This window comes from Paucibacter sp. JuS9, assembly GCF_044043925.2.
Taxonomy (GTDB): Bacteria; Pseudomonadota; Gammaproteobacteria; order Burkholderiales; family Burkholderiaceae_C; genus JAUASW01.
On record NZ_CP194172.1, the window covers coordinates 3,910,738 to 4,141,423 of the forward strand.

General features: G+C 67.1%; 191 protein-coding genes, 1 tRNA gene and 1 riboswitch (2 of these 193 running past the window's edge). Of the genes, 105 read left to right on the forward strand and 87 right to left on the reverse strand.

The annotated features are described in order from the left end of the window. Window positions 1-728, forward strand: the 3' portion of a protein-coding gene (gene mltA, locus ABT392_RS17460) for a murein transglycosylase A (RefSeq protein WP_395385103.1). It extends 394 nt beyond the left edge of the window; 728 of the gene's 1,122 nt are visible here — the last part of the coding sequence; its start codon lies beyond the left edge, outside the window; it ends in the stop codon at window positions 726-728. 12 nt (window positions 729-740) lie between these two features. Here the strand turns inward: mltA and ABT392_RS17465 are convergent, their stop codons facing one another. Then, a complete protein-coding gene (locus ABT392_RS17465) occupies window positions 741-1,019 on the reverse strand; it encodes a DUF427 domain-containing protein (RefSeq protein ID WP_334279388.1) in 279 nt (92 codons plus the stop codon). Between the two features lie 35 nt (window positions 1,020-1,054). Here ABT392_RS17465 and ABT392_RS17470 point away from each other — a divergent pair, with 35 nt between their 5' ends. Beyond that, window positions 1,055-1,294: a hypothetical protein gene (locus tag ABT392_RS17470; RefSeq protein ID WP_334279389.1), complete on the forward strand. Its 240-nt coding sequence runs from the start codon at window positions 1,055-1,057 to the stop codon at window positions 1,292-1,294. A 197-nt stretch (window positions 1,295-1,491) separates the two neighbouring features. After that, window positions 1,492-2,145 carry a hemerythrin domain-containing protein gene (locus tag ABT392_RS17475; RefSeq protein ID WP_334279390.1) on the forward strand — a complete coding sequence of 218 codons (654 nt, stop codon included), beginning with the start codon at window positions 1,492-1,494 and terminating at the stop codon, window positions 2,143-2,145. A gap of 4 nt (window positions 2,146-2,149) precedes the next feature. Here the strand turns inward: ABT392_RS17475 and ABT392_RS17480 are convergent, their stop codons facing one another. Both ABT392_RS17480 and ABT392_RS17485 read right to left on the reverse strand, forming a co-directional pair. Then, window positions 2,150-3,487: a GAF domain-containing protein gene (locus ABT392_RS17480; RefSeq protein ID WP_395385102.1), complete on the reverse strand. Its 1,338-nt coding sequence runs from the start codon at window positions 3,485-3,487 to the stop codon at window positions 2,150-2,152. Beyond that, entirely contained in the window at window positions 3,487-3,957 is a 471-nt protein-coding gene (locus ABT392_RS17485) for a hypothetical protein (RefSeq protein ID WP_334279392.1), read from the reverse strand. The genes ABT392_RS17480 and ABT392_RS17485 overlap by 1 nt, the downstream gene beginning before the upstream one ends. 110 nt (window positions 3,958-4,067) lie before the next feature. Here ABT392_RS17485 and ABT392_RS17490 point away from each other — a divergent pair, with 110 nt between their 5' ends. From ABT392_RS17490 to ABT392_RS17505, 4 genes are read left to right on the forward strand one after another with little or no spacing between them, the layout of a single operon-like run. Continuing rightward, a complete protein-coding gene (locus tag ABT392_RS17490) occupies window positions 4,068-4,724 on the forward strand; it encodes a hypothetical protein (RefSeq protein ID WP_334279393.1) in 657 nt (218 codons plus the stop codon). A 45-nt stretch (window positions 4,725-4,769) separates the two neighbouring features. After that, complete coding sequence (locus ABT392_RS17495; protein WP_395385099.1) at window positions 4,770-10,556, forward strand: alpha-2-macroglobulin family protein; 5,787 nt, start codon at window positions 4,770-4,772, stop codon at window positions 10,554-10,556. Further along, window positions 10,553-12,682: a penicillin-binding protein 1C gene (gene pbpC / locus ABT392_RS17500; protein WP_395385098.1), complete on the forward strand. Its 2,130-nt coding sequence runs from the start codon at window positions 10,553-10,555 to the stop codon at window positions 12,680-12,682. Before ABT392_RS17495 ends, pbpC begins: the two co-directional genes overlap by 4 nt. After that, window positions 12,679-13,395: a haloacid dehalogenase type II gene (locus ABT392_RS17505; protein WP_334279396.1), complete on the forward strand. Its 717-nt coding sequence runs from the start codon at window positions 12,679-12,681 to the stop codon at window positions 13,393-13,395. Before pbpC ends, ABT392_RS17505 begins: the two co-directional genes overlap by 4 nt. 15 nt (window positions 13,396-13,410) lie before the next feature. On the opposite strand, the gene ABT392_RS17510 is transcribed toward ABT392_RS17505, so the two are convergent. The 4 genes from ABT392_RS17510 to ABT392_RS17525 all read right to left on the reverse strand — a co-directional run bounded on the left by ABT392_RS17510 (window position 13,411) and on the right by ABT392_RS17525 (window position 16,790). Beyond that, entirely contained in the window at window positions 13,411-13,764 is a 354-nt protein-coding gene (locus tag ABT392_RS17510; protein ID WP_334279397.1) for a cupin domain-containing protein, read from the reverse strand. A 147-nt stretch (window positions 13,765-13,911) separates the two neighbouring features. After that, window positions 13,912-14,277 (reverse strand): RidA family protein, encoded by a 366-nt coding sequence (locus tag ABT392_RS17515; RefSeq protein ID WP_334279398.1) that lies wholly within the window; start codon window positions 14,275-14,277, stop codon window positions 13,912-13,914. Window positions 14,278-14,279: 2 nt separating this feature from the next. Next, complete coding sequence (locus tag ABT392_RS17520) at window positions 14,280-15,605, reverse strand: NAD(P)/FAD-dependent oxidoreductase (RefSeq protein ID WP_395385097.1); 1,326 nt, start codon at window positions 15,603-15,605, stop codon at window positions 14,280-14,282. 6 nt (window positions 15,606-15,611) lie between these two features. Next, window positions 15,612-16,790: an alanine racemase gene (locus tag ABT392_RS17525; protein WP_395385096.1), complete on the reverse strand. Its 1,179-nt coding sequence runs from the start codon at window positions 16,788-16,790 to the stop codon at window positions 15,612-15,614. Between the two features lie 97 nt (window positions 16,791-16,887). On the opposite strand from ABT392_RS17525, the gene ABT392_RS17530 reads away from it, so the two are divergent. Further along, window positions 16,888-17,820 carry a LysR family transcriptional regulator gene (locus tag ABT392_RS17530; protein ID WP_395385095.1) on the forward strand — a complete coding sequence of 311 codons (933 nt, stop codon included), beginning with the start codon at window positions 16,888-16,890 and terminating at the stop codon, window positions 17,818-17,820. Here ABT392_RS17530 and ABT392_RS17535 read toward each other — a convergent pair. From ABT392_RS17535 to ABT392_RS17575, 9 genes are read right to left on the reverse strand one after another with little or no spacing between them, the layout of a single operon-like run. Then, a complete protein-coding gene (locus tag ABT392_RS17535) occupies window positions 17,814-19,241 on the reverse strand; it encodes an aldehyde dehydrogenase family protein (RefSeq protein WP_395385094.1) in 1,428 nt (475 codons plus the stop codon). The two genes, ABT392_RS17530 and ABT392_RS17535, sit on opposite strands and share 7 nt — an antisense overlap. After that, entirely contained in the window at window positions 19,238-20,710 is a 1,473-nt protein-coding gene (locus ABT392_RS17540; protein ID WP_464970985.1) for an NAD-dependent succinate-semialdehyde dehydrogenase, read from the reverse strand. Before ABT392_RS17540 ends, ABT392_RS17535 begins: the two co-directional genes overlap by 4 nt. Next, a complete protein-coding gene (locus ABT392_RS17545) occupies window positions 20,710-21,786 on the reverse strand; it encodes a tartrate dehydrogenase (RefSeq protein WP_395385092.1) in 1,077 nt (358 codons plus the stop codon). Before ABT392_RS17545 ends, ABT392_RS17540 begins: the two co-directional genes overlap by 1 nt. Window positions 21,787-21,811: 25 nt before the next feature. Then, window positions 21,812-23,440, reverse strand: coding sequence for an ABC transporter ATP-binding protein (locus tag ABT392_RS17550; protein WP_334279404.1), 1,629 nt, complete (start codon window positions 23,438-23,440; stop codon window positions 21,812-21,814). Next, on the reverse strand, window positions 23,440-24,294 hold the full coding sequence (locus ABT392_RS17555) for an ABC transporter permease (protein ID WP_416383996.1): 855 nt from the start codon (window positions 24,292-24,294) through the stop codon (window positions 23,440-23,442). Before ABT392_RS17555 ends, ABT392_RS17550 begins: the two co-directional genes overlap by 1 nt. A 7-nt stretch (window positions 24,295-24,301) precedes the next feature. Next, window positions 24,302-25,258, reverse strand: coding sequence for an ABC transporter permease (locus tag ABT392_RS17560; RefSeq protein WP_334279405.1), 957 nt, complete (start codon window positions 25,256-25,258; stop codon window positions 24,302-24,304). Continuing rightward, complete coding sequence (locus tag ABT392_RS17565; RefSeq protein ID WP_464970831.1) at window positions 25,258-26,796, reverse strand: ABC transporter substrate-binding protein; 1,539 nt, start codon at window positions 26,794-26,796, stop codon at window positions 25,258-25,260. The genes ABT392_RS17560 and ABT392_RS17565 overlap by 1 nt, the downstream gene beginning before the upstream one ends. Then, window positions 26,793-28,082 carry an NAD(P)/FAD-dependent oxidoreductase gene (locus tag ABT392_RS17570; protein WP_334279407.1) on the reverse strand — a complete coding sequence of 430 codons (1,290 nt, stop codon included), beginning with the start codon at window positions 28,080-28,082 and terminating at the stop codon, window positions 26,793-26,795. The genes ABT392_RS17565 and ABT392_RS17570 overlap by 4 nt, the downstream gene beginning before the upstream one ends. A 12-nt stretch (window positions 28,083-28,094) precedes the next feature. Then, complete coding sequence (locus tag ABT392_RS17575) at window positions 28,095-28,760, reverse strand: haloacid dehalogenase type II (RefSeq protein ID WP_334279408.1); 666 nt, start codon at window positions 28,758-28,760, stop codon at window positions 28,095-28,097. 444 nt (window positions 28,761-29,204) lie between these two features. Between ABT392_RS17575 and ABT392_RS17580 the strand changes: the two genes are divergently transcribed. From ABT392_RS17580 to ABT392_RS17675, 20 genes are all read left to right on the forward strand, one after another. Then, window positions 29,205-30,023, forward strand: coding sequence for a GNAT family N-acetyltransferase (locus ABT392_RS17580; protein WP_334279733.1), 819 nt, complete (start codon window positions 29,205-29,207; stop codon window positions 30,021-30,023). Beyond that, complete coding sequence (locus tag ABT392_RS17585) at window positions 30,020-30,952, forward strand: 2-hydroxyacid dehydrogenase (protein WP_395386811.1); 933 nt, start codon at window positions 30,020-30,022, stop codon at window positions 30,950-30,952. The genes ABT392_RS17580 and ABT392_RS17585 overlap by 4 nt, the downstream gene beginning before the upstream one ends. A gap of 148 nt (window positions 30,953-31,100) precedes the next feature. Further along, a complete protein-coding gene (locus tag ABT392_RS17590) occupies window positions 31,101-32,498 on the forward strand; it encodes an aspartate aminotransferase family protein (protein WP_395385090.1) in 1,398 nt (465 codons plus the stop codon). A gap of 58 nt (window positions 32,499-32,556) precedes the next feature. Next, entirely contained in the window at window positions 32,557-33,066 is a 510-nt protein-coding gene (locus ABT392_RS17595; RefSeq protein ID WP_334279410.1) for an Lrp/AsnC family transcriptional regulator, read from the forward strand. Continuing rightward, the gene (locus ABT392_RS17600; protein ID WP_334279411.1) at window positions 33,063-33,422 is read left to right on the forward strand and encodes a (2Fe-2S)-binding protein; all 360 of its coding nucleotides are present in this window, start codon (window positions 33,063-33,065) and stop codon (window positions 33,420-33,422) included. Before ABT392_RS17595 ends, ABT392_RS17600 begins: the two co-directional genes overlap by 4 nt. Beyond that, window positions 33,419-34,813, forward strand: coding sequence for an FAD/NAD(P)-dependent oxidoreductase (locus ABT392_RS17605; protein WP_334279412.1), 1,395 nt, complete (start codon window positions 33,419-33,421; stop codon window positions 34,811-34,813). Before ABT392_RS17600 ends, ABT392_RS17605 begins: the two co-directional genes overlap by 4 nt. Continuing rightward, window positions 34,810-35,958, forward strand: coding sequence for an NAD(P)/FAD-dependent oxidoreductase (locus tag ABT392_RS17610; RefSeq protein ID WP_334279413.1), 1,149 nt, complete (start codon window positions 34,810-34,812; stop codon window positions 35,956-35,958). The genes ABT392_RS17605 and ABT392_RS17610 overlap by 4 nt, the downstream gene beginning before the upstream one ends. 684 nt (window positions 35,959-36,642) lie before the next feature. After that, window positions 36,643-38,829 carry a TonB-dependent siderophore receptor gene (locus tag ABT392_RS17615; RefSeq protein ID WP_334279414.1) on the forward strand — a complete coding sequence of 729 codons (2,187 nt, stop codon included), beginning with the start codon at window positions 36,643-36,645 and terminating at the stop codon, window positions 38,827-38,829. 17 nt (window positions 38,830-38,846) lie between these two features. After that, a complete protein-coding gene (locus tag ABT392_RS17620; protein WP_395385089.1) occupies window positions 38,847-39,590 on the forward strand; it encodes a DUF4198 domain-containing protein in 744 nt (247 codons plus the stop codon). Window positions 39,591-39,621: 31 nt separating this feature from the next. After that, a complete protein-coding gene (locus ABT392_RS17625) occupies window positions 39,622-39,993 on the forward strand; it encodes a hypothetical protein (RefSeq protein ID WP_395385088.1) in 372 nt (123 codons plus the stop codon). A 38-nt stretch (window positions 39,994-40,031) separates the two neighbouring features. After that, window positions 40,032-40,775 carry a hypothetical protein gene (locus tag ABT392_RS17630; RefSeq protein WP_464970832.1) on the forward strand — a complete coding sequence of 248 codons (744 nt, stop codon included), beginning with the start codon at window positions 40,032-40,034 and terminating at the stop codon, window positions 40,773-40,775. Window positions 40,776-40,814: 39 nt separating this feature from the next. Next, the gene (locus tag ABT392_RS17635) at window positions 40,815-42,854 is read left to right on the forward strand and encodes a PepSY domain-containing protein (RefSeq protein WP_395385086.1); all 2,040 of its coding nucleotides are present in this window, start codon (window positions 40,815-40,817) and stop codon (window positions 42,852-42,854) included. Between the two features lie 104 nt (window positions 42,855-42,958). Continuing rightward, window positions 42,959-43,417, forward strand: coding sequence for a hypothetical protein (locus ABT392_RS17640; protein ID WP_464970833.1), 459 nt, complete (start codon window positions 42,959-42,961; stop codon window positions 43,415-43,417). 131 nt (window positions 43,418-43,548) lie between these two features. Next, window positions 43,549-44,775, forward strand: a complete 1,227-nt coding sequence (locus tag ABT392_RS17645; RefSeq protein ID WP_334279420.1) for a TolC family protein — start codon at window positions 43,549-43,551, stop codon at window positions 44,773-44,775. Then, window positions 44,772-45,377, forward strand: a complete 606-nt coding sequence (locus tag ABT392_RS17650) for a hypothetical protein (protein WP_395385084.1) — start codon at window positions 44,772-44,774, stop codon at window positions 45,375-45,377. The genes ABT392_RS17645 and ABT392_RS17650 overlap by 4 nt, the downstream gene beginning before the upstream one ends. Then, complete coding sequence (locus ABT392_RS17655) at window positions 45,374-46,501, forward strand: efflux RND transporter periplasmic adaptor subunit (protein WP_334279422.1); 1,128 nt, start codon at window positions 45,374-45,376, stop codon at window positions 46,499-46,501. The genes ABT392_RS17650 and ABT392_RS17655 overlap by 4 nt, the downstream gene beginning before the upstream one ends. A 19-nt stretch (window positions 46,502-46,520) precedes the next feature. After that, window positions 46,521-49,667 (forward strand): efflux RND transporter permease subunit, encoded by a 3,147-nt coding sequence (locus ABT392_RS17660; protein ID WP_395385082.1) that lies wholly within the window; start codon window positions 46,521-46,523, stop codon window positions 49,665-49,667. Window positions 49,668-49,735: 68 nt separating this feature from the next. After that, window positions 49,736-50,953, forward strand: a complete 1,218-nt coding sequence (locus tag ABT392_RS17665; RefSeq protein WP_395385081.1) for an acetyltransferase domain-containing protein — start codon at window positions 49,736-49,738, stop codon at window positions 50,951-50,953. 132 nt (window positions 50,954-51,085) lie between these two features. Then, window positions 51,086-51,436: a helix-turn-helix domain-containing protein gene (locus tag ABT392_RS17670; RefSeq protein WP_395385080.1), complete on the forward strand. Its 351-nt coding sequence runs from the start codon at window positions 51,086-51,088 to the stop codon at window positions 51,434-51,436. Beyond that, the gene (locus ABT392_RS17675) at window positions 51,433-52,626 is read left to right on the forward strand and encodes a M20 aminoacylase family protein (protein WP_395385079.1); all 1,194 of its coding nucleotides are present in this window, start codon (window positions 51,433-51,435) and stop codon (window positions 52,624-52,626) included. The genes ABT392_RS17670 and ABT392_RS17675 overlap by 4 nt, the downstream gene beginning before the upstream one ends. Before the next feature lie 14 nt (window positions 52,627-52,640). Here the strand turns inward: ABT392_RS17675 and ABT392_RS17680 are convergent, their stop codons facing one another. Beyond that, window positions 52,641-53,987 carry a type II toxin-antitoxin system HipA family toxin gene (locus tag ABT392_RS17680; RefSeq protein ID WP_395385078.1) on the reverse strand — a complete coding sequence of 449 codons (1,347 nt, stop codon included), beginning with the start codon at window positions 53,985-53,987 and terminating at the stop codon, window positions 52,641-52,643. 12 nt (window positions 53,988-53,999) lie between these two features. After that, on the reverse strand, window positions 54,000-54,341 hold the full coding sequence (locus ABT392_RS17685; RefSeq protein WP_334279428.1) for a helix-turn-helix domain-containing protein: 342 nt from the start codon (window positions 54,339-54,341) through the stop codon (window positions 54,000-54,002). A 130-nt stretch (window positions 54,342-54,471) separates the two neighbouring features. Between ABT392_RS17685 and ABT392_RS17690 the strand changes: the two genes are divergently transcribed. Continuing rightward, a complete protein-coding gene (locus ABT392_RS17690) occupies window positions 54,472-55,203 on the forward strand; it encodes a tyrosine-type recombinase/integrase (protein ID WP_395385076.1) in 732 nt (243 codons plus the stop codon). A 6-nt stretch (window positions 55,204-55,209) separates the two neighbouring features. Here the strand turns inward: ABT392_RS17690 and ABT392_RS17695 are convergent, their stop codons facing one another. From ABT392_RS17695 to rsmB, 8 genes are all read right to left on the reverse strand, one after another. Further along, window positions 55,210-56,154: a hypothetical protein gene (locus tag ABT392_RS17695; RefSeq protein ID WP_395385075.1), complete on the reverse strand. Its 945-nt coding sequence runs from the start codon at window positions 56,152-56,154 to the stop codon at window positions 55,210-55,212. 94 nt (window positions 56,155-56,248) lie between these two features. Beyond that, window positions 56,249-56,890, reverse strand: coding sequence for a hypothetical protein (locus tag ABT392_RS17700; protein WP_395385074.1), 642 nt, complete (start codon window positions 56,888-56,890; stop codon window positions 56,249-56,251). A 78-nt stretch (window positions 56,891-56,968) separates the two neighbouring features. Continuing rightward, window positions 56,969-57,358, reverse strand: coding sequence for a hypothetical protein (locus ABT392_RS17705; RefSeq protein ID WP_395385073.1), 390 nt, complete (start codon window positions 57,356-57,358; stop codon window positions 56,969-56,971). A 464-nt stretch (window positions 57,359-57,822) separates the two neighbouring features. Further along, window positions 57,823-57,898, reverse strand: a tRNA-Phe gene (locus ABT392_RS17710). Window positions 57,899-58,020: 122 nt separating this feature from the next. After that, the gene (locus ABT392_RS17715; RefSeq protein WP_334279432.1) at window positions 58,021-58,728 is read right to left on the reverse strand and encodes a response regulator; all 708 of its coding nucleotides are present in this window, start codon (window positions 58,726-58,728) and stop codon (window positions 58,021-58,023) included. A gap of 6 nt (window positions 58,729-58,734) precedes the next feature. Continuing rightward, window positions 58,735-61,017: a sensor histidine kinase gene (locus ABT392_RS17720; RefSeq protein WP_334279433.1), complete on the reverse strand. Its 2,283-nt coding sequence runs from the start codon at window positions 61,015-61,017 to the stop codon at window positions 58,735-58,737. Then, a complete protein-coding gene (locus ABT392_RS17725) occupies window positions 61,014-61,598 on the reverse strand; it encodes a DUF4390 domain-containing protein (protein ID WP_334279434.1) in 585 nt (194 codons plus the stop codon). Before ABT392_RS17725 ends, ABT392_RS17720 begins: the two co-directional genes overlap by 4 nt. A gap of 5 nt (window positions 61,599-61,603) precedes the next feature. Then, a complete protein-coding gene (gene rsmB, locus ABT392_RS17730; protein WP_395385072.1) occupies window positions 61,604-62,980 on the reverse strand; it encodes a 16S rRNA (cytosine(967)-C(5))-methyltransferase RsmB in 1,377 nt (458 codons plus the stop codon). Window positions 62,981-63,050: 70 nt separating this feature from the next. On the opposite strand from rsmB, the gene folE reads away from it, so the two are divergent. Both folE and ABT392_RS17740 read left to right on the forward strand, forming a co-directional pair. Then, window positions 63,051-63,767 carry a GTP cyclohydrolase I gene (folE, locus tag ABT392_RS17735; RefSeq protein WP_334279436.1) on the forward strand — a complete coding sequence of 239 codons (717 nt, stop codon included), beginning with the start codon at window positions 63,051-63,053 and terminating at the stop codon, window positions 63,765-63,767. A 30-nt stretch (window positions 63,768-63,797) separates the two neighbouring features. Beyond that, entirely contained in the window at window positions 63,798-64,220 is a 423-nt protein-coding gene (locus ABT392_RS17740; RefSeq protein ID WP_334279437.1) for a BLUF domain-containing protein, read from the forward strand. On the opposite strand, the gene ABT392_RS17745 is transcribed toward ABT392_RS17740, so the two are convergent. Both ABT392_RS17745 and queC read right to left on the reverse strand, forming a co-directional pair. Next, window positions 64,221-64,760, reverse strand: a complete 540-nt coding sequence (locus tag ABT392_RS17745; RefSeq protein WP_395385070.1) for a LemA family protein — start codon at window positions 64,758-64,760, stop codon at window positions 64,221-64,223. Further along, entirely contained in the window at window positions 64,757-65,497 is a 741-nt protein-coding gene (gene queC / locus ABT392_RS17750; RefSeq protein WP_395385069.1) for a 7-cyano-7-deazaguanine synthase QueC, read from the reverse strand. Before queC ends, ABT392_RS17745 begins: the two co-directional genes overlap by 4 nt. Window positions 65,498-65,735: 238 nt before the next feature. Here queC and ABT392_RS17755 point away from each other — a divergent pair, with 238 nt between their 5' ends. Next, on the forward strand, window positions 65,736-68,867 hold the full coding sequence (locus ABT392_RS17755; RefSeq protein ID WP_395385068.1) for a M30 family zinc metallopeptidase: 3,132 nt from the start codon (window positions 65,736-65,738) through the stop codon (window positions 68,865-68,867). 26 nt (window positions 68,868-68,893) lie between these two features. Here the strand turns inward: ABT392_RS17755 and ABT392_RS17760 are convergent, their stop codons facing one another. Genes ABT392_RS17760 through ABT392_RS17775 form a run of 4 tightly spaced genes read right to left on the reverse strand, consistent with a single transcriptional unit; the run spans window position 68,894 to window position 75,780 of the window. Beyond that, on the reverse strand, window positions 68,894-70,165 hold the full coding sequence (locus ABT392_RS17760) for a glutamate-5-semialdehyde dehydrogenase (RefSeq protein WP_395385067.1): 1,272 nt from the start codon (window positions 70,163-70,165) through the stop codon (window positions 68,894-68,896). A gap of 43 nt (window positions 70,166-70,208) precedes the next feature. Then, on the reverse strand, window positions 70,209-71,189 hold the full coding sequence (locus ABT392_RS17765) for an AEC family transporter (protein WP_395385066.1): 981 nt from the start codon (window positions 71,187-71,189) through the stop codon (window positions 70,209-70,211). A gap of 44 nt (window positions 71,190-71,233) precedes the next feature. Further along, window positions 71,234-73,078: an ATP-binding protein gene (locus tag ABT392_RS17770; protein WP_395385065.1), complete on the reverse strand. Its 1,845-nt coding sequence runs from the start codon at window positions 73,076-73,078 to the stop codon at window positions 71,234-71,236. A gap of 44 nt (window positions 73,079-73,122) precedes the next feature. Then, window positions 73,123-75,780, reverse strand: a complete 2,658-nt coding sequence (locus ABT392_RS17775; RefSeq protein ID WP_395385064.1) for a DNA topoisomerase III — start codon at window positions 75,778-75,780, stop codon at window positions 73,123-73,125. 120 nt (window positions 75,781-75,900) lie between these two features. Between ABT392_RS17775 and ABT392_RS17780 the strand changes: the two genes are divergently transcribed. The 3 genes from ABT392_RS17780 to ABT392_RS17790 are packed head-to-tail and all read left to right on the forward strand — an operon-like array spanning window position 75,901 to window position 78,020. After that, complete coding sequence (locus ABT392_RS17780; protein WP_395385063.1) at window positions 75,901-76,377, forward strand: SET domain-containing protein; 477 nt, start codon at window positions 75,901-75,903, stop codon at window positions 76,375-76,377. 33 nt (window positions 76,378-76,410) lie between these two features. Then, window positions 76,411-77,274, forward strand: a complete 864-nt coding sequence (locus ABT392_RS17785) for a biotin--[acetyl-CoA-carboxylase] ligase (protein ID WP_395385062.1) — start codon at window positions 76,411-76,413, stop codon at window positions 77,272-77,274. After that, window positions 77,274-78,020 carry a hypothetical protein gene (locus ABT392_RS17790; RefSeq protein WP_395385061.1) on the forward strand — a complete coding sequence of 249 codons (747 nt, stop codon included), beginning with the start codon at window positions 77,274-77,276 and terminating at the stop codon, window positions 78,018-78,020. The genes ABT392_RS17785 and ABT392_RS17790 overlap by 1 nt, the downstream gene beginning before the upstream one ends. Here ABT392_RS17790 and ABT392_RS17795 read toward each other — a convergent pair. The 3 genes from ABT392_RS17795 to tkt all read right to left on the reverse strand — a co-directional run bounded on the left by ABT392_RS17795 (window position 77,991) and on the right by tkt (window position 83,358). Beyond that, window positions 77,991-80,030 (reverse strand): S8 family serine peptidase, encoded by a 2,040-nt coding sequence (locus ABT392_RS17795; RefSeq protein WP_395385060.1) that lies wholly within the window; start codon window positions 80,028-80,030, stop codon window positions 77,991-77,993. The two genes, ABT392_RS17790 and ABT392_RS17795, sit on opposite strands and share 30 nt — an antisense overlap. Window positions 80,031-80,196: 166 nt before the next feature. Continuing rightward, window positions 80,197-81,195 carry a type I glyceraldehyde-3-phosphate dehydrogenase gene (gene gap, locus ABT392_RS17800; protein ID WP_395385059.1) on the reverse strand — a complete coding sequence of 333 codons (999 nt, stop codon included), beginning with the start codon at window positions 81,193-81,195 and terminating at the stop codon, window positions 80,197-80,199. A 132-nt stretch (window positions 81,196-81,327) separates the two neighbouring features. Next, window positions 81,328-83,358, reverse strand: a complete 2,031-nt coding sequence (gene tkt / locus ABT392_RS17805; RefSeq protein ID WP_395385058.1) for a transketolase — start codon at window positions 83,356-83,358, stop codon at window positions 81,328-81,330. Between the two features lie 122 nt (window positions 83,359-83,480). Here tkt and ABT392_RS17810 point away from each other — a divergent pair, with 122 nt between their 5' ends. After that, entirely contained in the window at window positions 83,481-84,065 is a 585-nt protein-coding gene (locus ABT392_RS17810) for a hemerythrin domain-containing protein (RefSeq protein WP_395385057.1), read from the forward strand. 20 nt (window positions 84,066-84,085) lie between these two features. After that, window positions 84,086-84,778, forward strand: coding sequence for an N-acetylmuramate alpha-1-phosphate uridylyltransferase MurU (gene murU / locus ABT392_RS17815; RefSeq protein WP_395385056.1), 693 nt, complete (start codon window positions 84,086-84,088; stop codon window positions 84,776-84,778). A gap of 4 nt (window positions 84,779-84,782) precedes the next feature. On the opposite strand, the gene ABT392_RS17820 is transcribed toward murU, so the two are convergent. Then, window positions 84,783-87,947, reverse strand: coding sequence for a two-component regulator propeller domain-containing protein (locus tag ABT392_RS17820; RefSeq protein ID WP_395385055.1), 3,165 nt, complete (start codon window positions 87,945-87,947; stop codon window positions 84,783-84,785). A 94-nt stretch (window positions 87,948-88,041) separates the two neighbouring features. Beyond that, a complete protein-coding gene (locus ABT392_RS17825; protein ID WP_334279454.1) occupies window positions 88,042-89,025 on the reverse strand; it encodes a potassium channel beta subunit family protein in 984 nt (327 codons plus the stop codon). A gap of 71 nt (window positions 89,026-89,096) precedes the next feature. Between ABT392_RS17825 and ABT392_RS17830 the strand changes: the two genes are divergently transcribed. From ABT392_RS17830 to ABT392_RS17840, 3 genes are all read left to right on the forward strand, one after another. Beyond that, window positions 89,097-90,296, forward strand: a complete 1,200-nt coding sequence (locus tag ABT392_RS17830) for an FAD-dependent monooxygenase (protein WP_395385054.1) — start codon at window positions 89,097-89,099, stop codon at window positions 90,294-90,296. Window positions 90,297-90,316: 20 nt separating this feature from the next. Next, entirely contained in the window at window positions 90,317-90,913 is a 597-nt protein-coding gene (locus ABT392_RS17835) for a hypothetical protein (protein ID WP_395385053.1), read from the forward strand. Between the two features lie 161 nt (window positions 90,914-91,074). Continuing rightward, window positions 91,075-92,769, forward strand: a complete 1,695-nt coding sequence (locus ABT392_RS17840; RefSeq protein ID WP_395385052.1) for a M14 family metallopeptidase — start codon at window positions 91,075-91,077, stop codon at window positions 92,767-92,769. Between the two features lie 4 nt (window positions 92,770-92,773). Here ABT392_RS17840 and ypfH read toward each other — a convergent pair whose 3' ends face one another. Next, window positions 92,774-93,514 (reverse strand): esterase, encoded by a 741-nt coding sequence (gene ypfH, locus ABT392_RS17845; protein WP_464970834.1) that lies wholly within the window; start codon window positions 93,512-93,514, stop codon window positions 92,774-92,776. Window positions 93,515-93,629: 115 nt separating this feature from the next. On the opposite strand from ypfH, the gene ABT392_RS17850 reads away from it, so the two are divergent. The 5 genes from ABT392_RS17850 to ABT392_RS17870 all read left to right on the forward strand — a co-directional run bounded on the left by ABT392_RS17850 (window position 93,630) and on the right by ABT392_RS17870 (window position 102,915). Next, window positions 93,630-94,724, forward strand: a complete 1,095-nt coding sequence (locus ABT392_RS17850; protein ID WP_395385050.1) for an ABC transporter substrate-binding protein — start codon at window positions 93,630-93,632, stop codon at window positions 94,722-94,724. After that, the gene (locus tag ABT392_RS17855; RefSeq protein WP_395385049.1) at window positions 94,721-97,078 is read left to right on the forward strand and encodes an ATP-binding protein; all 2,358 of its coding nucleotides are present in this window, start codon (window positions 94,721-94,723) and stop codon (window positions 97,076-97,078) included. Before ABT392_RS17850 ends, ABT392_RS17855 begins: the two co-directional genes overlap by 4 nt. A gap of 139 nt (window positions 97,079-97,217) precedes the next feature. Then, complete coding sequence (locus ABT392_RS17860; protein WP_395385048.1) at window positions 97,218-98,357, forward strand: response regulator; 1,140 nt, start codon at window positions 97,218-97,220, stop codon at window positions 98,355-98,357. Further along, window positions 98,354-99,016, forward strand: a complete 663-nt coding sequence (locus ABT392_RS17865) for a histidine phosphatase family protein (RefSeq protein ID WP_334279462.1) — start codon at window positions 98,354-98,356, stop codon at window positions 99,014-99,016. The genes ABT392_RS17860 and ABT392_RS17865 overlap by 4 nt, the downstream gene beginning before the upstream one ends. Then, complete coding sequence (locus ABT392_RS17870; RefSeq protein WP_395385047.1) at window positions 99,013-102,915, forward strand: hybrid sensor histidine kinase/response regulator; 3,903 nt, start codon at window positions 99,013-99,015, stop codon at window positions 102,913-102,915. Before ABT392_RS17865 ends, ABT392_RS17870 begins: the two co-directional genes overlap by 4 nt. A gap of 10 nt (window positions 102,916-102,925) precedes the next feature. Here ABT392_RS17870 and ABT392_RS17875 read toward each other — a convergent pair whose 3' ends face one another. After that, on the reverse strand, window positions 102,926-106,219 hold the full coding sequence (locus ABT392_RS17875; RefSeq protein WP_395385046.1) for a PAS domain S-box protein: 3,294 nt from the start codon (window positions 106,217-106,219) through the stop codon (window positions 102,926-102,928). 151 nt (window positions 106,220-106,370) lie between these two features. Beyond that, window positions 106,371-107,192 (reverse strand): orotidine-5'-phosphate decarboxylase, encoded by an 822-nt coding sequence (gene pyrF / locus ABT392_RS17880; RefSeq protein ID WP_334279465.1) that lies wholly within the window; start codon window positions 107,190-107,192, stop codon window positions 106,371-106,373. Between the two features lie 71 nt (window positions 107,193-107,263). Here pyrF and ABT392_RS17885 point away from each other — a divergent pair, with 71 nt between their 5' ends. Next, the gene (locus ABT392_RS17885; protein WP_334279466.1) at window positions 107,264-108,214 is read left to right on the forward strand and encodes a GNAT family N-acetyltransferase; all 951 of its coding nucleotides are present in this window, start codon (window positions 107,264-107,266) and stop codon (window positions 108,212-108,214) included. A gap of 49 nt (window positions 108,215-108,263) precedes the next feature. Next, window positions 108,264-108,938: a YciI family protein gene (locus ABT392_RS17890; RefSeq protein ID WP_334279467.1), complete on the forward strand. Its 675-nt coding sequence runs from the start codon at window positions 108,264-108,266 to the stop codon at window positions 108,936-108,938. A 13-nt stretch (window positions 108,939-108,951) separates the two neighbouring features. Here ABT392_RS17890 and purB read toward each other — a convergent pair whose 3' ends face one another. After that, window positions 108,952-110,319: an adenylosuccinate lyase gene (gene purB, locus ABT392_RS17895; RefSeq protein ID WP_395385045.1), complete on the reverse strand. Its 1,368-nt coding sequence runs from the start codon at window positions 110,317-110,319 to the stop codon at window positions 108,952-108,954. 132 nt (window positions 110,320-110,451) lie between these two features. Here purB and ABT392_RS17900 point away from each other — a divergent pair, with 132 nt between their 5' ends. Further along, window positions 110,452-113,154: a polysaccharide deacetylase family protein gene (locus tag ABT392_RS17900; protein ID WP_395385044.1), complete on the forward strand. Its 2,703-nt coding sequence runs from the start codon at window positions 110,452-110,454 to the stop codon at window positions 113,152-113,154. A 51-nt stretch (window positions 113,155-113,205) separates the two neighbouring features. On the opposite strand, the gene ABT392_RS17905 is transcribed toward ABT392_RS17900, so the two are convergent. Beyond that, entirely contained in the window at window positions 113,206-114,120 is a 915-nt protein-coding gene (locus tag ABT392_RS17905) for a serine hydrolase (protein WP_395385043.1), read from the reverse strand. Between the two features lie 92 nt (window positions 114,121-114,212). On the opposite strand from ABT392_RS17905, the gene ABT392_RS17910 reads away from it, so the two are divergent. The 3 genes from ABT392_RS17910 (at window position 114,213) to ABT392_RS17920 (ending at window position 116,820) form a co-directional block, all read left to right on the forward strand. Next, window positions 114,213-114,764: a cytochrome b gene (locus ABT392_RS17910; protein ID WP_334279471.1), complete on the forward strand. Its 552-nt coding sequence runs from the start codon at window positions 114,213-114,215 to the stop codon at window positions 114,762-114,764. A gap of 10 nt (window positions 114,765-114,774) precedes the next feature. Then, a complete protein-coding gene (locus tag ABT392_RS17915) occupies window positions 114,775-116,058 on the forward strand; it encodes an amidohydrolase family protein (RefSeq protein ID WP_395385042.1) in 1,284 nt (427 codons plus the stop codon). 132 nt (window positions 116,059-116,190) lie between these two features. Beyond that, window positions 116,191-116,820, forward strand: coding sequence for a glutathione S-transferase family protein (locus ABT392_RS17920; RefSeq protein ID WP_395385041.1), 630 nt, complete (start codon window positions 116,191-116,193; stop codon window positions 116,818-116,820). A 30-nt stretch (window positions 116,821-116,850) separates the two neighbouring features. On the opposite strand, the gene ABT392_RS17925 is transcribed toward ABT392_RS17920, so the two are convergent. Then, a complete protein-coding gene (locus ABT392_RS17925) occupies window positions 116,851-117,513 on the reverse strand; it encodes a response regulator (RefSeq protein ID WP_395385040.1) in 663 nt (220 codons plus the stop codon). 109 nt (window positions 117,514-117,622) lie between these two features. Next, window positions 117,623-119,272 (reverse strand): FMN-binding glutamate synthase family protein, encoded by a 1,650-nt coding sequence (locus tag ABT392_RS17930; RefSeq protein WP_334279475.1) that lies wholly within the window; start codon window positions 119,270-119,272, stop codon window positions 117,623-117,625. Between the two features lie 124 nt (window positions 119,273-119,396). On the opposite strand from ABT392_RS17930, the gene sppA reads away from it, so the two are divergent. The 5 genes from sppA (at window position 119,397) to metW (ending at window position 125,279) form a co-directional block, all read left to right on the forward strand. Further along, the gene (sppA, locus tag ABT392_RS17935) at window positions 119,397-121,259 is read left to right on the forward strand and encodes a signal peptide peptidase SppA (RefSeq protein ID WP_334279476.1); all 1,863 of its coding nucleotides are present in this window, start codon (window positions 119,397-119,399) and stop codon (window positions 121,257-121,259) included. A gap of 23 nt (window positions 121,260-121,282) precedes the next feature. After that, the gene (locus tag ABT392_RS17940; protein WP_464970835.1) at window positions 121,283-122,554 is read left to right on the forward strand and encodes a prolyl oligopeptidase family protein; all 1,272 of its coding nucleotides are present in this window, start codon (window positions 121,283-121,285) and stop codon (window positions 122,552-122,554) included. A 28-nt stretch (window positions 122,555-122,582) separates the two neighbouring features. Next, on the forward strand, window positions 122,583-123,416 hold the full coding sequence (locus tag ABT392_RS17945; RefSeq protein ID WP_464970836.1) for a prolyl oligopeptidase family serine peptidase: 834 nt from the start codon (window positions 122,583-122,585) through the stop codon (window positions 123,414-123,416). 20 nt (window positions 123,417-123,436) lie between these two features. Then, a riboswitch (SAM riboswitch) is annotated at window positions 123,437-123,512 on the forward strand. Between the two features lie 49 nt (window positions 123,513-123,561). Continuing rightward, the gene (gene metX / locus ABT392_RS17950) at window positions 123,562-124,698 is read left to right on the forward strand and encodes a homoserine O-succinyltransferase MetX (protein WP_395385037.1); all 1,137 of its coding nucleotides are present in this window, start codon (window positions 123,562-123,564) and stop codon (window positions 124,696-124,698) included. Next, complete coding sequence (gene metW / locus ABT392_RS17955) at window positions 124,695-125,279, forward strand: methionine biosynthesis protein MetW (RefSeq protein ID WP_395385036.1); 585 nt, start codon at window positions 124,695-124,697, stop codon at window positions 125,277-125,279. Before metX ends, metW begins: the two co-directional genes overlap by 4 nt. A 106-nt stretch (window positions 125,280-125,385) precedes the next feature. Here metW and ABT392_RS17960 read toward each other — a convergent pair whose 3' ends face one another. The 4 genes from ABT392_RS17960 to ABT392_RS17975 are packed head-to-tail and all read right to left on the reverse strand — an operon-like array spanning window position 125,386 to window position 131,798. Beyond that, window positions 125,386-126,348, reverse strand: coding sequence for a M14 family metallopeptidase (locus tag ABT392_RS17960; RefSeq protein ID WP_395385035.1), 963 nt, complete (start codon window positions 126,346-126,348; stop codon window positions 125,386-125,388). 5 nt (window positions 126,349-126,353) lie between these two features. Continuing rightward, window positions 126,354-126,917 (reverse strand): hypothetical protein, encoded by a 564-nt coding sequence (locus ABT392_RS17965; RefSeq protein ID WP_334279481.1) that lies wholly within the window; start codon window positions 126,915-126,917, stop codon window positions 126,354-126,356. A gap of 22 nt (window positions 126,918-126,939) precedes the next feature. After that, window positions 126,940-127,758, reverse strand: a complete 819-nt coding sequence (locus ABT392_RS17970) for a carbon-nitrogen hydrolase family protein (protein WP_334279482.1) — start codon at window positions 127,756-127,758, stop codon at window positions 126,940-126,942. Then, window positions 127,758-131,798 (reverse strand): YhdP family protein, encoded by a 4,041-nt coding sequence (locus ABT392_RS17975; RefSeq protein ID WP_395385034.1) that lies wholly within the window; start codon window positions 131,796-131,798, stop codon window positions 127,758-127,760. Before ABT392_RS17975 ends, ABT392_RS17970 begins: the two co-directional genes overlap by 1 nt. A 164-nt stretch (window positions 131,799-131,962) precedes the next feature. On the opposite strand from ABT392_RS17975, the gene glnE reads away from it, so the two are divergent. The 6 genes from glnE (at window position 131,963) to ABT392_RS18005 (ending at window position 138,194) form a co-directional block, all read left to right on the forward strand. Continuing rightward, a complete protein-coding gene (glnE, locus tag ABT392_RS17980; RefSeq protein WP_395385033.1) occupies window positions 131,963-134,707 on the forward strand; it encodes a bifunctional [glutamate--ammonia ligase]-adenylyl-L-tyrosine phosphorylase/[glutamate--ammonia-ligase] adenylyltransferase in 2,745 nt (914 codons plus the stop codon). Further along, a complete protein-coding gene (gene rrtA, locus ABT392_RS17985) occupies window positions 134,704-135,252 on the forward strand; it encodes a rhombosortase (protein WP_395385032.1) in 549 nt (182 codons plus the stop codon). Before glnE ends, rrtA begins: the two co-directional genes overlap by 4 nt. Continuing rightward, the gene (locus tag ABT392_RS17990; protein WP_334279486.1) at window positions 135,249-135,908 is read left to right on the forward strand and encodes a glutathione S-transferase family protein; all 660 of its coding nucleotides are present in this window, start codon (window positions 135,249-135,251) and stop codon (window positions 135,906-135,908) included. The genes rrtA and ABT392_RS17990 overlap by 4 nt, the downstream gene beginning before the upstream one ends. 136 nt (window positions 135,909-136,044) lie before the next feature. Beyond that, complete coding sequence (locus ABT392_RS17995) at window positions 136,045-136,395, forward strand: GntR family transcriptional regulator (protein WP_334279487.1); 351 nt, start codon at window positions 136,045-136,047, stop codon at window positions 136,393-136,395. Then, window positions 136,392-137,267, forward strand: coding sequence for an ABC transporter ATP-binding protein (locus ABT392_RS18000; protein ID WP_334279488.1), 876 nt, complete (start codon window positions 136,392-136,394; stop codon window positions 137,265-137,267). The genes ABT392_RS17995 and ABT392_RS18000 overlap by 4 nt, the downstream gene beginning before the upstream one ends. Before the next feature lie 24 nt (window positions 137,268-137,291). After that, complete coding sequence (locus tag ABT392_RS18005) at window positions 137,292-138,194, forward strand: hypothetical protein (RefSeq protein WP_395385030.1); 903 nt, start codon at window positions 137,292-137,294, stop codon at window positions 138,192-138,194. Window positions 138,195-138,258: 64 nt separating this feature from the next. Here ABT392_RS18005 and ABT392_RS18010 read toward each other — a convergent pair whose 3' ends face one another. From ABT392_RS18010 to corA, 3 genes are all read right to left on the reverse strand, one after another. Next, the gene (locus tag ABT392_RS18010) at window positions 138,259-139,122 is read right to left on the reverse strand and encodes a ferritin family protein (protein WP_334279490.1); all 864 of its coding nucleotides are present in this window, start codon (window positions 139,120-139,122) and stop codon (window positions 138,259-138,261) included. A gap of 55 nt (window positions 139,123-139,177) precedes the next feature. Further along, a complete protein-coding gene (locus tag ABT392_RS18015) occupies window positions 139,178-140,140 on the reverse strand; it encodes a MerR family transcriptional regulator (RefSeq protein ID WP_334279491.1) in 963 nt (320 codons plus the stop codon). A 658-nt stretch (window positions 140,141-140,798) separates the two neighbouring features. After that, window positions 140,799-141,776: a magnesium/cobalt transporter CorA gene (gene corA, locus ABT392_RS18020; RefSeq protein ID WP_395385029.1), complete on the reverse strand. Its 978-nt coding sequence runs from the start codon at window positions 141,774-141,776 to the stop codon at window positions 140,799-140,801. A 455-nt stretch (window positions 141,777-142,231) separates the two neighbouring features. Here corA and hpf point away from each other — a divergent pair, with 455 nt between their 5' ends. The 3 genes from hpf (at window position 142,232) to hprK (ending at window position 144,242) form a co-directional block, all read left to right on the forward strand. Then, window positions 142,232-142,573, forward strand: a complete 342-nt coding sequence (gene hpf / locus ABT392_RS18025) for a ribosome hibernation-promoting factor, HPF/YfiA family (protein ID WP_334279493.1) — start codon at window positions 142,232-142,234, stop codon at window positions 142,571-142,573. A 229-nt stretch (window positions 142,574-142,802) separates the two neighbouring features. Beyond that, entirely contained in the window at window positions 142,803-143,273 is a 471-nt protein-coding gene (locus ABT392_RS18030; RefSeq protein WP_334279494.1) for a PTS sugar transporter subunit IIA, read from the forward strand. Beyond that, window positions 143,274-144,242, forward strand: coding sequence for an HPr(Ser) kinase/phosphatase (gene hprK, locus ABT392_RS18035; protein ID WP_334279495.1), 969 nt, complete (start codon window positions 143,274-143,276; stop codon window positions 144,240-144,242). 20 nt (window positions 144,243-144,262) lie between these two features. Here the strand turns inward: hprK and fur are convergent, their stop codons facing one another. Then, window positions 144,263-144,688, reverse strand: coding sequence for a ferric iron uptake transcriptional regulator (fur, locus tag ABT392_RS18040; protein WP_334279496.1), 426 nt, complete (start codon window positions 144,686-144,688; stop codon window positions 144,263-144,265). A 129-nt stretch (window positions 144,689-144,817) separates the two neighbouring features. Here fur and ABT392_RS18045 point away from each other — a divergent pair, with 129 nt between their 5' ends. The 9 genes from ABT392_RS18045 to ABT392_RS18085 all read left to right on the forward strand — a co-directional run bounded on the left by ABT392_RS18045 (window position 144,818) and on the right by ABT392_RS18085 (window position 154,738). After that, window positions 144,818-145,348, forward strand: a complete 531-nt coding sequence (locus ABT392_RS18045) for an outer membrane protein assembly factor BamE (protein WP_334279497.1) — start codon at window positions 144,818-144,820, stop codon at window positions 145,346-145,348. Continuing rightward, window positions 145,345-146,163, forward strand: coding sequence for a 4-hydroxy-tetrahydrodipicolinate reductase (dapB, locus tag ABT392_RS18050; RefSeq protein ID WP_395385028.1), 819 nt, complete (start codon window positions 145,345-145,347; stop codon window positions 146,161-146,163). Before ABT392_RS18045 ends, dapB begins: the two co-directional genes overlap by 4 nt. Window positions 146,164-146,188: 25 nt before the next feature. Then, entirely contained in the window at window positions 146,189-146,836 is a 648-nt protein-coding gene (locus tag ABT392_RS18055; RefSeq protein WP_334279500.1) for a MotA/TolQ/ExbB proton channel family protein, read from the forward strand. An 85-nt stretch (window positions 146,837-146,921) separates the two neighbouring features. Then, a complete protein-coding gene (locus tag ABT392_RS18060; protein WP_395385027.1) occupies window positions 146,922-147,344 on the forward strand; it encodes an ExbD/TolR family protein in 423 nt (140 codons plus the stop codon). Between the two features lie 99 nt (window positions 147,345-147,443). Next, window positions 147,444-150,092, forward strand: a complete 2,649-nt coding sequence (leuS, locus tag ABT392_RS18065) for a leucine--tRNA ligase (protein WP_395385026.1) — start codon at window positions 147,444-147,446, stop codon at window positions 150,090-150,092. Next, complete coding sequence (locus tag ABT392_RS18070) at window positions 150,092-150,595, forward strand: LPS-assembly lipoprotein LptE (protein WP_334279504.1); 504 nt, start codon at window positions 150,092-150,094, stop codon at window positions 150,593-150,595. The genes leuS and ABT392_RS18070 overlap by 1 nt, the downstream gene beginning before the upstream one ends. Window positions 150,596-150,599: 4 nt before the next feature. Further along, window positions 150,600-151,664, forward strand: coding sequence for a DNA polymerase III subunit delta (gene holA / locus ABT392_RS18075; RefSeq protein WP_395385025.1), 1,065 nt, complete (start codon window positions 150,600-150,602; stop codon window positions 151,662-151,664). Window positions 151,665-151,727: 63 nt separating this feature from the next. Continuing rightward, a complete protein-coding gene (locus ABT392_RS18080; protein WP_334279506.1) occupies window positions 151,728-152,321 on the forward strand; it encodes a methylamine utilization protein in 594 nt (197 codons plus the stop codon). An 8-nt stretch (window positions 152,322-152,329) separates the two neighbouring features. Then, complete coding sequence (locus ABT392_RS18085) at window positions 152,330-154,738, forward strand: putative bifunctional diguanylate cyclase/phosphodiesterase (protein WP_334279507.1); 2,409 nt, start codon at window positions 152,330-152,332, stop codon at window positions 154,736-154,738. Between the two features lie 56 nt (window positions 154,739-154,794). Here ABT392_RS18085 and ABT392_RS18090 read toward each other — a convergent pair whose 3' ends face one another. Genes ABT392_RS18090 through thiL form a run of 4 tightly spaced genes read right to left on the reverse strand, consistent with a single transcriptional unit; the run spans window position 154,795 to window position 157,798 of the window. Then, the gene (locus ABT392_RS18090) at window positions 154,795-155,757 is read right to left on the reverse strand and encodes a 2-hydroxyacid dehydrogenase (protein WP_395385024.1); all 963 of its coding nucleotides are present in this window, start codon (window positions 155,755-155,757) and stop codon (window positions 154,795-154,797) included. 31 nt (window positions 155,758-155,788) lie between these two features. Beyond that, the gene (locus tag ABT392_RS18095; protein ID WP_395385023.1) at window positions 155,789-156,289 is read right to left on the reverse strand and encodes a CinA family protein; all 501 of its coding nucleotides are present in this window, start codon (window positions 156,287-156,289) and stop codon (window positions 155,789-155,791) included. A gap of 11 nt (window positions 156,290-156,300) precedes the next feature. Beyond that, the gene (locus tag ABT392_RS18100) at window positions 156,301-156,831 is read right to left on the reverse strand and encodes a phosphatidylglycerophosphatase A family protein (protein ID WP_464970837.1); all 531 of its coding nucleotides are present in this window, start codon (window positions 156,829-156,831) and stop codon (window positions 156,301-156,303) included. Continuing rightward, on the reverse strand, window positions 156,824-157,798 hold the full coding sequence (thiL, locus tag ABT392_RS18105) for a thiamine-phosphate kinase (protein ID WP_395385021.1): 975 nt from the start codon (window positions 157,796-157,798) through the stop codon (window positions 156,824-156,826). The genes ABT392_RS18100 and thiL overlap by 8 nt, the downstream gene beginning before the upstream one ends. Before the next feature lie 107 nt (window positions 157,799-157,905). On the opposite strand from thiL, the gene ABT392_RS18110 reads away from it, so the two are divergent. The 3 genes from ABT392_RS18110 (at window position 157,906) to ABT392_RS18120 (ending at window position 161,266) form a co-directional block, all read left to right on the forward strand. After that, window positions 157,906-160,200 carry an NADP-dependent malic enzyme gene (locus ABT392_RS18110; protein WP_334279513.1) on the forward strand — a complete coding sequence of 765 codons (2,295 nt, stop codon included), beginning with the start codon at window positions 157,906-157,908 and terminating at the stop codon, window positions 160,198-160,200. Between the two features lie 228 nt (window positions 160,201-160,428). Further along, window positions 160,429-160,818, forward strand: a complete 390-nt coding sequence (locus ABT392_RS18115) for a guanyl-specific ribonuclease (protein WP_334279514.1) — start codon at window positions 160,429-160,431, stop codon at window positions 160,816-160,818. A gap of 52 nt (window positions 160,819-160,870) precedes the next feature. Continuing rightward, the gene (locus ABT392_RS18120) at window positions 160,871-161,266 is read left to right on the forward strand and encodes a barstar family protein (protein ID WP_334279515.1); all 396 of its coding nucleotides are present in this window, start codon (window positions 160,871-160,873) and stop codon (window positions 161,264-161,266) included. 257 nt (window positions 161,267-161,523) lie between these two features. Here the strand turns inward: ABT392_RS18120 and rsmA are convergent, their stop codons facing one another. The 3 genes from rsmA to ABT392_RS18135 are packed head-to-tail and all read right to left on the reverse strand — an operon-like array spanning window position 161,524 to window position 165,953. After that, window positions 161,524-162,294 (reverse strand): 16S rRNA (adenine(1518)-N(6)/adenine(1519)-N(6))-dimethyltransferase RsmA, encoded by a 771-nt coding sequence (gene rsmA, locus ABT392_RS18125; RefSeq protein WP_334279516.1) that lies wholly within the window; start codon window positions 162,292-162,294, stop codon window positions 161,524-161,526. Window positions 162,295-162,298: 4 nt separating this feature from the next. After that, complete coding sequence (locus ABT392_RS18130) at window positions 162,299-163,630, reverse strand: peptidylprolyl isomerase (RefSeq protein WP_395385020.1); 1,332 nt, start codon at window positions 163,628-163,630, stop codon at window positions 162,299-162,301. Next, on the reverse strand, window positions 163,623-165,953 hold the full coding sequence (locus tag ABT392_RS18135; RefSeq protein WP_464970838.1) for an LPS-assembly protein LptD: 2,331 nt from the start codon (window positions 165,951-165,953) through the stop codon (window positions 163,623-163,625). Before ABT392_RS18135 ends, ABT392_RS18130 begins: the two co-directional genes overlap by 8 nt. Window positions 165,954-166,172: 219 nt before the next feature. Between ABT392_RS18135 and ABT392_RS18140 the strand changes: the two genes are divergently transcribed. After that, window positions 166,173-167,216, forward strand: a complete 1,044-nt coding sequence (locus ABT392_RS18140) for an aminoglycoside phosphotransferase family protein (protein ID WP_334279520.1) — start codon at window positions 166,173-166,175, stop codon at window positions 167,214-167,216. On the opposite strand, the gene ABT392_RS18145 is transcribed toward ABT392_RS18140, so the two are convergent. The 3 genes from ABT392_RS18145 to ABT392_RS18155 form a co-directional block, all read right to left on the reverse strand. Next, a complete protein-coding gene (locus ABT392_RS18145) occupies window positions 167,203-168,168 on the reverse strand; it encodes a LysR family transcriptional regulator (RefSeq protein WP_395385018.1) in 966 nt (321 codons plus the stop codon). The genes ABT392_RS18140 and ABT392_RS18145 overlap by 14 nt on opposite strands. A 120-nt stretch (window positions 168,169-168,288) precedes the next feature. Then, window positions 168,289-169,764: a M20 family metallopeptidase gene (locus tag ABT392_RS18150; RefSeq protein WP_395385017.1), complete on the reverse strand. Its 1,476-nt coding sequence runs from the start codon at window positions 169,762-169,764 to the stop codon at window positions 168,289-168,291. Window positions 169,765-169,825: 61 nt separating this feature from the next. Further along, a complete protein-coding gene (locus ABT392_RS18155; protein WP_334279524.1) occupies window positions 169,826-170,707 on the reverse strand; it encodes an alpha/beta hydrolase in 882 nt (293 codons plus the stop codon). 112 nt (window positions 170,708-170,819) lie between these two features. On the opposite strand from ABT392_RS18155, the gene ABT392_RS18160 reads away from it, so the two are divergent. From ABT392_RS18160 to ABT392_RS18170, 3 genes are all read left to right on the forward strand, one after another. Next, window positions 170,820-171,659: an enoyl-CoA hydratase-related protein gene (locus ABT392_RS18160; RefSeq protein ID WP_395385016.1), complete on the forward strand. Its 840-nt coding sequence runs from the start codon at window positions 170,820-170,822 to the stop codon at window positions 171,657-171,659. Between the two features lie 86 nt (window positions 171,660-171,745). Then, window positions 171,746-173,107: a hypothetical protein gene (locus ABT392_RS18165; protein ID WP_395385015.1), complete on the forward strand. Its 1,362-nt coding sequence runs from the start codon at window positions 171,746-171,748 to the stop codon at window positions 173,105-173,107. Between the two features lie 10 nt (window positions 173,108-173,117). Continuing rightward, entirely contained in the window at window positions 173,118-175,007 is a 1,890-nt protein-coding gene (locus tag ABT392_RS18170; RefSeq protein WP_395385014.1) for an MORN repeat-containing protein, read from the forward strand. 3 nt (window positions 175,008-175,010) lie between these two features. Here the strand turns inward: ABT392_RS18170 and ABT392_RS18175 are convergent, their stop codons facing one another. The 8 genes from ABT392_RS18175 to ABT392_RS18210 all read right to left on the reverse strand — a co-directional run bounded on the left by ABT392_RS18175 (window position 175,011) and on the right by ABT392_RS18210 (window position 187,241). Next, complete coding sequence (locus ABT392_RS18175) at window positions 175,011-175,787, reverse strand: LytR/AlgR family response regulator transcription factor (RefSeq protein WP_334279530.1); 777 nt, start codon at window positions 175,785-175,787, stop codon at window positions 175,011-175,013. 44 nt (window positions 175,788-175,831) lie between these two features. Beyond that, window positions 175,832-176,935: a sensor histidine kinase gene (locus tag ABT392_RS18180; RefSeq protein ID WP_334279532.1), complete on the reverse strand. Its 1,104-nt coding sequence runs from the start codon at window positions 176,933-176,935 to the stop codon at window positions 175,832-175,834. After that, the gene (locus ABT392_RS18185) at window positions 176,935-178,014 is read right to left on the reverse strand and encodes a sensor histidine kinase (protein ID WP_395385013.1); all 1,080 of its coding nucleotides are present in this window, start codon (window positions 178,012-178,014) and stop codon (window positions 176,935-176,937) included. The genes ABT392_RS18180 and ABT392_RS18185 overlap by 1 nt, the downstream gene beginning before the upstream one ends. After that, the gene (locus tag ABT392_RS18190; protein ID WP_334279534.1) at window positions 178,004-179,191 is read right to left on the reverse strand and encodes a sensor histidine kinase; all 1,188 of its coding nucleotides are present in this window, start codon (window positions 179,189-179,191) and stop codon (window positions 178,004-178,006) included. Before ABT392_RS18190 ends, ABT392_RS18185 begins: the two co-directional genes overlap by 11 nt. 102 nt (window positions 179,192-179,293) lie before the next feature. Next, window positions 179,294-180,049, reverse strand: coding sequence for a class II glutamine amidotransferase (locus tag ABT392_RS18195; RefSeq protein ID WP_334279535.1), 756 nt, complete (start codon window positions 180,047-180,049; stop codon window positions 179,294-179,296). Window positions 180,050-180,063: 14 nt separating this feature from the next. Beyond that, a complete protein-coding gene (locus tag ABT392_RS18200; RefSeq protein WP_334279536.1) occupies window positions 180,064-181,272 on the reverse strand; it encodes an NAD(P)/FAD-dependent oxidoreductase in 1,209 nt (402 codons plus the stop codon). Between the two features lie 108 nt (window positions 181,273-181,380). Beyond that, window positions 181,381-184,443 (reverse strand): TonB-dependent receptor, encoded by a 3,063-nt coding sequence (locus ABT392_RS18205; protein WP_395385012.1) that lies wholly within the window; start codon window positions 184,441-184,443, stop codon window positions 181,381-181,383. 620 nt (window positions 184,444-185,063) lie between these two features. Then, complete coding sequence (locus ABT392_RS18210) at window positions 185,064-187,241, reverse strand: malate synthase G (protein ID WP_395385011.1); 2,178 nt, start codon at window positions 187,239-187,241, stop codon at window positions 185,064-185,066. A gap of 147 nt (window positions 187,242-187,388) precedes the next feature. On the opposite strand from ABT392_RS18210, the gene ABT392_RS18215 reads away from it, so the two are divergent. Next, window positions 187,389-188,312, forward strand: coding sequence for a LysR family transcriptional regulator (locus tag ABT392_RS18215; RefSeq protein ID WP_395385010.1), 924 nt, complete (start codon window positions 187,389-187,391; stop codon window positions 188,310-188,312). Between the two features lie 58 nt (window positions 188,313-188,370). On the opposite strand, the gene ABT392_RS18220 is transcribed toward ABT392_RS18215, so the two are convergent. Both ABT392_RS18220 and ABT392_RS18225 read right to left on the reverse strand, forming a co-directional pair. Continuing rightward, window positions 188,371-188,766: a hypothetical protein gene (locus ABT392_RS18220; protein ID WP_395385009.1), complete on the reverse strand. Its 396-nt coding sequence runs from the start codon at window positions 188,764-188,766 to the stop codon at window positions 188,371-188,373. 49 nt (window positions 188,767-188,815) lie between these two features. Continuing rightward, window positions 188,816-190,189, reverse strand: a complete 1,374-nt coding sequence (locus tag ABT392_RS18225; protein WP_334279543.1) for a serine/threonine-protein kinase — start codon at window positions 190,187-190,189, stop codon at window positions 188,816-188,818. A gap of 37 nt (window positions 190,190-190,226) precedes the next feature. Here ABT392_RS18225 and argS point away from each other — a divergent pair, with 37 nt between their 5' ends. The 10 genes from argS to ABT392_RS18275 all read left to right on the forward strand — a co-directional run bounded on the left by argS (window position 190,227) and on the right by ABT392_RS18275 (window position 204,964). Continuing rightward, window positions 190,227-191,945, forward strand: a complete 1,719-nt coding sequence (argS, locus tag ABT392_RS18230) for an arginine--tRNA ligase (protein ID WP_395385008.1) — start codon at window positions 190,227-190,229, stop codon at window positions 191,943-191,945. After that, a complete protein-coding gene (locus ABT392_RS18235; protein ID WP_395385007.1) occupies window positions 191,942-192,631 on the forward strand; it encodes an SPOR domain-containing protein in 690 nt (229 codons plus the stop codon). The genes argS and ABT392_RS18235 overlap by 4 nt, the downstream gene beginning before the upstream one ends. Window positions 192,632-192,696: 65 nt before the next feature. Further along, on the forward strand, window positions 192,697-193,359 hold the full coding sequence (locus ABT392_RS18240; protein ID WP_334279546.1) for a thiol:disulfide interchange protein DsbA/DsbL: 663 nt from the start codon (window positions 192,697-192,699) through the stop codon (window positions 193,357-193,359). A gap of 70 nt (window positions 193,360-193,429) precedes the next feature. After that, complete coding sequence (gene lptA, locus ABT392_RS18245; protein WP_334279547.1) at window positions 193,430-194,062, forward strand: lipopolysaccharide transport periplasmic protein LptA; 633 nt, start codon at window positions 193,430-193,432, stop codon at window positions 194,060-194,062. Next, a complete protein-coding gene (gene lptB, locus ABT392_RS18250) occupies window positions 194,059-194,838 on the forward strand; it encodes an LPS export ABC transporter ATP-binding protein (RefSeq protein WP_395385006.1) in 780 nt (259 codons plus the stop codon). Before lptA ends, lptB begins: the two co-directional genes overlap by 4 nt. A 20-nt stretch (window positions 194,839-194,858) precedes the next feature. Beyond that, complete coding sequence (locus ABT392_RS18255; protein WP_334279549.1) at window positions 194,859-196,358, forward strand: RNA polymerase factor sigma-54; 1,500 nt, start codon at window positions 194,859-194,861, stop codon at window positions 196,356-196,358. 444 nt (window positions 196,359-196,802) lie between these two features. Continuing rightward, window positions 196,803-200,579: a TonB-dependent receptor gene (locus ABT392_RS18260; RefSeq protein WP_395385005.1), complete on the forward strand. Its 3,777-nt coding sequence runs from the start codon at window positions 196,803-196,805 to the stop codon at window positions 200,577-200,579. Next, entirely contained in the window at window positions 200,576-202,033 is a 1,458-nt protein-coding gene (locus tag ABT392_RS18265) for a tetratricopeptide repeat protein (protein ID WP_395385004.1), read from the forward strand. The genes ABT392_RS18260 and ABT392_RS18265 overlap by 4 nt, the downstream gene beginning before the upstream one ends. A 48-nt stretch (window positions 202,034-202,081) precedes the next feature. After that, the gene (locus tag ABT392_RS18270) at window positions 202,082-203,338 is read left to right on the forward strand and encodes a THUMP domain-containing class I SAM-dependent RNA methyltransferase (RefSeq protein ID WP_334279552.1); all 1,257 of its coding nucleotides are present in this window, start codon (window positions 202,082-202,084) and stop codon (window positions 203,336-203,338) included. Window positions 203,339-203,404: 66 nt separating this feature from the next. Next, window positions 203,405-204,964: an alkaline phosphatase D family protein gene (locus tag ABT392_RS18275; protein ID WP_395385003.1), complete on the forward strand. Its 1,560-nt coding sequence runs from the start codon at window positions 203,405-203,407 to the stop codon at window positions 204,962-204,964. Window positions 204,965-204,968: 4 nt separating this feature from the next. Here ABT392_RS18275 and ABT392_RS18280 read toward each other — a convergent pair whose 3' ends face one another. Next, the gene (locus ABT392_RS18280) at window positions 204,969-205,700 is read right to left on the reverse strand and encodes a 16S rRNA (uracil(1498)-N(3))-methyltransferase (RefSeq protein ID WP_395385002.1); all 732 of its coding nucleotides are present in this window, start codon (window positions 205,698-205,700) and stop codon (window positions 204,969-204,971) included. A gap of 80 nt (window positions 205,701-205,780) precedes the next feature. Between ABT392_RS18280 and ABT392_RS18285 the strand changes: the two genes are divergently transcribed. Continuing rightward, complete coding sequence (locus tag ABT392_RS18285) at window positions 205,781-206,209, forward strand: DUF6265 family protein (protein WP_395385001.1); 429 nt, start codon at window positions 205,781-205,783, stop codon at window positions 206,207-206,209. A 34-nt stretch (window positions 206,210-206,243) separates the two neighbouring features. Here ABT392_RS18285 and ABT392_RS18290 read toward each other — a convergent pair whose 3' ends face one another. The 4 genes from ABT392_RS18290 to ABT392_RS18305 all read right to left on the reverse strand — a co-directional run bounded on the left by ABT392_RS18290 (window position 206,244) and on the right by ABT392_RS18305 (window position 210,881). Further along, a complete protein-coding gene (locus ABT392_RS18290) occupies window positions 206,244-207,920 on the reverse strand; it encodes a long-chain-fatty-acid--CoA ligase (RefSeq protein WP_395385000.1) in 1,677 nt (558 codons plus the stop codon). A 107-nt stretch (window positions 207,921-208,027) separates the two neighbouring features. Then, window positions 208,028-209,452 (reverse strand): NAD(P)(+) transhydrogenase (Re/Si-specific) subunit beta, encoded by a 1,425-nt coding sequence (locus tag ABT392_RS18295; protein ID WP_334279557.1) that lies wholly within the window; start codon window positions 209,450-209,452, stop codon window positions 208,028-208,030. Next, entirely contained in the window at window positions 209,452-209,760 is a 309-nt protein-coding gene (locus ABT392_RS18300) for an NAD(P) transhydrogenase subunit alpha part 2 (protein WP_334279558.1), read from the reverse strand. Before ABT392_RS18300 ends, ABT392_RS18295 begins: the two co-directional genes overlap by 1 nt. 5 nt (window positions 209,761-209,765) lie before the next feature. Continuing rightward, a complete protein-coding gene (locus ABT392_RS18305; RefSeq protein WP_334279559.1) occupies window positions 209,766-210,881 on the reverse strand; it encodes a Re/Si-specific NAD(P)(+) transhydrogenase subunit alpha in 1,116 nt (371 codons plus the stop codon). Between the two features lie 103 nt (window positions 210,882-210,984). Here ABT392_RS18305 and ABT392_RS18310 point away from each other — a divergent pair, with 103 nt between their 5' ends. From ABT392_RS18310 to ABT392_RS18330, 5 genes are all read left to right on the forward strand, one after another. Then, window positions 210,985-211,482, forward strand: a complete 498-nt coding sequence (locus tag ABT392_RS18310; protein ID WP_334279560.1) for an NUDIX hydrolase — start codon at window positions 210,985-210,987, stop codon at window positions 211,480-211,482. A gap of 40 nt (window positions 211,483-211,522) precedes the next feature. After that, window positions 211,523-212,356 carry an alpha/beta hydrolase gene (locus tag ABT392_RS18315; RefSeq protein ID WP_334279561.1) on the forward strand — a complete coding sequence of 278 codons (834 nt, stop codon included), beginning with the start codon at window positions 211,523-211,525 and terminating at the stop codon, window positions 212,354-212,356. A 40-nt stretch (window positions 212,357-212,396) separates the two neighbouring features. Continuing rightward, complete coding sequence (gene mnmA, locus ABT392_RS18320) at window positions 212,397-213,518, forward strand: tRNA 2-thiouridine(34) synthase MnmA (RefSeq protein ID WP_395384999.1); 1,122 nt, start codon at window positions 212,397-212,399, stop codon at window positions 213,516-213,518. Window positions 213,519-213,649: 131 nt separating this feature from the next. Next, complete coding sequence (locus ABT392_RS18325) at window positions 213,650-214,858, forward strand: sensor histidine kinase (RefSeq protein WP_334279563.1); 1,209 nt, start codon at window positions 213,650-213,652, stop codon at window positions 214,856-214,858. A gap of 7 nt (window positions 214,859-214,865) precedes the next feature. Then, complete coding sequence (locus ABT392_RS18330) at window positions 214,866-215,549, forward strand: response regulator transcription factor (protein ID WP_334279564.1); 684 nt, start codon at window positions 214,866-214,868, stop codon at window positions 215,547-215,549. A 23-nt stretch (window positions 215,550-215,572) separates the two neighbouring features. On the opposite strand, the gene ABT392_RS18335 is transcribed toward ABT392_RS18330, so the two are convergent. From ABT392_RS18335 to ABT392_RS18350, 4 genes are read right to left on the reverse strand one after another with little or no spacing between them, the layout of a single operon-like run. Then, a complete protein-coding gene (locus tag ABT392_RS18335) occupies window positions 215,573-216,151 on the reverse strand; it encodes a DUF5655 domain-containing protein (protein ID WP_395384998.1) in 579 nt (192 codons plus the stop codon). Between the two features lies 1 nt (window position 216,152). Continuing rightward, window positions 216,153-216,674, reverse strand: coding sequence for an SRPBCC domain-containing protein (locus ABT392_RS18340; RefSeq protein WP_395384997.1), 522 nt, complete (start codon window positions 216,672-216,674; stop codon window positions 216,153-216,155). After that, window positions 216,671-217,045: an ArsR/SmtB family transcription factor gene (locus ABT392_RS18345; protein WP_334279567.1), complete on the reverse strand. Its 375-nt coding sequence runs from the start codon at window positions 217,043-217,045 to the stop codon at window positions 216,671-216,673. Before ABT392_RS18345 ends, ABT392_RS18340 begins: the two co-directional genes overlap by 4 nt. Window positions 217,046-217,099: 54 nt before the next feature. Then, complete coding sequence (locus ABT392_RS18350; protein WP_395384996.1) at window positions 217,100-217,954, reverse strand: AraC family transcriptional regulator; 855 nt, start codon at window positions 217,952-217,954, stop codon at window positions 217,100-217,102. A gap of 51 nt (window positions 217,955-218,005) precedes the next feature. Between ABT392_RS18350 and ABT392_RS18355 the strand changes: the two genes are divergently transcribed. After that, a complete protein-coding gene (locus ABT392_RS18355; protein WP_395384995.1) occupies window positions 218,006-219,376 on the forward strand; it encodes a cytochrome P450 in 1,371 nt (456 codons plus the stop codon). Here ABT392_RS18355 and ABT392_RS18360 read toward each other — a convergent pair whose 3' ends face one another. Continuing rightward, window positions 219,377-221,047, reverse strand: a complete 1,671-nt coding sequence (locus tag ABT392_RS18360) for an aspartyl protease family protein (RefSeq protein ID WP_395384994.1) — start codon at window positions 221,045-221,047, stop codon at window positions 219,377-219,379. Window positions 221,048-221,313: 266 nt separating this feature from the next. Then, a complete protein-coding gene (ssb, locus tag ABT392_RS18365; RefSeq protein WP_395384993.1) occupies window positions 221,314-221,862 on the reverse strand; it encodes a single-stranded DNA-binding protein in 549 nt (182 codons plus the stop codon). Window positions 221,863-222,077: 215 nt separating this feature from the next. Here ssb and ABT392_RS18370 point away from each other — a divergent pair, with 215 nt between their 5' ends. Genes ABT392_RS18370 through ABT392_RS18380 form a run of 3 tightly spaced genes read left to right on the forward strand, consistent with a single transcriptional unit; the run spans window position 222,078 to window position 224,688 of the window. Beyond that, window positions 222,078-223,184, forward strand: coding sequence for a sensor histidine kinase (locus ABT392_RS18370; RefSeq protein WP_395384992.1), 1,107 nt, complete (start codon window positions 222,078-222,080; stop codon window positions 223,182-223,184). Next, the gene (locus ABT392_RS18375; RefSeq protein WP_334279573.1) at window positions 223,181-223,960 is read left to right on the forward strand and encodes a LytR/AlgR family response regulator transcription factor; all 780 of its coding nucleotides are present in this window, start codon (window positions 223,181-223,183) and stop codon (window positions 223,958-223,960) included. The genes ABT392_RS18370 and ABT392_RS18375 overlap by 4 nt, the downstream gene beginning before the upstream one ends. Further along, window positions 223,957-224,688 (forward strand): head GIN domain-containing protein, encoded by a 732-nt coding sequence (locus tag ABT392_RS18380; protein WP_334279574.1) that lies wholly within the window; start codon window positions 223,957-223,959, stop codon window positions 224,686-224,688. The genes ABT392_RS18375 and ABT392_RS18380 overlap by 4 nt, the downstream gene beginning before the upstream one ends. A 10-nt stretch (window positions 224,689-224,698) precedes the next feature. Here ABT392_RS18380 and ABT392_RS18385 read toward each other — a convergent pair whose 3' ends face one another. Continuing rightward, a complete protein-coding gene (locus ABT392_RS18385; RefSeq protein WP_334279575.1) occupies window positions 224,699-225,658 on the reverse strand; it encodes a sensor domain-containing diguanylate cyclase in 960 nt (319 codons plus the stop codon). Window positions 225,659-225,712: 54 nt separating this feature from the next. Here ABT392_RS18385 and recQ point away from each other — a divergent pair, with 54 nt between their 5' ends. Beyond that, on the forward strand, window positions 225,713-227,587 hold the full coding sequence (gene recQ, locus ABT392_RS18390; RefSeq protein WP_395384991.1) for a DNA helicase RecQ: 1,875 nt from the start codon (window positions 225,713-225,715) through the stop codon (window positions 227,585-227,587). A 158-nt stretch (window positions 227,588-227,745) separates the two neighbouring features. Here the strand turns inward: recQ and ABT392_RS18395 are convergent, their stop codons facing one another. The 3 genes from ABT392_RS18395 to ABT392_RS18405 form a co-directional block, all read right to left on the reverse strand. Then, window positions 227,746-228,003, reverse strand: coding sequence for a hypothetical protein (locus tag ABT392_RS18395; protein ID WP_395384990.1), 258 nt, complete (start codon window positions 228,001-228,003; stop codon window positions 227,746-227,748). Between the two features lie 272 nt (window positions 228,004-228,275). After that, complete coding sequence (locus ABT392_RS18400) at window positions 228,276-228,533, reverse strand: hypothetical protein (RefSeq protein WP_334279578.1); 258 nt, start codon at window positions 228,531-228,533, stop codon at window positions 228,276-228,278. A 676-nt stretch (window positions 228,534-229,209) separates the two neighbouring features. After that, the gene (locus ABT392_RS18405; RefSeq protein ID WP_395384989.1) at window positions 229,210-229,446 is read right to left on the reverse strand and encodes a hypothetical protein; all 237 of its coding nucleotides are present in this window, start codon (window positions 229,444-229,446) and stop codon (window positions 229,210-229,212) included. Window positions 229,447-229,517: 71 nt separating this feature from the next. On the opposite strand from ABT392_RS18405, the gene ABT392_RS18410 reads away from it, so the two are divergent. Together ABT392_RS18410 and uvrA are read left to right on the forward strand one after the other, a co-directional pair. After that, window positions 229,518-229,658: a hypothetical protein gene (locus ABT392_RS18410; protein ID WP_334279580.1), complete on the forward strand. Its 141-nt coding sequence runs from the start codon at window positions 229,518-229,520 to the stop codon at window positions 229,656-229,658. A 37-nt stretch (window positions 229,659-229,695) separates the two neighbouring features. Continuing rightward, window positions 229,696-230,686 carry the beginning of an excinuclease ABC subunit UvrA gene (gene uvrA / locus ABT392_RS18415; protein ID WP_395384988.1) on the forward strand. The gene runs 1,913 nt beyond the window's last position, so only the first 991 of its 2,904 coding nucleotides appear in the window; it begins with the start codon at window positions 229,696-229,698; the stop codon falls past the right edge of the window.

Sequence of the window (230,686 nt, forward strand, 5' to 3'; positions counted from 1 at the left end):
GCTACTTCGAGCCCGAGCTCGAGGCCCGCCGGCAACGCAGCGACAACTTCCAGGTCGCCGTGCTGGCCGCGCCGCCGGACCTGCAGCAGCGTCGCCCCTATTTCACCCGCCAGCAGATCGACAGCGAGCCGCTGCGCAGCCGCATGCAGCCGCTGGTCTTCATCGAAGACGCCATCGACCTGCAAGTCTTGCAGTTGCAGGGCTCGGGTCGGGTCCGGGTGACCGAGACCAACGGCGAGCGGCGCTGGGTTCGCGTCGGCTTTGCCGGCCACAACGACCATCCCCTGACGCCCCTGGGCCGCTCGCTCGCCGTGATCGGCGAGTGGAGCGACGGCCCGGCTGCGCCGCGCCCGGCGGTGCGCGAGTGGGTCAAACGCAATCCGCAGCGGCTCAACGAGCTGATGTGGGCCAATGCCCGCTACGTGTTCTTTCGCGAGGAGCCGCTGCGCGACCCGCAGGCCGGTCCCCGGGGTGCGCAGGGCGTGCCCTTGACGCCCGGCCGCTCGGTGGCGGTAGACCGGCTTTCCATCCCTTACGGCACGGCCTTGTGGATGGACGGCGGCGATGCCGGCACGCGCCGCCTGGTGATGGCCCAGGACACCGGCGGCTCCATCATCGGCGCGGTGCGGGCCGACTACTTCACCGGCTGGGGTGCGGAGGCCGAGGCCGCAGCGATGAAGATCAAGCAGCCCTTGAAGCTCTGGGCACTGTGGCCAAGAGAGCGCTAGCCAGCCGGTCGTTCAGTCGACGACCTGCACGCCTTTCCAGAACGCCACCCGGCCCTTGAGCTCGGCGGCCTGCTCGGTGGGCTCGGGGTAGCTCCAGACCGAATCGGGATTGAACTCGCCGTTGACGAACAGGCTCTGATAATGCGCCTGCCCCTTCCAGCTGCTGCTGCGGTGGTTGCTGAAGCTCAGGTACTCCTTCTTCAGCGACTCGGCCGGGAAATAGTGGTCGCCGTCGACCACGACGGTGTCTGCGCTTTCGGCGATGACGACGCCGTTCCAGATTGCCTTCATCTTCAACACTCTCCTGCCTGCGGATTCTCCAAGACGTGAAACGTTACCACTGCCACCAGGGCAAAGACATCTTCGTCACCGCCGGCACCGCCCGCGAGCTGGCGCCCGGCGCCTTCGGCATCCTGGCCATCGGCGGCGGGGCCGAGGGCTGGTCGGTTGCGCACCGCGGCCCCGGCGGCGACGTGGTCGACCTCGGCGGCGAGTACTACTTCGGCACGCCGGAAGAGGCGCTGGAGTTCGTCAAGGAGTTGATCGATCTGATGCTGGGCGGCTGAGCAGCCCGTCCTGGAAGCGGTCGCCCTCCACGGACAGCGAATCATGACTTTGCTCACCGTGCCGTTCGGCGGCTTAGGAAATTCTTAAGCTAGGGCGAGCCAAGATTTAGGAATGCGGCAAGGCCCTGCTGCCTATCGTTGAGGCGTCGAAAACACCGACCCCTTCCGTCTCATCGATCCACCCCAGGAGCCCTTTCATGAACACCCCCCGCCACGACATCTACGCCTTCATCCACAAGGGCCTGCGCGCCTTCATGGCCCACACCTTGCTGCATGCCGGCCGCGTCGATGCCGGCGATCCGGCCGACGTGGCCGAGCTGCGCGAGCAGTGCGACGCGCTGCTGGACATCTGCGCCAGCCACCTGCACCACGAGAACGAAGTGATACACACGGCCATCGAGGCGCGCAGCCCGGGTGCCAGCGGCCGCATCGCCGACGAGCATGTGGAGCACCAGGAGGCGATCGCCCGGCTGCGTGCTCTGCTGCACCTGATCCCCGGCGATGCCGACGCGGCCCGGCAGCTCTACGTCGAGCTGGCCGCGTTCGTGGCCCACAACTACGAGCACATGGCCTACGAGGAAGGCACCCACAACGCCGCGCTCTGGGCCACGCACAGCGACGACGAGATCCGTTCGCTCGAGCACCGCATCGTGTCCAGCCACCCGCCCGAGAAGATGCAGGTCGCGTTGCGCTGGATGCTGCCGCACATGAATCCAGCCGAGCGCGCCCAGATGCTGGGCGGCATGCGGGCCGGCGCGCCGCGCGAGGCCTTCGAGGGCGTGCTGGCACTGGTGCGCCCGCTGCTGGGCGGCCGCGACTGGCGCAAGCTGGCCGACGCGCTGGCGCTCTGAGCCCTCAGCCCTCGGCCTCGACCAGCCGCAGCGGCCGCGCCACGCAGAGGCGGAACTGGCCGCGCCCGGTCTTCTCGAAGGCCAGCGACGGGCAGCGCTCGGCGAGCCGCCGCTGCAGAAGGATCAGCCGAGCTTCCAGGTTGTCGCTGACATCGGGCAGGCGCAGCTCGGGCGCCATGCGCAGCTCGCGGTTGGTGAACTCGCAGCGGCCGGCCTGGTACTCGCGCACGAGCTTCCACAGGATGGCGCCGGCCACGCCCTTGATCAGGTAGTCGCCGGCGACGAAGACACTGTCGTTGCCGGCGTAGTGGCGCAGCTCCAGCGGCTGGCCGGACGAGGGCGGCACGGGGCCGCCGGCCGGCAGCAGCACGGCCGTGGCCGCGCCGCATTCCGCCTGCTGCTGCAGCAGCGCGATCTGCAGGCCCAGCTGCGTGGCCAGCGCGACCAGGGCGTCCTCGTCGTCATAGCCGAAGCGCAAGTCCTGCGCGCTCTCCACGCACAGCACGCCCAGCAGCCGGTCGGCCAGCAGGATGGGCACGGCCAGCTGGCTGTGCGGCTCGGCCAAGCCGGGGAACGGGATCTCGGCCTCGGGCGCCGCATCGCCGCGGCCGGCCGAGCCGTAGAGGTATTCCGAGGTCATGTGGTTGATGCGTATGGCCGTGCGGTATTGCGCCGCCACGCCGATCACGCCCTCGCCGAGCTGGATCTCGCTGCCGATGCCACTGCTGGCGTAGCCGCGGCTGCCGACCAGGAACAGCCGGCGGCCGTCCTCGTCCGCCATCAGCAGCAGGGCCTGCTCGATGCCGAACTCGCCGGACAACTGGACCAGCAGCTGATCGAACAGCGCGTCCAGGTCGGTGCAGGCCGCCAGGCGCTCGCCGGACTGGCGCAAGGCGTTGAGCAGGTTGCGCTCCGGCGGCGGCCGCTTGAGCTCGGGCCCCGGCACGCGCTCGACCCGCAGCACGCGGTAGACGTCGGCACCCTGCAGCTTGAACACGCCCACCATGCCGACGTGCGAGGCGATGCCGGCCAGCTTGGCCTTGAGGCTCTGGAACAGCGCGCCGGCCGTCTCGGTGCGAAGGTACAGCAGCTCCAGCCGGTAGGCGGCCGCCGTCACGGGATCGATCACCAGGGCCGTGACCTGCGGATTGGCCAGCACGTTCTGGCGCGTCTTGCTGAAGAACTGGAAGGACAGGGCCACGTGGCGTGCATCCACGTACTGCATCTGCGACACGTAGGTGGCATTGGGAACGCCCTCGGCCGAGCAGGTGGCCACGGCCGCCGGAATCACCCCCTCCAGGCAACTGCGGATCGCGTCGAGCTGGACGGTCTCCATGCCCATCAGCCCTCCAGCGGCGCGCCGGCCTGAGGCCCGGGCGTCTGGTTGAAGGCCGCCTCGGGCGTGAAGCGCACCGCCATCAGGTCGGCGGGCGCGCGCCAGAACAGCGTGTCGACGAAGCGCTGGTCCCAGCCCATCGGGCCGAGGTCCTCGGCAAACAGGTCCAGGCTGCGGCGCACGGTGGCCAGGTCCTGGGCGGTGGCCGGCGCCATGCGGGCATCGTGCCCTTTGACCTGCACGGTCTGGTCGGTGCTGGGCTTGCTGAAGCAGACCGCGATGCGGCCGTTGCGGGCCAGGTCACGCGTCACCTGATCGGCGCCGTCGGCGAACAGCAGCACGGTGAGTTGGCCGCTGGCGGCATCAACCGTGCAGCCGGCCCCCTTGGCGATCGACGGCACCAGGCGCTCGCCACAGCCCACCACGGTGATGGACAGCCCGGACTGGATGAAGGCGGCGGTGGCTTCGGACAACATGATGGGCCGGGATTGTGGAGCCGGGCCCGGGCCGGCCGCAAGCCGGGTGTGACCATCGGTTGTTGCGCCGCTGCGGTCCAGAATCACCATTTCTCCCCAGCTGAGCGCCCATGAAATCTTCACCCTTCCTGATCGCCCTGGCCGCCGTCCTGCTGGCCGGCTGCGCCTCCATCCCGCCGGCCCGCCTGCAGTTGCCCGACGGTCTCGACGCCCGCAGCGAGGCGATGAACCTGGGACCATTCGGCCCTGGCCGCAAGGGTCAGGCCCAGATTGACGGCCGCGAACTGCGCTACGAGCGCAGCGCCAGCCGGCTCGATCTGTTCAAGGTCTACGCCAGCGACAAGGCCGCGCTGCGTTTCCAGCTGGCGGGCGTCGAGGCCGACTGCGGCGTGCGTCGCCGCGAACTGAGCGTGGCCGGCATCACGGCCAGCCAGCCCACGCAGGTGCACTGCCAGCTCAGCCCCTTGGTCGGCCTCGTCCTGAGGGCGGCGAGCTCCCCCGGCCGCGGCCTGGAGCCCCGGCCGGCCGGCGAGCTGGTGCTGACCGACGGCCGCAGGCTGCAGGTGCTGGCCTCGTTCCAGATCCAGGGCACGCCCCTGCCCAGCGGCGAGCCCATGGGCTACCTGTTCGCCGAGCAGGGCCGCGTGGTCGGCGCCATCGACACCAACAATCGCACGGCCTACCTGCCCAGGGGCGATGCCGCGCTGCGCGAGGCCTGCCTGCGCGCCGGCCTGGCGCTGTCGCTGCTCTGGATGCCTGACGATTGAGGCTCGAATGAGGCCTAGACTCTCCCGCTTCCAAGGGAGAGTTGGATGCACCAAGCAAGAGGCGACAAGCAGGCCGGCATCAAGCGCTGGCAAGACCTGGCACGCGGCCTGCTGGCGGCGGCAGCCTTCATGGCGGCGGGCGCGGCCCAGGCCGTGTCGGTCACCAGCGCCAGCCCCAGTGGCGAGGTCGCCCAGGCGACGCAGCTGCGCCTGCAGTTCAGCGAAGCGGTCGTGCCGCTGGGCGACCTGCGCCAGGCCGACCCGGCTTCTCTGCGCTGCGAAGGCAAGGTCGACACCAGCGGCTCCGGCCACTGGGCCAGCGAACGCGAATGGCTGTTCGAGCTGAACCAGCCGCTGCCCCCTGGCGCCGCCTGCCGCGTGTCACTCAAGCCCGAGTTCAAGCCCGGCGCCGAATGGACGGGTGCCCGCGAATTCCGCTTCCAGCTCGGCGCGCCATTTCTGCTCGATGCACGCCCCTGGAACTCCGCGCAGATCGCCGAGGACCAGCAGTTCCTGCTGCACTTCAACGGCGCGCCCGACCTGGCCAGCCTGGCTGGGCGGATCTGGTGCGAGGTTGAAGGCCTGGGTGAGCGCATGCCCGCCCAGCTGCAGCCGCTCGCCGCGCGCGATGCAGCGCTGAAGACCCAGAGCATCTGGGGCAACGAGCGCAAGGGCGAATGGCTGCTGCTGGCCTGCCAGCGGCCCTTGCCACCGGGCGCGCGCGTTCGCATCGTCTGGGGACGGGGCATCGCTGCCGCGCTGAACCCGGCCGTGCAAAGCCGCGCTGACCAGCACCTGCAATACAAGGTCCGCCAGCCGCTGACCGCCGAGTTCCATTGCACGCGCGAGCGGGCCGAGGAGCCCTGCATGCCCATCCTGCCGATGCGGCTGGATTTCAGCGAGCAGGTGCCTGCCGCGCTGGCACAGAAGGCCCGGCTCAAGCCGATCGGCGGCGGCCCGGAGATCGCGCCCGTCACCTCGAAAGGCGACGGCGCTGACAAAGACGTGAGGCAGATCAACTTCCCGACGCCGCTGCCGGAGAACCAGAGCTTCCAGCTGGTACTGCCGCCGGGCATGAAGGACGACGCGGGTCGGCCGCTTTCCAACGCCACGATGTTCCCGCTGACGGTGCGCACCGGCATCGCGCCGCCGATCGCCAAGTTCGCGGTCGCCAGCTTCGGCATCGTCGAGCGCGAGCCCGAAGGCCCGGCGCTTGTGCCACTGACGCTGCGCCATGTGCAGGGCGAGCTGCGGCCAGGCAGCAGTGCCGGCCAGATGCTGCGGCAGCGCTTCGACGGCAGCGACCTCGAGCTGCTGAAGGCCTATGCCCGCGTGCGCGAGCTGGGCAATGACGAATACAAGAGCCGCAAGGCGCCCATGCTCGACGCCAGGACGGCCAAGCGCATGGACCTGCCGGTGCTGCAGGGCGGCGACCCGCGGCCCTTCGAGGTGATCGGCGTGCCGATCAGCGAACCCGGCTTCCATGTGCTGGAACTGCGCTCGCAACGCTTGGGCCAGGCGCTGCTCGAACCGGTGGCGCCCATGTATGTGCGCACCAGCGTGCTGGTCACCAACCTGGGCCTGCATTTCAAGCTGGGTCGCGAGAGCAGCCTGGCCTGGGTGACGACGCTGGATCGCGCCCAGCCGGTGGCCAATGCCGACATCTCGGTGATGGACTGCCACGGCAAGCCGATCTGGCAGGGCCGCAGCAATGCGCAGGGTCTGGCACGCATTGACCGCCCGCTGAGCGAACGCATCTCGGGCGAACGATGCCCGGCCGACACCGGACTGTTCGTCACGGCCCGTGCCGGCGGCGAGCTGGCCTTCCTGTTCACGAGCTGGCAGCGCGGCATCGAGAGCTGGCGCTTCAACCTGCCGGTCAGCGACTACGAATGGTCGCCGGTGCGCACGCACACGGTGCTGGACCGCACGCTGTTCCGCGCTGGCGAAACCGTCTCGATGAAGCACTTCATCCGGATGGAGAACGGCCAGGGCCTGGCCATGATCAAGCCTGAAGACCTGCCCAGCGAGGTCGTGGTGAGCCACCAGGGCAGCGGGCAGGAGTTCAGGCTGCCGCTGACCTGGCAGGGCAATGGCCGCTCCGCCAGCAGCCAATGGGCGATACCGCCGGCCGCCAAGCTGGGCGCCTACTCGATCTCGCTGACCGGCAAGACCCATGGCGGCTTCGGCGGCACGTTCCGCGTCGAGGAGTTCCGCGTGCCCCTGGTCGATGCACGCATCAACGTGCCGGCCACCGTGCCGGCCGCGCCCCGGGAAATCAAGCTGGGCGCGCAACTGAACTACATGGCCGGTGGCGGCATGGCGCGCGCGCCATTGAAACTCAGCGCCCTCCTGCAACCGCGCGAAAGCGGCTTTGCCGGCTTCGAGGACTTCAGCTTCGCGCCGCCCCGCAGCGAGCAACGCGCGAACGATGAAGGCGACGAGCAGGACGCCAGCCAGCGCGCCGCCAGGCTGGTGGCCGACAAGCAGCCGGCCGTGACCGACGCCCAAGGCGCGGCCCAGCTGAGCATTGCCAAGCTACCGCCCCTGCAACAGCCCAGCGATCTGCTGGTCGAGCTGGCCTACGACGACCCCAATGGCGAGCGGCAGACCGTGTCGCGCCGCGTGCCGCTGTGGCCGGCCCGCGTGGTGGCCGGCATCAAGGCCAGCCACTGGGTGGGCAATGGCCAGCAATTGCGCTTCCAGGCGCTGGCGCTGGCCACCGATGGCAAGCCGCTGGCCGGCCAGAAGATTGTCGTGCGGGCCCGGCTGCAGCAATGGCTGTCGAGCCGCAAGCGCATGGTCGGCGGCTTCTACGCCTATGACAACAAGCTGGAGCGCAAGGAGCTTGGCGAGGTCTGCAGCGGCACGACCGACGCGAAGGGGCTGCTCACCTGTGAAGCCTCGCTCACCACGCCGGGCCAGGTCGAGCTGATCGCTCGCGCGCAAGACGCCGATGGCCATGCCAGCGAAGCCGCGGCACCGGTCTGGGTGACGCGCCAGGGCGAGTTCTGGTTCGCGCAGAACAACGACGATCGCATCGAAGTCATCACCGAGAAGCGGCGCTACGAGCCGGGCGAGACCGCCCGACTGCAGGTGCGCATGCCTTTCCGCGAAGCCACGGCCCTGGTGGCCATCGAACGCGAGGGCGTCATCGAGACCAGGCTGATGCAGCTGCGCGGCCGCGACCCGGTGATCGAGCTGCCGGTGGCGCGCGACTGGTCGCCCAATGTCTACGTGAGCGTGCTGGCCGTGCGCGGCCGCATCCGTGAGGTGCCCTGGTATTCGTTCTTCAGCTGGGGCTGGCGCAGCCCCTTGCAGTGGTGGCGAGACTGGCGCGCTTCCGGCGACTACCAGCCGCCCACGGCCATGGTCGACCTGGGCAAGCCGGCCTACAAGCTGGGCATTGCGGCATTCGAGGTGGGCCTGGCCCGCCATGAGCTGAAGGTCGAGGTGACGAGCGACAAGCCGCAGTACGGCGTCCGCCAGAAGGCCTTGGCGAAAGTACGCGTGACGCAGGATGGCAAGCCGGCGCCCGAGGCCGAGCTGGCCTTTGCGGCAGTGGACGAGGGCTTGCTGGCCTTGTCTGACAACGCCAGCTGGGACCTGCTGCACGCCATGCTGCCCAACCGGCCGCTGGCCGTCGAAACATCGACGGCCCAGGGCGAAATCGTCGGGCGGCGTCACTACGGCCGCAAGGCCATCGCGGCGGGCGGCGGCGGCGGCAAGGCCACCCGCGAACTGTTCGACACCCTCTTGCTGTGGAAGCCGCTGGTCAAGCTGGATGCCAAGGGCGAAGCGCAGATCGAGGTGCCGATGAATGATTCGCTGACCAGCTTCCGCCTCGTTGCCGTGGCCGATGCCGGCAGCCACCGCTTCGGCAGCGGCCATGCGGTCGTGCGCGTCAGCCAGGACCTGCAGATGCTGTCCGGCCTGCCGCCGCTGCTGCGCGAAGGCGACAAGCTGCAGGCGCAGATCACGGTGCGCAATGCCAGCTCCCGCGAGATGAAGCTGAAGGTCGCGCTGAAAGGCCAGGTCAACAGCAATGCCTTGAACGGCGAGATCGCACGCAGCGCGCTGAACCTGCCCGCACAGGAGCTGACCCTGGCCGCCGGCAGCGCCCGCGAGCTGAGCTGGCCGCTCGAAGTGCCGATGGGCGCCTTCAGCATCGCCTGGGAGGGCGAGGCCGTCGAGCTCGGCGGTGCGGCCCAGGACCGGGTCAAGCTGTCGCAGCTCGTCCAGCCCGCCGTGCCGGTGCGGGTCTTGCAAAGCACGCTGCAGCAATTGGACGCAGCACTGAGTATCCCGGTGGCCTCGCCGGCCGATGCGCTGGCTTCCAACGGCGTCAAGCGCGGCGGCCTGCAGATCGGCCTGCAGCCACGGCTGACAGGCGCCTTGCCGGGCCTGAAGCGATTCTTCGAGACCTATCCGTACAGCTGCCTGGAACAACTCAGCTCCAAGGCCATGGCGCTGCATGACGATGCTCGCTGGAACGCCTTGATGGCCACGCTGCCGACCTATCTGGACCGTGATGGCCTGGCCAGCTATTTCCCGATTGGTGCGGGTGAGCGGCCGATCGGCAGCGACCGCCTGACCGCCCATCTGCTGGCTGCGGCCCATGAGGCGGGCCGTGTGCTGCCGGAAGACGCCAGGCAACGCATGCTGGACGGCCTGGCCGGCTTCGTCGAAGGTCGGGTGCAGCGCCGCTTCTGGGCGCCGCGGGCAGACGAGGACGCACGCCGTCTCGCCGCGCTGGAGGCACTGTCGCGTTATGGCCGTGCCAAGGCCTCGCTGCTGGCCACGGTCGATTCCGGGCGCATCAACACCTGGCCCACGGCGACGCTGATCGACTGGCTCAATCTGCTGCGCCGCCTGCCCGACCTGGCACAGCGCGACGTCAAGCTGGCCGAGGTCCAGGCCCAATTGCGCAGCCGCATCAGCTATGCCGGGTCGACGCTGCGCTTCGTCAACGAGGAGCAGGACAACTGGTGGTGGCTGATGGAGAGCCCCGATGCCAACGCCGCTCGCCTGATCCTGGCAGTGCTCGACGAACCGGCCTGGAAGGCCGAGTTGCCGCGCCTGCTGCAAGGCCACATCTCCCGGCAGCAGCTCGGTGCCTGGCAGACCACGGTGGCCAATCTGTGGAGCGTGCTGGCGCTGGAGAAGTTCTCGGCCCGCTTTGAGTCGGTCAAGCCCACGGGACGCAGCGTCGCCCAACTGGGCACGCAGCAGCGCGTTCTCGAATGGGCCAGGCAGGCCGAGGGCGGCTCCTTGATGCTGGCCTGGCCCGAGCAGGCCGGGCCCTTGCCTTTGCAAGTGAAGCAGGAAGGGGCCGGCAAGCCCTGGCTGACGGTGCAGAGCCTGGCCGCCATCCCGATCAAGGCGCCGCTCAATGCCGGCTACCGCATCACTCGCAGCGTCCAGGCCATCGAGCAGAAGGACAAGGGCCGCTGGAGCCGTGGCGACGTGATGCGGATCCGGCTGGAGATCGATGCCTCGGCCGACATGAGCTGGGTCGTGGTGAACGACCCGGTGCCTGCCGGTGCCAGCCACCTGGGCACCGGCCTCGGCCGTGACTCCGTCATCGCCACGCAAGGCGAGAAGCGCGAGAGCAACGAATACAGCGAGGCCTGGGTGGCCTACGAGGAACGCGGCTTCGAAGCCTGGCGCGCCTATTACGCCTACCTGCCGCGCGGCAAGCACGTGATCGAGTACACCGTGCGGCTCAACAGCGCCGGCCGCTTCCAGATGCCGGTCAGCCGGGTCGAGGCCATGTATGCGCCGGAGCGCTTCGGCGAGTTCCCCAACGCCACGCTGGAGGTCGGTCCTTGAAGCAGCGTTTGCTCGGCCTTGCGCTCCTGATCGCGGCGGGCCTGGCGCAGGCCCTGCCCACGTTCGAGCAGGTGCGGGCCGGCCACAAGACATCCGACAAGGTGCTGCTGGATCGCCGCGGCGAGCCATTGCAGCTGCTCCGTCTGGACAAGCGGCAACGCGCGCTGCCCTGGGTGCCTTTGGCCCAGTATTCGCCGGCCTTGCTGCACGCCTTGTTGCTCAGCGAAGACCGGCGCTTCTATGAGCACAGCGGCGTCGATTGGGGTGCTGTGGCCGCCAGCGCCTGGGGCAATCTCTGGAACCAGCGCACCCGCGGCGCGTCGACGCTGACCATGCAACTGGCCGGACTGATCGATGACGAACTGACCCGGCCGCAGCAAGGCCGCAGCGGCGCGCAGAAGCTGGGCCAGGCCTGGACGGCCCGCAAGCTCGAAGGCACATGGAGCAAGGCGGAGATCCTCGAGGCCTACCTGAACCGCGTGCCCCTGCGTGGCGAGCTGGTGGGCGTGCCGGCCGCCGCACGGCTGCTGTTCGACAAGAGCCCGGCCGCGCTCGATGCCAGCGAATCAGCCTTGCTTGCAGCGCTCTTGCGCGCACCCAATGCGCGCCCCGCCCTGGTCGCCCAGCGCGCCTGCGAGCTCTTGAATCTGCAGCCGGCCCGCAAGCCCGATTGCCCCGGCCTGGAGATGCAGGCAGCGGCAGCCTTCGCGCGCCGGCCCCTGCCCTTGCCCGGCGAGCATCTCGCGCCTCACTATGCCCGCCTGGCGCTGAAGGCCGATGGCCCCAACAGCCAGCGCAGCACGCTCGATGCACGGCTGCAGCGCGTGGCCGTCCAAGTACTGAAGCAGCAATTGATCGAGCTGCAGGGCCGCAATGTCGAGGATGGCGCTGTCATCGTGCTCGACAACGCCACAGGCGAGGTGCTGGCCTGGGTCGGCTCCAGCGGCGCCGAGTTGTCGAGCGCGGCCGAGGTCGACGGCGTGCTCGCCAGGCGCCAGCCGGGCTCGACGCTCAAGCCCTTTGTCTACCAGCTCGCGCTGGAGAAGAAGCTAATCACGGCGGCCAGCCTGCTGGACGATTCGCCGGCCCAGATCAGCACCGATGCCGGGCTCTACCTGCCGCAGAACTACGACCGCGGCTACCGTGGCTGGCTCAGCGCGCGCTCGGCACTGGGCAACAGCCTGAACATTCCGGCCGTCCGCGTTGGCACCATGCTGGGGGCCGACATGCTGGCTGCCCGCCTCAATGATTTCGGCCTGGGGCTGGAACAGGGCGGCAGCTACTACGGCGCCTCGCTGGCGCTGGGCAGCGCCGAGGTGAACCTGCTGTCACTGACGAACGCCTACCGGGCACTCGCCAACGGCGGCGTCTGGAGTGCCGTTCGCCTGCCCGCCAGGGAGCTCAAGCCAGCACGCCGCGTGGCCGATGCCGCCAGCACTTTCATCGTCGCCGACATCCTGGCCGACAACAACGCCCGCGCCCTCACCTTCGGCATGGGCAGCGTGCTGTCCACCAGCGGCTTCGCGGCCGTGAAGACGGGCACCAGCAAGGACATGCGCGACAACTGGTGCCTCGGCTTCAGTGATCGCTACACGGTCGGCGTCTGGGTCGGCAATGCCGGCGGCGAGGCGATGCACGATGTGTCCGGTGTCAGCGGCGCGGCGCCGGTCTGGCATCAGCTGATGCACTACCTGCACCAGGGCCGGCCCTCCAGGCCACCGAAGGCGCCGGCCGGCCTCACGCAACAACTGGCGCGCTTCGACGGCACGCAGGGCGAGCCGCCCCGCCAGGAATGGTTTGTGCGCGGCACCGAGCTGGCGCGCGTGAGCCTCGTGGCGAACGCGCCGCGCGGCATCACCAACCCGCGCGACGGCGCCATCTATGCGCTCGACCCGGACATGCCACCGGCCGCGCAACGCATCGTCTTCGAGGGCGAGGCCGGCCAATGGCAGCTCGACGGCAAGCCGCTCGGTCGTGGCACGTCGGTGCGCTGGGCGCCGACGCCGGGCCGCCACCAGCTGGCCCTGCTGGACGCCCGGGGTCAGGTCTTGCAGAAGCTAGGCTTCGAGGTGCGCGGTGCCATCCTGGTGGCGCGCGCCCAGACTGGCAAGGAGAAAGCACGATGAGTTCAGAGATCGCAGTGAAGGCCCTGATCTTCGACGTCTTCGGCACCCTGGTCGACTGGCGCGGCAGCATTGCGCGCGAGGCCCGGCAGGCGCTGGAGCCGCTGGGCCTCACGCTTGACTGGCCGGCCTTCGCCGATGCCTGGCGCGGTGAATACCAAGGGGCGATGGAAGAGGTGCGCAGCGGCCGCCTGCCTTTCAGCAAGCTCGACCGCCTGCATCGCCGCAACCTCGACATCGTGCTCACGCGGCTGGGTGTCGACGGCCAGGTGGACGAGGCCGTTCGCGCCAGGCTCAACCTCGCCTGGCATCGGCTCGATGCCTGGCCTGACGTGGAGGCAGGTTTGCAGGCGCTGCGCCGGCACTACCTGCTGGCACCCTGCTCCAACGGCAATATCTCGCTGATGGTCGATCTGGCCCGGCGCAATGGCTGGCATTGGGATGCCATCCTTGGCGCCGAGCTGGCGCGTGACTACAAGCCCAAGCCCACCGTCTATCTGCATGCCTGCGCCGCGCTCGACCTGAAGCGCGAGCAGGTGCTGATGGTGGCCGCGCATTCATCCGACCTGGCTGCGGCCGCCGCCGCCGGCCTGCGGACCGCGCACATTGCGCGACCGGACGAAGCCGGCACTGGCCTGGGCGAAAGCGCGCCCCGCGTGCCGGTGGACTTGGCGGTGACCGATCTGCGCGAGCTGGCGTCAGCGCTCAGCCGCTAGGGTCAGCGACTCAGATCAGGCCGTGACCCAGACCTTGCGCACGGTCTCCAGCGTGCGCCAGGTGCCCAGATAGCCCGGCTTCATGATGAAGCAGTCGCCGGCCCGGTAGGTGATCGGCTCATGGCCGTCTTCGGTGATCTCGGCCACGCCCGACAGGATGTAGCAGAACTCCCAGGTCTCGCCCTTGATAGAGCGGTTGGTGCCTGGCGTGGATTCGAAGACGCCGGCGCGCACCTTGCCGTCCTTGGCGCTGTCGACGTCCCAGTTGCGGCAGATGATGTCGCCTTCGAGCACGCGGTCGGCCGGCGGCCGGTATTCGCGGGGTTCACCGAGTTGGTCGAGCTTGAAAGTGACGAGCAGGGAGGACATGGAGCAGGCCTTTCGGGCAGGGATCTTGAGACCCTTGAATGCTAGGCAAGGCCGCTGCCAGGCGGGTGCCGAAGGCGTGGCCCGCAACGGCGGCTTGTTTGCGATTGAGGGCGGCTGGCAGCGCAATCTGCCGCCAGCCTTCAGCTTTCATCCGCAGGCCGCGATGGCATCGATCTCTATCAGGTAGCCGTAGTGCAGCTCCGGCACCGGCACCACGCTGCGCGCCGGCCTGGCATCGCCCATCACCTCGGCATAGACGGCGTTGAAGCGCGGCCAGTGGGCCACGTCGACCAGGTAGGCCGTCACTTTCAGCAGGTCGCCAAAGTCCGCATCGGCCGAGCGCAGTGCGGCGCGCAGGTTGGCGAGCGACTGCCGCACCTGGTCTTCGAAAGGCAGGTCGGCCGTGTGCGTGCCGTCGGGCCGCGCGCCGAGCTGGCCGGAGATGAAGACCAGATTGCCGTGGCGCACGGCATGGCGGTAGTGGCCGCCGGGAGGGGCAATGGCTGTGCTCATGTCTAGAACTCCGCAACCTTGCCCCAGGATGAGTGCTGGAAGCGATCAGGGTGGTAGGGGCGCGGATCGACGATGGGCGGCGCGCCGCTGACGATGTCCGCAATCAGATGGCCAGCACCGGGGCCGATGCCGAAGCCGTGCCCACTGAAGCCGGCGGCCAGCACCAGGCCGGGCACACCGGTCACTTCGCCGATGCCCGGCACGCCGTCGGGCGTGCTGTCGACGTAGCCGGCCCAGCTGGCGGTGACGCTGCGCTCCTTCAGCGCCGGCACCAGAGCCAGCGCCCGTGCATGGGTCAGCCGTACCGTCGCCGCGTCGGGCGTCGGGTCGAGGATGCGCATGCGCTCCATCGGCGTGGGTTGGTCCAATTGCCAGCGCGCGAGACTCTCGTGGCCCGAGCGCCAACCTTCCAGACCGCCGGGCGAGAGGCTGCGCCAGCGGCGCGCGAACATCGGCAGGAACTGCGGCGAGAAGCGCAGGAACTGCGGCGTGGGATCGACCCTGGCGCGGCCGCTGACGGAAAGCAGGTAGCCGCCATCGCTGCGCCGCGTCAACGAAACGCCCTTGGTATGCAGGGTGGCCGGCAGCTCGGTGGCCCCCGGCGACACCGTCATCACGGTCTGGCGGATGGTGGCCTGCGGGAAGCGGATGCCCAGCTGGCGGCAGAAGGACGAAGCCCAGGCGCCGCCGGAGAGCACGGCGGTGCGGGTGCGTATCGTGCCCTTCTCGGTGACGACGGCCGAGAGCTTGCCGCCCTCGCGTTCGATGCCACGCGCCGCGCAGCCCTGGTGCACCGTGCCGCCGAGCTTCATGAAGGCGCGGGCCACGGCCGGCGCCGCGCGCGAGGGGTCGGCCGTGCCATCGGTGGGCGAGAACACGCCGCCCTTCCAGGGCTTGCCGGTGACCTGGCCGTGGCGGGCCGCTTCCGCTGCGCTGAGCATCTGCGTGTCCACGCCTGCGCTGCGGCCGAACTCGCCCCAGCGGGCCCAGCCGTCCAGCTCGGCATCGTCATTGCTGAGATAGAGCAGGCCACAGCGGCTGAAGCCGGTGTCTTCACCCGACTCGGCGGCAAACTGTTCCCACAGGGACAGCGCCAGCGTGGCCATCGGCAGCTCGCGCGCATCGCGGTTCTGCTGGCGGCACCAGCCCCAGTTGCGGCTGGACTGCTCGGCGCCGATGCGCCCCTTCTCGATCAAGGCCACCTGGATGCCACGTCGCGCCAGGTAGTAGGCCGTGAACACGCCGACGATGCCGCCGCCGATCACCACCACGTCGGCCGTGTCTGGCAGCGCGGGGCTGGACTCGATCTGATTCAGGGGAGCTCTCATCTCTGTTCACCATCCTCCAAAGCGGGGCCATTCGGCCTCGACTGCGGCGCTGCGGCCGCGCACCACTTGATAGCTTCTGTGCTGCGCACCTGTGGCACAGGCGTGATTCGGCAAGATGCGCACGCGGTCCCCGATGGCCAGATCGGGCAGCGTCGCACCTGATCCGGGGCGCACGGTGATGATGCCGTGTTCCTGGTTGGCGTCGGCCAGGATCAGGTCTGGCCAGGCCTGGCCTTCGATGTCGCAGACCAGGCCATAGCCCTGGCTGACGGCCTGCTTGGAGGTGCCGCGGTCCTGCGACATCGCCATCCAGCCGGCGTCGACCAGAATCCAGCCCTTCTCGCGCTGATGGCCGATCACGGTGGCCATGACCGACAGCGCGATGTCGTCGATCTGGCACACGCCGATGCCGGCCATCACCAGGTCGAAGAACACGAACACGCCGGCCCGCACCTCGGTCACGCCGGAGAGGTCGGTGGCACTGTGGGCCGTCGGCGTCGAGCCCAGGCTCACGACCGGGCAGGGCAGGCCGGCGGCGCGCAGGATGGTGGCTGCATCGACAACGCCACGCCGTTCATCCTCGGCACATTGCCGCAGCGCCTCGGCACCGCGCGCGGCATAGCTGCCGCCGGCATGGGTGAGCACGCCGCGCAGTTCGGCGCCGTTCTCAAGCGCGCGGCCAATGGCCACCAGGCGCTCCGCGTCGGTCGGCAGCACGCCGGAGCGGTGGCCGTCGCAGTCGATCTCGATCAGCGCCGGAATGGGCGCACCGACCTCACGCGACGCAGCCGCCACGGCCTCGGCCTGCGCCACGGTGTCGAGCAGCACGACCAGGTCCACGCCTTGCGCGCGCAGCGCCAGCACCTGCGGGAGCTTGGCCGGTGCGATGCCCACGGCATAGATCATGTCGCGCACACCGGCCGCGGCGAAGTGAGCGGCTTCCTTGAGTGTGGAGACAGTAGCCGGGCCTTCAGCCGAACTCATCACCTGGCGCGCCACCTCGACCGACTTGCAGGTCTTCAGGTGCGGGCGCAGACCGACACCCAGGCCCGCCAGCCGTGCGCGCAGCCGCGCCACATTGCGCGCCATGCGATCGGCATCGAGCACCAGGCAGGGCGTCTCCAGGTCTTGCAAGCTGCTCGCGACGGCCGTCGGGCGCTCTTCGGTGATTGCTGCTGCGTTCATGCCAGGTCCTCGTTGCTGAATGGATGCAGGAATTCTGCTTGCCGACCTATAAGGGCGCAATTTACGATTCCTGCATTCATGAATAAGTCGCGCCTTTATGTTGACCTCGGATGACCTGGCCTTTTTTGCCGTGGTGGCCGACTCCGGCTCGCTCGCCGAGGCCGCGCGCAAGCTCAATGTCACGCCGCCTGCGGTGTCGCAGCGCCTGATGGCGCTGGAGGCCCGCATCGGCATGCGTCTGCTGGAGCGCACCGGCCGGCGCTCCACACTGACCGACGAGGGCGCCCTGGTAGCCAGCCATGGCCGCATGGTGGCCGAGGCGATCGAGGCCCTCACCGAGGCCCTGGGCGACCGCAAGAGCCGGGTCAGCGGCCACCTGCGCGTGGCGGCGCCGCATGGCTTTGGCCGGCTGCATGTGGCGCCGGTGGCCGAGGCCTTTGCGCGCGCCCATGAGGGCGTGACGATCTCGCTGGAGCTGTCCGACCATCCCGGTGCGCAGGAGCTGGAGAGCTGTGACGTGGTGGTCCACATCGGCCCGCCGGGCCCGCTCAGCCAGGTCGTGACCACGCTGGCGCCGAACCGCCGCCTCCTGTGCGCCAGCCCCGCCTATCTCGAGCAGAACGAGGCCATTGCCGCGCCCGAAGACCTGGCGAGGCACCGCTGCCTGGTGGTGCGGGAGAACGACGAGGACGTGACGCTGTGGCGCTTCAGCCGCCGCCGGCATGAGCCAGCCACGGTGCGCATCCGGCCCGCGATGTCGAGCAACGACGGTGCCGTGGTGCGCGACTGGGCGCTGGCCGGCATGGGCATCGCGATCCGTTCCGAGTGGCATGTGGCTGAAGACCTGGCGCAGGGGCGGCTGCGCCAGGTCCTGCCCGAATGGGAGCTGCCGCCGGCCGATGTGGTGGCCATGCTGGGCGTGCGGCGCGGCCGCAGCGCGCGCACCACGGCCTTCGTCGACATGCTGAGGCAGGCGCTGAACCCGGCGCCCTGGCGGCAAGCCAAGGAAGCGACGGGCCGCCATCAATAGCCGACGATGGCCTTGGTTTCGAGGTATTCCTCGAGCCCGTACTCGCCGTATTCCCGCCCGTTGCCGGAGCGCTTGTAGCCGCCGAAAGGCGCGTGGGCATTCCAGGGCGGGTAGTTGATGTGGACCTGGCCGGCACGGATGCGGCCGGCCACGCGGCGGGCCCGCTCCAGGTCGGCCGATTGCAGGTGGGCGCCGAGGCCGTAGATGGTGTCGTTGGCCAGTGCTATGGCATGGGCCTCGTCGCGGTACGGCATGATCACCAGCACCGGGCCGAAGATCTCTTCCTGCGCCACGCGCATCTGGGGCGTCACGCGCGAAAACACCGTGGGGCGCACGAAGAAGCCTTGTTCGATGCCTTCGGGGCGACCCAGGCCGCCGCAGACCAGGCGAGCACCTTCCTCGATGCCGGCCGCGATCATCTCCTGCACCCGCCTGAACTGCGGTGCATTGGCAATCGGGCCCATCGTTGTCTGATCGTCTTGCGGGTCGCCGACCTTGATGCCGGCCACGGCCTTGGCCGCCAGCGCCTCGACCTCGGCCAGGCGCGATTCCGGCACCAGCATGCGCGTGGGCGCGCTGCAGGACTGGCCGACATTGCGCATGCCGGCCAGCACGCCCTTGGCCACGCCGTTCTCGAAGTCCGCGTCGTCGAGGAAGACATTGGGCGACTTGCCGCCCAGCTCCTGCACCACGCGCTTGACGGTCACGGCGGCGGCTTGCGCCACCAGCACGCCGGCACGCGTGGAGCCGGTGATCGAGATCATGTCCACGTCCGGATGGGAGGCCAGCGCTGCACCCACCACTTCGCCGGTGCCGCCCACCAGGTTGAACACGCCGGGCGGCGTGCCCGCGTCGTGCATCACTTGCGCGAACAGCAGCGCGCTGTAGGGCGAGAGCTCGCTGGGCTTGAGCACCACGGTGCAGCCGGCCGCAATGGCCGGCGCCACCTTGGCGGTGAGCTGGTACAGCGGCCAGTTCCAGGGCGTGATCAGCGCGCAGACGCCGATCGGCTCCTTGGCGATGGCCGTGCCGCCCTGCCGGTACAGAAAGGCGTAGTCGCGCAGCACTTCGATCTGCGCGCGCACATGGGCGATGCCGAAGGGCACCTGCGAGGCGCGCGAGAAGGCAATGGCGGCGCCCATCTCGGTCGAGATGGCCTGGGCGAAGGCCTCGGCCCGCTCTTCCATCAGCGCCAGGATGCGCGTCAGCAGCGCGATGCGCTCGTCCACGCTGCTGAGAGAAAAGGTCTCGAAGGCTCGTCGGGCGGCGGCCACGGCCAGGTCGACATCGGCCGCCGAGCCTGCGGCCACTTCGCCCATCACTTGCGCAGTGACGGGGTTGACCACGGCAAGCCGCGGCGCCTCGGGCCGGTCCTGCCACTGGCCGTCGATATAGAAGGCCGCGTCGGTGCGCATGCTCATCGCAAGTTTCCTTGGCATAGGTATTTGGTGTGCATGTACTCGTCGAGCCCGTGGCGGCCACCTTCACGCCCGTAGCCCGATTCCTTGACGCCACCGAATGGCGCGGCCTCGGCGGCCAGCGCGCCCTCGTTGATGCCGACGATGCCGGACTCCAGCGCATCGGCCACGCGCCAGGCGCGGTCGATGTCGCGCGAATAGAAGTAGGAGGCCAGGCCGAAGGGCGTGCCATTGGCGGCGGCGATGACGTCGGCTTCATCATCGAAGCGCGTGATCGGCACGACCGGGCCGAAGGTCTCCTCGCAGGAGCAGGCCATCTCGGCATCGGCGTTGATGAGAACGGTCGGCGCGAAATAGTTGGAGCCGAGGCTCGTGAGCCGCTGCCCACCGACGACGACACGGGCGCCGCGCGCCACCGCGTCCTGCACATGGCGGGCGATCTTGTCGACCGCGCGAGCGTTGATCATCGGGCCGATCTGAGAATCTTCAGCACTGGCCGGGCCGACCTTCAATGCAACCACGCGGGCGGCCAGCTTTTCAACGAACAGCTCATGCACGGCGCTGTGCACGAAGACCCGGTTCGGGCTGACGCAGGTCTGGCCGCCGTTGCGGAACTTGGCCGCCATCAGGCCGGCCACGGCCGCATCGACGTCGGCATCCTCGAAGACGATGAAGGGCGCGTTGCCGCCCAGCTCCAGCGACAGCTTCTTCAGGGTACCGGCCGATTCGCGGGCCAGGTGCTTGCCCACCGGTGTCGAGCCGGTGAAGGTGATCTTGCGCACGCGGCTGTCGGCCAGCCATACGTCCACCACCTCGGCGGCCCGCTCGCGCGAGGCCACCACGATGTTCAGCACGCCAGCCGGAAACCCGGCTTCCTCGGCCAGGCGGGCCAGGGCCAGCGAGGTCAGGGGGGTGTCTTCAGCGGGCTTGGCCACGACGGTGCAGCCGGCGGCCAGGGCCGGCGCGATCTTGCGGGCGATCATCGCGGCCGGGAAGTTCCAGGGCGTGATCGCGGCGATGACGCCGACCGGCTCTTTCACCGCCATCATGCGGCGGCCGGTGACCGGTGCCGGAATCATGTCGCCATAGGAGCGCGTGGCCTCTTCGGCGAACCATTCGACATAGCTGGCCGCGTACGCCACTTCGCCGCGGCCCTCGGCCAGCGGCTTGCCCTGCTCGCGCGAGATCAGTCGGCCGAGGTCTTCCTGATGGGCCATGATCAGGTCGTTCCACTTCTTGAGCAATTGCGCGCGCTGCTTGGCCGGCGTGGCGCGCCAGGCCGGGAAGGCGGCCTGCGCGGCGTCAACAGCGGCTTGTGCATCCACGGCGCCGCTGTCGGGCACCTGGGCGAACACCTGGTCGAGCGCGGGGTCGCTGACCGGCAGCTGCCGGCCCTCGGCCGCAGCCACCCAGCGGCCGCCGATGAAGTTCTGGTGGCGCTGCAGCTCAGCGCGTTGCAAGGTCAAAGGCATCATCGTGCTCCCAGGCGGGCGGCAATCGCCTCGCCCATTTCGGTGGTCGAGGACTGGCCGCCCAGGTCGCCGGTGCGTGGGCCCTCCACCAGCACCTGCTCGATGGCAGTGACGATGGCGTCGTGGGCTTCACGGTGGCCCAGGAAGTCCAGCATCAGCGCGGCCGACCAGATCATGGCCACCGGGTTGGCGATGTTGCGGCCGTAGATGTCGGGCGCCGAGCCATGCACCGGCTCGAACAGCGAGGGGAAATTGCGCTCCGGGTTCAGGTTGGCCGAGGGCGCGAGGCCAATGGTGCCGGTGGTGGCCGGGCCGAGGTCGGAGAGGATGTCGCCGAACAGATTGGAGGCCACGACCACGTCGAAGCGCTGCGGCTGCAGCACGAAGCGGGCGCTGAGGATGTCGATGTGCTGCTTGTCGACCGTGACCTCCGGGTAGGCGGCGCCCACCGCATCGGCGCGGCCGTCCCACCAGGGCATGCTGATCGCGATGCCATTGCTCTTGGTCGCCACGGTCAGGTGCTTGCGCTCGCGAGAGCGGGCCAGCTCGAAGGCGTACTTCAGCACACGGTCGCTGCCAAAGCGAGAATAGACCGACTCCTGGATCACGATCTCGCGTTCGGTGCCCTCGTACATGATGCCGCCGAGCTTGGTGTATTCGCCCTCGGTGTTCTCGCGCACGACGAAGTAGTCGATCTCGCCGGGCTTGCGGCCGGCCAGCGGGCAGGGCACGCCTTCGAACAGGCGCACCGGGCGCAGATTGATGTACTGGTCGAACTCGCGGCGGAACTTCAGCAGCGAGCCCCACAGTGAGACATGGTCGGGCACGGTGGCCGGCCAGCCTACGGCGCCGAACAGGATCGCGTCCTGGCTCTGCAGCTGGGCCTTCCAGTCGTCCGGCATCATCGCGCCAGTGGCCTGGTAGTAGTCGCAGCTGGCCCAGGCTATGGGCGTCAGCTGCAACTCGATGCCGAAGCGCTCCGCGGCGGCGCGCAGCACGCGCAGGCCTTCGGGCATCACTTCCTTGCCGATGCCGTCGCCGGGAATCACGGCGATCTTGTGGATTTTCTTGCTCATGGGAGTTGTTCCAGTCCGTTAGGCCTCAGGCCGCGACTTGTTCGTCCAGCCAGCCCTGGCGCAGCTCGGGGACCGAGCGGGCCAGCAGTTCGTAATAGGGGTGATGGGGGCCGCGCTCGTAGTCGGCGCGCGCCACCTGCGCCAGCTTGCGGCCGTGCTGCATGACGACGATCTCGTCGCAGACCGAACGCACCGTGTGCAGGTCGTGGCTGATGAAGAGGTAGGACAGGCCCAGCTCGCGGCGCAGCTCGCAGATCAGGTCCAGCACCGCCGCGCCCACCACGGTGTCCAGCGCCGAAGTCACCTCGTCGCAGAGGATCAGCTCGGGCTCGGCGGCCAGCGCGCGCGCCAGGTTGATGCGCTGCTTCTGCCCACCGGAGAGACCGCCGGGCAGGCGCCCGGCCACCGTGGAAGGCAGGCGCACCAGGTCGAGCAATTCCTTGATTCGCTTGGCTAGCGCTGCGCCCGAGAGCCCACGGTAGAACTGCAGCGGCCGCGCCAGGATCTGCTCGATGCTGTGCGAAGGGTTGAGCGAGGTGTCGGCCGACTGGAAGACGATCTGCACGCGACGCAATTGCTCGCGGCTGCGACCGGCCAAGGTGCCGGGCAGCGCCTGGCCGTCGAACAGGATCTGACCTTCGCAAGGTGCAATCAGCCCGGCCACGGCGCGGGCCAGCGTGGTCTTGCCGGAGCCGGATTCACCGATCACGCCGATGGCCTGGCCCCGGTACAGCTTCAGATCGATGCCTTCGAGAATCAGCGTCTTGGGCTGGCCCCGCTTGTCGGTGGCACCGTAGCCGGCCGAGATATTGCGCACCTCGAGCAAGGGCTGCTGGCTTGACGCCGAAGAGCTCGCACCCGACTCGCGCTCCTTGGGCCGCGCCGCGGCGAGCAGGCTCTGCGTGTAGTCGCTGACCGGGGCCTGCAGGATCTGCGGTGTGGCACCCAGCTCGCGCATCGCGCCGTCGCGCAGCACCAGGATGTGGTCGGCCATCTGCGCCACCACGGCCAGGTCATGGCTCACATAGACGGCCGAGGTCTTGCGCTCGCGCACCACGCGGCGAAAGGCGCGCAGCACCTCGATCTGCGTGGTCACGTCGAGCGCCGTGGTCGGCTCGTCCAGGATCACCAGCTCAGGGTCAGTGATCAGGGCCATCGCCGCCATCAGGCGCTGCAACTGGCCTCCCGACACCTGGTGCGGGTAGCGCGAGCCAATCGTGGTCGGGTTGGGCAGGGCCAGCTCATGGAACAGCTCGACGGCCTTGGCCTCGGCGGCCGCGCGCGACAGCACACGGTGGATCAGGGCCGGCTCGATCACCTGGTCCATGATGGTGCGCGAGGGGTTGAACGAAGCCGCCGCGCTCTGCGCGATATAGGCCACGCGGCGGCCGCGCAGCGCGCGTTGCTGCGCTTCGCTCAAGCCGAGCACCTCGGTGTCACCGATCTTCACCTCGCCGCCGGCGATGCGGCAACCATGGCGGGCATAGCCCATCAGGGCCAGCGCCGTGGTGGTCTTGCCGGAGCCCGATTCGCCGATCAGCGCGAGCACCTCGCCGGGCGCGATGTCGAAGCTCAGCTCATGGACGATGGTCTGCTCGGCGTCGGCCGGGCCGGCAACGATCTTCAGGCCGCGCACCTGGACATGGGCTCCCATCAGTGGTCTCCGCGGGCCTTGCGACCCGGCAGGTTGTCGATCAGGAGGTTGACCGCGATGGTCAGGCTGGCAATGGCCAGGGCCGGCGCCACGACGGCGGCGCCGCCGCTGTCCAGCGCGCCGATGTTCTCGCGCACCAGCGAGCCCCAGTCGGCTTCAGGCGGCTGCACGCCCAGGCCCAGGAAGCTCAAGGAGGCCAGCAACAGCACCACGTAGACGAAGCGCAGGCCCAGGTCGGCCAGCATCGGGTTGATCATGTTGGGCAGGATTTCCTTCAGCATGATGTAGAGCCGGCCTTCGCCACGGGTGCGGGCCACGGTCACGTAATCCAGCGCATTGATATTCACGGCCAGCGAGCGGGCGATGCGGAAGGCGCCGGGCACGTAGATCAGGGCCGCGGTGGGCACCAGCATGCTCACGTCGGAGCCGAAGGCAGCCACCATGATCAGGGCCAGCATCTTCGAAGGAATCGAGGTCATGGTGTCGACGGTGCGGCTGATCACGGCATCAACCCAGGGCGCGCTGGCCGCAGCCAGCAAGGCCAGCAGCGTGCCGATGCTGCTGGCCAGCACCGTGGCCAGCAGGGCGATGCCCACCGTGTAGCGAGCGCCGGCAATCACGCGGCCCAGCATGTCGCGGCCGAGGTAGTCGGTGCCCAGCCAATGCGCAGCACTGATCGGCTCGAAGACATCCGCCTGGCCGAGGTCGGAGCCGTCCACTCCCGGCAGCATGGGGCCGAACAGCGCCACCAGCAGCCACAGCACGAGCAGGCCTGCGCCCAGCAGGCCGGGCCAGCTCATCGGCAGCTTGCGTCGCAACGCCGGGGGGGTGGCGGAAAGTGGTGGGCTTGACATGAGCTTCTCAGCGATGGCGCAGGCGCGGGTTGGCGACGATGCTGACCAGGTCGGCCAGCGTGACCAGCAACAGGTAGACCGCGCAGAACAGCATGGCGCAGGTCTGCACCAGCGGAATGTCGCGCTGGGTCACACCGTCCACCATCAGGCTGGCGATGCCGGGGTAGTTGAAGATGGTCTCGACGATGATCACGCCACCCAGCAGGTAGGACAGCGACAGCGCCACCGCATTGACGATGGGGCCGATGGCGTTGGGCAGCGCATGCGCCAACACCATGCGGGTCGGCGAGGCGCCCTTCAGGCGCACCATCTCGATATAGGGCGCCTTCAATTGGTCCACCACGGCTGCCCGCGTCATGCGCATCATCTGGGCCATGGTGACGCAGCACAGGCTCATCACCGGCATCGCGAAGGCGCGCAACATATCGGTCAGCGACGAGGCCGCATTCGTGTACGACAAGGCGGGCAGCCAGCGCAACTGCACCGCGAACAGCAGCACCGCCAGCGTGGCCACCAGGAACTCCGGCACCGAGACCACGGCCACGGCGCCCGAGCTCGCCAGCCGGTCGAACCAGGAGCCGCGCCACATGGCCGAGGCAATGCCCAGGGCCAGGGCGAGAGGCACGGCGATGGCGGAGGTGATGGCCGCCAGCAGCAGCGAGGCCGGCAGGCGCTTGCCAATCATCTCGCCCACCGGCTTGCCGCTGACGATGGACTGACCGGGGTCGCCGCTCAGCATGCCGGTCAGCCAGCGTGCGTAGCGCTGCGGCGCCGGCAGGTCCAGGCCCATCTGGTGACGCAGCGCGGCCAGCGATTCGACTGTCGCCTCCTGGCCCAGCTGGGCGGCCGCGGCGTCCCCGGGCAGGAGGTCGGTGATCGTGAACACGACGGCCGACACCACCAGCAGCGACACGCAGGCCAGGGCCAGGCGGCTCAGGAGCAGGCGCAGGATCAGGAGATTCATCAGGCGCCCTCCAGCCAGACATGTTCGGCAAAGGCCGAGGCCATCAGGCCGCCCAAGGGGTTCGGACGCAGGCCGCGCAGCCGCTGGCTGTGGCCGTCGAGGCTGGAGATGAACATCGGAATCCCGAGGCCACCCTGTTCATGAATCATCACCTGCATGTCGGCGTACATGGACTTGCGCTTGTCGAGGTCCAGCTCGGCCCGCGCGGACAGCAGCAACTGGTCGAAGCGGGGGCTCCTCCAGCGTGCTTCGTTCCAGGGCGAATCGGACTTGAAGAACTGCGTCAGCAGGGTGTCGGCGCTGGGGCGCGGATTGGTGTTGCCGAAGCCGATGGGGCTCTGCAGCCAGTGGTTGGACCAGTAGCCATCGCCCGGCATGCGCTTGAGGTCCAGCGTCATGCCGATGCGGCGCGCCGCATGCTGCAGGACCACGGCGATCTCGACCGAGTAGGTCGCCACCGGCGAGGCCACGACCGGGATGCGGGTGCCGGCCAAGCCCGACTTGCGGAAATGAAAGCGGGCCCGTTCGGGGTCGTACGGACGCTGCGGCAGACCGGCGAAATGAAAGCGGTGGCTGGGGTCGATCGGCTGGTCGTTGGCAATCGTGGCATGGCCCTGGGCAACGACCTTGCGCAGCAGCTCGCGGTCGAGCAGGTGCTTCATGGCCAGCACGAAGTCCGGGTTGCGGCCGGGGCCCAGGTCGCCGCGCATGATGAGGTCGGTGTACTGGCCTGACGGCGTGTCGAGCACCGCATAGCCCGGCGTCTGCTGCACCCGCTTGACCGCGCGCGGGTTGATGGCCGCCACCAGGTCGAGGTCGCCCGACAGCAGGCCGTTGACGCGGGCACCGTCGTCGCTGATGCCGACGAATTCGATCTCGTCCAGATAGGGCCGGCCGGGCTTCCAGTAGTTCTTGTTGCGCACCGCAATCGAGCGCACGCCGGGCCGGAACTCCTGCACCCGGAACGCTCCGGTGCCGATGCCGGCCGAGAAGTCGGTCGTGCCGTCCTGAACGATCACGAAGTTGTGCGTGCCCAGGATCACCGGCAGGTCGGCATTGGGCGCCTTCAACGTCACGGTGACCTCGAGCGGGCCGCTGGCGGCCACCGTCTCGATCTGGTCAGCGAGGGCCTTGACCTTGGAGCCGGTGGCGGGGTTCTTGTGGCGCATCAGCGAGAACACCACGTCGGCCGGGGTCAGCGGCTTGCCGTCGTGGAAGGTGACGCCCCTGCGAAGCCTGAACACCCAGGTCTGCGCATCGCGGCTGCTGAACTCCTCGGCCAGCGCCGGCTGCGGGCTCAGCTGGTTGTCGAGCTCGGTGAGGCCGTTGTAGAACATGCGGCCGCGCGAGTAGTCGGTCTGGTTGGCCAGCTTGGCCGGGTCCAGCGTGTCGTTGATGCCCGCACTGGCACCAGCCACACGGATGCGGCCACCCTGGCGCGGTGTCTGCGCCTGGGCACCGAGTGCCGCGCCACCGAGCCCGCCGGCCACAAAGAGGCCCAGCAGCTCGCGACGGGTGCTTGTGAGCAGGCCGCTCATGCCAGCTTGTCCTTGAGGCGGAAATAGAGACCGACGGCGGGCAGGAACCACGGCGGTCCCAGGTGGCCGGGTATGGCCGGCCACGGGCGCTCGCGCCAGGGGTTGGCGGCCTCGTTGCCGCTCATCGCGGCGGCCATGCGCTCGCCCATGTGCACCGACATCTGCGTGCCATGGCCGCTGTAGCCCATCGAGTAGTACAGGCCGTCGCGTTCGCCGGCATGCGGCAGGCGGTCCTGGCTCATGTCCACGAGGCCGCCCCAGCAGTAGTCGATGCGCACCTGGCCCAACTGCGGAAAGATCTCGGCCAGGCCGGCGCGCAGGATCTCACCGCTTTTCTGGTCTGAGGTGGGGCTGGAGATGGCAAAGCGCGCGCGGCCGCCGAAGACCAGGCGATGGTCGGGCGTCACGCGGAAGTAGTGATGGATGTTGGCCACCGTCACATAGGTCCGGCGCCCAGCCAGCAGGGCCGCGACGCGCTCGGCCCCGAGCGGCTCGGTGACGATGATGAAGCTGCCGATGCCCACGATGCGGCGGCGCAGCCAGCCGAAGCTGCCGTAGCCGCCGTGCAGGGTGGCACCGGTGGCCAGCAGCACCTGCTTGGCCCTCACGCTGCCGCGCGGCGTGTGCAGCACGTGGGCATGCGTTCGGCCCTGGCGCTGCATGCTCTGCACCGGCGTGCTCAGGTGGATCTGCGCGCCCTTGCGCTCGGCCGCGGCGGCCAGGCCGGCGGCAAAGCGGCCCATGTGCATCTGGGCGCTCTTCTTCTGCAAGAGGCCGCCGACGAAGCGATCACTGTCGACCTCGCTGCGGATGCGCTCCGGCGTGACGAGCTCCACGTCGGGATCGACCTCGCGGGCCATGCGCTCGCAGCTGCGGGCCAGCGCCTCGTAGTGCACCGGCTTGGTGGCGAGCTTGAGCTTGCCGTTGCGCTGGAAGTCGCAATCGATCTGCTCTTCCTGAACCAGGCGGGCCACGCTGTCGACCGCGGCATCGAACTCGTGATACCAGGAGCGGGCCCGCTCGACACCGTGCTGCTCGGCGGCGGCCACGTAGTCCACCGCCAGGCCGTTGTTGACATGGCCGCCATTGCGACCCGAGGCCTCCTTGGCCACGCGGTCGCAGGCTTCCAGCACCACCACCTTGGCGCCCTGCCGGGCCAGGTCACGCGCAGCCGCCAGGCCGGTGAACCCGGCGCCGACGATGGCCACATCGGCTGTGGCAGGCAGCTCGGCAGCGGCCGGCTGGAAGGCCGGCGCCGAATCGGTCCAGTAGGAATCGAGCTTCATGGCCGCAGGGAATCAGAGGCCGACGACGCCGGGCAGGCCGCCGATGTCCTTGATCTCGACGTAGTTGTACTCCGGGCAGCCCGGGCCGTGGCCGCGGTTGACGAAGACCTTGTTCTTGATGCCCAGGTCGTCGGCCGACATCAGGTCGTAGCGCAGGCTGGACGAGACGTGCAGGAAGTCTTCCGGGTTGGCGTTCAGCGAATCGAACATGTATTCGAAGGCCTTCAGCCGCGGCTTGTAGGCCTGGGCCTGCTGAGCCGTGTAGACGCGGTGGAAGGGCGCGCCCAGCATGGCCACGTTCTTCTGGATCTGGTGATCCATCGCGTTTGACAGGATGACCAGCGGAATCTCCTTGGCCACCTTGGCCAGGCCGGCCGGTACGTCGTCGTGCGGCGTCCAGGTCGGCACCGCGTCGTAGTAGCGCTGGGCTTCGTGGTCGAAGTACTGGATCTTCCACTTCTTGCACAGACGGCGCACGGCATTCTTCAGCACCACTTCGTAGGGCTGCCAGTCGCCCAGCACTTCGTCGAAGCGGTAGGCAGTGAAGTCGGCGATGAACTGCTCCATTTGCTCGGGCTTGATGCGGTCCGAATAGATCTCGCGGCTCAGCTCGGCCATGCGGAAGCGGGTCAGCGTGCCGTAGCAGTCGAAGCTGATGTACTTGGGACGGAAGACCATGTTGATTCCTTGAAGTTCGGTGTCGAAATCGGGCGTGAAGGCGGCTCTTTGCTTGACTTCATTGAAGCATGGGCGCCGAAGAGAAGTGCAGGGTTGTGGCCCCGCCGCGCGCATGAAACTGTGGTTTGCGGCGGCCGTCTCGGCATAGGCTGCGGCGGCTCATCGCGGTCATTTCAGGCGTGCATTCCTGTTTCCTGCACAAGCGAGATGCTAGTTAGACTGGCCTGAAATTTGGCCCCGTTGGCAGGTGCCGGTCAGGCACATTGTTGCGAGAGGGAGGCGGCAGACAGCGCATGCTGTCGTTCCTCGCGAAGCGACAAGATTGTCCTAGCGCGAGCCAGGCAAGCTTGGAACCATGAGGCCATATCGCGTCCCCGGAGCACTCTCTTGAGCACACTCAATCAGCCTGTGGCGCCGTCGCCCGACGGTGTCGTGTTGCGAGCCATGGAAGCCTCCGACCTGGAGGCCGCCCATGGTCTGTCGGTCGCCGTGCACTGGCCGCACCGCCCGACCGACTGGCAGGCCGCTTTCAACCTGGGCAGCGGCATCGTCGCCGAGCGCGATGGCGAGATCGTCGGCACCGCCCTCAGCTGGAACTGGGGCCCGAAGCATGCAACGCTGGGTCTGGTCATCGTCGACCCGCGCTGCCAGGGCCGGCGCATCGGCATCCGCCTGATGCAGGACCTGCTCAGGAGGCTCGAGGGGCGCACCATCCTCCTGCATGCCACGGCCGAAGGACGCGGGCTCTATGAAAGGCTGGGCTTCGTGCGCACCGGCGAAGTGCGCCAGCATCAGGGCGTTGCCCAGTCGGCACCGCTGGTGGCCCTGCATGAGGGCCGCCGCCTGCGGCCTGCGGGCCAGAAGGACCTGGCCACGCTGACCCAACTGGATGCAAAGGCGCGCGGCATGCCGCGCGAGGCCTTGATTGCCGAGCTGCTGGCCACCGCCGACACCGTGGTGCTCGACCAGGACGGCGCAGCCTGCGGCTTCGCGATGCTGCGCCGCTTTGGCCGCGGCCTGATCATCGGCCCGGTGGTCGCGCCTGACGCAGAAGGCGCGCAGGCCCTGATCGCCCACCTGGTGGGGCTGAGTGCCGGCAGGTTCGTGCGCATCGACATCGACTTCGACAGTGGCCTGGCCGAGTGGCTGGAGTCACTGGGCCTGCTGCGTGTCGATGCCCCCACCGAGATGATGCGCGGCCCCGTGCCCGCGCCGGTCGCGGGCGTGCGCCGCTATGCGCTGGTGACCCAGGCGCTGGGCTGAGCGTGAGCTTCCTGTACAAGGCCGATCCGGTGCGCGGCCGGATCTGGGCCGAGGTGTTTGCGCGCCAGGCGCCTCATGTCGATTTCCGGATCTGGCCCGACATCGGCGACCCCGGCGCGGTGCGCTACATGGCCGCCTGGGAGCCCCCTGAAAACCTGGCCACGCGCTTCCCCAATCTGCAGGTGCTGTTCTCGACAGGCGCCGGCGTCGATCAGTTCGACCTGCCCAGCCTGCCGGCCGACCTGGCCGTCGTGCGCATGGTCGAGCCGGGCATCGTGAACGGCATGGTCGAGTATGTCTGCTGGGCCGTGCTGAGCCAGCATCGCGACATGCCGGACTACCGGCGAAAGCAATTTTCCGGACGGTGGGAACCACGGCCGGTGGTGCCGGCGGCGAAGCGCCGCGTCGGTGTGCTCGGCCTGGGCTCTCTGGGCCAGGCCGTCTTGAAGCAGCTGCGCAGCTTCGGTTTCGACTGCGCCGCCTGGAGCCGCTCAAGGCATGAGGTCGAAGGCGTGCAATGCCATGCCGGCGCAGAGGAATTGCCGGCCTTTCTCGCGCGCACGGACATCCTGATCTGCCTGCTGCCCTTGACCGCGGCGACGCGAGGCTTGCTGAATGCGTCGCTGTTCGCTTCGCTGCCGGCTGGCGCCGGCCTCATCCATGTGGGGCGCGGGCCGCAGCTGGTCGAGGCCGACCTGCTGGCCGCGCTGGACAGCGGGCAGCTCTCGCACGCGGTACTCGATGTCTGCGAGCCCGAGCCCTTGCCCCCGGGCCATCTGTTCTGGCTCCATCCGAAGATCTGGCTCACACCACACATTGCCAGCATGACCCAGGCAGCGTCTGCGGCCGAGGTGCTGCTGGACAACCTCGCCCGCTTCGAGCGCGGCGAGGCCATGACCGGCTTGGTGGACCGGCAATTGGGCTACTGAACAGGCTCGATGCAGGACCGGCAGAATCTTCTGCCGTCCGCGCCCAAAGAACAGCGCGCCAGCCCGCATCAGGGCTTCCATTGCAGCACCACCCGCTGCGTGAGCAGGCCTAAGCTTTGCTCACGTTCACGAAGCTGGCCTTTCACCGATGCAGTCCCCCGCCCACCCCCATCTCGACGCCCTGATCTCGCTGGATCGCGGCCACCTCATCCACCCGGTTGCTCCCTGGCGCAAGCATGAGCAGCGCGGCGTCACCATGCTCGAATCGGGCCAGGGCGCCTGGCTCAAGGACGCCAGCGGCCATCAGCTGCTGGACGCCTTCGCCGGGCTTTGGTGCGTCAACATCGGCTATGGCCATGAGTCGGTCGTGCAGGCCGCGGCCGAGCAGATGCGCAAGCTGCCCTATGCCACCGGCTACTTCCACTTCGGCAGCGAGCCGGCGATCCGCCTGGCGGCCAAGCTGGTCGAGATCTCGCCAGCGTCGCTGACCCGCGTCTACCTGACCCTGGGTGGCTCGGAGGCGGTCGACGCCGCGATCCGGCTGATCACGCAGTACTTCAACAACACCGGCCGGCCCGAGAAGAAGCAATTCATCTCGCTGCAACGGGGCTATCACGGTTCTTCGTCGATGGGGTCAGGTCTGACCGCGCTGCCGGTGTTCCATCGCGGCTTCGACATGCCGCTGCCCAACCAGCACTACATCGCCTCGCCCTACCCCTATCGCAACCCCGTGGGCAGCGATGACGCGGCCGTGATCGCCGCCTCGGTGGCCGCGCTGCGGGCCAAGGTGGCCGAGCTGGGCGCCGAGCGCGTCGCTGCCTTCTTCTGCGAACCCATCCAGGGCTCGGGCGGCGTGATGATTCCGCCCAAGGGCTGGCTCAAGGCGATGAGCGATGCCGCACGCGAACTGGACATCCTCTTCGTGGTCGACGAGGTCATCACCGGCTTCGGCCGCACCGGCCCGATGTTCGCGTGCGATGCCGAGGGCGTGCAGCCGGACCTGATGACGGTTGCCAAGGGCCTGACCGCCGGCTATGCGCCGATGGGCGCCTTGCTGATGTCGGAGCAGGTCTACGCGGGCATCGCAGACGGCGCTCCGGTCGGTGCGCCGATCGGCCATGGCGCCACCTACTCCGCCCATCCGGTCAGCGCGGCCGTGGCCCTGGAAGTGCTGCGCCTGTATGAAGAAGGCGGCCTGCTGGCCAACGGGCAGAAGGTCGCGTCGCACTTTGCCGCGGCGCTCGAGGGCCTGCGCGAGCATCCGCTGGTCGGCGACGTGCGCCACCGCGGGCTGCTCGGTGCCCTCGAGCTGGTCAGCGACAAGTCCAGCAAGCAGGGTTTCGACCCGGCGCTGGGCCTCGCGGACCGCCTGTTCGACACCGGCTACCGCAACGGCCTGGTGTTCCGCTCCTTCGGCGACCACATCCTCGGCTTCGCACCGGCCCTGTGTTTCAGCGAGGATGAGTTTGCCGTGATGGCAGAGCGCCTGCGCAAGACGCTGGACGATGTGTTGTCTCACGCCGATGTGCGCGCCGCGTTGAAGTAGCGCGCACCGGCCACGCGAAGCAGAATGAGCCTTCCTGCATTCCAGTGAGTGAAGCACCGTGACCGGACCCCTCAAGCTTGACCGCCTCGACCTGCGCATCCTCAGCCAGCTGCAGAAGAACGGCCGCATCACCAATGTCGACCTGGCCGATGCGGTCGGGCTTTCGCCCAGCCCCTGCCTGATCCGCGTGAAGCGGCTGGAACAGGCCGGCTACATCGTCGGCTACGGCGCGCAGCTCCGCCTGGAGAAGCTGGGCGACACGCTGACGGTGTTCACCGAGGTCACGCTGTCTGACCATCACCGCGAAGACTTCGTGCGCTTCGAGACCGCGATCCGCGAGGTCGACGAGATCCTCGAATGCCATCTGGTCAGCGGCGGCTACGACTATCTGCTGCGCTTTTGCACCCGGGGCGTCAACCATTACCAGTCGGTGATCGAAGGTCTGCTCGAACGCAATATCGGCATCGAGAAGTACTTCAGCTTCATCGTCATCAAGTCGCCCTTCGTCAAGAACCACTACCCGATCGAGCGGCTGTTCCCGCCCAGCTCCGATTCCCCCGCTGCATGAGTGCAACCTACCCCGCACCGGGCGCGCGCTTCGTGCGCCTGGCTGAGAAAGACCGCGCCAGCCTGGCGCTCAGCATCGACGGCCAACAGGTCAGCGTGCTGCAAGGCGACACCCTGCTGGTGGCCTTGCTGAACCACCGGCGCAGCCTGCGCGCCTCCGAATTCGGCGATGGCGAACGCGCCGGCTTCTGCCTGATGGGCGCCTGCCAGGATTGCTGGATCTGGACCGAAGCAGGCCAGCGCCTGCGCGCCTGCTCGACCACAGCCGAAGAAGGCATGGCCTTGCGCAGCCGGCCACCGGCGCAGTACTGGCCGCTCACACCCGACTTGAAGATCTTGCAGGGGCGCTCGCGATGAGCGCGCCTCGCGTTGTGGTGGTCGGCGCCGGTCCGGCCGGTGTGCGAGCGGCCGAGGCGCTGGTTGCCGCCGGCATTCGGCCCGTCGTGATCGACGAAGGCCGGCGTTCGGGTGGCCAGATCTACCGCCGCCAGCCCGAGGGCTTCAAGCGCGACTACGCCAGCCTGTATGGCAGCGAAGCGGCCAAGGCCAAGGCCGTCCACACGGCTTTCGATGCGCTGCGCGAGCACGCCGACTACCGCCCCGAAACCCTGGCCTGGAACCTCACGCCCGGCATGCTCCATCTGGTGCAGCCGGCCGACGGCAGCACGTCCGAAGCCCCCTTCGATGCACTGATCGTCTGCTCCGGTGCGACGGACCGGCTGATGCCGGTGCCGGGCTGGAACCTGGCCGGCTGCTACAGCCTGGGTGCTTCGCAGATCGCGCTGAAGGCCCAGGCCTGCGCCATCGGCAGCCGCGTTATCTTCATGGGCAGCGGGCCCTTGCTCTATCTGGTGGCCTCGCAATACGTGAAGGCCGGCGCCACGGTCGAGGCCGTGCTCGACACCTCGCCGGCCATTCCTCCCCTGACCGCCCTGAGCGGGTTGCTGAGCCGGCCGCGCCTCTTGTGGATCGGCCTGCAACTGCAGCTCATGCTCAAACGCGCCGGTGTGACGCTGCTCAAGGGCGTCGCGCCGCAGCGCATCGAGGGCTCGCCCACACTGGGCGTGAGCGGCGTGTTGGTTCGCGACGCGCAGGGCCGCGAGCGGCGCTTCAGCGGTGACGCGGTGGGCCTGGGCTGGCATCTGCGCGCCGAGTCGCAGCTGGCCGATCTGGCGCGCTGCGAGTTCGACTTCGACCCCCTGAGCCGCCAATGGCTGCCCCGCATCGACGCCGATGGCCGCAGCAGCACGGCTGGCGTTTACCTGGCCGGCGACGGCGCGCGCATCCTCGGCGCGGACGGCGCCGAGGCCGCCGGCCGCCTGGCCGCGCTGGCGGCGCTGCACGATTTGGGTCATTCAGCGGGCAGCGCCATGTATGTGAAGGAGCAGCCCGCGCTGCGCCAGACCCTCGCCACGATGGAGCGCTTCCGCCAAGGCCTGGCCCGCGCCTTCCCTTGGCCGCATCAGCAAGCCGCCGCGCTGCCCGATGCCGCCGTGGTGTGCCGCTGCGAAGCGATCACGGCCGGCGAGCTGCGCCACTGCGTGAATGACTTTGGCAGCCAGGAAGTGAACCGGGCCAAGGCCTTCAGCCGGGTCGGCATGGGTCGCTGCCAGGGCCGCTATTGCGGCCATGCGGCGGCGGAGGTGATCGCGGCCTGCGCTTCGATCCCGGTCGAGTCGGTGGGCCGCATCCGCAGCCAGGCGCCTGTCAAGCCGGTGCTGATGAATGCGGAGGAGGTGCAGCGATGAGCACCGAACTTCAGCGCAGCGATGTGCTCATCATCGGTGGCGGCCTGATGGGCACCACCACCGCCTTCTTCCTGCGCCGCGAGCACGGGCTCAGCGTCACGCTGCTGGAGCGCGAGCTGATCGGCCGCCAGGCCAGCGGCACCAACTTCGGCAATGTGCGCCGCCAGGGCCGCGACCTCGCGCAGATGCCGTTGGCCAACCGGGCCCACCGCAATTGGCAGCGCATCAAGGAGCTGCTCGGCGAAGACCTGGAGTTCGTGCCCTACGGCCATCTGCGGGTCTGCTATACCGAGGCGCAGGCCGAGAAGCTCGCGGCCCATGCGCGCGAAGTTCGTCCGCTGGGTCTGGACCTGGAAATCTTCAGCGCCGAGCAACTGCGCCAGCGCTGGGGCATCTTCAGCCCGGAAGTCGTGGCAGGTTCGCTGTCGCCCATCGATGGCCATGCCAACCCCCGCCTCGCCGGCCCTGCCTTCGGCCGCGCCGCCGTGCGGGCCGGCGCCACCGTGCATGAGCACAGCGAGGTGGCCCACATCGAGCGTGACGGGGCCGACTTCGTGGCACACACCACCGACGGCCGGCGCTATCGCGCGGCCCAGCTGCTGGTGACCAGCGGTGCCTGGTCGGGGCATTTCGCCGCGTCGTTTGGCGAACCCATTCCGATGGAAGCCCGCGGCCCCACGATGGGCGTGACCGAACCGCTGCCCTATGCCATCGGGCCGTCCATCGGACTCTCGTCACCCATCGAGACCGAAGGCCTGTACTTCCGCCAGATCTCGCGCGGCAACGTCGTGTTCGGCGGCGGGCTCAAGAGCATCGCCCATGCCGACCGGATCCGTGCCTACGCCACGCCTGACAACACATTGCGCCAGCTGCGCGAGCTGCGCCGCTTCGTGCCGGCCTTTGCCAATGTGCAGTTGCTGCGCGTCTGGAGCGGGATCGAGGGCTACACGGCCGACTGGGCACCGGTAATGGGCCCCAGCGCGCGCGTGCCCGGCCTGCACTACGCCTTCGGCTTCAACGGCGAAGGCTTTGCAATCAGCCCAGGCGTCGGCGAGGTCATGGCCGAGCTGCTGGCCACCGGCCAGACCACAACGCCGATCGAGGCCTTCTCGATCGGCCGATTTGACAAGGCCCGCGCCCGGTAACGGCACGTTGCGGCCGTTCGCTGTTTCCTTCTTTCGCGCTGCCGAGGCCCTCGGCCGAACCTGCGCCTGCCACCCGGCGCAGGCCACGGTGGTGCGGATCAGGACGGCAGTGGGTGTCCCGCAGCGAAGTAAAGGAGGAGGCCGAAGGCCGGGGGACATGAGCGAAGGGGCGCCCGCTGGCGGCCTGATCTTCGACCGACCAAGGCGCAAAACCGAGCGGCAGCTAACTGCCGATTCCCGCCCACAAACCCGCCCGACTCGGTGCAAACCCTGCACCAGCGGGGCCCCTGGCGCACCAGGTTTCGGCATGCAGCAGCCTGTGCTGCAACAGGCCGCCGAATACGACAGGAGATTGTGTGCACAGGCCCTCAAACAGCAGGCATTTCAAGAACCAACTTTCATAATTCGCACATGTCTCGCCGCCCCATGCCTCTCGACGCTCCCGTCGCCAGCTCGCACCCCGAGCTCGTCGATGAGGCAGCCCCGGATGGGCCGGTTCCCGAGTGTCCGCGCCGACCGCCCAAAAAGCTGAGCTGACCTTGCTGCGCCCCGGCAGCAATACCGAGTGAATTGTTGAGTACCGCCGCTATGGTTCGATCCCACAGGGATTGACCGGACGGCTCGGCTTCGGCCGGAAGTTTTGAGCCACTTTCATTTCCGTTGACTTTTCAGGAGCTACCCGCGATGTCCACACGACGCCTTTCCCGTGCCGCGATTCCAGCGGCGGCCCTTCTGGCCTGCAGCACCTATGCCTGGTCCCAGGAGGCCAAGCCGGCAGCGCAGGCAGGCGCTGCCGCCGCCGAGCCCAACAAGCTCGAAGTCGTGAAGGTCGACGGCACTCGCCAGCCCTACAAGACCCTCTCCGCCACCGGCGCGATGAAGACCGACACGCCGGTGCGCGACATGGCGCAGAGCGTTCGCGTGCTGTCGGCCGAAGTGCTGGTCGATGCCGGCGTCACCAAGCTGGCCGATGCGCTGGATCTCAGCAGCGGCATTGCCAAGCAGAGCAACTTCGGCGGCGTGTGGGACAGCTACGCGATGCGCGGCTTTACCGGTGATCCCAACTTCGGTTCGGACTACATGGTCAACGGCTTCAACTACAGCCGCGGCTACAACGGCGTGCGTGGCTCCGCCAACACCGCCTCGGTCGAAATCCTGAAGGGCCCGGCCTCGGCGCTCTACGGCCGCGGCGAGCCTGGCGGCACGGTCAACATCACGACCAAGAAGCCGCTGTTCGTGCCCGAGTACACGCTCGGCCTGTCGGGCGGCAGCTACGGCACGATGCGTGCAACGGCCGACCTGACCGGCCCGATCAGCGACCAGGTCGCCTACCGCCTCAACGCATCGCACGAGAAGGCCGACAGCTACCGCGACTACGTCAGCTCCGAGCGCACCCTGGTGTCGCCGTCCTTCCTGTGGATGCTCGGCGAGGACACGACGATCTCGTATGAGCTGGAGTATTCCAAGCAGCAGGCAACCTTCGATCGTGGCGTGATCGCCATCAAGGGCAAGCTCGACGTCGTGCCGCGCTCGCTCTTCCTCGGCGAGCCGGGCGACGGCCCGACCGAGATCAAGACGACCGGCAACCAGGTCTTCGTGCAGCACTTCTTCAACGACGACTGGTCCTTCCAGACCGGCCTGAGCTACCGCGAAAGCTCGATCCAGGGCATCTCGACCGAGGTCGTCACCCTGGGCGACGGCTACACCTTCCTGCGGCCAGATGGTCACACCGTGGTGCGCCAGCGCCGCAACCGTGACAACTCGGCCACTGATGTCTCGGGCCGCTTCGAGGTGCTGGGCAAGGTGCGCGGCGCGGGCATGCAGCACAACCTGCTGATCGGCGCTGACGCCTACAAGTTCACCGACGACCGCCTGCAGTACCGCGTTCGCCGGCTGGCGAGCCAGGACCTTGACATCAACAACCCCGTGTACGGCAATCCGCCACCCGCCTTCCCGGCCGTGCCACTGACCGCCACGCACGAGGAGCAGCGCTCCAAGTCGATCTACGCCCAAGACCAGATCGACCTGGCCGAGCAGTGGAAGCTGCTGCTGGGTGTGCGCTATGACAAGTACGACCAATCGGTGCGTGACCACAACAGCGGGGCTCTCGTGGAGCAGTCGCTGAGCGCCAACTCACCGCGTGCCGGCCTGGTCTATCAGCCGAGCAAGCAGGTGTCGCTGTACGCCACCGCGTCCAAGAGCTTCCGCCCGAACAGCGGCATCAGCTTCGAGAAGCAGTCATTCCCGGCCGAGACGGGCAAGTCGGGTGAGCTCGGTGCCAAGTACGACTCCGCCGACGGCAAGATCAGCAGCACGGTGGCGATCTACAAGATCTCCAAGAAGAACGTGCTGACGCCCGACCCGAGGGACCCGAACAATGCTTCCATCGCCGCAGGCGCGGTGGAGAGCAAGGGCCTGGAGTTCGACCTGGGCGGCGAGATCGCGGCGGGCCTGCGCCTGTCGGCGGCCTATGCGTTCACAGACGCCAAGGTGACCCAGGACAACGCTGCGGCAACAGGCGTCAGCCTGGTCGGCCGCCAGTTGCCCAACGTGCCCAAGCACAGCGCCAACCTGCTGCTGGTGCAGTCCTTCCAGTTGAGTGGCAACGGCGCGACGGCCGGCGTCGGCCTGAACTACGTCGGTGCGCGCGAGGGCTCCGTGGCGCCCGTGAATCCGGTCGACCTCTTCACGCTGCCGGCCTACACGACGGTCAAGCTGATCGGCAGCTACGCCATCGGCAAGGCATGGAAGCTCTCGCTCGATGTCGACAACGTCTTCGACAAGACCTTCTACAGCAGCTCCTACGCACAGTGGTGGGTCTACCCCGGCAACGGTCGCAAGTTCACCCTGTCGGCCCAGTACAAGTTCTGATCGGCCGGAGCAGCTTCATGAAGAAATTCTTCAAAGTCCTGACATCGGCAACGCTGGCTGCCAGTGTCCTGGTTGCCAGCGGCGCGCAGGCGCACGGCTTCTGGTTTGCACAGCGCGCCAACCATCTGGCGATGGTGTTCGGCGTGGGCGCCGACGACCTCGACGTGATCAAACGACTGCCCAAGATCACCAGCTTCGGTGGCTATGACGAGGACGGCTCGGCCGTGCCCTCGCAGCTCGTCACCAACGGCGCCCTGGTGAGCGTCAACATCGACAACCAGCCCGCCTTCATCGCCGCCGCGATGGACTACGGCATGTGGAGCAAGACGCCCGACGGCAAGTGGCACAACAAGGGCAAGGACGAGGTGCCGACCGCCGTCATCAGCGAGCACAACTTCAAGTACGGCGTGCACTTGCGGCGTGTGCTGAGCGGGCCGATGCCGCTGCTGCCCGATCAGCTGCTCCAGATCGTGCCGGTGGCGACGCCGCTGCCGGTCAAGCATGGCGAGCCGCTGCAGCTGCGCGTGCTCCACAAGGGCAAGCCCGCAGCCGGCGCTCGCGTGCTGGCCGACTATGTGAACGACCCCGACGACAAGGGTGCGGTGGCCGACAAGGACGGCATGGTCACGATCAAGGTGCGCAACCAGGGACTCAATGTCATCGTCGCGATCTTCAAATCGGCGCCTACGAATCCTGCCAAGGTCAACCAGATCGAGAATCTGGCTTCGCTCTCCTTCGTGCTTCCACATGAGCCCGAATGAGAACTCGACCCCAAGTCCAGGAGCCAAGATCATGAAGAAGCTTTCCACCCTCGTCCTGCTCGCTGCGTCACTGCAGCTTGGCGTCGCCTTTGCCCACGGCGACGAGAAGCCCCGGCATGGCGGCATCGTGCAGATGGCGGGCGAGCTCAAGCTCGAGCTTGTCGCCACGCCGGATGCAGCCGAGCTCTATCTCGATGACCATGGCCAGGCCGTGCCCACGGCCAAGGTCAGCGGCAAGCTCACCGTGCTGAGCGGCGGCGCCAAGTCCGAGTTCAAGCTGGAGCCTGCGGCAGGTGACAAGCTCGTGGCCAAGGGCGCCAAGCTGGTCAAGGGCGACAAGGTCATTGCCGTCGTGATCACCGAGGACAAGCAGAACAGCAGCGCCCGCTTCGTGATCAAGTGAAGTGCTGCCGCCACCTCTTCGCGTCGCTGGCGGCACTGATGTCGGCACTGCTGGCCCCGCCGGTTCACGCCGGCTTTCCGGATGCCATCCAGGTCCATGCCGACACGATCAGCGAGGTGGGCCAGGTCGGCATGGACCTGCACCTGAACACCACGCCGAATGGACGCCGCACGGCAGACTACCCTGGTGAGGTGCTGCCGCACCGCGGCTGGCGCTTCTCGACCGGCCTGGCCTATGGCCTGGCCCCGAACTGGGAGGCCGGCCTGTCACTGGCGGCCAGCCGCGATGCCGACGGCAGCACCCATCCTGCAGGCATCAAGCTGGGACTCAAGTGGTTGCCGGTCAGGCCGGCCGATGATCAGACCGGCTGGTTCCTGGGCGGCAATGCCGAGCTGGCGCGTTTCAAGCAGCGCTTCTCCGAATCGCGCAGCACCGCCGAATTGCTGCTGATCGCGGGCTGGCGCAATGCCGATTGGTTGTGGGCCGTGAACCCCAAGTTCGGCTGGAATCTTTCCGATGGCCTGGGCTCGAAAACGGCCGATGTCGCTGTCAGCGCGAAGCTCGCGCGCGGCATCACGCCCAGACTTCAGCTGGGCCTCGAGTTCCATGCGGAACTGGGAACGACCCGCAGGATCCTGCCTGCCAGTGAGCAGAGCCAGGTACTGTTCCTTACCGTCGATACCTATGTGGAAGATTGGGGTCTGAACTTCGGCATCGGTCGAGGCTTGACCAAGGCCGCCGACGAACTGACCCTGAAGGCCATGGTCAGTGTCCCGTTCTAGGCCTGCCGCGAACGCGCCAGGCTGCACAGGAGAAACAGGGTGCGCGGTACGAAACGCAGCAAGCTGCTCCAGGTCCATCGCTGGACCGGTCTGATCCTGGGCCCGCTGCTGCTCTACATGGCGCTGACCGGCCTCGCGCTGGAGTTCCGCGAACAGCTGAAGCCACTGGCCGAACCTGCGCCTTCAAATACAGCCGGCTGCGAGGCGCCCCACGCGCTGCCAACGCAGGTCGCCGCAGCGCTTGCCGCCCAGCCGGGCATTGCGCTCACCAGCCTGATCCTGCAAGGCGGCCCCGGCGAGCCGACGCTGCTGCGTTTTGCCGATGGCCAGCAGCTCTCGGTCGATCCCTGCGGCGCCCGCGTCATCGCCCGGCAGCCGCGCTGGGGCGGGCTGTTCGGCCGGCTCGAACAGTTCCACCGCTTCCGCTTCCTCGACGACAACCAGCTTGCCAACACCATCGCCGGCAGCATCGCCCTGGTACTGGCCCTGCTGATGGTGGTTGGTGGCCTCGCCTTGTGGTGGCCCCGCGGCCAGGCGTTGAAGGCCGCGGCCACGCTGCGGCCGCAGCTGAAGGGGCGCGCCTTCGCGTTGAACCTGCATCGGGTGTCGGGTCTGTATGCCAGCGTGGTCCTGCTGGCGGTGACGCTCACTTCGCTGCCGCTGGCCTTTCAGTGGGCCCGCAGCGCACTGGACGTCGCTGTCGGCTCCAAGGCGCCCGCGCCCAGGCCAAGCTCCTCGGCACCTGCGCCCGGCGCCAACCCGCTGGATCTGGGCCTGCTGTGGGAGCGCGGCCGGGCCGTGTTCAATCGGCCGAGCCTCGTAGTCGTCACTGCGGCAAGAAAGGCCGGCGACCCTGTCGAGGTCTATGCCGTCGAGCACGGCGCGCCGCATCCGCAGGCTCTCAGCTACGCCTGGTTCGATGCCTACAGCGGCGCCCTGCTGCGCAGCGAGTCTTACGCCGAGAGCAGCCTGGGCAACCGGATCTACCTCACCGCGGGAGCGATCCACGGCGGCGAGTACGGCCTGCTGCTGCAATGGCTGCAGTTCATCGGCGTGCTCGCGGTGCCGGTGCTGGCCTGGACCGGTGTCAGCAGCGTCCTGCGGGGGCGCAGCAAGCCGGTGCCGGGATTGCGGGTACGGGTGCAGGCCATCGGCGAAGAGGCACTGGGCATCAAGTCCTTCGAGCTGGTCAGCGCCGACGGCAGGCCCTTGCCTGCGTTCGAGGCGGGTGCCCATGTCGGCGTGCATCTCGAAAATGGCCTCGTGCGCCAGTACTCGCTCTGCAACGACCCGGCCGAGCGCGCTCGCTACCTGATCGCCGTGAAGCGCAGCGACACCTCGCGCGGCGGCTCGGCAGCAATGCACGAGCAGGTGCGGGTGGGCGACGTGCTGACGATAGACGGCCCGCGCAACAATTTCCCGCTCGCAGCGGGCGCCACGCACCAGGTGCTGCTGGCCGCCGGCATCGGCATCACGCCGCTGCTGGGCATGGCGCAGCATCTGCAGGGCCGTGGCGCTTCGTTCGAGCTGCACTACTTGGCCCACTCGCAGGAGCATGTGGCTTTCGCCGAGCTGCTGCGGCAACCGCGCTTCGAAGGCAGGGTGCATATCCACTATTCAATGGGGTCGGAGCGGCTGCAGCAGTGGCTGGGTCGCCTGCTGGCGGTGCATGCGTCGGGGCATCATCTCTACCTGTGCGGATCGAACCGCTTCATGGAGGCGGTGCAACAGGTGGCGGCAGCGGCAAGCTGGCCGGCCGAGGCGATCCATGTCGAGCATTTCGGCGCCGACACCAAGCTCGTGGGCGCCCCGTGCGAGCCCTTCGAGCTGCACCTGCGCCGCTCGGGCCGCACGCTGCAGGTGCCGGCCGACCGCAGCATTGTCGAAGTGCTCGATGCGGCCGGTGTGCCTGTGCCCACGTCCTGCCGCGAAGGCGTGTGCGGCACTTGCTCGACACGGGTGATCGAAGGCCGCTGCGAGCACCGCGATGCTTTTCTCAGCCCGGCAGAGCATGCCGCGGGCGACCGCATCATCACCTGCGTCTCGCGCGCATCGGGTCGGTTGGTGCTCGACTTGTGAGGACAGCAGCATGTGCTGCGGCCGGCCGCTGAAATCAACAGGACATTGCGCGCCCCCCCCCTCAAACCGCAGGCATTGCGCGGCGCAGCTTCCATAATTTCGCCATGTCCCGCCGCCCTGTCTTCTTCGTGCTGATGATGGCCATGCTGCTGCAAGCAGTGTCGCTGGGCGGGCACTGGGTGGGCCGCGGCAGCCCCACCGAGACGCTGCATGATGTGCTGCACTGGTCGGGCGTTTCGCACCACCATGCACACGGGGCCAGCCTGCAGGCGGACGGGCTCCTGGCCTTCGAGTCCTTGTCTGAAGGACTGGGCCTGGCTGCTGCCTCCTCCGACCAGGACCCTCACCAGGCGCCCCACCCGGACTTTCACCAGGACCAGTTGGCGGACTCCAATCACCACATGGCCCTGGACGCTTGCCTGAGCGCCATGGGGCCCATTCCCGCCGGTGTCGACAGCCCGACGATCCGCGCGGCCTGCAGCCGGCCCGATGCGCGCCCCGAAGCCCCACCCGCCGACCCCGAGTTGAGCGGCCCCCGCCGCCCGCCCAGATCCTTCTCCTGAAATGAAGCAGCACTGCCGCGCCTGAGCTCTCGAGCCGCCGCGGCGAGCCATCACAACAGGGCTGAGGGATCTTGCATTGCGTCATCTGCGCGCACGCAAGCCCTGAGTAGCCCGATCTCGGCAGTATCAAATTGAAAACCAAACACAGGATCAGTACCCGCCTCGCGGTGGGCAGCGTCTGGTGCTGCATGCTGGTGTCCGCCCAGGCGGAACCGGTCACGCTGGCCGGCGCCATCGATGCGGCCTGGCAGCGCACCCAGGCCGGCGCTGCATCGCAGGCCCAGCAGCTGCGCGCCGCTGCAGAGCAGAAGGCCGCCGCCAGCTTGCTGGCCGCGCCGCCGTCCCTCTCGCTGTCGCAGCGCAGCGACCGGGCCCAGGACAACCACGGTGTGCAGGAACGCGAAATCGGCGTCGCCCTGCCGCTCTGGCTGCCCGGCCAGCGGGCTGCAAAGCAGGCCGCTGCCGACGCCGAGCTCGGGCTGGCATCTGCCAGCGTTGCCCTGGCGCGTCTGCGCCTGGCCGGTCAATTGCGTGAGCTGGCCTGGAGCCTGGTCGGCCTGCGCGCCGAACTGGCTGCCAACGAGGCCCAGAGCCGCTACATGAGAGCGCTCAGCGCCGACGTTGAGCGGCGCGTCAAGGCCGGCGACCTGGCAAGCACCGATGCACTGGCCGCCCAAGGCGAAGCGCTGGCCGCCGAGGCCGAGGCGCTGGCCGTGAGGCAACGCCTGCAGGCCGAGAGCCTGCGCTGGACCGGCCTGACCGGACTGCCTGCCGATGTCGAGCCGGCAGAGGGCGAAGCGCCGCAAGCCGATGCGACGCTGGAGCAGGACCAGCACCCTGCGCTTGCGCAACTGGCGCTAGCCGCCGAAGCCGCTCGCCGCCAGCTCGAAGTGGCCCGGCGCGACCGTGCCGAAGCTCCCGAGCTGAGCCTCGCCTACCGCAGCGAGCGCGATGCCTATGGCCAGCCGCGCCAGGGCAGCATGACGCTGGCGCTGCGCGTGCCCTTCGGCATGGCGGTGCGCAACGAGCCGCTGCGTGCAGCCGCCCAGGGCGCGCTCGACCAGGCCCTGGCCGAGCAGACCCGCACCCGGCTTGAACTCGCCGCCGAACTGGCCATTGCCCGCGATGCCCTGCAGTCGGCCACGCGCCAGGCTGCGATGCAGCGCGAGCGCGCCGGCCTGCTGCGCCAGCGCAGTGCGCTGCTCGACAAGTCCTTCCGTGCCGGCGAAACCGCCTTGCCTGATTTGCTGCTCGCCGTGCAAGCCGCCGCACAGGCCGAGGCCACGCTCGCCCGCCACCAGGCCGCGCTGGGTGCCGCCCGCGCCCGCCTCCTCCAAGCTTCCGGGGTACTGCCATGAATCACCTTCACCATCGCCGCCTTGCCCATGCTCTGGTCCTGGCCGCCGGCCTGTGCCTGCTTGGCCCGGGCACCTCGTTCGCTTCCCCGGGTGCCCATGGGCCCAATGGCGAACACCTCGACGGCCCGGCCGCTAACCTCTCGGGTGCCGGCGTGCCGCGCCTGGAGGCGCATTCCGAACAGTTCGAACTGGTGGCTCGTCTGCAGCCGCAAAGCTTCGTGATCTACCTGAGCCGCTACGAAACCAATGAAGCGGTGCTCGGGGCCAGGCTGGACGTGGAACTGGGCGCAGTGAAGGCCACGGCGGTGTACCAGGCCGAAGCCGGCACCTATGAGGTCAGCGACAAGAAGATGCTGGCCGAGCTGGACAAGCCTGGCACGCATGCCCTGGTGTTCACCGTGAGCGCCGGTACCGACAGCGACCTGCTGGACGGCGCGCTGGCGGTGGCCCCGCATTCCGAAGAGATCCACGAGCCGCCCGCGACCTCGCATGCGCTGCGCAACGGCCTGTACGTCGCCGGTGGCGGCGGCGCGCTGCTGATCCTGTTCGCGGCCCTGCGCCGCCGCAGTCGCCGCATGAACAACAGCTTCGGAGCCGCATGATGATCAACAAGAACCTGTTCCCGCTGCTGGCACTGACGGGCCTCATCGCCGGCACGGCCCTGGCTTCGCCCGGCGCCCACGGCCCCAATGGCGAGCATCTCGACAGCCCCGCCGCGCTCAAGATCGACGGCCTCGCCCGCCTGCCCGACGGCAGCGTGCAAGTGCCGGTGGCCGCTCAGCGGCGCATGGGCATCCTGACCCGCTTCGTACCACTGACCGACGCCCCGGCCGCCCTGCAGCTGCCGGGCCGCGTGGTCATCGACCCGAACGCCAGCGGCCGCGTGCAGACCGTGCAAGGCGGCCGCATCGAGCCCGGCCCCAAGGGCCTGCCGGTGGCCGGCCAGACGGTGCGCAAGGGCGAGGTACTGGCCTATGTGCGCTTCCATGCCGAGCCGTTTGCCCGCGCCAATCAGCAGGCGCAATTGAGCGAGCTGGCCAGCAACCGCAAGCTGGCGGCCCAGCGCGTCGAGCGCCTGCGCACGCTGGAAGGCAGTGTGCCGCGCAAGGAGATCGAGGCCGCCGAAGCCGAACTGGCCAGCCTCACGGACCGCGAGCGCGACGTGGGCGGCAGCCTGCAGGCCCGCGAGGCGCTGCTCGCCCCGGTGGATGGCGTGATCGCCAGCGCCTCGGCCCTGGCCGGCCAGGTGGTCGAGCCGCGCGATGTGCTGTTCGAGGTGATCGCACCGTCCCATGTGCTGGTCGAAGCCAGCACGGCGGACCCGAGCCTCGTCTCGCGCATCACCGGCGCCCGCCTGCAGGACCAGGCCGGCGTCAAGCTGAGCCTGACTGGCGCCAGCCGCGTGATGCGCGATGGCGTGCTGCCGCTGACCTTCCGCGCCCAGGCCGAGCGCGGTGGCGCGCTGCCGCTGGCCGTGGGCCAGCCGCTGGCCGTGATCGTGACGCTCAACACCCAGCTCAAGGGCTATGTCGTACCGGCGCAAGCCGTGGTTCGCAACCCGGCCAACCAGGCCATCGTCTGGATCAAGTCGGGCGCCGAGCGATACATCCCGCAGCCGGTGGACTACCGGCCGCTGGACAGCAACTCGGTGGTCGTGATTCAAGGCCTCGGCGATTCCAACCGCGTGGTGATGCAGGGCGCGTCCCTGATCGCCCAGATCCGTTAACCGGGCAGGGCAGACCATCATGTTCAACTGGATAGTCCGCTACAGCCTGCACAACAGGCTCTTCGTGCTGGCCTTCGCGGCCATGCTGCTGGTCTATGGCGCGATCACGGCCTGGCGCACGCCGGTCGACGTGTTCCCCGACCTCAACAAGCCCTTGATCACCGTGCTCACCGAGGCCGGCGGCATGGCGCCGGAAGAGGTGGAGCAGCTGGTGACCGTGCCCATCGAGACGGCGCTCAACGGCATGCCCGGCGTGACCCGCGTGCGCTCGACCTCGGGCGTCGGCCTGGCCATCCACTACGCCGAGTTCGACTGGGGCACCGACATCTACCGCAACCGCCAGATCGTGGGCGAGCGCCTGGGTCTGGTGCGCGAGCAGCTGCCAGCCGGCATCACGCCGGTGATGGGGCCGGTGTCGTCCATCATGGGCGAGGTGATGCTGATTGCCTTGCCTCTGAAGGCGAATGACCCGAAAGCTGCCACGCCGATGCAGGTGCGCGAGTACGCTGACTTCGTGCTGCGGCCTCGCCTCTTGTCCATCATCGGCGTGTCGCAGGTCATTCCCATCGGCGGCGAGGTGCGCACCTTGCGCGTCGAGCCCGACACCGTGCGCATGGCCCAGGCCGGCGTTTCGCTGACGCAGATCCAGACGGCGCTCTCCGGCTTTGCCAGCAATGCCGGCGGCGGCTTCATCGACCTGAACAGCCGCGAGTACCTGATCCGCCACATGGCGCGCACCACGCGCATCGAAGACCTGCAGGGCGTGGCCGTGGCCTGGAAGGACGGCCGCGCCATCCTGCTCGAACAGGTGGCCAAGGTGCGCATTGCCGCTGCGATGAAGCGTGGCGACGCCGGCTACGACGGCGTGCCCGCCGTGATCGTCAGCGTGCAGAAGCAGCCTGGCTCGGACACGGTGCGCCTGACCCATCAGATCGAGACGGCGCTGAAAGAGTTGAAGGCCGGTCTGCCCGCTGGCGTCGCCGAGCCCAAGGTGCTGTTCCGCCAGGCCGACTTCATCGAGGCCTCGGTGGGCAATGTGACCGAGGCGCTGCGCGACGGTGCCGTGATGGTGGCCATCGTGCTGTTCGCCTTCCTGCTGTCGGCCCGCACGACACTGATCTCGCTGACCGCGATTCCGCTGTCGCTGGCGGTGACGGCCCTGGTCTTCGAGCTGCTCGGGCAGTCGATCAACGTGATGACGCTGGGCGGCATCGCCATCGCCATCGGTGAGCTGGTGGACGACGCCGTGGTCGACGTCGAGAACATCCTGCGGCGGCTCAAGATCAACCGTGCTGCCGGCAACCCCTTGCCGGTGCGCGAGGTGGTGCGCCAGGCCAGCGTCGAAGTGCGCTCGGGCATCGTCTACGCGACCGTCATCGTCGTGCTGGTGTTCGTGCCCCTGTTCGCGTTGCCTGGCATCGAGGGTCGCCTCTTCTCGCCCCTGGGCATTGCCTACATCGCTTCGGTGCTGGCCTCGATGGCGGTGTCGATGACGCTGACCCCGGTGCTGTGCGCCTGGCTCCTGCCGAAGATGAAACGGCTGGACCATGAGGACAGCCCGCTGGTGCGCTGGCTGAAAAAGCATGACGCGCGCCTCCTTGCCTGGTCGTTCCCGCGCGCCCGCATGCTCGTGTCGCTGGCCACGGCCGCCGTGCTGGTGGCCGGTGCCAGCGTGGCCTTCATGCCGCGCGCCTTCCTGCCGGCCTTCAACGAGGGTTCGCTGGTGCTGGGCATGATGTTCAACCCGGGCACCTCGCTGGATGAAGCCAACCGCCTGGGCCGGCTGGCCGAAACGCTGATACGCGAAGTGCCCGAGGTGACCCAGGTGGGTCGCCGCACCGGCCGCGCCGAGCTCGACGAACATGCCGAGGGCGTGCACTCCTCCGAGATCGACGTGGACCTGAAGCGCGGTGGCCGCGACCGCGAGGCGGTGATGGCCGCGATCCGTGAAAAGCTCTCGGTGCTGCCGGCGCAAGTGGCCATCGGCCAACCGATCTCGCACCGGCTGGACCACCTGCTCTCCGGTGTGCGCGCGCAGATCGCCTTGAAGATCTACGGCGACGACATCGACACGCTGCGGGGCCTGGCCGAGCAGATGCGCCTGCGCCTCAGCCAGGTGCCGGGCCTCGTGGACCTGACCACCGAAAAGCAGGTGCTCATTCCGCAAATCACCGTGCGCCTGGACCTGCGCAAGGCGGCCCAGGCCGGTCTTGCACCCGGCGAGGCGATGCGCACGTTGCAGGCGCTGACCGATGGTGCGCACAGCGCCGAGATCGTGGACGGCCAGCGCCGCTACGACCTGGTGCTGCGCCTGCCCGACGGCCAGCGCAGCCCGCAGGACCTGGCCAGCACGCTGATCGACACACCCGCCGGCCGGCTGCCGGTGTCGGCCATCGCCACGGTGGATGAGAGCGACGGTCCCAACCAGATCGGCCGCGAGAACAGCCGCCGCCGCATCGTCGTCTATGCCAATACCGACGGCCGCGACATGGGCAAGGTCATTACCGACATCCGCAAGGTGATCGGTGAGACCCGCCTGCCCGAAGGCAACTTCGTCAGCCTCGAAGGCCAGTTCCAGGCGCAGGAGCAGGCCACGCGACTGATCGCGGCGCTGTCGCTGCTGTCGCTGACCATGGTCTTCCTGGTGCTGTATTCGCGCTACCGCTCTGCCGTGCTGGCCGGTGTGATCATGGCCAATATTCCGCTGGCCCTGATCGGCAGTGTGGTGGCGATGTGGATCGGTGGCGTGAGCCTGTCGGTGGCCTCGATGGTGGGCTTCATCACCCTGGCCGGCATCGCCACACGCAACGGCATCCTGAAGGTCAGCCACTACATCAACCTGTGCCGCTTCGAGAACGAAACGTTCAGCCAGGCCATGATCGTGCGCGGTTCGCTGGAGCGGCTCACGCCGGTGCTGATGACGGCCCTGGTGGCCGCCTTTGCACTGACGCCGCTGCTGCTCGCGGCCGACGCCCCGGGCAAGGAAATCCTGCATCCGGTGGCCGTGGTGATCTTCGGCGGCCTGATCAGCTCGACCCTGCTCGACACGCTGCTGACACCGGTGGTGTTCTGGCTGGTTGGCCAGCAGCCCACGCAGCGCCTGCTGGTCGAGGTCGATGACAGGGAAGCCGAGGCGCTGGCACCTGCCGTGCGCGAGGCCTTCTGACCCATGTTCGCTACATTCCACAGGCGCAAGCCGTCGCCCGCAAACTCCCTCAAAAGCGAGAGTCCATCATGGCCAGTTCTTCAAGCATGACCCAAGGATCGGTAGCGGCGCGGCCCGCTGCGGCCCTGCAAAGCACCGCGGCCGCGCACAAGGCTCGCATCACGTCCATCGACGCCCTGCGGGGCCTGGTGATGATCGTGATGCTGCTCGACCATGTGCGCGAGAACCTGTACCTGCACCTGAACGTCACCGACCCGATGACGCTGCCGGGCACGCCCAACGACCTGTTCTTCTCGCGGCTGGCGGCGCATTTCTGCGCACCGATCTTCGTGTTCCTGACCGGCCTGTCGGCCTGGCTCTACGCCAACCCGCCCAGCGGCGTGACTCGCAATGTGCGCGAGTTCCTGCTCAAGCGCGGCCTGCTCCTGATTGCGCTGGAGCTGACGGTGGTGAACCTGTCCTGGAACGGCACCTATCAGGTGCTCTATCTGCAGGTCATGTGGGCCATCGGCTTCACCATGGTGGCTCTGGCCTTGCTGTCGGGGCTGCCGCGCTGGGCGCTGGCAACGCTGGGCTTTGTCATCGTGGGCGGTCACAACGCCTTCGCCGGTGTCAATGTGTCGCCCGACAGCGCCTGGTATCCGCTGTGGACGCTGATGATGCATCGCGGCTGGCTGGTGACCGAGGGCATCGTGAAGGTCAAGGTCAGCTACCCGGCCCTGCCGTGGGTGGGCGTGATCCTGCTGGGCTATGCCTTTGCGCCGCTGTTCTCGGCGACCGTGGACAGGCTGTGGCGCCAGCGCGTCCTGGTGCTGACCGGCCTGGCCTCGCTGGCCGTGCTGGCGGTGCTGCGCGGCTTCAACATTTACGGCGAGAACGCGCCCTGGACACCCGGTGCCACCACGGTGGAGACCGTGAAGTCCTGGCTCAACTTCACCAAGTACCCGCCCTCGCTCGACTTCCTGCTGATGACGGTGGGCGGCGGCGGCATGCTGACGCTGGCGGCCCTGGAGTTCCGCGACAACCGTGTCACACGCATCCTCTCCACCTTTGGCGGCGCGGCGATGTTCTATTACATCCTGCACCTCTATGTGCTGATGGTCGGCTACCGCATCATGTACGCGATCTTCGGCCCCAACCAGGGCACGCGCTTCGGTGTGGATATCGATTCGTTCTGGATTGTCTGGGTGGTCTGGCTGACCATGGTGCCCTTGCTGTACTTCCCGGTGAAGGCCTTTGCCAACTACAAGCGGCGCACGACCCTCTCCTGGGTGCGCTACTTCTGATCGAAGCAGTCGGGCCGCCGGGACGGCGGCCCGCATCTTGTGTCTTGGGCAGCCTGGAAATCGCAATTCCATGCTGCCGGCCGGCGCCTGAACGGCCGATGCGTAGATGGCGGCGGCCCTAAGCTTGCAGCCATGGCAACTGTTGTTGAAGGCACGCGGCGGCGCTCGCTCGCACCCGCCCTGGAACACATCCACCAGCATCTCGGCGAGCCGATCAGGCTTGAGTTGCTGGCACAGCTGTGCGGGCTCAGCCTCTGGCGTTTCGCCCGGGTGTTTCGCCAGCGCGTGGGGACTTCGCCCTATCGCTACATCAATGAGCAGCGCATCGAGCATGCCCAGGCCCTGCTGCGCCAGGGCCTGCCGGCGGCGCGCGTTGCCAGCGAGGTCGGCTTCTTTGACCAGAGCCATCTCAACCGACGTTTCAAGCGGCAATGCGGCATGACGCCCGGCCAGTTCCAGTCGGCAGCCGAAAGCGCTGCATGAGCGAAGTTGCCGACCTGCTGCCGGCCCTGGTCGCGCTGCGCCAGGACATCCACGCCCATCCCGAGCTGGCATTCACCGAGCACCGCACGGCAGCCCTCGTGGCCGCGGCGCTGAAGGAGCTCGGGCTGGAGGTCCACGAAGGCATTGGTGGGACAGGCGTCGTGGGCGTGCTCCGCCATGGCGCGGGCCGCTGCATCGGCCTGCGCGCCGACATGGATGCCCTGCCGATGCAGGAGCAAAGCGGGCTGGCCCATGCGAGCCGCACCGGGGGCATCCATCATGGTTGTGGCCACGACGGGCACACCACCATGCTGCTCGGCGCGGCCCGTCATCTGGCGCGCACCCGCCGATTCGCCGGCACGGTGGTCTTCATCTTCCAGCCGGCAGAAGAGGGCAAGGGCGGTGCCCGGGTCATGATCGAGGACGGGCTCTTCGAGCGCTTCCCTTGCGATGCCGTCTACGCCCTGCACAACTGGCCCGACCTGCCGCTGGGCGAGGCGCAGACGCGGCCCGGCGCCATCATGGCGGCGGCAGATCGATTCGACATCACGGTGCGCGGCCGCGGCGGCCATGCGGCCCAGCCGCAGCAGACGCCCGACGCCATCCTGGCGGCCAGCGAGCTGGTCTGCCAGCTCAACACCATCGTGGCGCGACAGATCGACCCCGGCGAATCGGCCGTGCTGTCGGTGACGCGGATCGAGGGCGGCCATTCACACAATGTGCTGCCCGCCGAGGTCGGCATCACCGGCACCGTGCGCAGCTTCGATGCCGACACACAAGACCGCATCGAGGCCGCCTTGCGCGCCCGGGCCGCTGGCGTGGCACTCTCCAGTGGCACCGAGATCGAGGTCACGTACACGCGCTACTACCCCGCCACGATCAACAGCCGCGCCGAGGCCGAGCTGGCGCTGGCCGCTGCGCAGTCCATCGGCTTGCGGGCCAGCGAGGCCGCACGGCCCGCCTTCACCTCCGAGGACTTTGCCTTCATGCTGAAGGAAGTTCCTGGTGCCTATCTCTGGCTGGGTCAGGGGGCGGCCGCTGCTGCCGTCTCGGACGCAGATGCAGTGGCGGCTTGGGCATCACGCCCGCTTCATCACCCCTGCTACGACTTCAACGACAAGGCCTTGCCGCTGGGAATCAGATGGTTCACGGCGGTGGTGGAGCGGGAGATGGGTGGCTTGGGGGGCTGAGGGCGGAAGGCGGTTCAAGGCAAAAGCTTGCGCAGCGCCGGCGTAGACACGTCGTCGACATGGCGGAATGCCGTCGCGACACGCTCCATCTGTTCTGCGGGCACACCGAAAGCCTCGAAGTAGACGCGCCACTCCCGAACCACCCGCCAGACCTGGTCGATCAATTCGCAGGCGCGCGCCTGTGAGAGCGTGAAGCGCGCATGCCAGCCGAGCGCATTGTCCAGCGTGGCCAATCGCCCTTCGGGTCCCACGCCCAGGTGCAAGAACCGCTCAAGGGCAATGCTCGGCCGGGGCAGTACGTCATACAGAGGGCTCAGTCTCCAGCCCATCAGCCGTGGGTCCCAGACGAACCCGTGGTTGCGCAGATGGTCGTCGTCGTTGCTCACGAACAGGTTGTAGACCATCCTCTTGAACAATTCTTCGTTGTTGGCCCGGATGACGCTGGGATGGCAGTACCGCCGCACCGCATCGGCCAGATCGGCATAGGACTTGGTGCGCGATTCGGTTTCATCACAGGCCACCAGCGTCAGGCCGCTGACGAAACCCATGCGATGCTCCACACGCCCCTCACCTGGCCCCAGCGCCAACCAGTCGGCATCCTGCGCCAGTTGCGCGCCCGGCGCCATCCAGTAGCGGTCGAAGCGACGGATCAGCATGATGCGTCTCTCGCCCAGCATTTCGTTGCGGACAGGCGGCACGTGCAGCCCCGCCTCCTGGGCAAGCCGCAGTGAGGCGCACTCGACGCCAGGAATATCGAAGCGATCCTGCCGACTGGAGAACTTGGCCAACCAGAGTACGCCGGCCTCGTCTCGCACTGAAGCCTTGGGACGCGCGCCGCCCAACGCAGTCCCGTCCTGGAAAATGGCTTCCAGATGGGCCGGCACTGCCGCGCCCTCTTCAATCCGCTCGGCCGCTTCCATGAGGTGGGCCAAGGTGTGCCAGCTACTGGCGCCTGACGTGGGCCCATCCTGGATGCTGCGTCGAATGTCCAGTGCGCCGACACGCTCACTGCCCGCATGCAGCAGGTACTGGGATTCCGGCAGGCTGTTGGCCGGTACACGCAGCTTGGCTTCAATGACACGCCGCCCCCAGGCATCGGGTGCAGCATCGCGGATGCCACCGAAGAAGGGAAGAGCGCCAGGCGGTAGCAGGCGCTTGCCACGAACCGCGTCACGGTCCGCAATGCTCAGCCCGAGCGGGTCCACTTCCAGCGCATCAGCTCGCCCGAGATAGTTGATTCCGTAGGCAAAGCTGGAGGCCTGAAGCTTGTCGCCGTCCTCGGTCAGGATGAGTTGCCCGCAGGGCGCCCACGTGGCACCCAGATGCGCAAAGGCCATCAGTTTGCTGTCTTGGGCTGCCATGGCTCGTGGGCTTTAGAAATCGAGCTCATCAAGTTCAGAGGCGCTCAGGTCGCGGACACGTTGGGTCTGTTCTCTGACCGTCAGTGACACGAGCGCAGGGTCAGCTTCGGTCAACAGGTCGACCAGGGTGCTGCCGGGCGCGATGGCATCCAGGTAGCGCAGCACTTGTCCAATGGCCAAGCCTGGGTCGCCCTGCTCGATTCGGTACGCGGTATTGCGCGAGAGACCTGCGCGCAGCGCAGCGTCCGTTTGCTTGACTCGACGCGCCAGGCGCAGTCGAGCAAGCAGTTGGCCAATGCGGCGGCCCTGCTCCAGCAGGTGGGAGGGCAAGACGGCGGACTGGCTGACCTTCATATGCGTTAAAACGAGCGCTGATTGCTTATGGTTCGATTTAACGAGCACTCTAGCGTCTCATCCGGTGAATCGCAAGAAATGCTCGTTAATGCGAGCATTGTCCTCATTGTGCTCGATTTAACGAGCAGTCATGGCGGAGCGCGAGGGGCTTGCGCATGTTGAAGCGACAAGCCCCGGATATCAGTTCGACGACACGCCAGCCCCTGGCGCAAATGCCAAGAGCAACGGGCAAGTGTTCCCAGGAGGCGTCGTCGGCGAAACCAGCGACGCCGTTGGCGAGGCTACGCGCTACAGCCAACGAACTGGGGCGGCCACCGACGCCACGAACCCATGTCAGGGGGTCAAGGGCTTCAAGGAAGCCGGGCGCGACCGGTATGTCAGCGACAAGGAATTTCAGGCGGTGTGGGAGCAGGCTGACCAGACCCTGCGCGATGCGATGGACCTGGCATTGCTGACCGGCCAGCGGCCGGCCGATGTGCTGAAAATTCAGCGCGAGGACCTGCGCGACGGCGCGCTATGGATCACGCAGAACAAGACCAAGGCCAAACGGGCAATCGAGATCACCGGCGAGCTGGCGGCGCTGATCGAGCGGATCAACGCGCGGCCTCGCGTGCGGCTGAGCGCATGGCTGATTCAGGACGATTGCGGCAAGCCGCTGGGAACCTTTGCCATGCGCTCACGCTTCGACAAGGCCCGGCGCGCGTCCGGAGTGGATTTTCAGTTTCGGGACATTCGGGCCAAGGCCGCAACTGATACGGGCGATCTGGCGCACTCTCAGAAGCTTCTGGGGCATCGGAATCGCGAGATGACCGAGCACTATGTTCGAGCTCGCGTCGGCGAGCGTGTCAGCCCATTGCGGTAAGTCTTCTTATGGAGGGTTCTTCTTGCTACGGCCGGAGACGCTTGGCATGGTCGCCAGGACTCGACTTGCCCTAGCACGGGTTTCCGGAACCTTTGAATTCTCAGCAATCGAAGCAAGCTTTCCCCGAATCGACATCAGCTCGTTAAAGGCGGTCAGTGAACCCGTCGTCAGGCGGCTTTCAGCCCATCCAACGACCAGCTGTTCATCGTCAGGCGACATCGCCGTTTGGCTCGCAATCCCTGCGCTGAGTAGGCCGGGACTTGAGGCTACGACGGGGGATCCCAACCCAAGGTTGGCCAATCCGCCCGACAGAAGGCTTTGATTCGCCTGTACCGTTCGCCTGAGCGCCGCAACTTCACGCTGAAGATCGCCAATCCCTTCGATCATTGCCTGATCCAAAGTCGTCTCGCCTGTCTGAAGCGAAGCCAATTTGAACTCACCAAAATGCTTCAGAAACATCGAAAAATTTGGGTCCTCAGCGCCAGCCTTGTATGTCGCAAGCACCTTCCGAGCGAGTAGCTGTTTGAACTCCACCATCCGTGGATATCGCAAATCTCTCGGGTAGGTCAGATGTTCGATGACTCCCGTATCAAACGGGTAGTCCGTCTTGTCGTCCTTGATGATTACCGTAGGCTTATCAAACGCTAGCCTGAGCCCGAGCTCGAACATCACATTGGCGTTCTTGCAGCTCACGTCGCAAACAACAATTTCCGATGAATAGACGCCGCGAACGATGCGCTTGTGTATTACGCCAACCTCATCCGCCTCGCTAACGAGTCGTGCCTGGAATTTTGGTTCGGCAATTCCCTCGACGGCATCTTGAATGAGGATCTTCACCTCGGCCCAATGTTCGGCCGAACAGCCATCGATTGCCGAAATCGGCATGACGATTCCGCATGTCAGCGCGGCCGATTCAGATTGATCGTTCTGATCTTGATTCTTCCCGTCCATCGAGCCCCCCATTGCCGCCACATTTGGCGGAGTTTTTTGCTGGGATCAAATTGTACGGAGGCCAAGTCGCTGCTATCAGCTGCGGTTGAACAATCTACAAGATGCGCTCGCAGAATTGATGTGCATCCGAGGACTCGAACACCTCAGCGCATATGGGGGCACCCCCTGTCGGTCGCCATAGCGCGCGAACCTCACATTGCGGCGCAAAGCTAGGCTCCTTAACAAGCGCTGGATGTTTTCCTAGATCTACGCCATTCCAGGTCTCGTGGCGCGGTGTATAGATGACCCGATGGGCTCCAATGAACTCGACGGCAACTCTCGACTCCAGCGCGTGCGTAATGGCATCGCAGAACCTCCGCACGTGCGTAATCCTGACGCATGCATCCGCGCCCTCAAACTCTCTCAGTACCGCACCAGAAAAACGTGACGCCAAGCAGTAGATAAAAAAATCTTCAGAGTCCACCTGCCGATTAAATGCACAGCCCTTGATGCTGAGTTGTACCCCGGGGCCAAACTTAAAGCCGAAGGCTTCTCCGAACGCTTTTGCTTGCTCCGTTCCACCCGTAAAAACCTGAGCATCGACGCCGTAGTGGACAGACTTTGTTCCCTCGCTTGGGTCAGCAATGCCTCGCTTGTGCTCATCTCTTCGGAAGTCGTGCAATGTGCCAACACGCAACCCACCGACCTGCGCCAGTTTGTCGCACCACTTGGCCTCACCGTACTTGAAGAGAGCCATCAAGCGTGACTATGCAAGGTCCACGGATTCACGCCTGGACGCGATATTTGCAGCAATGTGCATCCCGCACTAGCTGAATCACCTCGCAAGGCGTGTTCCTTCCATCGCTGCTCGGCGCTCTGCACTTTGCCCTTCGACAGCCAGCATTTCGCGGTCCAGGTCTTCGCGCATTGCTCGCACGACTTCGAGGCTGTTAGCGAGGCGATGCTGCACCCGATCAATATCTTCGGCAGTCGACTCTCGAAGAGAACGCGCACCGTCGATGAACTTGCGCGCATCGTCGGCACGTTCCACAGCTTGGCGCTCCTTCTCGTCGATAGCATCGAGAAATAGCTGCTGACGCGAACCGCCTGAGCCACCAGAAAGGATCGCAAGCGATCTGTACTCCTGTCGCAATCCGATCGCCCGCGCCTTGATGCGGCTTTCTTCGACGACAACGGTATTGGCCGTCGCCGCCAGCTCGCGCAATTGCCCCCTTCGGTCAGCACTATCTGCAGAGTCTTGAGCGTGACGCGCCGATTGCGCTGACCTCCAGGCGGCCAGGGCAGAAAAGCCGCCACCCACAGCACTGACTATTGCGGCGGCCAGGGCAAGCACCTCAGTGGCGGTCGGACTCGTCGGCATGCTCCCCCCAAAAGCAATTTGTAGATGGGCAGGCGAATTGTAGAAAAGCCCCGGATAGCGAGCTATGCGGGGCTTTCGTCTACGTGCTTGTTGCACTTGCAAATTCTTGGTGGCCTGGGGAAGAAGGCGGAATGTGCCTGCTCGGCTTTGGCCGATCAGTCATCCTCCATGCCTCGTTGGGCATTCCGGACCGTTGCTGCCGCAACGTCCTACGACAGTCCCCCGGACTGTCGTAGAGCGAACGTGGTTCTCATCCGCTGCCGAAGCCAGCAAACGAAAATGGCTCCCCGAGGGGAGCCATTTGCGTTTGGTGGCCTGGGGCGGAATCGAACCACCGACACGCGGATTTTCAATCCGCTGCTCTACCAACTGAGCTACCAGGCCATTTGTCTTGTCTGTCGCGTCTTCGGCCTTGTTTGGGCCCGTTTGCACGGGTGGCGAATCAGCGAAGACCGCGACTATAGCACAGCTTTTTGGGCTGTTTCCAGCCCTCCAGCCTCGTCAGATCAGATGCCGCCGCCGCGCTTGTTGCGCGAGAGGTCGACGCCGAGCTGCTTGAGCTTGCGGTAGAGGTGGGTGCGCTCCAGGCCTGTCTTCTCGGCCACACGGGTCATGGAGCCGTTTTCCTTGGCCAGGTGGAACTCGAAATAGCTCTTCTCGAAGGCATCGCGCGCCTCGCGCAGCGGGCGGTCGAGCTCGAAGCTCTGCTCCGAGGCCAGACCGGCCGGCGGCAGCGTGGCCAGCGGCAGGCTGTTGCCGGAGACCGGCAGGCTCATCTGCAGCGAATTCATCTCCGCGCGGGCATAGCTGTTGTGGTTGGTGCTGCCCAGCACAGGCGCCGGACGCGGCGCGGTCTTGACCAGGGCCTGCTCGACAGCGCGCAGCAGCTTCTGCAGCGTGATCGGTTTTTCCAGGAAGGCGATGGCGCCGAACTTGGTGGCTTCGACCGCGGTGTCTATGGTGCCGTGGCCGCTCATCATGATGACGGGCATCGAGAGCTGGCCGCTGCTGCCCCATTCCTTGAGGAGCGTGATGCCGTCGACATCGGGCATCCAGATGTCCAGCAGCACCAGATCGGGCCTCATCCGCTCGCGGCAGGCGCGGGCCTGAGCCGCGTTTTCGGCCAGTTCGATGGAGTGCCCCTCATCAGTGAGGATTTCGGACAAGAGGGCGCGAATGCCCAGTTCGTCGTCGACTACGAGAATGGTTGCCATGGATACCTAGTTCAAGCGGGGCTGAGGTGCTGCGCCGGGGTCGGCGGGGCCAAATGCAGTCGCAAGATTTGAAAATGATAACGAAACTTGCGCGCCCACCGTCGGCTGGGCCTCGTCGCCGTCTTTGTGCAGGTTGGACAAGCGGATGCGCGCACCATGTTCGTCGGCGATTTTCTTGACCACCGCCAGGCCGAGGCCGGTGCCCTTGCTCTTGGTCGTGACATAGGGTTCGAAGGCGCGCTTGAGCACCTTGTCGGCAAAGCCGGGGCCGTTGTCGATGATCTGCAGGCGCAAGCTGCGCAGCTCGCCGGCTTCGCTGAATGACTTCTGCGTGCGCACCTGAACATGGCCGTCGGGACGCTCACTCACGGCGTCAAGGCCGTTCTGCACGAGGTTGTGGATGACCTGGCGCAGCTGCGTGGCGTCGCCCATGATGAGCGGTGGCTCCGCAACGAGGTCGGCATGCAGGCGGCCCGCCTCCTGCGCCGGCACATAGAGAAGCAGCACCTCGGCAACCAGGTTGTTGAGGTCCAGGGCCGTCAGTTGCGCAGCCGGCAGGCGGGCGTAGTCGCGGAACTCGTTGACCAGCTGCTTCATCGCCTGCACCTGGTTGACGATGGTGCCCACGGCGCGCACCAGCATGGCCTGGTCCGCACCCTCGAGCTTGGCCTCCAGCTTGTGCTGCAGGCGTTCGGCCGAAAGCTGGATCGGCGTCAACGGGTTCTTGATCTCATGGGCCAGGCGGCGCGCCACCTCGCTCCAGGCCGCCGAGCGCTGGGCCGAGACCACCTCGGTGATGTCGTCAAACACCATCAGCCGCGCGTCATGCGGCATCGTGGCGCCTCGCACCAGCAGGGTCAGGATCTCGCCGCTGGGCTGCGGCAGTTCGAAGCTGTCTTGCCATTGGCCGCGTTCTCCGTCTTCCGGGGTGGAACGGTGCGCATCAAAGCGCTGCCAGACCGCCTGCGCAAAACCCTGCAAGGGCTCCAGCTCGGACATGCGGCGGCCACGGTAGGCAAACAGCGGCTGGCGCAGGATGCGGGTGGCGCCGGGGTTGACGGTGTCGATGCGGCCATCGGCATCGAACACGATCACGCCGGCGGTCAGGTTGTCGAGGATGGTCTGCAGATTGGTGCGGGCCGCTTCCAGCTGGGTCACGCTCATCTCGACCATGGAGCGGGCATCAGACAGCTGCTCCGTCATGTCCGCGAAGGAACGCGTCAGGCCGGCCAGCTCGTCGCGGGTGGTCAGCACCGGTTTGGCGGACAGGTCGCCCTGCGCCACCTGGCGCACGCCGTCGGCCAGGAGCAGCAGCGGCCGCGCCAGCTGGTTGCCGAGAGTCACGGCCAGCAGCAGCGCCGCAAACACAGCCAGGATCAACACCAGGGTCAGCGTGCCCAGGTAGACGCGGCGCAGGCCGCCGATCTCGAGCGCCCGCTGCTCGTATTCGCCGCGGGCGTTCTGAACCGCCAGCGCATTGGCCACGGTGGCCGTGGGCAGGCGTTGCACCACCATCAGGTAGCGCTCGCCGCTGGCGCTGGCGCCCAGGCTGCGTTCGCTGCCGTGCAGATAGGCCAGCGCACGCAGGTGGACGCGGCCCTGCAGCACGGCGGAATCATCGTCCAGGCCCTCAGGCTTGCCGACCGCCACCTCCTCGCTGCGCGCCCGGCGCAGCAGCGACAGGTCTGGCCGATCAGGCAGGAGCGAGCCGGTGTCGCCGCCGACGCCGGAAAGGATCTGGCCATTGGGCCCGACCAGCGCAATGGTGCGCACATTCATCTGCTCGCGCAGCCGCTCCAGCGCCAGCACCTGCTGCGAGAAGTTGGTGTCGCGCAGCTTGTCGGCCGCATCGCGCACCTTCTGGCCCAGCTCGATGCCCATGGCTTCAAAGGTGCCGGCACCCAGCTCAAGGCCCGACTGCAAGGCGCTGGCCAGGCGCACGTCGAACCAGCTGTCGATGCTGCGGTTCACGTACTGATACGACACGGTGTAGATCAAGAGGCCCGGCACGACGCCGACCAGGGCAAAGATGCCCGCGAGCTTGAGCAGCAGCCGGCTGCCGAACTTGCCGCTGCGCACGCGCAGGAACAGGCGCAGCGCGGCAATGCCGATCACCAGCATCAGCACCACGGCCACCGCCACATTGACCCAGAACAGCCAGGCGTAATGGCGCTCGAAGAAGCCGCGCGGCGTGGTCGCGCCGATGGACAGCAGGAAGGACAGGACGCCGCAAACGCCGGTGATGGTCACCAGCGAGATGACCCAAGCCCATCGAGCAGCGCGGGTCATTGGCTCTGGCGCAGCGTGAGGTCAGCGTTGAGGCTCAACGTGCGCTCGATGCCCAGGGTCCAGCCCTGGGGCAGGCCCAGGCCGATCTGCATCGGTTTGGGCAACTGGCTGGTGTCGAGCTTATAGCTGAACTCCAGGTAAAAGCGCCCATCGTCTTCAAGGTCGCGCGCTTCCGCGATGCGCCAGGCGCTGACGCCGCGCAGCGAGCTCATCGCTTCGCTGAGCGTGGAGAAGCTCTGATTCAGCCCGCCAGTGCTGATCCGGTATTGCCGGGTCAGCGCCTGCCAGGTCAGCCGCCAGGTGCGGTTGACGCGGGCCACGCGGGAGTCGCGCCAGTACCAGCGGTTGCGGAACACGCTGACCTCGGCGGTGAAGTAGATGGGCACGCCCTTCATCAGCGCCTCTTCAACGCCGCGCGGCAGCTCGAAGCGGGTGTTGAAGCTGAGCTCCAGCGCGTCCTCGGCCTTCTCGGTCTTCAGGTGCACGAGCTCGATACCCTGGGCCAGCACAGGCGCCGCCAGGCCCAGCAGGGCGGCGGACAAAAGGGTGGTGGCAGCGGAGACGAACTGACGTCGGCGCAAAACGATCAGGCTTTCTTCTTCAGCAGCAAGGCATAGAAAAAGCCATCGACGATCGAGGCCCCAGCCGGCTGTGCCTCATTGTGTGCGAGGGGCAGCAGATGGCCCGTGAAGCCATCCACCGGAATCAGTTCGGCGTCCGGGCATCGTTGCAAAAACGCATCGACCTGGGCCTGACCTTCGGCCTTGAAGACCGAGCAGGTGGCGTAGACCATGCGGCCACCGGCCTTCAGGGTGGGCCACAGCGCATCCAGCAGGCCGGCCTGGATGTCGGCCAGCTGGGCGATGTCGCCCGGGCGGCGCAGCCAGCGCACGTCGGGGTGGCGACGCACGATTCCCGAGGCGCTGCAGGGCGCATCGAGGAGGATGGCGTCGAAGGCCTGGCCATCCCACCAGCTCGCGGTGTCGCGGGCATCGGCGGCCTTCAGCGTGGCACTTTGCTGAAGGCGGCTCAAGGTGTCCTGGACACGGGCCAGGCGCTGGGCGTCGGCATCCAGCGCCTGCACCTCGGCCTTGGGGCGCAGCTCCAGCAGATGTGCGGTCTTGCCGCCGGGCGCCGAGCAGGCATCCAGCAGGCGTGGCGCCTCGGGCAGCGGCGGCAGGCCGGCACGGTCGTTCAGGAGCAGCGGTGCGGCCAACTGGGCGGCGGCGTCCTGCACGGAAACATCGCCTTGGGCAAAGCCCGGCAGTTGCTGCACGGGCACCGGCTTGTCCAGCACCACGGCTTGCGGCGCCAGCTCGCCCAGCAGCCTGCCACCCAGGCCGGCTTGCGTGAGGCGCTCCAGATAGCTTGCCGCCGAACCGCGCCCGGCATGCGCGCGCAAGCTCATCGGCGGTTGTTCATTGTTGGCCGCCAGGATCGCTTTCCACTGCTCAGGCCAGTCGGCTTTCAGGCGCTCTATCCACCAGGGCGGATGGTTGAAGGCGCCTTGCGGGTCGCGCTGAGCCGCGGCCACCAGGGCCTCGCGCTCGCGCAGGAATCGGCGCAGCACCGCATTGATGAAGCCGGCCGAGGGCGCGGCGCGCTTGCGGGCGGCCGAGACGGTTTGGTCCACCACCGTGTGATCGGCGTAGGCGGGCTCGGCCACCGGCCACAGCAGCGCCAGGGCGGAGAGCAGAAGGCTGTCGACCTTGGGCGGCGGCGCCTTGGGCGCCAGGAGCTTGCGGGCCGCCTGGGCCGCGCCGAGGTGGCGAAGCACATGAAAGGTCAAGGCCTGCGTGCCAGGCCGCAGCTCGGCCGGGCAGCGCGCCAGCAGCTCGGTCAGGGACTGGCCGGCCTGCACGCCCTGCACGGCATCGGCCACCTGCAGGAGCAGCTTTTGCAGCGGCGGAGCGAAATGAGAGGGGGTAGGGACAGCAGACACGCGCTCAGTGTAGGGGGACATCCTGACTTGACTGAGCAGGTTCCCGGCGATCCGGCCACAATCCCTGCTGCATGAACAAGAACACACAGCCATGATGACCGGAGCCTCCGAAGCCTCAGACGACACGCCCGCCGGCCTCAGCGCCTCCGAGCGCATCCGCTACCGCCTGGTCAGCGCCGGCTGCCGCCACCATGCCAACGACAACATCGCCGCCTTCGTGCGCGAGGGCGAGCTCGATGAGGTCCAGGCCGAGGTGGCCGCCAAGCTGCAGGACGTGCTGCGCAGCCTGGTGATCGACACCGACAGCGACCACAACACCCAGGAAACCGCCAAGCGCGTGGCCAAGATGTTTGTGCGCGAGGTATTCCGCGGCCGCTATGTCGAGGCGCCGGCAGTGACCGAGTTCCCCAATGTGGCCCGCCTGAACGAGCTGATGATCGTCGGCCCGATCACCGTGCGCAGCGCCTGCTCGCACCACCTCTGCCCCATCATGGGCCGGGTCTGGATCGGTCTCTTGCCGAACGAGCACTCGAACCTGATCGGCTTGTCCAAGTACGCACGGCTGTGCGACTGGATCATGAGCCGGCCGCAGATCCAGGAAGAGGCTGTCACCATGCTGGCCAATGAGTTGCAGGAGCGCGTGCAGCCCGACGGGCTGGCCATCGTGATGGAGGCGGACCACTTCTGCATGCACTGGCGCGGCGTCAAGGACAGCGAGTCCATGATGACCAACAGCGTGATGCGCGGCGCCTTCCTGAAAGACCCGAATCTGCGCCGCGAGTTCCTCTCGCTGCTCAGCAAGAAGTAAATAGAAAGAATGCGCTCCAGGAGCAACCCCATGCTTGTCCGTCTTCTCTACGCCAGCCGTGCCGCCAGCCCCGTGGGCGATGCGGAGCTCAATGCCATCCTCAAGCAGTCGCGCGAGCACAACCCGGCCGAGGGCCTGACCGGCCTGCTCTGCTACAGCGACGGCATCTTCATCCAGGTGCTGGAAGGCGGCCGCGAGGCAGTCAATGCCCGCTACAAGCACATCGTGGCCGATGCCCGCCACAAGGACGTGGTGCTGCTCAGCTACGAAGAAATCGGCGAGCGCCATTTCGCTGGCTGGACCATGGGCTCGGTCAACCTGCACCGGCTCAACCCGGCGCTGGTGCTGAAGTACTGCTCGACGGCGAAGCTCGACCCCTACGCGATGAGCGGAAAAGCGCTGATGGCCTTGTTCCAGGAACTCGTCAACACCGGCGCCATCGTCTGTAACTGATCAGAGCGATCTGGCTTCCATGAAGCCGTAGACGCCGGTCAGGAGGCGGGTCGGGAATTCGCGCACCGCCTCGTTGTACTGGCGCACCGCCTCGTTGAAGAGCTGGCGCGTGAAGGCGCGCTGACGCTCCACCAGCTTCAACTCGTCCTGAAGGACATAGAGCTCGGCATGCTCGCGCAGCTCGGCGTGATGCTCGAGCATCGAGGTCAGCCGCGCCAGCGCTGCCGCGTGCACTGCCGCTGCAACGGCAAGACTCGCCACTGGGTCGGCCGCATAGGGTTTGGCGCGCACCTCGGCGGCCAATTGCTGGGCCTCCGCTTGCGAGGCGGCCAGCGTGTCGAACGTCGATTGCTCGGCCGGCAGCAGGGGCCGCAGCAGCTCACAGAGCTTGTCGCAGATTTCAGCGCGCCGGGTGAGGTGCTCGTCAAGCTGCGCAAAGGCCTTGCCTATCGCATTGCGCAGCTTCATCACGCGGTTGTAGGCACCGATGGCCCAGAAGACCACGAGCGCCAGCAGCGCCCAGCCCAGGTAGCCGATCATGAGCGGCCCTGCATGAACTCGGCGTGGCCGCGCGCGCGCAATTCACAAGCCGGGCAGTTGCCGCAGCCATAGCCCCAGGCATGGCGGGTCTTGCGCTCGCCCAGATAGCAGGTGTGCGTGTGCTCGACGATCAGCTCGTTCAGCGCCGGGCCGCCCAGTTGCTCGGACAAGGCCCAGGTTTCGGCCTTGGTGATGAACATCAGCGGCGTTTCCAGGGTCATGGGCGTGTCCAGGCCCAGGCTCAGCGCGACCTGCAGCGCCTTCAAGGTGTTGTCGCGGCAGTCCGGATAGCCCGAGTAATCGGTCTCGCACATGCCACCCACCAGCACCGAGGCACCCCGGCGATACGCCAAGGTGGCGGCAAAGCTCAGGAACAGCAGGTTGCGGCCGGGCACAAAGGTGTTGGGCAAGCCGTTGGCCTGCAGCTCGATGGCCCGTTCGCTGGTCAGCGCGGTTTCGGAGATCTGGCCCAGCAGCGACAGGTCCAGCAGATGGTCTTCGCCGAGATTGGGCGCCCATTGCGGGAAGCGCGCCTTCAATTCGGCCAGCACTTCCAGGCGGCATTCCAGCTCGACCAGGTGGCGCTGGCCATAGTCGAAACCCAGGGTCTCGACCGCCGCATAGCGCTCCAGCGCCCAGGCCAGGCAGGTGGTGGAATCCTGTCCGCCGGAAAACAGCACCAGGGCCTTGCGGCCGCTGTTGGCTTGCGGCGGGGTGTCTTTGGGAAGAGTGCTCATGGGGTACAGCTCGAAAGGCGGCCTCATTGCCGCCAGACCTGCATGTTATGTGTCCAGGGCGATTGGCAGTGAGACCGGGGCACAGAAAGGGAAAACACCAGGGCCCAGCGCTTCGCCGGCAGCCGCTGCCAACCACACAATGTCACCGCCCACCGCGCCGCACCCGCGGGGGCCAGGTCTTGCGCGCTCGCTGCAGACCAATGCATCACAAGCTCAAGGGCGGCAGGGGGAATCATTCATGCAGAAGCGAGCACCCGCGGGTCGGCGCCGGGTCTGGGCCGGTTTGTTTGTCGCCATCTTGCTGGCCGGCTGTGGCGGCGGAGGGAGCGCTGACCATTCAGGCAGCACGCCAGCGCCGAAAGCCACGCTGTCCATCCAGTTGAACGGACCCTCGCAGGTACGTGCCGGCGAGTCGCTGCAGATCAATGGCTACCTGGATCAGGGCAGCGCGAGCCCTGCCGCCATGACATGGCAGCTGCTGGAGCGCCCGGCAAGCAGCCAGGTCACCCTGCCGCCAGGAGAAAGCAGCAGCCAGTTGCTCAGCACCGATGAGCCGGGGCGCTACGTCGTGCAATGGACCGTCACTGGCGCCGACGGAGAGAAAGTCCAGCGGCAACTGGCCGTGGACGCAGTCGCCGGGCCGCTGATCGAGACCTCGGCTCCGACGGGCCAGCTGCAGCTGGGGCAGGCCACCGTGCTGCAGGCCCGTCAGCCCACCGCCGCCGTCAACGGCTTGACCACCTACCGCTGGACGCTTCTCGAGGGGCCGAGCGGCAGCGGAGCCAAGCTCAGCGCAGCCTGGGGTTCGGAAGTCAGCCTGAAGGCCGACGTGGCCGGGCAATACCAGGTACAGGTGGAGGCCATCCAGGGTGAGACCGTCACCAAGACGGTCCGCACCCTCGCGGCCTCCACGATGCGCAGCGTCATCGCTTACCCCACCTACACATGCAACGGTCCGCTGAGCTGCAATATGGCCGTCGGCGTACCGCGGACGGTGAGCATCTACTTTGTCGGTACCGTCGGCAATGCCACGGTGGTCTATGACTGGTTCCTGAGGTCCGCGCCCGAGCGAAGCCGGCTGCCACCGATGCTGGCAAGCGGCACGGCCCCCTCCATGACCTTCACCCCGGATGCAGTGGGTCAGTACTGGATCGAGCTGAAGCCAAGCAGCGGCGACGTGAACATCACCGGCGCCAGCATGCTTGTGCAGGTCATCACCAGGCCGACCGGCAGCATCAAGGCGCCCAGCTCGGTCCTGGTGGGCCAGCTTGCTACCCTTGACGCGTCAGCGAATCGAGCGGTGGATGGACGCGAGATCAACGGCAGGGCTCGCACATGGACCCTGGTCAAGGCGCCCAAGGGCAGCAGCGCCGTGATTCAAGCGGACACCTGGGGGCTCCTCACTGCCAAACTGCAGCCCGACCGGCCTGGCGACTACGTGATCTCGCTGGACATGGAGGACCTGCCCGACTACGCCACGGTCACCCTGCGCGCCACCTCCCTCGACCCTCAAACCGTCTACCCGCCCAAGCTGACGGCACCGCAGGGGCCCTTCGTGCCGGGTGAGGAGGTCCTGTTCAAGGCCGAATCCTCGGCGGACCTGGGCCAATCCATCGTCCACGAATGGAAGTTTGGCGACGGATCCACCGCGACCGGCGATGAAGTCAGCCACCGCTATCCCTATCCCGGGGTCTACCAGCTCCAGGTGATTGGCCGGGACAGCGTCAGTCAGAAGGTCGCCCGGCAGACGGCCTCCATCAAAGTGGTGGCCAACCGCCTCGACAACATTCCGCCGGCACCCTGCGCCGCCGAGCCCTGCCCGGCCGCGGCAGCAGACCTCTATGCCGGCGAAGGCCTGGGCCGCTGGCAACTGATCAATGACCAGCCGCATGCGCAGGCCGTCAATATCGACATCGCCGGGGTCGCGGCGGGCCGGCAAGTTCTGGTCAGCCTGAGCAATGCCACCGGCAGCAATGCCGGCATTGCCGAACTCGGCCAGTCCCTGGGGATGGCGGCACGCCCGGTAAAAAGCGCAGGAACCTCCTCGATCGCGACTTACACGGCGTCCACGACCGAAGCGCCCGACTCGATAGAGCGCCGACGCGATGAGGCCCATGCCGAGCATCTGGCCAGAGATCGGGCGCTGACGGCCGCACTGGACAAGCTCAGCGGCACGGCGCGAGCCGGTGGCGGCCAGCGCAAGATTCAGAGCGCTGCGCCGCGACCAGCGCTGCCGGTGCCGGAGATCGGCAGCAGCCGCGACTGGAATGACGCCAGCACCGGCCTGCCATACAAGAGCCGCCTGGCAGACAGCTGCAGCCTGCCTGGAGGCCGCATGGTCCTGTTCTGGGTCGACGAGAACGCCCGGAGCAACGAGCTGCTGAGCAACACGCAGATCGCTGATGACTTCAAGCCGATGGCCTGCGGCGAAAAGGGCGGCTTCCAGCGACTGCAGCAGCTGTTGCGTGCAGAAGTCTTCGGCCTGCATGAACTCTCCTACATCATCAGCGACGCTGCCCTGCAGCCGGTGAACGTCCTGCTGGCCGATCCAGGCGCCAATCAGTACTGGGGCGCCTATGTCTACTCTGGCGACCTGTATCGCAAGACGTCGCTTCCGAGGAGCAACGAGGCCATCCTCATGGTCGTCAATGCGCGCTTCATCAAGACCGACCTGAATTTCATCAAATCATCGCTGGTGCATGAATTCATGCACCAGGTCAACAACTACCAGCGCTGGCTGCTCAACAACGGGCCCCGGCACGAATCCTGGCTGGAAGAAATGACCGCCATGGTCGCCGAGGACCTCGTCTCTTCGGAGCTGATCACCAAGGCCGATGGCAGCCGGTTCGCCCCCATGGCCTTGCGCATGGCCAGCTACCAGTCCAGCTCCTTCCCCGTGCAGTTCCTGGGTGGCGACGGCGTGAACTACAGCGTGGGTGGCAGCCTCGCCGGCTATCTGGACCGGCGGCTGGGTGCCAGCCTGCTGCGAGGCCTGACCTTCAATTGCCCCAAGGAAGACACGGCCGACGGCAGTTTCAGATGCCTGGATGACCAGGTGTTCCAGCTCTCGGGCAAGGGCCTGATGGAACACTACAGCGCCATGAACCTGAGCATCGCGGGCCCTTTCCACTCGGAAGACGGACCCGGTCTGGGCATGCCGCCCTATGTCAATGCGGAGGTCGATCTGCCTGCCATCGACCTCAAGACGCTGGGGTCAGGTCCCAGTGAGCAGATCTACGGGACTTGGCGTCTCTACCCAGGCGCCCACATCTACCAGTGGGAAAGCACGACTGCGGCTGCAGGAGCCCGCTACCGCCGCAAGGGCATCATGGTGCCGCCGGGGCACGTGCTGCAGATCGTGATTCGCTGACCCCGGGCGGGCCTGGTGCGCGGTGTTCAGCCGCGCACTTCGCCCTGCCCCAGCACCACCCACTTCATCGAGGTCAGCCCCTCCAGGCCGACCGGACCACGGGCGTGGAACTTGTCGGTGGAGATGCCGATCTCGGCGCCCAGGCCGTACTCGAAGCCGTCGGCGAAGCGGGTGCTGGCGTTGACCATCACGCTGGCCGAATCGACCTCGCGCAGGAAGCGCATCGCGTTCGGATGGTTCGTGGTCAGGATCGCATCGGTGTGATGCGAGCCATGCCGGTTGATGTGGGCGATGGCCTCGTCCAGGCTGTCGACCACCTTGATGCTGATGATGGGCGCGAGGTACTCGGTGCCCCAATCGGCCTCGCTGGCCGCCGCCAGCCTGGCACCAGCAAGCGGGCCCAGCAAGGCCAGCGTTCGCGGGCAGCCCCGCATCTCCACGCCCTTGGCCGCAAACACGGCACCGATCCTGGGCAGGAAGGCCGCCGCCTGCGCTGCGTGCACGAGCAGCGACTCGGTGGCATTGCAGGGGCTGTACTTCTGCGTCTTGGCGTTGTCGACGACTTTCAAGGCCAGGTCCAGATCGACCTCGGCATCGACATAGCTGTGGCAATTGCCGTCCAGATGCTTGATCACCGGCACGCGCGCCTCGGCACTGATGCGCTCGATCAGGCCCTTGCCGCCGCGCGGGATGATCACGTCCACGAACTGCGGCATCGTGATCAGGCGGCCCACGGCGGCGCGGTCTGTTGTGCTGATCAGTTGCACGGCCTCGCGTGGCAGGCCAGCTTCGGCCAGCGCGTCGCCAACCAATGCGGCCAGCGCCTTGTTCGAATGGATGGCCTCCGAGCCGCCGCGCAGGATGCAGGCATTGCCGCTCTTGATCGCCAGCGACGCGGCCTCGATGGTCACGTTCGGGCGGCTCTCGTAGATCATGCCGAACACACCCAGGGGCACGCGCATCTGGCCGACGCTGATGCCCGAGGGCCGCCGCTTGACGCCGGTGATCTCACCCGTCGGGTCGGGCATGGCCGCGATCTGCTCGCAGCCTTCGGCCACGGTGGCCAGGGTCTTGGCATCGAGCTTGAGGCGGTCGCGCATCGGTGCGTCCAGGCCCGCTGCGGCAGCCAGATCCTTGGCATTCGCCTCGGCCAGGGCTGGGCCGGATTCACGCAGGCGCCGGGCCAGCGCCACGAGGGCCTGGTTCTTGGCGGCGGTGGAGGCCGCGGCCATGGTGGTGGCGGCGGCCCGGGCGGCGGCGCCCAGGCCGTCCATGTAGGAATTCAGATCTTGGCTCATCGTGAGCCCATTCTCGACGATGGGCCATAGTGGGCGCTTCGCGTCACAGCAAGGCCAGCAGCGCGAGCCACAAAGGCGCCGTCACGACAAAGAGCAGGGTGGAAAGCACGATGGCCGCCGTGGTTTCGCCCTCCAGCGTGCGGTAGCGCTGCGCAAAGATCAGCGCGTTGGAGCCCACCGGCAGCGCGCCCATCATCACGATGACCGCCAGCGGCTGGCCGTTGAGGCCCAGACCCCAATGCGCCAGCACCAGCACCAGCGCGGGCAGCACCATCAGCTTCAAGAACACCAGGCCCAGCATGCCGCGCCAGCGCTGGGGCCATCCGTAGTAGGCCAGCGACATGCCGATCAGGGTCAGGCAAAGCGGCACCACGGCCGTGCCCAGCGTGGCCAGCACTTCGTCGATCACGGCGGGCAGGCCCAGGCCCAGCGCGTTCCAGAGGAGGCCGGCCACCACCGGCAACACGACCGGATGGATCACGGTGTTGCGCAGCGTGGTCTTGAGCGTTGCCACCAGGCCGGCCGGCGCTTCGCGCGAGCGCTCGCGGGCCAGGTCCAGTTCGACAAGCAGCGTCAGCACCGTCAGCAAGCTCAAGGCATGCAGGCTGACCACGGTGATGTGGATGGCAAGGCCCGATTCGCCGAACACACCGGCCGCCACCGGCACGCCCACCTGCAAGGTATTGCCGAACACGGTGGTGATGGCCCGCGTGGCCGGCATCGCGGCCGTGCCCGTGCCACGCCAGCGCTGCCAGGCATAGACCGCCAGCATCAGGAGCATCACCGGGATGAAGAACGCCAGAAGCGTGGGCCAGGGCATGACCGCGAAGTCGACCCGCGCAGTGGTGCGGAACAGCAGCGCCGGCACAAAGATGTAGAAGGCCGCGTTGGACAGCACGCGCGCCGGATCGCCGCCGCTGCCGCCCGCGTCGGCCTGGCCCAGCCAGCGCATGCGGCCGACGAACCAGCCTATCGCCACGGCGATGAAGATCGCCAGCAGCTTGTAGAAGACCATCCAGGACATGGTGGCGAGTATGCAAGCCGCGGCTTATCGCCGGCTTGCGTACATCAGGCGGAAACCGGGACTTCGAGCTCGAAGCTGAAGCAGCTGCCGCCGCCGCGCTCGCTGACCACGCTGATCTGGCCGCCCATCAAGCGCACCAGCTGCTGGCTGATCGACAGGCCAAGGCCCGTGCCGCCAAGGCGCCGGGCGTCTTCGGAGACCTGCTCGAAGGGCTGGAACAGTCGCTCCAGTTGCGCCGGCTCGATGCCGATGCCGGTGTCGCTGACCTCGAAGCGCAAGCGCACGCGGCCGTCACCCTGCCAGACCGGCTGGCAGGCCAGGCGAACCTCGCCCGCATCGCTGAACTTCACGCCGTTGGACAGCAGGTTCAAGAGCACCTGGCGCAGTCGCTGGCCGTCGGCGCGCACGCGCGTGGGCAGGTCGTTGTGCAGCTCCATGCGCAACTCGAGATGCTTTTCCTCGGCACGCAGGCGCACGGCATCGCAGGCCACTTCCATCAGCGCACGCAGGTCCAGCGCTTCGCTTTGCAGACGCACGCGACCGGCCTCGATGCTGGCCATGTCCAGCACGTCGGTGATCAGGCTCAGCAGATGGTCGCCGGAGTCGCGGATCAGGTTGATCTTGCCGATCTGGCTGGCGTTCAGGCTCGCATCCATCTGCAGGAGCTGCGAGAAACCGAGGATGGCGTTCAGCGGCGTGCGGAACTCATGGCTCATCGTGGCCAGGAAACGGCTCTTGCTCTGGCTGGCGGCTTCGGCGCGCAGCTTGGCCTGGCTCAGCTCGGCGGTGCGCTCGGCCACGAGCTCTTCCAGGTGGTCGCGGTGGCGGGTCAGCTCCTGCTCGGCGGCACGGCGCTCGCTGATGTCGCTGAGCATGCCCTCGATGCGCGGGCCGGCGGCATCCGGCACGATGTGGGCGCTGAGCTCGACCCAGCGCTGCTGGCCGTCGTGCGTGGAGATCAGCAGCGGCACCTGCGTCAGCACGCGGTGGCGCAGCAGGGCACTGGCCAGGCGGCGGTACTCGGGCAGCTCAATGCGGGCCAGGCGGCGCAGGCTGTGCGAGTGGCCCAGCACCTGCTCGGGCCGGGCAAAGCCCAGCATCTGCGCCAGGGCGCGATTCAGGCGCAAGAGTCGCCCTCGGGCATCGCACTGGAAGATGCCCATGGTCGCGTTCTCGAACAGGCTTCGGTAGCGCTCTTCGCTGGCGCGCAAGACCTCGGCCGAGCGCTGCAACTGCAGGCTCATAGTGTTGAACTGCTCGGTCAGCACGCCCAGCTCATCGCGCCGCTCGACCGGCGTGGTCGAACCCAGCTCGCCCCCTGCCACACGCTGCGCCACGGCGCCCAGCCGCGACACCGGCAGCTTGACGAAACGGCGTATCAGCAGGGCGCTGGTGGCAATCACCGCCAGCAGCACGGCCGCCAGGATGGAGGCGACAAAGCGGCGCGATTGCGCCACGGCTTCGGAGACGAACTGCCTCGTGTAGACCAGCCGGCCACTGCCCACCTTGGCCGGCGCGGCCTGGGGCGAAGCCTGGTGGACGATGTCGAACTCCACCGTCAGCGGCTGCACGGCCTCGCGCTCGCGCACGCGCCGGGTCGGCTCGGCATCCACGCCCACCGCATTCAGCTCGATGGCGTGCACCTCAGGCTCGGCCATCACCGCGTCCAGCAGGTTGCCGACGGCTGCCGTATCGAGGTTCCAGATCGGGCCGGCGAAACCACGCGCCGCCAGCTCGGCCATGCGGCCCTGGCGTCGCTGCAGCGCCTGCGTCAGCTCGTTCTCTTCGCGTTCGGTCCAGTACCAGCCCAGAGCGGTGACCAGCACGGCAGCCGCCAGCGCGATGCCGGCGGTCAGGCGGGTCTGCAAGCTGGTCGTGGGTCCGATCAAGAACTGCTCACTTCATAAAAACAGCTGGGCCGATTGTGCCGGCATCAAGCGCTCTTGGCTGCCTTCTTTGCGGCGACCTTCTTGGCGGCAGGGGCCTTGGCGGCCACCGTCTTCGTGGCGGCGGTCTTGGCAGCGGTCTTGCCGGCCGGTGCCTTGGCAGCACGCGGCTCAAACTCGAACATCACCTTGCCGGCCTTCTTGTCGTACGCCAGGAAAGCCTTGAACTTGCGGCGCGTCTTGTTGGAGACGAAGTTCTCCAGCAGGTCGGTCTTGCCGGTGGCCAGCAGCTTTTCCATCTGCGCCGCCTCGATGGGTTGCTGCAGGATGATCTTGCCGCTCTTGAAGTCGCAGTTCACGCTCGCGCCGACGGCATGCTCGCACACGTAGTTGCTGCCATGCTCGAAGACCCGGCCCTGGCATTTGGGGCAGGCGCCGAGCGGGGTCTGCGCGCCGAAGTCCACCGGTTCGCCGTCGCCCTCCGCCTTCTTGGCGTCCTCGCCGAAGTCGAACTCGAGCTTCCAGTTCTGGATCTCCTCGTCATAGACCAGGGCCAGCTCGGCCGTGAAGGGCCAGCCCGCCTTGGAGCGGAAGCCTTCCAGCGGGCCGATCTTCTTGTTGGCCAGGAACTGCTCGACCTCATGCAGCTCGAAGCTGCGCCCGCCCGGGATCTTGCCGATGGAGAAGCCACAGCCTTCTGCATCGCCAGACTTGCCGGTGCAGGTGAAGCGGCGGTAGTTCTCCTTCACCACGCCGCCGCACTTGGGGCAGGGCGTCTTCAGCGTCGCATAGTCACCGGGAATGGTGTCGCGGTCGTATTCCTTGGCCTTGCGCACGACCTTCTCGGTCATCGCTGCAATCTCGGCCATGAAGGCCTCGCGGCCCAGGCGCCCCTTTTCCATCTCGGCCAGCTTCTGTTCCCAGTTGCCGGTGAGTTCGGGCTTGGTCAGGTCCTCGATGTCGAGGCCGCGCAAGAGCGTCATCAGCTGGAAGGCCTTGGCCGTGGGTATCAGCTCGCGGCCTTCGCGCAGCATGTACTTCTCGGTGATCAGGCCTTCGATGGTGGCGGCGCGCGTGGCTGGCGTGCCGAGGCCCTTCTCGGCCATGGCTTCGCGCAGTTCGTCGTCATCGATCAGCTTGCCCGCGCCTTCCATGGCGGACAGCAGCGTGGCTTCGCTGTAGCGGGCCGGCGGCTTGGTCTGCAGAGCCTTCACGTCCACGCTCTCGGTGGCCACCATCTCGCCGGCCTGCACCGGCACCAGGTTGACGCCGCTGGCGTCGGTGTCGTCGTTCTGCGCTTCCTTGCCATAGATGGCCAGCCAGCCCGGCTTCACCAGCACCTTGCCATTGGTCTGGAAGGCGAACTCCTTGCCGGCAGCCTTGACGGTAGAGATACGCGTGGTGACTTGGAATTCAGCGGGCGGGAAGAACACCGCAAGAAAGCGCTTGACCACCAGGTCGTAGAGCTTGGCCTCGATTTCGCTGAGGCCCTTGGCCGGCTGCAGCGTCGGGATGATGGCGAAGTGATCCGAGACCTTGGCGTTGTCGAACACCTTCTTCATCGGCTTGATATAGCCGTTCTGCAGCGCCGTCTTCGCGTGCGGGGCGAGCATGCCGCCTTCGTCGGCCAGCATCTCGGCGGTCTGCTTGGCCACGGCCACGTAGTCTTCCGGCAGGTAGCGCGAATCGGTACGCGGGTAGGTCAGGACCTTGTGCTTTTCATACAGGGCCTGGGCCAGCGACAGCGTGGTCTTGGCCGAGAAACCGAATCGCGAGTTGGCCTCGCGCTGCAAGGTGGTCAGGTCATACAGCCCCGGGCTGGCCTGGTTGCTGGGCTTGCTTTCTTCGGTGACGCTGGCGGGCTGGCCCTTGACGGCCGTCGCAATCGCATCAGCTTCAGCCTTGGTCCAGACGCGGTCGGCGCGCTGTTCGGCGTCCTCGGGGTTCTTCTTCCACTTGGGGTCGAACCACTTGCCTTCGTACTGGCCGGCCTTCGCGTCGAAGGTGCTGCGCACTTCCCAGTAGTCGCGGTAGATGTGCTTGCGGATCTTCTCTTCGCGCTCGACCACGATGGACAGCGTCGGCGTCTGCACCCGGCCCACGGTGGTCAGGAAGAAGCCGCCGTCGCGTGAATTGAACGCGGTCATCGCGCGGGTGCCGTTGATGCCCACCAGCCAGTCGGCCTCGGAGCGGCAGCGCGCGGCGTCGGCCAGCGGCATCATCTGCGCGTCGCTGCGCAGCTTCTCGAAGCCTTCGCGGATCGCCGCCGGCGTCATCGACTGCAGCCACAGGCGCGTGACCGGCTTGGTGATCGCGGCCTTGGCCGTGCCGGCGTACTGCAGGATCAGGCGGAAGATCAGCTCACCCTCGCGGCCCGCGTCGCAGGCATTGATCAGCGAGGTCACGTCCTTGCGGCGGATCAGCTTCACGAGCGCGTTCAGGCGACCCTTGCTCTTGTCGATCGGGTTCAGGTCGAAGTGCGGCGGAATCACCGGCAGGTTGGCGAAGCTCCATTTGCCGCGCTTGACGTCGAACTCTTCCGGCGCCTTGATCTCGACCAGGTGGCCGACGGCCGAGCTGACGACATAGCCCTCGCTCTCGTAGTACTCGTCGTACTTCTCGAACTTGCCCGCGGTGGGCGTGAGAGCGCGCACGATGTCCTGGGCCACGCTGGGCTTCTCGGCAATGATCAGTGACTTGCTCATGACTCTTTCATTTTTACGACAGCGCAGCTTCCCGTTCCGAGACGCTGCCTACAATCCGGCCTCGCGTACGCGCGCCCACGCGCACGCACACCCATGAATTCAATGTAACCACAAGACTCGATGACGCAAGCCGCAAGCCCTAAATCCTCCAGCCGCCGTATCCAGGTCAGGCAATCCGGGGTTCATGGGCGCGGAGTCTATGCCGTCGCGGACATCGAGGCCGGCACCACCATCATCGAGTACACAGGCGAGAGGATCGACTGGCCGGAGGCACTGCGCCGCCATCCGCACGATCCCAAGCAACCGGACCATACCTTCTACTTCCATATCGAAGGCGGCCATGTCATCGACGCCCTCTTTGGCGGCAACAGCTCGCGCTGGATCAACCACAGCTGCGACCCCAACTGCGAAGCCGACGAAACGCCCGAGGGCCGTGTCTTCATCAAGGCGCTGCGCGACATCCTGCCGGGCGAGGAGCTGTTCTACGACTACGGCCTCGTGATCGAGGAGCGCCACACGGCCAAATTGAAGAAGCAGTTCGCCTGCCGTTGCGGCAGCGAGGTCTGCCGTGGCACGATGCTGGCGCCCAAGCGCTGAAGCCGCCTCATTCAACAAAGCCATCGCCCCACCATGAGCCTGAGCCCTGCCACACACCTGAACTGGGGCGCCGAGGCGCTCTGGCAGGAGCTCGAACCCCTGCTGCCCGGTCTCTCGATCGAGGTGCTGGCCCGTTGCGGCTCCACCAATACCGAACTGCTGGAGCGCCTGCGCCAGAGCAGCGAAGAGCCGTCAAGCGATCGCCGCGGCCACGCCCGCCGCAGCCACGACCTGCAGCCCTGCCTGCTGGTGGCCGAGCATCAGACCCAGGGCCGCGGCCGCATGGGCCGCAGCTGGGTCGCCAGCCCTGGCGCCTCGCTGACCATCTCGCTGGCCCTGCCCATGGCCCTGGCCGACTCGGCCGGCCTGTCGCTGGCGGTGGGCACCGTGCTGGCGGACGCGCTGGAGCCGCCCGGTGAAGGCGCGCTGCACATCGGCCTCAAATGGCCCAACGACCTCTGGCTCGATGGCCGCAAGCTTGGCGGCATCCTGATCGAGACCGTGCCGGCCGGTGGCCAGCGCATGGTCGTCGTCGGCATCGGCCTGAACATTCTGGCCGAAGGCAAGCCGGTGGACGGCCACCAGTTCGCGACCGGCTTCGCGAGTCTGGATGAGCTCTATCCAGGCATCGATGCACCGCGCGCCCTGGCCCTGCTGGCACGCCCGCTGATCAGCCTGCTGGCCGGCTATGCGAGCCAAGGTCTGACGCCCTGGCTTGACGCCTACAAGCGCCGCGACCTCCTGCGCGGCCAACTCATCACCGCTGGCAGCCTTGAAGGCCTGGGCGCTGGCGTGAACGCGCAGGGCGAGCTGCTGCTGCAGACCGGCAGCGGCGCGCCGCAAGCCGTCAGCGGCGGCGAGGTTTCAGTCCGTTTTTCACCCGGGGATCCCCATTGATGCTGCGCGCCCTTCTTGTTCTGCTGCTGGTCGTCAATGCGCTCTTCTTCTCCTGGACCCAGGGCTGGCTGGATGGCCTGACCGGCTTGCGCGCCATCGGCGAGCGCGAGCCCGAGCGGCTGAAGAAGGCCCAGCAGGTCGACCGGGTCAGCCTGCTGAGCCCGCAGGCCGCTGCCGCCTTGCAACTCACCGCCTGCATCGAAATCGGCCCGGTTGTGGGCGAGGCTGCCCTGCAGCAGGTGCAGAGCTCGCTGGAGCGCGTCGGCATCACGCCGGCCAGCTATGAGCTGCAGGCCAGCGAGCAGGCGGGCCAGTGGGGCGTGGCCACGATCAAGCTGACCAGCAAGGACTTCCGCGAGCGCAAGGAAGAAACCTACAAGCGGCTCAAGGTGCCCTATGAAGCGCTGCCCGGCATGCCCGAAGAACAGCCCAGCCTGCTGCTGAGCCGGCATGCCAGCGAAAAGGCGGCCGAAGCCGCGCTGGAAGCCTTCTCGCAGCGCGCCCTGAAGGGCCTGCGGGTGCTGCAATTGCAGAAGGCCCAAACCAGCCACAAGCTGCGCTTCGAAGCCGCCGACGGCGCCTTGCAGGCGCAGCTGCGAACGCTGACGGCCCGCGAGTTCGGCGGGCCGGGCCTGCACACTTGCGTGCCCTCTGCCGGCGTGGCGGCTTCTGCGCCCACGCTCACGCCCACGCCCGTGCCCGCCCCCGCTGCAGCCTCAGCCGCGAGCTCGGGCGGCAGCCGCTGACAAGCGCCGAGAGCGGGCCGGGCCGCCCAGCAAGGCGCCGGCCAGCAAGAGGCCCAGCAGCCACAAGGGGCTGGTTGCACCGCCGCCGCCACCACCCCCGCCCGAGCTCACAGGCGGTGTCACCACCACAGGCACCGCAGCGACCGAGATCGTGCTCGGGTTGCCTGGGTAGCTCGTGCCCTGGTCATCGGTCAGCGTGACCCGCACCACGAAGCTGCCGGCAGCCGAGGGCGTCAGGGTCACGGTCTGCGTGTTCGTGCCCGAGCTGAAACCGGTGACGATGCCGCCGCCGTCGACCAGGGTCCAGCTGTAGCCCGCAACGCTGCGGCCGGCAGCCAGGCCGGTGATGCCGGCGGTAAGCGTGACCGACTGGCCGGCCGTCGGGCTGGCACTGGCCTGCACGGTGACGCCGTTCAGCGCCTGGGCCGCAGTCACGGCCGCGGCGGCATCCAGCATGCCGGCGCCGCAGTAGCTGGTATTGCAATAGCACTCGAGCAGCTCGGTGCCGTTGGGCGCTCGGCATTGCAGGGTGCCGGCCGTGGCGCCGATGCTGACGAAGGGCCGCGCGCTGCTGCGCAAGGCCGCCATCGCCTCGGCAGGGCTCATGCCCGGCCGCACCGACATCATCAGGGCCACGGTGCCCGCCACCAGGGGCGCCGAGAAGCTGGTGCCCACCGAGGCTGCGCCATCGGTATAGGCGTTGTCCGCCGCCTTGGGGCTTGTTGGTCCGCTGTTGGTCGTGCTCAGCATCGGGTAGAGGCAGGGCTCGCCCGCGCCGGTGTTGATGCAGTTGCCTCCAGGGGCGCTGATGGTCACTTCGGGGCCCAGGCTGGAAAAGCCGACCTTGCTGCCGACGTGCCGCAGCGCCGCCACCGCAACCACACCCGGGCAGTTGCCCGGCACGCCCACGGCCAGTCCGGCCGTGTTGCCGGCGGCCGCCACCACCACAGCGTTGCGGGCCGTGACCTGGGTGATGACCTCCCGGTACAGCGCGCCGGTGCTGTCGCTGGCCGCGCAGCTGCCCTCGCCGCCCAGGCTCAGGTTGAGCACCCGGGCCGGGTTTGCATTGACCGTCGTGATACCGGGCACGTTCAGGCCCACGGCCCATTTCATGCCGGCAATGATGTCGGAGTCGTAGCCGCCACATTTGCCCAGCACCCGCACCGGCAGGATCTTGCTGCCCCAGCTGACGCCCGCAATGCCCAGGCCGTTGTTGCTGGACGCGGCAATCAGGCCGGAGACCCGCGTGCCATGCCAGGAGCTGTTGCTGATGTCGGCGCTGGTGCAGCCACTGCCCAGCGCGCCGCTGGTGATGTCGGCTTGCGAGACCCAGTCGCCCGGATCGTTGGCGTCGGCGTCATGCAAGTCACCATCATTGGCGGTAGCCCGGGCCACGGAGCTGCTGCTGGCGAAGCCGATCATGTCGTAGCCAGGCAGCAGCTTGGCCGCCAGGTCCGGGTGGTCGTAGCGCACGCCGGTGTCGAGCACGGCCACCACGATGGCAGCGCTGCCGGTGGTCTTGTCCCACGCGTCGGGCGCATTGATGCTGGAGACCACCTCGCCCGCCGGCGCCTTCAGGTACCACTGGCCGACGGCCGGCAGGTTGTTGTTGCCCACGGCGTAGAGCGGGTCGTTCGGCGTCGTGGCCGCGTGGCGGCGCAGGTGGTCGACCGCAACCAGTTCCACTTCGCTGTCCTGCGCCAGGCGCCTGGCGAGCTCGGCTGAGCTCAGGCCATCCGCAAGCATCACATGGGTGCGCTCGTCCAGGCTTCGCAGGGCCGCCAGCGGGCGACCGATTCTTTGCGCCAGGCTGAGTGCGCGTGTCTGAGCGATCTGGCGCACTTCGAGCGCGCCGCTGTTCGCCGCCATGATCTTGGCCCGCACGCTCGGCGCCGCGGCCTTGAAGCGCACGATGACCCGCGCCGATTCATCGCTGGCGGCCTGGCTGGCGCCAGTGAACACGAAGGCCAGGCTCAGACTGGCCAGCAACTGCTTGGTCGCGAAATTCATCAGCACGCCTTGGAGGCTTGGTCGCAATGCCCGCAGTGTAGAAGCGCGGCCTGCCGCCTGCTGTGAAGAAAGGCAATCGCTTCCACGCTTGACGGACACAAACGGAAAAGCCCCGCAGAGCGGGGCTTCTTGAAGGCAGCGAGCGATGCCGCCCAGGCCAACAGGATCAGGCCGCGACCACGCGCACCATCTCCAGCACCTTGTTCGAATAGCCCCACTCGTTGTCGTACCAGGACACGAGCTTGACGAAGGTGGAGTCGAGTGCGATGCCGGCGTCGGCGTCGAAGATCGAGGTGCGCGCATCGCCGCGGAAGTCGGTGGCGACGACCTTGTCGGTCGTGTAGCCCAGCACGCCCTTGAGCGCGCCTTCCGACTGCGCCTTCATCTCGGCGCAGATCTCGGCGTAGGTGGCCGGGTTGTTCAGCTCGACCGTCAGGTCGACCACCGACACATCGCTCGTGGGCACGCGGAAGCTCATGCCGGTCAGCTTCTTGTTCAGCTCGGGAATCACCACGCCCACGGCCTTGGCGGCACCGGTGCTCGACGGGATGATGTTCTCGAGGATGCCGCGGCCGCCGCGCCAGTCCTTGTTGCTCGGGCCGTCCACGGTCTTCTGAGTGGCGGTGGCAGCGTGCACGGTGGTCATCAGGCCGCGCTTGATGCCCCACTTGTCGTTCAGCACCTTGGCCAGCGGTGCCAGGCAGTTGGTGGTGCACGAGGCGTTGGAGATGATGGCCTGGCCGGCATAGGTCTTGTGGTTGACGCCGTAGACGAACATCGGCGTGTCGTCCTTGGAAGGCGCGGAGAACACGACCTTCTTGGCGCCCGCAGCCAGGTGCTTCTCGCCACTGGCCTTGTCCAGGAACAGGCCCGTGGCTTCGATCACGATGTCGGCGCCGACTTCGTTCCACTTCAGCTCGGACGGGTCTTTCACGGCGGTCAGGCGAATGCGCCGTCCGTTGACGATCAGGGTGTTGCCGTCGACCAAGACTTCGCCGTCGAAGCGGCCATGCACGCTGTCGTAGGTCAGCATGTAGGCCAGGTAGTCAGGCTCCAGCAGGTCGTTGATGGCAACGACTTCCACGTCCTTGAAATTGGCGATGGCAGCGCGGAACACCATGCGGCCGATGCGGCCGAAGCCGTTGATACCGATCTTGATCGTCATGAGGAAAGCTCCTGGGTATTGGGAATTCTTGCGGCCCCGCGGTGCGTCAGGCGCCCGGAACGGCGAAGCCGCAAGGATACCCGGTCGCACTGCCGCCCGGGTTACCAAGGGCCATCAAGACACTGCGCGGCATCAAGCCTTCTTCAACACCACACGCACCGTGTCGGCCAGGTTCTCCGGCGTGAAGCCGAAGTGCTGGAACAGCACCGGCGCCGGGGCCGACTCGCCGTAGGTGTCGATGCCGACGACGGCTGCGCAGCCGTACTTCCACCAGCCGTCGCTGGCGCCCATCTCGACCGCCACGCGCGGGATGCCTTCGGGCAGCACCGAGAGCTTGTACTCGCGGTCCTGGCGATCAAACACGCTGGTGGAGGGCATGGAGACCACGCGCACGGCGATACCGCTCTTGGCCAGTTGGGCTTGCGCATGCAGGGCCAGCTGAACTTCGGAGCCGGTGGCGATGATGACGGCTTGCGCCTTCTTCTTCAGTCCGACTTCGCTCGGCTCGGCCAGCACGTAGCCGCCCTTGGCGATTTCATCGACCGCGGTCTTGGGCGCATAGGGCAGGTTCTGGCGCGACAGGGCCAGCACGCTCGGGCGCTGCGCGTTGCCGATGGCCATGGTCCAGGCGACCACGGTTTCGGTGGTGTCGGCCGGGCGCCAGACATCCAGGCCCGGAATCAGGCGCAGCGAAGCGACATGCTCGATCGACTGGTGGGTCGGGCCGTCTTCGCCCAGGCCGATGGAGTCGTGCGTGAACACATGGATGACGCGCTGCTTCATCAGCGCGGCCATGCGGATCGCATTGCGGCTGTAGTCGCTGAAGGTGAGGAAGGTGCCGCCGTAGGGGATGTAGCCGCCGTGCAGGGCCACGCCGTTCATGATGGCGGCCATGCCGAACTCGCGCACGCCGTAGTTGATGTGGCGGCCGCCGTTGGGCACGCCGGCATCGTCAAAGCGCAGCGGCGCCGTCGACTTGGTGTTGGTGAGGTTGGAGCCGGTCAGGTCGGCCGAGCCGCCCAGCAGCTCGGGCAGCGCAGCGGTGAAGGCTTCCAGCGCCAGCTGGCTGGCCTTGCGGCTGGCCACGGTCTGCGCTTCGCTGTGGGCCTTGATGACGGCATCGACGGCGACTTGCGCGTAGTTGGCAGGCAGCACGCCCGCTATGCGGCGCGTGAACTCGGCGGCCAGCTCGGGGAAGGCCTCGGCATAGGCGTCGAACTGGGCGTCCCAGTCGGCTTCCAGGTTCGAGCCCTCGGTCTTGGCATCCCAGGCCTCGTAGACCTCCTTGGGCACGACGAAGGGCTCATGCTCCCAGCCCAGGGCTGCGCGGGTCAGCTTGATTTCGTCAGCGCCCAGGGCCTCGCCATGCGCCTTGGCCGTGCCGGCGCGGTTCGGGCTACCCTTGCCGATGGTGGTCTTGGCGATGATCAGCGTGGGCTTGGTCTCGCTCATCTTGGCCTTGGCGATGGCCGCGTCCACAGCGTTCACGTCGTGGCCGTCCACCGGGCCGATCACGTTCCAGCCATAGGCCTGGAAACGCTGGGCCGTGTTGTCGATGAACCAGGGCTGGACCTGGCCGTCGATGGAGATGCCGTTGTCGTCGTAGATGGCGATCAGCTTGTTCAGCTTCCAGGCACCGGCCAGGGCGCAGGCCTCGTGGCTGATGCCTTCCATCAGGCAGCCGTCGCCCAGGAAAGCGTAGGTGTGGTGGTCGACGATCGCGTGATCTTCGCGGTTGAATTCCTTGGCCAGCAGCTTCTCTGCCAGCGCCAGGCCCACGGCATTGGTGATGCCCTGGCCCAGCGGGCCGGTGGTGGTTTCAACGCCGGGGGTGATGCCCACTTCGGGGTGGCCCGGGGTCTTGCTGTGCAGCTTGCGGAAGTTCTTCAGCTCGCCGATGGGCAGCTCGTAGCCGGTGAGGTGCAGCAGCGCATAGATCAGCATCGAGCCATGACCGTTGGACAGCACGAAACGGTCGCGGTCGGCCCAGTGCGGATTGGCCGGGTTGTGGCGCAGGTGGCGGGCCCAAAGCGCAACGGAGATCTCGGCCATGCCCATGGGCGCGCCGGGATGGCCGGAGTTGGCTTCCTGCACGGCATCCATGGCCAGTGCGCGGATGGCATTGGCCATCAAATTGGTGTTGCGGGCAGCGGAGTTGGCCATGGTGTCTGTGTTGGGTTGGTTCTGGGGTAAACCCGGCATTTTACGTGGCCCGGCGATGGCGTCGATCCAGACCCTTGATCCAGGGCAAAGCAGGGTCGCGAATACGGGCGCAGGCTTGCGTCATGAACCCGCTGACCTTGCGCGTGATCCGTGAAGAGCATCGAGCCCTTGCGGCCATGCTGCGCTCGATCCTTCTCCTGCTGGCCGAGCACCGCCGGCGCGCCACCCTGCCCGACTTCACCGCGCTGCGCGCCATGCTTTTCTATGTCGACGAGTTCCCTGAGCGGCTGCATCACCCGAAGGAGAGCGAGCTGCTGTTTCCGAAACTGCGCGCACGCGTGCCGGCGGTGCGCGAGACACTGGACCGGCTCGACGACGACCATGACCGCGGCGAGCGCGCGATACGCGACCTGGAGCATGCGCTGCTGGCCTTCGAAATGATGGGCGAAGCCCGCCGCAACGCCTTCGAGCAGCTGGCCGAGCGCTATGTGCAGGGCTATCTGCGCCACATGGAAATCGAGGAGCGCGAAGTGCTGCCGCTCGCGCTCGAACATCTGCAGGCGACTGATTGGGAAGACCTCGACGAGGCCTTTGCCGCCAACCGCGACCCGCTCACCGGCCATGCACCGGACGAGCCCTACCGCGCCCTGGTCGAACGCATCCTCAACAGCCTGCCCACGCCGCTGGGCCTCGGCCCGGCCCTCTAGGCCCCCTAAACTGCGGCTCCATGCGAGCCATCATCCTGGCGGCCGGGCGCGGAGAGCGCATGCGGCCGCTGACCGACCACACACCCAAACCCCTGCTCAAGGCCCGCGGCAAGCCGCTGATCGAATGGCATATCGAAGCGCTGGCCCGGGCCGGCGTGCAAGACATCGTCATCAACTGCGCCTGGCTGGAAGAGCAGTTCCCGGCCGTGCTCGGCGACGGCAGCCGCTGGGGCCTGCGCCTGCACTACTGCTTCGAGCAGCAGCGCTTTGGCGGCGCGCTGGAAACCGGCGGCGGCATCGCCACTGCCCTGCCGCTGCTGGGTGCCGATGGCGATGCGGCCTTCTGGGCGGTGTCGGGCGACATCTACATGCCCGGCTTCGAGTTCGACCCGGCCAAGGCCGCCGCCTTTGCAGCCTCTGAACAACTCGCCCATCTGTGGATGGTGCCGACACAGGCCCAGCATCCGCAGGGCGATTTCGCCATCGATGCCGACGGCCATGTGCGCGCCGACGGCGGGCCGCTGCAGGTCTTCGCCAATATCGGCCTGTACCGGCCGGCGCTGTTCGGTGTCATCCGGGCGGGCGAACGCCAGCGCATGCGCGTGGCGCTGGACCATGGCATTGCGCTGGGCCGCATCACGGCGGAGCTCCATGACGGCCCCTGGATCAATGTGGGCACACCCGAGCAACTGGACGCGCTGAACGCGACCTAGCAGGCTAGCTGCGCACCACCTGCAGCGCCGGGTCTGCCAGCCATTCCGTGGCTGAGGCTCGCACACGGCGTTGCAGCTCGGCGGCGCTGAGCTGCTCGTCCGCGCCCAGCACGCCCACCCAGCGGTTGCGGCCGGCCCGCTTGGCGGCATAGAGCGCGCCATCCGCCAGCGTCACCACGCCCGCCCAGTCCACTGCGCGCGGATGCTGGCGCGACAAGGGGAAGACGGCGAAGCCGACCGAGCAACTGCGGGTGACCTGCGCACCATCGGGCAGGATGAACGGCCGGTCGGCCACCATGGCGCGAGCGCGCTCGGCCAGTTCGATCGCATGCTCGCGCGATGCGGCGCGGGCCACGATCAGGAATTCCTCGCCGCCCCAGCGCACCAGGTAGTCGGCCTCGCGGAACACCGGCTGCAGCCGCTCGCGCATCTGCACCAGCACGGCATCACCGCCGGCATGACCATGCTCGTCATTGACCGACTTGAAGTGGTCGATGTCGACCAGGAAGAACACCAGGTCTGCGTCCAGCGGGGGAGCCGCCTGGCCATGGGCCATGTCTTCGAAGCGGCGCAGGGTCCAGGCCACATCGGACTCGATGTGCTGGGTCAGGAAACGGCGGTTGCGCAGGCCGGTCAGCGGGTCGGTGAGGCTGGACTCCTCCAGCGCCGCGCTCTTCTGCTGCAAGGTGAGCGAAAGGCTTTCGAGCTCGGCCGTGCGGCTGCGCACCATGTCCTGCAGCACCTGCTGGCGACGGCGCAGGTAGCCGGTGCGCAGATGCACGATGATCATCAAGCCCAGCCACAGCAGCCCGATCAGCAGGGCGCGCGCCCACCAGGTCTGCCACCAGTTCGGCAGCACGTCGACAGGCATGCTCAGCTCATGCGGGCTCCAGGCGCCGCTGCGGTTGGTCGCCCGCACCCTCAAGGTGTAATGGCCTGGATTCAGGTTGCTGTAGCTGGCCACGCGCAACTCGGCGCCGGTGTTGATCCAGTCGTTGTCGTAGCCGTCCAGCTTGTAGCGGTAGCGGCTGCGCGCCGGGTCGCTGTAGTCCAGCGCGGCGAACTCGACACTGAAGCTGCGCTGGCCGGGCTTCAGGGCCAGGCCTTCGGCCGCCTGGCCCTGGCCCTGGCGGCGGCCGTCGATGCGCAACTCGGTCAGCACCACCGGCGGCTGGAAGCTCCAGCCGTCGAAATGGTTCGGGTCCACCACCAGGAGACCGCGGCTGCCGCCGAACAGCATGAGGCCGTCGCTGGTGGCGCCATAGGCCCGGAACCAGCCGGTGCCGAAGTCCACGCCGTCGGCAGGGGTCAGCTCGTAGACATGGTCCTTCTGCGGGTCGTAGACATGGTGCTGGGTCCAGATGCGACCCCGGTCGTCCTGCATCAGGTTGGCACCGAAGGCACGGCCACCAATGCCATGGCGTTCGCTGATGCGCTCGAAGGCGGCGGTCTTGCCATCCCATTCCAGCATGCGGTGCAGGCCGATGGCGGTGTCCACCCACAGCCGCTGCTCGCGGTCCACCAGCACGCCAACCACCGAGGCATGGGCCAGTCCCTGGCCGCTGCGCGCCTGGATGGCCAGCAGTTCGCGGCCGCCCGGCGCGATGCGGAACAGGCCCTTTTCCGTGCCCACCCAAAGGCCGCCATCGGCGGCTTCGGCCAGTGCATTCGCGTCGCCGCTGAGCACTTGGCCGCCGGCGATGTGCAGCCGCTGCAGCGCCGGCTTGCCGCCCTCCAGCAGGTAGAGCCCGTCCTGCGTGGCTACCCACAGCCGGCCATCGCTGCTGGCCAGCATGCGCCGCACCCGGCCCTGACCCGGCTTGTAGGTGTTCAAGACCTGGCGGCGACTGGCGTCGAGCTGGTGCACGCCGGCATCGCTGCTCAGCCAGACCGCGCCGTCCGGCATCTGCGCGATGGCGCCGATGCGGCCATTGGGCAGGCCGCCAGCGCGGCCGGGCATGGGCAGCAGCGAGCCGACGAGTCGCATCCCGCGGTCGAAGATGGCCACACCCTTCTCGATCGTGCCGACCCAGGTCTCGCCGTCCGACAGCTGCTTGACGCTGCGTACATCGGGATCTTCGAACACGCCACCAAAGCCCTCGACCTCGCGCCTCACCCAGATGCTGCGGTTCTCGGGGTCATGCCGCTGCAGGCCGCCACCATAGCCGCCCACCCACAGCCAGCCGGCGCGGTCGCGCAGCAGCGAGCGCACCTCGTTGCCGGCCAGGCTGGCCGGATTGCGCGGGTTGTGGCGCAGCACGCGCAGCAGCTTTCCGTCGATCGCGCGCACCTCGATGCCGCCGGTGCGCCCCACCCACAGCTCCCGCTCATGCGCGGTGACGAAGGTGGCCACGGAACCGCGTCCGCCCTCACGATCCAGCAGCTGGTGCTGGCCGGTCGCGGGGTCGAGCAGCAGCAGGTCGCCCTGCTGCGTGCCTATCCAGAGCCTGCCGTCCTCGGCCTCGTGCAGCGCATTGATGATGCGTTCGGCCAGCGGCTCGCCGCGACCCGAGAGCACCGGCTCGAAGTGCTCGCTGCCGGCCTGGCGCCGGGCCAGCCCGGCCCAGCTGCCCACCCACAGCGTGCCAGCCTTGTCGACCAGCAGGGTTTGCACTCGATCGTCGGGCAGACTGCCCGGCTGGCCGGCGTGGCGGTGGTGGCTGAAGCGGCCGCTGGCCGGGTCGAATCGCTTCAGGCCGCCACCTACGGCGCCAATCCAGATGCCGCCGTCCGAGCCCTCGGCCAGCGCGCGAATGGTGCCGGGCGCCAGGCTGTCGGCCTTGTCGCCGTCGTTGCGGAACACACGCACCTGCTCGCTGGCCGGGTCATAGACCGCCAGGCCATCAGATTCCGTGCCTATCCAGAGCCGTCCATCGCGAGCGGCCAGCAAGGCCCGCACAAAGCCCAGGCCCTTGCCGGCCTTCTCGCCCTCGGTGCGGAGCTGGACGCGAAAGCTGTAGCCGTCATAGCGCACCAGGCCGGCGCCCGTGCCTATCCAGAAGAAGCCGTATTTGTCCTGGGCCAGCGCGGCCACCACGGCGGAAGGGATTGCGCTGCCCTGGCCGACCGACTCGAAGCGCGGTTCGCTGAGCGGCTCCGCTGGCGCCGCCAGCACGGAGCCAGCGGCAAGCAGCGACAAGGACAGGGCGACTACAAGAACACGGAACATGACGCCTCATGGTAGCCGAGCCTTTGCCCGGCCCAGAAGACATGTGGTGTGGGGACCGCGTCGAGCCGCCCGCCCGCTCGGCAAGCTGCAAGCTTCAGCTCGCCAGCGCCTTGCACAGCGCATCGATGCGCGCCAGCACCTCGGGCGTCAGCCGCGGTGTCAGCGCCAGGGCGCCGAGGTTGTCCTGCAATTGCGAAAGCTTGCTGGCGCCGAGGATGACGGTCGAGACATGCGGGTTGCGGTTGACCCAGGCGATGGCCAGCTGGGCCACATTGCCCCCCAGCTCGTCGGCGATCTTGGCCAGCTCCGCGACCACGGCATTCTTGGCCGGGTCGGTCAGGCCTTCGCGCAGAAAGGCCATGTTCTCCATCGCGCCACGGCTGTCAGCCGGGATGCCATCCTTGTACTTGCCCGTCAGGAGACCCGAAGCCAGGGGGCTCCAGGTGGTCAGGCCCAGGCCCAGGTCTTCATAGAGGCGGGCATATTCCTGCTCGACCTTGCGGCGGCAGAACAGGTGGTACTGCGGCTGCTCCATCACCGGCTTGTGCAGGTGGTGGCGCTCGGCGATTTCCCAGGCGGCGCGGATGTCGGACGCGCTCCATTCGCTGGTGCCCCAGTACAGCGCCTTGCCTTGGGTGATCATGTCGCTCATCGCGCGCACCGTCTCTTCGATCGGCGTGTGCGGATCGGGGCGGTGGCAATAGACCAGGTCGATGAAGTCCAGCTGCATGCGCTTCAGGGAGCCGTCGATGGCCTGCATCAGGTACTTGCGATTCAGCGTGTCCTTGCGATTGGTCGTCGTATTGCCTTCGCGCGACAGGCCCCAGAAGAACTTGGTCGAGACGATGTAGTCCAGCCGGTTCCACTTGAGCGCCTTGAAGGCCTCGCCCATCACCACCTCGCTCTGACCTTGGGCATAGACCTCGGCGTTGTCGAAGAAGTTGACGCCGGCATCAAAGGCCGCGGCCAGCATCTCGGTGGCGGCCTTGGTATCGACCTGGTTGTGATACGTGACCCAGGAGCCCAGCGAGAGCTCGGAAACTTGCAGGCCGCTGCGGCCCAGACGACGGTATTGCATGGTGTGCTTCTTCTGACTGCTGAAGTGGAAGCGCCAGAGCGTAGCGCAGACCGGCCGCTATAGTCTTTCGCATGAGCAATACCCCGCTGCCGCCATCGCTGAAACTGGCCGTCATCGGCGCCGGCCCCGCCGGCCTGACCCTGGCTCTGCATGCGGCCCGCAGCCTGCCGCAGGCGCAGATCAGCCTCTTCGATGCCCGCCAGGCAGACCGCGACGTGTCGGGCGATCCGCGCACGATTGCGCTGTCACTGGGCAGCGTGCAGCTTTTGCAAAGGCTCAAAGCCTGGCCGGCGAGCGATGCGGAGCCGATTCTTCAAGTGCATGTGAGCCAGGCGCCGCCGACGCTGCAGGACATGCCCGCTGTGCGCATCACGGCGGCTGAGCAGGGCGTAGAGCAGCTTGGCGCCGTGCTGCACTACGGTCAGTTGGTAGCGCCCTTGCAAGCGGCATGGCTGGCGGCTGCGGCGGCCGAGCCTGAGCGACTGCTCACGCGTTTCGGTTCGCCGGTGGCGGCGGTCAAGGCGGTGACTGGCGGCGTGGAAGTGGATGCCGGCATCGTCGAGAGTTTCGACCTGGCCGTGGTCGCCGAGGGCGGCGTGTTTGCCGACCAGGCGCGCAAGTCTTTGGCCCGCGACTATCAGCAGAACGCCTGGGTCGGTACCGTCACCCTGAGCGCCGAAAGCCCCGCCGGCGTGGCCTATGAGCGCTTCACGCGCAACGGCCCCTTGGCCCTGCTGCCCTTGCGCCCACGTGATGGCCAGCGCCGCGCGGCCCTGGTCTGGTGCCTGCCGCAGGACGAGGACGATGTGGCCACGCTCAGCGATGCCCAGCGCCTCACCGTCATCAACTCCCTGCTGGCCGAGGATGTCGGGCCGCTGCAATCCATCAGCCCCTTGAAATGCTTTGCCCTGGGGCTGAATGCCGAGCGCAGCCTGGTGGACGGCCGTGTCGTGCGCATCGGCAATGCCGCCCAGACCCTGCACCCGGTGGCCGGCCAGGGGCTGAACCTGGGCCTGCGCGACGCCTGGAGCCTGGTCGATGCCCTGCGCCGCCATGGGGTGCACAAGATCGACGCCGCGCTGAAGAGCGTGGAATGGCAGCGTGGCCCCGACCGCTGGAGCACCATCGTCAGCACCGACTTTCTGGCCCGCACCTTCACCTGGCGCTGGCCCGGCCTGCCGGCGGCGCGGGCGCTGGGACTGGCCGCCCTGCAATCCTTGCCACCGCTCAAGAAGGCATTGGCAAGACAGATGATGTTTGGGCGGCGCTGAGCGCCCGCCAAGGAATCCACATGCGCCTTCATCCCTCCCTTGCCCTGCTGCTGGTGCTTGCGCCCCCCGCCGCCATGGCCCAGACGATCAAGCCCGCGCCGCTGCTCACCGCCGAGGCGCAGCAGGCCTTCTTCAATGCGCTGCGTGAGCATTGCGGCAAAGCCTACGAGGGCAAGGTCGTGATCGACAACCCCAAGGGCAGCGGCTTCGAGGGTCGGCTCGTGATGCATGTGCGGCGTTGCAGCGAGCAGCAGCTGCAGATCCCCTTCCATGTCGGGGAGAACCGTTCGCGCACCTGGCTGATCACGCAGACCGGCGCCGGTTTGCTGCTCAAGCATGACCACCGCAAACCGGATGGCAGCGACGACAGCTCGACCATGTATGGCGGCCACACGCAGGACGCCGGCTGGCCGCAAGTCCAGTCATTCCCGGTCGACGCGGTCTCGAAGGAACAGTTCGTCCGCCAGGGCCTGGCCGCCTCGGTGGGCAACACCTGGCAGGTGTACATCTACCCCAAGGTGTTCAGCTACCGCCTGGTGCGCGAGGGGCGGGAGTTCCGCGTCGATTTCGACCTGACCCGGCCGGTCGATCCGCCGCCAACACCCTGGGGTTATTGAAGCGGGCGGGAGGGCCTCCTTGAGCTGGCTCGGCAGGCTGTCGTCCGGCTGAGCAGAAAGCAGCCAGGGTAGGCCCGCTCACCGCGTGCCGCTGCGCTCCGTTAGCATCGCCGCCATGGCCCCGACCCGGGGCGACCGCAAAGCCATCCATGCCCGCAGCCATGCCCACCCCGCGTTTCAACGAGTTCTATCGCTATGACGCGCTGACCCAGCTCCTGTTTGAATATGCCGAGGCGCGGCCGAACCTGGTCTCGGTGCGCTCGATTGGCAAGAGCTTCGAGGGCCGTGACATCTGGCTGCTGGTGCTGACCAACACCGCCACCGGCGCCGACATCGACAAGCCGGCCTTCTGGCTGGACGGCAATATCCACGCTGCCGAGCTGACCGCCTGCACCACCTGCCTGTACTACCTGCACCAGCTCCTGCGCGACCACGGCAACGACGCCGCCATCACCCACCTGCTGGATACGCGCACCCTCTACATGGTGCCGCGCCTGAACCCGGATGGCGCCGAGCTCGCGCTGGCGGACCGGCCACGCCACATCCGCAGCTCGACCCGACCCTACCCCTACGACGAAGAGCCGGTCGACGGCCTCACGGTCGAAGACATCGATGGCGACGGCCGCATCCTCACGATGCGCATTCCAGACCCGCACGGCGGCTACAAGAAGCACGAGACCGACCCGCGCCTGATGGTGGCGCGCGAGCCGGGTGAATTCGGCGGCGAGTACTACCGCCTGATGCCCGAGGGCTTCATCAAGGCCCATGACGGCCTGACGGTCGTGGTCAACAAGGACCGCGAAGGCCTGGACCTGAACCGCAACTTCCCGAGCGACTGGCGGCAGGAATACAAGCAGCTCGGCGCCGGCCCCTACCCGACCAGCGAGCCCGAGGTGCGCGCAATGGTGGACTTCGTGTCCACCCATCCCAACATCGGCGCCGCCATCAGCTTTCACACGCACAGCGGCGTGATCCTGCGCCCGATGGGCACGCAGGCCGACGAAGACATGACGCCGGAAGACCTCTGGACCTACCAGCGCTTCTCGGCACTCGGGGAAAAGGCCACCGGCTATCCGGCCATCAGCATCTGGCACGACTTCCGCTACCACCCCAAGGAAGTCATCACCGGCACGCAGGACTGGATGTACGAGCACCTGGGCGCCTTGTTCTGGGTGGTGGAGCTGTGGTCGCCGGCGCGCGAGGCAGGCATCGCCAACACGAAGTGGATCGATTGGTACCGCGACCATCCGGTCGAGGACGACCTCAAGCTCATGAAGTGGAGCGACGAGCAGTGCGACGGCCAGGCCCATGTGGACTGGCGGCCCTTCTTCCATCCGCAGCTCGGCGCGGTCGAGATCGGCGGCTGGGACAAGATGAACTACTGGCGCAATCCGCCGCCTGCCTTGCGCGAGCGCGAAGCGGCGCGCTTTCCGGCCTGGCTGACGCAGATTGCCCTTTCGTTGCCCAAGCTGGAGCTGGTGCGCACCGAAGTCCGCGCCCTGGGCGCCGACACCTGGCGCGTGCGCCTGGCGGTCGCCAACAGCGGCTATCTGCCGGCCTATGTGACCAGGCGCGCCCTCGAGCGCAAGGTGGTGCGCGGCGTGATGTTCGACATCCACCTGCCGGCCAACGACCCCGAGATCAGCCTGATCAGCGGCAAGGAGCGCGTGGAGGGCCCTCAGCTCGAAGGCCATGCACCCAAGCAGAGCCAGCTCGCCTTCATCGGTACCCGTGAGGTGACCGCCGACCGCGCCGTGGCCGAATGGGTGCTGCGCGCGCCCACCGGCACGCGGCTGACGCTGACCGCGAGCGCCGAGCGGGCCGGGACGATTCGGACCGAGGTGGTCCTCGACTGATTGATCAGTCGTTCTCTTCCTTGTCCGCCAGGCCCTGCGCCTGCGCTGCCTGCATGGCTTCGCGCCAGACGCGGGCCGGCACGAAGGTCTGCAGCTGCTCCATTGCTCGTGCGATCAGGGCTTCATGCAGCTCGTGGCCGATGTCGGGCAGCACATCAGCCGTCACGTCGCCGCCGAGCTGCACCAGGCGCCGGGCGGCAGCAATCTGGTCTTGATAGGGCAGGACGCCGTCGAGCTGGCCGTGCAGGATGTGCACGCTGACCTGCGGCGGCGCATGGCCGGGCATGGTGGCGTAGGCGCCGCTGAAGGCGAGCACCCGCCCTGCCAGCTCCACTTCCTGCTGTACCGCCTCCAGCGCGAGCACGGCGCCTTGCGAGAAGCCGGCGAGCGCCACACGCTGCCAGGGCAGGTTGAACTGGGCGGCCCAGCTGCGCACGGTGGCGATGAAGTCGGGCAGCACGGCGTTGATGCGCCCGGCATGGTTGTCATCATTGGCGCCGTCGAGGGAGTACCACTGCCAGCCCTGATGCAGATCCACGCCACCGGGCATCCGGTCGTAAGGCTCGGGCCCGTTCAGCGACAGCACCGCGGCCTGCGGATACAGTGTGTGCAAGGCGTGCGCCAAAGGCCGCATCTGCGCCGCATCGGCGCCAGCGCCGTGCAGCAGCAGGAACAGCAACTCGGGCTGGCCCTCGGCGGGCAGTTTGGCCAGGGCCTGGGAGCGGTGGACATCGGGGTTGCTCATGCGCCCGATTGTCACTCGCTTGCTTGGGTCGAGGGCGCCGGTTTGAGCGCCGTCAAGCCCATGCAAGCGTAAGGCCTCATGATGACTGGTCTGAAAGGCGAGGAATCGATTGATCATGACCCTCTCGCGTCGTCCGCTGCTGCTGTTGCCTCTGGCGCTGGCCGCCTGTTCCGGGTCGGCCCCGCCACTCAAGCTGGGCTTCCTCGGCGGCCTGTCGGGCCGGGTGGCCGACCTGGGCGAGGCCGGTCGCAACGGCACGCTGCTGGCCGTCGAGCAGTGCAACCAGGCCGGCGGCCTGCAGGGCCGCCCGGTCGAGCTCCTGATCGCCGACGACGAGCAGAACGCGGATGCTGCCAGGCGCGGCATCGAATCCCTGCGCCAGGCCGGCGCCATGGCGCTGATCGGCCCGCTGACCAGTGCCATGGGCGTGGCGGTGCTGCCCCTGATCAACCAGCACCAGCTGCTCACCATCAGCCCGACCATCACGTCCACCGAGCTCTTCGGCCAGGATGACTACCTGCTGCTGGTGGCCCCGCCTGTCAGCGAGAACTGCCTGCGCAGCGCCCGGCACCTGCATGCCAAGGGGCTGCGCCGGGCCGCCGTGGCCTATGACCTCGGCAACCGCAGCTACACCGAAGACTGGCTGCGGCATTTCACCAAGTCCTTCAGCGCGCTGGGAGGCCAGGTGGTCAGCCAGGCCTCATTCCAATCGGGCGCGGGCTATGGTGAGGTGGTGAGCCAGTTGCTGGCCAGCAAGCCGGACCTCCTGATGTTCGCGGCCAATGCCCTGGACACCGTGCGGCTCACCCAGGCCGCCCGCAACCAAGGGGCCACGCAAGCGATCAGCGCAGCCTCCTGGGCCGCCACCGAAAGCCTGCTGCAACTGGGCGGGCGAACGGTCGAGGGCATCAGCCTGCCTCAGTACTTCGACCGCGACGACCGCTCGCCCCGCTACCTGGCCTTTGCCGAGGCCTACCGCCAGCGCTTCAAGCAGGAACCGGGGTTTGCCAGCGTTGCCGCCCATGATGCAACCCGGGCCCTGTTGAGCGTGCTCAATGGCAAGACCGGTCCGGCGCTCAAGACGGCCTTGCTCGGCGGCCAACGCTTCGAGGGCCTGCAGGCCACGTTCGCTTTTGATCGCTACGGCGACGCCGAGCGCCAGACCCACATGACCGAGGTGCGCGACGGCCGCTTCGTCCGCCTGCCGTGACACTGACGCGATTGCGCCCCGAGCTGCGCCTGCGCACCTCGCTGATGCTGCTGATGGTCCTCGCAGCAGCGCTGACCTTCGGCCTGGTTGGCGGCGCCATCCTGTCGCTGCGCCTGCCGCAGGTCGAGCAGCGCGCCCTGGAGCAACTGCAGCGGCGCGCGCTCAACACGGCACGCCTGCTGGACCTGGACCTGTCGGGCATCGAGGCTCAGCTGCGGCCACTTGGCCACCTGCTGGCTCAGGCTGCCGCCACCGAACCTCAGCCCGTGCTGGACGCGCTGACCCGGCCCGACAGCCCTTTCGTGGCCGTCTTCCTGCTGGAGGCCAGTGGCCGCGTGCAGGCGCTGGGCCTGCGCGGCGGCAGGGCCGAGGCGAAGACGGAATTGCGCGGCGCCGACTTCTCAGGCAATGCGCTGTTCCGCGCCCTGCGCGAGCAGGGTGCTGCGAGCAACGCCACGCTGTGGAGTGACAAGTACCTGTCCACGCTGGCCGGCACCACCACCGTGGCCCTGGCTCTGCCGATCGACCGGCGCATGCTGATCGCCGAGCTCGATCTCGCCCGCATGCTGACCAAGCTGGAGCGCGCCTCGCAGGATGCCGAGGGCGAGGTGATGATCGTCGATGGCCGCGGCCAATGGCTTGCCTCGACCCGCAGCGCCGTCAGCAGCACCGAGCGGCACCTGAACTACGCCAACCTGGCCAGCGTGCAGATGCTCGACCGGGGCGAGGCCGCGCCGGGCCGTGAGGAGCTGTTTGGCGAGCCCCGACTGGTCAGCGCCGTGCGGCCCGACCTGCTCGGCTGGAGCATCATCGCCAGCGCCCCGGCCGGCTGGGGCCAGTATTCCTATCGTGTCACGGTGCTGCTGGTGGTGGCGGGCTTCGGCGGCGCCCTGGCCATCAGCATGTTGCTGGCGCCCTGGTGGGCGGCGGTGTTCACCCGGCCGGTCCAGGCCCTGATCGCCCGTGCCCATGCAGTGGCCGGCGGCGACTACCTCGGAGCCTGGCCAGGGCGCGGCCCGATACGCGAGCTCAACCAGCTCGGCGCTGACCTGGCCCGCATGGTCAAGACCATACAGACCCACGGCGAGCGCCTGCGCGCCACGCTGGACAGCGCGCCGGCCGTGTCAGTGCAGTGGTACAGCCTCGAAGGCCGCGTCCTGTACTGGAACCAGGCCTCGGAGTCCATGTACGGGTACAGCGCCCGTCAGGCGCTCGGCGCCGAGCTGCGCGAACAGCCGCTGATGTACCTGGACGAGGCCCAGGTGCAGGCATTCCTTGGCATCCTGGCCACGCTGGACAACGAGGGCGGCAGCTTCGGGCCGGCCGAGTTCGAGCTGCGCCATCGCAAGGGCCATGCGGTCATCGTGCTGGCTTCCATCTTTGCAGTACCGGGCGAGCAGGGCCAGAAGATCTTCGTCTGCATGGACGTGGACATCACCGCCGCGAAGCGAAACGAGGCCGAGATCCTGCGCCTCAACCAGGGGCTGGAGGCGCGCGTGGCCGAACGCACCGAGGCGCTGACGGCGGCCAACGAAGAGCTGCAGACCACGGTCGAGTACTTGAAGGCCACGCAGGCACAGTTGGTGCGTTCCGAGAAACTGGCCGCCCTCGGACGCCTGGTGGCAGGCGTGGCCCATGAGCTGAACACGCCGCTGGGCAATGGCCTGATGGTGATCAGCACATTGCGCGAGAGCCTGCGGAACCTGCAAACCGAGATGAACCAGGGCCTGCGGCGCAGCACGCTGGAAAGCTTTGTGACCCAGGCCGATCAGGGCAGCGACATCGCCGAGCGCAACCTGCGCCGAGCGGCCGAGCTGGTGGCCAACTTCAAGCAGGTGGCGGTGGACCAGACCAGCGCGCAGCGCCGTCAGTTCACCCTGAAAGAAATTGTCGGTGAAGCCTTGCTGATGCTCAGCCCGACAACGCGCAAGACGCCCCACCACCTGCGCACGGTGCTGCAGGAAGACATCTCGATGGACAGCTACCCCGGCGCCCTGGTCCAGGTGCTGAGCAACCTGGTCGAGAACGCGCTGGTGCACGGCCTGGCTGAATGTGCCGAGGGCGAGATCATGATCTGCACCGAGGCAGCCGCACCGGGCGAGGCCCGCATCGTGATCAGCGACAACGGCTGCGGCATCCCGAGCGAACACATAAGTCGCATCTTCGACCCCTTCTTCACCACGCGCATGGGACGCGGCGGCTCGGGCCTCGGCCTGCATGTGGTGCATGAGCTGGTGGGCAACGTCCTGGGGGGCCGCATCAGCGTCTTCAGCGCACCGGGCACTGGCGCCCGCTTCGTGATCGAGCTGCCCCTTTCCGCTCCCGTGCAGGTCACACAGCCGGGTGATCTCTGAACTTCGGTCTTGCCGCTTGCTTGATCCACATCATTCAGCGTGCCTGGAATTGGGCCAGGATGTCATCATTGGCGCTGTATGCCCCTAACTCGCTCAGCCAGTGACCCAGGATGCCATGCAGACCAACAGCGAACCCGGAGTGTCCCCGCCCCTCACCGTGCTGGTCGTCGACGACACCGGTGAGAACCTCGGCATCACCGGCCAGCTGCTGCGTCCCCACTACCGGGTCCGGGTGGCCAACTCTGGCGCGCATGCACTGGTGGCGGCCGCCGGCGAGCCGCGGCCCGATCTCATCCTGCTCGACGTGATGATGCCGGAGATGGACGGTCACGAGGTGCTGCGCCGCCTGCGCGCCCAGCCGTCCACCGCGGACATCCCGGTGATCTTCGTCACCGCCCTGGACGCTGACGAAGACGAAGAGATCGGCCTGGCCCTCGGTGCCGTCGACTACGTCACCAAGCCGATCAAGCCGGCCCTGTTGCTGGCCCGGGTCAAGGCCCAGCTTGAGCTCAAGCGCTCGCGGGACTGGTTGAGCCGGAAGAATGCCGAACTGGATGCCGAGGTGCATCGGCGCATGCTCGAGAACGAGCTGATCAAGGAGGTCAGCCTGCATGCCCTGGCCCTACTGGCCGAGAAGCGCGACAACGAGACCGGCAACCACCTGCATCGCACCCAGTCCTATGTGAGCGTGCTGATACGCGCACTGCGTCGGCATCCGCGCTTCGAGGCCGCGCTGGCCAACCCGATGGGCTGCCAGCGCATGGTGCATGCCGCGCCGCTGCACGACATCGGCAAGGTAGGCATCCCGGATGCCATCCTGCTCAAACCGGGCAAGCTCACGCCGGACGAATTCGAGATCATGAAGACCCATGCCGCCATCGGCCGCCAGGCCCTGGCAGACGCCATCGACCGGGTGCGGCACCGCCTGCCGTTCGGCGGCATCGACTCCGACACCTCGCTGGCCTTCCTGGCAACGGCGCAAGACATTGCCGGGGGGCATCACGAGAAATGGGATGGCAGCGGCTACCCGCAGGGGCTGGCCGGCGACGCCATTCCGCTGGCCGCGCGCCTGATGGCGGTGGCAGACGTGTTCGATGCGCTGATGTCCCGGCGTCATTACAAAGAGGCCTTCCCGCTGGAGCAGGTGCTTGAAATCATGCGCGAAGGCCGCGGCCGGCATTTCGATCCGGACATCGCAGACGCATTTCTGCAAAGCGTGGACGAGTTCGTCGCCATCTCGCGGCGCTTCGCCGACCACGAGGCGGAGCAGGCGCCATGAGGCGGTGGCTGCTGCTGTGCAGCTTGCTGGGCGCCTCGCTGCTGGCGGCTGCGCCGGCCCTGGCGAACACGCAGGCGCCCAGCCCGGCAGCCTTCAAGGAGCGCATGGCCACGCCGGCCCAGTTGCAGTCCCTGCGCCAGGGCGGCTATGTGCTCTACATCCGGCACGGCGCGACCGACAACAGCCGCGCCGACCACCTGCCCGTCGATCTCGGCAACTGCGACACCCAGCGGGTGCTCAGTGATGAAGGTCGCGCAGGCATGCGCTTGCTGGGCCAACGCTTTCGCCAGTTGGGCATCCCTGTGCACGAAGTGTTGCACAGCCCGATGTGCCGCACACGCGACTCCGCCCTGCTTGCATTCCAGGATCGTCCGCGCCGCAGCGAGCACAATCTGATGTACTCCGCCAACTTCACCTCGGAGCAGAAGAAGCCGCTGCTCGTCACGATCCGCCGGCTCGTATCCACTCCGCCGCCCGCAGGGAGCAACACGGTGCTGGTCGCCCACGCCCCCAACCTGGCCGACCTGTTCGGCTACTTCGTCAACCCTGAGGGCACGATCGTCATTCTGCGGCCGCGCGGCAATGGCAGTTTCGAGTACCTCGCCAGCATCCCCCCGTCGCTCTGGGACAGCTTGCTGGCCCGCCCCGTGAGCCCATGACCGCCACCCAGAATTTCGCAAAGCGGGCCCGCCGACTGCGCTTCCTGGCCGTGTTCTTCGTGCCGATGGCGATGGCCCTGAGCGGCAGCCTGCTCTATGCGCTGTGGTCGGACCGGGCCCAGGCACAAGCCACGGAAGCCGTGTTCCTCGAGCAGCGGCACGACCTGGCGCTGGCCAACGATGCCCTGACCATCAGCCGTGAGTTGCTGGGCTTGCAGCAACAGGTCGAGGACCTGATGGCCGACAAGCGACGGCTGTCCGACGCGGCCCAGACCTATGCGCTGCACGCCCGTGCCGTCGATGCGATGGCCGGGGTCGAGCAACGCCTGCTCCAGCTGCCGGTGCCCAGCACGAACGCGAAGGCCGCGGCGACGCTGGCCGAGGCCCGCGAGCGCTTCAATGATTTCCGGCGCGACCTGATCCGTAGCACCGACCTCGCCGCGATCGATGCCACGCAGGCACGTGAGCTGCTGGGCCGCACGGCCCGGCATTTCCTGAGCTTCTCGCAGAGTGCGCATGTGCTGGCACAGCAGCTGACCCAGCACACCAGCGAGGAAGCACAGGCCTCCATTGCCCAAGGTCGCGAGGACAACGCGATTCGACTTCGCTGGCTGGCGCTCGGCACGCTGGCCCTGGTCCTGGCCTGGCTGGCCGTGGCCCGGCGCATCGCCGTGCGGCTGGACTGGATCAACGAGGCGGTGAACGACATCGCCCAGGGCAGCGGCATCGACGACCCCACACTGCGCGAGCAGTTGCTGAAACAGGCCAGGCCCTCGGGCAGCCTGCTCGGCTCGCTGGCGGCTTCGCTGCTGGAGTTCTCGCGCGTGCAGGCGGAGCGCGACCAGGCGCAACAGGCCCTGGACGGTGAGCGCCAGCAAATGCAGGCCCTGATTCAGGGCATGCCCGACCTGGTCTGGCTCAAGGATGCCGGCGGCGCCTACCGCATCTTCAACCGGCGCTTCATGGAACTGACCGGGCACGAGGCGGCAGAGCTGGTCGGCAAGACCGACGCCGACCTGTTCGCGCCCGAAGATGTCGAGCGCTATCGCGAGGCCGACCGCCTGGCTCTGGCCACGAGCCAGCACACAGTAGAACCGCATTGGCGGACCTTTGCCGACGGCCACCGCGAACGACTGCTCGTGATCAAGACCCTGGTTCGCGACACGGCCGGACAGCTGATCGGGATCCTCGGGGTGGGACGCGACGTGACGGCCCTGCATGCGGCCGAGCAGGAACTGCTGCAGCACCGTGAACGGCTGGAGCAGCTGGTGGCCGAGCGCACCGAGGAGCTGCAGCGCGCCAACGAGGAGCTGCGCATCGTGTTCGACGCCGCCACGGTGGGCATCGTGCTGCTGCGCCGCCGACGCGTTGTGCGCTGCAACGCGCGGTTCGCACAGATGCTGGGCCGACCCATGGAGACGCTGACCGGCACCTCCACCCGCCTCTGGTATGGCAGCGACGAGGATTTCGAGCAGGCGGGACGCCAGCTCTACCCGGAAGGCGTCAGTTACGACAACCCGGCGGCCTTGGAACAGTCGCTGACGCGCGGCGACGGCAGCCGCTTCTGGGCACGCATCACCGGCGCGCCGCTGCGCCTGAAGGGCCAGGTCGACCTGGTGATCGGCATCATCGAAGACGTGACCCGCGAGCATGAGGTGGCCGAAGCGCTGCGCACCGCCAAGGAGGCTGCCGAGAGCGCCAACCGCGCCAAGAGTTCCTTCCTGGCCAATATGAGCCACGAGATCCGCACGCCGATGAACGCGATCATCGGCCTCACCCATCTGCTCAAGCGCGACCGGGTCAACGAGCGCCAGCGCCAGCAACTCGAGAAGATCTCCGGCGCCGCCCTGCACCTGCTGGCCGTCATCAACGACATCCTCGACTTCTCGAAGATCGAGGCCGGCAAGTTCACGCTGGAGCCCACGGACTTCGACCTCGAGCGCTGCATCGCCAACGTGTTCGCACTGAACGCCGATCGGGCCGATGCCAAGAACCTGGAGATGGTGGCCGACATCGGCAAGCTGCCGCCCCAACTGCATGGTGACGGGGTGCGGCTCGGCCAGGTGCTGCTCAACTTCGTCAGCAATGCGGTGAAGTTCACCGAGCACGGCAGCGTGGTGCTGCGCGGCAGCCTGGTGCTCGAGGAGGGCGAGGAGCTCTGGCTGCGCTTCACCGTCACCGACACCGGCATCGGCCTCACGCCGGAGCAGCAGTCCCGCCTGTTCAAGGCCTTCGAGCAGGCCGACACCTCGACCACCCGGCTGTACGGCGGCACGGGCCTTGGCCTCGCCATCTGCAGGCGGCTGGCCGACCTGATGGGCGGGCAGGTCGGGGTGCGCAGCGAGCCCGGCAAGGGCAGCAGCTTCTGGATCGAGCTGCCGCTGCGCCGCGCGCAGGCACCAGTGGCAGAGCCGGTCGCCCTGCCGGCGGGCACGCGGGTGCTGGTCGTGGACGACATGGAGGAAGCGCGGCAGTCCCTGTCCGACATCCTGAGCCGCCTCGGTGCCCGCGTGGACACTGCGAGCGACGGCAGCCAGGCCCTCGTGCGATTGGCCGAGGCCGAGGCCAGCGCCGACCCCTACAGCCTGCTGCTCACCGACTGGCAGATGCCCGAGATCAACGGCGTCGAACTGGTGAACCGGCTGGCCCAGCTGAATCTGCGCCAGCGTCCGGTCTGCATCCTCGTCAGCGGCTCGACCGGTTGCCCGCAGGCCGACATGCTGCCCGGCGAGATCGCGGCCTTCCTGCCCAAGCCGGTGCTGCCGGCACAGTTGCTGGACGCGGTGGCCAAGGCCTGGGCCCAGGCCTTGAACGCGGGGCCTGACCCGAAGCGGGCGCCGCCGGCTGCGGCTCCGTCCCCAAAGTCGGCGAGCGCACGCATCCTGCTCGCCGAGGACAACCCGCTGAACCAGGAGGTGGCGGCCGAGCTGCTGCGCGGACTGGGCTACCTCGTGGACCTGGCCGACGACGGCCTCGCAGCGCTGGAGATGGCGCAGCAGCAGCCCTACGACCTGATCCTGCTCGACCAGCAGATGCCGCGCCTGGATGGCCTGGAAACCTGCCGCCGGCTGCGGGGTCTGCCGGCCTACCGGACGACACCGATCATCGCCATGACCGCCAATGCCTTTGCGCAGGACCGTGCGGCGGCGCTGGCTGCCGGCATGAACGACCATGTGCCCAAGCCGGTGGAACCGGACCAGCTGCGCGACACGCTGGCGCGCTGGCTCCAGGCGGCGCCAAGGGCCGCCGCTGCACCCGACGCAGGGCCTGCACAGGCGGTCCTGACCAGCGAGGTGCGCGAGCGCTTGAAGGCGCTCGCCGGCTTGAATCTCGACCTGGGCCTGCGCAGCGTGCGGGGCCAGGAGCAGCGCCTCGCCGCCCTGCTGCAGCGTTTCAACCAGGACCACAGCGCCGACGCCCTGCATTGCCGACAGGAATTGCAGGATGGGTTTCCTGACCAGGCCCGCCACCGCATGCACACCCTGCGCGGCGTGGCAGGCACGCTGGGGCTGTCGGCCATCCAGCTGCAGGCGCGCGCGGTTGAACAGCCGCTGCAGGCCCAGACACCCGACACTGCCGCCGCAGAGGCAGCCCTCGAACCGCTCGCGCAAGCGCTGACGGAGCTCCACCAGCAGATGGGCACCTGGCCCGACCTGGCGCTGGCCCCGCCAAGTGCCGGCCCCAATCTGGAACGGCTTCGCGAGGCGCTGATGAGCTGGCTGATGCTGCTGCGGCGCGACGACCTGGACGCCGCAGAAGCCTTCACTCCATTGCGCCCCATGCTCGAGCAGTGCTGCCCGGAACTCGTGCGCCCGCTGACGGTCGCCGTCGATGCCTTTGATTTCCGGACCGCCGCCAGCCTGGCCGAGCAGGCCTGGAAGAGACTGAGCCCGTCCTGAAGCGCCGCGCTCAGCTGCGCTGCTTGTCGTTGTCCTTGTGACCGATCAGGCGAACCAAGGCCTGGCGCAGGCGCTGTGCATCGATCGGCTTGGTCAGGAAGTCGTTCATGCCCGCGGCGAGTGCCTCGTCACGTTCGGAAACGAGCGCTGCCGCAGTCAGCGCAATGATCGGCAGCTCGGTCGCATTGAAGCGGCGGCGCACCACGCGCGTGGCCTCGTGACCGCTCATCACGGGCATCTGCACGTCCATCAGCACCGCGTCGAAGGGCTTGCCCAGCGTGGCTGCTGCATTGATCGCCTCGATGGCCTGGCTGCCGTCGCTGGCCTGCGAAACCTCCAGCCCCCATTGCTCCAGGAGCGCCACGGCAATCATCATGTTGACCGGGTTGTCCTCGACCATCAGCACGCGCAGGCCTTCGAGCTCCTCGTTGCTGCGGGCCTCTCGAAGCTGGGTGCTGATCGGCGTGGGCGCGGCGGGCAGGTCCAGCTCGGCCCAGAAGACCGAGCCCTGGCCGTATTCGCTGTCCACGCCGACCTGGCCGCCCATCAGCTCCGCCAGCTCCCGGCAGATCGAGAGGCCGAGGCCCGTGCCGCCGAAGCGGCGCGTGGTCGATTCGTCGGCCTGCGTGAAGGGCTGGAAAAGGCGGCCGCGCAGCTCGGGCGAAATGCCGGGGCCGGTGTCCTGCACCTCGATGCGCACGCGTTCGGCACTCAGGGCACGCACCCGCACCGCCACCGAACCGCTTTCGGTGAACTTGAGCGCGTTGGTGAGGTAGTTGGCCAGAATCTGGCGCGTGCGCACCGGGTCGCCAACCACCCAGGCGGGCACATTGGCATCGACCTCGATACGGAACGACAGGCCGCGCGCCTGCGCCAGGGTCAGGTAGGCCAGGCGCATGGTGCCCAGCATGTCGCGCAAGGCAAAGGGCACGGTCTCCAGCGTGAGACGGCCCGCCTCGATCTTGGAGAGGTCCAGGATGTCGGAGATCAGGCCCGACAGGCTCTCGGCGCTGTCCAGCATCTGGTCCAGGTACTCGCGCCGGGTTTCATCCTTGAGGTCAGGCTGCTGCAGCATGCGTGCCAGGCCCACCAGGCCGTTCAGCGGCGTGCGGATCTCATGGCTGGTGTTGGCCAGGAAGGCACTCTTGGCACGGTTTGCGGCCTGGGCCTCGTCCTTGGCCTGGGCCAGCGCAGCCTCAACGCGGCGACGCTCGGTGACGTCTTCCAGAATCCAGATCGTGCCGCCGCGGCTGGGGTGGTGCGGGTCCACCGCGCGGGCCAGCAACCGGCACAGAAAGGTCGAGCCATCGCGGCGCTTCATCGGCCGCTCGGTTTCCACCTGCTCGCCGGTGGCCAGGCGCGGGCCCAGCTCGGCGCCTATCGACTGCCAGTCTTCCACGCTCGGCCAGACGACGCTGCCATGCTGGCCCACCAGCTCGCCATGGGCCCAGCCGAACATCTGCTCGACCATCGGATTGGCCAGCACGAAATGCTGGTCGCGCGTGAGCGCAATGCCGATCGAGGCGTTCTCCAGGATGCCGGAATGGACGAGGCGCGTGCGCTCGCTTTCGGTCACGTCGCGGCCATTGATGACCAGGTAGGTCTGGCCTTCCATCTCGAAGGGCGCGGCCGACATCACCATCGACACCGGCGTGCCGCTCTTGGTGCGGAAGTTCACCGGCAGATCGGTCGCACGCCCGTGCTCGCGCACTGCGCTGACCACGCGGGCCCGGTCGTCCGGGTCGTACCAGATGCCCAGCTCGTCGGCCGTGCGGCCGAGCACCTCCTCGGTCGTGTAGCCGCTCAACTGCTCGAAGGTCTTGTTGACCATGGCATAGCGGCCCGAGGTCATATCGGTCAGCGTGATCACGTCGGGGCTGGTGGCCACGAGGTGCGAGAGCAGGGCTTCGGAGCGGCGCAGCGCTTCCTGCGCCCGCGAGGCTTCGGTCTGGTCGATGAAGAAGGACAGGGTGGCCGGTCCGCCGATGGCATCAACCCGCACCGTCGTGACCTGCACCAGACGGCGGCGGCGCGACAGCGTGCGCAGCCGGAACTCGGCCTGCGGCAGCATGGCGCCCACGGGCATCGCCTCGATCTTGCCGGCCCGCTGGCGGGCGCGCTCGTCCTCGCCCGGCTCGTAGTGGGCAAAGATGTCCTGGCCGATCATGCTGGAACGCTGCGTGTAGCCGAACATGGCCATGGCGGCCGGGTTCGCGTCCAGCACGCGCCCCCAGCGGTGCAGCACCAGCGGTGAAGGCGAGCGGCGGAACAACTCGCGATAGCGTGTCTCGGTGGCGTGGATGGTCTGCTCGGCCTGCACTTCGGTGGTCACGTCGCGGCCCACGCCCCAGTAACCGCGGAAATTGCCTTCGGCATCGAAGCGCGGCTCGCCACTGATCGAGACAAAGCGCTGGTTGCCGTCGGCACCGCGGCGGCGCGCTACCAGCCCGTGGAAGGGGCGGTGCGACTCGAGGTCGGCGCGGTGGGCATCCAGCTCCTCGTCGGACAGGCCCATGCTGTCGAGTTCCCAGGGCGTCTTGCCCCGGCGCGAATCGAGGTCCATGCCCGAGGAGCCAGGCTTGTCTTCCGCCAGGTGCGTGAACCGGAATTCGCGGTCCATTTCCCAGTACCAGTCGGCCGCCATCGAGAGCAGATGGCGGAAGCGCGAATTTCGCTCATTGGCTTCGCGTATCGAGCGGCGCACCATGCGCATCGTCGACAGGCCGACCACCAGGCCGGTGAGCAGCACGGCCGCATGCGTGATCAGGGTCAGGGGCAGGGGCGGCGCGGCGGTTTGGGGCTGGATCAGGCCGCTCATCTGGCCCCAGGCAATCGTGATCAAGCCCATGCCGGCCACCGAAAGCACGGCCACGCCGGTGCGCATGCCATGCATGGCGGTGGCCATGGCGACCATCAGGGCCAGCACGCCCAGGCCGGTGGCATTGAGACCGGCCTGGCGCACAAAGGCTCCCGCCACGGCCAGGCCGATGATGGAGAACAGCACGGCCAGCACGAAGGCGCGGCCATGCCTGCGCGGCACCTTCCACAACCCGAGGAAGCACAGGCCGCTCACCGTGAGCGTGAGCAGGGGCATCAGCAAGCCCTGCAAGACTTCATCCGGGTTGCGGGCTACGAGCAGCGCGATGGTCAGCAGCAGGGCCATCAGGCCGCAGCCCATCGCCAGCACACGCACCGAGCGCCACTGCACATTGCGCTCGAGTGCGCTCATGCGATCCAGCTGGTCTTGCTCCTGCCCGACCAGGCTGCTCAGCTCATCAAGGGTGTCCCTGCTCTTCCTGTTCACGCGCCCATGCTCCCGGCTTCGAGAGCATGAGTCTGACCCAGAAGCGCGGGACAGAACCATCGGGAGCAGCCCCTGAGGGCGCGAAATCCGCCCGCTTTGCCTCGCAGATCACGAACCGGCCGCCGGATCGAGAAATACTGCGCAGCTTCCTTCAGCGCGCGGCGTTGAGCATGTCGCGCGTCTGCATCGCCACGCGGCGTGCAGCGGCCGCAAAGTCATCCCCCGAGCTGGCATAGAGCACCGCCCGCGAGCTGCTGACGATGATGGGCGCGCCCTCGCGCCAGCCGGCCTTGACCGTGGCCTCGGCATCGCCGCCCTGCGCGCCCACCCCGGGAATCAGCAAGGGCAGCGTCGGCGCCAGCTCGCGCACCCGGGCGATTTCGCCGGGGAAGGTCGCGCCGACCACGAGGCCCAGCTGGCCATTCTTGTTCCACGCTGTCTGTGCCAGTGCAGCCAGGTGTTCGAAGAGGCGCGGCTGGCCCGGCACATCGGCCAGGCGCTGCATCTGCCAGTCGTTGCCGCCGGTGTTGGACGTGCGGCACAGGAGGATGGCGCCCTTGTCCGGATAGCGCAGATAGGGTTCGATGGAGTCCAGACCCATGAAGGGCGACAGCGTCACCGCGTCGGCCTGGTAGCGCTCGAAGGCCTCGCGGGCGTACTGCTCAGCCGTGGAGCCGATGTCGCCTCGCTTGGCATCAAGAATCACCGGCACGTGGGGCGCCACGCGCTTGATGTGGGCCATCAGCCGCTCGAGCTGGTCTTCGGCGCGGTGGGCGGCGAAGTAGGCGATCTGCGGCTTGAAGGCGATCACCAGGTCCTTGGTGGCGTCGACGATGCCGGAACAAAAGTCAAAGATGCGGCCGGCATCGCCCTTCCAGGCGCCCGGAAACTTCGCCGGTTCCGGGTCCAGGCCCACGCACAGCAGGGAGTTGTTGAGGCTGGCGGCGGCGTGGATCTGCTGGATGAAATTCATGACGGAAGGCGGGGCGGTTCAAGGTGCCGTATTGTCCTGCTTTTGCAATCCGACGAGAGAGGGAGTGAGCGATGCTGGTTCTGAAGACGGAGCGCTTGCGGCTGCGCTGGTTCGATGCCGAGCGCCCCGGCGACGCCGAGTTCATCCTCGAGCTGCTCAACGAGCCCTCGTGGATAGCGAACATCGGCGACCGCAATGTTCACAGTCTCGATGACGCCAAGGCCTTCATCAGCGACCGCCTGGTGGGCGGCTACTGGTTCCAAGGCTTTGGCTTCTGGGCCGTGGAGCGCCTGGAAGACGGCGCCGTGCTGGGCATGTGCGGCCTGATCAAGCGCGACAGCCTGCCCCATGTCGATGTGGGCTATGGCTTCGTGCCGCGTGCCTGGGGCGCAGGCTATGCACGGGAGGCGGCCGCCGCCTGCCTTCGCTATGGCCATGAAGTGCTCGGGCTGAACACCATCCTCGGGATCACCTCGCCCACCAACACGGCGTCGGCACGGGTGCTCGAAGGCATCGGCCTGCACCATGTGGAAACCACGGTGCTGGAAGGCGAGACCCGCCAGACCGCCTTGTTCCGCTGGGATGCGCCCCTGCCGGCGCAGCTGGACGACCGCGCGCAGATCGAGCAGCTCGTGAACAGAATGCTCGGCTGCTTCAGCAATACCGGTGGCGCGATTCCCGTGCTCGCCAGCCTGCCTCACTGGCTGCTGCCCTATGCCAGCAGCGCCTGCGACCGGCCCGATGGCCTGGAGCTGATGGACCCGCGCACCTTCGTCAGCCAGCGTGCCGAGCTCTTGATGGAAGGCCGGCTGCGTGACTTCAGCGAGGCCGCCGACGGGCCATTGCAGATCGACTCGCTCGGCCGCAGCGCGCAAGTACGGCTGCGCTTTCGCAAGTCCGGCGTGCTGGACGGCGTGGCTTTCAAGGCCAGCGGAACAAAGCACCTGCAGGTCGTGAAGACGATCGAGGGCTGGCGCATCGCCGCGCTGGCCTGGCGCGATGATGACGACAACGAGGCTTGATCGGCGCGCCCGGTCCAACAAGAATCAAGCCAATTCCCAGGAGACACCCATGCGCCGCCGCCATCTGATTGCCGCCACGATTGCCGCTTCCGCCCTGACGCTGCCCCCGTTTCAGGCGCAGGCCGCGGGTGCGGCGAACTGGTATTTCATCTTCCTGGAAACCGGCAGGCCCACGCCCAACGACAAGGCCGCGGTGCAGAAAATGCAGCAAGGCCACATCGACAACTTCGTGCGCCTGCATGCCGAGGGCAAGCTGTTTGTGGCCGGCCCGATGCGAGACCCCGCCCGTGTCAAGCGCGGCATCGTGGTGGCCAAGGCTTCCTCGCGCGAAGAGCTGCAGAGCTATTTCGGCCCGGACGAGTATGTGCGCGAGGGCTATATGACACTGAACGCTGCCACAGCCGAACCCAACAAGGCCCTGATCACGCTGGCGGTGAACCCGGGTGGCATCGAAGAGGGCCGCATCATCCTGATCGGCCGCGACGCCAACGCCACCCCGGCCCTGCAAGCGCAGCGCCGCGCGATGCTGCAGCAGTTGATCGACAGCGGCCGCTTTGGCGCCTGGTACTCGCTCGCCAACGGCCCGGTAGCAGAAGTGCTGTTCGCCAAGACCCAGGACAGCGAGGCTGTGCAGGCTGCCTTGGCGAACTATCCCGGCGTGGCGGACAAGAGCGTCAGCCTGGACGTCTGGGCCCAGTACCTCGGCACCGGCGTCTGGAACTGAGCGCTCGCGAAGTTCAGATCCGCTTCGCCAGCGCTTCGGCCTTGCCGGTGTAGCTGCCCGGCGTCATCGCCAGCAGACGGGCCTTCTCGGCTTCGGGCAGTTCCAGCGTCGCAATGAAGGCGGCGATGGCCTCGCGGGTGATGGCCTTGCCGCGGGTCAGTTCCTTCAGGCGCTCGTAGGGGTTGGGCAGCGCGTAGCGGCGCATCACGGTCTGGATCGGCTCGGCCAGGACTTCCCAGGCGCTGTCGAGGTCGTCGGCCAGCGCGGCTTCGTTGATCTCGAGCTTGTCCAGGCCCTTCAAAAGCGAGTCGTAGCCCAGCACCGCGTAGCCGATGGCCACGCCCATATTGCGCAGCACCGTCGAGTCGGTCAGGTCGCGCTGCCAGCGGCTGACGGGCAGCTTCTGCGACAGGTGGGTCAGCACCGCATTGGCCAGGCCGAAATTGCCCTCGGCATTCTCGAAGTCGATCGGGTTGACCTTGTGCGGCATGGTCGAGCTGCCGATCTCGCCGGCCTTGGTGCGCTGCTTGAAGTAGCCCAGCGACACATAGCCCCAGACATCGCGCGACCAGTCGATCAGGATGGTGTTGACGCGAGTCATCGCATCGAACATCTCGGCCATGTAGTCATGCGGCTCGATCTGGATCGTGTACGGGTTGAAGGAGAGGCCCAGCTGGCCCTCGATCACGCGCTGCGAGAAGGCTTCCCAGTCGAACTCGGGCCAGGCGCTCAGGTGAGCGTTGTAGTTGCCGACGGCGCCGTTCATCTTGGCCAGCAGCTTCACGTCCGCGATGCGCTCGCGTGCATTGCGCAGGCGCGCGACGACGTTGGCGATTTCCTTGCCCACGGTCGTCGGGCTGGCGGTCTGGCCGTGCGTGCGGCTCAGCATCGGCGTGGCGGCCATGGCGTGCGCCATGCCGGTGAGCTTCGCGATGATCTTGTCGATGGTGGGCAGCACCACGTCCTGGCGCGCGGCCTTGAGCATCAGGCCGTGGCTGGTGTTGTTGATGTCTTCGCTTGTGCAGGCAAAGTGCACGAACTCGCCGGCGGCCTTCAGCTCCGGCTGCGACTCGAAGCGCGACTTCAGCCAGTACTCGACCGCCTTGACGTCATGGTTGGTGGTCTTCTCGATGTCCTTGATCGCCTGCGCATCGGCTTCCGAGAAGCGCGTCACCAGGCCGCGCAGCAGGCCGCGGGCGGCCTCGGACAAGGGCGCGAATTCGGCGAAGCCGGCATCCGACAGCGCAATGAACCACTCCACCTCGACCTGCACGCGGCGGTGCATCAGGCCGAACTCCGAGAGCAGCGGGCGCAGGGCGGCAAAGCGCGAGGCGTAGCGGCCGTCCAGCGGCGAGAGGGCGGTCAGTGCGGAGAGCGTCATGGCGGGTAGTGGCGCAGGGCCGGATGAGGGCAAACCCGCGGATTTTAGCCGCGAGGCCCAGCGGCGCTTTCGCCAGCACAATGTGGCCGCAAAACCGTCCACGTCCGTCACAAGCATCCGGGGAGCCCGTCCTTGTCTCTATCCTTGCGCACCGCCCTGCTCTGTGCCGGCCTGCTGGCCCTCGCCGCTTGCCAGCCCAAGAGCGCCGAAGCACCCGCTGCCGCGAGCGCGCCGGCAGCCAATGCCGCGCAGCTGGCCGAGCTTCAGCAAGGCGTCGACCAGGTGCTGGCCCGCTACCGCCAGATGATCGTGCTGATGGACGGCGAGGCCGCCTTGCCACCGGCGGAGCGGCGCGCGGTGACGGGCGTCGGTCAGCTGATCTTTCATGAAATGCGTGAAGCCACCGAGAAGCTGTGGCGGCTCTCGGCCGCGCATCAGGACCCCGCCCTCGTTGCCGCGCTCGCCCAGGTGCTGGACCGCATCGAATCCGAGCCCAGCTGGTTCGACGCCGACCGCCTCGCTTTCAAGGACTACCTGGGCCGCATTGCCGAGCAGTATTCGGGCGCGCAAAGCCTGGCCGCCCTGAAACTGGCCAAGCGCGCCAATGAAGACCTGGCCGTGCTGGCCGAGGTCGAACAGGCCTATGAGCGAGAGCTGAAAGACGCCTTCGGTCGCTTCGGCAACAAGCGCGGCATCGAATTGAAGCGTGAGAAGTGGAGCGACTACGTGGCCAAGCTGCGCAGCCTCTACAGCCGCGAGCAGATCCTGCGCGACTACGCCACCATCGTGCCTTATGCCAGCGCCGCACCCTCGGCGGCCAAGCAGGCAGCGACCTCGTCAACACCGCCGCGCGAGTTGTTCGGCGAAGACCTGCCGCCGAAGACGGTACTGCTCACCTTCGACGATGGCCCGCATGGCCGCTACACGGACGAGATCCTGGAGATCCTGAAGCGCTATCAAGCGAGCGCCGTTTTTTTTCAGCTGGGCCAGAACCTTGGCAAGCTTGACGCCAAGGGCCAGGTCCAGCCAGGGCCGGGCAGCCAGGTGGCGCAGCGGGTTCTGGCCGCCGGTCATCAGCTCGCCAACCACAGCTTCACCCATGGGCTGATGTCCAAGTTCGAGCAGACCAAGGTGCGCGAGGAAGCGGCCAACACTGAAGCGCTGCTGGACAAGGCCGGCCGCCAGGGCCAGGCGCTGTTCCGCTTCCCCTATGGCGCGCGCAACGAGGCTGCGCTGGCGACGGTCGAGGCCTTGAAGCTGCGTTCGATGATGTGGAACGTGGACTCGCTGGATTGGTCCGACCCGATCCCGAAGTCCATCGCTGCGCGCGTGCTCGGCGAGCTGGACAAGCGCCAGCGCGGCATCGTGCTGTTCCACGACATCCACGCCCGCACCGTGCAGGCCCTGCCCTTGGTGCTGGATCAGCTGAGCGCCGAGGGATACCGCTTCGCGAGCTGGAAGGACGGCCGCATCGTCACCGCTGATGCGGCTGCGCCGGCACCGATGCCCACGGCCGGCACCAGCCTTTACCGCGACAGCCACGCGCTGATCGTCGGTATCGACCAGTACGCCAAGTGGCCGCGCCTGGCGCATGCGGCGCGCGATGCCCGGGCCATGCGCGAGACGCTGGAAGCACGCTTCGGCTTCCGCCCCGAGAACATCACCATGCTGCTCGACGGCGAGGCCACGCGCGCCAACATCCTGCGCGCCTTGAACGACAAGCTGGGCGACGCCAGCAAGGTCAAGCGCGACGATCGGGTGCTGGTCTTCTTTGCCGGCCACGGCAGCACGCGGCGCCTGCCCAGCGGCCGCGAGATCGGCTACGTGATTCCGGTCGATGCCTCGCAAGATGATTTGCAGACCGACGCGATAGCGATGCCGCAATTGCAGGAAGTGGCCGAGTCCTTGAGCGCCAAGCATGCGCTCTTCGTCATCGATGCCTGCTACTCGGGCCTGGGCCTCACACGCGGCGGCGCCGCCAACTTCGCGCGCGACAACTCACGCCGCATCGGCCGGCAGATGATGACCGCCGGCGGCGCTGATCAGCAGGTGGCCGACGACGGGCCCGGTGGCCATTCGGTCTTCACCTGGACACTGCTGCAGGCGCTCTCGGGCAAGGCAGACCTGAACGGCGACGGCCTGATCACCGGCACCGAGCTGGCGGCCTATGTGGCGCCGGCCGTCTCGGCCATCGCGCACCAGACACCGGCGTTCGGCAGCCTGCCGGGTTCGGAGGGCGGCGAGTTCGTGTTCGAGCTGCCGGTCGTGGAGCAGGCCCTGAGCGGCGAAAGCGGCCAGCTCGATGCAGCGGCCAGCCGCCTGGCCAAGCGCATCGACGACGTGGCCGCGCCGCAAGCGGCGGCCAGCGCGGTGAAGGTGACGATCACGGGCCTGGATGGCCGCGAGCAGTCGCTTTCAACGTCCACCGCCAAGGTCGACCCCGGCTCGCGCGTCGCGGCGCAGCGCGCGAACGACCGCGGCCTTCAGCTCTACAAGGAGCGCCGTTACGACGAAGCCGAAGCAGCCTTTGTCGAAGCGCTCAAGCTGCAGCCGGCCTTCGCGCTGGCGGCCAACAACCTCGGCTTCATCTACTACAAGCGCGGCAAGCCGGCCGAGGCGGCGCGCTGGTACGAGAAGGCGATTGCAATGGATGGCAGCCGCGCGCTGGCCTGGCTGAACCTGGGTGACGCACGCCTGCAAGCGGGCGACGATGCCAAGGCGCTGGAGGCCTACAAGACCTTTGTCGGCCTCTCGCCCAAGCATGGCCGCGCGGCGGAATTGCAGGCCTTCATCGCAGAGCCGGATGCCGCCCATCGGCCCAAGCCGCCGCTCTGAATGTGCGCCAGCGCCGGCATGGGTCCTGCGCCGTGCGGAAACAGGAGCAAATCAGCTGCGCAGCTTGGCCAGCGTCTGGCGGATCCGCGCGGCGTCGCGCAGGCGCTGGCCGGAACCGTCGGCGTCCAGCAGCACCACGGTCACCGGCTTGCCGCCACTCATCATGCGCATGGTCAGGCAGCGGCCGGCTTCCTCGGTGTAGCCGGTCTTGGAGAGCCGGATGTCCCAGCCCCTGGCACCGACCAGCCGGTTGGTGTTGTTCACCTGGCGCGGCTTGCCGTTCAGCGCCACCTGTTCAAGCTTGTCGCTGGTGATGCGGCTGATGTCGGCGTAGCGGCCGGCCGCGCTCGCGATCTTGGCCACCTCGGTGGCTGTCGAAATATTCTGCGGTGACAGGCCCGTGGGCTCAGCGATGGCCGTGCGATGCAGGCCCAGGCTGCGCACCTTGGCCTGCGCCGCCTGGACGAAACCGGCCATGCCGCCGGGGAAGGTGCGGCCCAGCGCCGCTGCGGCACGGTTCTCGGAGGCCATCAAGGCCATCTTCAGGGCGGCCATGCGTGTCAGTTCGGTGCCCACGCGCAAGCGCGAGGCGCTGTGCTTGAGCGTGTCGACATCGTCGGGCTGGATGCGGATCTTCTCGTTCATGTCGAGCTTGGCGTCGAGCACCACCATGGCGGTCACCAGCTTGGTGAGCGAGGCGATGGGCACCATCTCGTCCGGGTTCTTCTGCATCAGCACACGGCCCGTGCCCTCTTCCAGCACCAGCGCGTGCTTGGCGTTGACGGCGAGCTTGAAGGCAGGTTCGTCCGAGGAAGCTGCCGCGGCGGGGGAACTCTTGGACGGGGCGCGCGCCGCGGCCGGCAAGCTGGCGCCGGCAAGGGTGAAAGCGAGCGCGAAGGCGCAGGCCAGCAGGCGCGGACCGTCTTGGTAAGTGCAAGAAATCTTGAGGGGCATCTTCAACAACATGGCGCGCATTGTGGCTGCAAGCGATCCAGGTCAAGAAGCTGGCTGTGGGGCGGGGGTATGCTGAAGGCACTCACCCACTTCCGGCCAGGCCCATGCCCGAACAGACCAGCGCAGTCCCGCAGAGCTACGACCGCCGCAGCATCGTGCTTCACTGGGCCAGCGCTGTCCTCGTGCTCGCGCTGTGGTGCGTGGGCCAGACCATCGACTGGTTCCCGCGCGGCACGCCGCGCATCACGGTGCGCAGCCTGCACATCGTGTTCGGCTTCCTGCTGGCTTTTCTGGTGATCGCCCGTCTGCTCTGGTGGGCGCGCGGCAGCAGCCGGCCGCCGGCCGATCCGGGCTTGCTGGGCGGCGTGGCCAAGTCGGCCCATGGCCTGCTCTATCTGCTGCTGATTGCCGCGGTCGGTGCGGGCATCGCATTCACGCTGGTGCGCGGCGACAACCTGTTCGGCGTCTTCAAGCTGGACTCCATCGCCCCAGACAACAAGGCCCTGCGCCATGACATCGGAGAGCTGCATGAATTGGCGGCCAATCTCCTGCTGGGCCTGGCCTTGCTGCATGCCGCCGCCGCGGTCTGGCATCACCGGGTGCTCAAGGACGGCGTGCTGCGGCGCATGTGGCCGTCGCTGAAACAGCACGGCTGAGGCCGGCAGCATGCTGATCCGCAATGTCTGCCTGCCTGATGGCCGCGAGGCCCAGGACCTGCTGGTGCAGGACGGGCGCATTGCAGCGATCGGGCCCCAACTCGCTGCGCCGGAAGGCACTGAAATCATCGAGGGCCAGGGCTGGCTGCTCAGCCCGCCCTTTGTCGACGCCCACTTCCATCTCGATGCCGCGCTGAGCCATGGCCAGCCCCGCTTCAATGAAAGCGGCACGCTGCTGGAAGGCATTGCGCTGTGGGGCGAGCTGAAGCCTCTGCTGACGCAGGAAGCCATCGTCGAGCGCGCATTGCGCTATTGCGACTGGGCGGTGGCACGCGGCCTGCTGGCGATCCGCTCGCATGTCGATGTCTGCGACGACCGGCTGCTGGCGGTTGAAGCGCTCTTGCATGTCAAGAAGCTGGTCGCGCCCTATCTGGACCTGCAACTGGTCGCGTTCCCGCAAGATGGCTTGCTGCGCTCAGCCAACGCACTGGCGAATCTGCGGCGGGCGCTGGACCTGGGCGTGGAGGTGGTGGGTGGCATTCCGCACCATGAGCGCACCATGGCCCAGGGCGCCGAGAGCGTGCGCCTGCTGTGCGAGCTGGCGGCCGAGCGCGGCCTGCGCGTGGACATGCATTGCGACGAGACGGACGACCCGCTGTCACGCCATGTCGAGACGCTGGCCTTCGAGACCCAGCGCCTGGGCCTGCAAGGCCGCGTCACCGGCTCTCACCTCACGTCCATGCATTCCATGGACAACTACTACGCCGCCAAGCTGATACGCCTTATGGCCGAGAGCAGGTTGAGTGTGGTCGCGAACCCGCTGATCAACATCAGCTTGCAGGGTCGCTTCGACAGCTACCCCAAGCGCCGCGGCATGACCCGCGTGCCCGAGCTGATGGCCGCCGGCCTGGATGTGGCCTTCGGCCACGACTGCGTGCTCGACCCCTGGTACTCGATGGGCAGTGCCGACATGCTGGAAGTCGCCTCCATGGGCCTGCATGTGGCGCAGATGACTTCGCGCTCCGCCATGCGGCAATGCTTCGAAGCGGTGACGAGCATTGCCGCTCGCATCGTGGGGCTGGAGGGCTATGGGCTGGACGCAGGCTGCAAGGCCGACTTCGTGCTGCTGCAGGCCCGTTCGCCCGAGGAGGCGATACGCCTGCGCGCCGCGCGCCTGCTGGTGGTGCGCCGGGGTCAGGTCGTGAGCCGCATGGCGCCGGCCACCGCCCGGCTGAGCCTGCCCGGGCGGCCACCGAGCGTCGACTGGAGCAACACTGGCGGCGCGAAAGTGTGACCCAAGGCCGCGGGCCTGACAAGCCGCGTTTGCCTGCCCTAGATCGTCGATTTTGTACAGCCTATCGTGTCCGGACTGCTTGGCTAGAATCGCGCCGCACTAGAGGGAGCACACGCTCCTGCAGCACAAGACATGAAGCTCATCGGATCCCTTACCAGCCCCTACGTCCGCAAGGTCCGCATCGTGATGGCGGAGAAGAAGCTCGACTACCAGCTGGTGCTGGAAGACGTGTGGGGCAATGACGCCATCCTGAAGGTCAACCCGCTGGGCAAGGTGCCCTGCCTGGTGATGGAAGGCCAGGATTCGATCACCGGCGCGGTGTTCGATTCGCGCGTCATCGTCGAGTACGTGGACACGCTGTCGCCGGTGGGCAAGCTGATCCCGGAACGCGGCCGCGAGCGCACCGAGGTGCGCACCTGGGAGGCACTGGCAGACGGCCTGCTGGACGCCTCCATCCTCTCGCGCCTGGAGCAGACCTGGAGCGGCCGCTCGCAGGAGCAGCGCAGCGCCGCCTGGACCGAGCGCCAGATGGGCAAGGTCTACGGTGCCTTGCGCGCCATGGGCCAGGGCCTCGGAGAAAAGGCCTGGTGCTCCGGCAATCATTTCTCGCTGGCCGACATCTCCGTCGGCTGCGCTCTGGGCTATCTGGATCTGCGCTATCCGTCGATTGACTGGCGCGGCGACCATCCCAACCTGGCCAAGCTCTTTGAAAAGCTCAGCGCCCGCCAGAGCTTCATCGACACGGCGCCACCGGCCGCCTGAACAGGCGGGAAGGCCTGAGCGCCTGCAGCTTCAGGCGCTGTGCAGGGCCGCGCATTGCGGCAGCAGATGCAGGTGGCGATACAGCGCGGCGAAGCGCCGCTCCACATCCGCCGTGCTCAGGTGCCAACGCTGACCGATCTCGTCGCTCAGGAGGCCGCTGGCCACCAGGCTCAGCAGATGCTGGTCGCTGAGGTTCAAGGGCTGATGGCCACCCAGTGGCGTCAGGTCTTGCCCTGAGCTCACGCACTGGGCCAGTTGCAGGCTGCTGCGCGGCAGACCGAAGGCCGCCATCATCTGGCGCGCGATCATGGGCGACATCGCTGCCCGCCCTTCATGAAGCTGGCTCAAGCCCGCCGGCAAGGCCGCGCCCGAGCCGGCATCGACGCAGTAGCCGTCGCCACCGCTGCGCAGCGCCTCGAACAGCAGCAGGTCGTCGGCCGACGGCGTCAAGAGCAGCACCAGCGGGCGCCGCTCGCCCGCCGGTGGCAGCTCGCGCAGCAAGCGGGTGGCGTTGCCATCGACGAGGCGCAGATCGCAGGCGAGCACCTCGGGCGCATGCAGGCGCACCTGGCCGGCGGCCTCGCGGACCTGCTCGGTCTGGCCGCAGAGAAGCCAGCGGCCTTCTTCGGCCAGCACCGTGCCGGCGCGTATCAGCGATTGGTGGGTACGACGGATCAGGAAGGCGGAGGGCATGCAGCGGTAACGGGTAGCGCTGCGGATTGTCCCGAGCAGGCGGTAGCGGACAACCCCGTGAACCGGTGCCCCTCAAGCCCGGGATCGCTGCCGGCAGCCCGGGCCCGATTCAGGCGTAGGTCGCGCCCACCACACCCTGCGGCGCAAAGCTCTGCGCACTGGCCATCGGCCAGTAGACCTTGAACACGTTGCCAGGCAAATCGCCACCGCCCAGGAGCGCGCCCGGCTTGATGAAGGGCAGCAGATTGGCCAGCAGCTTGACCTCGTGCCGGCTGACACGGTGCACGATATGGGCCGCCGTGATGTCGCCCGGATGCAGGAGGCCTGCCGCCTGCACCAGCTCCTGCAGGGCCTTCAAGGTGAGGTCGTGATAGCTGAACACGCGCTGGGCCTTGTCGGGCACCACCAGCGCCTGCTGGCGCAAGCCGTCCTGCGTGGTCACGCCGGTGGGGCAATGGCCCGTATGGCAGGCCTGGGCCTGGATGCAGCCCAGCGAGAACATGAAGCCGCGTGCCGAATTGCACCAGTCGGCGCCGAGCGCCATCATGCGGGCGATGTCGAAGGCGCTGACCACCTTGCCGGCACAGCCCAGCTTCACCTTGTGGCGCAGGTTCAGGCCGACCAGCGTGTTGTGAACCAGCAGCAGGCCCTCCTGCAGCGGCGCGCCGACATGATCGGTGAACTCCAGCGGTGCTGCGCCGGTGCCGCCCTCGGCGCCGTCGATGACGATGAAGTCCGGCGTGATGCCGGTCTCGACCATGGCCTTGGCGATGGCAAACCATTCCCAGGGGTGGCCAATGCAGAGCTTGAAGCCGACCGGCTTGCCGCCCGACAGCGCGCTCAGGCGCTCCAGGAACTGCAGGAGCTCGACGGGCGTGCCGAAGGCACTGTGCGAGGCGGGCGAGATGCAGTCTTCACCGACCGGAATGCCCCGCGCCTCGGCAATTTCTGGCGTGACCTTGGCGCCGGGCAGCATGCCACCGTGGCCGGGCTTGGCGCCCTGGCTGAGCTTCAATTCGATCAGCTTGACCTGCGGGTCGCGCGCATTGGCCTCGAAACGCTCGGGGTTGAACGTGCCATCGGTGTTGCGGCAGCCGAAGTAGCCGGAGCCGATTTCCCAGATCAGGTCGCCGCCATTGGCGCGGTGGTGCACGCTGATCGACCCTTCGCCGGTGTCATGCGCAAAGCCGCCCTTCTTGGCACCCGAATTGAGCGCACGGATCGCGTTGGCGCTGAGCGCACCGAAACTCATGGCCGAGATATTGAAGATGCTGGCCGAATAGGGCTGGGCGCGGCCCTCGCCAATCGTGATGCGGAAGTCGTGCGAAGGCAGCTGGGTCGGCGTGAGCGAATGGTTGATCCATTCATAGCCTTCCAGGTGCACGTCGATCTGGGTGCCAAAAGGGCGCTTGTCAGGGTCGCCCTTGGCGCGCTGGTACACCAGCGAGCGCTGCTGGCGCGAGAACGGCGCGGCCTCGCTGTCGCTCTCGATGAAGTACTGGCGCAGCTCCGGCCGGATGTACTCGAGCAGGAAGCGCAGATGCCCGATCACCGGGTAGTTGCGCAGCACCGAGCGCTTGGTCTGACGGATGTCATGCCAGCCCACCCAGGTCAGCAGACCGAACAGCAGTACCAGCGGCACGCCATAGCGGCTGTAGACCAGCAGGCCCAGGCTGATGCCGAAGAGCACCGCACAGAGCAGCCAGGTGCCATAGCGGACCGGAAAGTGATGATCGACAGCTTGCAGCCAACGGGGCATGGAGGAACACCTTTCGCCTGAGGGGCTTTCTGGACCGCATGCTATGCCCAGCGGCAGGCGCTGTGCCCTGGGGCAAGCCATGCCCTGCTGCACAATCGGCGCGACATCCTAGGGAAGCCCGCAAATGATGCTGAAGAAAATCTGGTCGCCCATCGCCTGGCTCTGGAACAAGTTCTGGTGGTTGCTCGACGGCTCGCGCCGCGTGTTCCTGAACCTCTTGTGGCTGCTGATCCTGATCGCGCTGTTTGGCGCGATCTTCCGCAGCGGCCCCAAGCCCCTGCAGGAGAAGACCACCCTGGTGCTGAGCCTGCGTGGCCCGCTGGTGGAGCAGTTTTCCGGCTCGGCCCGCTCGCAGGCGCTGGCCGAATTGCAAGGCCAGAAGGCGGCCAGGCAGACCCGCTTGCGCGACGTGCTGGCGGCGCTGCAAGGTGCGGCCAAGGACCCGAACATCAGCGCCGTGCTGCTGGACCTGGACGACTTCAGCGGCGCCGGCATGGCCGGCCTGCATGAGGTGAGCGCCGCACTGCAGCGCTTCAAGAAGGACAGCGGCAAGCCCATCTATGCCTACGGCGACAGCTACAACCAGCGCGCCTACCTGCTGGCCGCACAGGCCGACGAGATCTACCTGCACCCGATGGGCAATGTGCTGATCGAAGGCTTTGGCGGCTACCGCACCTATTACAAGGACGCATTCGACCGCCTCGGCGTCTCGGCCAATGTCCTGCGCGTGGGCACCTACAAGAGCGCCGCCGAAAACTACTTCACCAATGGGCCCAGCCCCGCGTCCAGGGAGGCCGACAGCCTGCTCTACGGTGCACTCTGGACCAGCTACACCGACCAGGTCGAGGCGGCCCGCAAGCTGGAGAAGGGTGCGATTTCTCGCGACATCGAACAGCTGCCCGAGCAGATGGCCGCGCTGAAGGGCGACACCGGCCAGCTGGCGCTGAAGCAGAAGCTGGTGGACGGCCTGAAGACCCGCGACGAGATGCGCGCCCTGCTGATCGAGCGCGGTGCCAAGGAAGGCCCGACCTTCCGCCGCATCGGCTACGGCGACTACCTCGCGCACCTGAAGCGTCAGGCGCCTTTCGGCGCCGCCGTGGGCGTGGTGGTGGCCGAGGGCTCCATCGTCGACGGCGAGACGCAGGCCGGCCGCGTGGGCGGCGATTCGACCGCGCAGCTGATCCGCCAGGCGCGCGAGAACGATCAGGTCAAGGCCGTCGTGCTGCGCGTCAACTCGCCCGGTGGCAGCGCCTTCGCGTCAGAGATCGTGCGCCGCGAGCTCGAGATCACGCGCAAGGCCGGCAAGCCGGTGGTGATCTCGATGGGCGATGTGGCGGCCTCGGGCGGCTACTGGATCTCGATGAGTTCGGACCGCGTGATCGCCGACGCCAACACCATCACCGGCTCGATCGGCGTGTTCGGCATGCTGCCCACCGCCGACAAGCTCGTGGAGAAGCTCTCGCTGCACAGCGCCGGCACGACGACCACCTGGCTCGCCCGCAACTACGACCCGATGCGTCCGCTGGACCCGCGCTTTGCATCGCTGGTGCAGTCTTCCATCAATCACATCTACGACGACTTCACCGCCAAGGCCGCCGTCGCGCGCAAGAAGAAGGTCGACGAGATCGATGCCGTGGCGCAAGGCCGGGTCTGGACCGGCGCGCAGGCACTGGAGCGCGGCCTGATCGACCAGCTCGGCAGCTACGGCGACGCCTTGAAGGCAGCGGCGCAACTGGCCAAGCTGGAAGGCGAGCCCCGCCTGATCTACATCGAGCGCGAACCGGGCAAGCTCGACAAGCTCCTGGCCTCGTTTGCCGATGCGCTGGCACCGTCGATTTCGGCAGCCGTCAGGGAGCAGCTCGGATTCACGGCTGCCATCCCCGCGCCCTTGCAGCAGGTCAAGTCAGACCTGGCCTGGCTGGGCGAAGTCAGCGAAGGCCGCAAGCCTTTTGCTGCCGTGGTGCATTGCCTCTGCGCAGCGCCTTGAGCCATACACCAGAGAGTTCCGAGATGAAGAAGATGCAGGTTCGAATCCTGGCCGGCGCCCTGTGCGCTCTGGCCCTCGCACACGCTGGTGCCCAGCCCTATCCGGCAACAGCCCGCATGCCGGTGCAGGACAGCTATCACGGCGTCACGATCACCGACGACTACCGCTGGCTGGAAGACTTCAGCAAGCCCGAGGTGAAGGCCTGGGTGGCGGCGCAGAACAAGCTGAGCCGCGCAGCGCTGGACGCGGTGCCCGGTCGCGCTGCGCTGGAGGAACGCATCCGCGGCCTCCTGAACTCGCGCTCCAGCGCCTACTACGGCCTGCACCTGGCCGGTGGCAAATGGTTTGCCATCAAGATGCAGCCGCCCAAGCAGCAGCCCTTGCTCGTGTTGCTCGACTCGCCCGATGCGCTCGCCAGCGAGAAGGTCGTGCTGGACCCCAATGTGCGCGCCGCCGATGGCTCGCTGGCCATCGACTTCTATGTGCCCTCGCCGGACGGCAAGCTGGTGGCGGTCTCGATGTCCGAGAAGGGCAGCGAAGATGGCTCGGTGCACCTGATCGAAGTCGCCACCGGCAAGCAGGTCGACGTGGTGATCCCGCGCGTTCAGTACCCCACCGGCGGCGGCTCGGTGGCCTGGGCGCCGGACGGCAAAAGCCTCTTCTACACGCGCTACCCGGCGCCGGGCGAGCGCGCCGAGGCCGAGTTGCATTTTCATCAAGAGGTCTGGCAGCACCGGCTGGGCCAGCCCTTGAGCGCGGATCGCTATGTGATCGGCAAGGAGTTCCCGCGCATTGGCGCGACCGTGCTGAGCGTGGCCAGGAGTGGCGAGCAGCTGGCCGTGGTGGCCAACGGCGACGGCGGCGAGCATGCGTTCTACCTGCGTTCAGCCAAGGGAAGGGGATCCTGGCAGCGCCTGGCCGCCTACGAAGACAACATCAAGGCGGCCGAGTTCGGCAATGACGGCTGGCTCTACCTGCTGTCGAACAAGGATGCGCCGCGCGGCAAGATCCTCCGCATTCCCCTGGCCAAACCGGCGCTGAAGAACGCGCAGGTGCTGCTGCCGCAGACAGAGGGCGTGCTGCAGCACATGGAAGTCAACGGCGGCAAGCTGTTCGTTTCGGCCTTGCTGGGTGGGCCCTCCAAGCTCAGCGTGGTCGACCTGAAGACCCGGGCCGTGCGAGAACATCGAGCTGCCGCCCATCAGCAGCGTCAGCAGCCTGAAGGGCGGTGGCCCGGGCGAAGTGCTGGCGCTGGTGCAGAGCTATACCGAGCCGGCCGCCTGGTGGCGCCTTAGCAGTGAGGGCAAACCGGTGAAGACCGCGATGGCCAGCACGACGCCGATGGACTTCTCCGACATCGAGGTCAAGCGCGAGTTCGCCACCTCCAAGGACGGCACCAAGGTGCCGCTGAACATCATCCATCGCAAGGGCCTGAAGCTGGACGGCAGCAACCCGACCATCCTCAACGGCTATGGCGGCTACAACATCAGCCAGACCCCGGGCTTCTCGGTCACGCGCAAGCTCTGGCTGGAGCGCGGCGGCGTCTACGTGATTGCCAACCTGCGGGGCGGCGGCGAGTACGGCGAGGCCTGGCACCTGGCCGGCAACCTGACGAAGAAGCAGAACGTGTTCGACGACTTCATCGCCGCGGCCGAGCATGTGATCGCACGCGGCTACAGCTCGCCGGCCAAGCTCGCGATCCAGGGCGGCAGCAACGGCGGCCTCTTGATGGGCGCGGCGCTGACGCAGCGACCCGAGCTGTTCCGCGCCGTGCATGCCTCGGTGGGCATCTACGACATGATGCGCATCGAGCTGGACCCCAACGGCGCCTTCAACGTCACCGAGTTCGGCACGGTCAAGGACAAGGCGCAGTTCGAGGCGCTCTATGCCTATTCACCGTTCCACCGCGTCAAGGACGGCACCGCCTATCCGGCCGTGCTGTTCACCACCGGCGACCACGATGGCCGCGTCAACCCGGCGCAATCGCGCAAGATGACCGCACGCCTGCAGGCGGCCGACCCGAGCGGCCGCCCCATCCTCCTGCGCACCAGCGCGGCCAGCGGCCATGGCATGGGCTCGTCGCTGGACGAGACCATCAAGCTGCAGACCGACACCTTCAGCTTCCTGCTGCAGCAACTGGGCGTGGCCCAGCCCTGAGCCGGGTGGGCCGCTACAATGCGGCCCACAGCGCCGATTTGTTCCGGATTGCGGGCGCTATAGAAATTCCGCTAAACAGGAACGCCATCCGGTGTTCCGTCTTGTCAGCGGCACCGGTTTTTCTTTTTTCGGAAGGCGTGAACCCATGACCCCGCAAAGCGTCGGCTTCGTCCAGCCGCAGCGCATGCAGTTCGATGAGCCCCTGCCCCTGCGCAGCGGTGCACAGCTGAGGCAGTACGAGCTGCACTACGAGACCTATGGCCAGCTCAATGCCGAGCGCAGCAATGCGATCCTGGTCTGCCATGCCTTGAACGCCAGCCATCACGTGGCCGGTGTCTACGAAGGGCAGGAGAAGAGCGAAGGCTGGTGGGACAACCTGATCGGCCCGGGCAAGCCGCTGGACACGAACCAGTTCTTCGTCATCGGCATCAACAACCTCGGCTCCTGCTTCGGCTCGACCGGGCCTATGCATTCCAACCCGGCCACCGGCCAGGTCTATGGCGCGGACTTCCCTGTCGTGACCGTGCAGGACTGGGTGGATGCGCAGGCCCGCTTGCTGGACCGCCTGGGCATCGGCCAACTCGCCGCCGTGCTGGGCGGATCCCTGGGCGGCATGCAGGCCCTGGACTGGTCGCTGCGCTACCCCGAGCGCATGCGCCATTGCATCGCGATTGCCACGGCACCCAGCCTCTCGGCGCAGAACATCGCCTTCAACGAAGTGGCCCGCCGCGCCATCATCACCGACCCCGATTTCCACGGCGGCCATTTCTATGCCCACGGCGTGGTGCCCAAGCGCGGCCTGCGCGTGGCACGCATGATCGGCCACATCACCTACCTCTCCGACGACGTGATGGAGCAGAAGTTCGGACGCCAGATGCGTGCGGCGGAACTCGGCTACTCCACACAAGACATCGAGTTCCAGATCGAAAGCTATCTGCGCCACCAGGGCGACAAGTTCAGCGAGTACTTCGACGCCAACACCTATCTCCTGATCACCCGCGCGCTGGACTACTTCGACCCGGCCCGCGAGCACGGCGGCGACCTCTCGCGCACCTTTGCCCAGGCCCGCTGCAAGTACCTGCTGGCCAGCTTCACGACCGACTGGCGCTTCTCGCCGGCCCGCTCTCGAGAAATAGTCAAGGCGCTGCTGGACAACAAGCTCGACGTCTCTTACGCGGAGATCGACGCGCCGCATGGCCACGATGCCTTCCTGCTCGAAGACCCGCGCTATCACGGGGTACTCCGGGCCTATTTCCAACGCATCGCTGGAGAGCTGGCATGAGCGCCGTGCAAGTGATGGAGCAGATCGCCGCCTTGGTTCCAAAGGGCTCGCGCGTGCTGGACCTCGGCTGCGGCACCGGCGAGCTGCTGGCGTATCTGCAGAAGCACCGCGGCTGCACCGGCTACGGCGTGGAGCTCGATGACGCCAACCTCTTGGAGTGCGTGAAGCGCGGCGTCAACACGATCCAGCTGAACCTCGAAGAGGGCCTGTCGATCTTCGAGGACCAGAGCTTCGACGTGGTCCTGCAACTCGAGACGCTGCAGCATCTGCGCAATACCGAGCTGATGCTGCGCGAGACGGCGCGCGTGGGTCGCAGTGGCATCGTCAGCTTCCCCAACTTCGCGCATTGGCCCAACCGGCTGCAGGTGCTGATGGGCCGCATGCCCGTGACCAAGGTGCTGCCCTACCAGTGGTACGACACGCCCAATATCCGCGTGGGCACCTATGCGGACTTCGAGGTGCTGGCCGGCAAATGCGGGCTGCGCGTGCTGGACAGCTTCGGCATCCAGGGTGGACGTACGGTGCGCACGCTGCCCAACCTGAGGTCCAGCATGGCGGTGTTCAAGTTCGACCGTGGCTGAAGCCGCGTTGCCGGACGTGGGCATCCCTTATGACGGCTCTTCCGCACGGGCGGGTGACATGCACACCGCCTGTCTCATGGGGTGAGTGAGGGCCGAGGCCAGGCCCTCAGCTCTCGAACCGCCCCAGCCTCACCATCGTATTGCCCGGCCTGCCGTGCTGGGTGGAAGGCATGACCAGCACCGTCCTGTCGTAGCGGGTGCGCAAGATCGTGGCGCCATCCTGCGCGAAGGCGGTGCCGCGCTCCGCGATCACGTCCAGGCCCCGCACCGGGAACAGGAAATGGAAGTCGCTGCTGAGCGCGACGACGGCCTCGTCCACGCGCACCAGGTGTTGGACCTCGGGCAAGGGCAGGCGCAGGCGCGACGTAGCCCAGGCCTCGCCGACCACGCCGGTGAGCCGCAGGAAGCGCACGACGCTGTCGATGGCCACTTCGGCAGAGCGGGCCTCCCAGTGCTGGCCGCATTCGATCAGCAAGGCATTCCTGTCGCTGGCCGGGTCGCCAAAGCCGCCGCGGTCGCGCATGCGCAGGCCCGAAGGATGGCCGGTGTCGATCAGAAGATCACCCGGCATGCCCAGCTCGCGAGCGAATGCCGCACCCTTGTCGAGCAGGCCGCACACCATCAGCGGCCGGCAGGCGTCCTGCATCGAATGGATGTCCAGCAGCCAGTCGGCCGCATCGACAAAGGGCTGCAACTGGCGCGCACGGCGCAGCTCCAGCGAATCTCGCTTGCCGAACAGCTGCGCATCGTCCCAGACGCGGTTCAGGTCTTCGTCGACGCAGCGCGAGCCGTTCGGATGGGCGGGATCGAATCGCTGATAGGCCGCCACATTCGCGAAGCTCAGGATCAGCTTGCCGCTGGGCGGGGTCAGCTCCTGCGGCGAATGCTGGCCCAGCAGCCAGTCCAGCGCAATCGCTCCACACAGCTCATTGCCGTGCGTCAGCGCCTGAATCATCACGACCTTGCCCGGCCGGCCCGAGTCGAAGACATGGACATGATCAACGCCGCTGCGGCCTTCGCGCCAGCGCGAGATGTCGGGCGGGCTCAGTTCAATGCGGGGTTCGGTCATGGTTTTCAGCGTGCAGCCGCCGACGCCAGATTCAAGGCCATCAGGTCGCGCAGCACCAGCTTGATGCTGTCGCGTATGGCCGCCTCATTGGCCAGCCGCAGCCGCTCGACCGGCAGGAGCTTGTCGCCCAGCTCGACCGTGGCCGCATTGCGCACCGTGCGCTCGTAGACCGTGGCCTTGCTGGCGCGCTCGACGAGGGCGTAGCTGACACCCAGACGCACCGTGGTGTCCAGCGACACCAGGGGCTGGTCCAGGTCGGTGAGCTTGATGTCGAGCCGGTAGCGGCCGGCTTCGCGGGTCGCGGGAAACAGGCCCACGGCGCGCAGAGAATCCTCGAAGGCCTGCTCCAGCGCCGCGCTGCTGACCTTGGAGCCCCACCAGCGATTGGTGGCCTGGCCACCGCTGACAGGGCCGAGGCCCACGTTCAGGCGCAGGCCATCGGGCACCCAGGCGCGCATCTGCAAGGCGTCAGCCGGGCTCAGGCCCATGGAGAGCGGTTCGGACGGAGTGCCGCAGCCGCCGACAAGAATTGCCAGCGCAGCCGCCGCGATGATCCTGCTTGCCTTCATCATCATCCTCACCCCTTGCCTCTCAGAGCCGGCGGTGCTGCAAGGCCGGCAGTTGCTGACGCACGGCAGCCAGCCGCGCCAGGTCCAGCTCGGCCTGCACCAGGCCTTCACCCTCGCCCAGACAGTCCAGCACCTCGCCCCAGGGGTCGACGATCATGCTGTGGCCCCAGGTGCGCCGGCCATTTTCATGCCGGCCGCCCTGGGCCGAAGCCAGGACAAAGGCCTGCATTTCGACCGCTCGCGCCCGCAAGAGCAGCTCCCAATGCTTCTCGCCCGTGGTGTAGGTGAAGGCCGCTGGCACCGTGAACAGCTCGCAGGGCGACTGGCCGAGCGCGAAGCTCAAGCCCCGGTACAGCTCGGCGAAACGCAGGTCGTAGCAGATGGACAGGCCCACGCGCACGGGCCCGGCCTGCACGGCCACCGGCTCATCGCCCGCTTCCAGCACCCGGCCTTCGTCGTACTGCTCGGTGTCGGTCTTGAAACGGAACAGGTGGATCTTGTCGTAGCGCGCCGCCAGCTGCCCTTGCGGGCCGTAGACGAGGCAGCTGTTGCGCACCCGCGCCGGGTCGGCCGTGCGCAGCGGCAGCGTGCCGCCAACGAGCCACAGGCCCAGCTCGCGGGCGCTGTCCGACAGCATGCGCTGGATCGGCGCGTCAGGGTCTTGATAGGCCTCGGCGATGCGCAACTTGTCGTCGTCGCGCTGGCCCATCAGGCAGAAGTACTCGGGCAGCAGCGCCAACTTCGCGCCTTGCGCGGCCGCCTGCTCCAGCCAATGGCGTGCCCGCGCCAGATTGCGCTCGACATCGGGCGTGGACACCATCTGCACGGCGGCGATCTTCATTATTTCGAGGCTCCTGAGGCGGGCAGGCTGGCAGCGGGTGCGGCAGGCTTGGCTTCGGGCTTCTCCACCTTCTCGACCTTGGGATCGTCCCAGCTGCCCGAGACGAGGAACTCGCGCGTGCCGGCTTCCATCATCGGCCGGCGCAGTATCAATTGCGCCAGGAAGGTGGCCAGTCCCACGGCAGGGTTGATGGCCGCATAGGCCAGCGAAGCGCCGCCGGCATTGACCTCGGGCAGCACCAGCACGCGCAGGTTCTGCGTCTCGGCGGCGAGGTCGGCCTCGCCCTCCATCGCGACCACCGCCTGCACGCCGCGCATGCGCAGGTTCTTGCTGTGCGCCACGCCGCGGCTGATGTCGATATCACCCTCGACGCCGTCGAAGGCAAAGCCCTCCTGGAACACGTCACGGAAGTCCAGCAGGAAGCGGCGCGGCAGCGACTGCAGGCTCAGGACACCCAGCAGGCGGCCGACACCCGGCTCGGCCTTCAGGAACTGGCCTTCGTCGAGATGCATCTTGAGCTGGCCCGACATGCTCGGATAGTCCGGGCTCAGCGGCGAGCCCAGCCAGCCGATCTGGCCGGCGAGCAGGCCCTTGCCGCCGCGCAGCAGCTTGCCGTGGCCGAGTTTTTCCAGCAGCTGGCCGGCATCGCTGACCTCGAGCTTCCAGTCCATCTGCGCGCGGCGCTGGCTCTGGCCGGCCACCAGCGCCCAGGTGCCGGTGGCGCTGAGCAGCGCGTCCGGATGGCGGATCTGCAGCTTGTCCAGCCGCCATTCGCGCGTCGGTCCTTGGTGCTGGGCCTGCACTTCCAGGCGGCCCAGCTTCTTGCCGCGCAGCTCGAAATCATCGACCACGATGTCCAGTGCCGGCACGCTGCTGGGCGCCTGGTCCAGCATCTGGCTGACGCTGTCGACCTCGCTCTTGGGCAGGGAGAGCCGCGCCAGGCGCGCGAACACGGTGCCCGGCTGCGGCGCGCGCGCCGGGCGCAGCTCCACATAGCCGCTGAGCTGGTGAGCGTCGAGCGTGGCCCGCCAGGTCTGCTTGTCGCTGGCCAGCGAGACGCCGGCCATCACCCGGTTGAGCGAACGGCCCGCCACCTGCAGCGACTGGGCGCGCAGCGACACGCTGCCGGGCATGTAGCCGCCGCCCGCGTCGCCACCGGCGTCGCCCGGCTGCAGACTGAAAAGCCGCTGGGCCGCCTGGTTCCAGGCGTCCAGATTGACGACACCCAGATTGGCCGAGGCACGCACCCCGCTCTCGGGCAGCTCGCCCAGGCTGTCCTGCACGGCCAGGCTGCCGCGCAGCACCTTGGCACTGTCACCACTGACATCGCGCAGGTAGTGCGCTTGCAGCAGCGTGTTGCCCAGCTCGACCCGCAGCTCGTCGCGCTTGCTGTCGACCATGCTGATGCGCAGCAGCAGCGGCAGTTGCGCATCAGCCTCCTTCTTCAGCGGCGCTGGCAGTTCGGCCGCGAGGCCTTGCAGGGAGCTCGCGAGGTCGAGCTCCACATGGCCATGCACCAGGCCCAGCTGCAGCTTGTAGCTGGCCTGGCCCTGCAGTGCAGGCGCCAGCTTGGCAGCCAGGCCCAGCTCGGGCGAGCGGCGCAAGCCCTCGGCAGTGGCAACACCAGAGCCCGAGAAGCGCAGGCTGCCATCAGCCTGGCTGCCGCCTTCGAACTGGGCTTCGCCACCGGCCATCCGGGCCGCACCATTCGTGATCTGCACGCCCTTCTGGTCGAAGTCGACACGGGCCCGCGCATTGGCCAGCAACGGCACATCGGGCCGCAGCTTCAGGTCGTTGCCGCCCAGCAGGACCTGGCCCTTGACCGTGCTGTGGCTGATGTCGGCCAGCGGCAGTTGCAGCGCCAATTTCAGCCCGGCCACGCCGCTGGCCGTGGCGGCATCCAGGCCGTGGCCGGTCCAGCCAGCCACCGGGCTGGCACGCAGAAAGCCCAGGAGCGCCTCGGCCGAACCGCGCCCACCGCCTTCCAGCTCCAGCACCGGCTTGTGATGCATGAGGTCCTTGATGCCGCCGTTCACACCAGTGAGCTCGAAGCCCATGACCCGCGTTCTGCCGTTGCGGATCTGCAGGCTGCCGCGGTCGATCACGACCTGGGCATTCAGTTGCTCCATGACCGGCCAGGGCGACAGGTAGGCCGGCGCCTCGGCCGTGGCCGGATGGCTGGGCACATAGGCCAACTCCACGTCGCGCGCTTCGGTCGTGATGCGGAACTGGCCGGTACTCTTGGGCGCGTCGAAAGGGAACTCGGCCAGGTCGCCATTGAGCCGGACGCTGACCCCGCGGGCCTCGCCCGAGCGCAGCGCGTCACGCAGATAGAGGCGGGTGTGCGAGTCCATCACCTGCGGCAGGTAGCGCGCCACGCGCGTGGCTGGCGCGCGGTCGACCTTGCCGGTGAGCTTCAAGTGCCCAGGAAAGCGCCCACCCTTGCCCACGCCTTCGCCGCTGCCGGTGCGCCACTGCAGGTCGAACTCGCCGCGCAGGTCCTCGTTCGCCAGTTGCAGATTGGCCAGATTGAACCTAAGCGCGGGCGGCTTGCCATCCTTTTGCGCCTCGATGCGCCAGTCCAGGGTGCCAGCGAGCTTTTGCAGCGGCAAGATCGGTTCTTCGAACAGGCCCGGCAGGTCCAGCTCGCCGTCCGTCATCTTGAATCCAGCCTCGCCGCCCTTCTCGCTGGCCTCGATCTGGGCGCTGACGCCTGTGACGCCAGGCCGGCCAAGGCCGGTCTCTGCCGCTCGGCTGCGCAGGCTCAGGCCGTCGACGCGCGCGCGCGCCTTGTAGCTGCTTGGCGCAGCAAGCTCGCCCTGCCAGCTCAGGCTCAACTCGCTGATCACGCCTTCAGGCGCCAGCTCGGCCAGCCATTCACGCTGGCCGGCCGACAAGGGCGCGCGCTCGGCGATCTGTGCCATCAGCGCGAAGTCCAGGCGCTGCGCAGTCAAGGCACCGCCGGTGAGCTTGCTGGCGTCCACGGTCAGGCCGAGGCCACCCGGCTGTTGCAGCGTGACCGACCAATCGGAGCGCGGCCAGCTCAGCCCGTCGTTCGCCACGAAACCCAGCTGTTCGGCCGACAGCGTGAGGAGGTCGCCGCCGCGCGCCATCGTCAGCCGGCCTTCGATGCGGGCGAGTTCGAGTTCGGGCGCGTCCGAGGCCAGGCGCAGCTGCACCTGGCGCAAGCCCATGTCCACGGTGGCGCGCTCGGCCTGACCATTGCGGATATCGATCCAGGCCCGCAGCGCGCCGTCGCCGGCACTCAGCTCGAAAGGCAGGCTGACATGGCGGCGCAACTGGCTCACGTCAGCACGCGGCAGGTCGGCAAAGACCTGGCCGCTCCAGTGCTTCAAGTTGCCGGCGCGGTGCAGGAGTGACTGGTTGAAGCGGGCGCGGATGCTGAAGCGCTCGCCCCATTCGGCCGGCGGCGTGGCATCCAGCCTCAGCTCATGGCGGCGCAGGCCGTTGCGCACGACCAGGTTCAGGTCCGTCAATTGCAGCGCTTCGGCCTGGCGCGCTTCGTCCACCCAGCGCAGCCGGCCTTTCAGGATCACGAACTCGTGCTGGGCGAAGAACCAGTCGGCCAGGTCGTTGCCGGCTTCAGCTCGTTCGTCGGGTTGCAGGTCGAAGCCGGCCACGAAGATCCGGCCCTGGCGGTCGCGGCGCACCTCCATCTCGGGGCTGTCCACCAGCAGCTGTTCGAAGCGAGGCGAGAAGGCAAGCAGCGAGCGCGCTGACAGCGCCGCAGCCACACGGGGCAGCCTCAGGACCTCGCGCTGGCGCTTGTCCAGGAGGCGCAGATCGCGCAATTCCAGCGCCGGAATCCAGCCGCCGGAGCGCACTTCGATCTGCCCGATGCGCACATCCACGCCCAAGATGTGCGAGGCTTGGCGTTCTATCGCGGGACGCCAGTCGTCGATGTACGGCAAAATTGCCCAGTGCAGCAGCAACCAGCTCAGCAGAACCAGCCCCCAGGCCAGCATCAACAGACGCAAGGCCCAGCGCAGCGCCCGCCGCAACAATCGGTAGGGACGCAAGGCGGCTTTTCTGGCGGCGGCGGAAACGGTTGCTGGTACAGACATGAAAGAAGGCTCGCCCTGGAGCCGCGACCTGCTCCGGCTTCGCCGGGTTGTCGCTTGGCTTGTTGCCTTGACGCGAGCACCCAGGAGCGCAGCCAATCTAGCACAGCGCAGACCATCCAATGACCGAGGCTTCCCCCTTCGCAATGTTGCCGGCCAGTGCCGAGCACAGCCGTTTCGTGCAGCGCATCCGCCGCCGCTATGCGGCCGAGCTGCCCCTGCTGCCGGCCGGGTTGCCGGGTCGCAGTGAAATTGAAGCGCTGGTGAGCACGCTGCAAGTCGGCGGCCGAACTCTGGCATCGGCCCTGCGCGTGGCCCGCCACCTCGTGCTGGAGCGGCTCGCGGTGCTGGACATCGAGCAGGCCGCGCCGGTCAAGGACATCACCGAGGTGATGACCACGCTGGCCGAAACCACGCTGTGCCTGGCGCTGGAGCAGGCCCGCCGCGAGCAGGACGCGGTCAACGGCGTGCCGCGCAATGGCAACGGCGAGCGGATCGAGTTCTGGGTCGTGGGCATGGGCAAGCTGGGCGGCCGCGAGCTCAATGTCTCGTCCGACATCGACCTGATCTACGTCTACGACGACGACGGCCAGACCGATGGGCCCGCGCCGATCAGCGCGCACGAGTATTTCGCCCTGCTGGCGCGCAAGCTCTATGCCCTGATTGGCGAAGTGACCGAGGACGGCCAGGTGTTCCGCGTCGACCTGGCCCTGCGGCCCAATGGCAATTCCGGCCCGCCGGCGGTGAGCCTGGCGATGCTGGAAGAGTATTTCCTGGTCCAGGGCCGCGAATGGGAGCGCTTTGCCTGGCTGAAGAGCCGTGTGGTGGCGCCGCTGGATGCGCCCGCCCTGCAGCGTGCCCAATACCTGCGCCAGCTGGTGACGCCGTTCGTCTATCGCCGCTACCTGGACTACGGCGTTTTCGAAGGCCTGCGGCAACTGCATCGCAAGATCCGCGATGAAGCCAGCAAGCGCGCCGCCGGCCGGCCCGAACGGGCGAACGACGTCAAGCTCTCGCGTGGCGGCATCCGCGAGATCGAGTTCATCGTCCAGCTCCTGCAAGTCGTGCGCGGCGGCCAGTTCCCCGAGATCCGCACCCGCTCCACCGTGAAAGCGCTGCGCAGCCTGGCCGCACGCGGCCTGATGAAGCCGGCCACGGCAGAAGGCCTGGCCGAGGGCTACCGCTTCCTGCGCCAGGTCGAGCACCGCATCCAGTACCTCGACGACCAGCAGACCCATGCGCTGCCCGGCAATGACGAAGACCTGGGCTGGATCGCGCGCAGCCTGAAGCTGGCCTGCCGGGCCGACACCTGCGAGCTGCTGGACCGGCTCTGCGAAGTGCGCGAGCTGGTCGCCACCGAGTTCGATGCGCTGCTGCACGACGGCCAGGCGCCGCAAGCCGGCAGCAGCGGCAATGGCTGCAAGAGCTGCGGCGGCCCGCCGCTGCCGGTCGACTCGGAAGAATTCCTGGAAAGGCTGCCGGCCGAGCTGGCGGAAAGCGTGCGCCGCTGGGCCAAGCAGCCGCGCGTGCAGCACCTGCGCGAAGAGTCGCGGCTGCGCCTGGCCAAGCTGGTCGGCCGCGCGGCCGCCGCCGTCAAGGAAGGCAAGAGCACGCTCGACGCGGCGATCCGCTTCGTCGACTGGATCGAGCCGCTGCTGCGGCGCGAAAGCTATCTGGCCCTGCTGGTCGAGCGGCCCGCCGTCCAGGCCCGTTTGCTCTCGCTGCTGGGCCTGGCGCGCTGGCCGATGCGCTACCTGATGCTGCACCCCGGCGTGATCGATGAGCTCGCCGACAACCGGCTCCTCAATCAGCGCTTCGACGGTGCCGCCTTCGTGGCCGAGCTGGAGGAGCGCCATGCTGCCTGGGCCCGCCACGGCGAGGCCGACGAGGAAGCGCTGCTCGACACGCTGCGCCGCTCACACCATGCCGAGGTGTTCCGCACCCTGGTGCGCGACGTGGAAAGCCAGATCACGGTCGAGGAAGTGGCCGATGAACTCTCGGCCCTGGCCGACGCCACCCTGCAATGCGCGATCAACTGGTCCTGGGCCCGCCTGAAGCAGGCGCACCGCCCGGCGCCGCGCCTCGCGGTGATCGCCTACGGCAAGCTCGGTGGCAAGGAACTGGGCTATGGCGGCGACCTGGACGTGGTCTTCCTGTTCGACGACGACGACGAGAACGCGCATGAGATCTATGGCGCCTTCGTGCGCAAGCTGATCACCTGGCTGACCATACGCACCTCCGCCGGCGAGCTGTTCGATATCGACACGGCACTGCGCCCCAATGGCAATTCGGGCCTCTTGGTCACCTCGGTCAGCAGCTTCGAGAACTACCAGCAAGGCCGGGGCGGCAACACCGCCTGGACCTGGGAGCACCAGGCCATCACCCGCGCCCGCTTCTGCGCCGGTGACCCGGCCTTGGCCGAGCGTTTCGAAAGCGTGCGCCGTGCCGTGCTGACGGCACCGCGCGACCATGCGGCGCTGAAAAGTGAAGTGCAGGCCATGCGCGAGAAGGTGCGCTCGGCGCGGCCGGTGCGCGCCGGCCTGTTCGACGTCAAGCACAGCCCCGGCGGCATGATGGACGCCGAGTTCGCCCTGCAGTACCTGGTGCTGGCCGAAGCGGGTCAGCATGCCGAACTGCTCGACAACAAGGGCGCCATCGCCCTCCTGCAGCGCGCGGAGGACGCCGGCCTCTTGCCCGCCGGCGTGGGCAGCGCCGCCGCCGATGCCTATCGCGAGCTGCGCCGGGCGCAGCACAAGGCCAGGCTGGATGAGCAGCCCACGCAAGTGGACGAGGCGGCCCTGGCCGACAAGGGGCTGGCCGTGCCGCGCGAAGCGGTGCTGGCGCTGTGGCGCGCAGTCTTCGGTTGATCGCCTGGCCACTGCTGGCCGCGCTGATGGGCCTGGCGGCGCTGGCCTTGTTCCCGCTGTCGCTGGCGCCACCCGTGGCCTCGCCGCTGGCCACGCTGGTCCATTTGAATGAGCGCCATCTGCTGGCCAATCTGGCGGGCTGTGCTGTCCTCGCGTGGCTGGGATGGCGCGCGCAGATGGATCGCAGCAACGCATTTGCCTGGCTGCTGGCCTGGCCACTCGGCCAGGTCGCGCTGCTCGCCGGTCCAGCGATGAGCAGCTTCGGCGGGCTCTCGGGTTGGCTGCATGCCGGCTGCGCCATCGTCGTCGTCGAGTTGCTGCAGCGCCGCGGGAGAGAACGCCTCATAGGCGCCGCCTTGTTGGCGGGCCTGCTCGCCAAGCTGCTCCTGGAGCAGCCCTGGGGGGCGCTGCCACCCGTCGACCCCGCCTGGGGCTTCGCGCCCGCGCCCTTTGCTCATCTGGCCGGCAGCGTTACCGGTGCCGCGCTGGCCCTCGTCACGCGATACTGCAGGCCATCAATTCACCGCTGGAGACAAGACCCATGATCACGCTGCACGGCATGTCGCTGTCCAACTACTACAACAAGGTCAAAGTGGTCCTGCTCGAAAAGGGCATCCCCTTCCGGGAGGAACTGGTCAAGACCTTCTCCAACGACCCGGCCGTTCTGGCCGCCTCGCCGCTGGCCAAGATCCCCTACATCAGCCTGGCTGACGGCCGCACGCTGTGCGAGAGCGAGGTGATCTGCGAATACCTGGAAGCCATCCAGCCCGAGCCGCGCCTGCTGCCTGCCGACCCCTACCAGGCGGCCAAGGTGCGCGAGCTGGGCACCTTCATCGAGCTGCACCTGGAACTGGTCGCCCGCGAGCTGTACGGCCAGGCCTTCTTCGGCGGCAGCTGCAGCGAAGCCAATCAGCAGCGTGTGCGCAAGCAGTTGGTCAAGAACATCGCAGCCTTCAAGCAGCTGGCGAAGTTCTCGCCCTATATCGCTGGCGACAGCTACACCCTGGCCGACTGCGCCGCCTGGGCCAGCCTGTCGTTGGTGGGCATGGCCACCAAGGCCGTGCTGGGCGAAGACCTGCTGGTCGCCGCCGGCATCGACTGGAAGACCTACACACGCTTCATCGCCGAACGGCCGGCCGTCCAGCAGGTGGTGGCAGATCGCAAGGCGGACGCCGAGAAGGCCGCGGCTGCAAAGGCCTGAGGCCGAGCGCGGGGCGCGGGGCGCCGACGGCCTGTCCGTCGATTTCTGCAGTCTGTCGCGCTTCGTTTGGGCGGCCGGGGGCCTGGAGTTATGGTGTGCTACATCACTAACACACCGGCCCAAGGCCCAGCTCGATATGCAGACCTGGAACCAAACTGCCCCGATCTACCAGCAGCTCGCCGACCGCCTGGCCGTGCAGTTGCTGGACGGAGATCCCCCCGAAGGTGAAGCCATGCCCTCGGTCCGCGTCCTGGCAAGCCGCTACCTCATCAACCCGCTGACGGTCAGCCGTGCCATCCAGGCCCTGTCCGACATGGGCCTGGTTGAAACCCGCCGCGGCATGGGCATCTATGTCCGCCCCGGCGCCCGCGAAGCGCTCATGAAGAGCGAACGCGAGCAGTTTTTGCAGGAAGAATGGCCGGCGCTGCGCGAGCGGCTGGCACGCCTGGGCATCTCGGCCAAGGATCTGAACTGGGAGTCGCAATGATGGAACACCTGATCGAAGCCAGCGGCTTCTCGCTGCGCTACGGCCGCAAGACCGCCGTGGACAACCTGAGCTTTCACATTCCCAAGGGCCGCGTGGTCGGGCTGCTCGGCCACAACGGCGCCGGCAAGACCTCGCTGATGAAGGCCATGGTCGGCCTGCACGGCGGCTCCGGCTCGCTGAAGGTGCTGGGCCTGGACCCGATCTCGCAGCGCGGTGAGCTGCTCGAGTCGTTGAGCTACATCCCGGACGTGGCCGTGCTGCCGCGCTGGGCGCGCGTGCATGAGCTGATCACGCTGATGAGCGGCCTGCAGCCCAAGTTCTCGGCCGAGCGGGCCCGCAAGCTGCTCACCCGCACCAGCGTGGGCGTGAACGACAAGGTCAAGAGCCTGTCCAAGGGCATGGTCACGCAGCTGCACCTGGCGCTGATCGCCGCCATCGACAGCAAGCTGATGATCCTGGACGAGCCCACGCTGGGCCTGGACGTGATGTCGCGCAAGAGCTTCTACGAGATGCTGATCGACGAATGGTGCGACGGCGAGCGCAGCGTCATCATCTCGACCCACCAGGTCGAGGAGATCGAGTCGCTGCTGTCCGACGTGATGATGCTGGACGAAGGCAAGCTGGTGCTCAACATCAGCCTGGAAGAGATGGACTCGCGCTTCGTGGCGCTGGCGCACGACCCGGCCGCGGCCGATGCGATTGCTGACGCACATCCGCTCCTGCGCTACCGCCAGCAAGGTCGCCCGGCTGCGCTGTTCGACGGCGCGCCGCCGGCCCATCTAGAAGGTGTGGGCCAGCGCTTCCGCCCCAGCCTGGTGGACCTGTTCATGGCCCTGACCCGCAAGCCCGAGATGCAGCGCCAGCAGGCCTGAGTCGCGCACAAGGAGCAAACAATCATGACGACGACAAAACGTTTCTCGACCCTGATGCAGCGCGAATGGATGCAGCACCGCATCGGCTGGATGGTGGTGATGGCAATCCTGCCCGCGATTGCATTGGCAGTCATGCCCTTCCAGGGCGCGGTCAACGTCGGCGCCAAGCTGCCACCGGCTTCGCTGCTGGCCCTGATGATCGTGGGCGGCACGACGGCCGCCGTGTTCGGCCTCAGCTGGTTCGTGGCGATGTTCCAGTTGCCGGGCCTGGCGCGGCGCGACCAGCAGGACCGCACCATCGAGTTCTGGATGTCGCTGCCGGCCAGCCACAGCGAGAGCGTGGCCGCCACGCTGCTGACGCATGCGGTGCTGGTGCCCATGGCGGCGCTGGCGGTGGGCATGGGCTTTGGCCTGATCGTCGGTATGGCCTCGCTGGTCAAGCTGATTGGCCTGACCGCGTTGACCCAGGTGGGCTGGGGCAGCGTGATCCTCTCGGCCGCGATCGTGGTGCTGCGGGTGGCTTTCGGCGTCATCCTGCTGGCGCTGTGGACTGCGCCGCTGTTCATGATCCTGATGGCTGCCTCCGCCTGGCTCAAGCGTTGGGGCGTGCCAGTCGTGATCGGCGCCCTGGTGATTGGCGGCAACATCCTGGACAAGCTCTACGGCATCCACATCGTCGGCGACTTGCTCAAAGCCCAGGCCCAGGGCGCCGGCCAAGCGCTTTTCAATGCCAGCAACACCTTTGAGGGCAACACCTTGAAGAACCATCCGGAAGTGAGCGATTTCCTGGGCAACCTCGGCCCCTGGGCCGTGCAGGACGCCGGGCACGCCATTCAGCAACTGGCATCGCCGCACCTGATTGGCGGTCTGCTGGTGGCCGCGACCTGCTTCTACCTGGTGATCCTGGCCCGCAAGCGCTCCACCTGAGCGCCCAGCCCGGCCCGATGGCAAAGAGCCCGCTTGTAGCGGGCTCTTGCGCTTTGATGGCAGCTCAGACCACGGCCTGAGGATTGCACGCCGCCGCTGCGAGCTTGGCTGACATCTCCTTGCGGAAACGGTTCAGCTCCTGAACGCTGGCAAAGCTGCGCTCCATCAGCAGGCTCATGTTGTGCAGGATGCGCTCGACCACCTTGTTTTCCCAGACGGCATCGAACTGGATCTGCTGATCCAGCCAATGTTCCAGCCATTCGGGGTCGGGCAGGCGGCTCTGGATGGTGTCGCGCGGGAACAGCTGCGAGTTCACGTGCAGATTGGTCGGGTGCAGCGGCTGGGCGGTGCGCCGGGCACTGGCCATCAGCACTCCGACCTTGGCGAAGGCGGCACGCGCCTCGTCGCCGAACCTGGTCATGGCCCGCTTCATGTAGCGCAGGTAGGCGCCACCGTGCCGGGCTTCATCACGGGCAAGGGTTTGGTAGATGGCCTTGATGACCGGCTCGGTATGCCACTGGGCGGCACGGCGGTACCAGTGGTTCAGTCGGATCTCGCCGCAGAAATGCAGCATCAAGGTCTCGAGCACGGGCGCCGGGTCGAAGTCGAAGCGAACTTCATGCAGTTCGGCTTCCGTCGGCACCAGGTCGGGCCGGAAACGGCGCAGGTATTCCATCAGCACCAGGGAGTGCTTCTGCTCCTCGAAGAACCAGACGCTCATGAAGGCGGAGAAGTCGCTGTCGTCGCGGTTGTCGCGCAGGAACATCTCGGTGGCCGGCAGCGCCGCCCACTCGGTGATCGCATTCATCTTGATCGTCCGAGCCTGGTCTTCGCTGAGCCGGGCGGCATCGAAGCTGTCCCAGGGGATGTCGCGGTCCATATTCCAGCGCACCGCTTCCAGCTGCTTGAAGAGTTCGGGGTAAAGCATGGTCGACGTCCTTTGCAAGGCCGGCGCGGATCTTATTCACGGCATGTGACAGATCCTAGGCAGGCAACGGCAGCCGCGAACGGCAGGTCCATTCGGCCAGGGCCGGGGCCAGGTCGGCCAGCTCACGCATCGGGCGGACCCCGGGCGGACAACGCCTCAGCGCCGCCGCCCGGCCGCCGGCCCAGAGCGCGATCTCGGCGGGCAGGCGTGCACGCAGGCTCCGCAACTCGTCCAGCAGTGCCGCCGCCGACAGGCGGCCGGTGAAGCTGAGTCCCACGATGTCCGTCTTTTGCACCAATGCTGCCTGGACGATGTCGCCCGGCGGGGTCTGTACCCCAAGGGACAAGCAGCGGCAGCCTTCAAGCGTCAGCAGGGCCTCGACCATCAGGAGTCCCAGGCCGTGCTGTTCGCCAGGCAAGGTGGTCAGGAGCACGCGCGGCCCGCCGTCCGGCGTGGCGCGCTGAACCCCATGGATCGCGGGCCGCAAGACCTGCTGCAAGGATTCGCTGTAGATGTGCTCCTCGAAGACCTGTAGTTCGCCGTGCATCCAGGCCTCACCCACGGCGGTCGTCAGGGGCGCGATCAAATCCTTGATGCAGGCAGCCAGTCCCATGCGGATGATGGCCTGGGCCAGCCTCTGCCTCAATAACTCCACCTCATGGGTGCGCAGCAAACTTATATAGCTTGCCAATTCCGGTACGGCAAGCGTGCTGCTCCCGGCCTGCTTCAGGCGTCGGGCATGACTTTCGGCCAGCAATTTTTCGAGCTCGTCGGGCGTCGCCGCGACGATGCGCCCCGGGCGGAAACCCGCATCCAGCAAGCGTTTGAGCAAAATCAGCCGCTTTACTTGTGCATCCGGATAGAGGCGTTCGCCGCACTCATCGCGATACGGCGAAGGGAAGCCATAGCGGCGCTCCCAGATTCGCAGCGTGTCCTTGCTGATGCCGGTGATGCGCTCGATCGAAGCAATGCCATGCAGGCTGATTTCCTCCGCCGATCCGCTCATCGGGTGCTCCACGATACGCCGGCAACTTGCCAAAGCAGAATGTGCGACAAATCACGTTTCATGGCCAAGTCCTGCCCCTATTTCCTTATTTGACTAAGACAAATATACTTCGCCAAGCAAACTGAACTGGCCAGGCAAGGCAGGCATTCCTTGTTCCCGGCCTGTCGTTCGGCTGGGCGACAGACAGGCCAAAGTGGGCCGCTACCGCAAGGGCTTGTCCGAACGCAAGGCAGGTGCGTGATGATCGCGGAACGGCTTTCCATTTCCAGCCTCGATGTTGCATACTTCAGTCCTCGCGAATAAATTTGTCCCAGCTGGGCGGGACACTGCCGAACAAGGCTCGCAAAGCACCAGCCGCACAGAGTACATAAGCAACATGCCGCGCAAGCAGCACGGCGCGCGAGGGACAGGGGAGAGCCCCCCACCCACGCCAACAGAAGTCAGAACACAGGACGTATTTCAGTCGCCAGATCTCCCCGTTCAGGGGATGCAATCCCGAAGCCTTTCTCCTCCTCCTCCCTCCCTCCCTCGTTAGCTTCGGGGCGTCTCGCGACTACTTTTATGACCAGGGCTTCCGCCAACGGCGGGAGCCCTTTGCTTTTGGGCCATCGCCAATGCAAGAAGCCGCCCCGGGGGCGGCTTCTGACGACGAGTTGCTTTTGCCCCAGGCCTATCGCAACCAGCCCTTGCGACGGAAGTAGAGGAAGGGCGCCGCCACCGAGGCCACCATCAGGCCCAGCACATAGGGATAGCCGCCCTTGCCCAGCCACTCGAGCTCGGGGAAATGCATGTTCATGCCATAGACACTGGCAATCAGCGTGGGCGGCAGCAGGGCAACGCTGGCCACCGAAAAGATCTTGATGATCTTGTTCTGGTTGATGTTGATGAAGCCGACCGTGGCGTCCATCAGGAAGTTGATCTTGTCGAACAGGAAAGCCGTGTGTGAGTCCAGCGAGTCGATGTCGCGCAGGATCTGGCGCGACTCCTCGAACTGCTCGGCGTTCAGCATGCGGCTGCGCATCATGAAGCTGACGGCGCGGCGGGTGTCCATCACGTTGCGGCGGATGCGGCCGTTCAAGTCCTCTTCGCGGGCGATCGCGGCCAGCACTTCGCCTGCCTCGGTGTCGTTGACATCCTTCTTGAGGACGCTGGCGCTGATCTTCTCCAGGCTGTCGTAGATGCTCTCCAGCGCATCGGCCGAATATTCAGCGTCGGCGTCATAGAGCTTCAAGAGCACGTCCTTGGCGTCTTCGATCAGGGCCGGGATGCGACGCGCACGCAGACGCAGCAGCCGGAACACCGGCAGGTCCTCGTTGTGGACCGAGAACAGCACCTTGTTGAAGAGGATGAAGGCCACGCGCACATTGCGCGGCGCCTCGTCGTCGTCGATCAGGAAGTCGGAGCGGATGTGCAGCTCGCCGTTGTCTTCTTCATAGAAGCGGGCCGATTCCTCCAGGTCGTCGTCGACGATGTTCTCGGGGATGGTCAGGCCGAAACGGTCGCGTATCCAGCCCTTCTCTTCGGCGCTGGGATTTTCAAGATCGACCCAGACCGGCTGCGATTGCGCCAGGGCTTCGGGGCTTTCGATTTCTTCTTGAAACAGTCCGCCCTTCAGACGGCCATTGTCCAGCGTGAACACATTGAGCATGCAAATCTCCAGCGCACACGCGCCGTCACTTCGTAGAGGGAGGACGGGTTTTGCCGCCCGGAAGGGGAGGGGTGCACCCGTCTCACTCCGGACAAGCTGCCGCAGCACAGCGAACACCGCCGAACCGCAGCCTACTGATGCCACAAGGCATCTACTTGGCGCTGGAGTGGACGGTCACCGAGGGTGATCGCTGTCCAAGGAAATGCTCCAGAGATTGGATCAAAGGATTATGTCATCCACCGTCGCGCCGCAGCAAGCCAGAAATCTTCTTGCGCCACCGCCAAAAAGTGCACTTGCAAAAGGCTTGTCAGCACCCAGCTTCGGTAGCACACTGGACTCGCACTTCCCCTCAACTCAAGCCTCAACTCCGCTACTCGACACCTCACTCAACTGCTCTTTGGTTCTCTCATTTTTTCCCTCGAAGATTTGACCTACCCCTTGTGAAAGGAGGCTCTATGAACCTGACTATCAGTGGCCACCATCTCGAAGTGACTCCAGCGCTGCGCGAATATGTGCTGACCAAGCTGGACCGGGTGACCCGCCACTTTGACCAGGTCGTTGACATCAACGTCTTGCTCACCGTGGAGAAGCAGAAGGAAAAGGAACGCAGGCAAAAGGCCGAAGTCACCTTGCATGTCAAAGGACGAGACATCTTTGTTGAACAATCAAGCGAAGATCTTTACGCCGCCATTGATCAGTTGATGGACAAGCTGGACCGCCAGGTCTGCCGTCACAAGGATCGCATTCAGGACCACCAGCACGCCTCGGCCAAGCGCCTAGAGGTACCTGCCCCCTGAACCGAACCGGGCTCGATCCCACAACGAAAGCGACCCTCAGTGGTCGCTTTTTTGCGCCCGCTGGCGGGCCTTGCGTCTTGTTGCTGCGCCGCCGCAAAATGCGCAATACTGCGTTCCGGGGGATGAGCGGTGCGATATCCGATCCGCTCCCTTCCTATAATTCTTCTTCACCTATCCGAACAAGCGTCCTGCCCAAGGCCCATCCGGCCGTCGACGGCGCTGTGACCTGATGAACCGTCTCGCCGCTATCCTGCCCGCCAGCAATGTGCTGGTGAATGTGGACGCATCCAGCAAGAAGCGAGTTTTCGAACAAGCGGGCCTGCTGTTCGAAAACAACCATGCGATTGCACGGGCCCTCGTCACAGACAACCTGTTCGCCCGTGAGCGACTGGGCTCCACCGGCCTTGGCCATGGCGTCGCCATTCCGCACGGCCGCATCAAGGGCCTGAAGAACCCGCTGGCCGCTGTGCTGCGCGTGCAGCAATCCATCGGCTTCGATGCACCTGACGACGAGCCCGTTGGCCTCCTGATCTTCCTGCTGGTGCCCGAAGCGGCCACCCAGCGCCATCTCGAGATCCTGTCCGAGATTGCCGAGATGCTGTCGGACCGCGAGCTGCGCGAACGACTCAAGACCGAAGTCGAAGCCAGCGCGGTGTTCCGCCTGATCGCCGACTGGGAACCTTTGAAGTCCGTCGCCTGAGTGAAACCAACATCAATAAGCGCTGACAGGCTCTTTGAAGAGCACCGCGAAGCGCTTCGCTGGGAGTGGATTGCCGGGCATGCGCATCCCGAGCGCCGCTTCGATGAAACCGCCGTGCGCGACGCGCAATCGGCTGCCGACCTGGTCGGCTACCTGAATTACATCCACCCCTACCGGGTCCAGATCGTCGGCCGCCGCGAAGTGGCCTACCTGAGCCAGGCCTCGGGCGAGGTGCTGGACCGGCGCGTCTCGCGCATCGTCACGCTGGAGCCGCCGGTCATCATCGTGGCCGACAACCAGCCACCGCCGGACAAATTGGTCGCCATGTGCGACCGGGCCGAGATTCCGCTGTTCGTCACCGCCGAATCGGCCGGCCACGTCATCGACGTGGTGCGCGCCTACCTGGCCCAGCTCTGCGCCAACCGCAGCACCCGCCACGGCGTGTTCATGGACATTCTGGGCCTGGGCGTGCTGCTGACCGGCGAATCGGGCCTGGGCAAGAGCGAACTGGGCCTGGAACTGATCTCACGCGGCCATGGCCTGGTGGCCGATGACGCTGTGGACCTGTTCCGCATCTCGCAAACCGCCATCGAGGGCCGCTGCCCCGAACTGCTGGCCAATCTGCTGGAAGTGCGCGGCATCGGCCTCCTGGACATCAAGGCCATCTTTGGCGAGACCGCGGTGCGCCGCAAGATGCGGCTGAAGCTGATCGTGCACCTGGTCCGCAAGGAGACGATGGAGCGCGATTTCGAGCGCCTGCCCTATGAGCCGCTCTATGAAGACGTGCTGGGCATGCCGGTGCGCAAGGTCGTGATCGCCGTGGACGCCGGCCGCAACCTGGCCGTGCTGGTCGAGGCCGCCGTGCGCAACACCATCCTGCAACTGCGCGGCATCGACACCTATCGCGAGTTCGTCGAGCGCCACCAGCGTGCCATCGCCAACGGCGGGCACGGCGACGACGACCTGTAAGCCGGCTGCCGGCGCGTCAGTCAGCCGCGGTGCGGGCAGGCCGTCTTGGTGCAGGCGGCGTAGAGAGCCAGCGAATGCTCTTGCAATTCGAAGCCACGCTCGCGTGCAATCGCGTGCTGCCGCTCCTCGATGGCGGGGTCGTAAAACTCCTCGACCCGGCCGCAGGTGAGGCAGACCAGGTGGTCATGGTGATGCCCCTGGTTCAGCTCGAACACGGCCTTGCCGGTCTCGAAGTGATTGCGGGACAGCAGGCCAGCCTGCTCGAACTGGGTCAACACCCGGTAGACCGTGGCCAGGCCGATGTCCGCGCCTTCGGTCAAGAGCGCCTTGTAGACGTCTTCAGCCGTCATGTGCCGCTGCGCCGTGTTCTGGAACACCTCCAGAATCTTGATGCGGGGCAGAGTGGCTTTGAGGCCGCTGTTCTTGATCTCTTCGGTCTGGTTCATCGGGTTTGAGCGCAGCCGGCCGCATCCGGGGCCTGCCGCTAGAATGCGCCGATCATAGCCAGCTTGGCTGCTCTCGCGACACGGCAAGTCCTACACATGCGCTCGATTTCCAGAACTGCGTTGCTCCCGTTGACGGCCCTGTCCGCCCTGCTTGGCGGCTGCTCGTCCCTGCCCTCGCTGAGTGACCTCACCAGCATCACCGGCGAAAAGATGATGGGCATCGTCACCCCTTATCGGGTCGAGGTGGTGCAGGGCAACGTCCTGACCAAGGAACTGGTCGCCAAGGTCAAGCCCGGCATGCCCCGCGCGCAAGTTCGCGACCTGCTCGGCTCGCCGCTCCTGACCGATGCCTTCCATGAAGATCGCTGGGACTATGTGTTCACGATCCAGCGCCAGGGCGCCCTGCCGCAGAACCGCAAGGTCGTGGCCCTGTTCGACGGCGACAAGCTGAAGTCGCTGGAAGTGCCGGACGACCTGCCGGCCGAGAGAGACTTCGTCACCGCGATCAATACTTTCAAGCCGACCGGACCGGTTCCCAAGCTGAGCCTCAGCGAGGCCGAGCGCAAGGCACTGCCGTTGCCGCCCAAGGCCGCTGCCCAGCCGGCGCAGGAGCCCACCGGCGCGGTGCGCACCTATCCGCCGCTGGAGCCGCGCTCGTGACGAGCGGAAGCAAGAAAATCCGTATTGCCATCGCCGGGGCCTCGGGCCGCATGGGCCGCATGCTGCTCGAAGCGGTTCACCTGGCGCCTGACTGCGAACTCAGCGGCGCGCTGGCCCGCGAAGGCAGCGAAAGCCTGGGGGCAGACGCCTATGCCTTCCTCGGCCAACGCAGCGGCGTGACCATCACCGCGGACCTGCGTGCCGCCCTCACCGGCGCCGATGTCCTGATCGACTTCACCCGCCCCGAAGGCACGCTGGCCCATCTGGCCATCTGCCGCGAGCAGGGCGTGCGCGCCGTGATCGGCACCACCGGCTTCAGCGAGGCGCAAAAGGCCGAGATCGCCGAGGCCGCAAAGCAGGTCGGCATCATGATGGCGCCAAACATGAGCGTGGGCGTGAACGTCGTGCTGCGCCTGCTGGACATGGCGGCCAAGGCCCTGAACGAAGGCTACGACATCGAGATCATCGAAGCCCACCACCGCCACAAGGTCGACGCCCCGAGCGGCACCGCGCTGGCGATGGGGGAAGCCGTCGCCCACGCACTGGGCCGTGACCTCAAGCAATGCGCCGTCTACGGCCGCGAAGGCGTGACGGGCGAACGTGATCCATCGACCATCGGCTTTGCCACCGTGCGCGGCGGCGACATCATCGGCGACCATACCGTGCTGTTCGCCGGCACCGGTGAGCGCATCGAGATCTCGCACAAGTCCAGCAGCCGTGCCACCTATGCCCAGGGCAGCCTGCGCGCCTCGCGCTTCCTGATGGGCGCCGGGCCGGGGCTGTACGGCATGAACGACGTGCTGGGCCTGAACTGAAACAAGAACACACCATGGGCGGCCTATGAGTGGAGTCGGCGATTTCTGGATGCAAGGTGACCTGGTCACCCGTTTGGTTGCCCTGCTGCTGCTCTTGATGTCGATCAGCGCCTGGGTGGTGATCTTCTGGAAGAGCTGGGTCCTGCACCGCACCCGCCGCGACATCGTCCGTGCCGTGCCGGCCTTCTGGGCCGCCGCCTCGCTGGCTGACGGCCGCCAGGCCTTGCAGAACTTTGACCGCGAGCAGGTTCTGCTGCCCCTGCTGGACGCCGCCGCAGCTGCCGCCAACAGCGGCACGCTGGAATCCGCCGGCCGTCGCGAATCGCAACTCACCCGCCGCCTGCGCGACGCGCTGCATTCAGTGCTCGGCCGCCTGCAATTCGGCCAGGTGCTCCTCGCGTCCATCGGCAGCACGGCGCCCTTCGTGGGCCTGTTCGGCACGGTCTGGGGCATCTATCACGCGCTGGTCGGCATCTCGGCCAGCGGCGCCATCTCCATCGAGAAGGTCTCCGGCCCGGTCGGCGAAGCGCTGATCATGACCGCCGCCGGCCTGGCCGTGGCCATTCCTGCCGTGCTGGCCTACAACATCTTCGGCAAGCGCGTCGCTGCTTGCGAAGCCGAGCTTGAAGGCTTTGCGCATGACCTGCGCGAGCTGCAATCTCACCAAGCCTGAAGAATTGTGAGCCCCCACGCTCTCTTCATTCGCCGCCCCCCAAGGGGGCGCTCAGCGCCCTTCGGGCGGCCGGGCGGGCGCTGATATGGCCTTTGGTCGCCTTGAGCGCAGCGACTTGCCCAAGCCCATGGGCGAGATCAACATGACGCCGCTGATCGACGTGATGCTGGTGCTGCTGGTGATCTTCATGATCACCGCGCCTTTGATGAGCAGCTCGCTGCGCATGGACCTGCCGCAAAGCGCCGCGGGCACCCCTTCGGATGCACCGCAGTTCCTCGCCGTGGCCATCACGCCCGATGGCTCGCTCTACATAGGCGACAGCAAGGTCGGACCGGCCGAATTCCAGGTCCGTATCAAGGCCCAGGCCCAGGCCCGCCCCGACACCGAAGTGCAATTGCGCGCCGACAAGGCCGCGCCCTATGGCCAGGTGGCCGAGCTGATCGGCTGGGTGCAGGCCGGCGGCCTGAACCGCATCGCCTTTGTCACCGAGACGCCGGCCGCCCCCTGAACGGTCGAAGCGCCAGGCGGCCAGCCGCTGGGCCCTCCTTCTACAATCCCCTCCTTTCGCGCCCCATGCCGGGGCTGCGCGCCGTGAGCCTTTGCCAGCATGAACGACAAGTACGCACCGAACGAGATCGAAGCCGCCGCCCGCCAGTACTGGAACGAGCGCGACGCCTACAAGGTCGTTGAAGACCAAAGCAAGCAAAAGTTCTACGCCTGCTCCATGCTGCCCTATCCCAGCGGCAAGCTGCACATGGGCCACGTGCGCAACTACACGATCAACGACATGCTGACCCGCCAGCTGCGCATGAAGGGCTACAACGTCCTGATGCCGATGGGCTGGGACGCCTTCGGCCTGCCGGCCGAGAACGCGGCGATGAAGAACAAGGTGCCGCCGGCTCAGTGGACCTACGACAACATCGCCTACATGAAGTCGCAGATGCAGGCGATGGGCCTGGCGATCGACTGGTCGCGCGAAATCGCCACCTGCACGCCCGAGTACTACAAGTGGAACCAGTGGCTGTTCCTGAAGATGCTGGAAGCCGGCATCGCCGAGCGCCGCACGCAAGTCGTCAACTGGGACCCGGTCGACCAGACCGTGCTGGCCAACGAGCAGGTGGTGGACGGCCGAGGCTGGCGCTCCGGCGCGCTGGTCGAGAAGCGCGAGATCCCGGGCTACTACCTGAACATCGTCAAGTACGCCGACGAGCTGCTGGCGGCCGTGGCCGACCCGACGAGCCCGCAATACCTCTCAGGCTGGCCCGAGCGCGTGCGCCTGATGCAGGAAAACTGGATCGGCAAGAGCGAGGGTGTGCGCTTCGCCTTCCCGCATGAGATCAAGGGCGCCGATGGCTCCCTGATCCAGGACGGCAAGCTGCACGTCTTCACGACACGCGCCGACACCATCATGGGCGTGACCTTCTGCGCCGTGGCGCCGGAGCATCCGCTGGCCTCGCATGCTGCGGCATCGAACGCAGCGCTCGCTGCCTTCATCGATGAATGCAAGCGCGGCGGCACGACCGAAGCCGAGCTGGCGACGCAAGAGAAAAAGGGCATGGCCACCGGCCTGTTCGTCACGCATCCGCTGACCGGCGCTGAAGTCGAGGTCTGGGTCGGCAACTACGTCTTGATGAGCTATGGCGACGGCGCCGTGATGGGCGTGCCGGCGCATGACGAGCGCGACTTCGAGTTCGCCAAGAAGTACGGCCTGGCCATCAAGCAGGTCGTGGCCGTCGAAGGCGAGAGCTACAGCACCGACGCCTGGGCCGAGTGGTATGGCGACAAGCAGAAGGGCGTCTGCATCGAGTCCGGCATCCTGAACGGCCTCTCCTACAAGGCCGCCGTCGACAAGGTGGCCGCCCTGGTCGGCGAGAAGAATCTCGGCGCCAAGAAGACCACCTGGCGCCTGCGCGACTGGGGCATCAGCCGCCAGCGCTACTGGGGCACGCCGATCCCCATCATCCATTGCGAAGAGCATGGCGCCGTGCCGGTGCCTGAGAAGGACCTGCCGGTCGTGCTGCCCGAGGAATGCATCCCGGACGGCAGCGGCAACCCGCTGCGCAAGCATGCCGGCTTCCTGAACGTGGCCTGCCCGACCTGCGGCAAGCCGGCGCAGCGCGAGACCGACACCATGGACACCTTCGTGGATTCGTCCTGGTACTTCATGCGCTACTGCGACGCGAAGAACAGCGAGGCCATGGTCGGCGACGGCACGGCCTACTGGATGCGCCAGGGCGCCGCGATGGACCAGTACATCGGTGGCATCGAGCACGCCATCCTGCACCTCTTGTACGCCCGCTTCTGGACCAAGGTGATGCGCGACCTGGGCCTGGTGAAGATCGACGAACCCTTCACCAAGCTGCTCACGCAGGGCATGGTGCTGAACCACATCTACTCGCGTCGCAACGAGAAGGGCGGCATCGAGTACTTCTGGCCGCATGAGGTCGAGAACACGTTTGACGAGGGCGGCAAGATCACCGGCGCCAAGTTGAAGAGCGATGGCTCGCATGTGGACTACGAGGGCGTGGGCACGATGTCCAAGTCCAAGAACAACGGCGTCGATCCGCAGGAGCTGATCAACCAGTACGGCGCCGACACGGCACGCCTGTTCGTGATGTTCGCTTCGCCGCCGGAACAGACGCTGGAATGGAACGATGCCGGCGTCGAAGGCGCGCACCGCTTCCTCAAGCGCGTCTGGGGCTTTGGCGCCAGGAATGCCGAAGCCATCAAGGCCGCCGGCACCGACATTGCTGCGCTGAGCAGCGACGGCAAGGCCCTGCGCCGCGAGGTGCACCTGGTGCTCAAGCAGGTCTCGTACGACTACGAGCGCATGCAGTACAACACCGTGGTCTCGGGCGGCATGAAGCTGCTGAACGCGCTGGAAGGCTTCAAGGCTGGCGGCCAGGACGCGGCCGTGCGCGAAGGCTTCTCGGTGCTCCTGCGCGTGCTCTACCCGGCCTGCCCGCACATTGCCCACACGCTGTGGCAGGACCTCGGCTTTGCCGCCGAGCTCGGTGACCTGCTGGACGCGCCCTGGCCCGTGGTCGACGAGTCCGCCCTGGTACAAGACGAGATCGAGCTGATGCTGCAGGTCAACGGCAAGCTGCGCGGCGCCATCAAGGTGGCGGCGGGTGCGGACAAATCCGTCATCGAAGCGGCGGCACTGGCCAACGAGGAGTTCCACAAGTTCTCCGAAGGCAAGACGCCGAAGAAGATCGTCATCGTGCCGGGCCGCCTGGTCAACGTGGTCGTCTGATGCCCGCCCTGCTCTCGCGCCGCCGTTTTGCCCTCTTGCTGCCGGCCACGCTGGCAGCCTGCGGCTTCGAGCTGCGGCGCGACAGCGAGCTGAAGATCCACGCGATCTCGCTGCAAGGTTTCAAGCCCGAGTCGCCGATGCTGGCCGAGCTGCGCCGCCAGCTGGGCCACAGCCAGGTGCGACTGGAAGACGATCCGCAAAAGGCCGAGCTGATCCTCGAAACCAAGCGCGACCTGCGCGACAAGACGGTGGTGGCGTCCACCAGCGCCGGCCAGGTGCGTGAATGGCAGTTGCGCCTGCGCTTCGATTTCCTCTTGCGCACGCCCGGCGGCGAGGTACTCCTTCCGCGCACCGAAATGCGCCTGACCCGCGAAATGAACTACACGGAGACGGCAGCACTGGCCAAGGAGCAGGAAGAGGCAGCGCTCTACCGAGCCATGCAATCCGACGCCGTGGCACAGATCATGCGGCACCTGGCAGCGGTCCGGCTTCCCACCACCTGATCCCATGCAACTGCGCGCCGAGGCCTTGCAGGCCCATATCGCCAAGGGCCTGAAGCCGATCTACACGGTCCATGGCGACGAGCCCCTGCTCGCCCAGGAAGCGGCCGACACGATACGCGCCGCGGCACGCGCACAGGGCTACGCCGAGCGCAAGGTCTTCACCGTGGCCGGCGCCCATTTCGACTGGAGTCCGGTGCTCAATGCGGCCCAGGCCATGAGCCTGTTTTCCGAACGCCAGTTGATCGAGATCCGCATTCCTTCCGGCAAGCCCGGCAAGGACGGCTCCGAGGCCCTGCAGCGCTATTGCGAGGCAGCGCCCGAAGACATACTCACGCTCATCACCCTGCCGCGCCTGGACAAAACCCAGCTCGGTAGCGCCTGGTTCCTGGCGCTGGATGGCGCGGGCGTCACGCTCAAGGTCGAGCCGGTCGAGCGCCGAGCGCTGCCGCAGTGGATCGCCCAACGTCTCGCCGCCCAAGGGCAGCGCGTGACCGAGGGCGAGGAGGGCCAACGCGCGCTGGCCTTCTTTGCCGACCGCGTCGAAGGCAACCTGCTGGCGGCGCACCAGGAGCTGCAAAAGCTCGCGCTGCTGCATCCGGCCGGCGAGCTGACTTTCGAGCACATCGAGCAGGCCGTCCTGGACGTGGCCCGCTTCGACGTCTTCAAGTTGAGCGAAGCGGTGCTGGCCGGCCAGACCGCCCGCGTGATGCGCATGCTCGGCGGCCTGGAGGCCGAGGGCGAAGCGGCTGTGCTGGTGCACTGGACGCTGGCCGAGGACATCCGGGCACTGAAAAGGGTGCGCGACGGCATGGACGCCGGCAAGCCGCTGCCGATGGCGCTGCGCGAAGCGCGCGTCTGGGGCAACAAGGAGCGGCTCTTCGAGCGCCTGCTGCCCGGGCTCAAGACCCGCGAGCTGGCCCGCCTGCTGGAGGCAGCTCAGGTGGTGGACGGCATCGTCAAGGGCCTGCGCCATCCGCAGTGGCCTGCCGAGCCCTGGGCCGCACTGCAGCGCCTGGCCATGATGCTGATGCGCGAAGCTGCGCCAAAGGCCGCACCGGGCCGGCATTAATCCGCGGGGCGCCCGGGCGAATCGGGTTATCGTGCAAGCTGCATCTCACCTAGCATCCTGCCCATGCGACCTCGCCTGCCCCTGATCGTCGCCCCCCTGTTGCTGAGTCTGGCCGCTACGGCTTCTGCGGCGCCCTGGACTGTGATCGTGCGTGGCCCCGACGGCAAGCCGCTGGCTGACGCGGTGGTGGCCGTGGAGATCAAGGGCCAGCACAGCAGCACCACAAGCGCCAAGGCCGAGATCTCGCAGAAGGACCGCAAGTTCCTGCCCTATGTGCTGGTGGTCCAGACCGGCACCGCCGTGAACTTCCCGAATTTCGACACGGTGCGGCACCACGTCTACTCCTTCTCGCCGACCAAGAAGTTCGACTTGAAGCTCTATGCCGGCACGCCGGCAGCGCCGGTGGTGTTCGACAAGGCCGGCGTCGCCACGCTGGGCTGCAACATTCATGACCAGATGAGCGCCCATGTCGTGGTCGTCGACACCCCCTTGTTTGCCAAGACCGATGCCGCTGGCGTTGCCAGGCTGGACCTGCCCGCTGGTGAGCATCAACTCAAGACCTGGCACCCCAGGCTGCCGGATCCGCGCCTGCAAGCCCAGGCGCTGACAGTGGGCGGCACAGCCGGCCAGACCGTCGTGACGCTGCAGGTGGAGTGACACCGCGCATGAGGCTGCCCCGCTTCCTCGACCCGCGCCGCCTCGAAGGCCGCATCGTCGCCATGTGCCTGGGCCTGCTGCTGGCGGTGCAGCTGCTCAGCTTCTACATCATCGGTATCAGCGTCGAGCGCAATGCCGAGGCCTCGATCTCGGCCCAGCTGGAAACCGGCGAGCGAATGCACCGGCGGCTGCTGGTCTCCGAAGCCGAGAAGCGCAGCGATGCAGCCCGTGTGCTGGCCTCGGACTATGGCTTCATCGAGACCATTGGCAAGGGCGAGGGTGTGCAGGACGTGGCCACCATCAAGGACGCTCTGAGAAACCACGGTGACCGTATCGGCGCCTCGGTGGTGGTCTACACCGATCAGCAGTTGCACCTGGTGGCCGCCACGCGAGACGAGCAGGTCCAGGCCTTCGTCAAGCTGCTGGCACCCATGACCCGCCGCGCCAAGTGTCGCGGCAGCAGCGATCCGGTCCAGGGGCCCAATCTGGCCATCGTCGGCGACATGCCTTACCAGGTGGTGGCAGTGCCCGTGTGCACGCCGGCGCCCAACGGCTGGGTGCTGATGGCCTTCGCGATGGATGCCTCGACGCTGCAGGACCTCAAGCAGCTCTCGCGGCTGGATGCCATCATCGTCAACAACGGGCCGGACTGGCACAGCCTGGTGAGCAGCCTGCCCGCGGAAGCTGCCAGCGTACTGGCGCCGCAAATCACGGCAGACGGCACCCTTTTCAAGCTCAACCTGGCCGGCGAACACCTGCGCGGCCGCTATGTCAGCCTGGTGCGCGAAGGCTCGCAGGAGGTCGGCGCCGTGCTGCTGCGCTCCTTCGACGAGGCGGTGGCACCCTACCGCAAGCTGCAATGGACCCTGCTGGGCCTGACAGGCGCCGGCGCCGCGGCGTTTGCGCTTTTGAGCATCCCGTTCGCACGCCGCATCACGGAGCCGATCAAGGCTCTGGCCGAATCGGCCAAGCGCCTGGGTCGCGGCGATTACGACACGCCGATCGAGCGCCGCTCGTTCGATGAGGTCGCTGCCCTGGCCGGCGCCTTCGAGGCGATGCGGGTGGACATCCGCAGCCGCGAGGAGCAGGTGCATCGCCTCGCTTTCTGGGACCCGCTGACTGGTTTGCCCAACCGAGAACAGTTCAGCCAGCGCCTGCATGAGCAGCTGGCAGAAGGTCAGCCCTTCGCCGTACTGATGCTGGACCTGGACCGCTTCAAGCATGTCAACGACGTGCTCGGCCATGCCTTCGGCGACAAGCTCTTGTGCAGCGTCGCGCAGCGACTGGGCCAGATCTCGCCCAGCGAGCGCGGCATGCTGGCGCGCTTGGGGGGCGATGAGTTCGTGCTGCTGCTGGAGCGGGCCGATGCCAGGGCCGCGCAGGCACTGGCGCAGCGCATCCTGACCGACTTCGAACAGCCGCTGCATATCGAAGACCAGACCGTGGACATTGGCGCGGGCATCGGCATCGCGCTGAGCCCCGCGCATGGCCAGGAGGTCAGCCTCCTGATGAGCCGCGCCGAGCTCGCCATGTACTCGGCCAAGCGGCGGCAATGCGGCAGCATGACCTACGAGGCATCGCTGGATGCAGGCAGCCAGGAGTCGCTGTCGCTCTTGACCGAACTGCGCCGCGCGGTCGAGAACAACGAACTGAGACTGTTCCTGCAGCCCAAGGTCGACCTGAAGAGTGGCGCCGTCATCAGCGCCGAGGCGCTGGTGCGCTGGGAGCATCCGCAGCGCGGCCTGGTGCCGCCGATGGAATTCATCCCGTTCGCGGAGCAGACCGGCTTCATCCGGCAGTTGACAGCCTGGGTGCTGGCCGAATCGGCCCATGCGCTGAAGCTGGCGCAGGGCCATGGCTTTGACCTGCGCATCAGCGTCAACCTGTCCACCCGCGACCTGCTGGACCAGGACCTCCCGACCAAGATCGACCAATTGCTGGCCGGCTATTCGGTGACGCCCCAGGGCCTGTGCCTGGAGATCACCGAAAGCGCAATCATGGACGATCCACAGCGGGCCTTGCAGACGCTGGAGCGCTTGAGCGAAATGGGCTTCAAGCTGTCGATCGACGACTTCGGCACGGGCTACTCATCGCTCGCCTACCTCAAACGTCTGCCGGTCAATGAGCTGAAGATCGACAAGAGCTTCGTGATGGCGATGGAGCGCGACCTGGACGACGCGCGCATCGTGCGCTCGACCATCGAGCTGGCGCACAACCTGGGCTTGACCGTCGTTGCCGAGGGTGTCGAAACCGGCAAGGCCTGGAAGCTGCTGGCGGAGCTGGGTTGCGACGAAGGCCAGGGCTATTTCATCAGCCGGCCCATGCCAACGCCCAGGTTCTTCGAGTGGCTGCAGGGCTGGCAGGCGCCGGACCTGAGCGGCGAAACGCTGGATACAGCATTCGCAGATCTCGGCTGAGGCGAGCCTCGCCCAGCCCTTGCAACTGCATGGCGCCGGGCCTTGTGCGCGCGGCCTCAGTAACCTCGCTGGCGCTGCACGACGTGCAGGAGCGGCCGGCCGGCACGCACGGCGAGCACATTGGCAGCCACCACGGCCGCCGCCGTGCGCGCATCGGTCTGCGCGGCGGTATGCGGCAACACGGTCACCTGCGGATGCGTCCAGAAGCGATGCTCGGACGGCAGCGGCTCCTGCTGGAACACGTCGAGCACCGCATGGCCGATCTGGCCGCTGTCCAGCGCCGCCAGCAGGTCAGCCTCCACCACATGAGCGCCGCGCGCCAGGTTCACCAGCGTGCTGCCCTTCTTGAACTGCGCGAGGCGCCTGGCGTCGAAGAAATCGCGGGTGGCAAGCGTCAGGGGCAGGAGATTGACCACCGTGTTGGCTGAAGCCAGTTCCCAGGCCAAGGCGTCTTCGCCATGGCTGCAGGCCACACCGGGCAAGGTCAGCTCGCGCGTGGACCAACCGCTGACCGCATAGCCCTGCCCCGCCAGCGCGCGCGCCACGCGGCCGCCCAGCTCGCCCAGGCCCAGCACCAGCACGCGCCATTCGGAAGCACGGCGGTACTTGAGTGCATGCCACACGCCTTCGCGCTGCTGCGCCTGCAACTCGAAGAAGCGCCGATGCAAGCTGAGCACCGCCCACAGCGCGGTGTGCACCATGGCCTCGTTCATGGCCGGATCGACCATGCGTGCCAGCGGCACCGCGGACGGGAGCGTCGCATCGTTCAGCAACTTGTCGACGCCGGCCCAGACCGACTGGATCAGCTTCAGCTGGGGCAGGCCCTGCAAGCTGCCGGCCGGTGGGTTGGCCACGATGGCCACCTCCACCTTGGCGGCCTGGGCCGGGTCGGTGGGCGGCTGCAAAAGCCACTCCTCATGCGGCAAGGCCTCCTGCAGGGCAGACAGGTATTGCGCACGCTCGTCCTGCGCAGCCGGGTCGCTGCTGCCGTTCCAATGTCCGACAAGAAGAAGGCTCATGTGCAGTGCTCCCTTGCGGCGGCCCGCCGGCTCACGATTCTTTCTCCTCGACCGCTTCGCACAGCGCCATCAAGCCGGCGCGCAGCGTCGCGGCGCGCACCTCGTGGCGGCCGCCTTCGAACAACTCTTTCCAGACATTCGTCGGCGTGCCTTTATGCGCAAGCGCCAGCCACACGGTGCCCACAGGCTTGCTGGCGCTGCCGCCAGTGGGGCCGGCGATACCGGTGACGGCGAGTGCCCAGTCCAGCGGCGCGTGAGCCAGCAGGCCGCGCGCCATGTGGTGGGCCACTTCGCCACTGACCGAGCCATGCAGGGAGATCAGCGCCGCCGGCACGCCCAGCAATTCGGTCTTGGACTGGTCGCTGTAACTGACCACGCCGCGCTCGAACCACTGGCTGGATCCCGACACACTGGTGCAGGCAGCGGCAATGAGGCCGCCGGTGCAGGACTCGGCCGTGCCCATGCGCTCGCGGCGCCGGATCAGGGCCACGCCGATGCGATCGATCAGCTCGTTTTCCTCTGGAAAAAGCATGGTTCAGCCTTTCATCCGAAGACAGCGCGCCACAGCGCGATCACGGCAAGCGTACATCCGGCAGCGACGAAATCGTCAAACAAAATGCCGAAGCCTTGCGCCCAGCCCACACGCGCGCCAGGGCGCCCCTTGAAGAGGCTGTCGGCCCAGCGCACCGGGCCCGGCTTGGCGGCATCGAAGTAGCGGAACAGCCCAAAGGCGACGGCCTGGCCCAGCAGGCCGACGGGCATCACCATCCACAGCACCAGCCAGAAGGCCAGCACCTCGTCCCAGACGATGGCGCCGGGGTCAGGTATTGCCAGGTTGCGAGCGGTGACGGTGCAGGCCCACCAGCCCACCAGCGTGCCGCCGCCTATCAGCGCGGCCCAGCCGAGGTTGCTCAACCAGGGGTTGATCACGAGGAAGGCCAGCCAGGCCCACAGCGTGCCGGCCGTGCCAGGCGCCTTGGGCGAGAGCCCGCTGCCAAAGCCCAGGGCGATCCAGTGCGCCGGGTGGCGCAGCATGAAGCCGGCGGTGGCGCGGCGAGGAGCTTGCTCAGGCATGCGGCGTCTTGAAATGGTCGAAGGAATCGAATGTGGCTGGCACGGCCTTGCCGACGGCATCCACCAGTCGCAGCCCGGCTCGCTCCTCGATGCAGCCGATGCGGGCCACCGGCGTGTCGGCCGCGCGCGCGGCGGATTCGACGGCAGTTCGGGCCGATACAGGTGCGGTGAAAAGCAGCTCATAGTCATCGCCGCCACTGAGCGTGCACAGGTGTTGTACAGCCAGGCGCTGCACCGACATGATGCTGCTGCGCGGCAGCGCATCGACCTCCAGCGTGCAACCGACCTCGGAGCGCGCGAGCACATGGCCGAGATCGCCGATCAGGCCGTCCGAGATGTCGATGGCACTGCTGGCGATGCCGCGCAAGGCCTGGCCCAGCGCCACGCGCGGCTGCGGCACTTCCATCGCGCTGCGAACGCGCTCGAACTCATCGCCGGGCAGACTCAAGGCACCCCGGAACACTTCCAGCGCAAGCCGCGCGTCGCCAACCTGGCCGCTGACGTACACATCGTCGCCCGCAGTCGCGCCACTGCGCAGCAAGGCCTGGCCTCGCGGGGCCTCGCCAAACACCGTGATGCAGAGGTTCAGGGGGCCGGCCGTGGTGTCGCCGCCGATGAGCGGGATGTCATGCGCATCGGCCAATGCGAACAGGCCGGCGGCAAAGCGCTCCAGCCAGGCCGCATCGGCTCGCGGCAGAGCCAGGGCCAGCGTGAAGCCGCGTGGCGTGGCGCCGCAGGCCGCCAGGTCGCTGAGATTCACCGCCAGCGCCTTGTGACCCAGCCGCTCCGGCGCGACGGTGGCGAGGAAGTGGCGCCCTTCGACCAGCATGTCGGACGAGACCAGCACTTGCCGGCCCGGTGTCGGCGTCCACACCGCGCAGTCGTCGCCTATGCCCACGTCAATGCCGGGCTGCGGGCGAGCGCGCTGGAAGAAGCGCTTGATCAGGTCGAATTCGCCAAGAGACATGGCCGCATTCTCGCAGTCGAGTCCTTGTCCGGGCACTGTCGGACAGCTGTCAGCTGCACTCCTACAATCACTGCCCGATCTTGCACGGCCCTCACGCCACCGAGCCCATGTCCACGTCCGACGAAAAAAGCGCAGAACTCCGCAAGGCCGCACTCGAATATCACGAGTTTCCGACCCCGGGCAAGATCGCCATCGCGGCGACCAAGCAGCTGGTGAACCAGCGCGACCTGGCCCTGGCCTATTCGCCCGGCGTGGCTGCGGCCTGTGAAGAAATCGTGGCCGATCCGGCCAATGCCTTCCGCTACACCTCGCGCGGCAACCTGGTCGCCGTGGTCACCAACGGCACGGCCGTGCTGGGCCTCGGCAACATCGGCCCGCTGGCTTCCAAGCCGGTGATGGAAGGCAAGGGCGTGCTGTTCAAGAAGTTCGCCGGCATCGATGTGTTCGACCTGGAGATCCAGGAGAACGACCTCGACAAGCTGGTGGACGTGATCGCCGCGCTGGAGCCGACGTTTGGCGGCATCAACCTCGAGGACATCAAGGCGCCCGACTGCTTCTACGTCGAGCGCAAGCTGCGCGAGCGGATGAAGATCCCGGTCTTCCACGACGACCAGCATGGCACGGCCATCGTGGTCGGCGCGGCCTTCCTGAACGGCTTGCAGGTGCTGGGCAAGGACATCAAGCAGGTCAAGCTCGTGACCTCGGGCGCAGGCGCCGCGGCGCTGGCTTGCCTGAGCCTGCTCGTGAAGCTGGGCCTGCCACGCGAAAACATCTGGGTGACCGACCTGGCCGGCGTGGTCTATGAGGGCCGCACCGAGCTGATGGACCCGGACAAGGCCCAGTTCTGCCAGAAGACCGATGCGCGCAGCCTGCGCGACGTGATCCAGGGCGCCGACGTGTTCCTGGGCCTGTCGGCCGGCGGCGTCCTGAAGGCCGACATGGTGGCGACCATGGCCGCTCGGCCGATGATCTTCGCGCTGGCCAATCCGACGCCGGAGATCCTGCCGGAAGAGGTCAAGGCCGTGCGCACGGACGCCATCATGGCGACCGGCCGCACCGACTATCCAAACCAGGTCAACAACGTCCTGTGCTTCCCCTACATCTTCCGCGGCGCGCTCGACTCCGGCGCCACGACCATCACTGATGAGATGGAAATCGCCGCCGTGCGCGCCATCGCCGAGCTGGCCCAGGCCGAGCAGAGCGAGGTGGTCGCTGCGGCCTATGCGGGTGCCAATCTCTCGTTCGGACCCGAGTACCTGATTCCCAAGCCCTTCGACCCGCGCCTGATGATGAAGATCGCGCCGGCCGTGGCTCAGGCGGCTTTTGCATCGGGCGTGGCTGCGCGCCCGATCAAGGACATGGACGCCTACCGCGAGAAGCTGCAGAGCTTCGTGTACGCGTCGGGCACGACGATGAAGCCGATCTTCAACGTGGCCAAGCGAGCGCAGAACAAGCGCGTGGCTTACGCCGAAGGCGAGGAAGAGCGCGTCCTGCGCGCGGTGCAGGTGGTGGTGGACGAATGCCTGGCCCGCCCGACCCTGATCGGTCGCCCCGAAGTCATCGCCGAGCGCTGCGAGCGCTTCGGCCTGCGCCTGAAGCAGGACCGCGACTACGACATCGTCAATGTCGAGCAGGACCACCGCTACCGCGACTACTGGCAAACCTACCACCAGATGACCGAGCGCAAGGGCGTGACCCAGCAGCTCGCCAAGATCGAGATGCGTCGCCGCCTGACGCTGATCGGCTGCATGATGCTGCACAAGGGCGAGGTCGACGGCATGCTCTGCGGCACGTGGTCGAACACGGCCATGCACCTGCAGTACATCGACCAGGTCATCGGCAAGCGACCCGGTGTCAAGAATTTCGCCTGCATGAACGGGCTGATCCTGCCGGGCCGCCAGGTCTTCCTGGTCGACACGCATGTGAACTACGACCCGACGGCCGAGCAGTTGGCCGAAATCACCCAGATGGCAGCCGAGGAGCTGATGCGCTTCGGCATACGCCCCAAGGCCGCGCTGCTCTCGCACAGCAACTTCGGCTCCAGCAACAACCCCTCGGCCGTGAAGATGCGCGACACGCTGGCCCTGTTGCAACAGACGGCACCCTGGCTGGAGGTGGATGGCGAGATGCACGGCGACACGGCGCTCGATGCAGCCTACCGCGCCCAGCTGATGCCGCGCTCCACCCTGACCGGCGAAGCCAACCTGCTGGTGCTGCCCAATATCGACGCCGCCAACATCTCCTACAACCTGCTCAAGACCACGGCCGGCGGTGGCATTGCCATCGGCCCGGTGCTCTTGGGTGCGGCCAAACCGGTGCATGTGCTGACGCCTTCGGCCACGGTGCGACGCATCGTCAACATGACGGCCCTGACCGTTGCCGACGCCAACGCGGCGCGCTGAGCGCCCATCTGACCCGGCTGTTTACAAAAGTTTGTAAGAGCTCACCAGACGCAGAATTCGGTCCAATATTCATAGCCAGCCGATCGCATAGCAACTGTGTGCGCACACTAACTCAGCTGGAATTCCCGTCCAGGCCGGGGGTGGCGGCTTGAGCTTTTCGAGCCCATTCGGTACCATGTTGCCTTTCAGGAACAGGGTAAACCCGTGTCTTTGCTCGATCGGTCACCGATGTGGCCATCTTGGCGCCGTCTTGGTCTGGCAGCCGTCTTCGCGACGAGTCTGGCCGTCGGCGCCCAGGTGCAAGCCAAGGAATCGGCGCCCGGCATGGCCACGGTGTCCTTGTCGGCATTGCCTTCGCAGGCCCAATCCACGCACAGCAAGATCCTCGCCGGGGGGCCCTTCCCCTACGACAAGGACGGCAGCGTGTTTGGCAATCGCGAAAGGCTGTTGCCGATCAAGGCCAGGGGCTTCTACCGCGAATACACCGTCAAGACGCCCGGCGCACGCAACCGGGGTGCCAAACGGCTGATTTGCGGCGGCACGCCACCATCCCAGCCTGAAGTTTGCTTTTACACCGACGACCACTATGCGAGCTTCCGGCGCGTGACAACGCCCTGAAGCCAGCGGACCGGCGGCCCAGAGTTGATGACTATATAGGAGGAACGTGACCATGCTTTTGCAGACCGTCCGTCCCAATATCGTGCAGGCCATACGGGCCTACCGCGTAGAGGACTTGATGCAGGCAGCACAGGATGCCGGCCAGCATTTCCTGTACGCCAACTTGACCGAGGCACAGTCCAAGCAGGACGTCCTCGAGGGCATCGCCCAATCGTTTCTGTTCCCGGCCCATTTCGGCAAGAACCTGGACGCTCTGTACGACTGCATGACCGACCTGGTCCACAAATCCGGCAGCCAGCCGGGCTTTGTGGTGGTGCTGGAGCAGTTGCCCGACAACATCCGCTTCGACCGTGAAGCACGCGAGCAACTGCTCGACGTGTTCCGGGAAGCCGCCGACTACTGGGGCGATAGAAAGATCCAGTTCAGGTGCTTCTATTCTTTTCAGTAGCCCGCTCACAAGAGAATGTCTCTTGGGAGCGGGCTACCGAAGAAGTCCCCGCACCAGTTGCCACCAAGCCGGCGGCAAAGAACAGCAAGGCAGCCGCCAATGCGAACTTCGGCATGAACATGCCGATGATGAGCAGCGCATTTGATACGGCCATGTGGCTCAGCGCGGCTTGATCGCCTGAACACACGCCAAGCAAGAAGAGGCCCCGCGGGGCCTCTTTTTTATTGCCTGGTCCCGAGTGGACCTCGCCAGGCCCCTCAGGGCTTGGCTTCGCTCAAGGCCTGGGCCAGCGCCACGAACTCTTCCACCGGCACTTCCTCGGCCCGGCGCTGCAGGTCGAAGTGGCCCGTGAAGCCCCGCGCCGTCAGCCACACGCCCAGGCTGTGGCGAAGGAGCTTGCGGCGCTGCGAGAAGGCGGCCGCCACCATCTCGCCCAGCAGCGCAGGGTCCAGCGCCGGCGGCACCGCATAGGGCTGCATGCGCACGATGGCCGAGTCGACACGCGGCGGCGGGTCGAAGGATTCCGGCGGCACGTCCAGGATCGACTCGACCCGGTAGCGCCACTGCAGCATCACCGACAGGCGGCCGTAGTCCTTGTTGCCCGGGCTGGCCGCCATGCGGTCGACCACTTCCTTCTGCAGCATGAAATGCTGGTCGGCCACGCTGTCGACAAAGCCGAGCAGATGGAAAAGTATGGGCGTGGAGATGTTGTAGGGCAGGTTGCCGACCACGCGCAGCTTCTGGCCCTTGACCTCAGCCAGCGCGCCGAAATCGACCTTCAGCACGTCGGACTCGATGACCTCCAGCCCCTCGCGCTTGCGCAGCTTGGCTGCCAGGTCGCGGTCCAGCTCGACCACGGTCAGGGGCTGGATGCGTGCCAGCAAGGGCAGGGTCATCGCACCCAGGCCAGGCCCGATTTCCACCACCGCCTCGCCGGCTTGCGGGTCGATGGCATCGACGATGGCGTCGATGATGAAGCGGTCGGTCAGGAAATGCTGGCCGAAGCGCTTGCGGGCGATGTGGGCCATCAGCTTACAAGTTCCACTCGCGCATCTCGACGAAGGCCTTGGCGCGCAGGTCCTTGACCCAGTCCTGGTAGGCCTCTTCGTACTTCTGCTCGCGCAGGGCCGAACGGGCCTGCTCGCGCTGCTGCTTGACGTCCACCTCGACCACGCGGCGCTCGAGCACCTGGATCAGGTGCACGCCAAAGCGCGACTGCACGGCGCCCGACATGCCTTGCAGCGGCAGGGCATTCATCGCTTCCTCGAACTCGGGCACGAAATTGCCGGGCCCAACCCAGCCCAGGTCGCCACCGGCCGAGGCGCTGCCATCTTCAGAATTGTCTCGAGCGATGTCTTCGAACTTGGCCTTGCCCGATTCGATCTGGCGCTTGAACTCCATCAGGCGCTGGGCCGCCACTTCAGCCGTCAGCTGGGGCGAGGTGCGCAACAGCACATGGCGGGAACGGGTTTGCGTGACCTGGTTGATGGCCAGGGGGGCCTGGCGCTCGATCAGCTTGAGGACATGGAAGCCCGACGGCGAGCGCAGCACGGTCGGACGCAGCTCGCCGCTCTTCAGGCCCTTGACGCCGTCCACCAGCAGGTCGGGCAGACGCTCGGCAAGGCGCAGGCCGATCTCGCCGCCCTTTTCGCGGAAGCTGTCCTCGGACAGTTCCTTGGCCACCTTGGCAAAGTCTTCGCCGGCCTTGATGCGGGCCAGCGCGCCTTCGGCACGGGCCTGGCGCTCTGCCACCACGGACTCCCCAGCACCTTCGGGCACGCTGATCAGCACCTGCCCGATGTTCAGCTGCGGGTTCTTGTTGGCCTTCTCAAGCTGGTCCAGCAGGTACTTGTCGATCTCGGCATCGCTGATCTTGATGCGCTTCTGCACTTCCGATTCGCGCACCCGCTCCATCAGCATCTGGTCGCGCATGTTGTCACGGAAGCGCCGGTAGTCCATGCCATCGGCCTTGAGACGCTCGCGCAGCTGCTCCATGGTGAGCTTGTTCTGTGCCGCGATATTGGCCACCACGCGGTCGAGCTCGGGCTCGTCCACCTTGGCGCCGGACTCGCGGGCATTGGTGATCAGCACGCGGTCGACGATCAGTGCCTCCAGCGCCTGCTTGCGCAGTTCTTCCAGCTCCAGCACTTCGCCGCGACGGCGGCTTTCCTCGCGCAACTGCGCGATACGCCCGAGCACCTCGCTGGCGGCCACCACGTCGGAATTGACAACCGCGGCGATCTGGTCGCCCGGCCGCACGGTGCTCGTGCTGCCTTGAGCCTGGGCGGGCAGGGAGCTCATGGCGGCAAAGGCAGCACAAAAGGCCGCGGCCGAGGCCAGGAAACGGAAAGAGCGATCAGTCATAGGAGGCATCGGGGCTGGCCGAGCGGTCAGAACTCAGGGGACGGTAACCGGGGATATTGTCTCTCAGGACCTTGAGGGCGTTGGAACCCAGTCTGGACAGGCCCACCAACTCCAGCTGCAGGAGCAATCGGGTATTGGTCTCGGCCCGGCCAGTGGACAACCTTTCGGCACCCACGCGCAGGATCCAGCAGCCGGCGTCGTACTCGACGCCGACCACCGAATCGGTGAAGCGGCGGTCCCGCAGGCTGTACTGGACCCGGCCCGCGCTGTACCAGGCGCCGCCGCAGCTGCCACCCGCGCTGTCGCGACGGGGGCTGCCATCAGCCTGGGCACCGAAAAGCGGCCATTGCCAGCCCAGTTCGACCTGCTCGCTCTGGCCCCGGGCCAGGCGGTAGGCGGCACTGACGGTGCGGAACGGGCCCGGCGAATAGCGCAGCGAAGTCACCGTCCGCACGGCCCGGCTGCTGTCCGGGTTGTATTGCACCGCGGCGTCCATCCACCACTGCGTGTTCAGGTGGGCCGAGCCGAGCAGCAGCAGGTCGGACAGGCGCTGCGTCTGCGGCTGGCCGTCCGGCGTGATGCGCTGGTCGCGGAACAGATAGCGCTGCACCAGGCCCAGGCGCAGCAATTCGCCGCCCTGCGACGGATTGACCCAGCGGCTGATCGCACCAAAGCTCAGCTGGTGGTTGTCGGACACACGGTCGACACCCGAGAACTGGTTGTCGGTGTAGATCGAGTCGAAATTGAAGTCTTTCGGCGCCGCATCGAAATTGGGCATCCCGGACTGATCGCGGAACGGTGTGTTCACGTAGAGCAGGCGCGGCTCCAGGGTCTGCAAGGTGCCGCGGCCGAACAGCGCGGTCTGGCGCTCGAACACCCAGCCCTGGTCCACGCTCAAGCTGGGCACGCTGCGCGACATGCTGCGTCGGCCATCCATCTGCGTCTGGTCAAGCGAATAGGCGGCGGCATTGAGCGACAACTTGGGTATCAGCCACCAGCCTGCGCCGCCAAAGGGCAGGCTGACATGGCCCAGCAGATGCGCCCGCTGGCCGCTGGGCAAAGTGCTGCGCTGGCTGTCCAGCGCTTCACGTGGCAGCTCGAAACGGTTGTATTCCAGCTCCACCGCGCCTTCCAGGCGAGCCCGGCGGCCCCAGGGCCGGAAGCCCGCCATCACCGCGTCGTCGGCCTCGGTGGACAGGCGCAGCCCGACCTGGGGCACGCGCTGGTAAGGCGTCTCGAAGCGGGTGAGCGGATCGGCGCCCTGCAATGCCTGCCAGGCCTGGACGCGGGCATAGGCCTGGGCCTCGCCCCATTCGCGCTGCACCGAGCGGCCAAAGCGCAGGTCGGTGCCCAGCAGCCGAGGCGTCTGGCTTTGCAGGCGCTTGGGCAGGTCTTTCCAGTATTCGTCGTCGGAGGCGCGTTCGGAGCGGATCTGGTAGCGCCAATCGCGGCCGACTTCGCCCTGCTGGGCCAGGTCGAGCGCCCAGCGCGCACGATTGGCCACGCGGTCGTTCGGCAACCAAGCCAGCTTGATCTCGCCGTTGTGGCCGGGCTCGAGATAGCGGTACTCGCTGTCCAGGCCCGCACCACGGCGTGTCATGATGAAGGGAGTCAGCGTCGCGTCGTGCTGCGGCGCAATATTCCAGTAGTAGGGCAGGCCCAGCTCGAAGCCGCTGCGGTTGTCCAGGCCGATGTTCGGCGGCAGCCAGCCCGACTTGCGGGTCGAACCCAGGGCGAAGCTGATCGTCGGCGCCGCCAGGATCGGCACGCCGTAGAAGCGCAGCACCGCGCCGCTGGCGATGCCTTCATTCGCTTCGAAGTCCATGCGCAGCTGCGTGGTCGTCAGCTGCCAGGCCGGCTCCTTGCCGTCCTCGACCGGGCAGGAGCTGTAGGTGCCGCCATCGGCCAGCACCCGCTGCTGCCCGATGAAGCGCAGGCGTTCGGCCTTGCCGCCGCCACCGGTCAGCGAGAAGAAGTAGCTGGGGTCCAGGAACTCGCCCTCGAAGCGCTGCACGAACAACTGCAATTCGCTGCCGCGAAACACATTGCCGGCGACGCTGACCTCCACCTTGCCGGTGGCACGCGCTTCGTCGCTTGGCTGCAGGTAGCTGAGCCTGTCGGCCTTCATCAGCAGCTCGCCATAGCGCAGCTCGGCTTCGCCTTCGGCCATCGACAACTGATCCAGCTGGCTTTGCAGGCTTTTGGCGCTGAGCACCACGGCGGGTTTCACCCCGCTGCTGCTGCCCGGCATCGTCAGCACCTTGGCGCGACGCAGCTGCAGACCGCCCTCTTGCGCCGCGGCCAGGCCGCTGGCGGCCATCATCAGGACCAGGGGCAGCAGCCGCGCTGCAGGACAGAAAAACGGGAAGCGCGGCACGGCAGGCTGGATGGGCGGAATGTGAGAGGAAGGAAGCGACGACGTTTGTAGAATTCATTATCCATGAGGGGCCTGCGTTGGCCGGCGCCCTGTTCGGCCCCTTTATTGGCCATTTCCTTGGCCATTTCCCTGACCACTTGCCGCCCCTCCAGCCCGCCCTTTTCAATGACCCAGCCCCTTTGGCCCGACGCGGCCCGTGAATCCGTCTACAAGGACTGGCTGCAAGCGCTGATCGCGCCGCATCGCCTGCTGCCCGAGAGCCTGGCGCTGGCCAGCATCGACGCCAGCACGCGCCGCTACCTGCGCCTGCAGCAGGCAGGCGGCGGCTCGCTGATCGTGATGGACGCGCCGCCCGACTGCAACGACGTGCGCCCCTTCGTCAGCATCGCTCAGCACATGGCCGAATGCGGCCTGCGCGTGCCGGCCATCGTGGCCGAGGACGCCGAGCGCGGCTTCCTCCTGCTGGGCGACCTGGGGCAGCAAACCTATCTGCAGGCGCTGCAGCAAGCCACGCCTGCCGAGGCCGACAAGCTGATGCGCGCCGCGGTCCAGACGCTGATCCAGTGGCAGCAGCGCGGCGACGCCAACCGACTGCCAGCCTTCAACGAGGCCTTCATCCGCCGCGAGCTGCAGATCTTTGTCGACTGGTGCGTGCAGCGTCACTACGGCAAGCACTGGGACGCAAAGCAGCAAGGCTGGTGGGAGCATTGCTGCAAGGTGCTGGTCAAGGCCATCGAGCAACAGCCGCAACTGGCGATGCATCGCGACTACATGCCGCGCAACCTGATGACCAGCGCCGATGGCGTGCCCGGCGTGCTGGACTTCCAGGACGCGGTCTGCGGCCCGGTCAGCTACGACATGGCTTCACTGCTGCGCGACGCCTTCATCTCCTGGGACGAGGAGCGCGAGCTGGACTGGGCGATCCGCTACTGGGAGCAGGCCCGCAAGGCCGAGCTGCCGGTGGGCGAAGACTTTGGCGAGTTCTGGCGCGCGCTGGAGCTGACCGGTCTGCAACGCCACCTGAAGATCCTGGGCATCTATTGCCGCCTGAACTATCGCGATGGCAAGCCCGGCTACATCGTCGACCTGCCGCGCTTCTTCGCCTATGCGATCAAGGTCAGCACGCGCTATATCGAACTGTCGCCGCTGACCCACCTGCTGGAAGACCTGCGCGGCGGCCTCACGCAGACGGGCTTCAATCTGCGCTGAAGCGCTCGCGCACCAGCGAGGTTTCGCAGCCGGCCGCGGCCAGCCAGGGGTCGCGGTCTTCGCCGCCAAAGATCTCGAGCAGGAAGTCGAGGAAGGCGCGGGTGCGGGCCGGCATGTATTTGCGCGTCGGCAGCGCCGCCCAGATCGTGAAGTGATAGAGCTGCCATTCCGGCAGCACCCGCTCCAGTGCCTGCTCCATCAAGGCGTCCTCGGCCAGGAAGGATGGCAGGCCGGCAATGCCCAGGCCGTGCAGGGCAGCCGAGTAGTTGGTGTCGATATGGCTGGCGCTCAGCACCGGCTTGTGCGGCGCCAGGTTGATCACCTCGCCATCGCTCACGCGCGTGAGCGAGATGCCGCGCTGCAGGTCCGACATCGGCGGGAGCAGCGCGTCGTGGTGGGCCAGGTCACGCGGATGCTGGGGCCGACCACGCTTGTCCAGGTACTCCGGCGAAGCGCACATGATGACCTCGGTGCGCGCCAGGCGGCGGGCCACGAAATCACCGTCCAGCGGATGCTTGCTGGTGACGATGGTGATGTCGTAGGCCTCGTCCACCGTGTCCACCGGGCCGGGCGAATGCAGCTCCAGCGTCACCAGCGGATGGCGCTCATGAAAACGCGAGAGATGCTTGGCCAGCTGATGCACGGCCACGGCCGGCGGCAGGAGCACACGCAGATGGCCGCGCGGCTCGGCCGTGGCGGAGCTGACCAGGGCTTCCGCCTCATCCAGCTCGGCCAGGATGCGGCGGGCGCGCTCCAGGTAGCTCTCGCCGATATCGGTCAGCGCCAGGCGTCGCGTGGTGCGGTTCAGCAGGCGCGAGCCGAGGTGCTCTTCCAGCTCGGCCACCAGGCGTGTGACGACCGCGGGCGCCAGATCGAGCGACCGCGCCGCGCCGGCGAAGCTGCCCTCGTCGATGACACGCACGAAGATGCGGATCGCTCTCAGCTGGTCCATGCGTTCAGTCTGCCCGCTCGCGGTGAGTCGTGTCTTCCCCAGCGAACCCCGCTGATCCGGCTTTGCCGCGCAGCCGGGGTTGCCCCCTTGAGGGGGCGCGCGAAGCGCGTAGGGGGTGGGTCAAGGGTGCGCCGCCATGACCTGCGCGACCGCAGCGGTCAGGCGCTTGCCGTAGGGCACATGCAGGAACTCGTTCGGGCCATGGGCATTGCTCTTGGGGCCCAGCACGCCGCAGACCATCATCTGCGCCTTGGGGAAACCCTTTTGCAGCATGCTCATCAGCGGGATCGTGCCGCCCTGGCCGATGTAGCCGACCGGCTTGCCGAAGTGCGTCTGGCTGGCAGTGTTGATCGCCTCGGACAGCCAGGGCGACAGGTCCGGCGTGTTCCAGCCGGTGGCGCCCAGGGCGCCGGCACGGCCATCCGGCGTGAAGGTGACATTGGCGTTGTAGGGTGCGTTGTCTTCCAGCAGCTTCTTGAGCTCCAGCGCGGCGTTGTTGCCGTCGATCACCGGCGGCAAGCGCAGCGACAGCTTGAAGGCGGTGAAGGGGCGCAGGACATTGCCGGCACTCTTCAGCTCAGGGAAGCCATCCACGCCGGTCACCGACAGCGTCGGACGCCAGGTGCGATTCAAGAGCACCTCCACCGGCTCGGCCGTCATCGGCAGCACCGGGCCGCCGTCCGCGCCGCAGGCCCAGGGCATGCGCTTGTAGACCTCGTCCTTCAGGATCGCTGCCGTGGCCTGTGCCTGCGCTATGCGGTCGGCCGGGATCTCACAGTGGAAGCTATCGGGCAGGAGGCGGCCGGTCTTGGAATCTTCCAGGCGGTCCAGCACCTGGCGCAGGACGCGGAAGCTCGAAGGCACGACGCCCGAGGCGTCGCCCGAGTGGATGCCTTCGGTCAGCACCTCCACCTTCAGGACGCCCGAGACCATGCCACGCAGCGAGGTGGTCATCCAGAGCTGCTCATAGTCGCCGGCGCCGGAATCGAGGCAGACCACCAGCGAGACATTGCCCAGGCGGGGCTTGAGCATGTCGATATAGGCCGGCAGGTCGTAGGAGCCGCTTTCCTCGCAGGTCTCGATGATGCCCACGCAGCGCGGGCGCGGAATGCCCTGCTTGTCCAGCGCCATGATGGCCGTGAGCGAGGCGTAGATCGCGTAGCCGTCGTCGGCGCCGCCGCGGCCGTAGAGCTTGCCGTCTTCGTACTTGGGCGTCCAGGGGCCGAGGTCGGCGCGCCAGCCATTGAACTCGGGCTGCTTGTCCAGGTGGCCGTAGAGCACGATGCTGTCTTCGCTGCCGGCCTTGGTGGCGGGCACCTCGAAGAAGATCACGGGCGTGCGGCCCGGGATGCGAATGACTTCCAGCTTCAGGCCGGCCACCTTCTTGCTCTCGACCCAGGTGGCGGCGTCGCACAGCACCTTCTCGATATGGCCGTTGGCCGCCCAGTCGGCATCGAACATCGGGCTCTTGGCCGGAATGGCGATGTACTGGGTCAGGGCGGGGACGATTTCCTCGTCCCAGACCCGGGCGGCGAACTCGCCCAGGGCGCTGGCTTCATCGGCTTGCAGCGGTAGCTGCGGATCGCGTGCGTTCATCTCGGGTCTCCGGCGGGTGGCGCTTGGTAAGCGCAGACCCCGGAGTTTAAATCCGCCCGGTTCAGAACCTGCTGGTGTGGGAAAAGCGCTCGTCGAGCCAGGACTGCATGCGCGCGAACACCTGCTCCTGCTCCGGTTCGTTCATCACCTCGTGAAAGAGGCGCTCGAAGCAGTAGCTCTGCACCACCAGCCGCGGTGCGGCAGCGGCAAAGGCGGCGCTGCCGGCCGGGGCCACGCAGCGGTCAGCACCGGCCCACAGCAAGAGCGTGGGCACCAGCCATTCGGATGCATGGTCCAGCACCTCTTCGCCACCGTCCACGATCATCCGCGCCAGCATCGGCGTGATCTTCTTGTGCACCAGCGGGTCCGAGACATAGTCCTTGACCACGGCCGCATTGCGGGAGATCCAGGCCGGCTTCAGGCCGTTGCCAGCCGCCAGATGCGGCGCCAGTGGCTTCGCGATGGCCAGCAAGGCCTTCTGGAACCAGGACATGCCGGGGTCCAGCGCGGGCGAGGTCATCAAGAGCCCATCGATCGGCCGGAACCAGGCCGGCAGCACGCCGCCCGCGCTGGCGCTCAGGCCGCCGGCCACGAAACGGGCCGCGACCAGGCCGCCCATGCTGTGACCCAGCAGGACCAACGCGCCACCACTCAATTGCTCATCGGCATGCAGCTCGTCGATGACCAGGGCCAGGTCCTGCAACAGCTGCTCGGGCTTGGGAATGTCGCCGCGCGGACCGCCAGACGCACCATGACCGCGCTGGTCGTAGGCCACCACATGCCAGCCCCAGCTGTTGAGCTTGGCCGCCACATGCTGATAGCGGCCGGCATGCTCGCCCAGGCCGTGCACGATCAGCACCGTGCCGCGCGCCTTGTCCAGGCCCGGCTTGCTCCATTGCCGCCAGTGCAAGGGCAGGCCGTCATCGGTTCTCAGCGTTCGCATGCCGGTCAGTGTAGGCAGCGCTCCTGGGCACGAGCCCGAGGGCTTCCCCGGACGGTAAAACTACTGTCACCAAGTGGATGGACAGGGCGGCCCGCGACGCTAGGCTGTCGACATGAACGAATTCTTCAGCGTCGAACGCGATGCACGCGGCATTACCGGTCTGGCTCATCTTCAGCTGTGCCAGCCGGCCCGGCTCAACACCATGAGCCTGCCCTTCTTCCCGGCGCTGCGCGACACCTTGCGCAGCCTGCACGACGAGGGCCGCACCCGGGTGCTGGTGATCTCGTCCACCGGCAAGCACTTCAGCGCGGGCATGGCGCTGGATACCTTTGCCGGCGACAGCCCGGCACTCGACACCAGCACCTCGCGAGCCCGCCTGAGCTTCCAGGACATGCTGGGCCGCCTGATGGACTGCTTCACGACGCTGGACGAAGCCCGCTTCCCGGTGCTGTGCGCGGTGCAGGGCGGCTGCATAGGCGGCGCGCTGGACCTGGCGGCCGCCTGCGACATGCGCTACGCCTCGGCCGACGCCTTCTTCTGCGTGCAGGAGATCAATATCGGCATGGCCGCCGACCTCGGCGTGCTGCAGCGCCTGCAACGCCTTCTGCCGCAAGGGCTGGCGCGCGAGCTGGCCTATACCGGCGAGCGCCTGGGCGCCGAGCGGGCGCTGTCGTTGGGCCTGGTGAACGCCGTGCTTCCCGATGCCCAGGCGCTGCTGGAGCACACCATGAACGTCGCTCAGCAGATCGCCACCAGGTCGCCCCTGGCCATCGCCGCCAGCAAGCTCGCCTTGAACCATGCGCGCGACCACGGCACCGCTGCGGCGCTGGCCCAGATGAAGCTGCTGCAGAGCGCCGTCTTTGACACCGGCGAAATGGCCCGCGCCATCAGCGGCTGGCAGCAGAAGAAGGACGCCGATTTCGATCCCCTGAATCCGGTACCGTCGCTATAGGGACCCTCTGCATCAGCGGGAAGACACGCGTTCCCGCAGGCACGGCGGCCCCCTAGACTGGCCGGAGAAAGCTTCGGATGTCTGTCATGCCGCCTGTTCGCGTCTTCCTGGATCGCTGCAGCCTTTGGGCCATGCTGGCCCTCGTCAGCCTGTTGAGCGCCTGCGCCTCCGCGCCCAAATACACCGTGGACGACGGCCGCAAGGTCGACCCCGTGCTGCTGGGCAGCATCTCCACCTACGGCGCCGGCGAGCGCGCCATCCGCCCGGCCATTACCCGCAGTGCCACGCTGAAGGACACGGAATGTGACAAGCAATGGGAGCTGCCCTTTGCCGTCGTCTCCAGCCAGGGCTGGGAAGAAACCGACCGCGTCGCCTGGGTGCGCGCCCTGGGGGTGGACGAGCGCCTGACCGTCATCGCCACCTCACCCGGCTCGCCCTTGAACCCGGGCGACAAGATCATCGCGGTGGCCGGCAACGACAGTGCCGAGGCCGAGCAGCAATTGCTGGCGCTGTCCGAAATCCGCGACCGCGGCCGCGCGTTCTCGGTGCTGCTGTCGACCGGGCGCAACGTGGTGATCCAGCCCTTCGAGGTCTGCCGCGGCTACACCCGCTTCGCGCCGCCCAACACACCGAAGATGCAGGACTACCACTGGCTGATGAGCATGCATCCGCTCGAAGTACCACTGGCCAGCATGACCGAGGACGAGGCGCTGTGGCTGGTGCTGTGGTCGCAAGGCGTTTCCGAGGAAGGCGGCGCGCGCATGAAGACCGTGCACTACGGCAGCAAGATCGCCAGCACGCTCTACAGCATCTTCACCATCGCCACCGGCCTGAAGGGCGCTGCGCTGGCGGCCGATGCGGCGGTGAGTGCCGCCAAGAACGCGGCCGCGTCGGCGGTGTCCGAAGTGCTCAAGCAGCAACTGATCGACCAGGGCAAGGCGCTGGCCCTGCAAAAGCTGCGCGAGTCCTTCACCGAATCGCTGGAGAGCATGACCAAGAGCCAGGTGCTGGGCGCCTTGCAGAAGGCGGCCGCCAACCGCGGGGCGCTCTCAGGCATTTCCTATATCGCCTCGACGGCCTTCGAGCGCGCCGACACCTGGGCCTTCGCGCGTGTCGAAAAGCTCAACGGAAATCCGCTGGCCGCCTTCAGCCTGCACCAGAAATTGCTGGAGCGCGACCTGACCGCCAACTCGATGATCATGGATGCCGAGCGCCTCAGCGCGCTCAACAAGGTCGCCGCGGCCAAGGGTTTCGAGACCGAGGTGGTGGCCATCCTCAAGGGCATCAAGCCCGACGAGATGGTGGCCGATGTGGGCGCCATGCCGGTGGCCTCGGCGCGCAAGCGCTTCAGCTACACGCTGGACAACGACCCCGGCGCCAACCCCTATGCCAATGGCCTGATCGATGCCACGCTGTCCATGCCGCTGGCCACCAAGAAGGGAAAGTAAGGGAATGCCGTTGACTCCGCGTCTTGCTGCTCTGCTGCTGCCGTCGATGCTGGCCGCAGGGCTGGTCTTTGCCCAGTCCGACACACCGCCGCCGGCTGCCCTGCCGGTCACACCCGCAGCCTCCGCAGCTTCCGCACCCGAGGCTGCCCTGCCCGCCTCGGCGCCCGAGCCCGCCGCCAGTGCGCCGGTCGCGCCACCGCCAAGCTGCGGCGCCCTGACCACCCGGGCCAATGCCGCCGACCTGCGCGCGGCCACGGCCCTGGCGCAGAACAAGCCGCTGGAAGAACAGGTCAGGCTCTATGACGAGGCGCTGTCGCTCTGGACCCAGGCCGCCAACACCTGCGACGGCCGGGCCCGCGAGCGCGCCAACCGCAACCTGGCCGACACGCTCGGCCAGCGCGAACAGCTGGCCGAACGCCTGGCCGCCGGCAGCCAGTGCGAAACCGCGCATCGCGATGCCGCGGCGCTGGGCGAACTGGCGACGCAGGCTTTGTCGGAAAGCCGCTGGGACCAGGCGGCACTGCTGTTCCGCAAGGCCGAGAACGGCTGGGACCTGGCCACCGAGGTCTGCACCGGCGTGCAGCAGACGGTGGCCACCAAGCGCCGCGATGAGGCTGAGGTCGATGCCCACAACGCCGAGTTCTGCGCACCGATGTTCGATCGCGCCCGCAGCTTCTGGCAGAAGTTCCGCAGTGCCCAGGCGGGTCTGGCGCCCGACGAACGGCAGCGCCAGTCGCAGATCTCGGAAACGCTGTGGCGCGAGGCGGCCAACCAGTGCCGCAACGAAGCCTCGACCACGGCCCGCAACACCGCCCAGACCCTGGCCCGCGAACGCGGCACGCCCTGGGTGGCCACGCAGCCGCCCGCACCACCACCCGGCACCATGGTGGCTGCTGCCCCGCGCGCGGCACCGGCCCGCCCGGCGCCAGCGCCCGCGGCCAGCAACCCGCTTGCAGCAACTGCCAAGCCGGCATCGGTGCCCACACCGACGGCACCGACAGGCGCCACGGCGGCCACAACAGTCGCCAGCAGCGGCACCCAGGCTACCGGCGCTGCGGCCACTGCGGCGGCACAGGCCTTGAGCAAGGCGCCGGCCCTTGCCGAGAAGACTGAACCCAGAGCCGAACCGAAGGCCGAGCCCCTGCCCGCGGCTGCCACCGCAGCCCAGGAAGTCGACCTCAAGTCGGGCAACGCCCATTTCAAGGGCCTGTTCGTGCGCGAAGGCGCCGGCAATCTGCTGACCGGCAAGGGCCGAATCGCCTGGGACAACGGCGACAGCTACGAAGGTGAGCTGCTGCGCGGTGAGCGCCATGGCCAGGGCGAATTCAAATGGGCCAGCGGCCAGCAGTACAAGGGCCAGTGGGTCAACGACCGCGCCAGCGGCCAGGGCGAGATGCGCTTTGCCAATGGCAACGTGTTCAAGGGCGCCATCGCCGACGGCCAGCCGCAGGGCGAGGGCGAGATGCAATACGCCTCGGGCGACAAGTACAAGGGCACCATGCACCAGGGCCTGCCGGAGGGGTTGGGCACCTACCTCTGGAAGAGCGGCCAGCGCTACGAGGGCCAGTGGGTCAACGACAAGCCCAATGGCCGAGGCAAGCTGCGCTTTGCCAACGGCAACTACTACGAAGGCCAGGTCCAGAACGGCCTGCCGCACGGCACCGGCAAGCTGCAGTTCGCCTCAGGCGATGTCTACGAGGGCGAGTTCAAGCTAGGCCAGCCGGACGGCCAGGGCACCTATGTCTGGAAGCATGGCGACAAGTACATCGGCCGCTGGATCGCCGGCCTCAAGGAAGGCCTGGGTGCCTTCCTGTGGAGCAATGGCGACCGCTGGGAAGGCGTGTTCAAGAACGACGACCGCAGCGAGGACGGCAAGCTCATCCGCCACGGAACTCAATAGGTCTTATTGACCTTTGAACAAGCCTTGGAACTGCCTGGATACGGGCAGCTTTTCCTCGCGCCCCTTCAGCGTCAGCACCATCGTGTTCTCATCCACGCGGATTGCGCTGGCGATGCAGCGGCTGTTCACGAGCACCGAGCGGTGCACCTGCCAGAACTCATCGGCGTCGAGTTGCGTGAGCAGCTCCTTCAGCGCCGTGCGGATCAAGGCCTCGCCGCCGGTGTAGACGACGCGGGTGTAGCGGTTGTCGCTCTCGAAATAGATCACGTCTTCGGGCGCGATCATCTTGACCTCGCGGCCCAGCGAAGCCTGGATCATCTTCGGCCGCGCAGCAGCGGCCGGCAGCAGCTGCTTGAGCAGCGCCTGCAGGTCAGGGCCGGCGCTGGCAGGCGGCGTGTCCTGCTGCAGGCGGCCGCGCACCCGCTCGATGGCTTGGGCCAGGCGGGTGTCGTCCACCGGCTTCATCACGTAGTCGACCGCACCGGCATCAAAGGCCGACAGTGCATGGTCGCCAAAGGCCGTGACGAACACCACCTGCGGCGGCGTGGCCGTGGCTGCCATGCGGCGCGCCACCTCGATGCCGGTCAGGCCAGGCATGCGGATGTCCAGGAAGCAGACCTCGGGCTCGTGCTGCAGGAAGTCGTCCCAGGCATCGACACCATGAATGCTGGCCGCCACGATCTCCAGCTCGGGCCACAGCCGCTTCAGCGCAGCGCGCAGCTGCTCGCGCGGGCCTTCCTCGTCGTCGGCGATCAGGGCGGTGGGGTTCCTCTTGCTCATGGGTTCTCTCTCCTAGGTTTTTACTGTTTGATCTTTCGTTGCTGTCAGCGCGCGCAGGCCAAATGCACGGCCGCACAGCAGCCACCCTCGGCCCGGTTGCCCAGCTTCAGCGCGGCCCGGCCACCAAAGGCCTGGTGCAGTCGCAGCCGGCTGTTGTGCAGGCCCAGGCTGCCTTCGGAGACGGCCGCCTGCGGGCCAAGCCCCGGGCCGTCGTCCAGCACCTCAAGAAGCAGGTCGCCGCCGTCCAGCAAGCTCGCCTGCACTTTCACTTCGCCGCCAGCCAGGCTGGGCTGCACGCCGTGCTCGACCGCATTCTCGACCAGGGTCAGCAGCACGCCCGGTGGCAGGAGCACATCGGCCGCAGCGGGTGAAATCTCCAGCGAGAAGCGCAGCCGCTCGCCCAGCCGCGCCTGCATCACCTCAAGATAGCGCCGCACCGCCTCGGCCTCTTCGCCCACCGCCAGCAGAGGCCGGTCGAACAAGGGAAGCGTGGCGCGCAGGTAGGCCGTCAGCGACTCCAGCAATGGCGCCGCGCGGTCGTCCTTGGTGGCGACCCAGTGGTGCAGCGAGGCCAGGGAGTTGAAAAGAAAATGCGGCTGGATCTGGGCGCTGGAGAGCTTGCGCGAAGCCTCGGCGGCCTGCGCGCGCAGCTCCTCGTCATGCAACCAGTCGGCCAGGAATTCGTTGCGCCACATGGCCACGACCCAGATGCCGAAGGCGAACAGAACGCCCAGCATCAGGTCGCGCATCAGGACCTCCTGGGCGATGTCGCCGAGGCCATGATTCTTGAGATAGGCCATGGTGAAGCCAGCCAGGAAGCCGGCGGGCACCGAGGTCAGGCCATAGGCCAGGTAGAGCCGCTTCATCGTCGGCCGGCGCCAGATGGCTGCAGCCAGGCCCAGCATCAGGAGCGCCTGGGCGAGGAAGATCAGAAAGGTCGGCCCGGCAACGCCTTGCGGCAGGTTCTGGACCAGCAAGCCCGAGACCAGCACGGCGTTCAGCAGCGCTGCGACCTTTACGCTGGGCGAGATCGCGACCTGCGGCGCCAGACGCTGCCATTGCTCAGGCGTGAAGGTGTGGCGCGGGCCCAGCATCAGGGCCATGCGCCAGTCGACCTTGGCAAAGAAGCTCTTCATCGCAGCCAACATCAGGCGGGCTCCACACTCAATTGGGCCAGGCAGCCGCCCAAGGGACCGTTCTCCAGACTCAGGCGCGCCCGCTCGCCAAAGCGTTGTGCCAGCCGCAGCCGCGAATTGCTCAGGCCGACACCTCGGCCCGGCGCCTGCGGTGCCGGCTGTTCCGGGAGGCCGGGGCCATCGTCGGCCACGCTGATCAGCACGCCCTTCTTGAGCTGGCGGCCTTCGATGCGCAACGTGGCTTCGCCCAGCTTGGGCACGACGCCATGCTCGATGGCGTTTTCCACCAGCGTCAGAAGAATGGCCGGCGGCAGCAACTGTTCATGCAGGGCCGGGTCGACGTCGATCTCCACCTTGAGCCGCTCGCCCAGGCGGGCCTGCATCACGGCCAGGTACTCGCGCACGGCGGCCAGCTCTTCACCAACGCTCAGCTGTTCGCGATTGAACAAGGGCAAGGTCGCGCGCAGATAGGCGGTCAGCGCCTCCAGCATCGGCGCAGCGCGCGGGTCCTGGCTGCGCACCCAATGACCCAGCGAGGCCAGCGAATTGAAGAGGAAATGCGGCTGGATCTGCGCCTGCAGCAGCTGGGCCTGCAGCGCCGATTGCAGGTCGCGCTCTTCGAGCTCGCGCAGCCGGCCCTTGATCTGGGTCTGACGGAACATCAGCAAGCCCCACCAAGCCGAGGTGCAGAAGAACAGCAGTACCGCCAGCACCACGATGGCCGCGACCGAATGGGCCTTCTCGAGAAGACCTGCGGAAGCGAACACGCCAGCCATATAGATCAGGCCGGCAACACGGATCGCTGCATTGACCCGCTTGGACGACGGATCACGCCAGAGCCGGCGGCTCTCGGCCATGATGCCCAGCAACAGCAGCAGCCCGCCGCCGATCAATACCGGCGCGAGGTGGCGAGGCATCAGCACGAAGAAGGCCATCGAGATCGCCGCGTACTGGATGAACACATAGCGGTCGAGTTGCCGCGGCCAGGGCTGGTCGCCGGCACGGGCCAGTTGCTCCGGCGCGAATGCCTGGAGGTCCTGCGGCATGCACCAGCGCTTGAAGCGCGCCAGCAGCGGGAACTCAAACGCCATGGCTGCCTCCCTGCACGCAGATGGTGGCGCGCGTGCCGCGGCCGTCGGGGTCGGCATCCAGCACCAGGCTGGCCTGATCGCCGAAGGTGTGGCCCAGGCGGGCGCGGCAATTGGCCAGGCCCAGCCCCTCGACACCGAAGTCATGCATGCCGACGCCGTCGTCGCAGATCTCCAGGCGCCAGCCCTGGGCTGCGTCGGGCATCAGCACAATTCGCAGCAAGCCGCCGCTGAGCGTGGGCGCCAGGCCATGCTCAAGCGCGTTCTCGACCAGCGAGAGCACGATGCCGGGCGGCAGCATGGCGCGCTCGGACAACGCCTGGTCGATTTCCAGCTCGTATTGCAGCCGCTCGCCCCAGCGCGCCTGCATCACCTGCAGGTAGTGCTGCACCTGGGTCAGCTCCTCGGCCAGGCTGACCTGGGGCTTGAGCATCTGCTCCGCGCTTCCTCGCAGAAAGGCGGTGAGCGAACGCAAGAGGCCGCTGGCGCGCGGGTCGGCGCTGTCCACCCAATGCTGGACCGCCGACAGGCTGTTGAAGATGAAGTGCGGCTGGATCTGGGCCTGCAAGAGACGCAGGCGGGCTTCGGTGGCCTCGCGCTGGTTCTGGGCCTGGGCCTCGGCCTCGCGGCTGCTCTGCAATTGCTGCTGCAGCATGTTGCGGCGCGCCGCCGCCATCAGGGAGAGCAGCAGGCCGATGGCCACTGCGACGCCCAGCGCCAGCGGCAGGCCGACCTTGAGCAGGCCTTCCAGGTCCTCGGGCAGGCGCTCCAGGCCCCCCAGTCCGTGGCGGGTGATGCGCCCGACCATCCAGCCCAGCAGCACGCCCAGCATGATGCCCAGGGTGACCCGCAGGAACATGCCGCCGAAACGCCGACGGCCGAGGAACTTCTCCGGCTGCAGCCAGGCGGCCAGCAGGGCCACCAGCAGCCCGGCGACGCAGAGCAGGGAAATGCCGAAAGACGAGACCCACCCCATGCCCGCGCCATGAAGGCCCAGGGTCGAGCCCACCAGGCCGCCCAGCAGACCGAACCAGATGCCCAGGCCGCGGCGGCTGTAGAGCAGGCGGTCGAGTTCGCGCGCCTGGGCCTGCAGTTCCGGCGAAAGCCGCTGGTAGTGCGGCTCCGCCCAGCCGAAGTACCAGCGCTGGAAGCGGTTGGGGGTCGCGGTCGATGTGCTCATGGGGCCGCAGTCTAGGCGCTGCCCCGGCCCCGGCGGGCGGTTCGGGCGGCGAGTGGCGGGATGGCGGGATGAATGGGACGGGGCAGGGGATTGGCCGGCGGCTCAGGCCAGCGGCAGCCCGTCGACAAAGACCTTGAGCTGGCCCGGCTCGAAAGCGACCCAGGCTTCGTCGCGGGTGAGCGGCTCGGTGGCGATCACGGCCACGCGGTCACGCACCGTGGTGGCCTGGGCAAAGTCGACGCTCAAGTCTTCGTCATGCAATTGCACCTTGCCGAAGGGATGCTGGCGCAGCAGGTAGTGCAGCTTGGTCGAACCATGGGCCCACAGCGCCTGGCCGTTGGAGAGCAGCATGTTGAAGGTGCCGTAGGCGTTGAGCTGCGGCATCAGCTCGGCCAGCGTCAGGCTCAGCTCCTCGATGCTGGGCACCGAGCAATGGGCCTTGGCCAACTCCTGCATCAGCCAGCAGAAGGCGCGCTCGCTGTCGGTGTCGCCCACCGGCTTGAAGGCGGCATGCAGGCGCGGATGGAAGTCGACCAGGTTGCCGTTGTGGGCAAACACCCAGTAGCGGCCCCAGAGCTCGCGCTGGAACGGATGCGTGTTCTCCAGCGACACCACACCCTGCGTGGCCTTGCGGACATGGGCGATGACGTTCTGGCTCTTGATCGGGTAATGCTTGACCAGCTCGGCCAGCGGCGAGACCCGTGCGCTGTGGTGATCGACGAAATGGCGCAGGCCGCGGCCCTCGAAGAAGGCGATGCCGAAGCCGTCCTTGTGCTCATCGGCCCGGTTCGCGAGGCCGGCGAAGCTGAACATCACGTCGGTGGGCGTGTTGGCATTCATGCCGAGGAGCTGGCACATATCGAATCAGCGGGTCATTCGAAGAAAAGGCGCGTCAGCCCCTTGAGGCTGACCAGATGGCCCGGGTTGCTCGTTTCGTTGAGCACGCCGCTCATGCGCCGCAGCAGGGTCGGGCTGCGCTGGGCGCGCCAGATCAGGAGGTCGGCCAGCCAGGGCATGTCATTGACACGATTGGCCCGCTGGTAAAGGTCGAACTTGGGCTTCAGCGCGTGCAGCGAGGCCTCATAGCCGGCGCGCACCGCGCCATCGTCCAGGCCCTGGCGGCGGCCCTGCAAAACCGCCTCGGCGGCCAGCATGCCGGTTTCCATCGCCTTGCCAATGCCCTCACCGGTGAAGGAGTAGGTGCTGCCTGCGGCTTCACCGGTGACCAGCAGGCCGGGCCGCGTCCAGCGCGCACCCTCCAGCGTGCAGCGCAGTGGCGCCCCCTTCAACTCGCCGACCAGCTCGCCTTCGCGCATCAATCTGGCGGCCGGTTCGTAGTGCTCGCAGAAGGCGTCGAAGATCGCGCGCAGATTGATGTCCTTCTTGGCACCCTTGCCATTCAAGGTGTTGTGGCTGTTGGTCACGCCGACGCCGATATTGAAGCAGCCGTCAGGCGCCGGGAAGATCCAGCCATAGCCCGGCCGCACCGCCTTGGACCACACCACTTCGAGTGCCTTGAATTGGCCGACCAGCGAGGGCGCGCGCACATAGCCACGCAAGGCCACGCCGCTGGGCGTGTGGCGTTCGCACAGGCCGGCGGCACTGAGCGCCTTGGGCACGGCGCCGGTGGCAAGCACCACCCACTGCGCCTGCACCTCGATCTCGTCGCCATCGACCTTCAGGTGGGCGCCGGCCACGCGACCGGCTGCGTCCACGACAGGCGCTTCGAAGCGGGCCGGCGCCAGCAGCCGGGCGCCGGCATCTTGCGCGGCGCGCAGCAGCAGGGCATCGAGTTCACGGCGCGGCAGCACCGCCAGCGTGCCGGGCACGTCGATGCGGCCGCCGCGAGGCCCGATGCAGCCGACATGGTCGACCCGCTGGGCCCGAGCCATCACCTGGTCCAGCACGCCCAGGCGCGCGAGGGCGGCGTGGGCGTCGGGAATCAGGCCGTCGCCACAGATCTTGTCGCGACCCGGCGCGGCCTGGTCGATCAGCAAGACATCCACGCCGGCCTGCGCCAGCACGCGCGCGCAAGCGCTGCCGGCCGGGCCTGCGCCGACCACCAGAACGTCACACTGCATCGAAGAGCTCTCCATCGCTATTCCCTATCGAAGGGTGGATTCTCGCAGCCCATGAAAAGGGGCCCCGCGAGGGGCCCCTGGTCAGCGCTGGGAAGTGGCTGCAGCAGATCAGTAGTCGTACGACACATTGAGCGTCATCGAACGAGCCGACTGGCGCGACATGGGACGCATGAAGGTATTGCTGATCGTGTACGGGCCGGTTTCCGAGGTCACGTCGTACTGCGTCACACGCTGCTGATTCAGCATGTTGAAGACGTTCAAGGTCACGGCCAGCTTGTCGTCCAGCGCCTTCGGGCGGAATTGCAGGCCCAGATCGATGCGATAGGTCCAGGGCGTGCGCACATCACCTGGTCGGGAAATCTTGCCCAGGCAGGTGTGATACGCCGCGCCGTAGGAGATCGGGTCGCCGGCAGCCGAGCCTTCGTCGATCTTGCCGTCCGGGTTGTAGTAGCCCAGGCAGCTGACCGGCGTGCCGGAGAGGATGCGCGCATTGCCCGTGATCATCCAGTCCTGCGCGAACTGGTAGGAGCCGCGGACCTTGATCTGATGGCGACGGTCGTTGAACAGGTAGCCGTTGGCGTACTCCATCATCTGCCAGGCGTCCCAGTCCTGGGTCTTGGAGATGTTGTCCTGGCCGAACTCCGACTTCACCTGGCCTTCGTTGTTGCCCTTGAGCTTGGAGTAGGTGTAGTCGACACGCAGGCCCCAGTCATTGTTGAAATTGCGCTCCAGGAACAGGTCGATCGAGCTGTAGTCACGCTTCAGGCCTTCCGTGAAGCCCAGCTGTGCGGCGCTGATCTTCTTGGTGAGGCGTTCGCCGCCACCCACCTGCTCGAAGCTGTAGGTGTTGCTGCCGCCCGGGTTGAACATGTAGCAGCCCGACACGTAATACTGCTTGCCGTCGCTGGTCTTGTAGATGTGCCGACCGGCCACGTCCTTCACATGGGTCAGGCCGGCCTGAGCGGCCAGCGAAGCGCGGTCGCAGAAGTCGTCGACCGAGGATTTCAGCGAGCGATAGGTGAACTTCGCGCCCGCCGTCCAGCCCTTGCTCACCGCCTTCTCGAAGCCGAGGATGAACTCGTCCTGGTACATGTTCTTCAGGTCCTTGGGCGAGAAGCCCTGGACATCGACCGGCGTGCCGTACTCGCTATTGCCTGACACAGCACCCGGTGCTGGTGCGCCACCAATGCCCGGCACGCTTGTGAGCCCCGTGGGCATGCCATTGGCGGCGATGCCGGTGTAGGTGAAGTACTGCCAGGTGTAGGTCGATGCGGAAGCGCCGCGGATGGCCACATTGTTCGGCAGGGCCAGGAAGTAGCGGCCGGCATTTCCGAAGGCCTTCAGCGAGGCATCACCCATCACGTCCCAGGTGGCACCCAGGCGGGGCGCCCACTGGTTCTTGGCATTCATATAGGCTTCGCCGACGTTGTTCTTGTTGGTGAACTGGTCATTGCGCAGGCCCATCGACAGCAGGAAATTCCTGCTCAGGTTCCAGCGGTCTTCGACGTACCAGGCCTTCTGCTCCAGCGACATGTCGGTGCTGTTGAAGTACTTCAGCTGGCGCACGTAGTAGCCGTTCGGATTGGTCGGGCTGTAGGGGTTGCCGACACCCAGGTTGGCATCGATGTTGCCGGACTTGCCCAGGCGGGCGTACTGCCAGTACTCGGCCACTTGGGCGTCGCCCTCGTTCTTCGCCACGAACTTGATGTTGTCGATACCCGCGCTCAGGGTATGGGCCGAATTCAGGCGCCACTCCAGGTCGGCACGCAGGCCGTTGGTGTTGTCGCGACCATCGTGGCCCTGGTAGGCACCCTGGATGTTGGGAATGGGCGTGCTGCCGACGATGGCGGGGTTCTGGCTGGTCACGCCCGACAGATAGGGCACACCCGGCAGGACGCTGGGATTGACCTGCTTGTTGGTGAATCGGCTGTTGCCGTAGGTGGCGCTCAGGGTCAGGTCGTCGGTGAGGTAGCCGGTGTACTTGAGGATGTTGTAGCCGCTGTTCTTGTAGACCGGCGTGGGCACGGTGCTCAACACCGCGCCTTCGACGCCGGTCGCGAAGTTGTAGGCATTGCGCGTGCCTTCAGAGCTGTAGCGCTCGCCCAGGTAGGTGTACTCGAGCAGGTGGTCATTGCTGACGTTCCAGTTCAGCTTGAGGTAGGCCTTGGGGTCCCTCGAACTGCTGCGCGTGCTGTAGGCCGTGCCGTTGACAGGCACGCTGAGCGAATCCGTGCTGCTGCCTTCCAGGGCCGCAAAGATGAACAGCTTGTCCTGGATCACCGGGCCACCGACATACGCGCTGAGACTGGCGCTTTCACTCCGGTTCTGGCTGTTGCGGCGGTACAGCGTGCCGGGGAGTTCCTTGTCTTCGTACTCGTAGTCGCCCGGCAGCGCGAGCTTGGGATAGAAGCTGTCCTTGGCCTTGGCGCGGGTGCCGGCAGGCGTCAGCGAGAACTGGCCGCCATACGCCCACTTGTTCGTGCCGGCCTTGCCGACCTGGCTGATCACGCCGCCAGCGGAGCGACCGTACTTGGCGCCGTAGCCGCCGGTATAGGTTTCCTGCTGGGCAATGGCGCCGTAGGGCAGTTCGAACTGACCCAGATTGCTCAGCGGCTCACCGCTGAAGTAGCCGTTGACGTAGTAGGCGTTCTCGGAGACGCCAGCACCGCCGAACGAGGTCAAACCGCCGAAGTAGCTGGCCGCGCCGGCGTTGGCGCCCGGTGTCAGCAAGGCAATGGCCTGCGCCGACTGCACCAGCGGCAGGCGCGACAATTCCTTGGCGGTGATGACGGTGCGGACATCGGTGGAGCTCGTGTCGATCATGAGCTTGGTGCCGCTCACCGTGACAGTCTCCAGCGTGTTCTCGAAGGACACACCGGCCGCCGAGCCCACGGTCACCGTGACCTTGCGGCTGCCCAGGCCCTTGGCTTCGACCTTGTAGTCGCCAATGGGCAACTGAGCGACGCTGAAACGCCCGCTCGCATCCACCGTGACCGTGCGGCTGAAGCCACTGTCGTTGGAGATGGTGACGACGGTGCCGGCCTTGGCCGAGCCGACGACGCTGCCGCTGGTGCTCTGGGCCATCACGATGCCTGCCAGGCAGGTGCCGACGGCTGCAGCCACCAGCGAGCGGGTCAAGCGCTTGCCGGCTTGACGGTTGAAGTGACTCATAGATTTCCTCCGATGAAGCAATGGTTGTCGCTTGCGCCTTTGTGTTTTGCAGCGCTTTCGACTTATGAGAATCCCCAGACCTGGCAGTCATGCAAGCGACGCTGCGCTGCTGCTGCAGTTGGCTGGGCACCTTCTCTCTGATGTCGCCGTTCTGGCGGCGGCGCGATATTGCCGCAACAGCCCTGCCGAAAGCCACCCGTGAGAAGGCACACCCCCAGCCGGGGCGGCCGGAAGACAACAGCCACCCCAGCCCCCCCAAGAGTCTGGTTGGCGTGTCATTTGTGCAAATCAGCACCTCCCTGCGCCGCTCGTCCACAAAAACGAAAGCGCTCCAGAAGCTGCGCCTTCGCTTCGGGCGACGCCGCACATCTGCGCCCAAATGCAGCGCTGAACACCGGCTCCCGGCGGCGATCAGCACCCAAGTTGCCGCAGGCCTTCTGCCGCCGCGCATGGCGGCCGCTCACTTGTGGCGTCAACGCATCGGCGCGACCCACCCAAATGGGTAGTCAGGCGGCCTGCTGAGGGCCGCTCGCCGGCACCGCCGCATGGGCAGCAGGGACTTGCGAGCATTGACGAGCGGCCAATGAAAGAGGCCCCGCGGGGCCTCTTTCATTCGGTCATCAAGCCTGCTGCTTCACGCGCAGCCGCCAGGCATGCAGCAGCGGCTCGGTGTAGCCGCTGGGCTGCGAGCGGCCCTGGAACACCAGGTCCAGCGCCGCCTGGAAGGCCGCACCCTGAGGGTTCGCCGCCAGGCTCTTGTAGGCCGGGTCGCCGGCGTTCTGCTGGTCGACGACGGCGGCCATGCGCTTGAAGGTCTCGCGCACCTGGGCCTCGGTCACCACACCATGGTGCAGCCAGTTGGCGATGTGCTGGCTGGAGATGCGCAGCGTGGCACGGTCTTCCATCAGGCCCACGCCATTGATGTCAGGCACCTTGGAGCAGCCCACGCCCTGATCGATCCAGCGCACCACATAGCCGAGGATGCCCTGCACGTTGTTGTCCAGTTCCTGCTGACGCTCGGTGGCGCTCCACTCTGCCTTGGCCACGACCGGGATGTTCAGGAGCTTCTCGAGGATGGCTTCGCGCTCGGCGTCGGCATCGATCTTCTCCAGCTCGGCCTGCACCGCAGCCACGCTCACCTGGTGGTAATGCAGCGCATGCAGGGTGGCAGCGGTCGGCGAAGGCACCCAGGCGGTGTTGGCACCCGCCTTCGGGTGGCCGATCTTCTGCTCCAGCATGGCGGCCATCAGGTCGGGCATGGCCCACATGCCCTTGCCGATCTGGGCGCGGCCGCGCAGGCCGCAGGAGAGACCCGTCAGCACATTGCTGCGCTCGTAGGCCTGGATCCAGGCGCTCGTCTTCATGTCGCCCTTGCGCAGCATCGGGCCGGCCAGCATGGCGGTGTGCATCTCGTCGCCGGTGCGGTCGAGGAAGCCGGTGTTGATGAAGGCAACCCGGCTGGAAGCGGCGGCGATGCAGGCTTTCAGGTTGACGCTGGTGCGGCGCTCTTCGTCCATGATGCCCAGCTTGACGGTGCTGTCCGGCAGACCCAGCAGTTGCTCGACGCGGCCGAACAGCTCGGCCGCGAAGGCCACCTCGGCCGGGCCGTGCATCTTGGGCTTGACGATATAGATCGAGCCCGTGCGCGAGTTGCCGCGACGTGTCAGGTCATGCTTGGCAATGGCCACCGTGACCAGCGCATCCATGATGCCTTCGGGGATCTCCCTGGCTCCGCCGTCCCACAGGATGGCTGGGTTGGTCATCAGGTGGCCGACATTGCGCACGAACATCAGCGAGCGACCATGCAGCGTGACTTCGCCGCCAGCGGGTGCGGTGTAGACACGGTCGGGGTTCAAGGTGCGAGTGAAGGTCTTGCCGCCCTTGGCCACTTCTTCGGTCAGCGTGCCGAGCTGGATGCCGAGCCAATTGCGGTAGGCCAGAAGCTTGTCTTCGGCATCGACCGCGGCGACCGAGTCTTCCAGGTCGAGAATGGTGGACAGCGCCGCTTCCAGCACCAGGTCGCTGACGCCGGCGGCGTCGCTCGCGCCGATTGCGGTGGCGCGGTCGATCTGGAGGTCCAGATGCAGGCCGTTGTGACGCAGGAGCACGGAGCTGGGTGCGTTCGCAGCGCCTTGATAGCCGATGAACTGCGAGCCGTCGGCCAGGCCGGTGCTGGCGCCGCCGATGAGGCTCACGACCAGCTGCCCGTTCTCAACGCGATAGCCCGCCGCGTCCTTGTGCGAGGCGCCGGCCAGCGGCGCGGCCAGATCCAGCACCTGGCGGGCGTAGGCGATCACCTTGGCACCGCGGGCCGGGTTGTAGCCGCCAGCGCGTTCAGCGCCGCCGTCTTCGGAAATCGCGTCCGTGCCATAGAGGGCGTCGTACAGCGAACCCCAGCGGGCGTTGGCCGCGTTCAGCGCATAGCGGGCGTTCAGGATGGGCACGACCAGCTGCGGGCCGGCCTGCGTGGCGAGCTCGGCATCGACCTGGGCCGTGGTGACCTGGGTCTTCCCCGGCGGCGGCACCAGGTAGCCGATCTTTTCCAGGAAGGCCCGGTAGGCCGGCATGTCGGTGATCGGGCCCGGGTGAGCGCGATGCCAGCCATCGATCTCGGTCTGCAGCCGGTCGCGCTCGGCCAGCAGGGCTGCATTCTTGGGCGCCAGCTCATGGACGATGGCATCGAGGCCAGCCCAATAGGCCTCGGGGCTGACGCCAGTGCCCGGCAGTACCTCGGTGTTGATGAAGGCGTACAGGGCGCTGTCGACCTGCAGGCGGTGGAGGGCGGTGCGTTGGCTCATGGCGGACTCCGAAAGGCAAGAAGGAGAAAGTAGCGAATACAGGAACTACCGCCAATTTAGACCCGGCGAACGGAAAGATTGCTGACGCCGGACGCATTGGATTCATTACTTTTATGCAAAGATCCAGCGAAATTCCTGGTTGATTACATGGATCGCCTGAAGCAGATCGAATCCTTCGTCGCCATCGCCACCAAGGGCAGCCTGAGCGCCGCCGCCCAGGCCGAAGGCGTCACGCCGGCCGTGATGGGGCGCCGGCTGGATGCGCTGGAAGCACGCCTCGGTATCAAGCTGATGCTGCGCAGCACGCGTCGGCTCACGCTGACGCACGAGGGCAGCGCCTTCCTGGAGGACTGCCAGCGTCTGCTCATCGACTTTGCCAATGCCGAGGCCTCGGTCAGCGCCGGCGGCATCCAGGCCAGTGGCCATTTGCGCCTGACCGCTCCGGCGGGCTTCGGCCGACGCCATGTGGCGCCGCTGGTGCCTGAGTTCCTGGCCGCGCATCCGGACCTCAGCGTTTCACTCAACCTCAGCGACCGCATCGTCGACCTGGCGGCCGAAGGCTATGACTGCGCCGTGCGCGTGGGCGACCTGCCCGACTCCAGCCTGGTGAGCCAGCGCCTCGCGGACAACCGCCGGCTCTGCGTGGGCGCCCCCGCCTACCTGAAGCGGGCCGGCGCGCCGCGCCATCCGGCCGAGCTCACGCGCCACGCCTGCCTGGTACTGAGCTCGGACGCCAGCCAGTCGCGCGGCTGGGCCTTCATGATCGACGGACAACTGGTCCACACCCGGCCCAGCGGCCGGCTCGATTGCAGCGACGGCCAGGTGCTGCACGACTGGTGCCTGGCGGGCCTGGGCCTGGCCTGGCGCTCGACCTGGGAGGTCGAGGCCGACATCGCAGCCGGCCGCCTGCAAGCGGTGCTGGACGACTATGCCGCCGCACCCAACGGCATCTACGCCGTCTACGCCCAGCGCAAACACCTGCCGCTGCGGGTGCGGCTGTGGGTGGATTTTCTGAAGGCCCGATACGGCAGCGCGGCCTATTGGCGCGGCGCGTCCGCGCTCAAGAGTTAGACCGCCAGGCCGGCCGCCGCACCAGACCCCTCGGGCGGTGCCGGCATTCAGGAGGTGCTTACTTGGCGCCAGCGCCAGCGTCGGCCACGCACTTCTTGGTGAAGCTGTTCTTGGCAGCGCCGTGCAGCTTGCTGGCGGCGGCCTTGGCCTCGCAGGCCGCTTCCGGGCCGGCGGTCGCGGCGCCGCCTGCATCGGCCACGCATTTCTTCGTGAAGCTGGCCTTGGCTGCGCCGGCCAATTTCTTCTCGGCTGCCTTGGCGTCACAGGCCGATGCGGCATCACCGCCGCCACCGGCGTCCGCCACGCATTTCTTCAGGAAGCTGGTCTTGGCGGCGCCGGCCAGTTTCTTCTCGGCCGCCTTGGCATCACAGGCGGAAGCTGCATCGGCAGCCCAGGCGGGCCCCGCCAAGGCGGCCGACAGGACAAGGATCAGGGACAGCAGGGACTTCTTCATCACAACTACCTCTTTCTGGACAACAAGGGACAACAGGAAAGGAACTGAACTACATGATCCGCCGCGGATGTGACAGCTGCTCATGTGCCGCATGCAGGCGCCGCACCAGCACCTGGATGAAGGCGCGGTCGAAGCGATGCTGGCATTCGGGGCTCAGCAGGCCCAGCGACTCGGGCGTGAACGAAATCGTGGTGCAGACATCGCTCACGCGGATGTCGGTGCTGTGGCGGCGCAGGTCGGGGTTGGGCGCGAGGTAGGCCATCTCGCCGACCGAGGTGCCCTGGCCCAGCGTCACCACCTTGTTGCCATCGCGGAACACATCCACCGCGCCCTGGGCAATGATGTGGAAGGTATTGCCCTCCTGGCCTCGCCTGTAAAGCGCATGGTCCAGCGGATAGCGGCGCCAGCGCGCCCGGTGCACCACCTCCCAGAGCTCCACGTCGCCGAAGTCGGCGAAGAACTCCAGGTCGCGCAGCATGTTGAAACGCTCGGAGTCGCGCACCTCGTAGAGCCGCGCCAGCGGCACCAATTGCTTGGCCACCAGCTCGGACAAGGCACGCGCAAAGCTGCCCCAGTCCGGATAGCGCTCCTCCGGGTGCTTGGCCAGCGCCCGCGCTATCACCGCCTCCAGCTCCGGCGTCACGCCGCCACGCAGGTCGGCCAGCGAGGCCGGCTGCTGGTGGTAGATCTGGTGCATCAGCGCCATCTGGTTGGGCGCGTCAAAGGGCGGGCGGCCCGCAATCAGGTGGTAGAGCACGGCGCCCAGCGCATAGATGTCGGCGCGGCAATCGACGTCGCCGCCCTCCACCTGCTCGGGCGGCATGTAGGCGAGCGAGCCGACGCGGTGGACCTGCGTCTTGTCCGACATCAGGTTCAGCGCCGAGCCGAAGTCACTGACCTTCACATCGGTGACCTGGCCCTGCGCATCCAGCACCGCCAGCAGGTTGGCGGGCTTCACGTCCCGGTGGATCAGGCCTTGGCGGAACACATAGTCCAGCGCCATCGCGCACTTGAAACCGAGCTCGACGATCTGGTCCAGCGGCAAGAGCCGGTCGCTGCGGCAGAAGTTCTTCAGCGTGACGCCGGGCACGTACTCCATCACCAGATAGGGCGAGTCGGGGTCGGGCACGGCGTCGAGGATCTGCACCACGTTCGGATGCTGCAGCCGGCCGGCCAGCGCGGCCTCGGCGGCGAAGAAGCGGTTGCTGATCTGGCCTTCGATGTCGTCAGCGCCCAGCGCCCAGGAGCGCACGCGCTTGATCGCCACCTCCTTGCCATTGAAGCCGTCCATGGCCAGATAGACGTCGCTGGTGGCGCCTTCGCCGAGCCGGCGCAGCACGCGGTACTTGCCGACATAGGCAGGCAGGTCGGCTGTCGTACTGCCAATCGAGGCCAAGGGGCTGCCGGTCTCCGTGCTGCTCATGCGGCCATCATAAGCATGGACCCGTAGAATTCGGCCCATGATTCAAGCCAAGCAGGAACTGCTCGCCGCCCTGGGCGAAGCCATCCAGGAACTGAACCCCGGCGCCGACCTGGCCGCCGCATTCGAGTCCCCCAAGCAAGCCAGCCATGGCGATTTCGCCTGTACCGTCGCCATGCAGATGGCCAAGGCGCTCAAGACCAACCCGCGCGCGCTGGCCGAACAGCTGATCGCCGCCCTGCAGGCCAAGCCTGCTTTCCAGCGCTGGGTCGAGGGCCTGGAGATCGCCGGCCCCGGCTTCATCAACATCCGCCTGAAGCCCGCCGCCAAGCAGGCCGTGGTGGCCGAGGTGCTGGGCGCTGGCGCAGCTTTTGGCACCCAGCAGGCCAACGATACCCACGTGATGGTGGAGTTCGTCTCGGCCAACCCGACCGGCCCGCTGCATGTGGGCCATGCCCGCCAGGCCGCGCTGGGCGATTCGATCTGCCACCTGTTCGAGACCCAAGGCTGCCAGGTCACCCGCGAGTTCTATTACAACGACGCTGGCGTGCAGATCGCCACGCTGGGCTCGTCGACGCAGAACCGCCTGAAAGGCCTGAAGCCGGGCGATGCAGGCTGGCCCGAGGCTGCCTACAACGGCGACTACATCCAGGACATCGCTGACGACTTCCTGGCCAGGAAGACCGTCAAGGCAGACGACCGAGAGTTCACCGCCTCGGGCGACGTGAACGACCTGGACGGCATCCGCCAGTTCGCCGTGGCCTATCTGCGCCACGAGCAAGACCTGGACCTGCAGGCCTTCGGTCTGAAGTTCGACAACTACTTCCTCGAGTCCAGCGTCTACGCCGGTGGCCAGCTGGAGAAGGCTGTCGAGCGCATGATCGCCGCCGGCAAGACCTACGAGGAAGGCGGCGCGCTGTGGTTCAAGTCGACCGATTACGGCGACGACAAGGACCGGGTGATGCGCAAGAGTGAAGGCGGCTTCACCTACTTCGTGCCGGACGTGGCCTACCACGTCAACAAGTTCCAGCGCGGCTACACCAAGTGCATCAACATCCAGGGCACCGACCACCACGGCACCATCGCCCGTGTGCGCGGCGGCCTGCAGGCGCAGGGCCTGGGCATTCCGCAAGGGTTCCCGGACTACGTGCTGCACAAGATGGTCACGGTGATGAAGGGCGGCGAGGAGGTCAAGATCTCCAAGCGCGCCGGCTCCTACGTGACGCTGCGCGACCTGATCGACTGGACGAGCCGCGATGCCGTGCGCTTCTTCCTGATCAGCCGCAAGGCCGACACCGAGTTCATCTTCGACGTCGACCTGGCCCTGCAGCAGAACGACGAGAACCCGGTGTTCTACGTGCAGTACGCCCATGCGCGCATCTGCTCCATCATCCGCCGCTGGGTCGATGAAGAGAGCGGCGACGAGGCCGCGCTCAACGGTGCCGATCTGGCCCTGCTGACTGCCCCGACCGAGGCCGCCTTGATGCTCAAGCTGGCCGACTATCCGCGCATGCTCAGCAGCGCCGCGGCCGGCCTGGCGCCGCATGACGTGGCCTTCTACCTGCGCGATCTGGCCGGTGCCTTCCACAGCTACTATGCGGCCGAACGCGTGCTGGGCCAGGCTGCAGAGTTGACCCGTGCGCGGGTGGCCCTGCTGGCGGCCACGCGCCAGGTGCTGCGCAATGCGCTGACGGTGCTGGGTGTCAGCGCGCCGGAAGCAATGTCTCGTGGTGAACAAGCAACGACGGAGTCTGCATGAGCAAAGGTCAGGGCGGTGGTGGTGGCGGTGGCGGCAGCAGCGAGCGCGGAGGCTTCGTCCTCGGCCTGATCGTCGGCCTCTTGATCGGCCTGGCTGTTGCCCTGGGCGTGGCGCTCTACATCAACAAGACGCCGATTCCCTTCGTCAACAAGGTGCCGCAACGCACCGCCGAGCAGGACGCCGAAGAGGCCGAACGCAACAAGAACTGGGACCCGAACGCACCGCTGGCCGGCAAGAACGCCAAGGCCGCGAGCGGCGTGGTCAGCGGCGGCGAAGTGAAGCCGGCGGCACCTGCTCAAGCCCCTTCGAGCGCAAGCCCAGCGCCCGCGCCCGCGCCCGTAACCACGGCACCGGCCGCAGCACCCGCGCCAGCGCCAGCGCCGGCACCCGCCGCCAGCAAGGCCGGCAAGGCTGAGGCCAAGGTGGATGCCAAGGCCCCCGCGGCCGACCCATCGATCTACTTCGTTCAGGCCGGCGCCTATCTGAAGAATGACGACGCCGAAGCCCAGCGCGCCAAGCTGGCCCTGCTCGGCCACAGCGCCAGGATTTACGAATTCGAACAATCGGGCCGCACCGTGTACCGGGTCCGCATCGGCCCGCTGGATGCGCGCGAGGACGCCGAAGGCCTTCAGAAGAAGCTGGAAACCGCCGGCGTTGACGCCAATCTGGTGCGTGTCCAGCGCTGATCGGTCAGCTGTTCTACGATCCCGGCCGTTGCATCCCCTATTCGCAGTTCACAGGTAGCTGATTCATGAATCGTCGCGACTTCTCCGCTCTCGGACTCTCGGCCCTGGCACTTGGCAGCGCCGGCCTCGCCCAGGCACAGGGCGGCCCCATCGAGGGCAAGCATTTCAAGCGCCTCGCCAGCCCGCTGCCCACGACGCCGGGCAAGATCGAGGTCACCGAGTTCTTCTGGTACGGCTGCCCGCATTGCTATGCGCTGGAGCCGATGCTGCAGGAATGGGTCAAGCAGCTGCCCCCCGACGTGGTGTTCCGCCGCGTGCATGTCGGCTTCCGCCCCAATATCAAGCCGCACCAGAAGCTGTTCTACGCGCTTGACGGCCTGGGCAAGGCCGAGGAATACCACCAGCGCGTCTTCGCCGCCTTCCACCAGCAGCGCCTGGAGCTGGACGACGACAAGGCCATCATCGCGCTGGCCACCAAGATGGGCCTGGACACCGCCAAGTTCACCGCGATGTACAACTCCTTCGGCATCGAGAGCAAGCTGTTGCAGGCCAACAAGCTGTTCGAGGCCTACAACATGGACGGCGTGCCGGCGATCGCCATCGGCGGCCGCTTCTGGACCTCGCCCTCGATGGTGGGCGAACGTGGCATGACCGAACAGGAACAGGGCATGCGCGCGCTGCAGGTCGCCAACAGCCTGATCCAGCGCGCGCGCAGCTCAAAGCCGTGACGTAATTGCCAGCGGCCCGGGGGTGGGCTGGGCCTAGAATGGCCTGCAAGTTTTGTGCCGCCCACCCACCATGCGCCCTGCCCATCTTTCCTCCTCGCTGCTGCTGAGCGCCCTCGCCTTGCTGGCCGCTGCGCCGGCGGGCGCCGAAAAGGGCGACCGCTACAAGCCGATGAACATCAGCTATGACGAAGGCGGTCGGGTCGAGATCGCCAACCAGCTGACCGAGCTCACCGGCAACGTGATCCTGAGCCAGGGCAGCCTGCTGCTGAAGGCCGGCAAGGTGGTGATCAAGGAAACCCCCGACGGCTTCTTCCAGGCCTCGGCCACTTCGGACGGCGACAAGCAGGTGAGCTTCAGCCAGGGCCGTGACACGCCGGGCGAGGTGATCGAAGGCAGGGCCGACCAGATCGAATACGACAGCCGCAAGGAAACCGTCCGCTTCGTCGGCAATGCGGTGCTTCGCCAACTGCGCAACGGCCTCGTCACGGGGGAGACCACCGGTGGCGAGATCGCCTATGACAACCGCAGCGAACTCTTCAAGACCAGCGGCGGCAATGTCGAGCGCAGCCCCAACGGCCGCGGCCGCATGGTGTTGATGCCGCGCGCAGCCAGTGCGCCCGAGGCATTGCCGTCCGCAAGCAGCGCACCGACCCAACTGCAGCCCAGCACCACGCTGCAAACCACGCCTCGCAAGCCCTCATGAGCGGCATCGACAGCGCAGCGGCGGCACCGGGCCGCCCGAGCCGGCTTGAGGCCGACGGACTGCAGAAGACCTACGGCGTGCGCCGCGTGGTCAAGAACGTGCACCTGGCCGTGGACAGCGGTGAAGTCGTGGGCCTCCTGGGTCCCAACGGTGCCGGCAAGACCACCAGCTTCTACATGATCGTCGGCCTGGTGCGGGCGGACGCCGGCGAGATCCGGCTCGATGGCGAGGCGCTGGAGCGCCTGCCCATCCACCGCCGCTCGCGCCTCGGGCTGTCCTATCTGCCGCAGGAGGCTTCGATCTTCCGCAAGCTCACCGTCGAGGAAAACATCCGCGCCGTGCTGGAGCTGCAGCAGGACGAGAACGGCAAGCCCTGGACCAAGACCCGCATCAACGAGATGCTGGACAGCCTCCTGCACGAGCTCTCGATCGAGAAGCTGCGCGACAGCCCTGCACCCGCGCTCTCGGGCGGCGAGCGCCGCCGGGTCGAGATTGCCCGCGCCCTGGCCACGCAGCCGCGCTTCATCCTCCTGGACGAGCCCTTTGCCGGCGTGGACCCGATCGCCGTGCTCGAGATCCAACGCATCATCGGCTTCCTGAAGGCGCGCGGCATCGGTGTGCTGATCACCGATCACAACGTGCGCGAGACCCTGGGCATCTGCGACCGCGCCTACATCATCAGCGAGGGCGAGGTGCTGGCCGAAGGCACGCCCGACGAGCTGGTGGCCAACGCCGACGTGCGCAAGGTGTACCTCGGCGAACACTTCAAAATGTAGGCTGCTGGGGCTGCGCTGAGATGAAACCCACCCTGCAGGTACGGCTCAGTCAGCATCTGGCGCTGACGCCCCAGTTGCAGCAGTCGATCCGGCTGCTGCAGCTCTCCACACTGGAGCTGCACCAGGAAGTGGAGCAGATGCTGGCGCAGAACCCGCTGCTCGAGACCGACGAGGAATTCGGCAGCGCGGTCACCGCACCCGAGCTCAGCGAAGTCCGCGGCAACGCGTCCGACGAACCCGACTCGGCACCTTCAGGCGATGGTGAGGCCGCGAGCGAGATCAAGGCCGAGGACTTCGGCACCACCGAGCGCGAAGACTGGGAAAACGGCACCGAGGGCGACGACTTCGACGGCATCCGCGAGCTGCCCGGCAGCGCCAGCTCCAGCAGCGAAGACGGAGAAAGGCCCGAGACCGAGGCGCCGTCCATCAGCCTGCAGCAGCATCTGCAACAGCAGATGGCCGGCATGTCTTTCAGCAGCGAAGACCGCGCCGCGCTCCTGGTGCTGATCGAATCGCTGAACGACGACGGCTACCTGGCCGACCCGCTGGAAGAGATCGCCGCCTCGCTCGCCGGTGAAGACGACCCCGAGGCACTCGAGGAATTGCTGGAACGCCTGCAGGTGGCCTTGCGCTGGCTGCAGAGCATGGAGCCCACCGGTGTCGGCGCCCGGGACCTCTCCGAATGCCTGCTCCTGCAACTGCGCACGCGGCCGCGCAGCCAGGTGCAGGTGGTGGCCATCCTGATCTGCAAGAACCACCTGGAGCTGCTGGCCCGGCGCGACAGCAAGAAGCTGATGGCACTCACCGGCGCCGACGAACAGCTGCTGCGCGAGGCGCAGACGCTGATCCAGACACTGGAGCCCAAGCCGGGCCGGCCGTTTGCGCCAGGCGAGGCGGCGGCCGTGGTGCCGGACGTGATCGTCAGCAAGAGCGGCCGCGGATTCCGTGTGATGCTCAACCCCGAGGTCGCGCCCAAGCTGCGCATCAACGAGCTCTATGCCAATGCGCTGCGCGCCACGCGCGGCGGCATCAGCAACAGCGCGCTGGGCGGCCAATTGCAGGAGGCGCGCTGGTTCATCAAGAACATCCAGCAGCGCTTCGACACCATCCTGCGTGTCTCGCAGGCCATCGTCGAGCGGCAGAAGGGCTTCTTCCAGCATGGGGCGCTGGCGATGAAGCCGCTGGTGCTCAGAGAAATAGCCGACGAGCTGGGCCTGCATGAATCGACCATCTCGCGCGTGACCACGGCCAAGTACATGGCCACGCCGCATGGCACCTTCGAGCTGAAGTACTTCTTCGGGTCCGGCCTCAACACCGATGCCGGCGGCAATGCCTCCAGCACGGCGGTGCGCGCGCTGATCAAGCAGTTCGTCGACGCCGAAGACAACAACAAGCCGCTGTCCGACAGCGCCTTGTCCGACATGCTGGAAGAGCAGGGCATCCAGGTGGCGCGGCGCACGGTGGCCAAGTACCGCGAGGCGCTGAAAATTGCGCCGGCCAATCTGCGCAAGGCGCTTTGACGCGACTCTGACCTGGGGTCTGAGCGGGGGTCTGAACGGGGCCCTGAATGCCTGCCGCGCAGCGCGCTGCCAACGCATGACCCAGCGACTTGCTAGGACTTTGCCGCGTCAGTCGCCGCACCGCAACAGCGCCGGCACAAACGATCAAGGCGTTGATTGATGCGCCCTGAATCCGCCCGGGATAACCCGCAAAGTGGGTGACCGGAAACCTTGCTTCCCGGCCGATTCATCCGCTATTCAAAATTCCGATAGTTCGACGCACAAGCGTCATACATCGATTCGGACCCGTCCTCATAAGCTGGACTCCTCACAAGCGCAGGCGGGCCTCATCCGGGCCTTGCAAGCAGGCTTGTAGATCGCCGCCTCGTGAAGCCTCGGGGCGCTTGCGGTGAACACCAGTCAATGACAAAAAGTGCCGGCCAAGCCCGGTGACGGAGACAGCTTGTGAACAAGATTTCGAAACTGGCCTTGCGGCCGGATGGCCTGGCCCTGGCCGTTTCCATGGCCCTCACGCTGATGGCCAGCGAGGCCGCGATGGCTCAAGCGAGCACGACGCCCGTAGCGCCGGCCAAGCCCGCGGCCGAAGCGGCGCAAGGCGGTGAACAGGCCAAGGACAGCAAGGATGACAAGAAGCCGGCAGCGAAGGCCACGGCCGAGCTGAGCTCGGTGCTGGTGATCGGCACGCGGCTCTCGCAGCAGTCCAGCATCGACCGCAAGAAGCGCGCGGCCACGGCCACCGACTCGGTCGTGGCGGAAGACGTCGGTGCCTTCCCTGACCGCAATATCGGCGAAGCGATCTCGCGCATTGCCGGTGTGGCGCTGGACCGCGGCGACTTCGGCGAAGGCGTGAGCGTCTCGGTGCGCGGCACCGGCGCCGATCTCACGCGTGTGGAGATGGATGGCCAGGCCGTGCAGGCTGGTGGCGGCACCGACCTGCTGGGTGGTGGCGGTGGCCGCGGTGTCGAGTTCCGCGAGCTTTCGTCGGACCTGATCAAGAGCGTGGACGTGGTCAAGGGTTCGACCGCCGCGATGACCGAAGGCTCGCTCGGCGGCAGCATCATCATCAACACGCGGACCGGCCTGGACTTCAAGAAGCCCTATTACTCGCTGCGCGTGGCCGCCACCGAGAGCTCCCTGAACAGGAAGACCACGCCCAACCTGAACCTGGTGCTGGCCGACAAGTTCCTGGACAAGCGTCTGGGCGTGCTGGTCAACCTGAACAAGTCCAACTACAACAGCGAGAGCCATCAGCAGAGCAATGGCGGCGTCAACGGCCTGCAAGGCCTGTTGCGCCAGGCGGACTTCGACAACTCGCCGGAGAAGACCTTTGCCTTCAACCCGGCCACGGTCTCCAAGACCGACCCGACGGTCAACGCCACGTTCCTGGCCTCGCCGCTGACGGCCGGCGGCACCTTCAATGCAGCCACGCCGCTGGAGCTGATCACCAAATCGGCCGCTGCGCAGAGCAAGGCCGACTGCTTCACTGCCTTCCCCAATCTCACCACGGCGCAGACCAGCGCGATCAACGGCAGCACGGCGCGCACGCTGGCCATCAACCAGCGCAACAACGAACAGCTGAGCTGCCTGAACCAGTGGAACGACTACACGCCGGCGCTGATCCGCTCCTATGTGCGCGGCCAGGACGACCGTCGCCACGGCGGCGACATCCGCCTGGATTTCAAGGTCAGCGATGAATTGAACATCTACGGCAAGTACGCGTCCAACCAGCGCAAGGTGGCCGACGTGGTGGGCAACTTCTCGGTGGGTGGCACGCCGACCTACAACACGGCCGGCACCTTCGTCGACTCGGCCGCTGGCGTGCGCTCGCTGGGCACCGGCCTGGCCTACCCCTACACCCTGATGCCGACGACCTACAGCTACCGCGCCGGTGCGCCGCTGGCCCAGGGCGCGACGGTGAACATCAAGCCCGGCTACACGGTGGATGACTCGCACCACGTGACGAGCTACACCACCACCGACAGCTACTACAACACCGACATGATCTTCAGCAAGATCGAGACGGATTCGAAGTATCTGCAGACCGGTGGCGAGTACCGCAACGGCCGCCTGAAGGCCGTCTTCATGGGGGGCAAGGCCGACTCGAGCATGTTCCGCTACGACCGCCGTGCGTCCTTCGGCTATCAGTACGGCGAGTCCACCTTCGCCGTGCAGCCCGATGGCTCCTGGAGCTTCGCGCTGCCACCCGGCAGCAGCAACGACCAGCTGAACTTCGCCAAGTACGCCGTGCTCTCGCCGCAACTGGCCAGCGCAGCCGTGCCGGTCTCGGCGACCAACACCGTGGCCGTGCCGGCCTACACCGCGGCCCAGAAGCCGCTGGTCACCCCGACGACCAATGTCCTGATCAGCCGCATCTTCAAGAGCGAGACCTCGGAGAAGACCGGCAAGCTCGACCTCACCTATGACCTGCAGGACAAGCTGCCCTTCATGAACTCGGTGCAGGGCGGCATCAACCTGCGCAACACCTCGGGCAAGTTCTGGGGCCTGGGCGGTGCCACGATCCAGGAGCCGCTGGGCACCTTCGGCCAGCCCGGCTATGTGGCCGGCATCTACCTGCCGACGGTCAATGTGCGCAGCTCCATCGTCGGCTGCGAGAACACCGCCGGCTCGCTCGCCGTGGGCGGCCAGCCCTGCGCCTACGGCTTCAACCCGAGCAACAACCCGGCCACGCCGCAGAACGGCCAGACCGTTATGACGCAGGCCCAGTACCAGGCGCTCGTGCAGAACGTGCTGTCGGTGGCACCGGCCGGCCAGTTCTATGCCGGCGCCAGCGGCCGCTCGCCGACGCTGATCAATGGCTGGAACCAGATCGATGTGGACAAGCTGTTCCAGGGTGCCGGCATCCCTATCAACCTCAACTGCGTGGTGACCTGCAAGGCCAGCGATGGCAAGGTCTACGAGCAGCCGTTCTCGCGCTTCCAGGAGAAGGCCAATGCCGCCTACCTGATGACGGACTTCGAGCTGGACCGCGTGCCCTTCACCGACTGGAAGCTGCCCTTCGGCATGGAGCTGGCCGGCAATGTCGGCGTGCGTGCGGTCAAGACCGACGTCACCGGCACCGGCTACCTGACCTTCATCTCGCGCAAGAAGACGGCGACCTATGACCCGCTCACCCCCGATGCGGCGGGCGGTATTGTCTCGACCACCTATCGCAAGAACACCTCGATCCAGAAATCGACGACGGACGTGATGCCTTCGCTGAACCTGGCGCTGTGGGTCGTGCCCGAGAAGGCCGTGCTGCGCTACAGCGGCGCCAAGACCATTGCCCGCCCGGCCTACAGCTTCCTCCTGCCCTCGGGCACCTGCATCTACGACGAGCGCCGCGAGGACTGGGCCAACGAAAGCGACGGCAGCGACGCCGACCAGAACTGCACCGGCACCATGGGCAACCCGGGCCTGAAGCCCTGGACCAATATCAACCAGAACATCGCGATGGAGTGGTACGTCAGCAAGGACACCATGCTCACCGCCGCCGTCTTCAAGCACCGCGGCCTGGTAGGCGCGCCGACGCGGGTCGTGCCGCGCACCAACGTCAAGGTCTTCGAAGGCACCGACACCATCGATCCGGTCACCGGCAAGCCGCTGTCGGAGCTGGAGTTCGCCTTCAACCAATGGGACAACCAGCAGCCGTCCACGCGCCGGGGCCTGGAACTGGGCATGAAGACCGCCTTCACCTTCCTGCCCTCGGTGTTGCGCTTCACCGGCCTGGATGCCAACTACACGCGGGTCCGCTCCAAGCAGGCTGTGCCCACGCTGGACCTGATCACCGGCCAGGAGCAGCCCATCGTCGGCGAGCCGAAGTATTCGTACAACGCCTCGCTCTGGTATGACGACGGTGGCTTCTCCGCCCGCGTGGCGCTGCAGGTCGTGGCACCTCGCTATGTCTGCTACCAGCCCTGCGGCACCAACTCGACCCTGAACGTCAACAACTATCCGTCCGAAGGCACCTACAACTGGCGCCTGCCCTACAACCCGGGCGTGCCGATCTGGAGCAGCCGCACCCGCTTCATCGACGCCAAGATGGCCTACAAGTTCAAGAACGGCGTCGAGATCTTCCTCGAGGGCCGCAACCTGACCGGCCAGCGCACGCAGACCAACACCGGCGGCTACGAGGAATACAGCGGCGGCATCCCGAGCGTCTACAGCGATGCCTACACCGGCCGCCGCTTCATGGTGGGCTTCAACATCCGGAGCCTGCAGTGAGGCGAACCCGCCTCGCTGTGCTGCTGATCCTGGCCGGGCCGCTTTCGGCGCTGGCCCAGGACGGCGGCAAGAAGGAGCTTTCGCCAGTGCAGGTCAGCGGCAGCCGCAATGGCGGTGTCGACCCGGCGATCGTCACCGCGGCCAAGAGCAAGCTGCTGTCGCGCAACTACGCGTCCTCCTGCGCCTTCATGAGCAGCTACAAGGCCAGCGAAGACTCGGTGACGCTGGCCTACATGCGCGACTTCGGCCTGCAGGACAGCCCGTCCAACGAAGCCGAGCGCCTGCGCGACACCGCGCCAGAAGGCTCGGCTGCGACCAGCATGCCGGGCAGCGCGATTGCGGCAGCGGAAGAAGCCGTCCCTGACCCGAACGCGCCCACGGTCGGCTGCTCCAAGTCCGACCGCGCCTTCGCCGCCGGCCGCAACTGGATCGCCCGCAAGGACAAGTCGCTGAGCCAGGCCTTCGATGCCTTCGAGGCCGAGGACTTCGCCAGCGCGCGCAAGCATTTCGAGCAGGCCTGGGACAAACTCGGCTACGAGGAGGCGGCCATGATGCTGGGCCGCCTCCATCTGCTGGGCCTGGGGACAGCGAAGGACACGAAGCAGGCGTTGGCCTGGTTTCGCAAGATCACCGATGGCCGCTTCGACCCGGTGGCCGACCGGATGCGTTTCGATCCGCGCTCGCCGGATCAGCTGACGGTGCGGGTGGACGCCGCAATGATGCTGGCCAAGATCCACATGACCGGCCAGGGCACGAGACGAGACCCGTCCGAGGCCCGCCGCTGGTATGCCAAGGCGCTGGATTTCGGCTTCATGCCTGCGGCCCATCTGCTGGGCCAGGCCGCCTTGATCGGCTATGGCGGCGAGAAAAGCGGCCGCCAGGCCCTTGAACTCTTCAAGCAGGCCGCCGAGCAAGGCCATGCGCCGGCCGCGTACGAGCTGGCCCGGCTCTACCGCGACGGAAGCGACGGCGTGCCGCGCGACCCGCAGCGTGCCGGCGCCTGGTTCCTCGAGGCCGCGAAAGCCGGCCATGTGGAAGCGACCTACACCGCGGCCCGCATGTACGACCTGGGCGTTGGCCTGCCGCTGGACCAGGGCCGCGCCCTGGTCTTCTACAAGGAAGCCGCGCTGAAGGGGCATGCCGACGCGCAGAACGCGCTGGCCACCTACTTCTACAACGGCCAGCTGATCGCGCAGGACATGGCCACGGCCCGCAAGCTCTTCCAGGCCGCCGCCACGCGCGGACAGGCCGAGGCCATGTTCAATCTGGGCGTGATGCTCAGCCGCGCCGAGGGCGGGCCCAAGGACCTGGGCACGGCCTATGCCTGGTTCACGCTGGCCCAGGCTTCGGGGCATGAACAGGCAGCCGCAGCGCTGGGCGCCATCGAGCCGCTCCTGCAGCCTGAAGACCGGGCACGGGCCGACGCGATCCTGAAGCCCCAGCCCAAACGGTAAGCCTGGGGGACAATCGGCGCCTGTTTCCCAAGAAGCCAGGCCCTGCCGATGTCCCGCCCCGAAACCCTCGATCTGTTCGTCTCCTGCCCCGGCGGCGTTGAAGCGCTGCTGGAAGCAGAGCTGCGCACCATCGTGCCCAAGGTTCACACCGAGGCCTTGCGCGGTGGCGTGGCGCTGCACAAGGCGCCGTACGAGGCGGTGCTGGCAATCAACCTCGAGAGCCGCCTGGCGCAGCGCGTGCTGGTCGAGCTGATCGAGGGCGGCTACCGCCATGAGGACGATCTCTACGCGCTGGCGCTGAAGGTCGACTGGACCCGCTGGATCACGCCGCGCGAAACCATCAAGATCGACACCACCGCCCACCGCTCGCCCCTGAAGAGCCTGAACTTCGCCACGCTGCGCATCAAGGACGCGATCTGCGACCAGCTGCGTGAGGAGTTCGGCGAGCGTCCGAGCGTCGATACGCACGACCCCGATTTCCCGGTCGTCCTGCACCTTGGCGAGGAGCGAGCCGCACTCTATGTGGACACCTCAGGCCAGCCGCTGTTCAAGCGCGGCTGGCGCCTGGACAAGGGCGATGCCCCCCTGAAGGAAACCCTGGCCGCCGCCATGCTGGCCGCTGCCGGCTGGCGCGGCACGCCTGAGACTGGCGGTGCCCTGCACGACCCCTGCTGCGGCTCCGGCACCATCCCCATCGAAGCGGCACAGATTGCCTGCGGCATCGCACCCGGCATCAACCGCCGCTTTGCCTTCGAGCGCCAACTGCCGTTCGCGCCGCTGCAGAACCGCTGGTCCGAGATGAAGCGTGCGGCGCAGGCCCGCGTCCATCCGCCGGCTGTGCCGATCTTCGCCAGCGACGTGGCCTTCCGCATGGTCGACTTCTCGCGGCGCAATGCCGAACGAGCCGGCGTGGCCCAGTACATCCAGTTCAATGGCGGCGATGCGCTGGAGCGCCCGGCACCGGCGCTGCCCGAGAACATGCCCGGCACCCTGATGATGAACCCGCCCTATGGCGAGCGGATCGAAGTGCGCGGCAAGGCGGCCGCGGTCCGCGATGCCTCGGGCTCGGAGCAAAGAGATGCCGACGACGAGTTCTTCCCGCGCCTGGCCTCGCACTGGAAGCGCGGCTACACGAGCGAGGAATCGGGCTGGACGGCCTGGATGCTCAGCCCCGACATGAAGCTGCCAAACAAGATGCGCCTGAAGGAATCGCGCCGCTTCCCGATGTGGAACGGCCCGATCGAGTGCCGGCTGTTCCGCTTCGACCTGGTCAAGGGCTCGGCACGCGAGAAGCGCGAGACCTGACCCCGAGCGCCCGAACGCCCTGGCACCGCCAATCCACCGCTATGCTGCTGCAGCGGAGGTATGGTGATGAATCGACGTGATTGGTTGCGCATGGCCACGGCAGCGAGCCTCGGCCAATGGGGCTCCCTCAGCAAGGCAGCGCCGCTGTTGGAGGTCGACCCCTTCCAGCTCGGCGTCGCCAGCGGCATGCCCAGTGCCACCGGCATCGTGCTGTGGACGCGCCTGCTGCCGCTCAACACCTTGCGCAACCCCTGGGGCGATGCGCCGCTGGACGTGCGCTGGGAGCTGGCCGACGACGCCTCGTTCAGCAAGCTCGTACGCACCGGCACAGCGCAGGCACTGCCTCAGTTGGCGCACAGCGTGCATGTGGAAGTCGAAGGCCTGGAGCCCGGCCGGCACTACCACTATCGATTCCTGGTTGGTGGCGCGGTCAGCCCCACGGGCCGCACGCGCACCCTGCCCGCGCCGGATGAACCGGTGCAGCGATTGCGCCTTGGCGTCGCCTCCTGCCAGCGCCTGGCCAACGGCTACTTCGGCGCCTACTCGCGCATGCTGGAAGAGAACCTGGACGCCATGACCTTTCTTGGCGACTACATCTACGACTCCGGTGCCTGGCCCTCGGCCATCCTGCCGCGCGGCCTGGAGCCGGCCCGCACGCTGGACGGCTACCGCCTGCACTACGAAACCCACAAACGCGAGCAGGCGCTGCAGGAGGCGCATGCGGCCCTGCCCTGGCTCCTGATCTGGGACGACCACGAGGTACTGAACGACTACGCCGGCAGCCCGGCGCGTGGCCTCGCCCCTGGCACCGAGGCACGCCAGCGCCGCGCGGCCTACCAGGCTTACTACGAGCACATGCCGCTTCGCCTGGCCAGCCTGGTGCGCGGCATGCAAGGGCTGACGCAGGACGGCGAAGAGCTGCGCATCTACGGCCGTGCGCAATGGGGCCAGCTGGCTTCAATGCACCTGCTGGACTGCCGCCAGTACCGCGACGCACAAGCCTGCTCAGGTGTGGGCGGCATGATCGAAACGCCGGTCTGCGACGCCATGCTGGACCCCAAGCGCACGATGCTGGGTGCCGAGCAGGAAGCCTGGCTGCACGCCGGCCTGGCGAAGCAGCGGCGCGGCGAAGGCCAGGCCTGGAACCTGCTCCTGCAGACAACGATGTTCTCGCCGCGCAAGATCCCGGTGCTGGGCAAGCAGCGGGTCTGGAACGATGGCTGGGACGGCTACCCGGCGGCGCGCGAACGCCTGATCGCCAGCCTCGTGGGCCAGGACGTGGCAGGGCCGGTCTTCATCGGCGGCGACCTGCATGAGAACTGGGCGTGCAACGTGCCCGGTGGCAGTGGCGAGTCTGCCCGTCAGACGGTGGCCAGCGAGTTCGTCGTGACGGGCATCACCATGAGTTCCTTCTTCCCGAAGATGATCGCGGACATCAAGGCCGCCAATCCGCACGCGCAGTTCGCGCAGGCGGGTAAATGCGGCTATGCGGTGGTGGAAGTGACACCCAAGCAAGTGCAGACCAGTTTCATGACGATCAACAGCATTGCCACGCTGGAGCCCACGGTCAGCCTGGCCGCCCGCTTCAACGTCGAAGCGGGCGATCCAAAGCTCGTGGCCGGCTGAACGCTCAGCGTTCGCTCAAGGCCAGCCAGCCCAGCACGGCCAATGGCGCGGTGTCGGCACGCAGGATGCGCGGGCCCAGCTGCGCCGCCACAAAGCCCCTGGCCCGCGCCGCTGCTTCTTCAGCCGGGCTCAAGCCACCTTCCGGGCCACTGAGGACCAGCGTCTGGTCAGCCGCCTGGCTGTTCAAGCGCGAGAGCGGCTCGGCCGCCGTGGGGCTCAGGAGCCAGCGGCGTTGATCGGCTGTGGGCTCGGCCAGCGACGCAAGCCAGGCAGCCAGCGTCTGCACCGGCGCGATGCGCGTGACCTTGCAGCGGCCGCTCTGCTCGGCCGCTGCAACCGCCACGCCTTGCCAATGGGCCTGCTTCTTCTCGGCCCGCTCCCCATTCAGTCGCAGCACCGAGCGCTCGCTCATCAAGGGCTGCACGCTGGCGGCACCCAGCTCGGTGGCCTTTTCCACGATGCCGTCCATGCGGTCGTTGGCCGGCATCACCACGGCCAGCGTCACCGCGTTCGCCAGCTCGCGCTGGACGAGCTGCTGCGACTGCAGGTGCACCGTCACCTCGCTGCGGCCCATGGTCAGCACCTCGGCCTGCCATTCGAAGCCCGAGCCGTCGAACAGGGTGAGGGCGGAGCCGGGCTGCAGGCGCAGGACCTGGACATGGCGGGCAGCGCCGGGCGGCAGGCTCAATTCGGTCTGGCCGGCGAGCGCAAGATCAACAAAGAAGCGGGGAGGCATGGTTGAATTGTCCCGCACTCAACGCGGAGTTTTTCATGCGCCCAGCCCTGCCTCTTGTGAGTTTTCTCTGCCTCTTGGTCATGACCACTGCTCAAGCCCAGGAGGCCGCCGCGCCGCCCGCCTGGATGGCCGGTTGCTGGAAGCTCGAGGGCGCCGAAGCGGGCTCGGCCGAGCAATGGATGGCGCCGGCCGCCGGGCAGATGATGGGCATGTCACGCACGCTGCGCCGCGGCAAGCTGGCCGAGTTCGAGTTCCTGCAGATCCGACCGAATGCCCAGGGCAAGCTGGACTTCATCGCCCAGCCGCAGGGCCGGCCACCCACGGCCTTCGGCTTGAAGGAGCAGGGGTCGCAATCGGTGCTGTTCGAGAACACCGGGCACGACTTCCCGCAGCGCATCAGCTACAAGCGCGAGGGCTTGCAGATGCAGGCCCGCATCGAAGGCCTGCGCAACGGGCAGTTGCGCGGCATCGACTTCGCGTTTCGCAAGATCGCCTGCGACGGGGAGTGAGGTCCTCGGCTCAGCGCCAGCCCGGCATGGGCGATCAGGACTTGTCGCGCAGCTCGCGGCGCAGGATCTTGCCGACCGGTGTCTTGGGCAGCTCGGTGCGGAACTCGACGATCTTGGGCCGCTTGTAGCCGGTCATGTTGGCCTCGCAATAGGCGCGCACATCGGCCTCCGTGAGGTTCGGGTCCTTCTTGACGATCACCACCTTGACCGCCTCGCCCGCTTTCGCGTCCGGCACGCCCACGGCCGCAGCCTCGAGCACGCCGGGCATCTGCGTCAGCACATCCTCGACCTCGTTCGGATAGACGTTGAAGCCGCTGACCAGGATCATGTCCTTCTTTCGGTCCACGATCTTGAAGTAGCCGCGCTCATCTTTGACACCGACGTCGCCGGTGCGGAAGAAGCCGTCGGCCGTCATGACCTTGGCGGTTTCGTCCGGGCGCTGCCAGTAGCCCGCCATGACCTGCGGGCCACGGATGGCGATCTCGCCCGCCTGGCCGGGGGCCACCTCTTGGCCGTCGTCGTCCAGCAGCTTGAGCTCGGTGCTCGGCAGCGGCAGGCCGATGGTGCCGGTGTAGGCCTCGCTGTCGGTCGGGTTGCAGGCCGCCACCGGCGAGGTTTCAGAGAGGCCGTAGCCCTCGCAGATCGGGCAACCGGTCTTCTCGAGCCAGAGCTTGGCCGTGGCCTGCTGAACGGCCATGCCGCCGCCGACCGAGATCACCAGATGGCTCCAGTCCACCGTGTTGAACTGTGGATGGTTGGCCATGGCCATGAACAGCGTGTTCACGGCCGGCAGGCTGTTGAATCGGTGCTTGGACAGCTCGGTGAACACCGCCGGCAGGTCGCGCGGGTTCGGGATCAGGATGTTGCTGCCGCCCACATGCATGGACAGCATCATGTTCGTGGTGAAACCGAAGATGTGATACAGCGGCAGCGCGCAGACGCTGACCAGCTGGTCGCTCGCCGGCACCTTCTTCAAGGCCGGCTGGTACCAGGCCTCGGCCTGCATCACATTGGCCACCAGGTTGCGGTGCAGCAGCACGGCGCCCTTGGAGACGCCCGTGGTGCCGCCGGTGTATTGCAGGACGGCGATGTCGGTCGGCAAGACCTTGGGCGCCTTGTAGCTCAGGGCCCGGCCGCGCGAAACAGCGTCCTTGTAGCGCACCGCGCTGGGCAGCTCGAACTCGGGCACCAGCTTCTTCACCTTGCGCACGACGTAGTTGACGATCATGCCCTTGGCAAAGCCGAGCAGGTCGCCCATCGAGGCCAGCACCACATGCTTGGTCGGCACGTTCTGCATGACCTGCTGCAAGGTGGCCGCGAAGTTCTCCAGGATGACGATGGCCTTGGCGCCGCTGTCCTTGAGCTGATGCTCCAGCTCGCGCGGCGTGTAGAGCGGATTGACGTTGACCACCACGAAGCCCGCGCGCAGCACGGCGGCCACGGCCACCGGGTACTGCATCACATTGGGCATCATCAGGGCGACCCGGTCGCCCTTCTCCAGGCCCAGGCTCTGCAGGTAGGCGGCCAGCGCCTTCGCTTCCAGGTCAAGCTGGCCGAAGCTGATGCCGCGGCCCATCATGGTGTAGGCCTGGCGTTCCGGGTACTTCCGGAATGCCGCCTCCATCAGGTCCACGAGGGACGGGTACTGATCAGCATTGATCTCGGCGCTCACGCCGGCCGGGTAATGCTGCAGCCAGGTCTTGCTCTCCATTGCCTTGTCTCCAGGGTTCGGGCGGCATTCTCACCGATGCCTTGACCCTTCTGTCATCGGGCGGTAACCGGGGGCGCTGTGCGCCCACCCGGTCAGCCGCCGGTTTGCTATTCCACGGCCTTCAACATGTCCTCGACCACCTTCTTGGCGTCGCCGAAGACCATCATGGTCTTGTCCATGTAGAACAGCTCGTTGTCCAGTCCTGCATAGCCAGCCGCCATCGAACGCTTGTTCACGATGATGGTCTTGGCCTTGTACGCCTCCAGGATGGGCATGCCGTAGATCGGGCTGCCCTTGATGTGGGCGGCCGGGTTCACCACGTCGTTGGCGCCGAGGATGATGGCCACATCGGCCTGTCCGAACTCGGCGTTGATGTCTTCCATCTCGAACACCTGGTCGTAAGGCACTTCGGCCTCGGCCAGCAGCACGTTCATGTGGCCCGGCATGCGGCCGGCCACGGGATGGATGGCGTACTTCACGGTCACGCCCTTTTCGGTCAGCTTGGCGGCCAGCTCCTTCACGGCATGCTGGGCGCGCGCCACCGCCAGGCCATAGCCCGGGACGATGATCACGCTCTCCGCATTGCCCATGATGAAGGCTGCGTCGTCGGCGCTGCCGCTCTTCACGTTGCGCTGCTGCGTGCTACCTGAGGCCGGGCCACCGGCCTCGCCGCCGAAGCCGCCCAGGATCACATTGAAGAACGAGCGGTTCATCGCCTTGCACATGATGTACGAGAGGATGGCGCCGGACGAGCCGACCAGCGAGCCGGCAATGATCAGCATGGAGTTGTTGAGCGAGAAGCCGATGCCCGCCGCCGCCCAGCCCGAATAGCTGTTGAGCATTGACACCACCACAGGCATGTCCGCGCCGCCGATCGGGATGATCAGCAGGACACCCAGCAGGAAGCCCAGCGCCAGCACCAGGCCGAAGTCCATCCAGGAGGCCGAATGCCAGAAGCCGAAGATGAAGAAAGCCGAGGCCAGGCCCAGCACCAGGTTCAGCGGATGCTGGCCGGTGAAGGTGACGGGCGCGCCCTGGAACAGGCGGAACTTGTACTTGCCGCTGAGCTTGCCGAAGGCGATCACCGAACCGCTGAAGGTGATGGCACCGATGAAGGCGCCCAGGGCCAGCTCGATGCGGTTGCCGCCGGGAATCAGCTCACGCGTGGGCGCAATGCCGAAGGCATTGGGCTCCAGCACGGCCGTGCTCGCGATGAAGACCGCCGCCAGGCCGATCATGCTGTGCATGAACGCGACCAGCTCGGGCATCTTGGTCATCTCGACCTTGTTGGCCATGTAGGTGCCCAGGCCGCCACCAATCAGGAGGCCGACCAGCACATAGCTCAGCCCGAAGAGGTTGCCATGCGCCAGCTTGACGATCAGGGCCGCCGTGGTGACCGTGGCGATCAACATGCCGGCCATGCCGAAGAGGTTGCCGCGGATCGAGGTGGTCGGATGCGACAGGCCCTTCAAGGCCTGGATGAAGAAGACGCTCGCAACGAGGTAGAGCAGGGTGACAAGGTTCATGCTCATCACTTGCCCTCCTTCTTCGGCGCCTTTTTCTTGAACATCTCAAGCATTCTTCGCGTGACCAGAAAGCCGCCGAACACATTCACCGCCGCCAGCGCCACGGCCAGCGTGCCCATGAACTTGCCGGCATCGGTTTCAGTCAAGGCCGCCGCCAGCATGGCACCGACGATGACGATGGCCGAGATCGCGTTGGTCACCGCCATCAGCGGCGTGTGCAGGGCGGGCGTGACGGTCCAGACCACGTGGTAGCCCACGTAGATGGCCAGCACGAAGATGATCAGGTTGGTGACCAGGGGGGAGACCAGTTCCATCGCTCTCAGCTCCTCTTGACCGTGCCACCCTGCGTCATCAGGCAGGCAGCGACGATGTCGTCATCCATCGGAACCTGGAAGCCGCCATCCTTTGGCAGCACCAGCTTGAGAAAGTCCAGCACATTGCGGGCGTAGAGCGCCGAGGCGTCTGCCGCCACGAGCGCGGCCAGGTTGGTCTCGCCGACCAGGGTCACTCCATGCTTGACCACGGTGGTGCCGGCCTCGGTCAGCGGGCAGTTGCCGCCGGCCGGGGCGGCGATGTCGACGATCACCGAGCCCGGCTTCATGCTCTTCACCATCTCCTCGGTCACCAGCACCGGGGCGGCGCGCCCGGGGATCAGGGCCGTGGTGATCACGATGTCGGCCTGCGCCACGCGCTTGGCCACCTCGACCTTCTGGCGTTCCAGCCAGCTGGGCGGCATCGGTTTGGCGTAGCCGCCCGAGCCCTGCGCGGCTTCCTTCTCTTCCTCGGTGTCGTACGACACGTCGATGAACTTGGCGCCCAGCGACTCGACCTGTTCCTTGACCGAGGGCCGCACGTCCGAGGCCTCGATCACCGCGCCCAGGCGCTTGGCCGTGGCAATGGCCTGCAGGCCGGCGACGCCGACGCCCAGCACGACCACGCGTGCGGCCTTCACCGTGCCGGCCGCCGTCATCAGCATCGGGAAGAAGCGCTGGTATTTGTCGGCCGCGATCATCACGGCCTTGTAGCCGGCGATATTGGCCTGGCTGGACAGCACGTCCATGCTCTGCGCCCGGGTGGTGCGGGGCGCGGCTTCCAGGGCGAAGCTCGTGAGGCCGGCGCCTGCCAGGGCCTCCAGGCCCGGCCGGTCGAAGGGGTTCAGCATGCCGACCAGGGCCGCGCCTGACTTCATGAGGCCCAGCTCCTCCGCGTTCGGGCTCTTCACCTTCAGCACCAGCTCGGCGCCGAGGGCGGCCGCACGGTCCACGATCTGGGCGCCGGCGGCCACATAGGCCTCGTCGATGGCACTGGCGCTGACGCCTGCACCGCTCTCGATGAGCAAGGCATGGCCTTGCGCCACCAGCTTCTTGGCCGTCTCTGGGGTGACGGCCACGCGAGTTTCTCCGGCCGCGCTTTCGCGCGGAACACCAATCTGCATGAATCCCTCCTGGGGAAAATCTGAGTTCGGGCCAGCGGCTGCTTTCGCGGAGCTTACACAATAGGGATGACACCCGACACCCGTACAAGCGAGCAAGCCACAGATGCCCAATCACGAACGCTTCCGGCCCTCGGTCACCGTGGCCGCCGTCATCGAGCGGGACGGCCATTACCTGCTGGTCGAAGAGGAGACGCCCGAAGGCCTGATGCTCAACAACCCGGCCGGGCACCTGGAAGAAGGCGAGTCGCCACTGGAGGCGGTGGTGCGGGAGGCGCTGGAGGAAACGGCCAGGCCATTCACACCGGAGTTCTTTCTTGGCGCCTACATGGCACGCTTCGTGCGGCCGGCCCGGCATGAGGATGTGACCTATCTGCGCCTGGCCTTCGGTGGCCGCGCCGGTGATGAGATCGCCGGCAGGGTGCTGGACCAGGGCATCGTCCGCACGCTGTGGATGAGCCTGGAGGAGCTGCGCGCCACCGCTGAGCGGCACCGCAGCCCGCTGGTGCTGCGCTGCTGCGAAGACCATGCGGCCGGGCGGTGCCTGCCGCTGGACGTGATCCGGGTCGATGCTTCGCTCTATGCGCCGCTGGTCAAGTCCTGAGCTCTACACTGCCGCGCAAATTCACTGGAAGCGCTCACTGATGAATCAGCTGCGACGACTGTTGGCCAGCACCTGCCTGCTGGTCGCCCTTTCCCCGGCCTGGTCCGCTGGCTTCGATGAAGCAGTCAAACCGCTGGTGATCGGCGAGACGCTGACCATCAAGTCCCAGGCCGTCGGCGAAAGCCGCCGCATCAACGTCTACCTGCCGGCCGGTTATGCCCAGGCACCCAAGGAGCGCTGGCCGGTGCTCTACATGCCCGACGGCGGCCTGGCGGAAGACTTCCTGCATGTGGCCGGGCTCTTGCAGGTCTCGGCGGCCAACCTGACGATGCGGCCCTTCATCCTGGTGGGCATCGAGAACACCGAGCGTCGCCGCGACCTGACCGGCCCGACCGAACAGGCCTCGGACCGCAAGATCGCGCCTCGCGTCGGCGGCTCGGCGGCCTTTCGCCAATTCATCCGCGAGGAGCTGATGCCGGCGGTGCAGGCGCGCTACCGCACGACCCAGGAGCGGGCCATCATCGGCGAGTCGCTGGCCGGGCTCTTCGTCGTCGAGACCTGGGTGCTGGAGCCGGCGCTGTTCGACACCTATATCGCACTCGACCCCAGCCTCTGGTGGAACAAGGAAGGGCTGATCGCCACGGCCGCCCAGACGCTGAAGACACGCCCGGCCAGCGTGAAGCCGGCGCTCCTCGTGGCCAGCAGCAGCGAGCCGACGATTCTTGAGCCGGCCAGGCGCTTTGCCGAGCTGCTGACCCAGGCCAAGGCCGCCCACTGGAAGTTGCTGCCGCTGCCCGACGAGACGCACATGACGGTCTACCACCCGGCCGCCCTGATCGCCGTGCGCCAGCTGTTCAAGCCGGCAAAGCCCTGACGGCAGCGCCGGGCCTGGGGCTTGCGGGACAATTGCCACCATGAGTTCCGGGAATCCCAAGAAGCAGCGCGTGGTCGTCGGCCTGTCCGGCGGCGTCGATTCGGCCGTCACCGCCCATTTGCTGAAGCAGCAGGGCCACGAGGTGGTCGGTATCTTCATGAAGAACTGGGAAGATGACGACGACAGCGAGTACTGCTCCTCCAACATCGATTTCGTCGATGCGGCAGCCGTGGCCGACGTGATCGGCATCGAGATCGAACATGTCAACTTCGCCGCCGACTACAAGGACCGCGTGTTCGCCGCCTTCCTGCGCGAGTACCAGGCCGGCCGCACGCCCAACCCCGACGTGCTGTGCAATGCCGAGATCAAGTTCAAGGCCTTTCTCGACCATGCGATGCGCCTGGGCGCCGAAAAGATCGCGACCGGTCATTACGCCAGAGTCCGCGAGTTCAATGGTGAGGTTCAGTTGCTGAAGGGCCTGGACCACACCAAGGACCAGAGCTACTTCCTGCACCGCCTGAACCAGGCGCAGCTGGCCAAGACCATGTTCCCGGTTGGCGAGCTCAAGAAGACCGAGGTGCGCCGCATTGCCGAGGAAATCGGCCTGCCCAATGCGAAGAAGAAGGACTCGACCGGCATCTGCTTCATCGGTGAGCGGCCTTTCCGCGAGTTCCTGAACCGCTATCTGGCGCACAAGCCCGGCGCTATCAAGGACGACCGCGGCCGCAAGCTGGGAGAGCATGTCGGCCTGTCCTTCTACACGCTGGGCCAGCGCCAGGGCCTGGGCATTGGCGGCGTGAAGGAGAAGGGCAGCCCGCGCGGCGGCGGTGCGCACGAGCCCTGGTTCGTGGCCCGCAAGGACATGGAAAGCAACACGCTGATCGTGGTGCAGGGCCATGACCACCCCTGGTTGCAAAGCCGGATGCTGGTGGCCGACGACCTGCGCTGGTGCAGCGGCCATGCGCCAACTGAGGTCGACCTGGCCGCCAAGAGCCGCTACCGCCAGGCCGATTCAGCCTGCCAGTTCACCGATCTGCCGCCGGACCGTTTCATGCTCCGCTTCCCCGAGCCGCAATGGGCGGTGACGCCAGGGCAGAGCGCCGTGATCTATGACGGCGAGGTCTGCCTGGGTGGCGGCGTCATCGTCGGCGCCGAGGCCTGACGGGCCGGATGGCACCGGGTCGGGGGATCGCATGACCATCGGCACGGTGATCAAAGTCCCGGCTCTGGCACGCTTCGCACCTTTTGCTCGCCGGGAACTCCGTGGACCGCATTGAACGCCTGCTCCAGCAAATGGCCCGACCCGGGGTCGTGCTGCGCATTGCTGCGTTGTCGATCTGCCTGCTCGAGCTGATTGCCGCCGGCGCCGCGCTGGCCGGCCGCCGCACCGATGCCTACGACGGCATCCTGCCCAATCTCTACCGTCGCCTGGGCGGTGCCAGCGACGACCTGGGTCTCTTGCTCGCCTGCCTGACGCTGCTGGCCCTGTTCGCCTATGGCTGCTGGCGCCTGACCGCGCAAGCCGGCGACACCCCGCCGCGCCATGCGCTGGCCGGCCTGATCGGCCTGAACGCCCTCGCCCTGGCCGTGACGCCGGGCCTGCCCTTCCTCGTGACCGCCCTGGCCACCGTGCAACTGCGCAGCCGCCAGGCGCTGATCTTCGGCCTCGGCCAGGTCGGCATCGGCCTGCTGCTCTACCTCGTGCTGCCGAGCGACAGCCAGCGGGCCGAGCTGCTCAGCTCCGAGCTGCCGGTGTGGGTCAATGCCATGTCTCAGTTGATGGCCCTGGTGGCCCTGCATGGCCTGGCTTTCGGCCTCGGCCGCATGGCGGCGGCAGAAACCGAGAAGCGCCGCTGGCTGCAGGCCATGCTGGCCGAGCGCATGAGCGCCGAGCAGTGGCAGGCCGAGCAGATGCGCTATGCCGAGCGCCAATTGATGGCGCGCGAGCTGCACGACGTGGTCGGCCACCATCTCACCGCCCTGAACCTTCATTTGCAGGTCGGCTCGGCCCTCTTGCAGCGCGACGATGCAGCGGCCGCCGCCCAGGCCGTGGCCAAGGCCCAGCAAGGCGCCGCGGCCCTGCTCGCGGACGTGCGCGCCGCCGTCTCGGCCGAGCGCAATGCCCAGCGCATCGACCTGAGCAGCGCGCTGGAGGCGCTGGCCGCCGGCATCAGCCATCCGCGCATCCAGCTGGATATTGCCCCAGCCGCCCGCGACCTGGGCCCGAGAACGGCGCACGCCTTGCTGCGCTGCGTACAGGAGGCGGTCACCAACAGCGTCCGCCATTCGCACGCCAGCGAAATCCGCATATGCTTGTCGGCGCCGAGCGCTGAAGCAGTGCGCGTGAGCGTTGAAGACAACGGCCAGGGCCCCCGCGTCCTGCAGCCCGGCAACGGGCTCAAGGGCATGGCCGAACGGATGAATGAGCTGGGAGGCAGCATGGGCACGCGCTCGCTGCAGCCCGGATTCGCAATCGAATTGCAGTGCCCCAGAACAGCCTGAGTACCCCATGAGCAAGAGCATCAATCCGCAAGCCCCCTCGTCCCACATCAAGCTGCTGCTGGTCGAGGATCAGCAACTGGTCCGCGAAGGCCTGAAGGGCCTGTTGGCCCTGCACGAGGAAATCGAGCTGGTGGGCGAGGCCAGCGACGGTGCGGCCGCGCTGGAGTGGATCTCGGCCGCCCAGGCGGAGCAACTGCCCGACGTGATCCTCTCGGACATGCGCATGCCGCGCATGGACGGCGTCGGCCTGATCCGCGCCCTGGCCGCCCGGGCCCTGAAGATCCCGGTACTCCTCTTGACCACCTTCGACGACAGCGCCGCCTTCGACGAAGCCGTCTCGGCCGGTGCCCGCGGCTTCCTGCTCAAGGCCACCAGCCCCGAGGTGCTGTTCCATTCGCTGCGCGACGTGGCCGCCGGCGGCACGGCGCTGCGCCCCCTGATCACCGAGCGCATCGAGCGCCACAGCGGCGAGCGCGCCTTCAGCGCCACGCCCGAACCCGATCCGCTGTCACCCAAGGAGCTGCAGGTCCTGCGCCTCGTCGCCAGCGGCCGCAGCAACACCGAAATCGCCGCCCTGCTGGGCAACAGCGAGGGCGTGATCAAGAACCACTGCTCGACGGTGTTCTCGAAGATGGGCGTGCGGGACCGGACGCAGGCGGTGTTGAGGGCGATTGATCTGGGGTGGATCTGAGGCGGCTGGCCGGCTGACCAGGCTCAAGCAGCCGCCTGATAGGCCGCAGCGATCCAGCCCAGCAGCACCGCGTCAACCTGGCTGGCATCGCTGATGCGCGTCGTCGCCTGGCACATGCCGCCGGGCGCCAGGATCTTCAGCCGCGCGTGCGGCTCCAGGGTCTTGCAGTTCAGCCCGATCTCGACCTCGCTGGCCGTGGCCGGCCCGACCATGGCGAACTGCTTGCTGCGGCGCAGGCTGAGATACGTCTTCTTGGGCGCGATCTCGAAATCACCGAGTTCTGCAATGCGCACCATCACGGCGTCATGCAAGGGCCGCAGCGCTGCCTTCTTGCCGGTGTAGATGGCATCCAGCGGGTCGCCTTCGGCAGCTGGCGGCGCAGCACCCACTTGGACATCGGGCAGCGGCTTGCCGATGAAGTGCACCACGGTGTTGGCGTCGCCATGGCCCAGACCGAAGCGCTCCATCACCCAGCTGCGCTTCTCGGCGTACTTCTCCTTGCCGCTGGCCTCGATCTGCTCATGCATCTGCGCGAGGGTGAGGCCGGTCTTGGCCTGGATGTTCTTCACCTGCGTGAGCAGGGCTGCTTGGGGGTCTGCCATCTCAGTCTCCTTTTGCTTTCATGGGCCAATTGGCGCTGCGGCAGCGCTTGGGCAAGACGAACTCCATGTGGTTCATCATGAAGTACATCAGCTTGGTAGACAGCGGCAGGCCCTGGCCCTCGGCCAGCAGCTTCAGGTGCTTGAGGATGAAATCGCCACCGCTGGCCATGGCCTTGCCCGTGGCCGTGCCCTCCGGGATGCCGACCACGCGCAAGGTGACCTCGACCTCGCCGCCGCCCAGCTCCTTCAGCTCGTAATGCACCTCGCAGACCGGGTCGTCGTGCTGCGTGAAGCGGTGCGTGTGCGCAAAGTGGTGCGGCGGATTGCAGACCAGCACCCGGCCATCGACGATCACGTTCTTGCCGCTGCCGGTGCGCATCTGCATCGGCGCGCCGGGACCCAGGACCGTGGTGTGCAGCCAGGCGTCGTAGATCGCGCCCTGCGCCTCGTCGGTCTTGGTCAGCTCGCGCCAGATGCGCTCGATAGGCGCGCTGATCTTGATGCGGAAAACGCGTTCGCTCATGGCTGTGACTTCCTCTTGGGGGTGGGGAACAGGGAATGCACCTCGGCGCCTTCGGCCGCGTACTTCAGAGCCGTCAGTCGGGGCGCCCAGTAGGCGCTGAGCTCGGTACTCCAGCGCTCGTGGATCAGCTGCATGGGCGCGGCATTGAACCAGAGCAGGCGCTCGCGACCTTCTTTGCGGGAGATGACGAGATTGCCGCGCTCCAGCACCTGCAGGTGCTTCATCACGCCGAAGCGGCTCAGCTCGCCCTCGAAACACTCGCACAGCCGCGCCACATTGCAGCCGGGCTCCTTGACCAGCCAGTCGAGCATGCGCCGACGCGGCTCGGAGGCCAGGGCATGGAAGGTGGCGTCGAGTTCGTCGGGCTTCATAGGTGACTCAATGGTCACATATAAGGAACGGACTGGCAAGCCCATTCCTGAGCATCAGGTCCAGAGCCGGTAGGGCCAGAATGCCAACTCGCTGCGCATGCGCTGTCGCAAGTCCTCGGGGCTGAAGCCGGTCAGGCGGCGCGTCTCGCGACACAAGTGGGATTGATCGGCGTAGTCGGTCTGCAGGGCCAGCTCGGCCCAGGACGGCGCTTGCGCCTCAGCCACGGCCGCAAGAAAGGCTTGCTCGCCGCGCGACACCGCCCGCAGCTCGCGCATCGGCAGGCCGGCCCAGGCCTTGATGCGCCGCTCGAACTGCCGCATGCTGCGCCCGGCCGCGCTGCCGGCGGCACGCACGGCCAATGCCTCCAGCCACTGCGAATAGCGCTGGCCAGCGCCTTCATGCGCAGCAACAGGCTGCCACCTCGGCGCGACGAAGGCTTCGATCGCCGCGAGCCGGGCTTCGTCGTCCGCGAGCCCGGCCAGGGACGCGGTCCAGTCCAGCCAGTCCGGAGGCAGCAGGCTGGCTGCATCCACGCAGCGGTCCACCAGCGAGGCGGCGTCAATGCCGGTCAGCAGGCGGAAGGCGTCCGGCAGGAAAAGCAGCTGCAAGCCGTGGACGCCCGCGGGCGCCACACGCAGATGCGTCGGGCCCGTGATAGGCCCCGACAGCGCCACCGGCCAGACCCGGAAGCCGGCAGACGGCGGCACGAAGCCGGGCGAGGCCAGCCATTCGGCGGAGCCTGCAAAGGTAAAGGTCAGGCAGACCAGCGGCGAGGCCGGGTAGTAGGTATCGAGCTCATCGCCATGCAGGAGCAGGCTGCGCGTGTCGCGCAGAAAGCCGGCGCGCACACAGCCCGCCAGGCTCAGCGGGGGCAGCCAGAGGCGCGCGCCATCATTCATGCGGATCATTGTGTCGCAATCGTTCTATAGGCCCGCCGCCCCAATGGGCACCATGCCGCCATGCAAATCCACTACGACGATCTCCCCGGCCCTGAGACCCGCTGGTTCGGCCTGAGCAATCTGCTGGCGATGAGCCGCGACTACCTGGGCCTGCTGGAACGCCATCAGCGCGAGCACGGCGACCTGGTACGGCTGCAAATCGTCAACGAGCGCACGCTGGACCTCTTCCATCCCGAGTTGGTGCGCCGCCTGCTGATCGACCATGCGGACGACCTGATCCGGTGGGAGCGGGGCACTGAAGTGTTCGCCGAATCGGTGGGGCAGTCGGTGCTGGTGACCGAAGGGCCGACCTGGCAGCGCCAACGGCGGATGCTGATGCAGGCCTTCACGCCGAAGAAGGTGGCCGGCTATGCAGCACAGATGGCCGAGGCCGGCGAGGCCGGGCTTGCCCAGGTGCAAGCTGGGGTCACTGCGATGGACGCGCTGTTCAGCCAGCTGACCATGGACGTGATCTCGCGCACCTTGTTCAGTCGACCGATAGGCGCCAACACCAACGAGGCCGCCGCCGCGGTGCAGAAGCTCAGCGAGATCGGCCTGCGCGAGATGTTCTGGCCGATGACCTTGCCGGACTGGCTGCCGCTGCCCGGCAAGGCCGCCAAGCGCCGCGCGCTGCGCCTGCTCAACGGCCTCTTGAATGAACGCATCGACGAGCGCCGCCGATCAGGCGAGGTCCGCACCGATCTGCTGGGCATGCTGCTGGCGCTGCGCGACGACGAGGCAGGTGGCGGCGCGCTCACCGAGCGGGAGGTTTTTGACCAGTGCATGCTGAGCTTCCAGGCTGGCCACGAGACCAGCGCCACGGCGCTGCTGTGGTGGAGCTGGCTGATGGCCCGGCACCCGGCGGCCCAGCAACGTGCGGCCGAAGAAATCGGCTCCCGTCTGCAAGGCCGCGCGCCCGGCACCGACGACCTGGCCCATCTGCCCTGGCTCGGTGCCACCTTGAAGGAAGCGATGCGCCTGTATCCGCCCGCCGCTGCGCTGCTGACGCGCCGGCTCAAGCGCGAGATCGAGCTGCAGTTGACGGACGGCCGAACACTGCGCCTGCAGGCGCGCACCATGGTTCGCGTGACGCCTTGGCTGCTGCAGCGCGACCCACGCTGGTGGCCGCGCGGCCCCGACGAATTCCGGCCCGAGCGCTTTCTGCCCGGTGCGCCGGACGAGATTGCGCGCGGCGCCTACATTCCCTTCGGCCTGGGCCCGCGCGTGTGCCTGGGCCAGCATTTCGCGCTGATGGAGATGAACATCCTCGCCGCCCAGTTGCTGCAGCGTTTCAGCTTGCAGCCGCTTGATGGCGAGGCAGAGCCGGTGCCGCGCCTGGCCGTTACCCTGCGGCCGGCGGGCGGGTTGAGATTGAGGCTGGAGGCGCGTTGATCAGATGGGCGATTCGCTCAGCAGCGCCCCGAAGCCGGCCTTGCGCACCCCGTCCTCGATCTTTGGATCAAGCTTTCGCGCCGCCTCCAGGTCGCGTTGCGCTGCTTCGGGATTGCCCAATCGTTGCAGGGCGATGGCCCGGCCAAAGTGCGCCCATGCAATGGGCTGGCGCTCAATGGCGGCGTCGAAAGCCTTGCGGGCGTTGGCAGCCTCACCGAGCCGCAGGTAGGTCCAGCCCAGGCTGTCTCGATAGGACGGCTCGGCGCCATCCTTGTCGATCGCCTGCTTGCAGTCCTCCAAGGCCTTGGGCAGCTCGATATTCAGGCGCGCGCGCAGCCAGCAGCGCTGGTTGAGCACATGGGAAAACCTGGCGTCGCTGCGGCGCGTCGGCAGCCAGAGCTCCCACTGCCGGAAGGCCTCGGGCGCCAGGTTCAGCTCGGCATAGAGGCTGGCCATATTCATCCGCAAGGGGGCTGAGGGGCTCAAGGCGGCATCGAGGGCCTGCAGGTCGGCTTCGGCACCGGCCCGGTTCTTCGTGGCGAAGCGAAAACCAGCCCTGTCCATCTGCGCCTCGGCCAGCGTGGGCTGCAGGCGCAAGGCTTCGTCGAAGTCCGCCAGGGCTTCGCGCGGCTGCCGCAGCGCCAGCTTGACCCGGGCGCGCGCATGGAAATGGTGTGCGTCCGTCGGCGCGAGTTCACAAGCGCGATCCAGGTCCTTCAGGGCAGCCGCGTGATCCCCGCGGGTCACGGCCGCCGCCGCGCGAGCGGCAAATCCGTTGGCGTTCTCGGGCGCAACGTCTGCCGGCACAGCCGCATGGCTCTGGTCGTAAACGCCCTCTTGGCCAGCACGGGCGAAGACCGGGCCGCCGTTCCAGGTGGCGTACAGCTTGTTCTGGCCCCGCGATACATAGATCCGGTGCGACAGGAAATAGTCGAGGCCGATCAGCATGTCGTCGTCGCCCTTGGAGGTCTCGTCGATCGCGAATCGGTTGTTGGCGATCTTCTCGCCGCCGAGCTCGAAGGCCGTCACATTGGCCGTCCAGGAGCGCACCCTGCCATCGCCCGCGCCGCCCACCAGGCCGACCATTTCCATTTCCTTGTCGTCGATGCCGGCACGGCGTGCCGCGCGCATCTTCAGTGCGGTGCCCGGTGCGCCCGTGTCCAGCACCGCAATCAATTTCCTGCCGTTCACGCGCACGGGCACGCGGATCGCACCGTCCCGGCGGTGCAGGTCTTCGCTGATGACGGGCGCATCGCCTGCCCAGTAGGCAAGGTTGGTGTCGCGGCATTCACCGAGCGGAAAGACCAGGCGGATCACCCCACGCGCCAGGTCGTACTCGGTGTCGCCGGCCGCCAGCAGGTTGCGCCCGAGGATGCCGCGAATGCCTGAGCCCAGCTCGTTGCCCCCGACGATGAATTCAACATTGGGAATCTCGGCGCTCTGGATCTTGATCTTGTCGACCTTCGTGCGCTTGGCCTCGATGCGGCCGGTGTATCCCTCAAGCCGGAGGTCCCCCGGCAGCTCGCGCAAGGGCAGCTGCAGCTCGGCCGCCGTGGAGGCCTGCAGGAAGCTGTAGAACGCACCGCTGTCGACCAGCATTGGCAGCGCGACGCCGTTGACTTCGACCGTCGCAATCGGCCGGTGATTGACCAGGCGAACCGGGATCTCCATCGAACGCAGCTTGCATTCGGCCCAGGCTGGCAGTCCGGCCGAGATCAAGCTGAGGGCTGCCAGAAGCGGCAACCAGCGCCTCGCTGCACGGCTCGCGCCCTGCCCCCTGGAATCAGAGCAACTCTTCATGTCCACAGCCTCCCTGCTGTTGTTGTCTGCCGTTCCCTGTGCGGGCTACGACATCAATAGAAATGAAATCGAAATGAAAAAAGCCCGCGGCGCCAAGCGCTGCGGGCTTCTTGCCCTTCGATCTTACAAAGAAGATCTCAGAAGGGGATGTCGTCATCCATGTCGTCAAAGCCGGTGGCCGACTTTGGGGCAGGCGCCGGTGCCTGGCGTGCGGCTGGCGCGCGCGGGGCCGGAGCGCGGCTTTCGCGCTCGTAGCCGCCACCGCCTTCATCGCCACCACCACCGCCGGCGCCACGGCCGCCGCGGGCATAGCCGCCGCCACCGCCACCGCCGCCGCCTTCGTCACCGCCATCACGGCCGCCCAGCAATTGCATCTGGTCGGCGATGATTTCGGTGGTGTAGGTGTCTTTGCCTTCCTTGTCCTGCCACTTGCGGGTGCGCAGGCGGCCTTCGACGTAGAGCGGACGGCCCTTCTTGGCGTATTCACCGACGATTTCGGCCAGCTTGTCGTTGAAGACGACGCGGTGCCATTCGGTTTCTTCCTGGCGCTCTCCGCTTTCGCGGTTCTTCCACTGGCGCGTGGTGGCCAGACTGATGGTGCAGAAAGCGACGCCGCTGGGGTTGTAGCGCAGCTCGGGGTCGCGGCCGAGGTTGCCGATGAGGATGACTTTGTTGACCGAGGCCATGGTGCAGCGCTCCGCTGGATGGAATCTGAAGGGGGCGATTATGCCGCCCACACCACATCATGGTCGCCAGGGGCCGGCGCCGACCTTGAAGCCTCCGTACGAAGTACTACGGCGCGAGCCCCCTTCGGATCGGCCGGGCGGAGGCTCATACCCACAATCCGGGATTTGGTCTGCCACCCGCCCGGCAGCGTCTGAGCCTTCCCTAAGATGCCGACATGCCCAGCCTGAAGAGCTCCAAGACCCCAGCCGGTGCCCGCACGAGCGCCCCGCTGCTGCTGGGCTATGGGGCGGCCTGTCTGGTGGCCTGGCTCCTTTTCGTGCTGGCGGGCACCGAGTTCCAGCGCGGGCTCTGGCAGTTGTGGGAGGCTGTTTACCAGGCCACCCTCACGCTGTGGGCGCCGATGCTGCTGGGCCTGGCCGTGCTGCCGCTGGCCCATTGGTTTGCGCGCCATGAGCCGGCGCTGCCCGTACTGCTCTTCGTCCACCTGCTTGCCGCCCTGCTGTTTTCCATCACCTGGCTGGGGCTGGACTACGGCGCTGCCCTGCTGCTGTTCGGCGCCGAGCATGCCGACGCCACGCTGGAGCAGAGCTTTCTTTGGCGGGCCATCTGGGGCCTCCTGGTCTACGCCGTGCTGGCCACCGGCTTTGTCGCGGCGCTGAACGCGCGCCGGGCCAAGCTGCTGGCGGTGACCGCAGCCCAGGCCGAGTCGGCGCTGGCCCGGGCCGAGCTGGCCGTGATCAGCGGCAAGCTCAATCCGCATTTCCTCTTCAACACGCTCAACTCCATCATCGCCCTGACCCGCAAGGACGCCCGGGCGGCCGAGGCCGCGTTGCTGCGCTTCTCCGGCATGTTGCGCTATGTGCTGGCCACCAAGCGCGAGGCCACCGACCGGGTCACGCTGCAGGAGGAGCTGGACTTCCTGCGCGACTACCTGGCGCTGGAGGCGCTGCGCCTGGGGCAGCGCCTGAAGATCGAATGGGAGCTGGACGAGCGCACGCTGGAAGACGAGATCCCGCCGCTCACGCTGCAGCCGCTGGTGGAGAACAGCATCGTCCACGGCATTGCGCCGCGCATGGACGGCGGCTGCATCACGATCAGCGCGCAACGCGATGCACTGACCGATGGCCTGAACCTGTGCGTGCGCGACGACGGCGAGGGCTGCGACCCGGCCCAGCTGGACGCCGCCTCGGCCCGCCCCGGCATTGGCCTCGGCGCCCTGCGCCGCCGCTTTGCCCTGGACTATGAAGGACGTGCGCGCCTGCGCGTGCACACCGCTCCCGGCGCGGGCTTTCGCGTCGACCTGTGGATTCCGCAATCATGAGCAACACAAAGATCACCACGCTGATCGCCGAGGACGAGCCCTTGGCCGCAGAAAGCCTGGCCGAATGGATCAAGGAGCTGCCACAGCTGGAGCTGCTGGGCATCGCGCCCAACGGCCCTGCTGCTCTGGAAGCGATCCGCGCCAAGCAGCCGGGTCTTGTCTTCATGGACATCAATATGCCCGGAATGACCGGCCTTCAGGTGCTGCGCGCGCTGGCCGAATCTGAAGCCGCGGGCCTGGGCCAGGTGCCGGCGGTGATCTTCACCACCGCCTATGACGAGCATGCGCTCGCCGCCTTCGAGCTGCATGCCGCCGACTATCTGCTCAAGCCTTTCTCGCAGGAGCGCTTCAACGAAGCCGTGGAGCACGCCTTGCAAAGGCTGCAAAGCAGCAGCGCGCTGAGCGAAGCGCTGAGCCAGGCCAGCCACGCAAGCGAAATGCCGGTCGAGCCGCTGCAGCGCATCCTGGTGCGCGACCAGGGCAAGATCTTCCCGATCAATGTCGAGGCGATCGAGTACCTGCGCTCGGACACCAAGTACACAGCTGTGGCCAGCCGTGGCAAGCAATACCTGGTGCGGCTGCCGATCACCGCGTTCGAGCAGCGGCTCGACACCCAGAGGTTCTTGAAGCTGCAACGCAGCTGCATCGTCAACCTGGACTTCGTCGAATCGATGACGCCGGACGACAACTCGCAGCTGGTGGTGCAGATGCAGGACGGCAGCCGCTTCACGGCCAGCCGCGAGGTTTCCAAGAAGCTGAGGGAGCAATCGATATGAGCACGATCAAGCACAAGGCCCTCTTCGCCACCGCACTGCTGCTGGCCTGCACAAGCGGCTGGGCCCAGACGGGCACGCCGCGTACCGGCCAGGTCTACAGCCTCGGCCCCTTCGAACGGCTGGAAGTCGCCGGCTCGGCCAATGTAAAGCTGGTGCAGGGCGACAAGGACGAGATCTTCATCGTCGGCGGCAGCGACATCCAGCGCAGCGTCGAGGTCAGCCTCTCGGGCGACCGCGTGCTGATCAAGCCCACCGGCACCTGGAAGTTCTGGAACAACACGCGGCTGCAGATCGACGTGGAGATGCGCCACATGACCCAGCTGGTGCTGTCAGGCTCCAGCGACTTGCATGCGCCCGGTCCGGTGAAGGCCGAGCAGCTGAAAATCTACATCTCGGGCGCCGGCCTGGCGCGCTTCGACGAGCTGCATTGCGAACAGCTGGGCTTCCATATTTCTGGCGCTGGCGAGGGCCAGCTGCGCGGCAAGGTGCGCGAGCTCGCCCTCAGCGTTTCCGGCAAGGGCAAGCTGCAGGCCGAGGAACTGCAGACGCAGAAGGCCGGCGTGTCGATCAGCGGCATCGGCAGCGCGGCGCTTTGGGTGATCGACGACCTCAGGGTCGGCGTCTCCGGCATCGGCAGCGTCGACTACTGGGGCAAGCCCAATCTCAGGCGCAGCAGCTCGGGCATGAGCACGGTGACCGGGCACGGCGAGAAGCGCACTGCGCAGTGAAGCGCCCGGCCTAACGGCCTCTTGATTGTTTTTGGCGGTACATCAGGCGATCGGCCTCGGCCAGCAGCGCCGCCGCATCTGCATGCTTGTCGGCATCGAAGTCGGCCCGGCCCACGCTGTGGCGCAGCGGATAGGCGGCCATGGCGTTGTGCTCGTAGAGCGCCAGCGTCAGCCGCTCCAGCGCGCGGTCGCAGTCCTGCTGCGTGGCATTGGTCAGGAGCACGGCAAACTCATCGCCACCCAGGCGCGCCACCACGTCAGACTCCCGGAAGGTGGAGCGCAGCAGCCGCGCGAAGGTCTGCAAAGCCTTGTCGCCTTCGGCGTGGCCGTAGTCATCGTTGATGCGCTTGAAGCCATCGAGATCGAAGAACAGCAGCACCGCCGGCCGTTTCATGCGCCGGCACATGCCCAGCGAATGACGGGCCAGCGCCTCGAAGCCGCGCCGGTTGGTCAGGCCGGTCAGCTCGTCCAGCGTGGCCAGCAGGAGGATGGCGAGCTCATGCTCCACCATGTCGGCCAGGTCGCCCAGGAGGGCCAGGTCTTCTTCGTTGAGCTGACGTGGCTGGGTATCGAGCAGGCACAAGGTGCCCACCGCATGGCCCGAGGGGCTGCGCAAGGGCCGGCCGGCATAGAAGCGGATATGGGGCGGACCGGTCACGATCGGGTTGTCGAAAAAGCGCTCATCCAGCAGCGCGTCGGGCACCACCATGGTTTCGGGACGCAGGATGGTGTGGCCGCAGAACGAGAGGTCGCGCGGTGTCTCCGTGATCCCCTCCATGCCCTGGGCCGACTTGAGCCACTCTCGCTCTGCGTCAATCAGGCCGACCAGTGCCATCGGCACATTGAACAAGCGTCGTGCCAAACGAGTAAAGCGGTCGAAACGCTCCTCGCGCTCGCTGTCCAGCAGGTGCAGCGACTGCAGCGCCTGCAGGCGTTCGGCTTCGTCAGCAGGAATGTCGGGAATCTTCATCGCTGGCCTTGTGGAGGGGTGCATCGGCAAAGTCCTCGACAATGCCGGTCTTCCATGACAAGACCAGACCATCATCCCGTGGCCCAGCACATCCTGCAAGAGGTGTTCGGCTACAGCGCCTTCCGCGGCGCCCAAGCCCAGATCGTTGAACAGGTGAGTGCCGGCGGGGACGCCCTGGTGCTGATGCCCACCGGCGGCGGCAAAAGCCTGTGCTACCAGATACCCGCCATCGCACGGCACCGCGCTGGGCAGGGTGTCAGCGTGGTGGTGAGCCCGCTGATCGCCTTGATGCATGACCAAGTTGGTGCACTGGAGGAGGCCGGTGTCCATGCCGCCTTCCTCAACTCCACCCTGAGCAGCGAACAGGCGCTGCATGTGGAGCGCGAAATGATGAGCGGCCGCCTGGTGATGCTCTATGCGGCGCCGGAGCGCGTCACCAATGCGCGCTTCCTGGCGCAACTGGATTCTCTCTACGAGCGCGGCCTGCTGAGCCTGTTCGCCATCGACGAGGCCCATTGCGTCAGCCAATGGGGGCATGACTTCCGCAGCGAATATCTGGCGCTGTCGCTGCTGCATGAGCGCTACCCGGATGTGCCGCGCATCGCGCTCACGGCCACGGCCGACGACCTGACCCGCGCCGACATCATCGAGCGCCTGAAGCTCGAAGAAGCGCGTGTCTTCATCAGCAGCTTCGACCGGCCCAATATCCGCTATTCCATCGTCGAGAAAGACGCCAAGCCGCGCGAGCAGCTCCTGCGCCTGATCCGCGACGAGCATGAGGACGAAGCCGGGGTCGTCTACTGCCAGAGCCGCAAGAAGGTCGAAGAAACGGCCGCCTGGCTGGAAGGCGAAGGCATCAAGGCCTTGCCCTACCACGCAGGCCTCGATGCAGCCGTGCGCCAGAAACATCAAGACCGCTTTCTGCGCGAAGACGGCATCGTGATGGTGGCCACCATCGCCTTCGGCATGGGCATCGACAAGCCCGATGTGCGCTTCGTCGCCCACCTGGACCTGCCCAAGAACATCGAGAGCTACTACCAGGAGACCGGCCGCGCCGGGCGCGATGGCGCGCCGGCCAACGCCTGGATGACCTACGGCCTCGCAGACGTGGTCAACCAGCGCCGCATGATCGACGAGAGCCCGGCCGATGAAGAATTCAAGAAGGGCCAGCGCGGCAAGCTCGACGCGCTCCTGGCGCTGGCTGAGGCCACCGATTGCCGCCGCGTGCGGCTATTGGCCTATTTCGGCGAAGAAAGCCAGCCGTGCGGCAACTGCGACAACTGCCTGAACCCGCCCGCGACCTGGGATGGCACCGACGCCGCGCGCAAGCTGCTCAGCTGCATCTACCGCTTCCAGCAAAACGGCGGCCAGCGCTTTGGTGCTGGCCACTTGATCGACGTCTTGCGAGGCAAGGTGACCGACAAGGTCACGCAATACGGCCATCAGAGCCTCTCCACCTGGGGCATAGGCGCCGACCTGCCCGAGGCGCAGTGGCGCGCGGTGCTGCGGCAATTGATCTCGTTGGGCCATGTATTCACCGAGGGGGAGTACATGACCTTGGTGCTGGCCGACAGTGCGAGATCGGTGCTGAAGGGCGAGGTGCGGCTGTTGCTGCGCGTGCCCAGCTTGCCGCCCAAGCGCTCATCCCGGACCACTCGCACCGGCAGCGCCAGCAGCCGCGCCAAGGTGGAGGCGCTGGACCTCGACAGCCAGGGCGAGCAGGTCTTCGAGGCGCTCAAGGCCTGGCGCGCCGAGGTGGCCAAGGAGCATGGGCTGCCCGCCTACGTGATCTTCCAGAACGTCACGCTGGCCGAGATGGCGCGCCAGCGGCCGGCCTCGCTGGACGAGCTTTCGCAGATCTCGGGGGTCGGCGCCAAGAAGCTCGAAGCCTATGGGCGTGAGATCCTGCGGGTTCTGGAAAGTTGCTGAACCCACAAGGGACCGCGCCTGCGCCCAAGGAGGCATCGGCCGACAGCGGTGACTGGGAATCCTTCTGAACCAGGAGGAGCAAGTCCTTCCAGGCATGCAAAAGGCCCGCCGAAGCGGGCCTTTTCATTTATTTATCGCGCTGACCTGGGTTTGCGAACTCAGCAGACGGCAGCCTTGCAATCGGCGGCGCTGGCAACTTGGTAGCTGCTGCGGCCTTCGATCACCACGCGGGGCAAGTGCACGATCTGTGCATGCTGGGCATCGACCGAACGCTTGCCGACCACCACCACGCGCTCCAGCTTGTGCACCGGCTGGGCATCGGCCACCGACAGATGGTCGGCCATGCTGGTACCGATTGCGGCTGCGCCGGCGACGGCGACCAGGGCAGTGAAGAGGGTCTTGGTGGCTGCGTTCATGGTGGGCTCCTTGGGGTGTTAGGACCGGAGGTCGTTGCGATGATTGAAGTGTCGTCATCGCTCCCTTGCAGAACCAGCGGCAGGCGATGGATGGCAGGCGCAGCGGCGTGAAATGCCGGTGACGACGACCGGCTGTCGCGCGAAGTTGAGAGCTTTCCCTCCGCACATGACTTCCGACATCAGCCTGTTTAAGCCTGCAATCGCCGGCCCAGAAACGACAAAGCCCGGCCTGGGCCGGGCTTCTCGAACACAGGGCTACCGAGCAGCTGTGTTCAGCAGACTTGCCTGTTCAGGCAAGCCGCTGCTTGCGCCACTTGCAGGTCGCTGCCGACCTGGTTGCGGCGGCCTTCGATAAGCACACGCGGCAGCTGGGCAATGTGCTCGACACCCATGCGCTTGCCAACGATCACCACACGCTCCAACTTGACGATCTTCGGCTGCGGTGCAGCGCCTTGGTAGGCCAGTGCGAAGGCACTCAACGTGGCGGCGCAGACGGTGGCAAGGACGATGGTCTTGGCGATGATGTTCATGATGGGCTCCTGGTGGGTTTGCTGTGTCGGTACCTGTAGTTTCGGCAAGCCGACTCTTGATTCCCAGGCGCGTGCGATGGGTCGCATGCCGGCACGGGCGAACGGCTTGCAATGCCGATGAACAGTGACTTTCGGCGCCCGCGCCGATTTCCGCCGATGCCTGTTGACGGCACGTAGCAGCCGTTCGCGTTGAAGCTCGTTCGCGCTGCCGAGGCCATCGGGTGAGGGCTTGTGCTCCTGTCCCCCGGACCGGGCTTCGCCCGATCCTCCTCCTTTACCTCGCCCAAACCCTCACCCGACACCCTCGGCCGAACCTGCGCATGCCACCAGGCGAAGGCCACAGTGGTGCGGATCAGGTCGGCAGTGGGTTTCCCGAAGCGAGGTAAAGGAGGAGGACCTGGCGCAGCCAGGGCCGGGGGACACGAGCGCAGGGGAACCCGCTGGCGGCCTGATCTTCGACCAACAGAGGAACAAGAAAACGAATGGCAGCAATGTGCCGGTTGGAGTCTTCCACGCAGGTCGGTGAAGGGACGCGAAAAAGGCCGGATGCTGGTGAGCATCCGGCCCTGATGAAATGACCTGAGCCGAGTCAGCGACGCACCTCGCGGATGCGCCCTTGACTCGGCTCAGTGCAAGGGGACGACGGTTGTTTGATTCATGCAGTCACCGTCCCAGATCAGCCACGCAGTGCGGCGCGACGAGCGTTCAGTGCCAGGCGTGTTTGCTGGCTCAGCAGGCTGCGGCCTTCAACAACGACGCGTGGCAGTTGCACGACTTGCTGGCTCTGCCCCGACTTGCCGGTGATGACGACGCGGGGCAGTTGCTCGATCTTCTGCGGGGCAGCAGCGGCAAAGGTGGCGGTGGCGGTGGCCAGCAGGCTGGTGGCGACGAGGGCTTGGATCAGATTCTTCATGATGGACTCCTTGGGGTTCGGTTTGCTTTGTGTCTTCACAGCCCAATTGCTGTGTCGATGGAGTCAGTATCGTGAGCCACCCCGGCCGCTGCGAGGCGGATGCGATGGATGGCATGAAATACGTCGCCAGCTGCAAGTCATGGCAGCTGAACCGTGCGCCCGCACAGCGTCCCGGCCCGCAGATCACGGCCAAATGGCTGCTCGGCCTATGATGGCGAGTTCTCTTCCCCTGCCCGCTTGCTGTCCGCCATGTCCGATGTTCCCCGCCCCCAGCCAGAAGCCACCTTGATCAAGGTGAGAGGGGCGCGCACCCACAATCTGAAGAACATCGACGTCGACCTGCCGCGCAACCAGCTGGTGGTGATCACCGGACTGTCGGGCTCGGGCAAGTCCAGCCTGGCCTTTGACACGCTTTATGCAGAGGGCCAGCGCCGCTACGTGGAAAGCCTCTCGGCCTACGCCCGCCAGTTCCTGCAATTGATGGACAAGCCGGACGTGGACGTGATCGAGGGCTTGTCGCCGGCGATCTCGATCGAGCAGAAGGCCACCAGCCACAACCCGCGCTCCACCGTGGGCACGGTGACCGAGATCCACGACTACCTGCGCCTGCTCTATGCCCGCGCCGGCACGCCCTTCTGCCCGGACCACCACCTGCCGCTGGAAGCACAAAGCATCGGCCAGATGGTCGATGCAGTACTGGCCATGCCCGACGAAAGCAAGCTGATGCTGCTGGCGCCCGTCGTGCGCGACCGCAAGGGCGAGTTCGCCGAGCTGTTCCAGGACCTGCAGGCCCAGGGCTATGTGCGCTTCCGGGTTGACGGCGTGACGGTCGAGGCGCCGGACATCCCGACGCTGAAGAAGGCCGAGAAGCACGACATCGACGTGGTGGTGGACCGCATCAAGATCCGTCATGACGCTGCCGATACCTTGCGCCAGCGCCTCGCCGAGAGCTTCGAAGCCGCCTTGCGGCTGGCCGAAGGCCGCGCGCTGGTGCTCAACCTGGACAGCAGCGAAGAAACCATCTTCTCCAGCAAGTTCGCCTGCCCGATCTGCAGCTACTCGCTGCCGGAGCTGGAACCGCGACTGTTTTCATTCAACTCGCCGGTGGGCGCCTGCCCAAGCTGCGAAGGCCTGGGCCAGGTCACCGTGTTTGACCCGGACCGCGTGGTGGCCTTCCCGACGCTGAGCCTGGCCAGCGGCGCTGTGAAGGGCTGGGACCGCCGCAACGCCTATACCTTCT

Coding starts and splice junctions, on each gene's coding strand:
- ABT392_RS17465 (WP_334279388.1), bottom strand. CDS start 1,019: ATGAAGGCAATCTGGAACGGCGTCGTCATCGCCGAAAGCGCAGACACC.
- ABT392_RS17475 (WP_334279390.1), top strand. CDS start 1,492: ATGAACACCCCCCGCCACGACATCTACGCCTTCATCCACAAGGGCCTG.
- ABT392_RS17480 (WP_395385102.1), bottom strand. CDS start 3,487: ATGGGCATGGAGACCGTCCAGCTCGACGCGATCCGCAGTTGCCTGGAG.
- ABT392_RS17485 (WP_334279392.1), bottom strand. CDS start 3,957: ATGTTGTCCGAAGCCACCGCCGCCTTCATCCAGTCCGGGCTGTCCATC.
- ABT392_RS17490 (WP_334279393.1), top strand. CDS start 4,068: ATGAAATCTTCACCCTTCCTGATCGCCCTGGCCGCCGTCCTGCTGGCC.
- ABT392_RS17495 (WP_395385099.1), top strand. CDS start 4,770: ATGCACCAAGCAAGAGGCGACAAGCAGGCCGGCATCAAGCGCTGGCAA.
- ABT392_RS17505 (WP_334279396.1), top strand. CDS start 12,679: ATGAGTTCAGAGATCGCAGTGAAGGCCCTGATCTTCGACGTCTTCGGC.
- ABT392_RS17510 (WP_334279397.1), bottom strand. CDS start 13,764: ATGTCCTCCCTGCTCGTCACTTTCAAGCTCGACCAACTCGGTGAACCC.
- ABT392_RS17515 (WP_334279398.1), bottom strand. CDS start 14,277: ATGAGCACAGCCATTGCCCCTCCCGGCGGCCACTACCGCCATGCCGTG.
- ABT392_RS17520 (WP_395385097.1), bottom strand. CDS start 15,605: ATGAGAGCTCCCCTGAATCAGATCGAGTCCAGCCCCGCGCTGCCAGAC.
- ABT392_RS17525 (WP_395385096.1), bottom strand. CDS start 16,790: ATGAACGCAGCAGCAATCACCGAAGAGCGCCCGACGGCCGTCGCGAGC.
- ABT392_RS17530 (WP_395385095.1), top strand. CDS start 16,888: ATGTTGACCTCGGATGACCTGGCCTTTTTTGCCGTGGTGGCCGACTCC.
- ABT392_RS17535 (WP_395385094.1), bottom strand. CDS start 19,241: ATGAGCATGCGCACCGACGCGGCCTTCTATATCGACGGCCAGTGGCAG.
- ABT392_RS17540 (WP_464970985.1), bottom strand. CDS start 20,710: ATGCCTTTGACCTTGCAACGCGCTGAGCTGCAGCGCCACCAGAACTTC.
- ABT392_RS17545 (WP_395385092.1), bottom strand. CDS start 21,786: ATGAGCAAGAAAATCCACAAGATCGCCGTGATTCCCGGCGACGGCATC.
- ABT392_RS17550 (WP_334279404.1), bottom strand. CDS start 23,440: ATGGGAGCCCATGTCCAGGTGCGCGGCCTGAAGATCGTTGCCGGCCCG.
- ABT392_RS17555 (WP_416383996.1), bottom strand. CDS start 24,294: ATGTCAAGCCCACCACTTTCCGCCACCCCCCCGGCGTTGCGACGCAAG.
- ABT392_RS17560 (WP_334279405.1), bottom strand. CDS start 25,258: ATGAATCTCCTGATCCTGCGCCTGCTCCTGAGCCGCCTGGCCCTGGCC.
- ABT392_RS17565 (WP_464970831.1), bottom strand. CDS start 26,796: ATGAGCGGCCTGCTCACAAGCACCCGTCGCGAGCTGCTGGGCCTCTTT.
- ABT392_RS17570 (WP_334279407.1), bottom strand. CDS start 28,082: ATGAAGCTCGATTCCTACTGGACCGATTCGGCGCCGGCCTTCCAGCCG.
- ABT392_RS17575 (WP_334279408.1), bottom strand. CDS start 28,760: ATGGTCTTCCGTCCCAAGTACATCAGCTTCGACTGCTACGGCACGCTG.
- ABT392_RS17580 (WP_334279733.1), top strand. CDS start 29,205: ATGGAAGCCTCCGACCTGGAGGCCGCCCATGGTCTGTCGGTCGCCGTG.
- ABT392_RS17590 (WP_395385090.1), top strand. CDS start 31,101: ATGCAGTCCCCCGCCCACCCCCATCTCGACGCCCTGATCTCGCTGGAT.
- ABT392_RS17600 (WP_334279411.1), top strand. CDS start 33,063: ATGAGTGCAACCTACCCCGCACCGGGCGCGCGCTTCGTGCGCCTGGCT.
- ABT392_RS17605 (WP_334279412.1), top strand. CDS start 33,419: ATGAGCGCGCCTCGCGTTGTGGTGGTCGGCGCCGGTCCGGCCGGTGTG.
- ABT392_RS17610 (WP_334279413.1), top strand. CDS start 34,810: ATGAGCACCGAACTTCAGCGCAGCGATGTGCTCATCATCGGTGGCGGC.
- ABT392_RS17615 (WP_334279414.1), top strand. CDS start 36,643: ATGTCCACACGACGCCTTTCCCGTGCCGCGATTCCAGCGGCGGCCCTT.
- ABT392_RS17620 (WP_395385089.1), top strand. CDS start 38,847: ATGAAGAAATTCTTCAAAGTCCTGACATCGGCAACGCTGGCTGCCAGT.
- ABT392_RS17625 (WP_395385088.1), top strand. CDS start 39,622: ATGAAGAAGCTTTCCACCCTCGTCCTGCTCGCTGCGTCACTGCAGCTT.
- ABT392_RS17630 (WP_464970832.1), top strand. CDS start 40,032: ATGTCGGCACTGCTGGCCCCGCCGGTTCACGCCGGCTTTCCGGATGCC.
- ABT392_RS17640 (WP_464970833.1), top strand. CDS start 42,959: ATGTCCCGCCGCCCTGTCTTCTTCGTGCTGATGATGGCCATGCTGCTG.
- ABT392_RS17650 (WP_395385084.1), top strand. CDS start 44,772: ATGAATCACCTTCACCATCGCCGCCTTGCCCATGCTCTGGTCCTGGCC.
- ABT392_RS17655 (WP_334279422.1), top strand. CDS start 45,374: ATGATGATCAACAAGAACCTGTTCCCGCTGCTGGCACTGACGGGCCTC.
- ABT392_RS17660 (WP_395385082.1), top strand. CDS start 46,521: ATGTTCAACTGGATAGTCCGCTACAGCCTGCACAACAGGCTCTTCGTG.
- ABT392_RS17665 (WP_395385081.1), top strand. CDS start 49,736: ATGGCCAGTTCTTCAAGCATGACCCAAGGATCGGTAGCGGCGCGGCCC.
- ABT392_RS17670 (WP_395385080.1), top strand. CDS start 51,086: ATGGCAACTGTTGTTGAAGGCACGCGGCGGCGCTCGCTCGCACCCGCC.
- ABT392_RS17675 (WP_395385079.1), top strand. CDS start 51,433: ATGAGCGAAGTTGCCGACCTGCTGCCGGCCCTGGTCGCGCTGCGCCAG.
- ABT392_RS17680 (WP_395385078.1), bottom strand. CDS start 53,987: ATGGCAGCCCAAGACAGCAAACTGATGGCCTTTGCGCATCTGGGTGCC.
- ABT392_RS17685 (WP_334279428.1), bottom strand. CDS start 54,341: ATGAAGGTCAGCCAGTCCGCCGTCTTGCCCTCCCACCTGCTGGAGCAG.
- ABT392_RS17690 (WP_395385076.1), top strand. CDS start 54,472: ATGGCGGAGCGCGAGGGGCTTGCGCATGTTGAAGCGACAAGCCCCGGA.
- ABT392_RS17695 (WP_395385075.1), bottom strand. CDS start 56,154: ATGGACGGGAAGAATCAAGATCAGAACGATCAATCTGAATCGGCCGCG.
- ABT392_RS17700 (WP_395385074.1), bottom strand. CDS start 56,890: ATGGCTCTCTTCAAGTACGGTGAGGCCAAGTGGTGCGACAAACTGGCG.
- ABT392_RS17715 (WP_334279432.1), bottom strand. CDS start 58,728: ATGGCAACCATTCTCGTAGTCGACGACGAACTGGGCATTCGCGCCCTC.
- ABT392_RS17720 (WP_334279433.1), bottom strand. CDS start 61,017: ATGACCCGCGCTGCTCGATGGGCTTGGGTCATCTCGCTGGTGACCATC.
- rsmB (WP_395385072.1), bottom strand. CDS start 62,980: ATGTCCCCCTACACTGAGCGCGTGTCTGCTGTCCCTACCCCCTCTCAT.
- folE (WP_334279436.1), top strand. CDS start 63,051: ATGATGACCGGAGCCTCCGAAGCCTCAGACGACACGCCCGCCGGCCTC.
- ABT392_RS17740 (WP_334279437.1), top strand. CDS start 63,798: ATGCTTGTCCGTCTTCTCTACGCCAGCCGTGCCGCCAGCCCCGTGGGC.
- ABT392_RS17745 (WP_395385070.1), bottom strand. CDS start 64,760: ATGATCGGCTACCTGGGCTGGGCGCTGCTGGCGCTCGTGGTCTTCTGG.
- queC (WP_395385069.1), bottom strand. CDS start 65,497: ATGAGCACTCTTCCCAAAGACACCCCGCCGCAAGCCAACAGCGGCCGC.
- ABT392_RS17755 (WP_395385068.1), top strand. CDS start 65,736: ATGCAGAAGCGAGCACCCGCGGGTCGGCGCCGGGTCTGGGCCGGTTTG.
- ABT392_RS17760 (WP_395385067.1), bottom strand. CDS start 70,165: ATGAGCCAAGATCTGAATTCCTACATGGACGGCCTGGGCGCCGCCGCC.
- ABT392_RS17765 (WP_395385066.1), bottom strand. CDS start 71,189: ATGTCCTGGATGGTCTTCTACAAGCTGCTGGCGATCTTCATCGCCGTG.
- ABT392_RS17775 (WP_395385064.1), bottom strand. CDS start 75,780: ATGAGCAAGTCACTGATCATTGCCGAGAAGCCCAGCGTGGCCCAGGAC.
- ABT392_RS17780 (WP_395385063.1), top strand. CDS start 75,901: ATGACGCAAGCCGCAAGCCCTAAATCCTCCAGCCGCCGTATCCAGGTC.
- ABT392_RS17785 (WP_395385062.1), top strand. CDS start 76,411: ATGAGCCTGAGCCCTGCCACACACCTGAACTGGGGCGCCGAGGCGCTC.
- ABT392_RS17790 (WP_395385061.1), top strand. CDS start 77,274: ATGCTGCGCGCCCTTCTTGTTCTGCTGCTGGTCGTCAATGCGCTCTTC.
- ABT392_RS17795 (WP_395385060.1), bottom strand. CDS start 80,030: ATGAATTTCGCGACCAAGCAGTTGCTGGCCAGTCTGAGCCTGGCCTTC.
- gap (WP_395385059.1), bottom strand. CDS start 81,195: ATGACGATCAAGATCGGTATCAACGGCTTCGGCCGCATCGGCCGCATG.
- tkt (WP_395385058.1), bottom strand. CDS start 83,358: ATGGCCAACTCCGCTGCCCGCAACACCAATTTGATGGCCAATGCCATC.
- ABT392_RS17810 (WP_395385057.1), top strand. CDS start 83,481: ATGAACCCGCTGACCTTGCGCGTGATCCGTGAAGAGCATCGAGCCCTT.
- murU (WP_395385056.1), top strand. CDS start 84,086: ATGCGAGCCATCATCCTGGCGGCCGGGCGCGGAGAGCGCATGCGGCCG.
- ABT392_RS17820 (WP_395385055.1), bottom strand. CDS start 87,947: ATGTTCCGTGTTCTTGTAGTCGCCCTGTCCTTGTCGCTGCTTGCCGCT.
- ABT392_RS17825 (WP_334279454.1), bottom strand. CDS start 89,025: ATGCAATACCGTCGTCTGGGCCGCAGCGGCCTGCAAGTTTCCGAGCTC.
- ABT392_RS17830 (WP_395385054.1), top strand. CDS start 89,097: ATGAGCAATACCCCGCTGCCGCCATCGCTGAAACTGGCCGTCATCGGC.
- ABT392_RS17835 (WP_395385053.1), top strand. CDS start 90,317: ATGCGCCTTCATCCCTCCCTTGCCCTGCTGCTGGTGCTTGCGCCCCCC.
- ABT392_RS17840 (WP_395385052.1), top strand. CDS start 91,075: ATGCCCACCCCGCGTTTCAACGAGTTCTATCGCTATGACGCGCTGACC.
- ypfH (WP_464970834.1), bottom strand. CDS start 93,514: ATGAGCAACCCCGATGTCCACCGCTCCCAGGCCCTGGCCAAACTGCCC.
- ABT392_RS17850 (WP_395385050.1), top strand. CDS start 93,630: ATGACCCTCTCGCGTCGTCCGCTGCTGCTGTTGCCTCTGGCGCTGGCC.
- ABT392_RS17865 (WP_334279462.1), top strand. CDS start 98,354: ATGAGGCGGTGGCTGCTGCTGTGCAGCTTGCTGGGCGCCTCGCTGCTG.
- ABT392_RS17870 (WP_395385047.1), top strand. CDS start 99,013: ATGACCGCCACCCAGAATTTCGCAAAGCGGGCCCGCCGACTGCGCTTC.
- pyrF (WP_334279465.1), bottom strand. CDS start 107,192: ATGAATTTCATCCAGCAGATCCACGCCGCCGCCAGCCTCAACAACTCC.
- ABT392_RS17885 (WP_334279466.1), top strand. CDS start 107,264: ATGCTGGTTCTGAAGACGGAGCGCTTGCGGCTGCGCTGGTTCGATGCC.
- ABT392_RS17890 (WP_334279467.1), top strand. CDS start 108,264: ATGCGCCGCCGCCATCTGATTGCCGCCACGATTGCCGCTTCCGCCCTG.
- purB (WP_395385045.1), bottom strand. CDS start 110,319: ATGACGCTCTCCGCACTGACCGCCCTCTCGCCGCTGGACGGCCGCTAC.
- ABT392_RS17905 (WP_395385043.1), bottom strand. CDS start 114,120: ATGTTGTTGAAGATGCCCCTCAAGATTTCTTGCACTTACCAAGACGGT.
- ABT392_RS17910 (WP_334279471.1), top strand. CDS start 114,213: ATGCCCGAACAGACCAGCGCAGTCCCGCAGAGCTACGACCGCCGCAGC.
- ABT392_RS17915 (WP_395385042.1), top strand. CDS start 114,775: ATGCTGATCCGCAATGTCTGCCTGCCTGATGGCCGCGAGGCCCAGGAC.
- ABT392_RS17920 (WP_395385041.1), top strand. CDS start 116,191: ATGAAGCTCATCGGATCCCTTACCAGCCCCTACGTCCGCAAGGTCCGC.
- ABT392_RS17925 (WP_395385040.1), bottom strand. CDS start 117,513: ATGCCCTCCGCCTTCCTGATCCGTCGTACCCACCAATCGCTGATACGC.
- ABT392_RS17930 (WP_334279475.1), bottom strand. CDS start 119,272: ATGCCCCGTTGGCTGCAAGCTGTCGATCATCACTTTCCGGTCCGCTAT.
- sppA (WP_334279476.1), top strand. CDS start 119,397: ATGATGCTGAAGAAAATCTGGTCGCCCATCGCCTGGCTCTGGAACAAG.
- ABT392_RS17940 (WP_464970835.1), top strand. CDS start 121,283: ATGAAGAAGATGCAGGTTCGAATCCTGGCCGGCGCCCTGTGCGCTCTG.
- ABT392_RS17945 (WP_464970836.1), top strand. CDS start 122,583: ATGGCCAGCACGACGCCGATGGACTTCTCCGACATCGAGGTCAAGCGC.
- metX (WP_395385037.1), top strand. CDS start 123,562: ATGACCCCGCAAAGCGTCGGCTTCGTCCAGCCGCAGCGCATGCAGTTC.
- metW (WP_395385036.1), top strand. CDS start 124,695: ATGAGCGCCGTGCAAGTGATGGAGCAGATCGCCGCCTTGGTTCCAAAG.
- ABT392_RS17960 (WP_395385035.1), bottom strand. CDS start 126,348: ATGACCGAACCCCGCATTGAACTGAGCCCGCCCGACATCTCGCGCTGG.
- ABT392_RS17965 (WP_334279481.1), bottom strand. CDS start 126,917: ATGAAGGCAAGCAGGATCATCGCGGCGGCTGCGCTGGCAATTCTTGTC.
- ABT392_RS17970 (WP_334279482.1), bottom strand. CDS start 127,758: ATGAAGATCGCCGCCGTGCAGATGGTGTCCACGCCCGATGTCGAGCGC.
- glnE (WP_395385033.1), top strand. CDS start 131,963: ATGACCGAGGCTTCCCCCTTCGCAATGTTGCCGGCCAGTGCCGAGCAC.
- ABT392_RS17990 (WP_334279486.1), top strand. CDS start 135,249: ATGATCACGCTGCACGGCATGTCGCTGTCCAACTACTACAACAAGGTC.
- ABT392_RS17995 (WP_334279487.1), top strand. CDS start 136,045: ATGCAGACCTGGAACCAAACTGCCCCGATCTACCAGCAGCTCGCCGAC.
- ABT392_RS18000 (WP_334279488.1), top strand. CDS start 136,392: ATGATGGAACACCTGATCGAAGCCAGCGGCTTCTCGCTGCGCTACGGC.
- ABT392_RS18005 (WP_395385030.1), top strand. CDS start 137,292: ATGACGACGACAAAACGTTTCTCGACCCTGATGCAGCGCGAATGGATG.
- ABT392_RS18010 (WP_334279490.1), bottom strand. CDS start 139,122: ATGCTTTACCCCGAACTCTTCAAGCAGCTGGAAGCGGTGCGCTGGAAT.
- corA (WP_395385029.1), bottom strand. CDS start 141,776: ATGCTCAATGTGTTCACGCTGGACAATGGCCGTCTGAAGGGCGGACTG.
- hpf (WP_334279493.1), top strand. CDS start 142,232: ATGAACCTGACTATCAGTGGCCACCATCTCGAAGTGACTCCAGCGCTG.
- ABT392_RS18030 (WP_334279494.1), top strand. CDS start 142,803: ATGAACCGTCTCGCCGCTATCCTGCCCGCCAGCAATGTGCTGGTGAAT.
- fur (WP_334279496.1), bottom strand. CDS start 144,688: ATGAACCAGACCGAAGAGATCAAGAACAGCGGCCTCAAAGCCACTCTG.
- ABT392_RS18055 (WP_334279500.1), top strand. CDS start 146,189: ATGAGTGGAGTCGGCGATTTCTGGATGCAAGGTGACCTGGTCACCCGT.
- ABT392_RS18060 (WP_395385027.1), top strand. CDS start 146,922: ATGGCCTTTGGTCGCCTTGAGCGCAGCGACTTGCCCAAGCCCATGGGC.
- leuS (WP_395385026.1), top strand. CDS start 147,444: ATGAACGACAAGTACGCACCGAACGAGATCGAAGCCGCCGCCCGCCAG.
- ABT392_RS18070 (WP_334279504.1), top strand. CDS start 150,092: ATGCCCGCCCTGCTCTCGCGCCGCCGTTTTGCCCTCTTGCTGCCGGCC.
- holA (WP_395385025.1), top strand. CDS start 150,600: ATGCAACTGCGCGCCGAGGCCTTGCAGGCCCATATCGCCAAGGGCCTG.
- ABT392_RS18080 (WP_334279506.1), top strand. CDS start 151,728: ATGCGACCTCGCCTGCCCCTGATCGTCGCCCCCCTGTTGCTGAGTCTG.
- ABT392_RS18085 (WP_334279507.1), top strand. CDS start 152,330: ATGAGGCTGCCCCGCTTCCTCGACCCGCGCCGCCTCGAAGGCCGCATC.
- ABT392_RS18090 (WP_395385024.1), bottom strand. CDS start 155,757: ATGAGCCTTCTTCTTGTCGGACATTGGAACGGCAGCAGCGACCCGGCT.
- ABT392_RS18095 (WP_395385023.1), bottom strand. CDS start 156,289: ATGCTTTTTCCAGAGGAAAACGAGCTGATCGATCGCATCGGCGTGGCC.
- ABT392_RS18100 (WP_464970837.1), bottom strand. CDS start 156,831: ATGCCTGAGCAAGCTCCTCGCCGCGCCACCGCCGGCTTCATGCTGCGC.
- thiL (WP_395385021.1), bottom strand. CDS start 157,798: ATGTCTCTTGGCGAATTCGACCTGATCAAGCGCTTCTTCCAGCGCGCT.
- ABT392_RS18110 (WP_334279513.1), top strand. CDS start 157,906: ATGTCCACGTCCGACGAAAAAAGCGCAGAACTCCGCAAGGCCGCACTC.
- ABT392_RS18115 (WP_334279514.1), top strand. CDS start 160,429: ATGTGGCCATCTTGGCGCCGTCTTGGTCTGGCAGCCGTCTTCGCGACG.
- ABT392_RS18120 (WP_334279515.1), top strand. CDS start 160,871: ATGCTTTTGCAGACCGTCCGTCCCAATATCGTGCAGGCCATACGGGCC.
- rsmA (WP_334279516.1), bottom strand. CDS start 162,294: ATGGCCCACATCGCCCGCAAGCGCTTCGGCCAGCATTTCCTGACCGAC.
- ABT392_RS18130 (WP_395385020.1), bottom strand. CDS start 163,630: ATGACTGATCGCTCTTTCCGTTTCCTGGCCTCGGCCGCGGCCTTTTGT.
- ABT392_RS18135 (WP_464970838.1), bottom strand. CDS start 165,953: ATGATGGCCGCCAGCGGCCTGGCCGCGGCGCAAGAGGGCGGTCTGCAG.
- ABT392_RS18140 (WP_334279520.1), top strand. CDS start 166,173: ATGACCCAGCCCCTTTGGCCCGACGCGGCCCGTGAATCCGTCTACAAG.
- ABT392_RS18145 (WP_395385018.1), bottom strand. CDS start 168,168: ATGGACCAGCTGAGAGCGATCCGCATCTTCGTGCGTGTCATCGACGAG.
- ABT392_RS18150 (WP_395385017.1), bottom strand. CDS start 169,764: ATGAACGCACGCGATCCGCAGCTACCGCTGCAAGCCGATGAAGCCAGC.
- ABT392_RS18155 (WP_334279524.1), bottom strand. CDS start 170,707: ATGCGAACGCTGAGAACCGATGACGGCCTGCCCTTGCACTGGCGGCAA.
- ABT392_RS18160 (WP_395385016.1), top strand. CDS start 170,820: ATGAACGAATTCTTCAGCGTCGAACGCGATGCACGCGGCATTACCGGT.
- ABT392_RS18165 (WP_395385015.1), top strand. CDS start 171,746: ATGCCGCCTGTTCGCGTCTTCCTGGATCGCTGCAGCCTTTGGGCCATG.
- ABT392_RS18175 (WP_334279530.1), bottom strand. CDS start 175,787: ATGAGCAAGAGGAACCCCACCGCCCTGATCGCCGACGACGAGGAAGGC.
- ABT392_RS18180 (WP_334279532.1), bottom strand. CDS start 176,935: ATGTTGGCTGCGATGAAGAGCTTCTTTGCCAAGGTCGACTGGCGCATG.
- ABT392_RS18185 (WP_395385013.1), bottom strand. CDS start 178,014: ATGGCGTTTGAGTTCCCGCTGCTGGCGCGCTTCAAGCGCTGGTGCATG.
- ABT392_RS18190 (WP_334279534.1), bottom strand. CDS start 179,191: ATGAGCACATCGACCGCGACCCCCAACCGCTTCCAGCGCTGGTACTTC.
- ABT392_RS18195 (WP_334279535.1), bottom strand. CDS start 180,049: ATGTGCCAGCTCCTCGGCATGAATGCCAACACGCCCACCGACGTGATG.
- ABT392_RS18200 (WP_334279536.1), bottom strand. CDS start 181,272: ATGCAGTGTGACGTTCTGGTGGTCGGCGCAGGCCCGGCCGGCAGCGCT.
- ABT392_RS18205 (WP_395385012.1), bottom strand. CDS start 184,443: ATGAGTCACTTCAACCGTCAAGCCGGCAAGCGCTTGACCCGCTCGCTG.
- ABT392_RS18210 (WP_395385011.1), bottom strand. CDS start 187,241: ATGAGCCAACGCACCGCCCTCCACCGCCTGCAGGTCGACAGCGCCCTG.
- ABT392_RS18215 (WP_395385010.1), top strand. CDS start 187,389: ATGGATCGCCTGAAGCAGATCGAATCCTTCGTCGCCATCGCCACCAAG.
- ABT392_RS18220 (WP_395385009.1), bottom strand. CDS start 188,766: ATGAAGAAGTCCCTGCTGTCCCTGATCCTTGTCCTGTCGGCCGCCTTG.
- ABT392_RS18225 (WP_334279543.1), bottom strand. CDS start 190,189: ATGAGCAGCACGGAGACCGGCAGCCCCTTGGCCTCGATTGGCAGTACG.
- argS (WP_395385008.1), top strand. CDS start 190,227: ATGATTCAAGCCAAGCAGGAACTGCTCGCCGCCCTGGGCGAAGCCATC.
- ABT392_RS18235 (WP_395385007.1), top strand. CDS start 191,942: ATGAGCAAAGGTCAGGGCGGTGGTGGTGGCGGTGGCGGCAGCAGCGAG.
- ABT392_RS18240 (WP_334279546.1), top strand. CDS start 192,697: ATGAATCGTCGCGACTTCTCCGCTCTCGGACTCTCGGCCCTGGCACTT.
- lptA (WP_334279547.1), top strand. CDS start 193,430: ATGCGCCCTGCCCATCTTTCCTCCTCGCTGCTGCTGAGCGCCCTCGCC.
- lptB (WP_395385006.1), top strand. CDS start 194,059: ATGAGCGGCATCGACAGCGCAGCGGCGGCACCGGGCCGCCCGAGCCGG.
- ABT392_RS18255 (WP_334279549.1), top strand. CDS start 194,859: ATGAAACCCACCCTGCAGGTACGGCTCAGTCAGCATCTGGCGCTGACG.
- ABT392_RS18270 (WP_334279552.1), top strand. CDS start 202,082: ATGTCCCGCCCCGAAACCCTCGATCTGTTCGTCTCCTGCCCCGGCGGC.
- ABT392_RS18275 (WP_395385003.1), top strand. CDS start 203,405: ATGAATCGACGTGATTGGTTGCGCATGGCCACGGCAGCGAGCCTCGGC.
- ABT392_RS18280 (WP_395385002.1), bottom strand. CDS start 205,700: ATGCCTCCCCGCTTCTTTGTTGATCTTGCGCTCGCCGGCCAGACCGAA.
- ABT392_RS18285 (WP_395385001.1), top strand. CDS start 205,781: ATGACCACTGCTCAAGCCCAGGAGGCCGCCGCGCCGCCCGCCTGGATG.
- ABT392_RS18290 (WP_395385000.1), bottom strand. CDS start 207,920: ATGGAGAGCAAGACCTGGCTGCAGCATTACCCGGCCGGCGTGAGCGCC.
- ABT392_RS18295 (WP_334279557.1), bottom strand. CDS start 209,452: ATGAGCATGAACCTTGTCACCCTGCTCTACCTCGTTGCGAGCGTCTTC.
- ABT392_RS18300 (WP_334279558.1), bottom strand. CDS start 209,760: ATGGAACTGGTCTCCCCCCTGGTCACCAACCTGATCATCTTCGTGCTG.
- ABT392_RS18305 (WP_334279559.1), bottom strand. CDS start 210,881: ATGCAGATTGGTGTTCCGCGCGAAAGCGCGGCCGGAGAAACTCGCGTG.
- ABT392_RS18310 (WP_334279560.1), top strand. CDS start 210,985: ATGCCCAATCACGAACGCTTCCGGCCCTCGGTCACCGTGGCCGCCGTC.
- ABT392_RS18315 (WP_334279561.1), top strand. CDS start 211,523: ATGAATCAGCTGCGACGACTGTTGGCCAGCACCTGCCTGCTGGTCGCC.
- mnmA (WP_395384999.1), top strand. CDS start 212,397: ATGAGTTCCGGGAATCCCAAGAAGCAGCGCGTGGTCGTCGGCCTGTCC.
- ABT392_RS18325 (WP_334279563.1), top strand. CDS start 213,650: ATGGCCCGACCCGGGGTCGTGCTGCGCATTGCTGCGTTGTCGATCTGC.
- ABT392_RS18330 (WP_334279564.1), top strand. CDS start 214,866: ATGAGCAAGAGCATCAATCCGCAAGCCCCCTCGTCCCACATCAAGCTG.
- ABT392_RS18335 (WP_395384998.1), bottom strand. CDS start 216,151: ATGGCAGACCCCCAAGCAGCCCTGCTCACGCAGGTGAAGAACATCCAG.
- ABT392_RS18340 (WP_395384997.1), bottom strand. CDS start 216,674: ATGAGCGAACGCGTTTTCCGCATCAAGATCAGCGCGCCTATCGAGCGC.
- ABT392_RS18345 (WP_334279567.1), bottom strand. CDS start 217,045: ATGAAGCCCGACGAACTCGACGCCACCTTCCATGCCCTGGCCTCCGAG.
- ABT392_RS18350 (WP_395384996.1), bottom strand. CDS start 217,954: ATGATCCGCATGAATGATGGCGCGCGCCTCTGGCTGCCCCCGCTGAGC.
- ABT392_RS18355 (WP_395384995.1), top strand. CDS start 218,006: ATGCAAATCCACTACGACGATCTCCCCGGCCCTGAGACCCGCTGGTTC.
- ABT392_RS18360 (WP_395384994.1), bottom strand. CDS start 221,047: ATGGAGATCCCGGTTCGCCTGGTCAATCACCGGCCGATTGCGACGGTC.
- ssb (WP_395384993.1), bottom strand. CDS start 221,862: ATGGCCTCGGTCAACAAAGTCATCCTCATCGGCAACCTCGGCCGCGAC.
- ABT392_RS18370 (WP_395384992.1), top strand. CDS start 222,078: ATGCCCAGCCTGAAGAGCTCCAAGACCCCAGCCGGTGCCCGCACGAGC.
- ABT392_RS18375 (WP_334279573.1), top strand. CDS start 223,181: ATGAGCAACACAAAGATCACCACGCTGATCGCCGAGGACGAGCCCTTG.
- ABT392_RS18380 (WP_334279574.1), top strand. CDS start 223,957: ATGAGCACGATCAAGCACAAGGCCCTCTTCGCCACCGCACTGCTGCTG.
- ABT392_RS18385 (WP_334279575.1), bottom strand. CDS start 225,658: ATGAAGATTCCCGACATTCCTGCTGACGAAGCCGAACGCCTGCAGGCG.
- recQ (WP_395384991.1), top strand. CDS start 225,713: ATGACAAGACCAGACCATCATCCCGTGGCCCAGCACATCCTGCAAGAG.
- ABT392_RS18395 (WP_395384990.1), bottom strand. CDS start 228,003: ATGAACGCAGCCACCAAGACCCTCTTCACTGCCCTGGTCGCCGTCGCC.
- ABT392_RS18400 (WP_334279578.1), bottom strand. CDS start 228,533: ATGAACATCATCGCCAAGACCATCGTCCTTGCCACCGTCTGCGCCGCC.
- ABT392_RS18405 (WP_395384989.1), bottom strand. CDS start 229,446: ATGAAGAATCTGATCCAAGCCCTCGTCGCCACCAGCCTGCTGGCCACC.